156 protein-coding genes, 4 tRNA genes, 1 other RNA gene and 5 pseudogenes (1 of these 166 only partly in view) are annotated in these 188,102 nt (G+C 44.8%); 142 read left to right on the top strand and 24 right to left on the bottom strand.

Annotated elements, in window-relative coordinates:
• Positions 1–159: 159 nt before the first annotated feature.
• The 8 genes and pseudogenes from CCC70_RS11195 (at position 160) to ptsP (ending at position 8,435) form a co-directional block, all read left to right on the top strand.
• Entirely contained in the window at positions 160–318 is a 159-nt protein-coding gene (locus tag CCC70_RS11195) for a hypothetical protein (RefSeq protein ID WP_287084843.1), read from the top strand.
• Positions 311–1,164 (top strand): annotated as a pseudogene (locus CCC70_RS11190) (ABC transporter permease). The gene CCC70_RS11195 and the pseudogene CCC70_RS11190 overlap by 8 nt, the downstream one beginning before the upstream one ends.
• Positions 1,161–1,956 (top strand): annotated as a pseudogene (locus CCC70_RS16570) (ABC transporter permease). The pseudogenes CCC70_RS11190 and CCC70_RS16570 overlap by 4 nt, the downstream one beginning before the upstream one ends.
• Positions 1,946–2,993 (top strand): annotated as a pseudogene (gene potA, locus CCC70_RS16565) (spermidine/putrescine ABC transporter ATP-binding protein). The pseudogenes CCC70_RS16570 and potA overlap by 11 nt, the downstream one beginning before the upstream one ends.
• Complete coding sequence (locus CCC70_RS11175; protein ID WP_015525682.1) at positions 2,993–3,811, top strand: ABC transporter permease; 819 nt, start codon at positions 2,993–2,995, stop codon at positions 3,809–3,811. The pseudogene potA and the gene CCC70_RS11175 overlap by 1 nt, the downstream one beginning before the upstream one ends.
• Before the next feature lie 12 nt (positions 3,812–3,823).
• Positions 3,824–5,677: an extracellular solute-binding protein gene (locus CCC70_RS11170; RefSeq protein WP_110102095.1), complete on the top strand. Its 1,854-nt coding sequence runs from the start codon at positions 3,824–3,826 to the stop codon at positions 5,675–5,677.
• Between the two features lie 35 nt (positions 5,678–5,712).
• Positions 5,713–6,753 carry a polyamine ABC transporter substrate-binding protein gene (locus CCC70_RS11165; RefSeq protein ID WP_015525684.1) on the top strand — a complete coding sequence of 347 codons (1,041 nt, stop codon included), beginning with the start codon at positions 5,713–5,715 and terminating at the stop codon, positions 6,751–6,753.
• Positions 6,754–6,782: 29 nt separating this feature from the next.
• Complete coding sequence (ptsP, locus tag CCC70_RS11160; RefSeq protein WP_287084025.1) at positions 6,783–8,435, top strand: phosphoenolpyruvate--protein phosphotransferase; 1,653 nt, start codon at positions 6,783–6,785, stop codon at positions 8,433–8,435.
• Between the two features lie 156 nt (positions 8,436–8,591).
• On the opposite strand, the gene CCC70_RS11155 is transcribed toward ptsP, so the two are convergent.
• A complete protein-coding gene (locus CCC70_RS11155) occupies positions 8,592–9,470 on the bottom strand; it encodes a homocysteine S-methyltransferase family protein (RefSeq protein ID WP_287084842.1) in 879 nt (292 codons plus the stop codon).
• A 299-nt stretch (positions 9,471–9,769) separates the two neighbouring features.
• On the opposite strand from CCC70_RS11155, the gene CCC70_RS11150 reads away from it, so the two are divergent.
• The 17 genes from CCC70_RS11150 (at position 9,770) to CCC70_RS16560 (ending at position 27,675) form a co-directional block, all read left to right on the top strand.
• On the top strand, positions 9,770–10,495 hold the full coding sequence (locus CCC70_RS11150) for a polysaccharide biosynthesis tyrosine autokinase (protein ID WP_015525686.1): 726 nt from the start codon (positions 9,770–9,772) through the stop codon (positions 10,493–10,495).
• A 36-nt stretch (positions 10,496–10,531) separates the two neighbouring features.
• A complete protein-coding gene (locus tag CCC70_RS11145; RefSeq protein ID WP_015525687.1) occupies positions 10,532–11,248 on the top strand; it encodes a CpsB/CapC family capsule biosynthesis tyrosine phosphatase in 717 nt (238 codons plus the stop codon).
• Positions 11,249–11,260: 12 nt separating this feature from the next.
• On the top strand, positions 11,261–11,995 hold the full coding sequence (locus CCC70_RS11140; protein ID WP_118608194.1) for a YveK family protein: 735 nt from the start codon (positions 11,261–11,263) through the stop codon (positions 11,993–11,995).
• A gap of 51 nt (positions 11,996–12,046) precedes the next feature.
• On the top strand, positions 12,047–12,841 hold the full coding sequence (locus CCC70_RS11135) for an immunoglobulin-like domain-containing protein (RefSeq protein WP_244790894.1): 795 nt from the start codon (positions 12,047–12,049) through the stop codon (positions 12,839–12,841).
• Positions 12,842–12,936: 95 nt separating this feature from the next.
• The gene (locus tag CCC70_RS11130; RefSeq protein WP_244790896.1) at positions 12,937–14,355 is read left to right on the top strand and encodes a sugar transferase; all 1,419 of its coding nucleotides are present in this window, start codon (positions 12,937–12,939) and stop codon (positions 14,353–14,355) included.
• 266 nt (positions 14,356–14,621) lie between these two features.
• Positions 14,622–16,670: a polysaccharide biosynthesis protein gene (locus tag CCC70_RS11125; RefSeq protein WP_287084854.1), complete on the top strand. Its 2,049-nt coding sequence runs from the start codon at positions 14,622–14,624 to the stop codon at positions 16,668–16,670.
• A gap of 50 nt (positions 16,671–16,720) precedes the next feature.
• A complete protein-coding gene (locus CCC70_RS11120) occupies positions 16,721–17,923 on the top strand; it encodes a DegT/DnrJ/EryC1/StrS family aminotransferase (RefSeq protein WP_270390541.1) in 1,203 nt (400 codons plus the stop codon).
• A gap of 25 nt (positions 17,924–17,948) precedes the next feature.
• Positions 17,949–18,632 carry a sugar transferase gene (locus CCC70_RS11115; RefSeq protein ID WP_138276387.1) on the top strand — a complete coding sequence of 228 codons (684 nt, stop codon included), beginning with the start codon at positions 17,949–17,951 and terminating at the stop codon, positions 18,630–18,632.
• 6 nt (positions 18,633–18,638) lie between these two features.
• Positions 18,639–19,391 (top strand): glycosyltransferase family 2 protein, encoded by a 753-nt coding sequence (locus tag CCC70_RS11110; protein ID WP_138276386.1) that lies wholly within the window; start codon positions 18,639–18,641, stop codon positions 19,389–19,391.
• A 10-nt stretch (positions 19,392–19,401) separates the two neighbouring features.
• Positions 19,402–20,181 (top strand): glycosyltransferase family 2 protein, encoded by a 780-nt coding sequence (locus CCC70_RS11105; RefSeq protein WP_138276385.1) that lies wholly within the window; start codon positions 19,402–19,404, stop codon positions 20,179–20,181.
• Complete coding sequence (locus CCC70_RS11100) at positions 20,156–21,205, top strand: polysaccharide pyruvyl transferase family protein (RefSeq protein WP_138276384.1); 1,050 nt, start codon at positions 20,156–20,158, stop codon at positions 21,203–21,205. The genes CCC70_RS11105 and CCC70_RS11100 overlap by 26 nt, the downstream gene beginning before the upstream one ends.
• Positions 21,206–21,207: 2 nt before the next feature.
• Positions 21,208–22,317: a radical SAM protein gene (locus tag CCC70_RS11095; protein ID WP_138276383.1), complete on the top strand. Its 1,110-nt coding sequence runs from the start codon at positions 21,208–21,210 to the stop codon at positions 22,315–22,317.
• A gap of 8 nt (positions 22,318–22,325) precedes the next feature.
• A complete protein-coding gene (locus CCC70_RS11090) occupies positions 22,326–23,507 on the top strand; it encodes a hypothetical protein (RefSeq protein ID WP_138276382.1) in 1,182 nt (393 codons plus the stop codon).
• Between the two features lie 2 nt (positions 23,508–23,509).
• Complete coding sequence (locus CCC70_RS11085) at positions 23,510–24,970, top strand: lipopolysaccharide biosynthesis protein (protein WP_138276381.1); 1,461 nt, start codon at positions 23,510–23,512, stop codon at positions 24,968–24,970.
• Positions 24,967–25,830, top strand: a complete 864-nt coding sequence (locus CCC70_RS11080; RefSeq protein ID WP_243119178.1) for a hypothetical protein — start codon at positions 24,967–24,969, stop codon at positions 25,828–25,830. The genes CCC70_RS11085 and CCC70_RS11080 overlap by 4 nt, the downstream gene beginning before the upstream one ends.
• Positions 25,831–25,849: 19 nt before the next feature.
• Positions 25,850–27,088 (top strand): nucleotide sugar dehydrogenase, encoded by a 1,239-nt coding sequence (locus tag CCC70_RS11075; protein ID WP_138276379.1) that lies wholly within the window; start codon positions 25,850–25,852, stop codon positions 27,086–27,088.
• Between the two features lie 20 nt (positions 27,089–27,108).
• Complete coding sequence (locus tag CCC70_RS16560) at positions 27,109–27,675, top strand: VanZ family protein (protein ID WP_270614086.1); 567 nt, start codon at positions 27,109–27,111, stop codon at positions 27,673–27,675.
• A gap of 16 nt (positions 27,676–27,691) precedes the next feature.
• Here the strand turns inward: CCC70_RS16560 and CCC70_RS11065 are convergent, their stop codons facing one another.
• Positions 27,692–28,270 (bottom strand): Rpn family recombination-promoting nuclease/putative transposase, encoded by a 579-nt coding sequence (locus CCC70_RS11065; RefSeq protein ID WP_330577198.1) that lies wholly within the window; start codon positions 28,268–28,270, stop codon positions 27,692–27,694.
• A gap of 370 nt (positions 28,271–28,640) precedes the next feature.
• Between CCC70_RS11065 and CCC70_RS11060 the strand changes: the two genes are divergently transcribed.
• From CCC70_RS11060 to CCC70_RS11035, 6 genes are all read left to right on the top strand, one after another.
• A complete protein-coding gene (locus CCC70_RS11060) occupies positions 28,641–29,177 on the top strand; it encodes a hypothetical protein (RefSeq protein ID WP_287084840.1) in 537 nt (178 codons plus the stop codon).
• Positions 29,141–29,722: a hypothetical protein gene (locus CCC70_RS11055; RefSeq protein ID WP_287084839.1), complete on the top strand. Its 582-nt coding sequence runs from the start codon at positions 29,141–29,143 to the stop codon at positions 29,720–29,722. Before CCC70_RS11060 ends, CCC70_RS11055 begins: the two co-directional genes overlap by 37 nt.
• Before the next feature lie 23 nt (positions 29,723–29,745).
• Positions 29,746–30,129: a protein-export chaperone SecB gene (locus tag CCC70_RS11050; protein ID WP_287084838.1), complete on the top strand. Its 384-nt coding sequence runs from the start codon at positions 29,746–29,748 to the stop codon at positions 30,127–30,129.
• 112 nt (positions 30,130–30,241) lie between these two features.
• Complete coding sequence (gene glmM, locus CCC70_RS11045; RefSeq protein ID WP_118514940.1) at positions 30,242–31,630, top strand: phosphoglucosamine mutase; 1,389 nt, start codon at positions 30,242–30,244, stop codon at positions 31,628–31,630.
• An 80-nt stretch (positions 31,631–31,710) separates the two neighbouring features.
• Positions 31,711–33,549 (top strand): glutamine--fructose-6-phosphate transaminase (isomerizing), encoded by a 1,839-nt coding sequence (gene glmS, locus CCC70_RS11040; RefSeq protein WP_092069239.1) that lies wholly within the window; start codon positions 31,711–31,713, stop codon positions 33,547–33,549.
• Positions 33,550–33,768: 219 nt separating this feature from the next.
• Positions 33,769–35,394, top strand: a complete 1,626-nt coding sequence (locus CCC70_RS11035; RefSeq protein WP_287084837.1) for an LCP family glycopolymer transferase — start codon at positions 33,769–33,771, stop codon at positions 35,392–35,394.
• A 120-nt stretch (positions 35,395–35,514) separates the two neighbouring features.
• Here CCC70_RS11035 and rfbD read toward each other — a convergent pair whose 3' ends face one another.
• From rfbD to CCC70_RS11015, 4 genes are all read right to left on the bottom strand, one after another.
• Entirely contained in the window at positions 35,515–36,447 is a 933-nt protein-coding gene (gene rfbD, locus CCC70_RS11030; RefSeq protein WP_092069245.1) for a dTDP-4-dehydrorhamnose reductase, read from the bottom strand.
• Positions 36,444–37,478, bottom strand: coding sequence for a dTDP-glucose 4,6-dehydratase (rfbB, locus tag CCC70_RS11025; protein WP_015525710.1), 1,035 nt, complete (start codon positions 37,476–37,478; stop codon positions 36,444–36,446). The genes rfbD and rfbB overlap by 4 nt, the downstream gene beginning before the upstream one ends.
• Before the next feature lie 92 nt (positions 37,479–37,570).
• Positions 37,571–38,467 carry a glucose-1-phosphate thymidylyltransferase RfbA gene (rfbA, locus tag CCC70_RS11020; protein ID WP_015525711.1) on the bottom strand — a complete coding sequence of 299 codons (897 nt, stop codon included), beginning with the start codon at positions 38,465–38,467 and terminating at the stop codon, positions 37,571–37,573.
• Between the two features lie 129 nt (positions 38,468–38,596).
• Entirely contained in the window at positions 38,597–39,778 is a 1,182-nt protein-coding gene (locus tag CCC70_RS11015) for a MerR family transcriptional regulator (protein WP_173772465.1), read from the bottom strand.
• 233 nt (positions 39,779–40,011) lie between these two features.
• On the opposite strand from CCC70_RS11015, the gene CCC70_RS11010 reads away from it, so the two are divergent.
• Entirely contained in the window at positions 40,012–41,010 is a 999-nt protein-coding gene (locus CCC70_RS11010; RefSeq protein ID WP_287084835.1) for an acyltransferase, read from the top strand.
• Between the two features lie 170 nt (positions 41,011–41,180).
• Positions 41,181–41,891 carry a hypothetical protein gene (locus tag CCC70_RS11005; protein ID WP_173739926.1) on the top strand — a complete coding sequence of 237 codons (711 nt, stop codon included), beginning with the start codon at positions 41,181–41,183 and terminating at the stop codon, positions 41,889–41,891.
• A gap of 86 nt (positions 41,892–41,977) precedes the next feature.
• Here CCC70_RS11005 and glgD read toward each other — a convergent pair whose 3' ends face one another.
• On the bottom strand, positions 41,978–43,099 hold the full coding sequence (glgD, locus tag CCC70_RS11000) for a glucose-1-phosphate adenylyltransferase subunit GlgD (RefSeq protein ID WP_015525715.1): 1,122 nt from the start codon (positions 43,097–43,099) through the stop codon (positions 41,978–41,980).
• 1 nt (position 43,100) lies between these two features.
• Positions 43,101–44,240, bottom strand: a complete 1,140-nt coding sequence (locus tag CCC70_RS10995) for a glucose-1-phosphate adenylyltransferase (protein WP_021651100.1) — start codon at positions 44,238–44,240, stop codon at positions 43,101–43,103.
• 356 nt (positions 44,241–44,596) lie between these two features.
• Here CCC70_RS10995 and CCC70_RS10990 point away from each other — a divergent pair, with 356 nt between their 5' ends.
• Together CCC70_RS10990 and CCC70_RS10985 are read left to right on the top strand one after the other, a co-directional pair.
• Positions 44,597–45,250: a DUF3786 domain-containing protein gene (locus tag CCC70_RS10990; protein ID WP_015525717.1), complete on the top strand. Its 654-nt coding sequence runs from the start codon at positions 44,597–44,599 to the stop codon at positions 45,248–45,250.
• Positions 45,251–45,409: 159 nt separating this feature from the next.
• On the top strand, positions 45,410–47,836 hold the full coding sequence (locus CCC70_RS10985) for a putative bifunctional diguanylate cyclase/phosphodiesterase (RefSeq protein ID WP_287084833.1): 2,427 nt from the start codon (positions 45,410–45,412) through the stop codon (positions 47,834–47,836).
• Between the two features lie 29 nt (positions 47,837–47,865).
• On the opposite strand, the gene CCC70_RS10980 is transcribed toward CCC70_RS10985, so the two are convergent.
• Both CCC70_RS10980 and CCC70_RS10975 read right to left on the bottom strand, forming a co-directional pair.
• Positions 47,866–48,660 (bottom strand): ABC transporter permease, encoded by a 795-nt coding sequence (locus CCC70_RS10980; protein WP_287084853.1) that lies wholly within the window; start codon positions 48,658–48,660, stop codon positions 47,866–47,868.
• Positions 48,653–49,420, bottom strand: coding sequence for an ABC transporter ATP-binding protein (locus tag CCC70_RS10975; RefSeq protein ID WP_144094139.1), 768 nt, complete (start codon positions 49,418–49,420; stop codon positions 48,653–48,655). Before CCC70_RS10975 ends, CCC70_RS10980 begins: the two co-directional genes overlap by 8 nt.
• A gap of 129 nt (positions 49,421–49,549) precedes the next feature.
• Here CCC70_RS10975 and CCC70_RS10970 point away from each other — a divergent pair, with 129 nt between their 5' ends.
• The 7 genes from CCC70_RS10970 to CCC70_RS10940 all read left to right on the top strand — a co-directional run bounded on the left by CCC70_RS10970 (position 49,550) and on the right by CCC70_RS10940 (position 56,916).
• A complete protein-coding gene (locus tag CCC70_RS10970; RefSeq protein WP_092069260.1) occupies positions 49,550–50,215 on the top strand; it encodes an epoxyqueuosine reductase QueH in 666 nt (221 codons plus the stop codon).
• A 151-nt stretch (positions 50,216–50,366) separates the two neighbouring features.
• Positions 50,367–51,746, top strand: a complete 1,380-nt coding sequence (gene argH / locus CCC70_RS10965; RefSeq protein WP_015525719.1) for an argininosuccinate lyase — start codon at positions 50,367–50,369, stop codon at positions 51,744–51,746.
• A gap of 93 nt (positions 51,747–51,839) precedes the next feature.
• Positions 51,840–52,925: an aspartate-semialdehyde dehydrogenase gene (asd, locus tag CCC70_RS10960; protein WP_015525720.1), complete on the top strand. Its 1,086-nt coding sequence runs from the start codon at positions 51,840–51,842 to the stop codon at positions 52,923–52,925.
• A gap of 99 nt (positions 52,926–53,024) precedes the next feature.
• The gene (locus tag CCC70_RS10955; protein WP_250789802.1) at positions 53,025–53,261 is read left to right on the top strand and encodes a DUF3343 domain-containing protein; all 237 of its coding nucleotides are present in this window, start codon (positions 53,025–53,027) and stop codon (positions 53,259–53,261) included.
• Positions 53,262–53,442: 181 nt separating this feature from the next.
• Positions 53,443–54,198 (top strand): formate/nitrite transporter family protein, encoded by a 756-nt coding sequence (locus CCC70_RS10950; protein ID WP_173740673.1) that lies wholly within the window; start codon positions 53,443–53,445, stop codon positions 54,196–54,198.
• A 1-nt stretch (position 54,199) separates the two neighbouring features.
• Positions 54,200–56,251, top strand: coding sequence for a DNA topoisomerase (locus CCC70_RS10945; RefSeq protein WP_278603683.1), 2,052 nt, complete (start codon positions 54,200–54,202; stop codon positions 56,249–56,251).
• Positions 56,248–56,916, top strand: a complete 669-nt coding sequence (locus CCC70_RS10940) for a UDP-N-acetylglucosamine pyrophosphorylase (protein ID WP_110102057.1) — start codon at positions 56,248–56,250, stop codon at positions 56,914–56,916. The genes CCC70_RS10945 and CCC70_RS10940 overlap by 4 nt, the downstream gene beginning before the upstream one ends.
• Positions 56,917–57,040: 124 nt before the next feature.
• Here the strand turns inward: CCC70_RS10940 and CCC70_RS10935 are convergent, their stop codons facing one another.
• The gene (locus CCC70_RS10935; protein ID WP_278603684.1) at positions 57,041–57,778 is read right to left on the bottom strand and encodes a TraX family protein; all 738 of its coding nucleotides are present in this window, start codon (positions 57,776–57,778) and stop codon (positions 57,041–57,043) included.
• 246 nt (positions 57,779–58,024) lie between these two features.
• Between CCC70_RS10935 and CCC70_RS10930 the strand changes: the two genes are divergently transcribed.
• The 3 genes from CCC70_RS10930 (at position 58,025) to CCC70_RS10920 (ending at position 60,273) form a co-directional block, all read left to right on the top strand.
• Entirely contained in the window at positions 58,025–58,717 is a 693-nt protein-coding gene (locus tag CCC70_RS10930) for an iron-sulfur cluster assembly scaffold protein (RefSeq protein ID WP_015525726.1), read from the top strand.
• 40 nt (positions 58,718–58,757) lie between these two features.
• Positions 58,758–59,768 (top strand): GGGtGRT protein, encoded by a 1,011-nt coding sequence (locus CCC70_RS10925; protein WP_015525727.1) that lies wholly within the window; start codon positions 58,758–58,760, stop codon positions 59,766–59,768.
• Positions 59,769–59,979: 211 nt separating this feature from the next.
• Positions 59,980–60,273 carry a phage holin family protein gene (locus CCC70_RS10920; RefSeq protein ID WP_059086307.1) on the top strand — a complete coding sequence of 98 codons (294 nt, stop codon included), beginning with the start codon at positions 59,980–59,982 and terminating at the stop codon, positions 60,271–60,273.
• A gap of 189 nt (positions 60,274–60,462) precedes the next feature.
• On the opposite strand, the gene CCC70_RS10915 is transcribed toward CCC70_RS10920, so the two are convergent.
• Positions 60,463–61,746: an O-acetylhomoserine aminocarboxypropyltransferase/cysteine synthase family protein gene (locus tag CCC70_RS10915; protein ID WP_278603685.1), complete on the bottom strand. Its 1,284-nt coding sequence runs from the start codon at positions 61,744–61,746 to the stop codon at positions 60,463–60,465.
• Positions 61,747–62,343: 597 nt separating this feature from the next.
• Here CCC70_RS10915 and CCC70_RS10910 point away from each other — a divergent pair.
• The 9 genes from CCC70_RS10910 (at position 62,344) to CCC70_RS10870 (ending at position 72,657) form a co-directional block, all read left to right on the top strand.
• Positions 62,344–63,348 (top strand): Gfo/Idh/MocA family protein, encoded by a 1,005-nt coding sequence (locus tag CCC70_RS10910; RefSeq protein WP_287084830.1) that lies wholly within the window; start codon positions 62,344–62,346, stop codon positions 63,346–63,348.
• 202 nt (positions 63,349–63,550) lie between these two features.
• Positions 63,551–64,384 (top strand): sugar phosphate isomerase/epimerase family protein, encoded by an 834-nt coding sequence (locus CCC70_RS10905; protein ID WP_021651116.1) that lies wholly within the window; start codon positions 63,551–63,553, stop codon positions 64,382–64,384.
• A gap of 45 nt (positions 64,385–64,429) precedes the next feature.
• Positions 64,430–66,538 carry a cytidylate kinase family protein gene (locus tag CCC70_RS10900; protein ID WP_270436785.1) on the top strand — a complete coding sequence of 703 codons (2,109 nt, stop codon included), beginning with the start codon at positions 64,430–64,432 and terminating at the stop codon, positions 66,536–66,538.
• Positions 66,535–67,455: a sugar phosphate isomerase/epimerase family protein gene (locus CCC70_RS10895; RefSeq protein WP_015525733.1), complete on the top strand. Its 921-nt coding sequence runs from the start codon at positions 66,535–66,537 to the stop codon at positions 67,453–67,455. The genes CCC70_RS10900 and CCC70_RS10895 overlap by 4 nt, the downstream gene beginning before the upstream one ends.
• Positions 67,456–67,895: 440 nt before the next feature.
• Entirely contained in the window at positions 67,896–68,801 is a 906-nt protein-coding gene (gene nadA / locus CCC70_RS10890) for a quinolinate synthase NadA (protein WP_021651119.1), read from the top strand.
• A 73-nt stretch (positions 68,802–68,874) separates the two neighbouring features.
• Complete coding sequence (locus CCC70_RS10885; RefSeq protein WP_278603686.1) at positions 68,875–70,134, top strand: FAD-binding protein; 1,260 nt, start codon at positions 68,875–68,877, stop codon at positions 70,132–70,134.
• A gap of 101 nt (positions 70,135–70,235) precedes the next feature.
• Positions 70,236–71,090, top strand: a complete 855-nt coding sequence (gene nadC, locus CCC70_RS10880; RefSeq protein WP_059086301.1) for a carboxylating nicotinate-nucleotide diphosphorylase — start codon at positions 70,236–70,238, stop codon at positions 71,088–71,090.
• A 187-nt stretch (positions 71,091–71,277) separates the two neighbouring features.
• Positions 71,278–71,790, top strand: coding sequence for a transcription repressor NadR (locus CCC70_RS10875; protein ID WP_021651124.1), 513 nt, complete (start codon positions 71,278–71,280; stop codon positions 71,788–71,790).
• A gap of 216 nt (positions 71,791–72,006) precedes the next feature.
• Positions 72,007–72,657 carry a trimeric intracellular cation channel family protein gene (locus tag CCC70_RS10870; RefSeq protein ID WP_022426741.1) on the top strand — a complete coding sequence of 217 codons (651 nt, stop codon included), beginning with the start codon at positions 72,007–72,009 and terminating at the stop codon, positions 72,655–72,657.
• A 111-nt stretch (positions 72,658–72,768) separates the two neighbouring features.
• Here the strand turns inward: CCC70_RS10870 and CCC70_RS10865 are convergent, their stop codons facing one another.
• Together CCC70_RS10865 and CCC70_RS10860 are read right to left on the bottom strand one after the other, a co-directional pair.
• Positions 72,769–74,493, bottom strand: coding sequence for an ammonium transporter (locus tag CCC70_RS10865; protein ID WP_022426742.1), 1,725 nt, complete (start codon positions 74,491–74,493; stop codon positions 72,769–72,771).
• Between the two features lie 292 nt (positions 74,494–74,785).
• Positions 74,786–76,888, bottom strand: a complete 2,103-nt coding sequence (locus tag CCC70_RS10860; RefSeq protein WP_278603690.1) for a glutamine synthetase III family protein — start codon at positions 76,886–76,888, stop codon at positions 74,786–74,788.
• A 391-nt stretch (positions 76,889–77,279) separates the two neighbouring features.
• Here CCC70_RS10860 and purF point away from each other — a divergent pair, with 391 nt between their 5' ends.
• The 27 genes and pseudogenes from purF (at position 77,280) to rnpB (ending at position 108,964) form a co-directional block, all read left to right on the top strand.
• Positions 77,280–78,674 carry an amidophosphoribosyltransferase gene (purF, locus tag CCC70_RS10855; RefSeq protein WP_015525743.1) on the top strand — a complete coding sequence of 465 codons (1,395 nt, stop codon included), beginning with the start codon at positions 77,280–77,282 and terminating at the stop codon, positions 78,672–78,674.
• A gap of 287 nt (positions 78,675–78,961) precedes the next feature.
• Positions 78,962–79,186, top strand: a complete 225-nt coding sequence (locus CCC70_RS10850) for an HPr family phosphocarrier protein (RefSeq protein ID WP_022426744.1) — start codon at positions 78,962–78,964, stop codon at positions 79,184–79,186.
• A 321-nt stretch (positions 79,187–79,507) separates the two neighbouring features.
• On the top strand, positions 79,508–81,136 hold the full coding sequence (locus CCC70_RS10845) for a CTP synthase (RefSeq protein ID WP_022426745.1): 1,629 nt from the start codon (positions 79,508–79,510) through the stop codon (positions 81,134–81,136).
• Positions 81,133–85,686 (top strand): glutamate synthase large subunit, encoded by a 4,554-nt coding sequence (gene gltB, locus CCC70_RS10840; RefSeq protein ID WP_287084829.1) that lies wholly within the window; start codon positions 81,133–81,135, stop codon positions 85,684–85,686. The genes CCC70_RS10845 and gltB overlap by 4 nt, the downstream gene beginning before the upstream one ends.
• Before the next feature lie 13 nt (positions 85,687–85,699).
• Positions 85,700–87,187, top strand: a complete 1,488-nt coding sequence (locus CCC70_RS10835) for a glutamate synthase subunit beta (protein ID WP_173759092.1) — start codon at positions 85,700–85,702, stop codon at positions 87,185–87,187.
• 229 nt (positions 87,188–87,416) lie between these two features.
• A complete protein-coding gene (gene glnA, locus CCC70_RS10830; protein WP_278603693.1) occupies positions 87,417–88,739 on the top strand; it encodes a type I glutamate--ammonia ligase in 1,323 nt (440 codons plus the stop codon).
• A 38-nt stretch (positions 88,740–88,777) separates the two neighbouring features.
• Positions 88,778–89,332 (top strand): ANTAR domain-containing response regulator, encoded by a 555-nt coding sequence (locus CCC70_RS10825; RefSeq protein ID WP_015525749.1) that lies wholly within the window; start codon positions 88,778–88,780, stop codon positions 89,330–89,332.
• 129 nt (positions 89,333–89,461) lie between these two features.
• On the top strand, positions 89,462–90,793 hold the full coding sequence (gene aspS / locus CCC70_RS10820) for an aspartate--tRNA(Asn) ligase (RefSeq protein WP_022426749.1): 1,332 nt from the start codon (positions 89,462–89,464) through the stop codon (positions 90,791–90,793).
• Positions 90,794–90,807: 14 nt separating this feature from the next.
• The gene (gatC, locus tag CCC70_RS10815; protein WP_287084828.1) at positions 90,808–91,101 is read left to right on the top strand and encodes an Asp-tRNA(Asn)/Glu-tRNA(Gln) amidotransferase subunit GatC; all 294 of its coding nucleotides are present in this window, start codon (positions 90,808–90,810) and stop codon (positions 91,099–91,101) included.
• 15 nt (positions 91,102–91,116) lie between these two features.
• A complete protein-coding gene (gatA, locus tag CCC70_RS10810) occupies positions 91,117–92,589 on the top strand; it encodes an Asp-tRNA(Asn)/Glu-tRNA(Gln) amidotransferase subunit GatA (protein ID WP_287084827.1) in 1,473 nt (490 codons plus the stop codon).
• On the top strand, positions 92,586–94,025 hold the full coding sequence (gene gatB, locus CCC70_RS10805) for an Asp-tRNA(Asn)/Glu-tRNA(Gln) amidotransferase subunit GatB (RefSeq protein WP_118752451.1): 1,440 nt from the start codon (positions 92,586–92,588) through the stop codon (positions 94,023–94,025). Before gatA ends, gatB begins: the two co-directional genes overlap by 4 nt.
• 6 nt (positions 94,026–94,031) lie before the next feature.
• The gene (locus CCC70_RS10800) at positions 94,032–95,255 is read left to right on the top strand and encodes an LL-diaminopimelate aminotransferase (protein WP_250789509.1); all 1,224 of its coding nucleotides are present in this window, start codon (positions 94,032–94,034) and stop codon (positions 95,253–95,255) included.
• Positions 95,256–95,562: 307 nt separating this feature from the next.
• Positions 95,563–95,889, top strand: coding sequence for a cupin domain-containing protein (locus CCC70_RS10795; RefSeq protein ID WP_015525755.1), 327 nt, complete (start codon positions 95,563–95,565; stop codon positions 95,887–95,889).
• Positions 95,890–96,160: 271 nt separating this feature from the next.
• A tRNA-Leu gene (locus CCC70_RS10790) sits at positions 96,161–96,245 on the top strand.
• A 135-nt stretch (positions 96,246–96,380) separates the two neighbouring features.
• A pseudogene (locus CCC70_RS10785) lies at positions 96,381–96,491 on the top strand (leucine-rich repeat protein); the annotation flags it as partial.
• Positions 96,492–96,611: 120 nt separating this feature from the next.
• The gene (locus CCC70_RS10780; protein ID WP_287084852.1) at positions 96,612–97,364 is read left to right on the top strand and encodes a leucine-rich repeat protein; all 753 of its coding nucleotides are present in this window, start codon (positions 96,612–96,614) and stop codon (positions 97,362–97,364) included.
• Positions 97,365–97,483: 119 nt separating this feature from the next.
• Positions 97,484–97,568: transfer RNA gene (locus CCC70_RS10775), tRNA-Leu, on the top strand.
• 27 nt (positions 97,569–97,595) lie between these two features.
• Positions 97,596–97,680 (top strand) — tRNA-Leu (locus CCC70_RS10770).
• A gap of 289 nt (positions 97,681–97,969) precedes the next feature.
• Positions 97,970–98,980 (top strand): deoxyguanosinetriphosphate triphosphohydrolase, encoded by a 1,011-nt coding sequence (locus CCC70_RS10765; protein WP_287084826.1) that lies wholly within the window; start codon positions 97,970–97,972, stop codon positions 98,978–98,980.
• Between the two features lie 19 nt (positions 98,981–98,999).
• Positions 99,000–100,793: a DNA primase gene (gene dnaG / locus CCC70_RS10760; RefSeq protein WP_118752449.1), complete on the top strand. Its 1,794-nt coding sequence runs from the start codon at positions 99,000–99,002 to the stop codon at positions 100,791–100,793.
• A 39-nt stretch (positions 100,794–100,832) separates the two neighbouring features.
• A complete protein-coding gene (rpoD, locus tag CCC70_RS10755; RefSeq protein ID WP_021651146.1) occupies positions 100,833–101,960 on the top strand; it encodes an RNA polymerase sigma factor RpoD in 1,128 nt (375 codons plus the stop codon).
• On the top strand, positions 101,953–102,681 hold the full coding sequence (locus CCC70_RS10750; RefSeq protein ID WP_330577188.1) for a tRNA (adenine(22)-N(1))-methyltransferase: 729 nt from the start codon (positions 101,953–101,955) through the stop codon (positions 102,679–102,681). The genes rpoD and CCC70_RS10750 overlap by 8 nt, the downstream gene beginning before the upstream one ends.
• The gene (locus CCC70_RS10745; protein WP_173775702.1) at positions 102,668–103,450 is read left to right on the top strand and encodes a Nif3-like dinuclear metal center hexameric protein; all 783 of its coding nucleotides are present in this window, start codon (positions 102,668–102,670) and stop codon (positions 103,448–103,450) included. Before CCC70_RS10750 ends, CCC70_RS10745 begins: the two co-directional genes overlap by 14 nt.
• A gap of 147 nt (positions 103,451–103,597) precedes the next feature.
• Complete coding sequence (locus CCC70_RS10740) at positions 103,598–105,265, top strand: nucleoside kinase (RefSeq protein ID WP_270390808.1); 1,668 nt, start codon at positions 103,598–103,600, stop codon at positions 105,263–105,265.
• Positions 105,266–105,480: 215 nt separating this feature from the next.
• Positions 105,481–106,515, top strand: a complete 1,035-nt coding sequence (gene selD / locus CCC70_RS10735; protein WP_330577187.1) for a selenide, water dikinase SelD — start codon at positions 105,481–105,483, stop codon at positions 106,513–106,515.
• 656 nt (positions 106,516–107,171) lie between these two features.
• The gene (locus tag CCC70_RS10730; protein ID WP_287084823.1) at positions 107,172–108,545 is read left to right on the top strand and encodes a sodium-dependent transporter; all 1,374 of its coding nucleotides are present in this window, start codon (positions 107,172–107,174) and stop codon (positions 108,543–108,545) included.
• A gap of 68 nt (positions 108,546–108,613) precedes the next feature.
• Positions 108,614–108,964: RNase P RNA component class A (gene rnpB, locus CCC70_RS10725), an RNA gene on the top strand.
• Between the two features lie 183 nt (positions 108,965–109,147).
• Here the strand turns inward: rnpB and CCC70_RS10720 are convergent.
• The 3 genes from CCC70_RS10720 to CCC70_RS10710 all read right to left on the bottom strand — a co-directional run bounded on the left by CCC70_RS10720 (position 109,148) and on the right by CCC70_RS10710 (position 110,973).
• Positions 109,148–109,585, bottom strand: a complete 438-nt coding sequence (locus CCC70_RS10720) for an aspartate carbamoyltransferase regulatory subunit (RefSeq protein WP_015525765.1) — start codon at positions 109,583–109,585, stop codon at positions 109,148–109,150.
• On the bottom strand, positions 109,579–110,502 hold the full coding sequence (pyrB, locus tag CCC70_RS10715; protein ID WP_022426605.1) for an aspartate carbamoyltransferase: 924 nt from the start codon (positions 110,500–110,502) through the stop codon (positions 109,579–109,581). Before pyrB ends, CCC70_RS10720 begins: the two co-directional genes overlap by 7 nt.
• 69 nt (positions 110,503–110,571) lie before the next feature.
• The gene (locus tag CCC70_RS10710; RefSeq protein ID WP_044960605.1) at positions 110,572–110,973 is read right to left on the bottom strand and encodes a putative ABC transporter permease; all 402 of its coding nucleotides are present in this window, start codon (positions 110,971–110,973) and stop codon (positions 110,572–110,574) included.
• Between the two features lie 253 nt (positions 110,974–111,226).
• On the opposite strand from CCC70_RS10710, the gene CCC70_RS10705 reads away from it, so the two are divergent.
• The 5 genes from CCC70_RS10705 to CCC70_RS10685 are packed head-to-tail and all read left to right on the top strand — an operon-like array spanning position 111,227 to position 118,734.
• Positions 111,227–112,525 carry a bifunctional folylpolyglutamate synthase/dihydrofolate synthase gene (locus CCC70_RS10705; protein ID WP_287084820.1) on the top strand — a complete coding sequence of 433 codons (1,299 nt, stop codon included), beginning with the start codon at positions 111,227–111,229 and terminating at the stop codon, positions 112,523–112,525.
• Positions 112,522–113,652 carry a prephenate dehydratase gene (gene pheA / locus CCC70_RS10700; RefSeq protein WP_287084818.1) on the top strand — a complete coding sequence of 377 codons (1,131 nt, stop codon included), beginning with the start codon at positions 112,522–112,524 and terminating at the stop codon, positions 113,650–113,652. The genes CCC70_RS10705 and pheA overlap by 4 nt, the downstream gene beginning before the upstream one ends.
• 25 nt (positions 113,653–113,677) lie before the next feature.
• Positions 113,678–114,994 (top strand): ATP-binding protein, encoded by a 1,317-nt coding sequence (locus tag CCC70_RS10695; RefSeq protein WP_287084849.1) that lies wholly within the window; start codon positions 113,678–113,680, stop codon positions 114,992–114,994.
• Positions 114,995–115,028: 34 nt separating this feature from the next.
• Positions 115,029–116,564, top strand: coding sequence for a Ppx/GppA phosphatase family protein (locus CCC70_RS10690; protein WP_161209011.1), 1,536 nt, complete (start codon positions 115,029–115,031; stop codon positions 116,562–116,564).
• 16 nt (positions 116,565–116,580) lie between these two features.
• The gene (locus CCC70_RS10685) at positions 116,581–118,734 is read left to right on the top strand and encodes an RNA degradosome polyphosphate kinase (protein ID WP_059085223.1); all 2,154 of its coding nucleotides are present in this window, start codon (positions 116,581–116,583) and stop codon (positions 118,732–118,734) included.
• A gap of 127 nt (positions 118,735–118,861) precedes the next feature.
• Here the strand turns inward: CCC70_RS10685 and CCC70_RS10680 are convergent, their stop codons facing one another.
• Both CCC70_RS10680 and CCC70_RS10675 read right to left on the bottom strand, forming a co-directional pair.
• Positions 118,862–120,025 carry a ComEC/Rec2 family competence protein gene (locus CCC70_RS10680; RefSeq protein WP_287084816.1) on the bottom strand — a complete coding sequence of 388 codons (1,164 nt, stop codon included), beginning with the start codon at positions 120,023–120,025 and terminating at the stop codon, positions 118,862–118,864.
• A gap of 225 nt (positions 120,026–120,250) precedes the next feature.
• Positions 120,251–120,322, bottom strand: a tRNA-Glu gene (locus tag CCC70_RS10675).
• A 213-nt stretch (positions 120,323–120,535) separates the two neighbouring features.
• On the opposite strand from CCC70_RS10675, the gene CCC70_RS10670 reads away from it, so the two are divergent.
• The 4 genes from CCC70_RS10670 to CCC70_RS10655 all read left to right on the top strand — a co-directional run bounded on the left by CCC70_RS10670 (position 120,536) and on the right by CCC70_RS10655 (position 128,580).
• On the top strand, positions 120,536–122,215 hold the full coding sequence (locus tag CCC70_RS10670; protein ID WP_287084814.1) for a GGDEF domain-containing protein: 1,680 nt from the start codon (positions 120,536–120,538) through the stop codon (positions 122,213–122,215).
• A complete protein-coding gene (locus CCC70_RS10665) occupies positions 122,202–124,106 on the top strand; it encodes an EAL domain-containing protein (protein ID WP_287084813.1) in 1,905 nt (634 codons plus the stop codon). The genes CCC70_RS10670 and CCC70_RS10665 overlap by 14 nt, the downstream gene beginning before the upstream one ends.
• 286 nt (positions 124,107–124,392) lie before the next feature.
• Positions 124,393–126,318, top strand: a complete 1,926-nt coding sequence (locus tag CCC70_RS10660; RefSeq protein WP_287084812.1) for a DNA gyrase/topoisomerase IV subunit B — start codon at positions 124,393–124,395, stop codon at positions 126,316–126,318.
• Between the two features lie 15 nt (positions 126,319–126,333).
• Positions 126,334–128,580: a DNA gyrase/topoisomerase IV subunit A gene (locus tag CCC70_RS10655; RefSeq protein WP_287084811.1), complete on the top strand. Its 2,247-nt coding sequence runs from the start codon at positions 126,334–126,336 to the stop codon at positions 128,578–128,580.
• Positions 128,581–128,647: 67 nt separating this feature from the next.
• Here the strand turns inward: CCC70_RS10655 and CCC70_RS10650 are convergent, their stop codons facing one another.
• Positions 128,648–128,788 (bottom strand): hypothetical protein, encoded by a 141-nt coding sequence (locus CCC70_RS10650; protein ID WP_173733046.1) that lies wholly within the window; start codon positions 128,786–128,788, stop codon positions 128,648–128,650.
• A 150-nt stretch (positions 128,789–128,938) separates the two neighbouring features.
• On the opposite strand from CCC70_RS10650, the gene CCC70_RS10645 reads away from it, so the two are divergent.
• From CCC70_RS10645 to CCC70_RS10540, 22 genes and pseudogenes are all read left to right on the top strand, one after another.
• On the top strand, positions 128,939–131,074 hold the full coding sequence (locus CCC70_RS10645) for a CRISPR-associated helicase/endonuclease Cas3 (protein WP_059085252.1): 2,136 nt from the start codon (positions 128,939–128,941) through the stop codon (positions 131,072–131,074).
• A 331-nt stretch (positions 131,075–131,405) separates the two neighbouring features.
• Positions 131,406–131,873, top strand: a complete 468-nt coding sequence (locus tag CCC70_RS10640; RefSeq protein ID WP_278603963.1) for a DUF3990 domain-containing protein — start codon at positions 131,406–131,408, stop codon at positions 131,871–131,873.
• A complete protein-coding gene (locus tag CCC70_RS10635) occupies positions 131,857–132,297 on the top strand; it encodes a hypothetical protein (protein WP_059085218.1) in 441 nt (146 codons plus the stop codon). Before CCC70_RS10640 ends, CCC70_RS10635 begins: the two co-directional genes overlap by 17 nt.
• A 19-nt stretch (positions 132,298–132,316) precedes the next feature.
• On the top strand, positions 132,317–132,979 hold the full coding sequence (cas5c, locus tag CCC70_RS10630; protein ID WP_015525785.1) for a type I-C CRISPR-associated protein Cas5c: 663 nt from the start codon (positions 132,317–132,319) through the stop codon (positions 132,977–132,979).
• Entirely contained in the window at positions 132,976–134,712 is a 1,737-nt protein-coding gene (gene cas8c, locus CCC70_RS10625; RefSeq protein WP_278603964.1) for a type I-C CRISPR-associated protein Cas8c/Csd1, read from the top strand. The genes cas5c and cas8c overlap by 4 nt, the downstream gene beginning before the upstream one ends.
• Positions 134,709–135,620, top strand: a complete 912-nt coding sequence (gene cas7c / locus CCC70_RS10620) for a type I-C CRISPR-associated protein Cas7/Csd2 (protein ID WP_278603965.1) — start codon at positions 134,709–134,711, stop codon at positions 135,618–135,620. The genes cas8c and cas7c overlap by 4 nt, the downstream gene beginning before the upstream one ends.
• Complete coding sequence (gene cas4, locus CCC70_RS10615) at positions 135,620–136,285, top strand: CRISPR-associated protein Cas4 (protein ID WP_278603966.1); 666 nt, start codon at positions 135,620–135,622, stop codon at positions 136,283–136,285. The genes cas7c and cas4 overlap by 1 nt, the downstream gene beginning before the upstream one ends.
• Positions 136,282–137,312 (top strand): annotated as a pseudogene (gene cas1c, locus CCC70_RS10610) (type I-C CRISPR-associated endonuclease Cas1c). The gene cas4 and the pseudogene cas1c overlap by 4 nt, the downstream one beginning before the upstream one ends.
• Positions 137,313–137,321: 9 nt before the next feature.
• Positions 137,322–137,612, top strand: a complete 291-nt coding sequence (gene cas2, locus CCC70_RS10605; protein WP_059085214.1) for a CRISPR-associated endonuclease Cas2 — start codon at positions 137,322–137,324, stop codon at positions 137,610–137,612.
• Between the two features lie 1,200 nt (positions 137,613–138,812).
• A complete protein-coding gene (gene rimP / locus CCC70_RS10600) occupies positions 138,813–139,277 on the top strand; it encodes a ribosome maturation factor RimP (protein ID WP_021650312.1) in 465 nt (154 codons plus the stop codon).
• Positions 139,278–139,318: 41 nt separating this feature from the next.
• Complete coding sequence (gene nusA, locus CCC70_RS10595; protein WP_059085213.1) at positions 139,319–140,512, top strand: transcription termination factor NusA; 1,194 nt, start codon at positions 139,319–139,321, stop codon at positions 140,510–140,512.
• The gene (gene rnpM, locus CCC70_RS10590) at positions 140,512–140,790 is read left to right on the top strand and encodes an RNase P modulator RnpM (RefSeq protein WP_015525795.1); all 279 of its coding nucleotides are present in this window, start codon (positions 140,512–140,514) and stop codon (positions 140,788–140,790) included. The genes nusA and rnpM overlap by 1 nt, the downstream gene beginning before the upstream one ends.
• Entirely contained in the window at positions 140,777–141,094 is a 318-nt protein-coding gene (locus CCC70_RS10585; RefSeq protein WP_021650310.1) for a L7Ae/L30e/S12e/Gadd45 family ribosomal protein, read from the top strand. Before rnpM ends, CCC70_RS10585 begins: the two co-directional genes overlap by 14 nt.
• A 42-nt stretch (positions 141,095–141,136) precedes the next feature.
• Positions 141,137–143,830, top strand: coding sequence for a translation initiation factor IF-2 (gene infB / locus CCC70_RS10580; RefSeq protein ID WP_278603805.1), 2,694 nt, complete (start codon positions 141,137–141,139; stop codon positions 143,828–143,830).
• Positions 143,831–143,842: 12 nt separating this feature from the next.
• The gene (gene rbfA, locus CCC70_RS10575; RefSeq protein ID WP_015525797.1) at positions 143,843–144,211 is read left to right on the top strand and encodes a 30S ribosome-binding factor RbfA; all 369 of its coding nucleotides are present in this window, start codon (positions 143,843–143,845) and stop codon (positions 144,209–144,211) included.
• Positions 144,212–144,220: 9 nt separating this feature from the next.
• Positions 144,221–145,177, top strand: coding sequence for a DHH family phosphoesterase (locus CCC70_RS10570; protein WP_110102007.1), 957 nt, complete (start codon positions 144,221–144,223; stop codon positions 145,175–145,177).
• Positions 145,178–145,184: 7 nt separating this feature from the next.
• Positions 145,185–146,075: a tRNA pseudouridine(55) synthase TruB gene (truB, locus tag CCC70_RS10565; RefSeq protein WP_442859728.1), complete on the top strand. Its 891-nt coding sequence runs from the start codon at positions 145,185–145,187 to the stop codon at positions 146,073–146,075.
• 34 nt (positions 146,076–146,109) lie between these two features.
• Entirely contained in the window at positions 146,110–147,009 is a 900-nt protein-coding gene (locus CCC70_RS10560) for a bifunctional riboflavin kinase/FAD synthetase (protein WP_118625419.1), read from the top strand.
• Between the two features lie 155 nt (positions 147,010–147,164).
• On the top strand, positions 147,165–147,431 hold the full coding sequence (rpsO, locus tag CCC70_RS10555) for a 30S ribosomal protein S15 (RefSeq protein WP_015525801.1): 267 nt from the start codon (positions 147,165–147,167) through the stop codon (positions 147,429–147,431).
• A gap of 205 nt (positions 147,432–147,636) precedes the next feature.
• Positions 147,637–149,730, top strand: coding sequence for a polyribonucleotide nucleotidyltransferase (locus CCC70_RS10550; RefSeq protein WP_015525802.1), 2,094 nt, complete (start codon positions 147,637–147,639; stop codon positions 149,728–149,730).
• A 3-nt stretch (positions 149,731–149,733) separates the two neighbouring features.
• A complete protein-coding gene (gene nrdG, locus CCC70_RS10545; RefSeq protein WP_287084848.1) occupies positions 149,734–150,225 on the top strand; it encodes an anaerobic ribonucleoside-triphosphate reductase activating protein in 492 nt (163 codons plus the stop codon).
• 43 nt (positions 150,226–150,268) lie between these two features.
• Positions 150,269–150,781 carry a deoxyuridine 5'-triphosphate nucleotidohydrolase gene (locus tag CCC70_RS10540; RefSeq protein ID WP_015525804.1) on the top strand — a complete coding sequence of 171 codons (513 nt, stop codon included), beginning with the start codon at positions 150,269–150,271 and terminating at the stop codon, positions 150,779–150,781.
• 94 nt (positions 150,782–150,875) lie between these two features.
• Here the strand turns inward: CCC70_RS10540 and CCC70_RS10535 are convergent, their stop codons facing one another.
• The gene (locus CCC70_RS10535) at positions 150,876–151,250 is read right to left on the bottom strand and encodes a DUF1292 domain-containing protein (RefSeq protein WP_021977112.1); all 375 of its coding nucleotides are present in this window, start codon (positions 151,248–151,250) and stop codon (positions 150,876–150,878) included.
• A gap of 200 nt (positions 151,251–151,450) precedes the next feature.
• Here CCC70_RS10535 and CCC70_RS10530 point away from each other — a divergent pair, with 200 nt between their 5' ends.
• From CCC70_RS10530 to CCC70_RS10495, 8 genes are all read left to right on the top strand, one after another.
• On the top strand, positions 151,451–152,206 hold the full coding sequence (locus CCC70_RS10530) for an exodeoxyribonuclease III (protein ID WP_015525806.1): 756 nt from the start codon (positions 151,451–151,453) through the stop codon (positions 152,204–152,206).
• 62 nt (positions 152,207–152,268) lie between these two features.
• Positions 152,269–154,194 (top strand): Type II secretory pathway, pullulanase PulA and related glycosidase, encoded by a 1,926-nt coding sequence (locus tag CCC70_RS10525; protein WP_287084806.1) that lies wholly within the window; start codon positions 152,269–152,271, stop codon positions 154,192–154,194.
• Complete coding sequence (locus CCC70_RS10520; RefSeq protein ID WP_287084805.1) at positions 154,145–154,738, top strand: DUF5662 family protein; 594 nt, start codon at positions 154,145–154,147, stop codon at positions 154,736–154,738. The genes CCC70_RS10525 and CCC70_RS10520 overlap by 50 nt, the downstream gene beginning before the upstream one ends.
• A 57-nt stretch (positions 154,739–154,795) precedes the next feature.
• Positions 154,796–155,374 (top strand): DUF6553 family protein, encoded by a 579-nt coding sequence (locus tag CCC70_RS10515; protein ID WP_118062594.1) that lies wholly within the window; start codon positions 154,796–154,798, stop codon positions 155,372–155,374.
• Between the two features lie 141 nt (positions 155,375–155,515).
• Complete coding sequence (locus tag CCC70_RS10510) at positions 155,516–158,437, top strand: insulinase family protein (protein ID WP_270391197.1); 2,922 nt, start codon at positions 155,516–155,518, stop codon at positions 158,435–158,437.
• A 68-nt stretch (positions 158,438–158,505) separates the two neighbouring features.
• On the top strand, positions 158,506–159,414 hold the full coding sequence (gene era, locus CCC70_RS10505; RefSeq protein WP_015525809.1) for a GTPase Era: 909 nt from the start codon (positions 158,506–158,508) through the stop codon (positions 159,412–159,414).
• 2 nt (positions 159,415–159,416) lie between these two features.
• Entirely contained in the window at positions 159,417–160,175 is a 759-nt protein-coding gene (gene recO / locus CCC70_RS10500; protein WP_270391195.1) for a DNA repair protein RecO, read from the top strand.
• A 193-nt stretch (positions 160,176–160,368) separates the two neighbouring features.
• Positions 160,369–161,763 (top strand): glycine--tRNA ligase, encoded by a 1,395-nt coding sequence (locus CCC70_RS10495; RefSeq protein WP_092069375.1) that lies wholly within the window; start codon positions 160,369–160,371, stop codon positions 161,761–161,763.
• 31 nt (positions 161,764–161,794) lie between these two features.
• Here the strand turns inward: CCC70_RS10495 and CCC70_RS10490 are convergent, their stop codons facing one another.
• On the bottom strand, positions 161,795–162,667 hold the full coding sequence (locus CCC70_RS10490) for an AraC family transcriptional regulator (RefSeq protein WP_022426301.1): 873 nt from the start codon (positions 162,665–162,667) through the stop codon (positions 161,795–161,797).
• 462 nt (positions 162,668–163,129) lie between these two features.
• Between CCC70_RS10490 and CCC70_RS10485 the strand changes: the two genes are divergently transcribed.
• Genes CCC70_RS10485 through CCC70_RS10470 form a run of 4 tightly spaced genes read left to right on the top strand, consistent with a single transcriptional unit; the run spans position 163,130 to position 168,356 of the window.
• Complete coding sequence (locus CCC70_RS10485) at positions 163,130–164,425, top strand: ABC transporter substrate-binding protein (protein ID WP_118062591.1); 1,296 nt, start codon at positions 163,130–163,132, stop codon at positions 164,423–164,425.
• 2 nt (positions 164,426–164,427) lie between these two features.
• Positions 164,428–165,306, top strand: a complete 879-nt coding sequence (locus CCC70_RS10480; protein WP_021651005.1) for a carbohydrate ABC transporter permease — start codon at positions 164,428–164,430, stop codon at positions 165,304–165,306.
• Positions 165,306–166,148 carry a carbohydrate ABC transporter permease gene (locus CCC70_RS10475; RefSeq protein WP_015525816.1) on the top strand — a complete coding sequence of 281 codons (843 nt, stop codon included), beginning with the start codon at positions 165,306–165,308 and terminating at the stop codon, positions 166,146–166,148. Before CCC70_RS10480 ends, CCC70_RS10475 begins: the two co-directional genes overlap by 1 nt.
• A gap of 27 nt (positions 166,149–166,175) precedes the next feature.
• Positions 166,176–168,356: an alpha-galactosidase gene (locus tag CCC70_RS10470; RefSeq protein ID WP_270391193.1), complete on the top strand. Its 2,181-nt coding sequence runs from the start codon at positions 166,176–166,178 to the stop codon at positions 168,354–168,356.
• Positions 168,357–168,445: 89 nt separating this feature from the next.
• Here CCC70_RS10470 and CCC70_RS10465 read toward each other — a convergent pair whose 3' ends face one another.
• Positions 168,446–169,324, bottom strand: a complete 879-nt coding sequence (locus tag CCC70_RS10465) for an aldose 1-epimerase family protein (protein ID WP_270391192.1) — start codon at positions 169,322–169,324, stop codon at positions 168,446–168,448.
• A gap of 271 nt (positions 169,325–169,595) precedes the next feature.
• Here CCC70_RS10465 and ppdK point away from each other — a divergent pair, with 271 nt between their 5' ends.
• The 12 genes from ppdK (at position 169,596) to CCC70_RS10405 (ending at position 183,206) form a co-directional block, all read left to right on the top strand.
• Positions 169,596–172,226: a pyruvate, phosphate dikinase gene (gene ppdK, locus CCC70_RS10460; RefSeq protein ID WP_015525819.1), complete on the top strand. Its 2,631-nt coding sequence runs from the start codon at positions 169,596–169,598 to the stop codon at positions 172,224–172,226.
• A 195-nt stretch (positions 172,227–172,421) separates the two neighbouring features.
• A complete protein-coding gene (rsmH, locus tag CCC70_RS10455) occupies positions 172,422–173,474 on the top strand; it encodes a 16S rRNA (cytosine(1402)-N(4))-methyltransferase RsmH (RefSeq protein WP_129974628.1) in 1,053 nt (350 codons plus the stop codon).
• 141 nt (positions 173,475–173,615) lie between these two features.
• Positions 173,616–174,080 (top strand): GtrA family protein, encoded by a 465-nt coding sequence (locus tag CCC70_RS10450; RefSeq protein WP_015525821.1) that lies wholly within the window; start codon positions 173,616–173,618, stop codon positions 174,078–174,080.
• Between the two features lie 62 nt (positions 174,081–174,142).
• Positions 174,143–175,480 (top strand): MATE family efflux transporter, encoded by a 1,338-nt coding sequence (locus CCC70_RS10445; RefSeq protein WP_021650998.1) that lies wholly within the window; start codon positions 174,143–174,145, stop codon positions 175,478–175,480.
• A gap of 144 nt (positions 175,481–175,624) precedes the next feature.
• Positions 175,625–175,834 (top strand): DUF1858 domain-containing protein, encoded by a 210-nt coding sequence (locus tag CCC70_RS10440; RefSeq protein ID WP_021650997.1) that lies wholly within the window; start codon positions 175,625–175,627, stop codon positions 175,832–175,834.
• 152 nt (positions 175,835–175,986) lie between these two features.
• Complete coding sequence (locus tag CCC70_RS10435) at positions 175,987–176,574, top strand: anthranilate synthase component II (protein ID WP_044961185.1); 588 nt, start codon at positions 175,987–175,989, stop codon at positions 176,572–176,574.
• A gap of 4 nt (positions 176,575–176,578) precedes the next feature.
• Positions 176,579–178,000, top strand: coding sequence for an aminodeoxychorismate synthase component I (gene pabB, locus CCC70_RS10430; RefSeq protein ID WP_287084802.1), 1,422 nt, complete (start codon positions 176,579–176,581; stop codon positions 177,998–178,000).
• Positions 178,001–178,086: 86 nt separating this feature from the next.
• Entirely contained in the window at positions 178,087–178,881 is a 795-nt protein-coding gene (locus CCC70_RS10425) for an aminotransferase class IV (RefSeq protein ID WP_287084800.1), read from the top strand.
• Between the two features lie 368 nt (positions 178,882–179,249).
• Positions 179,250–180,161: a 1-phosphofructokinase gene (gene pfkB, locus CCC70_RS10420; protein WP_287084799.1), complete on the top strand. Its 912-nt coding sequence runs from the start codon at positions 179,250–179,252 to the stop codon at positions 180,159–180,161.
• 20 nt (positions 180,162–180,181) lie between these two features.
• Positions 180,182–182,095 carry a PTS fructose transporter subunit IIABC gene (locus CCC70_RS10415; protein WP_287084798.1) on the top strand — a complete coding sequence of 638 codons (1,914 nt, stop codon included), beginning with the start codon at positions 180,182–180,184 and terminating at the stop codon, positions 182,093–182,095.
• Positions 182,096–182,133: 38 nt separating this feature from the next.
• Positions 182,134–182,391, top strand: coding sequence for an HPr family phosphocarrier protein (locus CCC70_RS10410; RefSeq protein WP_015525831.1), 258 nt, complete (start codon positions 182,134–182,136; stop codon positions 182,389–182,391).
• A 71-nt stretch (positions 182,392–182,462) separates the two neighbouring features.
• Complete coding sequence (locus tag CCC70_RS10405; RefSeq protein WP_044961183.1) at positions 182,463–183,206, top strand: DeoR/GlpR family DNA-binding transcription regulator; 744 nt, start codon at positions 182,463–182,465, stop codon at positions 183,204–183,206.
• A gap of 75 nt (positions 183,207–183,281) precedes the next feature.
• Here the strand turns inward: CCC70_RS10405 and CCC70_RS10400 are convergent, their stop codons facing one another.
• A complete protein-coding gene (locus tag CCC70_RS10400) occupies positions 183,282–183,536 on the bottom strand; it encodes a hypothetical protein (protein WP_118513605.1) in 255 nt (84 codons plus the stop codon).
• 135 nt (positions 183,537–183,671) lie between these two features.
• Here CCC70_RS10400 and CCC70_RS10395 point away from each other — a divergent pair, with 135 nt between their 5' ends.
• The 6 genes from CCC70_RS10395 to CCC70_RS10370 all read left to right on the top strand — a co-directional run.
• Positions 183,672–184,538 carry a GGDEF domain-containing protein gene (locus CCC70_RS10395; protein ID WP_278603818.1) on the top strand — a complete coding sequence of 289 codons (867 nt, stop codon included), beginning with the start codon at positions 183,672–183,674 and terminating at the stop codon, positions 184,536–184,538.
• 87 nt (positions 184,539–184,625) lie between these two features.
• Complete coding sequence (gene tsaA / locus CCC70_RS10390) at positions 184,626–185,315, top strand: tRNA (N6-threonylcarbamoyladenosine(37)-N6)-methyltransferase TrmO (protein ID WP_278603819.1); 690 nt, start codon at positions 184,626–184,628, stop codon at positions 185,313–185,315.
• 143 nt (positions 185,316–185,458) lie between these two features.
• Positions 185,459–185,740 carry a DUF2325 domain-containing protein gene (locus tag CCC70_RS10385; RefSeq protein ID WP_015525835.1) on the top strand — a complete coding sequence of 94 codons (282 nt, stop codon included), beginning with the start codon at positions 185,459–185,461 and terminating at the stop codon, positions 185,738–185,740.
• Between the two features lie 182 nt (positions 185,741–185,922).
• A complete protein-coding gene (locus tag CCC70_RS10380; protein WP_015525836.1) occupies positions 185,923–187,242 on the top strand; it encodes an aspartate kinase in 1,320 nt (439 codons plus the stop codon).
• A 386-nt stretch (positions 187,243–187,628) separates the two neighbouring features.
• Positions 187,629–187,850: an HPr family phosphocarrier protein gene (locus tag CCC70_RS10375; protein ID WP_015525837.1), complete on the top strand. Its 222-nt coding sequence runs from the start codon at positions 187,629–187,631 to the stop codon at positions 187,848–187,850.
• Between the two features lie 178 nt (positions 187,851–188,028).
• A protein-coding gene (locus CCC70_RS10370) for an ATP-dependent DNA helicase (RefSeq protein WP_278603820.1) crosses the window boundary here: on the top strand, positions 188,029–188,102 show its 5' end (the start). It continues 2,293 nt past the right edge of the window; only the first 74 of its 2,367 coding nucleotides appear in the window; the start codon lies at positions 188,029–188,031; the stop codon falls past the right edge of the window.

Raw genomic sequence — 188,102 nt, 5'->3', positions numbered from 1 at the left:
AGCACGCCAAATTGCACATCAGAAAACACACAAAGAGTGTACAGGAGCCCGCAAAAAAAACGCAGATGACAGCTGCGATGGCTTAACCGCAAGTCATTGAAAAAACCTTGCGGCGGCCAGCTCCGTGTTGTTTTGAAAACTTCGGAAGGTCAGGAAATCGTGGCAAGCCGTTACGGCATTGATACAAATGTCAGTGTAGGAGAAAAGGTGCGCTGCTGTTTTCTTCCTACAGATGCAGTGCTGGTAGATCGGGAAGAAAGATCAGAAGAAGTATTGCCGGATCAGTCAGGTCCCTGTGCAGGAGGTACCCATGCGTAAGCACAGAGCAGGCTCCGTATGGATGATCCTGCCGCTGTATCTTTTTACACTAATCTTCGTCGCACTGCCTCTTCTGTATGTAGTTGCACTGAGCTTTTCCACAGCAGACGGCGGCTACGGCGTGAACTGGAAATTTACTCTGGATAATTACAAGCAGATCCTGGAGCCTGTATACTGCAGACCTTTACGGGATCCTTCCGCCTTGCGCTCACCAGCACTTTGATCATCTGTCTGGTGGGCTACCCCTTCGGATACTTTATGGCAAAGCTTTCCGAGGGCAAAAAGAAGCTGGCCATGCTTTTCCTGATGCTGCCTTTCTGGGTGAATTCCCTGATCCGTCTTTATGGCTGGATCATCATTCTCCAGAAAAAGGGCCTTCTGAATTATCTGCTGATGAAGCTTGGCATCATCCAGGAGCCCTTAAAAATCCTGTACAGCTATCCTGCGATCGTGATCGGTATGATCTATGTATTGCTGCCGTTTATGGCACTGTCCGTATATTCCAGTGCGGAAAAGCTGGACTGGTCCCTTGTGGAAGCTGCCAGAGACCTTGGAGCCAGCAGATGGAAGGCCTTCTGGAGCGTCACCTTTAAGCTGACTTTGCCGGGACTTCTTTCCGGAGTGATACTTACCTTTATTCCGTCTATGGGTCTGTTTTTTATTGCGGATATCCTGGGCGGAAACAAGATCGTACTTGTGGGAAGTCTGATCCAGGAGCAGATGACAAGAGGCAATAACTGGCCCTTTGCCGCAGCACTGGCTGTGGTACTGATGATACTGACAACTCTGATGATCGTATTATATCGGAAGCTTACCAATGTGAAGGAACTGGAGGGAATCGGATGAAAAAGAACTCAAAGCTTTCAGGACTGTACCTGGGAATCCTGTTTTTCCTTATGTATCTGCCCATTGGTGTGGTAGTGGTATTTTCGTTTAATGAAGCAAGACTTCCGGTGCGCTTTACCGGATTTTCCCTGAAATGGTATCAGGAACTGTTTCAGGACAGGGATCTGATCCAGGCATTGAAAAACAGTTTGATCCTGGCGGTGTCCAGCTGTGGGGTATCTGCAGTGATCGGAACACTGGGGGCTGTAGGACTTTCCAGGATCCACTGGAAAACAAAAGGGGTGATGGAGTATATTTCCATCCTGCCTCTGATGATCCCGGAAATCATTCTGGGAATGGTACTGATGGCATTTTTCTATATGCTGAACCTGCCATTTGGAATGCTGACACTTCTGATCGGACACACGGTTTTTCTGTGTGCCCTATATTTTGATGGAGGTAAAAGCAAGGCTTGTGGGAATGGATCCGTCCCTAGAAGAGGCAGCCAGAGATCTTGGTGCCGGTTCCTTTCGGGCCTTCTGGGACATTACCCTGCCGCTGATCATGCCGGCTGTTATATCCGGCTCTCTGCTGGCCTTTGCCATGTCCATGGACGATGTGGTGATCAGCATTTTTGTAACCGGGCCACGTGTATCCACGCTGCCGATAAAAGTTTACACACAGATGAAAACAGGCGTTACGCCGGAGATCAATGCACTTTGTACCATAATGCTGGGAGTGATCCTTCTGGTACTGGCAGTATATCTGATCGCAGGAAAACGCGGGAAGGGGAATATAAAAGATGAGCAATAAACTGATCGAGTTAAAAAATCTCACAAAAAACTTTGATGACCAGCAGGTGCTCCGGGGCATTAATCTGGACATTCACGAAAACGAATTCCTTACGCTTCTGGGACCCAGCGGCTGTGGAAAGACAACAACCTTAAGGATCATTGCCGGCTTTGAGGAGCCAAGCGGCGGAGAGGTACTGTTTAACGGAATTGAGATCTCCAAGCTGCCTCCATATAAAAGAGAGATCAACACGGTATTCCAGAAATATGCATTGTTTCCGCATCTCAATGTTATGGACAATATCGGTTTTGGCCTGAACCTGAAAAAGGTAGATAAATCTGTTATTGAGCAGAAGGTAAAAAGAATGCTAAAAATGGTAGGGCTGGAAGGCTTCGAAAAAAGAGATGTTACACTTCTTTCCGGTGGACAGCAGCAGCGAGTTGCCATTGCCAGAGCTCTTGTCAATGAGCCGAAGGTTCTTCTGCTGGATGAGCCACTCGGCGCACTGGGATGCCAAGATCCGTAAGCAGATGCAGATCGAGCTGAAAAAGATCCAGAGAGAGGTAGGGATCACCTTTATCTATGTTACCCATGACCAGGAGGAGGCACTTTCCATGTCTGATACGGTAGTAGTCATGAACAACGGTGAGATCCAGCAGATCGGCAGCCCGACAGATATCTATAATGAGCCGGAGAACCGTTTTGTTGCCGGCTTTATCGGAGAGTCCAATATTATAGAAGGAACGATGATCAGGGATTTCCTTGTGGAGTTTGATGGCTTCCGTTTTGAATGTGTAGACAAGGGATTTGAGGACAACGAAGCCATTGAGGTTGTTCTTCGCCCGGAGGATCTGGATATTGTGGAACCGGATCAGGCAAAGATCAGAGGAACGGTACGGAACATTACGTTCAAGGGCGTGCATTATGAGATCCTGGTTGAGACGGAGCTTCGCACATACATGGTGCACACTACCGATTATGCAGAAGTGGGACGTGAAGTGGGACTGAAGTTTGGTCCTGAGGATATCCATGTTATGTGCAGAATGGGAGGATACTAATGAAACAGTTCAAGCATCTGATCAAGCCGTATATCATCTGGGCTTCGATCCTGATCGTGGTACCATTGATCCTGATCGTGCTTTATGCATTTACCTCAGATGGAAATGAAGTTCTGACCCTGCATTTTACATGGGCGAATTTTGCAAAATTTCTGGAAGCTACATATTTAAGTGTTATCCTGAAATCCTTCCGCCTGGGTATCCTGACCACACTGATCTGCCTGGTCTGCGGATATCCGCTGGCATACATTATCTCCAAATATTCCGAAAAGGTGCAGAGCTTTCTGATCCTTATGGTCACCATTCCCATGTGGATCAACATGCTTCTCCGTACCTATGCATGGATGAACATTCTTTCTGACAATGGTCTGGTGAACAACCTTCTGAAAATGCTGGGAATCTCACCGATCACCATGATGTATACAGATTTTTCCGTTATCGTGGGCCTTGTTTGTAACTTTATGCCCTTTATGATCATTCCGATCCATACATCCTTAAGTAAAATGGACAAGTCACTGATCGAAGCGGCCAACGACCTTGGTGCCAATCCCTTTCAGACCTTCTGGAGGATCACCTGGAAGCTTTCCATGCCAGGTGTGGTCAATGGTATCATGATGGTATTCCTTCTGTCCATATCAACCTTCGTTATTCCGAAGCTTCTCGGCGGCGGCCAGTACATGCTGATCGGTAATCTCATCGAGTCACAGTTTATTTCTGTAGGTGACTGGAACTTCGGAAGTGCCATCTCTCTGATCCTGGCAGTGATCATCCTGATCTTTATGAGCCTGATGAAGAAGATGGATACTCAGGACGATTAAAGGAGGCAGGAGATGAAAAGAAAAAATACCATATTTTCAAAATTATATGTAGTGCTGTGTCTGGCATTTTTTTACCTGCCGATCCTTGTGACCATGATCTTTTCCTTTAACTCATCCAAGTCCTTGACCAGATTTACAGGATTTTCCCTGCGCTGGTACGGAGAGCTGATAAACAATATGGAGATCAGTAAGGCAGTTTATGTTTCGGTCACAGTGGCAATTCTGGCAACTGTTATTTCCACAGTGCTGGGAACCATCACAGCCATCGGACTTTCAAAATCCAGAAAGGTGCTGAAGGAGATGGTCCTTACCATCAATAACTTTCCAATTTTGAATCCGGAGATCGTAACCGCGATTGGTCTGATGCTACTGTTTTCTTCGCTGGGAATGACGAAAGGCTATCTGACCATGCTGCTGGCACATATCGCATTCTGTACGCCCTATGTGATCACCAGTGTATATCCGAAGGTACGAAGCCTGGATCCGAACCTTGCCAATGCAGCCATGGATCTTGGTGCAACGCCATATCAGGCACTTACCAAGGTTATCGTGCCCATGATCAAAGAAGGGATTTTTGCGGGAGCGCTCCTGGCCTTTACCATGTCCTTTGACGATTTCGTAATTTCCTACTTTGTTTCCGGAAACGGAGTAAAAAATATATCCATTGTTGTATATAATATGACAAAGCGCATCAATCCCACCATCAACGCCCTTTCTACTATTGTGATCGTGGTCATTGTGCTGGTGCTTCTTTTTGCAAATCTGATCATGCCGAAGCTTCAGGCCTCCACCGTGAAAAAAATGGATCCGAAAAAAAGAAGGATCGTTGCGGTTGTCACAGCTGCTGCGGTTGTTCTGGTATTGGGAAAGTGGACGATTGTAAGCCAGGGAAACCACGTGCTTCGTGTATATAATGCCGGAGAATATATGGACCTGAGTCTTCTGGACAAATTTGAGAAGCAGTATAACTGTACCGTTGTATATGAAACCTTCGAGTCCAATGAGATGATGTACACCAAGCTGGCCAGTGGCGAAACCTACGATGTTCTGGTTCCGTCAGATTATATGATCGAAAGACTGATCAAGGAGGAATATCTTCAGGCACTTGACTGGAAGAAGATCCCTAACAGCAAAAATCTTCTTCCCGAGGTTCAGAATAAGGACTATGATCCGGGAAATCGTTATTCCTGTCCGTATTTCTGGGGAACTGTAGGAATCCTTTATAATAAGAATGTAGTCTCTCAGGAGGATCTTGACAAAGAGGGCTGGAATATTCTCTGCGATGAAAAATATAAGGGAGATCTTTATATGTATGATTCCGAAAGGGATTCCTTTATGATCGCCCTGAAAGCGCTGGGGTATTCCATGAACACAAAAAATCTTGATGAGATCCAGCAGGCTTATGAGTGGCTGATCCGGCAGAGAGATACCATGGATCCAATCTATGCAGGTGATGATGTGATCGACAACATGATCTCAGGAAACAAGGCAATGGCGGTTGTTTATTCCGGAGATGCTTCCTATATTATCAGCGAAAATCCGGAGCTTGGCTATTATACCCCACAGCAGGGAACCAATACCTGGTATGATGCCATGGTCATCACCAAGGACTGTAATGAAGTAGATCTGGCTCATGAGTTCATCAATTTTATGCTGGATGATGAAAATGCTCTTTCCAATACCGAAGAAGTAGGATATACTTCTACTGTAAAGAGTGCATTCGAGGAGATGAAGAACGGAACTTATGAGGGAATTTCTTCCTATATTCCGCAGATCGACAATCCAAAGAATGAGATCTTCGGATACCAGAAGCCAAAGATCAAGCAGAAATTCGCAGAGCTTTGGACAAAGGTAAAAGCAAAATAACAAGACGTCAGAGAGAGAGACATGAAGGAGGTTCTATGAAATCAAAAAAAGCAGCAGCGATCATGTTATGTGCGGTACTTGGAACATCTATGATAACAGGTGTCAGTGTCAGTGCAAAGGATAAGGATGAACTGGTACTTTATACATGGGACGGAATGTTTCCGCAGGAAGTGCTGGATGATTTTGAAAAAGAAACAGGGACCAAGGTGGTATATTCCAACTTTGATACCGATGAGACCATGCTTGAAAAGCTTTCTCAGGCAAAGGGCGGCGATTACGATGTGGTAATTGCAGATGATTACATTATCGACAGCGCGGTAAAAGAAGGACTTGTCCAGAAGATCGACAAGGATACCGTTTCCAATTTTAAGAACATCAACCCCCTTTATCAGGGACAGTTTTATGATCCGGATGACGAATATACAGTACCTTACGGAGCAGGAATCCCACTGATCGTTTATGATCCGGAGCAGGTAGATATCGACATTAAAGGATACAAGGATCTCTGGGATAAGTCTCTGGAGGACAGCATTGCCATCGTAGGTAATTACCGCGTGATCTGTGGCATCACACAGCTTTCCATGGGAGAGAGCATGAACGAAGAAGATGTAGCCGTGATCGACAAGACCGGTGAGAAGCTGAAAGAGCTGGCACCGAACATTCGTATGATCCAGGATGACAATACACAGAATGCACTTCTCAACGGAGAGGCAAGTGTGGCATTTCTTTATACATCACAGGTAACACAGGCGCTGAAGGATAATCCGGATCTTAAGGTGGTTTATCCGGAGGAAGGTCTTGGATTTGGTATTATGGGAATGTTTGTGCCAAGTGAAGCACCGAATGCGAAGGCTGCCAATGAATTTATCAATTATATCCTGGAGCCGGAAGTATCTGCACAGTGCATCAACTATATCGGATACTACAATACAAACAAGGCAGCAGATGATCTGGTAGACGAGAGCCTGGTTGTTCCGGACAGCGTGACAAAGGGTGAGATCGTACAGAATGTAAGCCAGGAAGCAGAGCAGGAATACAATAAGATCTGGACAGAGTTTAAAGCTGCCTGCGATTAAGCAGACGGACCAGTAAGGGGGTTTTTCAGGTGGAGATATACAAAGGCACATCCGCTTTTTCCGGAATAGCCATTGGAAAAATACTGTATTACCACAGAGGCGAATATCAGATCCGTCAGTCCATGGTAGACAATGTAAAAAAGGAGCTGGATCGTCTGGATAATGCAAGAACAGCGGTAAAGAACCAGATCCAGCATATGTATAAAAACGGAGCACCCCTCCCCAAAGAGCAGGAGCTGACCTTGAAACGTCAGCTGAAGCTCTTAAGTGGCGGCAGTTTTCAGCGGGCCGTGGAAAGCATGATCACGACAGAAAAGGTCAGTGCAGCTTACGCAGTCCAGACAACCAGGGATGAGCTTGCCAATGTGTTCCGCAAGCTGGAGGACGAGGCTGTCAAAGAACAGATCGAAAATATCAGGGAAATCTCCGAGCTGCTGATCGGCGCCATGGGTGGCTCCCATGCACGGATCAATCTGGGAGATGAGCCAGTGATCCTTGCAGCAGAGCAGCTTTCCCCCAATGAACTTCTGGAGATGAACAAAGCCAGTCTTCTGGCGGTAGTCATGCATCAGGGGTCTGTTATTTCCCATGTATCGATAATGGCAAAATCCATGGAAGTCCCCACCCTGGTCGAGGTGGAGATACAGAAAGAATGGGATGGCCATATGGCTATTGTAGATGGGTATACAGGAACACTGTATATCGATCCGGAGCCGGAGCTTCTTAAGGAATATGAGATCCGTCATGCAGCAGATAAGGAAGAGCGGGAAGAACTTTTGAGACTTCGGAACCAGAAGGATATCACAGCCGATGGCAAGGAGATCAAGCTTCTGGCAAACATCGGAAATCTGGATGATCTGAATACGGTTCTTTATTACGGAGCAGCAGGTATCGGCCTTCTTCGAAGTGAATTCCAGTATCTCGGAAGAGAGAATTATCCAAGAGAGAATGAGCTGTTCCGTGCCTATAAAAAAGTAGCCGAGGATATGGATGAACGTCCGGCAGTGATCCGTACCGTGGACCTGGGGGCAGACCGTCAGGCAGAGTATATGGCAATTCCTGATGAGGTCAATCCTATGATGGGAAACCGCGGCATCCGCCTCTGCCTGGATCGCAAAAAAATGTTTAAAGCGCAGCTTCGGGCTATTTACCGTGCAAGTGCCTATGGAAATATCAACCTGATGTATCCGATGATCACGTCCGAGGAAGAGCTGGATGAGATCGAGAAGCTGATCCGTGAGGTAAAAAAGGGCCTGGATGAGAAAAACATTCCTTACAAAAACATCCGTACCGGAATTATGATCGAAACACCGGCAGCGGTCATGATCAGTGAAGAACTTGGAAAACGTGTGGATTTTCTGAGCCTAGGAACCAATGACCTGACCCAGTATACCCTGGCTATGGACCGGCAGAATCTTCTTTTGAAGGATAAATACAACGATCATCATCCGGCGCTTGTAAAGATGATCCGCATGGTAACAGAGGCAGGACATAAGTCAGGATGTGAAGTTTACATATGCGGAGAGCTGGCAGCAGATTCCAATCTTACAGAAGCTTTTATCCAGATGGGAGTGGATGGCCTTTCCGTTGTTCCCGCCTGTGTACTTCCTGTGCGAAAAGCGATCCGCAGCTCCTATGCGGATGAGGCAAACCGGCCGGCGGAAGCAGTAAAAGAGAAATAATATCCGAAAAAACAAAAATCCTGAGAATTTCTATGTTGATATCTGTTGATATCTTACATAGGATCCTCAGGATTTTTTTGACGGAATCTTCCACTCACGGCTTATTGCTGTTCTCAATTGAAGCAGTGCGTGGAAACATATCTGTTCCGGTTAAAGTTATCGAAGTCCAAGCACCTGGGCGGTTTCCGAAATAAACTCCGGTGTGGTACCACAGCATCCGCCGATCACGGAAGCACCGTTGTCCACAAGCACCTTCATATAACCTGCAAAATCCGCAGGGGTCATGCTGTAAACTGCATTTCCAAGATCATCGATCTGGGGCATTCCCGCATTGGGTTTGGCGATGACCGGAATGGAAACGTTCTCTTTGATATTGCGGATAACCGATACCAGCTGATCCGGGCCAACCGAGCAGTTGATGCCGACAGCGTCTGCACCTGCAGCTTCCAGGGACATGGCAGCCTCTATGGCATTTCCGCCGCTGAAGATACTTCCGTCTGCTTCTACAGTCACGGTACAGATGATAGGAAGCTCGCAGATACTCTGGCAGGCGTCTACAGCAGCCAGTGTCTCCTCGATATTGATCATGGTTTCCGCTACGATCAGGTCCACACCCGCATCACGGAGATAGCCGATCTGTTCCTGATAGACTTCGAAGGCTTTTTCGTAAGTCATGTCACCGGCCGGTGCCATCATCTTGCCTGTGGTGGTGATATCACCTGCTACGAAAACACCCTCCGGTGCGATCTCCTTTGAATAGCCGGCCAGGGTATGATTGATCTGTTCAATCTGATCCTCAAGTCCGTGCATAGTGAGGTTAATGCGGTTTCCTCCGAAGGTAGGCGCATAGATGATATGGCTTCCCGCCTCGATGTATGCCTTCTGCAGAGACTGGATTACATCCTTGTGCTCAAGCACCCAGCTCTCTGTGCAGACACCACGTGGCATGCCGGCCTTCATCAGGTTGGAGCCGGTAGCACCATCCAGCAGCAGGACATGATTTTCGGTCAGTTTCTGAAATTCCTGTTTTGTCATATGTTTATATCCTCCTTATGGCAGCCAATCACGGTTGGCAAAAAATAGGGCTCCTCCTGTAACCGCTGCACTCATTGCCGTGGGTTTATTTTAACACAGGGAATAAAAATAATCTATCCTGTTTCTGGGACGGGAAATAAAAAATAATAAAAATTAGGCAAATTGTACATATTTAACGACTTTTCTGTCGAATAAAGAACTTGCGTATTAGAAAATAGGATTGTATAATAACCTATAGACATGCCCAAAGGGCAAGACTGTCATCAGATAGAACATAAAGGTAAAGGTGAAAAGGAATTATGATTAAAGTTAAACTGAGCAACTGGAAGTCTGATCACCAGATGGATGAGGCTTATAAAGCTCTGCGAACAAATATCCAGTTCTGCGGAGCAGATAAAAAAGTGATCGCACTTACCAGCTGTACTCCTAATGAGGGAAAGAGCAGTGTGGCATTTAATCTTGCTGCCTCTCTTGCTGAGAGCGGCAAATCAGTGCTTCTGATCGATGCCGATCTGCGTAAATCCGTTTTGATGGGACGTGTGACAGTAGACCAGGAGGTAATGGGACTTGCTCATTATCTTTCCAAGCAGGCCAAGCTTTCTGACGTGATCTGTGCCACTACACTTCCGAAGTTCCATATTATCTTCTCCGGTATCGTACCTCCGAACCCGGCAGAGCTTCTCGGAAACAGACTCTTCAAGGATATGATCCGCGTGGTAAGAGATGTTTATGATTACGTTATTGTAGATACACCGCCGCTTGGACTGATCATCGACAGTGCTATCATAGCAGATTCCTGCGACGGATCTGTAATCGTCGTTGAATCCGGTACCATCAGCTACCGTTTTGTACAGGAAGTAAGAGATCAGCTTGCCAAGAGCAACTGCCCGATCCTGGGAACCATCCTGAACAAGGTGGACTACAGCAAGGCTGGCAATTACGGTCACTATGGCAAGTATGGTAAATACGGCAAGTACGGCAAGTATGGTTCCTACGGAGATTATGGTGAGAGCAGCAGTAAATAAAAAGACATTGACAACAGAAATGAGTGGGTTATTTTAATGAAGGGACTTTATGATATTCATTGTCATATCCTCCCCGGGGTGGATGACGGTGCAAGAAACATGGAAGAATCACTCTGGATGCTCAATAAGGAGTATCAGGAGGGCGTACGTCATGTGATCCTGACACCACATTTCCGGTATGATATGTTTGAGCCGCATATGAACATTGTGACAAGACAGTTCATGCAGCTGCGCAGAGCAGCCATGAATATTGGTGATGAAGGCATGAGGCTTTATCTGGGCTGTGAACTCCATTCCAGTATGGATATGGTGGAATGCCTTAAGAAGGGGCGGCGGCTTACCCTTGCAGGTTCCAGATATGTGCTTGTGGAATTCAGCAACGGAGATGAGAAAAATTATATTGAAGAACGGGTCAGAAGTCTTCTGATGAATGGTTTTATCCCGATCATCGCTCATGTGGAACGTTATAAGGCCACCCGGAACGATATCGGATTCCTGACAGAGCTGAAGGATATGGGAGCACATATCCAGGTCAACGCAGATACCATCAGCGGTCAGGACGGATTCGGGGCAAAAACCTTCGCACGGAAAGTCATGAAGCATGGGCTTCTGGATTTTGTCGGTTCCGACGGACACCGTAAGACGGAGCGTATCCCGGAGATCGGCAAATGTGTCGCCAAAATGGAAAAAACAATGGGGAGCGAATATGTAAAGAAGATCTTTATCAAAAATCCCCGGAAAATCACAGGGTAATGGAGAAAAGAAATGGAAAATCAGACTGTTAACAACAACGACGAAGTAGAGATCGATCTTGGTGAGGTATTTCACCTGTTACTGAGCAAGCTGGGTGTTATCATTTTATCCGGTATTGTTTTCTGCCTGGCAGCTGTTATGGGAACCATGCTTCTGATCACACCGAAGTATGAATCCACAACCAAGATCGTGGTACTGTCCAAGCAGGACAGCAGCACACTGACCAATCAGGATATCCAGACAAGTACATCACTGACCAAGGACTATGCGGAGCTGATCAAGAGCCGTACAGTTACTGAGGGTGTGATCGCACAGCTGAACCTGGATATGACACATGAGAAGCTCCTTAAGAAGCTTTCCGTAGATACACCAACCGATACACGAGTAGTATCCATCACAGTTACAGATACCGATCCTTATACAGCGGCAGAGATCGCAAACGCAGTAAGAGATATTGCTTCCAAGCATATCCAGCAGGTTATGGATATCAAGGCAGTAAATGTGGTAGAGACAGCAAACATTCCGGATGAGCCGTCAAGCCCAAGCGTACCGAAAAACGGTGTGATCGGCGGACTTCTGGGTATCCTTCTGGCAGCAGCCGTTGTGATCATCGTATATCTGACGAACGATACCGTAAAGACACCGGAAGACGTAGAAAAATATCTTGGATTAAGTGTACTTGGTACGATTCCGTACTCTTCCAAAATGGGCAAGAAATCCAAAAAGAAAAAGAAACGTCACGCATAAAAATAACAACAACGGATCAAAGTGTTGGGAAAGGCCGGGAGCAGCAAAAATATGAAGAAATTTTTTGTGTTTTTATTAGTGGTCATCTGCCTTGGTATGGGAGCCGGTGTAGTATACATGAAGAGCTCTGAGGATAATGAAGGACCGAAGATCACATTTGAAGAGGGAAAAGATACAAATTATACATCCGATATGACAGAAGAAGATCTTCTGAAGGGTGTAAAGGCACAGGATGACAGGGACGGAGATGTTACAGATTCTCTTACCGTAGAAACCATATATCCGAAGAACGACGGAAAACAGGTTTCCGTTATCTTTGTTGCAAAAGACAAAAACAACAATGTAACAAAAAAAGAATTTACCATGGAGGCTCAGGACGGCAGCGCCGAAAATCCGCAGCTGGGACTGATCGATAATGATGGACTCCCAGAGGACGGAGATTCCGCAGACACCACAGAGCCGGCAGAAGAGACAGATATGCAGGATGGGACAGAGGCAGACAGCACAGATGCTGAAAGCGGAGATTCCACAGAAGGAGAACTGACCCCGGAGGAACAGGCGCAGAAGACACAGGAAGACAAGATCGAGCAGCTCTCTCCGCAGGATCCAAAGATGTATCTGACTACCTATTACGTAGAGGTACCAGTAGGAACTACGTTGGATAAATTAAGCTATGTAAAGGATATCCAGGATGATACAGAATCAACCAGTGATCTTTTCAAAAAAATCCAGATCACCGGTGATGTAAATACAGCCGCACCGGGAACTTACGAGCTTACATATTATGTAGTCGACAACAGTGGAAACAGCTCCAACGGAGCAGTACTGACTGTTGTTGTAAAATAGTGCATGATACCCCTCCTTGGTCTTCAAAATACCGGGGGGGGGTAAAATAAACACAGTATAACATACTGTAAGCGAGGGAAGGCGTATAAAAGGATATGTATCAAAAAGAAAACAGTAGCTGGGTAAAACATGCGGATTTTGCGATCTGCGATATGCTGTGTCTGCAGCTTGCGTTTGTACTTGCATACTGGATCCGAAACGGGATCGATCAGCCATACGAGACAGAGCTGTACCGAAATGTGGCAGTGGTGATGTTTCTTATCCAGCTGATGGTCACATTTTTTAATGAGAGCTTCAGCGGAGTTCTGCGAAGAGGAATGCTGGTGGAACTGAAGAAAACCTTTGAACAGTGTACACTGGTCTGCCTTCTGGTTCTGGCATATATGTTTCTTTTAAGAATTGGAAACAATTATTCCAGAATGATCCTGCTGATCACCTATGTGCTTTATACCTGCTTCAGCTATTGCGGCAGACAGGCACTGAAGAAATTCCTGAAGGATCGCAGATACGAAGAAAGCGAGAAACGATCTCTGCTGATCGTTACAGTCAGTGAAGATGCAGACAATGTGGTGGAAACCATCCGCAAGAATAATTACGGAACCTATCATCTGGCAGGAATTGTTTTTATGGATTGTGACAGGAAGGGAGCATCCGTCTGTGGAGTTCCGGTAGTAGCCGGGAAGGAGGATATGGTCTCCTATATCCATAAGAACTGGATCGACGAAGTATTTTTTGCAGTACCTAAGCAAATCCCAATCCCGGAGCAGATGATCAAGGATTGTTCTGCAATGGGAGTTGTCATCCATATGAGACTGGCAACCATGAAATCCCTTGGCAAGAACCAGGTGGTGGAGGAACTTGGCGGATACACCGTGCTTTCCAGCAGTATCCACATTGTAACGCCGCGCCAGATGTTTGTTAAGAGAGCCATGGATATAGCAGGCGGTCTGGTAGGCTGTCTTTTTACAGGAATCGCAGCGATCTTTCTGGTTCCGGCCATCAAGATCAAATCTCCGGGTCCTGCATTTTTTTCACAGGTCCGCATGGGAAAGAACGGTCGTCCGTTCAAGATCTATAAATTCCGCTCCATGTATATGGATGCAGAAGAACGCAAAAAAGAACTGATGAAACAGAATAATGTAAAAGACGGAATGATGTTCAAAATGGATGATGATCCACGAATCATCAAAGGAGTAGGACATTTTATCCGAAAGACATCCCTGGATGAATTTCCGCAGTTCTGGAATATTCTGAAAGGAGATATGAGCCTTGTAGGAACCAGACCGCCGACAATGGATGAGTGGGAGAAGTACGAGCTTCACCATCGCAAACGTCTGGCCATCAAGCCGGGACTTACCGGTATGTGGCAGGTAAGCGGCCGAAGTGATATTACGGATTTCGAGGAAGTCGTAGAGCTTGATACGAAGTACATTGCCGAATGGTGTCTGAAGCTGGACATTGAGATCCTGGTTAAGACAGTTATGGTCGTTTTCCGTGGAAGCGGCGCGAAATGATCAATACATATTGAGATTCGAATATAATGACCCGGACTGCGGAGGTGCAGTCCGGGGATAAAAATAAATTAGATAAGTTATAAATATAAAAGAGGAAGTTAAAAATGCAGATTTTATTGATCATGCTGATCGTAGTACTTCTCGCGTTCTTGGTCCTGCTTCTGGCACTGGCAAAACAAAGTCCCAGAGAAAAGCAGACAGAAGACAAAGAGCAGGAAGAATACATCAGGGATTATGCAGAAACAGTAAGACAGACCGGAGGAAGTATGAAGAAGTTAGAACATTGGAAAGTAATTGCGATATATCTGATCATCTATGACATAATAGCTGTTAATTTTTCTTATTTTATGGCACTGCTGGTGAGATTCGATTTTCGGTATTCCTTGATCCCCACAGATTATTTTGCTGCATGGAGGAGTTTTGCACCGATCTATACCATTATCATTCTGGCAGTGTTCGGATGCATGCATCTGTATAACAGTGTATGGCGTTTCGCAAGCTTCCATGAGCTGATCAAGATCACGGTAGCAACTGTGATCACAGGCGTTCTGCATATTGCGGGTATCACGATCTTCTGGGAACGGATGCCGGCCTCCTATTATCTGATCGGTATCATGCTGCAGTTTTTCCTGACTGTAGGCGTACGTTTCTCCTATCGTTTTGTACTTCTTGAGCGGAACCGCAGAGAAAAGAGCGAGCGTGAGGAGCGGAGCAAAAACGTGATGATCATCGGTGCAGGAGAAGCGGGAAGAACCATTGTCCGGGAGCTTCAGAATGCAAAGGAAACCAATTCCAGAGTACGCTGCCTGATCGATGACAATCCGAATAAATGGGGAAGATACATGGAAGGAGTTCCGGTGGTAGGCGGAAGAGACGATATTTTTCTCAATGTGGACAAGTATCATATCAATCAGATCCTTCTTGCAATCCCGACGGCAACACCGCATCAGAAGCGGGATATCCTGAACATCTGCAAGGAAACCGGATGCGAGCTGAAGCAGCTTCCTGGTGTATATCAGCTTGTAAACGGAGAAGTATCCCTGAGCAAGATGAAAAAAGTAGCAGTGGAGGATCTTCTCGGACGAGACACCATCAAAGTCAACATGTCAGAAATCTTTCAGTATCTGAAGGGCAAAAGGATCCTGGTAACAGGCGGCGGCGGTTCCATCGGAAGCGAGCTCTGCCGTCAGATCGCAGGTCATGAGCCGGAGCTTCTGGTGATCTTTGATATTTATGAAAATAATGCTTACGACATTGAGCAGGAGCTGAAGGCCAGTTATCCGAACCTGAACCTGAAGGTACTGATCGGCTCCGTCCGTGACAGTAAAAGGATCAACTGGGTATTTGAAACCTACAAGCCGGAGATCGTATATCATGCAGCCGCACATAAGCACGTACCGCTGATGGAGAACAGCCCCTGTGAGGCAATCAAGAACAATGTGGTAGGAACCTATAAGACTGCATATGCGGCAATGATGAACGGCTGTCAGCGATTTGTGCTGATCAGTACCGACAAGGCCGTAAACCCGACCAACATCATGGGCGCCAGCAAACGACTCTGCGAAATGGTAGTCCAGAGCATGAACATGGTCAGCCACAACGGACACACCGACTGGCTGCCACGACTTGGCGGACACAGAAAGGATACCCTGGATGCACTTCACGACAACGAAGGCCAGGCATATGTAAGTGAGAACCCTGCATCAAAAGCAGGAACCGGCACAGAATTCGTAGCTGTACGATTCGGAAACGTTCTCGGCAGCAACGGAAGCGTGATCCCGCTGTTCAAGCGCCAGATTGAAAAAGGCGGTCCTGTCACTGTCACACATCCGGACATCATCCGTTACTTTATGACCATCCCGGAGGCCGTAAGCCTTGTCCTCCAGGCAGGAACCTACGCCAAAGGCGGCGAGATCTTCGTCCTGGACATGGGCGCCCCGGTAAAGATCGACACCCTTGCCCGAAACCTGATCAAGCTTTCCGGCTACACACCGGATGTAGACATCAAAGTTACCTACACTGGTCTCCGCCCGGGCGAAAAGCTCTACGAAGAAAAACTGATGGCCGAGGAAGGCATGGAGAAAACTCCAAACGACCTCATCCACATCGGCAAACCCATCGAAATGGACGTACAGGAATTCTTCAAACAGCTGGAAGTCCTGGCAGCATACGGCTACGCCAACAGCGAAAAGATCCGAGACATTGTAGCCGCGATCGTACCGACCTATCACTCTGCGGATTCTGACCTGAAGCTGCATAAGAAGGTGTATGAGGAGCTGATGAGTGAGGCGGCTGTGTCTGCGGAGAAGAACTGATAACTGATCAATAATTTACATATATACGAAAACGAAGGAGTGTTGAAAAAATGAAAATCCCATTTTCACCGCCAGATATTACAGAGGCAGAAATCGAACAGGTAGCAGAAGCTTTAAGATCCGGATGGATCACCACCGGACCGAAAACAAAAGAGCTGGAAAGAGAAGTAGCGGATTTATGCGGTACCAATAGAGCTGTATGCCTGAACTCTCAGACCGCATGTGCGGAAATGACACTTCGCCTTCTGGGAATTCACGAAGGCGATGAAGTGATCACCTGCGCTTATACCTATACCGCAAGTGCATCGGTGGTGTGTCATGTCGGGGCAAAGCTGGTTCTTATTGATACACAGGAAGATTCTCTGGAAATGGATTATAACAAGCTGGCAGAAGCTATTACAGAAAAAACAAAAGTGATCATTCCGGTGGATCTTGGCGGAGTGCCATGCGACTATGACAGGATTTTCTCTATCGTAGAAGAGAAAAAGAAGCTTTTCCATCCAGACAATAAGCTTCAGGAAGCAATTGGAAGAGTCATTGTAATGGCAGATGCAGCACATGCATTTGGTGCAACCTGGCATGGAAAACCAGTGGGAAGCATTGCGGATTTTTCAAACTTCAGCTTCCATGCAGTGAAAAACTTTACAACAGCAGAAGGCGGCGCTGTGGCATGGAGAGATATCGAAGGAATTGATAGTGAAGAAATCTATCATCAGTATCAGCTGTTATCACTTCATGGTCAGTCAAAGGATGCCCTTGCCAAAACGCAGCTTGGAGCATGGGAGTATGACATCATCGGACCTTGGTTTAAATGTAATATGACCGATGTAGTTGCCGGAATCGGACTGGCGCAGATGAAACGGTATAAAGCTTTGCTTGCAAGAAGAAAAGAAATCATCAGCAGATATGATGCAGCATTTAAACCACTTGGCATCGAAGTACTGGATCATTACAACGAAGAGCATCAGTCCTCCGGACACCTGTACATCACTAGAATTCCGGGAATCACTCTGGAGCAGAGACACGAGATCATCGTCAAAATGGCAGAAAAAGGCGTTGCCTGCAACGTACATTACAAACCACTGCCAATGATGACTGCTTATAAAAATATGGGATTTGACATTAAGGATTACCCGAATGCTTATAAGCGATTTGAAAATGAGATCACATTGCCGCTGCATACAAGACTCAAAGATGAAGAAGTGAAATATGTGATTGAACAGTATTGCAAAATTGTAGGGGAGCATTTATAAAAATAGATTGAGATGGGAGATTGTTATGTTACGAGAATGGGATAAACTGCCAAAGAGTATGCGGACAGAAGCTGTCCGTCCATATTATGAAAGACTGAAAAAGAAAAAAGTAAGCCTGGCATTAAAAAGAATTTTTGATGTGATTGCATCCTCTATTATGCTTGTAATACTTTCTCCCCTGCTGCTCATCATTTCAATTCTGATTGTGACAGATTCAAAAGGTGGAGTATTTTACCGTCAGGAGAGAGTTACCCAGTATGGAAAGAAATTCAAGATATTTAAATTCCGGACAATGGTAGCAAATGCGGATAAAATCGGAACGCAGGTAACGGTATCAAATGATAATAGAATCACAAAAATTGGTGCTATGATTCGGAAATATCGTATTGATGAGATACCACAGCTGCTTAATATTCTGGCCGGTGATATGTCACTGGTAGGTACCCGCCCGGAAAGTGTGCATTATGTAAAACATTATACTCCGGAAATGATGGCAACATTGCTTCTACCAGCAGGTGTGACATCAGAGACGAGCATCCTTTATAAAGATGAGGCAGAACTGTTGGATAAGGCAGATGATGTAGATAAAGTTTACATAGAAAAAATCCTTCCAGAGAAGATGAAATATAATCTGGAAAGTATTAAGAAATTCAGTTTTATCCGGGAAATAGAAACAATGATTAAAACTGTTATAGCGGTGGTTAGGTAGGAGAATATGGAAAAAGGATTAGTGTCAGTTATTACGCCAACATATAATTGTGCGAAATTTATAGGGGAAACAATTGAATCTGTTCAGGCACAAACTTATCAGCAATGGGAAATGATTATTGTTGATGATTGCTCGACAGACAATACAAAAGAAATTGTCGATAAATATATAAAAGAAGATAGTAGAATAAAATATTTTTGTTTGAAAAATAATTCTGGAGCTGCCGTTGCAAGAACTAAGGCAATGGAATTGGCAAATGGGGAATATATGGCTTTTTTGGATTCTGATGATATTTGGACAGAAGAAAAATTGAAAAAGCAATTAGCATTTATGAAAAAGCATGATGTTGCATTTTCTTGTACAGCGTATGAACAAATTGATGAAAATGGGAAATTATTAAATAAAATTATAAAGACAGTACCAAAGGCTGATTATAATCGAGTGCTTTTAGATTGTCCGGTAGGAAATTCTACGGTTATGTACAACGTAGAAAAGATGGGGAAATTTGAAGTACCTAATATTAGAAAACGAAACGATGATGCTTTGTGGCTTCGAATGTTAAAAAAAGAAAAGTACATTTATGGTATGAAATCGGTGCTTATGAAATATCGAATAAGACAGAATTCTATTTCAAGTAATAAATTCAAAGTGATTAAATATCATTGGATTTTATATAGAAATATAGAACATCTTAGTATAGTTAGAAGTATTTTTCATATTGCATATTGGTGTGTGATTAAATTGTTAAAAATTAAGTAAGGAAGTAAATATGAAAATATCAGTATTAGTTCCTACGTTAGGAAAAAGAGAAAAGGAAATTAGACGATTATTAGAAACATTGGAAAAACAGTCATATAAAGACTTTGAAATTATATTTGTAACGCAGGATAATCATGAAATTGTAAAAGATATAATTTGTAAATATGGTAATTTGGATATAAAGCAAATTGAAATGAGTGTAAAAGGACTATCACGAGCTAGAAATAGAGGATTAGAGCAGGCATCAGGCGAGATAGTAGTATTATCCGATGATGATTGTTGGTATCCTACAAATGCATTTGAAATTATTGTAAATGCGTTTGAAAAAAGACAAAGTGCGATAATTGTATTATCACAGATTTTTGATCCAGAAAAAAATATTTCATATAAAAATTATACTTCCAACGAAGAGTATGTAAGAAACAAATTACAGCTCATGTCAAAATCGTCTATTGAAGTTGCATTCAAGAAAGATTTAGTGATGAATAAAAAATTTGATGAACGTTTAGGTTTGGGAGGCGAATTTGTATGTGGAGAAGAAGTGGATTTCCTTTTAAGTAATTATGAAAAAAATGCAATTTTTTATATACCAGAGGTAACGGTTTATCATAAAAAGAAAGAAAATGGTAGTAGTAACAAACAAATTATTGCTAAAGGGGCAGTTTATGGAAAGAATTTTAATATATTTATTTGCTTATTAGTTTTACTTAGAGATTTGGTGCTAAAAAAAGAAAAGAATTTTAAATACTTTTTTGAGGGATATAATGAATATTTTAAAAGAACAAATTAAACTGTCAGTAGCTTATCCTGGATGGCGCTCGGCAATAAAAAAATTAAGATTAAATAAAAATAAAAAGATTTTTTTATTTGGAACGCCTATGCATGGCAACTTGGGAGATCATGCAATCGCAATTCAAGAACAATATTTTTTTGAAGATTTTTTTTCAGATTATGACTATTTTGAAATATTGATGCCTATGTATCATACACAAAAAGAAATAATAAAAAATACAGTAACGCCTGAAGATTTAGTTGTAATTTCGGGTGGTGGATGGATGGGAAATTTATGGATACATAATGAATGTGTTATACGTGAAATTGTGCAAAACTATCCAAATAATAAGATTATTATTCTTCCACAAACAGTATATTATACTTCAGATGAACTGGGAGAGAAGGAATACAGAATAACAAATGAAATATTAAAAAGACATAGTAATTTACATATATTTGTAAGAGAAAGAAAGTCTTACAATTTTATAAAACAAAAATTTGAATTTACAGGAAACTCAAATATATATTTAGTGCCAGATATGGTTTTGTATGGAAAAAATATAATAACAAGGGAAAAATGTACTGGATATGAGAAAGTGATAAATGTATGTATTCGAGAGGATTGCGAATCTGAGCAAGAAAATATTGATGATTTTTATGAAAAAATAAAACAAAATTATAATATTAGAAAAGTTAGTACTGTTATAAAATCGCCAGTTGTTTTAAGAAAGCGAATAAGTGAGTTGCAAAAGTCGTGGGAAACTTTTGAAAATGCGGAAGTTACTATAACAGATCGTTTACATGCAATGCTGTTTTCTGTATTAAATGGGACTCCATGCATTGTTTTAAATAATAAAACAGGTAAAGTTTTTGGAGTGGCAGATTGGCTTGACGATACAAATATGATTGTAAGAGCTAATTCTTTAAGTGAAGTGCTTGAGAAATTAGAAAGAACAACTATATGGGAACATAAAAAATATAATAGAGAAAAATTGCTAAACTATTTTGAAAAAATGGCAGACGTAATACGAAAGGATTAAATATGAAAATTAAAAGATTGTTAGTTATCAATGTACCAATTAAGAATTGTAATCTTAAATGTGAATATTGTTATATTTCAGCGTTGAAAGAAAATGAAAAAGGAGCAGCTAAATTTTTATATACTCCAGAGCATGTTGGCAAATGTCTTTCAAAAGAAAGGTTAGGAGGTACTTGTATTATAAATCTAACGGGAGGAGGGGAAACACTTATTCCAAAAGAAATGCCGCAATATATTTATCAATTATTATTACAAGGGCATTTTTTAGAGGTTGTAACAAATGGAACATTGACAAGTCGATTTGATGAAATTGCTGAGTTTCCAAGAAATTTGTTAGAGCATTTGGAATTCAAATTCTCTTTCCACTATGCAGAGTTAAAGAAAAAAGGATGGCTAGATAGATACTTTTCAAATGTGAAAAAGATGTGGGAAAAGGGATGTTCGTTTACTGTTGAGTTAATGCCATATGATGGATTGATTGATGATATTGATGAAATTATAAATCTTTGTAAATTAGAACTAGGAGCAGCATGTCAAATTACAGTAGGACGAAATGATTTGACGGAGAAAAAAGATCTTTTGACATCTATGTCAAGAAAAGAGTATGAGTCTGTTTGGAGAAAATTTGATTCTACAATGTTTGATTTCAAATTGGATATTTTTCAGAAAAAAATAGATAATTTTTGTTATGCGGGAGTTTGGACTTTGTATGTTGATTTGGGAACAGGGGCATCTAAGCCATGTTATGGACAGCTTAGTAATCAAAATATATTTAACAATCCTGAACAACCAATAATCTTTAATCCAGTGGGAAAACATTGCAGGCAGCCATATTGTTATAATGGTCATGCATTTTTAACCTTGGGAGTAATTCCAGAATTAGAAACACCAACATACGCTGACATTCGTAACAGAGTATGTGAAGATGGTAGAGAATGGTTATCGAAAGAAGTTAAAGATGCATTTTCACAAAAATTAGCTGATAACAATGAAGTATGGGATGAAGAGAAAAAGAATAGTTATGAAAGAAAGTATCCGTTTATATTTTTCAAAACGGCATTGTATGACTGGAAAGAAATATATAATAAAGTTATAAGAAAACACAAGAAGTAAGGTGCGATATGAGTAATGGACAAAGAAATATAAAACAGAAAAGTACAATACTTGCAATTATATTGGTAATATATATTTATGTTCCATACTTTGCGAATATTTTAGAAAACACTTTTAAAATTTCATCGTTATATGAATATATAATTTATATGATGCTTGCGATAATAGCAATAGGAGCGACAATGAGCATGAATAAACGTGTGCTTACATTTTTGTTTATTTTTTGTTTGGCGATAATCATTAATTATATGGCAGTGTCTTATCAGTATTATGTATTTATAGAAGGTATACAAGCGTTGGTTGGCATAGCAGTTCCATGCTTGTGTGTTTCAAATAATATATTTGATTTACGAATATTTGTTGAAAAATGGTGGAAATTTTCTAAATTAAATTTACCATTAGTATTAGTTGCGGTTGTCTTACTTAAACAAGGTCTAGTGCATTATTCAATATTTACAAGTATATGCGTACCAAATGTATTTATTGGTTCTTACATGGTGTTTCAGGGAATTGAAAAAAGAAAATGGCTATATATTAATGTAGCCATTAATATTCTTGTGACTGCAATTTTGGGTGGACGTATGTCGGCAGTAATATCAGCGTGCATGATTTTATTTGCATATGTATATTCAGGTAAAATAAAGTTATGGAAGAAACTAATAATTATTGTAGGACTGGTAGTAGCGGCATATATTTTGCTAAACAATTTAATAGATATTTTATATTGGGTAAGCCAAAAACTAGCACAATATGGAATGCAATCTCGAAGTGTTACTTTGTTGATAAATCAAATAAAAAGCAATGAGATATACTTGACTAATAGAGATTATATTTATACGGCATGTGTAGAGTATATAAGAGGTAGAGTCGGTTTGCCAGGAGGATTTGGAATTCCGCTATATATTACTTCGGGTGAATATTATTATGCACATAATGTTGTTTTACAATTTTTAATATTTTTCGGAATATGGGGGACTATCATTATTCTTGGAATTACATTGATTCGTGCAAAAACGATAAAGTATATTGCACCTTTAAAGTGTAAAAAATTTATGTATTTTATGCTGCTATGTTATATAGGCATCGGAATGACAGGATCAAGCATATGGATTCATTATTTATCAACTATTTTTATTGCTATTTTCTTTTTTGGAAATAGCAAGATTTATCAGTCAATAGAAGTGAGTTAGATATGAAATTTTTTCTTAAAAAAATCATAAAAAAATATAGAGATATGTCAGTAGAAATGAAAGCTGCGTCTTGGTATGCAGTGGGAAATATAATACAAAAAATTGCGCCTTGGTTGGTAATGATTATACTGACACATTACTTAGCTACTGAGGAATATGGAATATATAGTATATTTATGTCCTGGCTAGAAATATTTGAGATTATTATAACATTGAGGATATACAGCAATGGTTATGTCGCAGGATTAGTAAGGGACGATGAAAATAGGACAACATATACAGCAACTATGCAATCATTGAGTATTGTATTGATTGCGATTTGGACGTTAATATATTTAATGTTTCACAAGGGCATTAATTATATTACAGGAATACGGACCACATTAAGTATACTGATGATATGTTCTTTTATAGGAACTATCAGTTTCGGATTGTGGTCATCAAGACAAAGAGTTGATAACCAATATAAGAAAATGTTATTTGCAATAATTGTATATGGTCTTATCGGACCTATCGTTGGTGCATTAACTGTTTTCCTTAATTTGGATAATCCTATATTTTATGTTGTGGCTACAAGGACAGTAATCCAGTTAGGTGTTGCAATTCCGTTTTTTATATCAAATTATAAAGGAACATCCACATTATGGAAAAAAGACTACGCAATAGATGCATTGAAATATAATTTGCCATTGATGCCATATTACTTATCGATGATATTATTAAATCATTCGGATCGTTTGATGATACAAAAAATTGATGGTTATGAAGATGCTGCTTTATATAGTGTATCATATAGTGCAGCTATGGTCATTTTTGTTATAAGTGGTGCGTTGAATTTATCTTTACAGGCATGGCTGTTTAAGGAATTAAAGTTAAATGATTCGTCGAAAGATAAAAGTAGATTGATAACAGTCGGGACAATTATAGTTGCTTTTTGTGCTATTGCGGAAATTGTGATGGCTCCAGAAATTATTTTGATTTTAGGGGGAAAAAAATATTTAGAGGCAATATGGGTTATGCCGCCATTAGCAATCAGTGTTATTGTTATGTATATATATCAACAATATGTAAATGTCTTGTTTTACTATAAAAAGACAAAATTTATTTTGTTTGCGTCAGTATTTGCAGCAGTGTGCAATATAATTTTAAATGCTATTTTTATTCCGATTTTTGGATATGTTGCTGGTGGATACACGTCATTAGTAAGTTATTTAATAGTCATGATTTTATATTTTGTATTAGCAAGAAAAGAATGTATTAATAATGAGATACAAATGAAAAAATATTTTAATACAAAATTGCAAATGACAATACTTATAGGTACGAGTATTTTGGCATTGGCTATGGTTGCTGTATATAAAAATGCAGTTGCTAGATATTTGTTGGTTTTAATGATGTTTGTACTGTTGGTTGCAACAAGGAAAAAATGGATACCAGAACTGAGAAAAGGAAAGAAAGTATGAAAAAGAAAAAACAATTAATTTTTATGTTATTTTTTCTCATAATACTTTTTATAGTAGGATATATAATTTTACCACGTATTAGAATAAAAATTGAACAAGAGAAATGTGACAAAATATATGCAAATAAGATATTAAAATTACCGGACAAAGAAAAAAACAATGTAGGATTTACGTGTACAGGGCTTTATTGGGATAAAGAAGAAGAGTACTTTTTTATAGGGAATGCAGGTAAATATAAGCCTAACGATAAAACTTTCCAGGCTTCTATCGAAATAGTTGAAAAGGATTTTTCGATTATTAAAGGAGATATACCTTGTTATTTAAAGTTTGAGAATATGAGAGATATACAAGGAGTTACTAAGTCAATAGATGGAACTATTTGGTTATGTTCTTATGGAGAAAATAAAGTTCGTCATATAGATGAAAAAGGAAATGAAATAGGATATTTTGATATAAAAGAACCATCTGGCATTGCAAATGATAGTAGGAGTAATACGCTTTGGATTTTGACAAATAATTATTTATATAATTGTTCATATGATGGTGTAGTACAAAAAACAGTTAAAATCCATATAAAAGGACAAGATCAATTATTTTTAGACGAAAAAAATGATTTGATATATTTTTCAGCAGGTGCAGACTATCACGGAGATAGCTATATTTATACAGTTGACTTGAAAACAAATAGAGCTAAACCATTGTATGTATTGAAAGATTCATATGCAATTGAAGGGATTACAATTGTTGATGATGTGTTGTACGTACTTAATGATGGTTATTATCATGACGCTGAAACGTCAGTTAATCAAGTTAATATATATTTTTTAAATAAGATACAAACTAAAGAAAATTACCAGTAATTAAAAGAGGAAAAATACAATGAAAATAGCAGTAGCCGGAACAGGATATGTTGGCTTGTCCATTGCAACATTATTATCGCAGCATCATGAGGTAATGGCAGTTGATATAGTCCAAGAAAAGGTAGAAAAGATTAATAAAAAAATCAGTCCAATTCAGGATGAGTATATTGAAAAGTATTTAAAGGAAAAACAGTTAAATCTGACAGCTACGTTAGATGCAGAAACAGCATATAAAGATGCGGATTTTGTAGTTATCGCTGCACCTACAAACTATGACAGTAAGAAAAATTTTTTTGATACATCAGCGGTAGAAGCTGTAATTAAGCTGGTTATTGAATATAACCCGGATGCAATTATGGTAATAAAATCTACAATTCCGGTAGGGTATACCGCAAGTATTAGAGAAAAATTTCACTGTGATAATATCATTTTCAGTCCAGAATTTTTACGAGAGTCAAAAGCATTATATGATAATCTGTACCCATCCAGAATTATTGTGGGAACAGATGTTGAAAATGCTAGACTTGTAAAAGCTGCGAATACATTTGCCGGATTATTACAGGAAGGTGCTATTAAAGAGAATATTGATACTTTGATTATGGGATTTACAGAAGCGGAAGCAGTGAAGTTATTTGCTAATACATATTTGGCTCTTAGAGTATCATATTTTAATGAGCTTGACACATATGCCGAAATGAAAGGGTTGAATACACAGCAGATCATTAACGGTGTGTGTCTTGATCCAAGAATTGGATCACATTATAATAATCCGTCATTTGGTTATGGTGGATATTGCTTACCGAAAGACACAAAGCAGTTGCTGGCAAATTATGCAGATGTTCCGCAGAACATGATGTCAGCAATCGTTGAATCTAACAGAACAAGAAAAGATTTCATAGCAGATCGTGTTTTGCAGAAAGCAGGATATTATGCTTATGGAGATGAGAATACATATGATGCTTCTATGGAAAAAGAAGTTGTAATTGGTGTATATCGTCTTACAATGAAATCAAATTCAGATAATTTCCGTCAGTCTTCTATACAAGGTGTGATGAAGCGCATTAAAGCCAAGGGTGCCACCATTATTGTTTATGAACCGACATTGGAGGATGGAACAACATTTTTTGGAAGCAAAGTCGTAAATGATCTTGAGGCATTTAAAGAGCAGAGTCAGGCAATTATTGCAAATAGATATGATAAATGTCTGGATGATGTAAAAGAACGAGTATATACAAGAGATATCTTTTACAGAGATTGAAAGATAAGTTATAAATTTAAATGGATATTTATAAAACAATTACTAAGCAAAATCCTAGTTGGGGAATAACTGGGGTTTGTTGGTTTTTCGTACTTTTATCGTGTTTTAGCCGGATCATAAAACAGTCATACAAAAGTAACAGAATTAGTTTTTCACAAAGTCTGGCATATGTCGCAATTTATATATATATTTGGACAGTATTGGAATCTACAGTTTTTACCCGCATTCCACAGGCATATCCTCAATATGAACTTCATATATTCTGGTCCTGGAAAGCACTTTTTGTATATCATCACAATGAGATGCTGAAGGAAAATATTCTAAATTGCATATTATTGATGCCGTATGGCTGCTTATTGCCAGTTGCTTTGAATAAGAGAATCAGCTGGAAAAGAGGTTTGATGATTGGAATGGGAACATCGTTTGTGATAGAACTATTGCAGTTGATTACTTTTCGAGGATTGTTTGAGTTTGATGATATTATCCACAATGGGATTGGATGTATGATGGGAGCTGTTTTGGGTTCCTGGTGCTGGCTGAGAATGTTAAAGAAATTTAAAATGCCCAGGAAGCCTCATGCTTCCTGAGCATTTTCTCAAATCATCATTTCTCCCGCAATTTCAAAACATCATCAAGTGGAAGTCCTGAGAATCTGCTGATATCCTCCGGCGAGAACCTGGAATCCAGCAGCATGCGTTGTGCGGTAAGTAAAGCATGGTCCTGAAGGCCTTGGGCGTGACCTTCGGATAGTCCGGCAGTACGTCCCTCTATAAGTCCGGAGGCATGACCTTCTGCGCGTGCGTCATCGCACATTTCCTGAACAGCCTGACACATATTAACGCTCCTTTCTGTTTCTGTGAAACGTAAGTTGATACCGGTTATGGAGTCAATGACCCGGGCTGCTTTGAGCTCGAGTGATTGGAAACCGGAGTTCTCGGATGTGAGCTCCTTAAGTTTCCGTTTATCTTTGGCATATTTGATGAAGAGCATGACTTCTCTTAGATTACTCTGAAGTTTATTAAGTTCTTCATCCTTTATCTCGGCAGGTGAGAAGAGATTGATCCGGTAATCTGGGACCAGAGAAAGAATCTCGGGGTCCTGGACAGAGAGCATTTCGTGGAGGCTCCTGGGAGCTTTCCAGGTATCGGAGCCGAAGTATACGACTACGGTGATGACCGGAATCAGCCGGTCATCTTTGTAGAAGCCGGTGAGATATTCTCCGGATGTGGAGGGCCATTGTTTTGCTTCTCTGTGGGTTGTCAGCCATGTAATCTTTGGTGATGGTATCCTTTGTACCCATAGGTTTCACCACCTTCGATCTTGTTATGTGATCAGAGTTATTTTATCATCTGATCCATTTTCAAGGTAACATAGTTTATTGCTTTTGGAAAGAGGATTTTTGTGAAAAAGCTTCAGAGCTTCGCAGGTAAAGCGGATATGTTTGTCGAACGGAGTCGAAATAAATCAATAGACAAAAAGAGCGTATTGTGCTACTCTGAAAGCACGAATTATATATAGCATTGTAAGAAAAAATAGGGGTGAGATACAGATCATGCTAGAAAATGATGTTCTTATGGAGAAAAGCACAGTTCAGATACAGCAGGAAGAGGCATCCGAGGAATATATAAAACGGTTTCCGACAAAGTTGCATGAGATGTTAAAAGACTCAAGGGTAAGAGATAAATTTTTTAAAAGTATATCCAAAGAATATGCGGACATAATTGTATATAGAGGAATTCATCGAGAGAATAGAATTGAGAGAGATGATTTTCTGGGAAACCTGGATGAAGCAGAGTTGTATGATCGTCCTGTCAGGAAATCGACATTTCAAATGTGCGGTGTTTCAGTTAATGAAGATCCGATGCAGTTGATCAAGGCGCTACATATTCCGAATCCTGGAAGACCAACTCTTGGAATAGTCAGAGGAATCATGAAATGTCAGTATGGACCAGCAGATTTTCAAGAGGGAAAAACACATCATAATTGGTATTTATTCAAAGATAAAATTGATTCAGCTAGCAGTGAATTCAAAATCATAGAGGTGGACGAACTATGCCAGAAGAATATTGGGACGAAATCAGGGGAATAGGTAAATTATATGTAGAAGAGGAACTGGTTGTGGGGATAGAACCTGTACTCTTTGTATGTATTGATGATAAGAATAATAGATATTTGGTTATGACATATGATTCCTACAACGGAATATATATATATCGGAAAATAGAATCTGATGAATTGTTGGATATGTTGGAAAATCGCAATACAATGGAACGTACTTTCCGTTTAGGTAAAAGAATTTATAAGACATTTATAGAAGAAAATAGCAATATACTTGGCGTAGAAGAATATGATTCGCAAACATTTTCGGAATCAATGCTTCCAGATGTGGGAGAATATTACGAGATACACTCGGAATATATACAAAAGTATATTGAAAAGTTGCGAGGTTGTAAGATCAATCAACAGGAATTCGAAAAATTTGATTGTGAGATTATAGTTACGACGGTAAAAATTGGGAAAGATATTGATTACTGTGCCCTAAATTATAATAGACAATTCTGTAAAACCGTTACTGAAAAGGATATATGGGACAAGAATTATTGTTTTGAAGAAAAAATCAATTTTGCTGCATAGTTTTTTAAGGAGTATAGTGACGTATGGAATATGAAAGCAATCTTATTTTACAACATCTCGTGTTTGATGAAATAGAGTTTAAACGGTTGGGATTTAAAACAGAAAGTGAAGTTAATTATGAACTGGAAATACAGATAGGAAGAGATCATGATAATCAGGAAAATTATAAAGTTACGTTAGTTTTAAATGGGAAGAAAGATAAAGAATATGTTTTTAAAATTGTATTGAGCGGTTTCTTTGAAATAAAGAATGCGGAAAATATATCAGACAAAGAAACTTTGATACATAAGAATGCGGTTGCAATTATGATGCCATATTTACGAAGTGAGGTATCGTTATTAACATCACAACCGGAAACTAACAGTATCGTAATGCCAATTTTCAATATTAATAAGATGATTAAATAAACAGTATTATGGATGTGCATACAGAAATGGCAGAAGGAATTCTGATCGATCTGTATGTCACATCAATATATAAGATAAGTTATAAATATTAACACACAAAGGAGAGCTAGAAATGGGAAAATATTTTGGTACAGATGGCTTCCGTGGAGAAGCGGGTGTTTCGTTGACGGCGGATCATGCATTTAAGATCGGGCGTTTTCTGGGATGGTATTATAATGAACTGCGCAGGAGGGCCGGGGAGACGGCTGCGGCCAGGATCGTGATCGGCAAGGATACCCGACGTTCCAGCTATATGTTTGAGTATTCGCTGGTTGGCGGACTGGTGGCGTCCGGAGCGGATGCTTATCTTCTCCACGTGACAACAACGCCGTCTGTGGCTTATGTTGCCCGTACCGATGGCTTTGACTGTGGTATCATGATCTCTGCCAGCCATAATCCCTATTATGATAACGGGATCAAGCTGATCAATGGCCAGGGTGAGAAGATGGAAGAGGAGATCATCGCGCTGGTGGAGGATTATCTGGATGACCGTCTTCAGCTGTTTGGACAGAAATGGCATGAGATTCCTTTTACAAAGGGCGGTGAGATCGGCAGGACGGTGGATTATTCGGCAGGCCGGAACCGTTACATAGGATATCTGATCTCCCTGGGAGTATATTCCTTTAAGGGAATGAGAATTGGTCTGGACTGTGCCAACGGAAGTGCATGGAATATCGCAAAGGCGGTTTTTGATGCGCTGGGAGCGAAGACTTATGTGATCAATGCTGAGCCGGATGGTACCAATATCAATAACAATGCCGGTTCCACCCATATCGAGGGTCTCCAGAAGCTTGTAGTGGAGAAGGGGCTGGATGTTGGCTTTGCCTACGACGGAGATGCGGACCGCTGTCTCTGTGTGGATGAGAAGGGAAATGTGGTCAGCGGAGATGCGATCCTCTATGTGTACGGTCGTTACATGAAGGAGCGCGGAAAGCTTCTCACCAATACGGTTGTAACCACGGTAATGTCCAATTTTGGCCTTTACAAGGCTTTTGATGCTCTTGATATCGATTATGCGAAGACGGCAGTAGGGGATAAATACGTTTATGAATATATGATGCAGAATGGCTGCCGTATTGGTGGTGAGCAGTCCGGGCACATTATTTTTTCCAAGTATGCATCTACCGGGGATGGCATCCTTACAAGTCTGAAGATGATGGAAGTTATAATGGCAAGGAAGAAAAAACTCAGTGAGCTTACCGCTGATCTGGCGATCTATCCTCAGGTTCTTGAGAATGTGCGTGTCCATGACAAGGCAGCGGCGCAGGCAGATGTGGATGTGCAGGCAGCAGTAGAGAGTGTGGCTGAGGCGCTTGGAGACACCGGAAGGATCCTGGTGAGAGAATCCGGCACAGAACCCCTGCTCCGTGTTATGGTAGAGGCAGAGAGTGAGGAGCTTTGCAGAAAATATGTGGATCAGGTGGTTGAGATTGTCCGTAAGAAGGGGCATGTGGCAGAGTGATGTCCTGGATGCAGACCGCAGGTGTCTGAAGAACGGAGCAGTCAGAAGAATATAAAAATGCAATAAGAGGAGAAAAAATCATGTGTGGAATTGTAGGTTTTACAGGCAGGCATCAGGCAGCACCCATCCTTCTGGACGGGCTTTCCAAACTGGAATACAGAGGATATGATTCCGCCGGCATCGCAGTGCGTGACGGGGAAAAGGATATCGAGATCATTAAGGCGAAGGGCCGTCTGAAGGTCCTTCTGGAGAAAACAAACGCAGGTGAATCTGTTCCGGGTATGTGCGGAATCGGTCATACCCGCTGGGCAACTCACGGAGAACCATCAGAGGTCAATGCCCATCCTCATGTCAGTGATAACGGAAATGTGGCAGCTGTGCATAACGGCATTATCGAGAATTACCAGGAGCTGAAGGAGAAGCTTCTCCGCAGGGGATATTCTTTTTATTCTTCCACAGATACGGAGGTTGCTGTGAAGCTGGTGGATTATTACTACCAGAAATACGGCGGATCTCCGGTTGAGGCAGTGCGTCATGCCATGGTGCGTATCCGTGGTTCCTATGCGCTGGCAATGATGTTCCGTGATTATCCGGAAGAGATCTTTGTAGCGAGAAAAGACAGCCCTATGATCCTGGGTGTGGAGAATGGAGAATCCTATATCGCATCGGATGTTCCTGCGATCCTGAAGTATACAAGAAATGTTTATTATATCGGAAATCTGGAGCTGGCATGTGTGAAACCGGGTGAGATCACTTTTTACAATCTGGATGGTGAGGAGATCGAGAAGGAGCCTAAGATCATTGAGTGGGATGCAGAGGCAGCGGAGAAAGCCGGTTTTGAGCATTTCATGATGAAGGAGATCCATGAGCAGCCGAAAGCAGTTGCAGATACACTGAATTCCGTTATCCGGGAGGACAAGCTGGATCTGACAGAGATCGGTCTGGATGATGAGAGGATCCGCAGCATCAGCCAGGTTTATATCGTGGCCTGTGGCTCTGCTTATCATGTGGGAATGGCTGCACAGTATGTGATCGAGGATCTGGCAGGTCTTCCGGTGCGTGTGGAGCTAGCTTCGGAGTTCCGTTACCGGAAGCCGCTTCTGGATCCTGATGGCCTGGCAGTGATCATCAGTCAGTCCGGTGAGACTGCGGACAGTCTGGCTGCACTTCGGGAATGTAAGGAGAAGGGGATCCGCACACTGGCTATTGTCAATGTGGTTGGCTCTTCCATTGCAAGAGAGGCGGATCATGTATTCTACACACTTGCAGGACCGGAGATCTCGGTCGCTACCACCAAGGCGTACAGTACACAGCTGATCGCTTCCTATGTGCTGGCATTGCAGATGGCACTGGTCCGCGGAAAGATCTCAGAGGAGCAGTGTGAGTCCTACATTAAGGAACTGAAGACACTTCCGGACAAGATCGGCAGGATCATTGAGGATAAGGAAAGGCTTCAGTGGTTTGCCTCCAAGCAGGCCAATGCAAAGGATATCTTTTTTATCGGAAGAGGGATCGATTATGCCATCAGCCTTGAGGGCAGCCTTAAGATGAAGGAAATCAGCTACATCCATTCTGAGGCGTATGCGGCTGGCGAGCTGAAGCATGGCACCATTTCCCTGATCGAGGACGGCACCCTTGTGATCGGTGTCCTGACACAGCCGGAGCTTTATGAGAAAACAGTCAGCAACATGGTGGAGTGCAGAAGCCGTGGGGCGTATCTGATGGGGCTTACTACGTTTGGAAACTATAATATCGAGGATACTGCAGATTTTACGGTTTATATCCCGAAAACAGATCCGCATTTTGCAACTTCTCTGGCAGTGATCCCGCTGCAGCTTCTGGGTTACTATGTCAGTGTAAATAAAGGTCTGGATGTGGATAAGCCGAGAAATCTTGCCAAGAGTGTTACCGTGGAATAAGGAGATCCATTTTACAGAAGGAACATTTTAGCGGCAGTTCCGTGACATCGTGAGAGCATAAAAGGATCATGATATCACGGAACTGTTTTTGCATTTGGCGATTTACGATATTTCTTGCTTTTATCAGTAAAAAAGCGTAAAATGATTAGGATATTTGAATCTGTACAGAGAGTGTCCATATAGAATATTTTCTGTACCAGCAAAAATGGAGGATTGCATATGAGAAAAATGGGAAAACATATCCCAGGGCTGATCGTGACGCTTGTGGTTCTGATCACAGCGATCGTATTTGCGGTCATGCTTCTGAATATGAAGGTGATCCCGACGAAGTTCATTGCAGTGATCGGACTGGTAATGCTGGTTCTGATCGTGATCGTCGGAGCGCTTGTATGGAGTACGGATGGTAAGATAAGATTTGTAGTGGGAGTGATCCTGGCAGCAGTCTTTGCAGCAGTATTCATTCTCGGAAGTATGTATGTTTATAAGACACATTCCACACTGGCAGGGATTTCCGGTGTGAACACAGAGGTTACGGAGGTCGGCATTTATGTCCGTGCAGATGATTCTGCAGATTCCATAGAGGCTACAGCAGATTATGTGTATGGTGTGCTGACAGATCTTGACAGAGCCAATTCGGACAAGGCTATCCAGGAGGTGGATTCCGAGACAGGCAAGACTGTGCAGGTCCAGGAGTATGCAGGACTTACAGAGCTGGTTGACGGTCTTCTGAACGGACAGACAGGTGCGATCGTGCTGAACAGCGCATATTTAAGCGTTATTGAAGAGATGGATGGATATTCTGATATTTCTTCCAGGATCAAAGAGCTGACTGTGAAGAAGGTGGAGACGACCATTGAGCCCCAGGAGACAGAGGCGAAGGCTGAAGAGAATACCAATGACGGTTCTATATATACCATCTTTATCAGTGGTATCGACAGCCGCAGCGGCCTTGTTGCAAAGAGCCGAAGCGATTCCAATATCATTGCTACGGTAAATACAGCTACCAGACAGGTGCTTCTGGTTTCCACACCTCGTGATTATTTTGTACCGCTTTCTATTTCAGGCGGACAGAGAGATAAGCTGACACATGCAGGTATCTATGGTATCAATGTATGTATGGATACTCTGGGAATGCTTTATAATGAGGATATCAACTATTATTTCCGTATCAACTTTGCGGGATTTGAGCAGCTGATCAATGCGCTTGGCGGAGTTACTGTTTATTCTGACTATGACTTTGATTCCAAGAATGAGACAGGATATCACTTCAATCAGGGAGAAAACTACCTGAACGGTGAGCAGGCTCTGGTATTCAGCCGTGAGCGTTATGCCTTTAAAGAGGGCGACCGTCAGCGTGGCAAGAACCAGATGGCAGTGATCAAGGGTGTGATCAACAAGGCTCTTTCACCGGAGCTTCTGAAGAATTATTCTTCCGTTCTTTCCAGCATCCAGGGATGCTTTGAGACCAATATCTCCTACGAGGAGATCGCCAGACTGCTCCAGCAGCAGCTGAACAACGGCGGTGACTGGAACATCGTAAGCTACAGTGTAAATGGTACCGGTGACACACAGAAGCCGTATTCTATGAGCCAGAAGGCTTACGTTATGATCCCGGATGAGTCTACCGTTCAGAAGGCGGAGGCCATGATGAAGAAGGTTCGTGACGGAGAGACTGTTTCCCAGGAGGAGGCAGACAGTGCAACATCAGCGGCAGCAGCTACAGATAATGATGCACAGGCAGCTGCAGAGGGAAGTACAGCAGAAGCGCAGGGTGAGACTGCAGATGCCACACAGGATGGCACAGCAGATGCCCAGGCAGCAGACGGAACTGTTGCACAGCAGTAAGATAAAATTATTAAATTTTAGCATAAGAACAGCCGGGAAAGCGTAAAGCTTTCCACCGGCTGTTTTTTCATGAGAAACAGAACGAAAAAAATCCACCGGCGATCACCGATGGATTTTTTTTTACAGGATCTCTTTCAGATATCTTTCCAGGGCATCCTGCCATGTTGGAAGTGGCTGGAAGCCGTTTTTTACAAGCTTGGATTTATCCAGGCGGCTGTTGAATGGACGTACAGCCTTGGAAACGCCGTACTCTGCAGTTGTGACAGGAGATACCTCTACTTTTTCGTATTCCTTGTGGCCGAGGGCAGCAGCCTGGCGGAAGATCTCTTTAGTGAAATCATACCAGCTGATGAAGCCGCCTTCGTTGGTTGCGTGATAGTAGCCGTATTTCTCTGTCTCGACCATGTCTACCAGAAGACGTGCAAGGTCGTAGGTGTAGGTCGGAGTTCCAATCTGGTCACTGACTACGGTAAGCTTGTCATGGGTTTTTCCCAGATTTACCATGGTACGGATAAAGTTTTTGCCGTTTTTGCCGAATACCCATGCAATACGTACGATAAAGAATTTATCTACAGTGCCGGATACTGCCAGTTCACCGTCAAGCTTGGTCTGACCGTATACGTTCTGTGGAGCGTAGTCCTTGCAGTCCGGATCCCATGGTGTGGTTCCCTGGCCGTCAAAAACGTAGTCTGTGGAAATATACATCATCTTGATGCCAAGCTCCTTGCAGATGTCCGCAATGTTCTGTGTTCCTACAACATTGACAAGACGTACCTTTTCACGGTTTTCCTCGTCCTCTGCAGCGTCTACGGCTGTCCATGCGGCACAGTGTACCACTGCATCAGGCTTTACCTCACGGATGGTTTTTGCTACCGCTTCTTTATCTGTGATATCAAGCTGCACATAAGGCATGGTGGTAACAGGAGTACCATCAGCGATGCCGCTGTAGGAAGGAGCAATGTCACTTCCTACGCCTTCATGTCCACGGCCGGACAGTTCATTCATTACGTCATGGCCAAGCTGGCCGCCAACACCTGTTACGAAAAATCTCATGCTTTAACCTCCTCGCGGTTTCCATACATTTTTTCGTAGTAGTTCTGATACTCACCGGAGATGATGGTTTCCCACCATTCCTTGTTGTCAAGGTACCATTTGATGGTCTTTTTGATTCCGTCTGCGAATTTTGTTTCAGGAAGCCATCCAAGCTCGTTGTGGATCTTGGTCGGGTCGATAGCGTAGCGCATGTCATGGCCTTTACGGTCTGCTACATGTGTGATCAGGCTTTCCGGTTTGCCAAGCTCCTTGCAAATCAGTTTTACGATATCGATGTTTTTCATCTCGTTATGTCCGCCTACATTGTAAACCTCGCCTACACGTCCTTTGTGGATGATCAGGTCGATGGCACGGCAGTGATCCTCAACATAGAGCCAGTCGCGGACATTTTCACCCTTTCCGTAAACCGGGAGTGGTTTGTCGTTCAGAGCGTTGGCGATCATCAGCGGGATCAGCTTTTCCGGGAAGTGATACGGGCCGTAGTTGTTGGAGCAGCGGCTGATGGTCACAGGCAGGCCGTAGGTTCTGTGGTATGCGAGAACAAGAAGGTCAGCACCTGCTTTGGAGGAGCTGTACGGGCTGCTTGTATGGATCGGAGTTTCCTCTGTGAAGAAGAGGTCCGGTCTGTCAAGTGGAAGATCTCCGTAAACCTCGTCTGTGGAAACCTGATGATAACGCTGGATTCCGTATTTACGGCAGGCATCCATGAGAACAGCAGTACCCTTGATGTTGGTGTCAAGGAATACTTCCGGGTTTTCGATGGAACGGTCTACGTGGCTCTCAGCTGCGAAGTTTACCACGATGTCAGGATGCTCCTCCTCGAAAAGCTTGTAAACAGCGTCACGGTCTGTGATGCTTTCCTTTACAAAGCGGAAGTTCGGTTTGTCCATGACCGGTGCAAGAGTGGAAAGGTTTCCGGCATAGGTCAGGCAGTCCAGGCATACGATACGGTAATCCGGATGAGCCTCCATCATATGAAAAATAAAGTTGCTTCCGATAAATCCGGCGCCGCCGGTAACGATGATTGTCATAAAAAATCTCCTTTATATAAATGATTGATCTTATGCGGATTCCGTCGAAACGGAGTCCGCAGGTAAATTCAGTGTCGGAAAATCAGATCGGCTTAGTGAAGCGCGTCCAGATATTTTCCGTCCAGAACATCCTTGAGATACTGGCCATACTGGTTTTTCTTAAGGATTTCGTAAACCTTGAGCACGTCCTCCTTTGTGATCCAGCCGTTTAAGTAAGCAATCTCCTCAAGGCATGCGATCTTGCGGTGCTGATGCTGCTCCATGGTTTTTACGAAGTTGGTTGCCTCTACAAGGCTTTCGTGTGTACCGGTATCCAGCCATGTGAAGCCCTGGCCCAGAAGCTCAACGTTCAGCTGTCCCTTCTCAAGGTAGATACGGTTCAGGTCTGTGATCTCAAGCTCGCCTCTTGCGCTTGGCTTCAGATTTTTTGCGTACTCTACAACCTTGTTGTCGTAGAAGTAGAGACCGGTTACACAGTAGTTGCTTTTGGGCTTTTCCGGTTTCTCTTCAATGGAAACTGCTTTTCCGTTCTGGTCGAATTCCACGATGCCGAAACGCTCCGGATCATCTACATAGTATCCGAAAACAGTGGCACCTTTGCCTGTTTCTGCGTTGTCTACAGCAGCTTTCAGGCGCTTTTTGAGGCCATGTCCTGCGAAAATGTTGTCACCAAGGACCATACATACGGTGTCGTTGCCGATGAATTCCTCACCGATGATAAATGCCTGGGCAAGTCCGTCCGGGCTTGGCTGTACAGCGTAGGTAAGGTTGACACCGAACTGATGGCCGTCACCGAGAAGCTCCTCAAATCTCGGGGTATCCTGCGGGGTGGAGATGATCAGGATATCACGGATGCCTGCGTTCATAAGAACAGACATAGGATAGTAGATCATCGGTTTGTCAAAGATCGGCAGAAGCTGTTTGGAGGTCACCATGGTAAGCGGGTAAAGACGTGTTCCGGAGCCTCCGGCTAAAATAATTCCTTTCATATGTTTTCTCCTTTGCGTGATGATGTGCAGCATAAGTCGTGCCTGCACATAACTTTGTTACTGTAACTGTATTATAAAAGGTGACGCAAGGTCACCTTCAAGAGCTTTTTTCATATTTTTTATTTTTGGCTATTTTTCACAAAGAAATACGCCGGCATCCTTGGTAATGCGGAATCCTTTGGCAGTTTTTCTGGCGGTGTAGGCCCGGAATTCCTTGTAACGGTCCAATATATACTGATTCTGGTTGCCGTGGCAGGAGAGGACGTAGGAGATCAGCGGCTCCGCATCCTGGACCAGAAGGCAGTCTTCATAAGAAAGCCACTGAGCCTTTGGGAAAAAAGGCGCAAGGATACTCTGGCCGTTTTCACGTCCGAACCGCTCATAAAGCCGGTCTGCGGAAAGCACGATCCGTTCATCAAAATCCTGCACCAGCTGGCTGACCTCCTGCATATGTGCCTTTCCGTAAGCGCTGCAGAGAAATCTCCCGCCGGGAGCGAGGACACGGCGAACTTCTTTCAGGACGGAGGGAATATCATCGCAGTAAAAAAGCACGTGATTGGCGATCACCAGATCAAAGCTTTCGTCCTTGCAGGGGATTTTTCTGCAGTCAAAGGCCCGGAATGCAAACCGGGTATCCGAGGAACCGATGGCTCGTCTGGCATCGCGGAGCATACCGCTGGAAATATCGGAAAGTGTGATGGAGATATCCTCCGGCAGAAGGGAAAGGTTGTCGGTCCATAACGTTCCGTCTCCGCAACCCAGCTCCAGAATACGAAGACCGGGTGAGATCCGGCACTGTTCAAAGATCCAGGGAAACCATCCCTGTTTGTTCTGGGAGTACAGGCTGTGGAGGTTGATCCTGGAGGAAATGTTGGTGGCATTCTGATACTGATTCTTGAGGCTTTTTTCCATGCCGGTCAGGTGGATCAGGTTCAGCATCTGGCTCCAGTCAATGGTGTGCTGTTCATTTATCACCTGTGCGGTATCCTGGATCGCTTTTTCCACCAGCTGCATTTGTTCGATTCGGTCACGGACCAGACGAAGCTGGATATTCAGAGAATTCAGCATGAAATGATAATCGGAATCACCGATGGTCATTTCACGGATGTCATCCAGGGAAAAGCCCAGATATTTCAGAAGGAGGATCTGCTGAAGCCTTGCAAAATCTTCGTCTGTATAAAAACGTGCGCCGGATTCGGTGACGAGAGAGGGTTTCAGGATATCCTGTTTATCATAATAGCGGACAGTACGCAGAGTTACATGTGCCATGCGTGCAAATTCGCCGGAAGAATAGTAGCCGTCTTTTTTCATAAAAAATAGAATCCTTTCTGAGGAAATAACAAACATCCTGTCATAGAAGTCATAAAAGAATTATAATTCAGATCCGGAAGCTGTACAAGAGTAAAACGTATAAGAGCAAACTGTACAGGAGAAAAACAACATTGACAAAATTCTGCTGGTTTGCTAGTATATCGTTTCGAAAAAAAGGAAACCCCGGAATCATATTTCCGGGATAAGCGTTCGATAAAAAAGGAGTAATTTTTATGCGAAACCGTACTCTGGATGTGGTAAAGGCGATCTGTGCTTATGCAGTTGTGCTTCTTCATGTCCATTTTCCGGGAAATGCCGGAATTATAGCCAATGTACTTGCCAGATTTGCAGTACCTGTGTTTTTTATGGTATCCGGATATTTTTGTTTCCGTGGCGATGATACGGAATTTATAAGAACCGGAAAAAAGATCCGGCATGTTCTGAAGCTGATGCTTGTGGCATTTCCGGTCTGCTGTCTGTGGGAGCTGATCCAGAACCACATCGACGGAGCAAGCCAGAAGGAATGGCTGGAAGCCCTGGTTTCGGGGGAACATATCCGCCAGTTTCTTCTATATAATAACAGCTCTCAGGTGAAATGGCATCTGTGGTTTCTCCCGGCACTGCTCTATTGTTATCTTCTTTTTGCCCTGGCAGCAAGATTCCGGATTTGTAAGCAGGCATATGTTCTGATACCGGTGCTTCTTCTGATCCATTTCGGAATGGAGGAATTTTCGACATTCCTGTTCCCGGAAAAGCATTTCCGTGTTATGCAGTTCAGGAACTATTTGTTTACCGGATTTCCGTTCTTTATGTTGGGACATCTGATACACAGACATCAGGAAAAGCTGGAAGCCTGGTTTGCCGGAAAAAAAGTGCTTCTTTTGTATGGCATGGCAGCTGGCGGCGGGATCGTAAGTCTGCTGGAATACAGGTATTTTGGCAAACTGGAATTGTTTCTGGGTTCAGTATTTATGGCTGTTGGTCTTTTTCTCATTGCGATCATGGGAAAGAATCGGAAAGTGCCCGAGCTTCCGGCAGCCATCGGTCAGAAATATGCATTTTTTATTTATCTGTTCCATCTCTGTGTGGCTGATATCCTGAAGGATGTGGCTGTGGCAGCAGGAATTGAGAAAAATCTTTTATATCTGTGGATGAGACCGGTGATGGTCTGTGTTTTTGTGACTGCTGTGGCGGTAATGTATGGATATGGAATGAGGATCTGCCGGAAATAGAAGAGTTTATGGTATTTTCATATTTATGCGCTGTGATTTTGTACCAAAATATGCTAAAATATCCTTTATTGATAAGTCACAGCACCCACCCGGAGGATGCGGGGAAAGCGACTGGAATATCCCGCTTCAGGGTAAAAAATACTGAGACATGAAAGAAAAAGGAGATTTTTATGGATTTACAAAACAGAGCGGAGGCCGGCAGTGACGGACACGATGAGAGTGTACTGAATCCGGAGATGCCCAACGAAACTGATCTGACGAAGAAGGAACGCCGCCGGATCGAAAGAGAGAAACTGAAGGGAATGGGAACAGGTAAGAAGATTCAGTATATCTGGATGTATTATAAGATACATATGCTGTGCGTGCTTCTTGCCATTGGCGGAGTCTGCCTGGGAGTGAATATTTACCGGCACGCACAGATGAAGACGGTGCTTTCCATTGCGGTGGTGAATGCAGGGAATTATGACTCTGAGAAGGTGGAAGAGGATGTTCTGAAGACACTGGGAACAGAGGATAAATATGCAGAAGTCAGTGTGGCGCAGAATCTGATGACGGACGAGACAGGAGAGGATTTTGATTACTATGCCAGGATCGCATATGTGACGGAAATCCAGAGTGCTACCGTTGATATCCTGATCATGCCGAAGGAGCTCTATGAACATGAGAAAGACAGCGGAATGTATGCAGATCTCAGGGAAACGTTTGGAGATGAGGTGTTTGAGTCTCTGGGCGCTGTGGATGATCAGCATCTGGAGCTTGACGGCAGCAGTAGTGTTGCTCAGGAATTTGGCCTGAGATATGATCCGGTGTGCATCTGCCTTCCGGGTAATGTGAAGAATAAGGATAATGCGTTGAAATGGATCCAGTCTGTTCTGAAATGATGAATCCATATGCTTAGCTGAGTACAGAGATAAATAAGGCCTCCGGTTCGTAACACAGGAACCGGAGGCCTTATTATATATGAATATTACAGTGTATCGTTACGTTTGATGTAGCCAGGCTCATCAGCAGGACGGATGATCTCCTTGGCATGTGTGATCTTGGCATGCTTGTCTACGACCAGATTTTCGATATGGACATTCTCACCGATGGTGCAGTCTGCAAGAACGACACAGTTCTTGATAACAGCGCCCTTTTTGATGGTACAGCCACGTCCGACAATGGAATTCTCTACAGTTCCCTCGATCATGGAGCCGTTGGAGATAACGGAGTTGGAAACATTGGCTGTGTCAAAATAATGGGTTGGACAGGAGTTGTTGGTGCGTGTATAGATCGGCCAGTTATCATGGAAAAGATCGGTTGCAGTTTTGTAGTCGATCAGATCCATATTTGCATCGTGATAGCTCTTGAAATCAGTGATCGATGCAAAATATCCGCGATGAGATATACCACGCACATCCAGCTCACCGTCTCTGCAGCCGGCATTGATCACGTCTGCAAGGGTATAAAGAGAGGAAATCTCTTTTGCCTTATGGATGAGGCTGATGAAAAGCTCCTTGCTCATTACGTAGGTATCCATGAAAATGTTGCGGTTCTTTGCATTGCCGTGGTTGTGCTCAATGGAGAGAACACCCTTCTGACGGTTCAGGTTCAGGATGTGGCAGTTCAGATAGTTCTCCTTGGCATTATCAACGGAATGATAAAGCATGGTCACATCTGCACCGGATTCGATATGGGCATCGATCAGCTTGGAATAGTCGGTGGTGTAGATCATGTAATTCGGAGCGATAACAACATACGGATAATGAACTGCTTCGATGCACTCCAGATTGGAGTAGTAGTTGTCGATATCGGTGTTATAGATATCGTTGACTCCGGAATGCTCTGAAAAGAGGAGTTGGAGATTACCGCTCTTGGAGTTGATGTTGTAGTGACGTCCGGTTCCGAGATGTTCTACAAGAGAACGGGGTTTGTTCTTTACATAGACCTGAATGTACTCAATTCCGCTGTTGGTCATATTTGAGATCGGGAAGTCGATGACACGATATCTTCCGAGAAATGAAAAGGCGCCGATCGCACGGTAGTCCTGAAGCCCCTCCACATGGATATTTCTTTCTGAGGAATTCACGATTCCAAATGCTTTAAACATATTACTCAGCCCCCTTTACACGTTTTGATACAAGTTCGATGTGCTCACTGTCCTTGGAACCGACACGAGCATTGGCACCGATCACGACTCCGTCTGCAACGAGAGCACGCTGGACAACGGCACCTGCTTCAACAACAACACCCGGCATCAGGACACTGTCGATGATCTTGGCACCAGGACCGACCTTGACGCCTGTGAAAAGTACGGAGTTGGTGATCTCACCCTCCACAACACAGCCCTGAGTAATGAAAGCAGTGTTGATCACAGCTGTATCACAGATATACTGTGGAAGAGAGGTAGCATCCTCAGTGTAGATCTTCCAGGTAGGATCGTTAAGATCCAGTTCACTGTTAGGACTGAGAAGATCCATGTTTGCTTCCCAGAGGGAATCGATGGTTCCTACATCCTTCCAGTAGCCTTTGAACTTGTAAGCGTAGAGTGCCTTGTCCTGTGCAAGGAGTGTAGGGATGATGTCTTTACCGAAATCGTGGTTGGAATCCGGATTCTTGATATCTGCCAGCAGGAGCTTGCGCAGAAGCTTCCAGTTGAATATGTAGATACCCATGGAGGCAAGATTGCTCTTCGGGTGTTCCGGTTTCTCCTCAAATTCCACGATGCGGTCATCTTCACCGGTGTTCATGATACCGAAACGGCTGGCTTCCTTCATGGGAACCTCGATAACTGCAATAGTCGCATCTGCCTTATGCTGGATATGGTCATCAAGCATCTTTGCATAATTCATCTTATAGATGTGGTCACCGGAAAGGATCAGAAGGTATTCCGGGTTCTGTGAGTCGATGAAATCAATATTCTGAGAGATCGCATCAGCTGTTCCACGGTATACATCCAGACCGGCATCAGCCTTCTCACGTGGAGGAAGTACATAAACTCCGCTGTCCTTGGCATCAAGACCCCAGCGGCCACCAGCTGCTACATAGCTGTTCAGTAAAACTGATTCATACTGTGTCAGTACACCTACGACATCAATGCCGCTGTTGGCACAGTTACTGAGCGGAAAATCCACGATACGGTATTTACCGCCATAACCAACGGCTGGCTTGGCAACTTTATTCGTCAACTCGTGAAGACGACTTCCTCTTCCACCGGCCAGGATCATTGCTAACATACTGTTTTGTTTCATGGCGAATCCTCACTTTCATTTCTTGTTTACTGCCAGGTGTCTTTAACCATAAAAACAATAAACTTTGTTAATATTATACACCTTTTAAAAAAGAAAATCCAGTTTTTTGTGCAAAAAAACGTTATTTTTATATTGGGAAATTAGACGGATTTGGGAAAATTGATGGATGATCTGTCGAAAAAAAGAAACGCTTAAGAAGGTTCCGGGATGCTGAAAAAACAGTAACACTGAAAATAGCCGGATTTCGGATACATCGGCGAAGATTCTTGCGGAAAATGTGAAAGCAGTGTATTCTGTAAAAAAAGTCCGGAATACAGCGGAGAAAGGATATCGATATCAGACAGGGAGAAGACAGGATGAAAGAAGAAAGAATTTCCAACTATGTAAAACTATGTGAAGAGTGGGCACAACGCTTTTTGAAGATGGATCAGGCAGATCTGCATAAACGGGTGCCGGAACTGAAGGAAGAAAACGGGTTTCTCACGATCATTCATTTCGGAAGAAGATATGGGGTGAGTCTGGAAGACGGCAGTATCCGGAGCCTGGATGGACAGAGAGAACCGGATACTACGGAGATGCTGAATATTTATACGCTTCTGGGGTATGCGAAAGAGGGGGCTTTTATTATGGATAAGTGGGTCCCTTTTGCAGATCTCAGAAATGCAAGACCATTTGCGCCGGCGTATCAGATCGGAGAGACGGATGTGTTCAGTGCTACATTTTCCGGCCATGAAAAGGAATTGAGGGAGGCGTTTCAGAAGCTTGACGGCAGGGAACTGCCCCAGGGTGATGTGGGATATGAGATCAGGGCCTTTGACTGTATGCCTATGAGATTCTTTTTCTGGGAACGGGACGAGGAGTTTGAAGCACAGGGAAATATCCTGTTTGATTACAGTGCCACAGATTTCAATCATGTGGAGAGTGCGGTATCCATAGCAGATTCCGGAATCAAAAGGCTTGCGGAGCTTGCCGGGGTTCCGCTCAGGGGGAAATCTTTTCAGATGCGCTGATAACCAAAATATAATAAAACCAATATGAAAAATAAATAATACGAAAGATAATTGCAGTTATCAGAAAAATCGTATATAATGAAGGAATATTTAAGGATTTTGAGACAGTAACTGTCACGAAGGATCTATGAGAAATTTACGAATCCGGAGGTGATGCTCGTGGGGAAAAATGCATCGGGAATGTATGTCATAGATGAGGATTATAAGATTATCAGCTATAACCTGGCAGCACGTGAGATCTATCCGCAGCTGAAGAGGGGCGAGAAATGCTATCACTGTCTGAGAAACAGAGAAACTCCCTGTGAGATCTGTCCGGTCGTTAACGGGATCAAAGGTCCGAAGAATTATCTGGAACCGGGACGGAATATCCTGCGTTCGGTTGATGCTGTGGAGATTCCGCTGGAATCCGGCGGGACAGGACATGCCCTTGTTTTTTCGGATACAGAGACGAATGATGAGATCAGCAGCGGAATGATGGAGAATCCGCTTCTTATGGGGATCATTAATGTTCTCGGAAAAAATTTTATCAATATCTACTCTGTTGACAGAGAGACTCATAAGGTCCAGGTATGCCGCTTCCAGGGGCAGAGTGGAGCTTATGGGGAGGAGGGACTTCGCAGGGATGAATCCTATGAGAAGATCATGGATATTTATATTGAGAGCAGTGTTGCGGCAGAGGACAGGATCCGGATGCATCAGATGATGGATTTTGAGAAGATATGCCAACGTCTTACAAGGATTCCCCAGTTGATGGTACATTATCGTGTACGCCGAAGCAACGGGAGGATTGAATATTTCTATGTGAAATGTGCCAGAGTAGGAACGGCTGAGGATTTTCAGACCGTGGTGTTTGCTTTTGCCAATGAGGATATGGATGTACGGTACAGTGAGATGGAGGCCATACTGGAACCAGGAGGAACAGCATCCGGAAGAAAACTTCTTATTGTAGTGAATGACGAGACGGATCGGAAAGCGCTTACAGAACATCTGGAGGGCAGTTTTGAGGTTATCACTGCGATGAATGAAGCAGAGGGGATGAAGCGTCTGTCTGAGAATTACAAAACCCTTTCTGCAATTCTTCTTGATATGAGTGTGCCGGTATGTGATGAATTTCAGTTTCTGGAGCTGATCCGTGATGATGTGATGCTGACCTCTGTGCCTGTGATCATCATAACCGGAAGTAACCGGCTGGAGGATGAGGTGCGATGTCTGGAACTGGGAGCAGTGGATTTTGTACGGAAACCGTATAATGTCCGTATATTAAAAAGTAAGATCAACAATGTGATCAAGCTGAGAGAGTCCGTGATGGTACTCTCAGCTCTGGAATATGATGATCTTACAGGGCTTTATATCAGACAGGCCTTTTTCCATCATGCAAAGACGCTGATGCGCTTTAATACGAATCAGGATTTTCATGTGGTGGTGGCAGATATAAAGAACTTTAAATGGATCAACGGAACCTATGGAGAGAAGACCGGTGATCAGGTTCTTACCTATCTGGGAGATACGTATAGAAATCAGGTTCGTTACGGGACGGTGGGCAGATATGGAGGAGACCAGTTTGTAGCCATCATATATGGAAAGAAAGAGATCCGTATGGCAGATATGGAGAAATTTATCCACAGGGTCGAGAGTGGAGCACCGATTCCTAATCTGGTGGTCAACTATGGGGTCTATGAGAATGTGGATAAGACACTGCCTTTTACCCTGATCTGTGACAGGGCTTTTCTGGCCATGAAGAGTATCCGGGATGACTATGAGCACCAGATCGCTTTTTATGATGATGAGATGAGACAGAGACATATCCGTAACGGACAGATGGAGAATGCTTTCGAGGAGGCTATACGCAATGAAGAATTCGTAGTCTACCTGCAGCCGAAATACAGTGTGGAGACAGAAGAGATCGTTGGGGCGGAGGCGCTGGTGCGCTGGAAGAGAGCGGAAGGAACTATGGTTTCGCCGGGAGAATTTATCCCTCTTTTTGAGAAGGACGGCTTGATCGTGCGCCTTGATGAATATGTTTTCCGCAAGGTATGCAGCATCCAAGGGGAACGTATAAGATTAGGGAAAAAGATACTTCCTATTTCGGTGAATCTGTCACGTGCCAGTATCCATTACGATAATATGATCTGTCGTTATGTGAAGATCGTGGAAGAAAATGGCATTCCGTTTTCTTCTGTTCCCATTGAATTGACAGAAACTGCTGCGTTGTATAATGATCGGATCAGTAAGCTCATAGAGAAGATGGTGGATGCAGGATTCGAGCTGCATATGGATGATTTTGGCTCCGGCTATTCATCTATGACAAGCCTGAACCAGCTGCCATTCGATACTCTGAAGCTGGATAAAAGTCTGATCGATTACATAGAGAATTTTCGTGGGCAGCAGGTGATCCGTCATACCATTTCGCTGGCACACAGCCTTGGAATGAAGGTTCTTGCCGAGGGCGTGGAGAAAGCAAAACAGGTGGAGATCCTGCGAAGCCTGAGCTGCGATGAGATCCAGGGCTTTTATTATGCACGGCCTTTGCCGTGGGAAAACTTTGAAACAAAGGTTATAAGAGCAAAAGAGGCGTGTAAAAAATGAGAGATCATTTTTACACGCCCTTTTTACAGCTAATGCTTCCGGACCTGTTTTTCAATAAGATAAAGTGCAAAATACAGCAGCATGGCAATGATGCAAAGGATCACAATGGCCATCAGGACCCATGTAAGTCTGAATGTCTGGCTTCCGTAAATGATCAGGTATCCCAGGCCTTTTCGGGCACCGATAAATTCTCCGATGATCACGCCTACCAGGCAAAGCCCGATGTTGACCTTCATCACACTCAGGATAAGAGGAACGGAGGAGGGCAGGACGATCTTCAGAAGCTTTTCCTTTTTGTGTCCCCCCAGAGTTTCGATCAGCTTCAGCTTTTCCGGATCTGCCTGGCAGAAGCCGGAGTACAGATTGATAACGGAGCCGAAGATGGCTACAGATATGCCGGCGACTACAATGGTACGTTCGTTGGCACCAAGCCATACGATCAGAAGAGGGGCCAGAGCAGATTTCGGGAGACTGTTCAGTACCACCAGACATGGCTCCAGGATCCGTGCGATCCGTCGGGAGCACCAGAGAAGTACTGCGGTTCCTACACCCAGGATCACAACAAAAAAGAAACTGACAAGAGTTTCTGCCAGTGTCACGGCAATATGTGCAAACAGGGACTGATCCCTGCACATGGAAAGAAAGGTCTCTGCGATCTGGGAAGGACTACTGAAGATAAAGGAATCGATCCATCCAAGATCAGAGGATATTTCCCAAAGTCCCATAAACAGAACAAAAAGAAGTGTCCGTGCAGCCAGGATAATGTTTTTTTCTTTTTTTTGCCGTGCAAGATATTGTTTCTGCTGTCTGGAAATTTCAGGCATTTTCATTGAGCTCCTTCCATATGATGTTAAAATATTTTTTAAAATCCGGAGCATTTCTGGAGGAGAGGGGAGTGCGGTCGCTGATATCCAGATCGATATCAATGATCTTTCGTACAGTGGCAGGACGTGCAGAAAGGATCAGTACCCGGTCGGCCATACTGATGGCTTCGGAGATGTCATGAGTGACCAGGATCGCAGGCTTGCCGGAGCTTTTGAGGATTTTTCCGATATCATCACTGACATTTAAGCGTGTCTGGTAATCCAGAGCGGAAAATGGTTCGTCCAGAAGAAGGAGCTCCGGTTCCAGCACCAGGGTCCGGATCAGAGCGGCACGTTGGCGCATTCCGCCGGAAAGCTGGGAAGGGCGGGCATCACGGAAACGGTCCAGACCGTAGGTCTGAAGAAGGGCTTCTGCATGTGCCAGTTTTTCAGGTGTGAGCTCTTTCCGGATCTCCAGGCCGAGAAGGATGTTTTTGTAGATGCTCCGCCATTCCAGAAGATGATCCTTCTGGAGCATATATCCTACAGCGGCACTGCCGGAGGATACCGGACGGTCTCCCAGAGTAATGGAACCGTGCTCCGGAGTGAGCAGGCCGGCAATGAGATTCAGAAGAGTGGATTTTCCGCATCCGGAAGGTCCTACAATGGACAGGAATTCACCGGGCATCAGGTCAAAGGATATATGAGAAAGGGCGGGTGTCTCACCGGACAATGTGTGATAGGAGAGACACACGTCCCGCACTTTCAGGACAGGATTCATGGATGTTGCCTCCTTTTCGTAGATAATGATATAATATTATCATATGTCTGAAACATGAGAAGGCCAATGGCAGAGATGCATACTTTGATGTCTGCCTGAAAACAGTCATAGAGAAAGGAATTACAAACATTGAACAAGAGAAACTACCAGAAAGAACTGGATAAACTGATTGAAAGAAACCAGAAAGAAGGGAAAACCCCCAGACTTTTTCTGCATGCCTGCTGTGCGCCATGCAGCAGCTATGTGATGGAATATCTGTCACAGTATTTTGAGATCACGATATTTTTTTATAATCCCAATATCGCACCGGTGGAGGAATATTCACACCGTGTGGCTGAGATCCGCCGCCTGATCGGGGAGATGGAATTTGTCCATCCGGTAACTCTTATGGAGGGCCGGTATGACCCGAAGGAATTTTATGAAATGGCAAAAGGCCTGGAAGATGTTCCGGAAGGAGGAGAACGGTGCTTTCGGTGTTACCGCCTGCGGATGGAAGAGGCGGCAAAGCTGGCGAAGGAGGGCGGATATGATTATTTCACCACAACATTAAGTATCAGTCCGCTGAAAAATGCACAGAAGATCAATGAGATTGGCGAGGAGCTGGCAGAAATCTATAAAGTGCCACATCTGACTTCAGATTTTAAGAAAAAGAATGGCTACAAGCGTTCTATTGAACTGTCTCATGAGCATGCTCTGTACCGGCAGAATTACTGCGGCTGTGTATTTTCAAAGAAAGAAGCCATGGACAGAGAACGGCTGGTTACTGAGAACCGAGTGAACAGTAACAACGGCTGAAGACAGCAAACGTATAATTATGAAAAACTTTGCATTTTTATAAAAATATGTTACACTAACACAGAAAAGTGCAGACGTTCGGGAGACGGAGCTCGTGTATGTCCGGAGAAGACAGTTCTGCCGCAAAAAAGAAAAGTGAGGAAGAATCAATATGGCACAGTTATGGGGAGGCCGTTTTACAAAAGAAACGGACAAGCTGGTTTACAATTTTAACGCATCCATTTCCTTTGATCAGAAATTTTACAGACAGGATATCCGTGGAAGCAAGGCACATGTTGCCATGCTTGCAAAACAGGGGATCCTGACAGAGGAAGAAAAGGAGCAGATCACAGAAGGACTGGACGGTATCCTTGCAGACGTGGAAGCAGGCAAGCTGGAGATCACAGCGGAGTATGAGGATATCCACAGCTTCGTGGAGGCAAACCTGATCGACCGTATCGGAGATGCCGGAAAGAAGCTTCACACAGGAAGAAGCCGTAATGACCAGGTAGCTCTGGATATGAAGCTTTATGTCCGCGACGAGATCGATGAGACAGATAAGGAGCTGAAGGACCTTCTTCTTGCCCTGCAGAAGATCATGGAAGAGAATGTTCACACCTACATGCCGGGATTTACCCACCTTCAGAAGGCACAGCCGGTAACTCTGGCACACCATGTAGGCGCATATTTTGAGATGTTCCGCAGAGACCGTGACAGACTTTTTGATATCCGTAAGAGAATGAATACCTGTCCGCTTGGAGCGGGAGCACTGGCAGGAACCACTTATCCGCTGGATCGTGCCTATACTGCAGAGCTTCTCGGCTTTGATGCACCAACCAGAAACAGTATGGATTCCGTATCTGACAGAGATTATGTCATCGAGCTTCTCAGTGCATTTTCTACGATCATGATGCATCTGAGCCGCTTTTCAGAAGAGATCATTCTGTGGAATTCCAATGAGTACCGTTTCGTTGAGATCGATGACGCATACAGCACAGGCAGCAGTATCATGCCGCAGAAGAAGAATCCGGATATCGCAGAGCTTGTCCGTGGAAAAACAGGCCGTGTTTACGGAGCGCTGACATCTATTCTCACAACCATGAAGGGAATCCCGCTTGCATACAACAAAGATATGCAGGAAGACAAGGAGCTGACCTTTGATGCCATCGACACCGTAAAGGGCTGTATCGCCCTGTTTACCGGCATGGTTTCCACTATGCAGTTCAACAAAGCCAACATGGAGGCAAGTGCAAAGAGAGGCTTTACAAACGCCACAGACGCAGCAGACTATCTGGTTAACCACGGTGTACCGTTCCGTGATGCTCACGGCATCGTCGGAAGACTGGTCCTTCTCTGTCTGGATAAGGGAATCTCTCTGGATGAGCTTCCGCTTTCCGAGTACAAAGAGATCAGTCCTGTGTTTGAGGAGGACATCTATGAAGCCATCAGTATGAAGACCTGCGTGGAAAAACGTGTGACTCTGGGAGCGCCGGGACCGGACGTGATGGAGCAGGTGATCGCTCAGAATAAAGAATATCTTGAAAAAAATTAAGATAATGCTTGCATTTTAGGAAAAATTGGTATAGTATTTACAGAAAAGACAAATGTGTGCCATGGAGGGACACAAGATGAGGAGAGTTTTATTATGAGTGAAAAGCTTAAAGTCGGTATTTTAGGTGCAACTGGAATGGTTGGTCAGAGATTCATTTCTCTTCTGGAGAATCACCCGTGGTTTGAGGTGGTTACTGTAGCGGCAAGCCCGAGAAGCGCAGGCAAGACCTACGAGGAGGCTGTAGGCGGCAGATGGAAAATGGATACTCCGATGCCGGAGGCAGTAAAGAAGCTGGTTGTTATGGATATCCACGAGGTTGAGAAGGTTGCAGCTACTGTTGACTTTGTATTTTCCGCAGTTGATATGACGAAGGATGAGATCAAGGCAATCGAGGAAGAATATGCAAAGACAGAGACACCGGTTGTGTCCAACAACAGCGCACACCGCTGGACACCGGACGTTCCGATGGTAGTTCCGGAAATCAATCCGGAGCACTTCGAGGTTATCGAATTCCAGAAGAAACGTCTAGGAACAAAACGCGGCTTTGTAGCTGTTAAACCGAACTGCTCTATCCAGAGCTACGCTCCGGTACTTACCGCATGGAAAGAGTTCGAGCCGTATGAAGTAGTTGCCACTACATACCAGGCTATTTCCGGAGCAGGAAAAACCTTCAAGGACTGGCCGGAGATGGAGCACAACATCATTCCGTACATCGGTGGTGAGGAAGAGAAGAGTGAGAAGGAGCCATTAAGACTCTGGGGCAAGATCGAGGACGGCGTGATCGTTCCGGCTACCACACCTGTCATCACATGCCAGTGTGTACGTGTTCCGGTCCTCAACGGACATACAGCAGCTGTATTCGTTAAATTCCGCAAGAAACCTACCAAAGAGCAGCTGATCCAGAAGCTGGTTGAGTTTAAGGGACTTCCGCAGGAGCTTGAGCTTCCAAGCGCTCCGAAGCAGTTCATCCAGTATCTTGAGGAGGACAACCGTCCGCAGGTACAGATGGATGTAAACTATGAGAATGGAATGGGAGTATCTGTAGGACGTCTTCGTGAGGATACTGTTTATGATTACAAGTTCATCGGACTTTCCCATAACACAGTAAGAGGTGCCGCAGGCGGAGCAGTTCTCTGTGCAGAAACTCTGAAAGCGAAAGGATATATCCAGGCTAAATAAGAACTGGATCCTTTACAGGAAATAAAGAAAATCATCAGAAACGGGATATCGGTTTTTCCGGTGTCCTGTTTTTGCGTATGTGGAAGGAACAAAGGAGATATGCGCAGAAAAGTAATTACTACAGTTGTGACATTTTCCACAACCACGGCTGCCATGAAAATGGAAAGAACGGCCAGGGAATCTGAATTTCCGGGAAGGCTGATCCCGATCCCTTCAGAGATCAGTGCCCAGTGCGGACTGGCATGGAAATGCGTGGAGCAATCAGAGGAGGAAACAGAAAAATTCCTGAAAAAAAAGGAACTGGCCTGGGATGGCATCTATCGTGTTCTGGTATAAAACGGATATTGTTTGTTGTATGTAACAAAACGAAAATTTTTGAAAATTTTCGCATTTTTATTGTTAAATAATTAGTAAAGTGTTACAATATAACAAGCAGATTTCCGGAAAGCGTGTTGCTGTGAACAAAGAAGCAGCAACAAAGTGCCACGCTTGCTAAAAATATGTGGAGGTGCTATTTATGAACAGGGAGGATGTAGAGAAACTGTCAACCGCTGCGAAGGGTAAGATAAACTTACTGAACAGCAATTTCGGAAAATACTTTATGCGGGCGATCATGGCCGGATTTTTTATTGATGTGGCGATGATCTACAGTAACGTTGTTGGAAATGTATTTTCCAAGACATTCCCGGAATGGGGGAAATTCCTTGGAGCCATCGTGTTCTCTATTGCGGTCCTGCTGATCGCAATGGTAGGAGGAGAGCTGTTTACCGGTAACAATCTGGTAATGGCTTTTGGTGCGTATGACAAGAGCGTATCATGGAAAGATGTTGGAAAGGTCTGGGGAATCAGTTACATCGGCAATTTTGTGGGATGCCTGATCCTGGCGCTGATCTTTGTAGGTGCCGGAGCGTCCGGTACAGCAGATTATTTTGCCGGATTTATAAACGGAAAACTGAGTATTCCGGCAGGACAGATGTTTTTCCGTGCGGTACTTTGTAATTTCTTCGTCTGTCTTGCTGTTCTCTGCGGCATTAAGCTGAAGAGTGAGTCAGGTAAGTTCCTGATGATCGTGATCTGTATTTCAGGTTTCGTTGTCAGCGGATTTGAGCATTGTATTGCAAATATGGGTATTTTTACAGTTGCATTCTGTATGGTGCCAGGATTGTCTGTCGGCGCTATGCTTAAAAGCATGGTGATCGTAACACTGGGAAATATAGTTGGCGGAGGTGTGCTTCTGGCATGGCCGCTTAGAAAGATGAGTGCAGATAAATAGTATGGCAAAGGCTTTATACATAGCGGAGAAGCCCAGCGTGGCACAGGAATTTGCGAAGGCTTTGAAGATCAACGGTCAGAGAAAAGACGGATATCTGGAATCTGATGATTCTGTGGTAACCTGGTGTGTAGGACACCTGGTTACCATGAGCTATCCCGAAAAATATGATATCAAGTTTAAAAGGTGGAGTTTTGATACCCTGCCTTTTTTGCCGCGCGAATTTAAATATGAAGTGATCCCCGGGGTCAAAAAGCAGTTCGAGATCGTAAAAGGACTGCTGAACCGGCCGGATGTGGATACCATTTATGTGTGTACCGACTCCGGACGTGAGGGTGAATATATCTACCGTCTGGTAGCCCAGATGGCAGGAGTAAAGGGAAAAGTCCAGAAACGTGTGTGGATCGATTCCCAGACAGAGGAAGAAATCTTAAGAGGGATCCGTGAAGCGAAGGATATCTCGGAGTATGATAATCTGGCAGCATCTGCGTATCTCCGCGCAAAGGAAGATTATCTTATGGGAATCAATTTTTCCAGAGTTCTGACCTTGCGCTACGGAAGCAGTGTCACCAATTATCTCCATTCCAAATATCAGGCCATTGCAGTTGGGCGTGTGATGACCTGTGTTCTTGGCATGGTGGTGCGGAGAGAACGGGAGATCCGTGTCTTTGTGAAGACACCCTTCTACCGTGTCCTTGGCAGCATTGGACTTGCAGGCGAAAATTTTGACGGTGAATGGAGGGCTGTGGAAGGCAGCCGGTATTTCCAGTCCCCGTATCTTTATAAAGAAAACGGCTTCAGGAAAAAAGAGCATGCACAGATGCTGATCGATCAGCTGATGGTGAATCAGCCCCTTTCTTGTATTGTGGAAAAGGTGGAACGAAAAAAAGAAAACAAAAATCCGCCGCTTCTTTTTAACCTGGCGGAGCTTCAGAATGTGTGCTCAAAGCTGTTTAAGATCAGTCCGGACGAGACACTCCGGATCGTACAGGAGCTTTATGAGAAGAAGCTGGTGACTTATCCGAGAACGGATGCCAGAGTTCTTTCCACGGCAGTGGCCAAGGAGATATACAAGAATATATCCGGTCTTCGAAATTATCAGCAGGCCGGTGCGGCGGCGGCAGAGGTTTTGGGGATGGAATCCTGGAAAAGCATTGCAAAGACCAGATATGTGAATGACAAGCAGATCACAGACCATTATGCGATCATTCCTACCGGTCAGGGATTGAATGCGCTTGGAAGCGTGTCTCTTACTGCACAGCGTGTGTACGAGACCATTGTACGGAGATTTTTGTGTATTTTTTATCCGCCGGCCGTTTATCAGAAGGTGAGTCTTGTGACGAAGCTGGACGGCGAGGCATTCTTTTCATCCTTTAAGGTTCTCAAAGAAGAAGGCTATCTGAAGATTGCCACGAATTCTTTTTCGCGGAAAAGGGCTTCAGACAGTGAGAAAAACAGAAATGGAGAGGAAGACGAGGTTTCCTGTGATACTGTGCTCCTGGAGGCGTTGCAGAAGCTGAAAAAGGGTGATATACTTCCTGTGAACGGTTTGAGTATCAAGGAGGGTGAGACTTCACCGCCCAAACGATACAATTCCGGTTCCATGATCCTTGCCATGGAAAATGCAGGACAGCTGATCGAGGATGAGGAGCTTCGAGCCCAGATCAAGGGAAGCGGGATCGGCACCAGTGCTACCCGTGCCGAGATCCTGAAGAAGCTTTTTAACATCAAATATCTGGCACTGAACAAAAAGACCCAGGTGATCACTCCAACGCTTCTTGGGGAAATGATCTTTGATGTGGTAAATTGTTCTATCCGGCAGCTTCTGAACCCGGAGCTTACGGCAAGCTGGGAAAAGGGGCTCACCTATGTGGCAGAGGGCAGCATCACGGAACAGGAATATATGGACAAGCTGGAGCATTTTGTGCGGGTACGTACCCGGCAGGTGGAGGCAAGCAATTATCAGTATAACCTGCGGCAGTTTTTTGATGTGGCCGCTGTAAACTACAGGAAGCCGGAGCGAGCTTCCAGACAGGGAGGAAAGAGATCATCATGATGAAAGATTTTACTATCAGCAATATGCTGGATCTGAATGAGACCATTGCAGCAGAGCTTTTTGAGGGAAAAACCTATCCGTGGGAGGTTCTTCCGGAGATCGGAGATTTCATTATTAAGCTGGGAAAAACACTGGATTCTTCTGAATATGAGGAGAAGGGCGAAAATGTATGGATCGCAAGATCCGCTACAGTTGCGCCGACTGCAAGTATCACCGGACCGGCTATCATTGGCAGAGACGCCGAGGTGCGCCACTGTGCATTTATCCGCGGCAAGGCTATCGTTGGTGAGGGCGCAGTTGTGGGAAATTCCACAGAGCTTAAGAATGCAGTGCTGTTTAACAAGGTTCAGGTTCCTCATTATAATTATGTTGGAGATGCTGTGCTGGGATATAAGTCCCACATGGGTGCCGGATCGATCTGTTCCAACGTAAAATCAGACAAGAAGCTGGTTGTCGTAAAAGACGGGGATGAAAAGATCGAAACCGGTCTTAAGAAATTCGGAGCGATGCTCGGAGATCATGTTGAAGTCGGATGCGGTTCTGTGCTGAATCCCGGTACTGTGATCGGACGGAATTCTAATATCTACCCGCTGTCACCGGTACGTGGATGTGTTCCTGCAGATTCCATTTATAAAAATGCAAAAGAGATCGTAAAGAAAAAATAAGAAACAGATTCTTCTGGACACGCATTTAGGCTGCACTTTTGAGAGAGTGCAGCTTTTTTTTGATGGGGTGATGGATGTAACGGTATTGGTTGTGGAAGGCTGAACCGACCGGGAGAGGGCGGGATTAAGATAAAAACAAAAGCTGTCGAAGTATGACCAGTCCCATAATATGGACTGGGTAAAACCAGTAGAAGAAATATTTTGCTGATTTTCCGCGGATGAAGCCTCTTTTTCCATTGTACAGGTTAATGGACAGAAAGGCAAAAGCGGCCCTCCATTCATAGTAAAGCCAGCAGCTCCCGAGGATTGCCTGGCCTGGTTTATCGTTTCGCATATAGTACATGATCAGCAGGAAGATATACCCCCGCCATCCATAGTCTGCTTTCAGAAAAATGGAAACAACAAGCAGTCCCAGGATGCAGAGAAGCTGCATCGAAGGTCTGGTCTGGAAATATTCGATGGCACAAAAGGCCAGATATCCGAGGAAAAGCGTGAAAAACACATTTTGTCTTTCGTAACGCAGTGTATTTGTAAACATCAGATTCCACGGAATTTCTGAAAGCAGCGCAAAAAGAAGGAGATTTCTTCCATAGAGGAACCGGCTCCGTGTATGCCGGAAGCCTTCCAGCAGGAGAAAACAGAAGATGGGAAAAGCAGCTCTTCCGATATCGCGGAAAATAAGATATACAGTATATTCTCTGCCGAAAAGTGTAAACAGGATTTTCTGTGCAGGCTGATACATACTGAGCAGCACAGCTCCGATATGATCGATCAGCATGGTGATGACCGCGATCATCTTCAGAGCGCTTCCGCTGAGAATGCGGTATTTTTCTGGAAAAACAGAATCCACAGATGCATTCATGAAAAATATACCTCCAGGGTTAAACTTGCTAATATATTATCACATACATACAGTAGTTGCCAGAAATATTTGACAGTTAGGCATGCAATACTGCCGGAATAACTACCAATATTATGCGTTTTATGGCAAAATTTTATCAAATATGACTGGACGAAACAACGGTTTTGTGAGAAAATAGCCGTAGGGTGTTATCGAACTTTTTTTCTCAATAACATCAGTCAATCTATACTTGAAAGGAGTTTTAAAATGATTTATTCACGCGAAGTAGAAGAAATGTGTCCAGTGGCACAGGGCGTACATCATGGTGCCGCTCCGATCCCGGAAGAAGCAAAATGGGTTCAGGCAAAAGAAGTAAAGGATATCTCCGGATTTACACACGGTGTTGGCTGGTGTGCTCCGCAGCAGGGTGCATGTAAGCTGTCCCTTAACGTTAAAGAGGGAATCATCCAGGAGGCACTTGTTGAGACAATCGGATGTTCAGGAATGACTCATTCTGCAGCTATGGCTTCTGAGATCCTTCCAGGACTTACCGTTATGGAGGCACTGAACACAGACCTTGTATGTGATGCAATCAATACAGCTATGAGAGAGCTTTTCCTTCAGATCGTTTACGGACGTTCCCAGTCTGCATTCTCCGAGGACGGACTTGCAGTAGGCGCTGGTCTTGAGGACCTTGGAAAAGGACTTCGTTCTCAGGTTGGTACAATGTATGGAACTCTGAAAAAAGGACCTCGTTACCTTGAGATGGCTGAGGGTTATGTTACAGGTATCGCTCTTGACGAGAACGATGAGATCATCGGATATCAGTTCGTAAGCCTTGGAAAAATGACTGACTTCATTAAGAAAGGTGATGACCCGAACACAGCATGGGAGAAAGCAAAAGGTCAGTACGGCCGTGTTGCAGATGCTGTTAAGATCATCGACCCAAGAAAAGAGTAATTACACTTCGTAAGGTAAAAATATCAGGAGGTTACAGGAAATGGCTTTATTTGAATCATATGAGAGACGAATTGACAAGATCAATTCTGTTTTAAACAGCTATGGAATCGCTTCTATCGAAGAAGCTGAGAAAATCACTAAAGACGCAGGACTGAACGTTTACGATCAGATCAAAGGCATTCAGCCGATCTGCTTCGAGAACGCTTGCTGGGCTTACACAGTAGGTGCAGCTATCGCGATCAAAAAAGGCTGCAGAAGAGCCGCTGATGCAGCTGCAGCTATCGGAGAAGGCCTTCAGGCTTTCTGTATCCCGGGATCCGTTGCAGACACACGTAAAGTAGGTCTTGGACATGGAAACCTTGGAAAGATGCTCCTTGAGGAAGAGACAGACTGCTTCTGTTTCCTTGCAGGACATGAGTCTTTCGCAGCAGCTGAGGGTGCGATCGGTATCGCTGAGAAAGCAAACAAGGTTCGTAAAAAACCTCTTCGTGTTATCCTGAACGGTCTTGGAAAAGACGCTGCTCAGATCATCTCCCGTATCAACGGCTTTACATATGTAGAGACAGAGTATGATCCATATAAGAACGAGGTTAAGGAAGTATTCCGTAAATCCTATTCAGAGGGACTTCGTGCAAAGGTTAACTGCTACGGCGCTAACAGCGTTCCGGAAGGTGTTGCGATCATGTGGAAAGAGGGCGTTGACGTTTCTATCACAGGAAACTCCACAAACCCGACTCGTTTCCAGCATCCGGTAGCAGGAACATACAAAAAAGAGTGCAACGAGAAAGGAAAGAAATACTTCTCCGTTGCTTCCGGTGGTGGTACAGGACGTACACTTCATCCGGACAACATGGCAGCAGGTCCTGCTTCCTACGGTATGACTGATACACTTGGACGTATGCATTCTGACGCTCAGTTCGCAGGATCTTCTTCCGTACCGGCTCACGTAGAGATGATGGGTCTTATCGGCGCTGGAAACAACCCGATGGTTGGTATGACAGTTGCTGTAGCTGTTTCCGTACAGGAAGCTGCAGACGCTGGCAAGTTCTAATTTCGGATAACGAAAATAGTGGGAAAGGCTGCAAACCTCAGGGTTTGCGGTCTTTTTCTTTTTACTCTAAAATAGAACAAAATATTCTCAAAAAGTGCGAAAAAACAGCAATAGCTAACACATAGCTAACATTTTTGGGGAATTTATGAAATATTTTTTGGAGAAATTCATAAAATAAATCAAAGCGGCAGGGGAGATACTGAGAATATTTATGGAAGCGCTTGTGGATTATATTAAACCGGAATTGCTGATCACAGCGATCGCTTTGTATTTTATGGGGATCGCACTGAAGGAGGCTCAGGCTGTGAAGGACAAATATATTCCGCTGATACTGGGGTGTGCAGGGATCCTTATATGCGGAATTTATGTTTTTGCTACCTGTTCCTGTAAAAATGCACAGGATATTGCAATGGCAGTATTTACATCCACGACACAGGGAGTCCTGGTGGCGGGGCTTTCTACATATGTGAACCAGCTGATCAAACAGCTGGAAAAAGATGAATAATGGATTTTGTAAGGTAGTTTCAGATACTTGCAGTAGCTGCAGGAATTTATGCGCCAGAAGAAAGCCGTTCAGAACAGGATGCAGGTAATTTGCGGAAATGCCATAATTGAGAGTAGGAGAAAATATATCATAAAAAGGAAGGATACATCATGCATGAGCAGATGTATCCTTCCTTTTTGAATTGGTTATTTATGCATTTTTCAGTGCCTGATCCAGATCTTTGATAATATCATCCACATTTTCGATACCAATGGAAAGACGGATCATTCCGGGAGAAACGCCTGCTTCAACCAGCTGCTCGTCGTTCATCTGACGGTGGGTATGGCTGGCTGGGTGAAGGACCATAGTGATGGAAGCAGCAACATGAGTTGCGATGGTGGCAAGCTTCAGACTGTCCATAAAACGGACTGCTGCATCACGGCCACCGGTCAGTTCAAAGGAGATAACGCCGCAGGTACGGCCATCCTTCATATATTTCTGAGCCAGTGCGTGATATTTATCCTCCGGAAGTCCTGCATAATTTACATGAGAAACCTTTTCGTGTGCGTTTAGGTATTCTGCGATCTTCTGGGCGTTGGAGCAATGGCGTTCAACACGCAGCGGAAGCGTTTCCAGACCGAGGTTCAGAAGGAAGCAGTTCATCGGGGACGGAATAGAACCCAGATCACGCATCAGCTGGGAAGTAGCCTTAGTGATGTAAGCTTTTTTTCCGAACTGCTTTGTATAGATGACGCCGTGATAGGATTCATCCGGCTCTGTCAGGCCGTGATATTTATGGCCGTAGGCATCCCAGTCGAAGTTACCGCTGTCGACAATGGCGCCGCCTACCTGAACGGCATGTCCGTCCATATATTTGGTGGTGGAGTGGGTAACGATATCTGCACCCCACTCGAAGGGACGGCAGTTTATCGGTGTGGCAAAGGTGTTATCTACAATAAGAGGCACGCCGTTCTGGTGTGCAACGTGTGCAAATTTCTCGATGTCCAGGACGACCAGAGCCGGATTGGCGATGGTTTCTGCAAAGAGAACCTTTGTGTTCGGTTTAAATGCGGCAGCGATCTCTTCTTCTGTTGCATCGGTATCAACAAAGGTACAGTCAATGCCAAGTTTTTTGAAGGTGACGGCAAGAAGGTTGAAGGTTCCTCCGTAAATGGTAGAAGCGGCAACAACGTGATCGCCTGCCTCACAGATATTAAAAACTGCGTAGAAGTTGGCTGCCTGTCCGGAAGAAGTCAGGATTGCAGCAACACCGCCTTCCAGATCTGCGATCTTTGCGGCTACGGCATCGTTGGTAGGGTTCTGGAGACGGGTGTAAAAATATCCGTCTGCCTTCAGATCAAATAACTGGCCCATTTCGTCGGTGGTGTCATATTTGTAAGTGGTGCTCTGATAGACAGGAAGTGCACAGGGCTCGCCTTTGGATGGGGTATAGCCGGAGTGGATACATTTAGTCTCTAAATTATAGTCGCTCATAGGGATAAGTCCTTTCTGCTGTGTTTTTCGTATGAATTTAACCGAATCAGGGAAGTTTGCTGCTTCAGATGCGGATACCCCATTGATCTGGATTAAGGAAGCCTCCTGTATTTCCGGATATTTCATTCCTGTATCATGCGTTTCAGGGATTTCTGAGAGAAGCTTTGATCCTTATAGTTCGGCTAAATAAAGTATGAAAAATGCATTTGTGTATTTTAAATAAAACTACATATAAGTATAACTCTTTATGTGTTGAAATACAACAATATTCTACATAAACTCTACTAGGGTATAAGGGGAAATAAAATATTGCGTTCTGGTGCACATGATAAAATGCCATATGATACACGTTCATAATAAGCATAGCAAGTCATTTTATAGATGTAAAAGTGTGAATAAATGCCGGAAAAAATACTGTAAAACAAGTAAAATATGTGAAAGAAGTAACAAATAGTGAAAATCGCATAAAAACAAAATGGAAATTTTGTACAAAAAAGATATTGCGTTCACGTGCACAAAATGATAATATAACATCATCAAAAAGAACACAAAAACAGAAAACAATAAAAAATAAAAAAATGAACGGAGGAATTTAAAATGTTAAGAGTAGGAGTTATCGGATGCGGCGGAATGGGAAGAGATCATATCAGAAGACTGACAGAGAAGATCCAGGGAGCAGAAGTAGTAGCTGTTTCCGATGTATTTGAGGAAAGTGCTAGGAAAGCAGCCGAGATCTGCGGAGCAAAAGTCTATGCAGACAGTAAGGAGCTCATCAATGCAGAGAACGTAGATGCAGTATTTATCGTATCTCCGGGCTTCGCACATGTAGATTCTCTTCTTCAGGCGATCGAGGCCGGCAAGAGGATTTTCTGTGAGAAACCATTATGTACAACTGCTGAGGACTGCCTGAAAGTAGTAAAGGCAGAGGAGGCAGCCGGCAAACATCTCATCCAGCTTGGATTTATGAGACGCTATGACAAGGGATATCAGCAGATCAAGGAAGCACTTGCAACCGGAGAATACGGCGAGCCGCTGATCCTTCACTGTACACACAGAAATCCAGAGGTAGGTACCAATTACAATACACCAATGGCTGTGTACGATACCGCAATCCATGAGATCGATGTCCTTCACTGGCTTGTAGATGATGAGTATGAGTCAGCACAGGTAGTAATGCCAAGAGTGACGAAATATTCCCACTCTGAGCTGAAGGATCCGCAGATCATGATGCTCCGTACTAAAAAAGGTGTATGCATTGATGTAGAAGTATTTGTAAACTGCAAGTTTGGATATGACATCAACTGTGAAGTTGTATGTGAGGACGGTGCACTGAAAATGGCACAGCCGGCTTATCCGTCTATCCGCAAGAATGCGGCAGTGTCCACTGCTATTGACACAGACTGCTTCGTAAGATTTAAAGACGCTTATGATAAAGAGGTTCAGGACTGGGTTGATAACGCAGAGGCAGGAGTGATCACAGGACCGAATGCATGGGATGGATACCTGGCAGCGATCACAGCAGATGCTCTTGTAAAAGCGCAGGAAACCGGACAGATCGAGAAAATCGTTTCAGCAGTTGAGAAGCCGGAATTTTATAAATAAATATATTTTACGAGCTCCACCTCATCAAGTGTGAGTTATCATACCAACTTATTGCTACAGACTTCCCCAATGAGTCTGCGGCGGCAGTTACCGGCAGGATCCGATTCCGCTTCGGCTTTGTTGAAACTGCAGTGGAAAACCTGCCGGTGAGATTAACCGGAAAAATTGGCTGAAAAGTAAAAACATATGGAGGGTATTGAAGATGAAATTAGGATTTAATGAAGCAACTGCACTGGAATGTAAAGGACAGTCTCTTATGGCAGACCTGGAGATGTGCGAGAAATATGGTTTTGATTATATTGAGATCCGCTTTGACTGCGTAAAGGACTATCTCAAAGAGCATACACTGGAAGAACTTGCAGACTGGTTTAAGAATCATCATCTGAAACCATGGGCATACAACACTCTGATCTTCTTTAACCAGAGAGATGAGGCAGGGGAAAAAGAGATCGACGAAGAGGTTGATTTTATCCTGAAGGTTTCCAAAGCGATCGGAATGAAAATGCTGATCACCGTTCCAAGCTTTGATGTAAAAGACAAATCTGTCAGTGAGATCAAAGAAGAAGCAGTTGCACGTCTTCGTTATCTTTCCGATAAGGTTGGCGCGGATATGAAGATCTCCTTGGAGTTCTGTGGTGCACCGAACTGCTCCATCAACCAGTTTGGAACAGCCTATGATGTGGTAAAAGCAGTAGACAGAGATAATGTAGGCGTTACCGTGGATACCTTCCATTTCCATGAGATGTGCTCCCGCCTTGAGGACCTGAGAGCTGCTGATGGCAAGAAGATTTTTGCATACCATTTAAATGACTGTGAGGATCTTCCGCTTGGCTCCTGCGGAGATGACAAGAGACTGTGGCCGGGTGAGGGTGTTGTAGATCATGCAGGAATCGCAGCTGCACTGAAGGAGATCGGCTTTGATGGCGTTTGCACCATTGAAGAGTTCCGTCCGGAATACTATGCAATGAGCCATGAGGACAACGTGAAAAAGGCTGCGGAAGTTACCAGAGACTTTGTGCAGAAATATTTCGGATAATTCATTCAGAAAGGTCCGACCTTAAACCGATAGGAGGTAGATACTATGGCTGGTAAGGGAATCCCTGAATTGTTGAATTACAAGCAGAAGGGTAAAGACTTGAATGAATTCATCAAGGTTCCGTTGTCGGAAAAGCTGGCATACTGTTTTGGTGATCCGGCACTGACCTTGATGTATACCATGACTACAACTCTGCTGATTTATTTTTATACCAACGTTGTTGGAATATCAGCAGGTGCGGTAGGAATGATCATGCTTTTGTCCCGTGTTTTTGATGGATTTTCCGATGTGCTGATGGGAACTATTATCGACCGGACTCATTCCAAGTATGGAAAAGCTAGGATCTGGATCTTAAGACTTGCGGTTCCTTATGCGCTGGCAGCGGTGCTTTTGTTCACCATGCCGCCAATGGGAAATATGGGAAAGATCATCTATGCTTTTGTTACCTATAATATCATGAATACGGTTGTATACACTGCTATCAGCCAGCCATTCCATGCACTGGGATCTCTGATGAGCCGTGACCGTCGTGAACGTGATGTGATCTGTAACATCCGCATGGTATTGTCGATCACAGCAAGTATGATCATTACTGCGTTCACACTGCCGCTGATCAATATCGTAGCGAATATTACCGGCAATCAGCAGATGGCCTGGATCCTGGTAACTGCCGGCTATGCGATCATTTCTGTCGGTGTACTTGTGAATACTTATATGGTCTGTACAGAGCGTGTTTCTGCAGCAAAACAGGAAAAGGAAGATATTCCTTTTGTGGAAGCATTTAAAGCAACCGTTACCAACCGGTATTTCCTTATCGCTCTGGGGCTGATGATTTTTTATACCGCATATCAGATCATTATCGGAACGGACCTTACCTATTACTGCCAGTATGTACTCGGAAATGTAGACCTCGTCATGCCTCTTTCCGCAGCTGAGAAACTGGCAACTGTGGCAGGAATTGCCCTTCTGCCGAAGGTGCTTCCCCGCTATGGAAAAAGAAATCTCATCTGTGCCGGCTGCATCCTGGGTGTTGCAGGACAGCTGCTGTTCCTGATGAATATTACCAGTGTTTCGCTTGGTGTTGTAACCTGTATCATGAGAGGTATCGGAATCGCCCCATTCTATGGTGTGCAGTATTCTCTTCCAAGCGATGCAATTGAGTATGGCCAGTGGAAAACAGGCAAGCGTGTGGAGGGCCTGATGTTCTCATCTATGAGCATGGGCCAGAAGGCCGGTTCCGGACTGACTTCTGCTATTATGGGCGGGATTCTTTCGGCGGCATACTTTGACGGAACAAAGGCGACAGCGGCAGAGCAGTCTGCAGAGGCAATCCGCGTGATCAAGGGATTTTATCTGTATGTTCCGATAGCGATCTGGGTAGTGATGTTTGTGATCGCAGCATGCTACCAGCTGGACAAAGTTTATGACAAAATGATGCGTGAACTGATCCAGCGAGAATCGGGAGAGGAAAGCGGCTCTGTGCCGGGCGAGATTCAGTCCATGCCGTTACCGGAAGCTTCCGGAAACCGTATCAATGTGGCAATTGGAAGACTGTATGGCAGCAGTGGAAGAAAGATTGCCGAGGATGTTGCAAAAGCACTGGACTGCAAGGTTTATGATCGTCAGATCATCTGTCTTATGGCAGAAAAGTTCGGTATGGAAAAAGCAGATCTGGAAAGTGTAAGGCAGTATCTGGATTCCTACAATTATGAGGATTCTGAGCTTACATTTTCCCCGTATGGACATTCATCGGCAGGTGCGGCAGCAGATTATACAGGTGTTCAGATGTTTGAGGTGCAGAGCCGGATCATCCGTGAGCTTTCTGAGAGAAGACCAGGTGTATTCCTGGGAAGATGTGCCAACTATGTGCTTCGTGGAGAGCCGCATACATACAGCTTTTTCGTTTATGCAGATGATGCTTACCGGGAAAAAGAGGGCCAGGAATATTATAAAGGCCAGTCTCTTGGAGAACTGAAGAAACGTGATCAGATCCGAAATGAATATTATGAGAAGTTTACCGGAATCCGCAGAGACGATCCCCATTATTACGATATGGTGATCAATGTATCCAAAACAGGTGTAGCCGGAGCGGCCAGCCTGATCCTGGATTATATCCGGAATAAAGAAGAGGAAAAAGGAGGGAATGCATCATGAAGATTGCATTTGACGTAGATGTTCTTGCGAAACAGATGGATATCAACCGTATGGTCCATCAGGTGGCAGACTGGGGATATAAATATATTGAACAGTCTCCGCATCCGAGGATCAATCCGTTCTATAAGCATCCGTTGTTTTCAAAAGAATGTGAACAGGAATACAGACAGGCTCTTAAAGAGACTGGTGTTGAGATTTCGTCCTTTATCGTGGTGTATCGCTGGTCTGGTCCGACGGAGGAACAGAGACAGTTTGCAGTTGCAAACTGGAAACGGATGATCCAGATCGCCGGAGATATGGGAGTGAAGGTTATCAATACAGAGCTTTCGGGTGATCCGAACCAGCAGGAGATCTGCAATGGAATGTGGTTTAGATCCATGGAGGAATTGCTTCCGCTGATCGAGCGTGAGGGTATCCGTGTGGAGATCCAGTCTCATCCTTATGATTTCTGTGAGCTGAATAATGAGACCTGTGATATGGTGAAATCCTTCCGTTCTCCAAACCTTGGTTATGTGTATTCTTCTCCTCACGGCTTCTTCTATGATGAGGGCAAAGGAGATGTGCGGTCCATGCTGAAATATGCGGGAGATGAACTGACCCATGTACTTTTTGCGGATACCTTTAACCAGACCATGGACTGCAGATATATTTTAAATCCGCCGTGGCTGAATGGCCGTGGAAAAGCGGATGTGACGGTGCATCAGCATCTTGCAATGGGTGAGGGTGATGTGGATTTTGATGGTATTTTTGAAACATTGAGAGAAATGGATTTTGCCAGCAAGCAGCTGAAACCGGATGCACCGAAAGCCGGCGGCGATAACATTGCCTGCGTTTCCATGTTTGGTTTTCCGGAAAAGATGGATAAGCAGGCCCCGGAAGCAAGAGAGCGGATTGAGAGAGAACTGCTGGGGAAATGATCGGGTGATTGCGGCAGATCAGAAAGAAAACTGTAATAAATGAGCAGCTGACAGTACGCAGAACGGTGAATAAGACTGATAAAATAATGAATGTGTGCAGAAACACGGTTTCCAGGATGAAAGTTTCATTGTGGAAACCGTGTTTTTTGATGTCTTTCTTTACAAAAAAACTTTACATATATCAACCAACTGTCTTGTCACATGTAAAGGACTGTGGTATTATGTGTAAGATGTTTTGAAAAAAGTTACATGATAATAAAAAAGCAGATCAGAAGCATCTGCATAATAAAGACTAGTACAGCGAAAATTAAGTTTCTGCTATATTGACGCAGCAGATGAAGAAATCAGACAAGTCAATATGGCGGTTACTTAATATTCGCTGTACTAGAAAGCAAAAGCAGGAACTCAAAAAAGAAATCCTGCAGGAAAGGTGAAAGATAATGACAGTTGCAGAAGAAATCCAGAAATTAAAAAAAGAAAAAGATGCTATCATCCTTGCACACTACTACGTACGTCCTGAAGTGCAGGATGTAGCTGACTATATAGGAGATTCCTTTTATCTCAGCAAGATCGCAGCCAGCGCGAAAGAGAAGACGATCGTGTTCTGTGGAGTAGGATTTATGGGAGAGAGCGCCAAGATCTTAAGTCCGGATAAAACTGTTCTGATGCCTGCCATGGATGCAGACTGTCCGATGGCTCATATGGCAACAGAAGAAGGTATCCGCAAGGTGCGAGAGGAATATGACGATGTGGCAGTTGTCTGTTACATTAATTCCACAGCAGCATTGAAGGAGCTTTCTGATGTATGTGTTACCTCCGCAAATGCAGTAAAGATCGTAAAAGCGCTTCCGAACAAAAACATCTTTTTTATCCCGGACAGAAATCTTGCACATTTTATTGCAGAACAGGTTCCTGAGAAGAACTTTATTTATAACGAAGGTTTCTGTATTGTCCATGAATTTATGGATCCGGAAGAAGTAAAAGCAGCAAAAGAAGCGCACCCGGATGCACTGGTTCTGGCACATCCGGAATGTCCTCAGACAGTTCTGAAACAGGCTGATTACATCGGAAGCACATCCGGAATCATTAAATATGCACAGGAAAGTGACAATAAAGAGTTTATCATCTGCACAGAATGTGGCGTTCAGTACAAGCTGGAAACTACCTGCCCGGATAAAAAATTCTACTTCACAGAAACCGTACCGGTCTGCAAAAACATGAAAAAAGTATTTCTGGAAAAAGTTCTCCACGTTCTGAAAACCGGGGAGAATGAGGTTCATGTAACAGACGAGACACGTGAAAACGCGAAGAGACCGCTGGAGCGGATGCTGGAACTGGCAAAATAAATAAAACACATTTGTATAAAAGATTTGTCTGAGTTGGCTGAAAAGAGAAATCAAGACAGAGAGGCGAAAAGCAATGAGAATTAAAACAGACGTAGTGATCGTGGGAACAGGTGTTGCAGGTATGTTCAGTGCCTTGAAGCTTCCGCGGGACAAAAAGATCGTGATCATCACAAAAGAGGATATGAGGAGTAGTGATTCTTTCCTGGCGCAGGGGGGAATCTGTGTGCTTCGTGATGAAAACGATTACGACAGCTATTTTGAAGACACCATGAAGGCAGGACATTACGAAAACAGAAAAGAGTCAGTAGACATTATGATCCGAGGCTCCAGAGATATCATTAAGGATCTTGTCGGATATGGCGTGGATTTCAAGATGGATGGAGATGATTTTGCCTATACAAGAGAAGGTGCACATTCCAGACCGAGGATCCTTTATCATGAGGATATCACAGGAAAAGAAATTTCCGAAAAACTGCTCCAGCAGGTTCTGAAGCTTGAAAATGTAACAATTCTGGAATATACTACCATGCAAGATATTCTTGTGGAAAATGGCAAATGTACAGGCCTGAAGGCAGTTTCCGCAGAAGCGAACAGGGCACGTCTTGAAGCTATGGAAGCCGGAAAAGCAGTGAAAACCCAGGAAGAGATCCAGCCGGGCGGAGAGATCCAGGTAGAGATTTATGCACAGGATACGATCCTGGCCAGCGGCGGGATCGGAGGAAGATATGAGCATTCCACCAACTATCCGCATCTTACAGGGGATGCCCTTGATATTGCAAAAAAACACAATGTACGTCTGGAACATCTGGATTATGTGCAGATCCATCCGACAACGCTGTATTCCAAGAAACCGGGCCGTAGATTCCTGATCTCAGAATCGGTCCGCGGAGAAGGTGCAGTACTTTATAACAGCAAAAAAGAGCGTTTTGTCAATGAACTTCTTCCAAGAGATGTAGTAACAAATGCGATCCGGGAAGAAATGAAAAAAGAAGGAACAGACCATGTATGGCTATCCATGGAAAATATTGATAAAGATACGATCCTGAATCATTTTCCGAATATTTATCAGAGATGCCTGGAAGAAGGCTATGATGTGACAAAAGAATGCATCCCTGTTGTTCCTGCTCAGCATTATTTCATGGGCGGTATCTGGGTGGATTCTGACAGCAAGACCAGCATGGATCAGCTTTATGCAGTGGGAGAAACCAGCTGCAACGGTGTACATGGCGCGAACAGACTGGCAAGTAATTCCCTGCTGGAGAGCCTTGTATTTGCAAAACGTGCAGCCAAAGCAATCTCAGCAGAAAAGAAAAGTGCTGCAGGTGCGGCATAAATGCAGCCGGAATATAAATATCCGTATTATGAAAGACAGGAGCAGCCTTGCTTTGGAGAACAGGGCTGCTGTGATAATTAAGAAAGAGAAGGGATTGTAAAATGAATAAGATCACAATGACACTTCAGGTAGATCACCTGATCCTGGAGGCTTTAAAGGAAGATATTTCAAGTGAAGACGTTACCACAAACTCTGTTATGAAAGAAGCAGTTCCTGGAGAGGTAGATCTGATCTGTAAAGAGGATGGAATCATTGCGGGACTGGAAATCTTCAGCCGTGTATTTACGCTTCTGGATGCTGACACAAAAGTGGAGCTGTTCTGCAAGGACGGCGATGAAGTAAAAAAAGGTCAGAAAATGGGAAAAGTTACAGGAGATATCCGGGTGCTTCTTTCCGGCGAGCGTGTGGCACTGAATTATCTTCAGAGAATGAGCGGGATCGCAACCTATACACATTCGGTTGCGTCACTTCTTGAAGGAACAGGGATCACATTGCTGGATACCAGAAAAACGACGCCGAATATGCGTATTTTTGAGAAATATGCTGTTCGTGTAGGCGGCGGACAGAACCACAGATATAATCTTTCAGATGGAGTTCTTTTGAAAGACAATCACATCGGAGCAGCAGGAAGCGTTGCGAATGCTGTAAAAATGGCGCAGGAGTACGCTCCTTTTGTCCGCAAGATCGAAGTTGAGGTAGAAACTCTTGATCAGGTAAAAGAGGCTGTTGAGGCCGGCGCAGATATCATCATGCTTGATAACATGACTCCGGAGATGATGAAAGAGGCGGTGCAGCTGATCGATGGAAGAGCAAAAACTGAATGTTCCGGAAATGTTACAAAAGAAAACATTGCAAAGATCAGGGATGTTGGTGTAGACTATGTATCAAGTGGTGCATTAACGCATTCTGCACCGATCCTTGATATTTCGCTTAAGAATCTTCATCCGCTTTCCTGAAAAATGCAGGATTTTACAGAATACCGAGTGCTGTGACAGGAAATACCCGAATATCAGAAAAGAAGCGTGAATTGCCGGAAGCAGAGGCATAGCAGGTGATGTCGGGCCGGGTTGGAGATATCGCGAGAATGAAGGAGAGAGGTATCGGAATAAAAAGTACAGGCACAGCCAGGAAAGGGGAACTTAAATGACTGGTTCAGAACGCAGGACAGCGATCATGGATCAAATTAAAAACAGTGAACGGCCGGTCTCAGGAAGTGCTCTGGCCAGAACATTTCAGGTCAGCAGACAGGTGATCGTGCAGGATATTGCGCTGATACGCGCGGAGGGGAATGACGTGATCTCCACCAACAGAGGATATATTTTTACTGCTCCCCATACTGTGAGCCGGATATTCAAGGTGCATCATACAGATGCGGATCTGGAGAACGAGCTCTGCGGGATTGTGGATCTCGGCGGAAAAGTGATCAATGTAATGGTGAATCACAGAGTTTACGGGCATATCGAGGCAGAACTGAATATCAGCTCCAGGCGCCAGGTTGAGAATTTTATGGAGGATATCCGAAGCGGCAAGTCCAGTCCTCTGAAGAATATCACATCGGATTATCATTATCATAAAGTAGAAGCAGAATCCGAGGAAATCCTGGATATGATCCAGGATATGCTGAAACGACGAGGATTTCTGATCGAAGCAGAATAGCAGAAGTCAGATACAAAAAGAAAAGATATACAGAATGAGAAAATTCTGTTAATATGAAATATAGTGATCACGAAGATAAGAGAAGGAATCCTGCATGGCAGGGTTCCTTCTTGCACCCTGCGGAAATGTGCACCTTGTGGAAATGTGCAGACAGGGAAAACAGGATGCAGATATGAGGGTGAGAAAAAATACGGCTTGATATGCATGGAGGGGGAAATGGATTATCAGAGTATGTTTACATTTATGCTGGAGATGGCAGGAACTATTGCGTTTGCTGCTTCCGGAGCTATGGTGGGGGCGCAGAGAGGAATGGATATTTTCGGGGTCTGCGTTCTTGGAGTGGTGACTGCAGTGGGCGGAGGAGCTACCAGGGATATTATCCTGGGAATCGTGCCGCCGGGAATGTTTCAGGATCCGCTGTATACCATTGTGGCAACCGTGACGTCCTGTATTGTATTTGCAGTAATGTACTGGAAGCAGGAGCTGCTGGAAGGCGGGAACCGGCTGGTCTATGATAAGGTGATGCTGGTGATGGATACGGTTGGCCTTGGTGTGTTTACTGTCATGGGGGTTGATAAGGGGATTTCCCAGGGGTATATGGAAAGAACATTTTTTCTTGTATTTCTTGGGACTGTCACAGGAGTTGGAGGCGGCCTGATCCGTGATATGATGGCAGGAGTACCGCCATATATTTTTGTGCGCCATATTTATGCCTGTGCGTCTATTGTAGGGGCCATTGCCTGTGTTTGGATATACAGGCTGTGGGGCGGAGTGCCGGCCATGGTGATCGGAACGGTAGTAGTGATCCTGATCCGGTACCTGGCGGCACATTACCGGTGGAATCTGCCGAGACTGAGAAGAGAATAAAAAAAGATATGAAAAGCTCCGGAACATTTAAGGAATAATGTTCCGGAGCTTTTTGGCTTTTATTTGGTTTATATTGCGTAGAAGATTTTATCTGTTCCTCTCATAAGAGAATCATGCGTCTGTATCCTGCAGAGCCAGGAAGCCTTCCTCGCCGGTACGGATCTTGACAACGTTTTCGATATCGTAAACGAAGACTTTACCATCACCGATCTGACCGGTATGAAGAACTTCTTTTGCAGTATCAATAACCTTCTGAACCGGTACAAGACTTACAACGATCTCGATCTTAACCTTCGGACGGAGATTCATGTCGACTTCAACACCACGATAGTAGGTTGGAGCACCCTTCTGAACACCACAGCCCATAACGTTTGTGATAGTGATACCGGTTACGCCGATCTCGTTCATAGCCTGCATAAACTCATCCAGCTTGTTCTGACGTGTGATGATAACAACCTTTGTCAGTTTGTGTACGCCGTCTGCAGGAATTTCAGGAACAGATTCAGCAGGAGCAGAAGGAGCATGTTTTACAACAGGGGCTTTTACGGAAGTTCCCATTGGAGTCGGAGCCTTTGTCATGGTATCCTGTACAAAGAATCCATCGTAAGCACTTGCGAGGCCATGCTCTTTCATATCCAGACCTGCGATCTCTTCCTCAGCGGAAACACGAAGTCCGATCGTGTGTTTGATTACCTGGAAGATAATTGTCATAGTAACAGCAACCCATGCGATGGTGATAACCATACCAATAAACTGAACACCGAAGCCATGGAAACCACCGCCTGTGAGAAGACCCTTCCACTCGGTACCTGCACCGTCGGAGAAAAGACCGACAGCAAGAGTTCCGAAAGCACCGTTAAGACCGTGAACGCCAACAGCACCAACCGGGTCATCAATTTTGAGAACTTTATCAACAAATTCAATACCAAATACTACAATGAATCCGGAGAGGATTCCGATGATAGCTGCAGATGTAGGAGATACGGTATCACAGCCTGCTGTGATGGCTACCAGTCCTGCAAGAGAACCGTTCAGGGACATGGAAACATCCGGTTTTTTATAGCGGATCCATGTGATCAGCATAACTGTTACAGTAGCAACAGCAGCTGCAAGGTTTGTTGTTACAAAGATCTTTCCGGCGCTTACAATGGCATCGCCTTCCATGCTGACAGTAGATGCACCGTTGAAACCGAACCAGCAGAACCAGAGAATGAATACACCAAGTGCACCAACTGTAAGGTTATGTCCCGGGATCGCTCTGGATTTACCGGATTTGGAATATTTTCCGATACGAGGTCCGAGGATGATGGCACCGATCAGTGCAGCAACACCACCAACCATGTGAACGGCACAGGAACCTGCGAAATCATGAAATCCCATCTGGCTGATAAAGCCGCCGCCCCAGATCCAGTGACCGGATACCGGATATACAACGAGACTGATCAGTAAACTGTAGATACAGTAGGAGATGAATTTAGTACGCTCTGCCATGGCACCGGACACGATGGTAGCAGAAGTAGCACAGAATACAGTCTGGAAGATGAGAAATGCCCAAAAAGGAACTCCATCCGGAAGCATTGCGTTTCCGTAGTTTGCCTCTGAGGCGATTCCGCCGATCTTGCCGAAGAAACCGTTTCCTGCACCGAACATGATGCCAAATCCAACCAGCCAGAAGACCGGTGTACCGATACAGAAGTCCATCAGGTTTTTCATGATGATATTTCCTGCGTTTTTTGCTCTTGTGAATCCTGTTTCGACCATTGCAAATCCAGCCTGCATGAAGAAGACCAGTGCTGCACCGACGAGGACCCAAGTTGTGTTTACTGAAGAATACATAGTAACACTCCCTTTCCCAATTTTTTTCTTTCCTATTATGTATAGAAAGAATTTTTGTAATACCGGACAAAAAAAACAGACAGAATTTATCCAGTATCAGTATAACGAAAAAGCGCAGGAGAGAGGAAATTCTCTTCCGCGCCTTTACGAAATCAAAATTAGTATATGTAAAACAGGAGATATCTGTATCGTGTGATTAATGGATGAGGAAATCGATAATGAATTATGAAGTAGAGTTCATAAGGGATATCCCCTGTATTTACCGTATGAAATTGTTATCTGATATCCGTGATCAGATGGAGAATAACAGCTCGTCGTAGGTCGGATAAGGAAGTAACTCATCCGGGATTAGAGCCTCTGCCTCATCTGCAGATTTTCTTAAAGTTTCCATGTCTTCCAGAACAGTTTCCTGATAAGCCTTGGAGCATGCAAGTACATCGTCAGAAGAAGCAAGAGCTTTTGCTGTATCTGCTTTCAGAGTTTCCAGATCTTTTGCCATGGTGTCTGCAAGTGTACTCAGTTTGGAGATCAGAGCAGCTTCACTTGCTACAGAAATATCAGCTACTACGGATTTCTTTGCAGCTGCAGTATCTGCAAGCTTTTCAACATATGTATATACAGAAGGAATTACCTGCTTCTGGATCATCTCAGCCAGAGTGTTGGACTCGATGTTGATGGTCTTGTAATAGTTCTCAAGCCAGATCTCGTAACGGGAGAAAAGCTCTTCCTTTGTAAAAATGCCATGCTTTGTAAACAGCGCAATGTTCTTCTCAGCAATGAAATGCGGAAGTGCATCCGGAGTTGTTTTCAGATTGTAGAGACCACGTTTCTCAGCTTCTTCAACCCATTCGTCTGTATATCCGTTTCCGTTAAAGATGATGCGTTTATGCTCTTCAATGGTCTTTTTAAGAAGTGCATGTACTGCGCTTTCCATTTCTTCTTCCGGAACATCCTTAAGAGCTGCGCTGAATTCTGCAAGAACCTCTGCAACAGCGGTATTCAGTACGATGTTCGGGTTTGCGACAGATGCTGCAGAACCAAGCATACGGAACTCAAATTTGTTTCCGGTAAATGCAAATGGTGAAGTACGGTTTCTGTCTGTGGTATCCTTTATGAAGTGCGGAAGTACCTTTGCTCCGATATCCATCTGTACCGCATGCTTATTGCTGAAGAAGGTATCGTTTTCAATAGATTTCAGTACGTCTGTCAGCTCATCTCCAAGGAAGATGGATACGATTGCAGGCGGTGCCTCGTTTGCTCCAAGACGATGATCATTTCCGGCGCTTGCAACGGATACGCGGAGAAGATCAGCATAATCGTCAACGGCTTTGATGACAGCTACCAGGAATACCAGGAACTGTGTATTTTCTGCCGGTGTTTTTCCTGGATCAAGAAGGTTTACACCTGTGTCTGTGCTCATGGACCAGTTGTTGTGTTTACCGCTTCCGTTGATTCCCTCAAATGGTTTCTCGTGAAGGAGGCAGACCATGTTGTGCTTGTCGGCAACCTTCTTCATGATCTCCATGGTCAGCTGGTTGTGGTCAACAGCAACATTTGTGGTATCAAATACAGGAGCCAGTTCGTGCTGTGCAGGAGCAACCTCGTTATGTTTTGTTTTGGCTGGAATGCCAAGCTTCCAAAGTTCTTCGTCAAGATCATGCATGTAAGCAGCAACGCGAGGCTTCAGGGCTCCGAAGTAATGATCTTCCATTTCCTGTCCTTTTGGTGCAGAAGCGCCCAGAAGAGTACGGCCGCAGAAGATCAGGTCTTTTCTCTTTTTGTAAAGATCCTTGTCAACCAGGAAGTATTCCTGCTCAGGTCCTACGGTTGTGTCGATGTGACGAACCTCTTTGTTTCCGAGGAGGTGAAGAATACGAACCGCTTCTTTGTTCAGAACATCCATGGAACGAAGAAGAGGAGTTTTCTTATCCAGTGCCTCTCCGCTGTAGGAACAGAATGCAGTAGGAATGTAAAGAGTTTTATCTTTAATGAATGCAGGTGAAGTAGGATCCCATGCTGTATATCCTCTTGCTTCAAAAGTAGCACGAAGTCCGCCTGACGGGAAGCTGGATGCATCCGGCTCACCTTTTACCAGCTCTTTGCCGGAGAAATCCATGATCACCTGTCCGTCACCTGTAGGGGAGATGAAGCTGTCATGCTTCTCAGCAGTTACGTTTGTCATCGGCTGGAACCAGTGTGTGTAATGTGTCGCACCGTTTTCAGTAGCCCATTCTTTCATTGCAACTGCTACGGAATTTGCAACGTCCAGTTCCAGATGAGTTCCGTTTTCAATTGTTTTCTTTAATGCTTTGTACATGTCCTTTGGCAGTTTGCTTCGCATCACTTTGTCATTGAATACAAGGCTGCCATACATTTCAGGGATACTCTGTGCCATATAGGTACACTCCTTTCGATTTCACTCATTCATTATAATTTTTAATTATTTTATAAGGACCGCTGCCGGAAGAACCGGGTATAAACGGACCGGAAAACAAAAAAAGCGCTTCAGATACCTGCCGTATCCAAAGCGCCTTTGCTTTATGTGTTGCAGTATACACCAAAATAAAATATTGTCAAGAGCTTTTTTGAAAAAATCTAAAAAATTGACCAGGGCGATCGGACTGTCGGAAAATAGGCAGGGTTGACAAATCTTGTCCTTTTATTATAATCTGATATCGTAGTTATACAGTCGAAAAGTCAGCGATCGCTATAAGTGATCGAGGCAAAAGAAGCTTTTTGACCAGTGACAAAGATGTACAATACGGAAAGAACAGATGGAGGAAAATATGTCAGGAGTAAAGGAAGAATGTGGCGTATTCGGGATTTATGATCTGGATGGAGGGAATATTGCACCATCTATTTATTATGGTCTTACCTCGCTGCAGCACAGGGGACAGGAGTCCTGCGGAATGGCCGTTTCAAGGACGGACGGAGAAAGAGGAAACGTACAGTTCCATAAAGATCTCGGACTGGTAAGCGAAGTTTTGCGAAAAGATGTTGTACATAATATGAATGGTGATATCGGAATCGGACATGTTCGTTATTCCACCACCGGAGAATCTGTCGCAGAGAATGCACAGCCGCTGGTACTTTCTTATATCAAAGGAAGTCTGGCACTTGCGCACAACGGAAATCTGGTTAATACAGAAGCTCTGAAATGGGAGTTGATCCAGACAGGCGCAATTTTCCATACAACTACCGACTCAGAGGTTATCGCGTTCCATATCGCAAGAGAACGTGTGCATTCTGCCACTGTAGAGGAAGCAGTACATAAAACCGTAGAGAAGATCCGCGGAGGATATGCTCTTGTGATCATGAGCCCCCGGAAGCTGATCGGTGCCCGTGATCCTTACGGACTGAAACCCCTCTGTCTTGGAAAAAGAGATAATGCCTATGTCCTTGCATCTGAAAGCTGCGCGCTGACATCTGTAGGAGCGGAATTTATCCGTGATATTGAACCGGGTGAGATCGTCACGATCACCAAGAACGGACTGAAATCCAGTAAACTGACTGAGAAGAAAAAGCATGCTCATTGTGTTTTTGAATATATTTATTTTGCAAGACTGGATAGCACCATGGATGGCGTGAAAATCTATGATGCAAGGATCCGTGGAGGAAAATCTCTTGCAAAATCCTATCCAGTAGAAGCGGACCTGGTGACCGGTGTACCGGAATCCGGACTTCCGGCAGCAAAAGGCTATTCTGAGGAATCCGGAATCCCGTTTGGCTTTGCGTTCTATAAAAACAGTTACATTGGAAGAACTTTTATCAAGCCTACACAGCAGGAGAGAGAGTCCAGTGTCCATCTGAAGCTGAGCGTTCTGGAATCCGTAGTGAAGGGGAAGAGAATCGTTCTGGTGGATGATTCCATTGTCCGCGGAACTACCATTGCCAATCTGATCCACATGCTGAAAGAAGCAGGAGCAAAAGAAGTCCATGTACGTATCAGCTCCCCGCCATTTTTACATCCCTGTTATTTTGGTACCGATGTGCCGTCCAATGACCAGCTCATCGCAGCACAGCACAGCACGGAAGAAATCCGTAAGATGATCGGTGCGGACTCCCTGGGTTATATGCAGATCGATTATCTGGAAGGCATGGCAGGTGGACTTCCGCTGTGTAAAGCATGTTTTGATGGCAATTATCCGATGGAAATACCGGCAGAAATCAAACAGGATTAATGAACTATGTGGAATTAATCTCACAGTAAAAAATAATGGATTGAAAAACGAAAATGTAAAAACTGCACAATAAATATATAAAAAACCCGGATTTTGTCATATAAAATCCGGGTTTTTATAGAAAGACTCTTAAAAACGATAAAAAACATCAACTTGACAAATCTGACAATATGAGACATAATGTGGGACAACCAGATGAAAAAGGCCGCTGGTCTGGAATATACGGGAAAACAGCAAGACCGAAAAAAGGCCGGTTTTTTGCCGAGATAAAAGAAAGGATGATATTTATGTCTAAAAAAATTAGATTGAATGCGACAGAGGATGTTAAAGAATTTGTTAAGGCTGCAAGTAAATGTGATTTTGATGTAGATATTTCATATAACAGAATTTTAATTGATGCAAAATCTATTCTTGGAATCCTCAGCATGGATCTGACCAGAGTTCTTACAGTAACCTGTCATGGCGAGGATCATGAGTTTGATCGTTTCCTTCAGAAATATGCAGTTGCCTGACAGACAGTGCAGAGACAGACAAGATATGAAAGACATAAAAAGAAAAGGCAGACGTGACTGCAGAGACAGGAGATCAGTTTGAAATCCTCAGCAGGCGTCTGTTTTTTCTTTACATCCATTTCATAGGAAGAAATTCCGCAGACTATATGAAAAATCAGTTATTGACAAATAAAAAAAAATAGTTTATAGTAAACCATATTTTATATGAAAGATAACTGACAAAGGCGTCAGGAACGGATACCACAGGGGAATTCTCACCCCTTGAAATCTGTTCCGGACGCCTTTTTGTTGTGGGACACAAAATGGAGGAGGAAATCGAAGATGGCAGTAAAGTATGTTTTTGTAACAGGTGGAGTTGTTTCCGGTCTGGGAAAAGGAATTACCGCAGCGTCTCTTGGGCGCCTTCTGAAAGCCAGAGGGTATCAGGTGACCATGCAGAAATTTGATCCCTACATTAATATTGACCCGGGAACTATGAATCCCATTCAGCATGGAGAGGTTTTTGTAACGGATGACGGTACAGAGACTGACCTTGACCTTGGACATTATGAGCGTTTCATTGATGAAAGCCTTGACAAAAATTCCAATGTGACAACCGGTAAGATTTACTGGTCTGTTCTTCAGAAAGAGCGTCATGGTGATTTCGGCGGAGGTACCGTTCAGGTGATCCCGCATATTACCAATGAGATCAAGAGCCGTTTTTACAGAGCAAAATCCGCAGACGAAGACAGAATTGCGATCATCGAGGTTGGTGGTACAGTCGGTGATATTGAGAGCCAGCCGTTCCTGGAATCCATCCGTCAGTTCCAGCATGATGTGGGACATGACAATGCGATCCTTATCCATGTAACTCTGATCCCGTATCTCCGTGCTTCCGGAGAGATGAAGACCAAACCCACCCAGGCCAGTGTAAAAGAGCTTCAGGGAATGGGAATCCAGCCGGATGTCCTGGTATGCAGAAGTGAGTATCCTCTTACCGAGGATATCCGTGGAAAGATCGCCCTGTTCTGTAATGTGCCTGTAAGCAATGTGCTTCAGAATCTGGATGTGGAATATTTATATGAAGCTCCTCTTGCAATGGAGAGAGAAAAGCTTGCAGACGTAGTACTGCAGAGCTTAAGACTGGAGAATCGCAAACCAGATCTTACAGACTGGGAAAATATGGTAGAAAATCTCCGCCACCCGGATAAAACAGTAAAGATCGCCATGGTTGGTAAATATACACAGCTTCATGATGCATACTTGAGTGTTGTGGAAGCACTGAAGCATGGCGGGATCTCTTGCCGTGCAAAGGTTGATATCACCTGGGTGGACTCCGAAGAACTCAATGAAAAAAATCTGGATCAGACTCTCCATTCTGTAGATGGAATCCTGGTTCCGGGAGGATTCGGAAACCGTGGTACGGAAGGAATGATCCTTGCGGCACAGTATGCAAGAGTTCATAAGATCCCATACCTTGGGATCTGCCTGGGAATGCAGATGGCTATTGTGGAATTTGCCCGCCATGTGCTTGGATATGAAGATGCCAACAGTATTGAGCTGGCACCGGAAACAACACATCCGGTCATTGCCCTGATGCCGGATCAGGAGGATGTGGAAGATCTTGGAGGAACTCTTCGTCTTGGAAGCTATCCGTGTGTGCTTGCAGAAGGCTCCAGATCCTATGAGCTTTTTGGAAAGAAAGAGATCCAGGAACGTCACAGACATCGTTATGAGGTAAACAACGCATTCCGTAAGGAACTGGACGAAAAGGGAATGTCCATTGTAGGAACATCCCCGGATGCTCACATTGTTGAGATGATCGAAATTGCCGGACATCCGTTCTTTGTGGGAACACAGGGACATCCGGAATTTAAATCCAGGCCAAATCATGCACATCCACTGTTCCGTGGATTTGTGCAGGCGGCAGTTGATAAAAAGACGGCAGAAGAAGCTGCAATGAAAGGATGAGAAAAATGAGAGAAGTAGCAAATCAGCAGCAGGGCCTCTACCGCCCTGAATTTGAACATGATAACTGCGGTATCGGAGCCGTTGTTAATATAAAAGGAAAGAAAACACATGATACAGTTGCCAATGCTCTTAAGATCGTAGAGAATCTTGAGCATCGTGCTGGTAAGGATGCAGAAGGAAAAACCGGTGATGGTGTCGGTATCCTTCTTCAGATCTCCCACAAATTTTTTAAGAAGGTCTGTAAAAAAGAAGGCTTTGATATCGGCGGAGAGAGAGAATACGGTGTAGCCCAGCTCTTTTTCCCACAGCAGGAGATCAAACGTGCCCAGGCAAAGAAGATGTTCGAGATCATCGTGGAAAAAGAGGGTCTGGAGCTTCTTGGATGGCGTACAGTACCGGTCTTCCCGGAGGTTCTCGGTCATAAAGCGAAAGAGTGCATGCCGTGCATCATGCAGGCATTTGTTAAAAAGCCGGAGGATGTGGAAAAAGGTCTTGCTTTTGACCGTATGCTTTACATCGCACGTCGTGAATTTGAACAGAGTAATGATAATACTTACGTGGTTTCCATGAACAGCCGTACCATCGTATACAAAGGTATGTTCCTGGTAGGACAGCTCCGTACCTTCTTTGGCGATCTTCAGAGCCAGGATTACGAGTCTGCCATTGCAGTGGTACATTCCCGTTTCAGTACCAACACGAATCCAAGCTGGGAGAGAGCACATCCGAACCGTTTCATCGTACATAACGGTGAGATCAACACGATCCGCGGAAATGCCGATAAAATGCTTGCGCGTGAGGAAAATATGGAGTCTCCGTATCTGAAGGATGAGCTTCACAAGGTTCTTCCTGTAGTTAACCGCAATGGTTCTGACTCCGCAATGCTTGACAATACCCTGGAATTCCTGGTTATGAGTGGAATGGATCTTCCACTTGCAGTGATGATCACGATTCCGGAGCCATGGGCAAACAACGATACGATTTCTCAGGAGAAGAGAGATTTTTATCAGTACTATGCGACTATGATGGAGCCATGGGACGGCCCTGCTTCCATTCTGTTCTCAGATGGTGATGTGATGGGAGCGGTTCTTGACAGAAACGGTCTTCGTCCATCCAGATACTATATCACATCTGATGGCTATATGATCCTTTCCTCCGAGGTTGGTGTTCTTCCTGTGGATGAGGAGAAGATCGTATTAAAAGAACGTCTTCATCCGGGAAAAATGCTTCTGGTTGATACCGTTCAGGGTCGTGTCATTGACGACAATGAGCTCAAAGAAAAATATGCGAAAAAACAGCCTTATGGTGAGTGGCTGGACAGCAATCTGGTACAGCTTCGTGATATCAAGATCCCGAATCAGAGAGTTGTCGAATACACTCCGGAGGAGAGAGCACGCCTTCAGAAAGCCTTCGGATATACTTATGAGCAGTACCGTACTTCGATCCGAAACATGGCATTAAACGGCGCAGAAAGCATCGGAGCCATGGGACATGATACTCCCCTTGCAGTATTTTCCAAGGAACATTATCCGTTGTTCGATTACTTCAAGCAGCTTTTTGCACAGGTAACAAACCCGCCGATCGATGCGATCCGTGAGGAAATCGTTACTTCTACAAGTGTATATGTAGGAAAAGACGGAAACCTTCTGATCCAGAAGCCGGAGAACTGTCAGGTGCTGAAGATCAACAATCCGATCCTGACCAACACCGATATGCTGAAGATCAAGAATATGAAAAAGGACGGCTTCAAGGTTGTGACTATTTCCACATTATATTATAAGAGCACAAAGCTTGAACGTGCCATTGACCGTCTGTTCGTAGAGGTAGACAAAGCCTTCCGTGAGGGAGCAAACATCCTGGTCCTTTCTGACCGCGGTGTGGATGAGAACCATATGCCGATCCCGTCCCTGCTGGCGGTTTCCGCAGTACATCAGCATCTTGTAAAAACAAAGAAGAGCACTTCCCTTGCCCTGATCCTGGAGTCCGGTGAGCCGAGAGAGGTACATCATTTCGCAACACTCCTCGGATATGGTGCAAGTGCAGTCAATCCGTATCTGGCACTGGATACGATCCATGAGCTGATCGATACACATATGTTGGATAAGGACTATTACGCAGCCGTTGATGATTACAATCATGCAGTGATCAGCGGTATCGTAAAGATCGCTTCCAAGATGGGTATTTCCACTATCCAGTCCTATCAGGGATCTCAGATCTTTGAGGCAATCGGAATTTCCCAGGATGTGATCGATCGTTACTTTACAGGAACCGTAAGTCGTGTAGGCGGAATCACACTGGAAGATATCGAGGATAATGTAGAAAAACTTCATTCTGAGGCATTTGATCCCCTTGGACTTGCCACAGATCTTACTCTGGACAGCGTAGGTGCCCATAAGATGAGAAGCCAGGGTGAGGAGCACAAATATAATCCGCGTACCATCCATCTTCTCCAGCAGTCCACAAAACAGGGCAGCTATGAGATGTTCAAGGAATATACAAAGCTGGTAGACGACGAAGGCCATGGAAACTTAAGAGGACTTCTGGACTTCAAATTTGCAAAAGAGCCCCTTCCTATTGATCAGGTAGAGAGTGTTGATGAGATCGTAAAACGATTTAAGACAGGTGCCATGTCCTATGGTTCCATTTCCCAGGAAGCACATGAGACACTGGCTATCGCCATGAACCATCTCCATGGAAAATCCAATACCGGTGAGGGTGGTGAAAGCGATGAGCGTCTGGATTCCGCAGGAACAGACAATGACCGCTGCTCTGCGATCAAACAGGTAGCCAGCGGACGTTTCGGCGTTACCAGCCGTTATCTGGTTTCCGCAAGAGAGATCCAGATCAAGATGGCACAGGGTGCAAAGCCGGGTGAGGGCGGACATCTTCCTGCAAAGAAGGTATATCCGTGGATCGCAAAAACCCGTCATTCCACACCGGGAGTCAGCCTGATCTCTCCGCCGCCACATCATGATATCTATTCTATCGAGGATCTGGCAGAATTGATTTATGACCTGAAAAACGCCAATAAATATGCGGATATTTCCGTAAAGCTGGTTTCTGAGGCGGGTGTTGGTACGGTTGCAGCTGGTGTTGCAAAGGCCGGTGCACAGACTGTTCTGATCTCCGGATATGACGGAGGTACAGGAGCAGCGCCAAGAAGCTCTATCCATAATGCAGGACTTCCATGGGAGCTTGGACTTGCAGAAACACACCAGACGCTGATCATGAACGGACTTCGTAACCGTGTACGTATCGAGACAGACGGTAAGCTGATGAGCGGCCGTGACGTTGCCATTGCAGCACTTCTCGGTGCAGAGGAATTCGGTTTTGCAACAGCGCCACTTGTAACGATGGGCTGCGTGATGATGAGAGTCTGCAATCTGGATACCTGCCCGGTAGGTGTGGCTACACAGAACCCGGAGCTGCGTAAGAGATTCCGCGGAAAACCGGAGTATGTGGAGAACTTCATGCGCTTTATTGCACAGGAGCTGAGAGAGTACATGGCACGCCTTGGTGTTGCCACCATCGATGAGATGGTAGGTCGTACAGACCTTCTTACAGTTTCTGACAGTGTGCAGGAGCCGCATAAGGGTAAGGTTGACTTAAGTGCCATCCTGAATAACCCATATGCAGGAAAGGGCAAAGTAACCTTTGATCCGAAGGCTGTATACAATTTCAATCTTGAGAAAACTCTGGATGAAAAAGTTCTGGTCAAGAAATGTGCACCGGCGATCCAGAAGGGTGAGAAAGTTTCTGTTGATGTAAACGTTACCAATACAGACCGTGCATTTGGTACCATCCTCGGATCTGAGATCACAAGAAATCATAAAAATGGACTTCCGGAGGATACGGTAACTGTAAACTGTACAGGTGCAGGCGGACAGAGCTTCGGTGCCTTTATCCCGAAAGGACTGACATTGAAACTGACCGGTGACAGCAACGACTACTTCGGAAAAGGTCTTTCTGGTGGAAAGCTGATCGTTAAGGTTCCAGAGAAGGCCGGATACAAGGCTGAAGAGAACATCATCGTCGGAAACGTGGCACTCTATGGTGCGACCAGCGGAACTGCATTTATCAACGGTGTTGCCGGTGAGCGTTTTGCAGTACGTAACTCCGGTGCGGTTGCAGTTGTTGAGGGTGTTGGCGAGCATGGCTGCGAGTACATGACAGGCGGCCGTGTGGTAGTTCTTGGAAAAACAGGAAAGAACTTTGCAGCAGGTATGAGCGGCGGTATCGCTTATGTCCTTGATGTGGATAACGTTCTTTACAAGAACCTCAATAAAGCAATGATCTCCATTGAAAAAGTGGAGAACAAATATGATAAAAAAGAGCTTCGTGATCTTATCGAGGCTCATGTGGAAGCAACAGGCTCTGAGATCGGTAAGAAGGTGCTGGCTGATTTTGATTCCTATCTGCCTCACTTCAAAAAACTCATTCCGGATGAGTACAAGAGAATGATCACATTAAGTGCAAAGCTGGAAGAAAAAGGTCTGACCAGCCAGCAGGCACAGATGGAAGCGTTCTATGAGAGCATCGGCGTGAAACATTAAGGAGGATGAGGAAATGGGAAAGCCAACTGGATTTTTAGATTATGAAAGAGAAACGGCAAAGGTTCTGCCGCCAAAGGAACGTATTCAGAATTTCAACGAATTTCGTATTCCATTAAATAAAGAAAAACAGAAACTTCAGGGAGCACGCTGCATGGCCTGCGGCGTCCCCTTCTGCCAGTCAGGTATGATGATCGGCGGAATGGCTTCCGGCTGCCCGCTGCACAACCTGGTTCCTGAGACAAATGACCTTGTGTACACAGGAAACTGGAAGCAGGCATTCCTTCGTTTAAACAAGACACACAGCTTTCCGGAGTTTACATCCAGAGTGTGTCCAGCACTTTGCGAAGCTGCATGTACCTGTAACCTGAACGGAGATCCGGTCAGCACAAAGGAGAATGAGAAAGCGATCATCGAGACAGCCTATGCAGAAGGATGGGTAAAACCGCAGATCCCGCCTGTCCGCACAGGAAAGACGATCGCAGTCATCGGAAGTGGTCCTTCCGGACTGGCAGCAGCACAGCAGCTGAATCGCCGTGGCCACAGCGTAACCGTATTTGAGAGAAACGACCGTATCGGAGGACTTCTCCGCTACGGCATTCCGAACATGAAGCTGGAGAAAAAGATCATTGACCGCAGACTGAAGCTGATGGAAGAGGAAGGCGTGAAATTTGTTACCAATATCAATGTTGGTGTTGACATCACTGCAGAACAGCTTCTGAAGGATTATGACCGTGTCCTTCTTTGCTGTGGAGCTTCTCATCCGAGAGATATCAAGGTTCCGGGAAGAGATGCCAAGGGAATTTACTTTGCAGTGGATTTCCTGAAGCAGGTAACAAAAAGTCTTCTGGATACAGATTTTGCAAAATTCCCATATGAGCTTGCAAAGGGCAAAAATGTTCTGGTCATTGGCGGTGGTGATACCGGTAATGACTGCGTGGGAACATCCATCCGTCTGGGGGCGAAATCTGTAACACAGCTTGAGATGATGCCGCAGCCTCCTGCAGCAAGAACTCCTTCCAATCCATGGCCGGAGTGGCCGAAGGTCCTGAAAACCGATTACGGCCAGGAAGAGGCTATTGCAGTATTCGGCCATGATCCTCGGATCTATCAGACAACCGTTACCGAGTTTATCAAGGACAAAAAAGGAAATGTCTGCAAGGCCAAGATCGTAAAACTGAAGAGCGTAAAGGATGAAAAGACCGGAAGATTCAATATGGTACCGGTTGAGGGCAGTGAGGAAGTGATCCCTGCAGATGTGGTCCTTATTGCAGCCGGCTTCCTTGGCAGCGAGAAATATGTGACAGATGCCTTCCGTGTAGCGCTTACACCAAGAACTAATGTGGAAACAAAACCGGAGCAGTATGCAACAAGCGTAGATCGTGTGTTCACAGCAGGTGATATGCATCGTGGACAGTCCCTTGTCGTATGGGCGATCCATGAGGGACGTGAGGCTGCGAAAGCAGTGGACGAATCACTGATGAGCTATTCATATTTACAGTAAAATAACAGATACCAGGGGCAAAAGGTCAAAAAAACTGTTCGTGTTTCCGCGATAAAGCTTTTGAACTTTTGCCCCTTTTAAAAAATGGTTGACAAAGAATTGACCGATTGCTATAATTACGTCCATGAACAAGGGTGTTCTTCAGGAGCGGAAGCTCTCTGAAGTGCACCCTTTTTCTGATTTTGAGGGTAATTATTTTGTGTGATGAGGAAATAAAGGAGAGAATACTATGGGGAATTATACCAGAGAAGAGATTCTTGCAATGGCAGAGGAGGAAGACGTAGAGTTCATCCGCCTCCAGTTTACAGATATGTTTGGAACTCTGAAAAATATTGCGATCACAGCAAGAGAGCTTCCAAGAGCCCTGGATAACCAGTGCGTTGTATATGGCTCTCATATTGCGGGCATTGTGGGAGAAAAGGAGCCGGATCTGATCCTGTATCCGGATTATAATACTTTTTCAATTCTTCCATGGCGTCCTCAGCAGGGAAAGGTTGCAAGATTGATCTGTGATATGCGCCGTGCAGACGGATCAGAGCATGAGATGAGCTCCAGATATATTCTGAAAAAAACAGCACAGGCAGCAGAGGAGGCAGGGTATACCTGTTATGTTGACCCGGAATGCGAGTTTTTCCTGTTTCATATTGATGATAACGGAATGCCTACAACGGTTTCTCACGAAAAGGCCGGATATCTGGACGTAAGTCCGGTGGACTTAGGCGAAAATGCAAGACGTGACATGGTACTGACTCTTGAGGATATGGGATTTGAGGTGGAATCCTCTCATCATGAGACAGCACCTGCACAGCATGAGATCGCCCTTCATTACGGGGAAGCACGTGAGATGGCAGACGAAGTTATAACCTTTAAGATGGCAGTAAGAACTGTAGCCAAACGTCATGGACTTCATGCGACATTTATGCCGAAGCCAAGACGGGAAGTAAACGGTTCAGCCATGCATATCCATTTTTCACTGTTTAAAAATGGAAAAAATATTTTCGTGGATCCGGAGGATCCGTCCAGATTAAGTGAAGAGGCATACTATTTTATCGGAGGTCTTCTGGCTCACAGCCGTGAGATGACTCTGATCACCAATCCGCTTGTAAATTCCTATAAACGTCTTGTACCTGGATTTGATGCGCCTACAGAGCTGACCTGGACGAGAAATAACCAGAATTCACTGGTAAGGATCCCGAGAGTCAATGGTGCTGATACCAGGATCGAGCTTCGAAGCCCGGATGCTGCATCCAATCCATACCTTGTTTTTGCGGTATGCCTGGCAGCGGGCCTGGATGGAATCCAGAAGAAGATCTATCCTACAAAAGCTTCTGACCGTTCTCTTTCCGAGTCGGATCAGAAGGAACAGGGTATCGAGAATTTACCGGAGAACCTGCGGGAAGCGATCACACTGTTTGAGGACAGCAGCTGGATGAAGGAAATCCTTGGAGAAGCTTTCTGCAAACAGTATGCGCAGGCCAAGAGAAAAGAGTGGCTGCGTTATTCCCAGGAGATTTCCGACTGGGAGATCGAGGAGTATCTGTATCGGATCTGATGAACGAGGCATAATGGGACGAAAGAGAGTGGCGGCTTATGAACACGAGTATCGTGATTGCATTACCGAAAATAGAAGATGCAAAAAAGATCCGCACAGTCCTTAACCGATATGGATTCACGGTGGCGGCAGTATGCAATTCAGGTGCAAATGCCCTTGCCAGTATCTCGGAGCTTGATGGCGGCGTTCTGCTTTGCGGTTATCATCTTCAGGATATGTACTATCGTGATCTTCTGGACTATATGCCGGATTATTTTGAAATGCTGCTTATGGCCTCCCGGGGAGTGATCAGTGAGGCGCCAACATCCATTTTATGCGTGGGAATGCCTCTGAAAGTCGGAGATCTGGTAAATACGGTAAGTATGATGCTTTCCCAGATCGAAAGGCGTTGGAAAAAAGATAAGAAAAAGCCGAAGCAGCGTTCATGGAAAGAACAGAATTATATTTCAAATGCAAAGATGCTTCTAATGGAAAGAAATCACCTGAGCGAGGATGACGCATACCGCTATATCCAGAAATGCAGTATGGATTCCGGGACCAATATGGTGGAGACGGCCCAGATGGTTCTGATGCTTTTATATGATTCTGTGTAAAAACAACAAAAAACAGCAGAGCGGACAGAAATGATCTGCTCTGAATGCCTGATATCACACCGAATCGGGGAAAATTCCACAGGGGATTTCCTGATTCGGTGAAACTACTTTGAATTGGAGGATGAGGGAATGGAATTTATGGATGGAATCTGTAAGACTAGAGAATGTGCCTGGGATGTGCTTCTTTCTGAGAGCATGAAAGACCAGGAAGCAACAGTGGAAGGTGCAATACACAGCATCCGTAATATGGGTGACGTGGCATTTGTGATACTTCGAAAAAAAGAAGGGCTTTTTCAGACCGTATATGAAAACGACAAGACAAATGTTTCCATTCATGATCTGAAGGAGGCAATGTGTGTGCGCCTCACAGGAACTCTTCATGAGGAAGAAAGAGCGCCTCACGGAAGAGAACTCCGCATCAGCCATGTGGAGATCCTTTCCTCACCTGCAGAGCCTCTTCCGCTGGCCATCGACAAATGGAAGCTGAACACTTCCCTGGAGGCAAAGCTGAATTATCGTCCTATTGCTCTGCGTAATGTGCAGGAGCGTGCAAAATTCAAGATCCAGGAGGCTCTGGTGCGGGCATTTCGTGATTACCTCTATGAGAAGGGGTTCACCGAGATCCACACACCGAAGATCGGAGCCAGAGGTGCAGAGGGTGGTGCAAACCTGTTCAAGCTGAGCTATTTCCATAAACCGGCTGTTCTGGCACAGAGCCCACAGTTTTATAAACAGATGATGGTAGGTGTTTTTGACCGTGTATTTGAGACCGGTCCTGTATTCCGTGCAGAGAAGCATAACACAAAACGTCATCTGAATGAATATACAAGCCTTGATTTTGAGATGGGCTATATCAACGGATTTGAGGATATCATGGAGATGGAAACCGGATTTCTCCAGTACGCAGTAGAGCTTCTTAAGAAAGACTACGCCCATGAGCTTTCCATTCTGAAGGTGGAACTTCCGAAGGTGGACAAGATCCCAGCAGTACGTTTTGACAAGGCCAAAGAGCTGGTAGCTGAAAAATATAAACGTAAGATCCGCAACCCATATGATCTGGAGCCGGAGGAAGAAGCGCTGATCGGAAGATATTTTAAAGAAGAATATGATGCTGATTTTGTTTTTGTCACACATTATCCGTCTAAAAAGCGTCCGTTCTACGCAATGGATGATCCGTCAGATGAGAAATTTACATTAAGCTTTGACCTTCTGTTCAAGGGACTTGAGGTAACTACAGGCGGACAGCGTATCCATGATTATCAGATGCTGAAGGATAAGATCGCAGCCCGTGGTATGGATGAAGAGGGTATGGAGCAGTATCTGGATACCTTCAAGCATGGAATGCCGCCTCATGGAGGACTTGGAATCGGACTGGAACGTCTTACCATGCAGATCCTCGGAGAAGAAAATGTTCGTGAGACTTGTCTGTTCCCGCGTGATATGAACAGACTTGAGCCGTAATAAGGAGAAAAAAGATGGCAAAGATAATCGATGATGAAACAATGGAAAATGTCTGCATCCTTGCGAAGCTTTCTCTGACAGAGGATGAAAAGGAAAAAGCAAAAGAGGATATGCAGAAGATGCTGGACTATGTAGACAAGCTGGACGAGCTTGACACCTCTTCCGTAGAGCCCATGTCACATATTTTTGAGGACGAAAACGTATTCCGTGAAGATATTGTGACAAACGGAGACAATCATGAGGCAATGCTTGCCAATACACCGAAGCAGAAAGAAAACCAGTATCAGGTTCCGAAAACAATTGGATAAGACAGGAGACAGGACATGGATTTGGGAAAATTAACCGCATTACAGCTTGCGGAAAAGATCAAACAGCATCAGATAAGCGTCCTGGACGGTGTGAAATACGTTTTTGATCAGATCGAGGCAAAAGAGGACAAGGTCCACGCTTATCTTGATACTTACAAAAAAGAAGCCTATGCAAGAGCAAAAAAGGTACAGAAGGGCATTGAGGACGGAACCTATACCGGACCTCTTGCCGGTGTGCCTGTTGCAATTAAGGACAATATCTGCATCAAGGGAAAAACAACTACCTGTGCATCGAAGATCCTTGAGGATTTTGTGCCGCAGTACAATGCCGAGGTTATTGACCGTCTGGAACAGGCAGGTCTTGTGATCATTGGAAAGACAAACATGGATGAGTTCGCCATGGGAAGTACCACAGAGACATCCGCTTACGGCGTCACCAGAAACCCGTGGGATCTGGAGCATGTTCCGGGCGGCTCCTCCGGTGGTTCCTGTGCGGCAGTGGCAGCAGGGGAAACTTACCTGGCACTTGGCTCCGATACTGGCGGTTCCATCCGTCAGCCAAGTTCCTACTGCGGTGTTACCGGAATCAAACCGACCTATGGTACAGTATCCCGTTACGGACTGGTTGCCTACGCATCCTCTCTGGACCAGATCGGACCGGTTGGAAAAGATGTTGCGGACTGTGCGGCACTCCTTGAGATCATTGCCGGACACGATGCCAAGGACAGCACTTCCATGAAGAGAGAGGATCTTGCTTTCTCCTCTTCCATGACAGATAAGATCGTGGGAATGAAATTCGGTGTGCCGAAGGAATATCTTTCCGAGGGCCTGAACCCGGAGGTAAAAGAGGCCTTTATGAATACGCTGAAAAGCCTTACCGAGATGGGTGCAGTCGTAGAATTTTTCTCCATGAAGACAACAGAATATATGATCCCTGCTTACTACATCATTGCCAGCGCAGAGGCCAGCTCCAACCTGGAGCGTTTTGACGGCGTGAAGTACGGTTTCCGTGCAAAAGAGTACGAGGGACTTCATGACATGTACAAAAAGACAAGAACTGAAGGTTTCGGCGAGGAGGTAAAACGCCGTATCATGCTGGGATCTTTCGTATTAAGCTCCGGTTACTACGATGCTTACTATCTGAAAGCACTTCGCACAAAAGCCCTTATCAAAAAGGAATTTGATCAGGCCTTTTCCAAATATGACGTTCTTCTTGCCCCGGCATCACCCTTTACGGCGCCGAAGCTGGGAGAGAGCCTGAAAGATCCTCTTGCCATGTATCTTGGCGATATTTATACGGTAGCAGTAAACCTGTGCGGACTTCCCGGAATCACAGTTCCATGCGGAAAAGACGCAGCAGGCCTTCCGATCGGGATCCAGATGATCGGTGATTGCTTCAAAGAAAACAACCTGTTCCGCGCAGCACACGCCTATGAGAAAAAACGTGGTGATTTCGGAACAGCAATGGAAGGGGGAGAAAAGGCATGAAACAGTATGAGACAGTCATAGGACTTGAGGTGCATGTGGAGCTTGCCACAAAAACAAAGATCTTCTGCGGATGCTCCACAGAATTCGGAGGCGCACCAAATACACATACCTGCCCGGTCTGCACCGGTATGCCAGGCTCTCTTCCGGTCCTCAACAAAAAAGTGGTAGAGTTTGCCATCAAGGCAGGTCTTGCGGCAAACTGTCATATCCATCAGTACTGTAAGTTTGATCGTAAGAACTATTTTTACCCGGATAACCCCCAGAACTATCAGATCTCTCAGCTGTATCTGCCAATCTGCTATGACGGAGCTGTTGAGATCGAGACTTCCGCAGGCAAAAAGACCGTACGTATCCATGAGATGCATATGGAGGAGGATGCCGGTAAGCTGATCCATGATGAGTGGGAGGACTGCTCCCTGGTTGATTACAACCGAAGCGGGGTACCGCTGATCGAGATCGTATCCGAGCCGGATATGAGAAGCTCCGAAGAGGTTATCGCATATCTGGAAAAGCTCCGCTGCACCATGCAGTATCTTGGAGTTTCTGACTGTAAGCTCCAGGAGGGTTCCATGCGTGCCGATGTCAACCTTTCCGTCCGTGAGGTGGGAAGTGAGACCTTCGGAACAAGAACAGAGATGAAGAACCTGAACTCCTTTAAGGCCATTGCGAGAGCGATCGAAGGAGAGAGAGAACGTCAGATCGAGCTTCTGGAAGAAGGAAGAGCTGTTGTACAGGAGACAAGAAGATGGGACGATAACAAAGAGTCTTCTCATGCTATGCGTTCCAAGGAGGATGCAAAGGATTACCGTTACTTCCCGGACCCGGATCTTCCGCCGATCCACATTTCCGATGCATGGATCGAAGAGCTACGTACTTCCATTCCGGAGCTTCGTGAAGCCAAGATGGAGCGTTATCAGAAGGAGTATGAGCTTCCGGTTTATGATGCAGGGATCCTGACCGAATCCAGACATCTGGCAGGACTTTTTGAGGAGACAGCAGTTCTTCTCGGAAACCCGAAAAAGGTGGCAAACTGGTTTATGGTGGAGGTTCTCCGCCTGACAAAGGACAAGGGCCTTGATCCGGAAAGGGTAAGCTTTACACCGAAGCATCTGGCAGACCTTCTTTCCATGGTGGAGAAAAAAGAGGTCAGCGCACAGAATGCCAAGAAAGTATTTGAAAAAGTGTTTGACGAGGATATTGATCCGGTTGTATATATAGAAGAGAATGGTCTTAAGATCGTAGAAGATACAGGACTTCTCACCGAAACTGTGAAAAAGATCGTAGATGCAAACCCTGGACCGCTGGCAGAGCTTCTGGGCGGCAAGGATAAGGTTATGGGATTTTTCGTAGGACAGCTGATGAGAGAATTGAAAGGCAAGGCAAATCCTGACAGCGTCAGAAAAGCACTGGCAGAGGAAATTGAGAGAAGGAGATAAAATACTATGGTTACAGTAAATCAGAATTATTTAAAACTTCCGGGAAGCTATCTGTTTTCCAATATCGCAAAGAAGGTAAGCGCATATAAGGAGGCCAATCCGGAATTTAAGGATTCTGTGATCAGTCTTGGAATCGGTGATGTGACACAGCCCCTTGCACCGGCGATCATCGATGCCCTTCATAAATCCGTAGACGAGATGGCACACGCAGAAACCTTCCACGGATATGCTCCGGATCTCGGATATGAATTCTTAAGAAGTGCCATTGCAAAAAATGATTATCAGTCCAGAGGCTGCGACATCAGCGCAGACGAGATTTTTGTTTCCGATGGAGCAAAAAGTGATTCCGGAAACATCCAGGAGATCTTCGGACTGGATAACAAGGTTGCAGTTTGCGACCCGGTTTATCCTGTATATGTAGATACTAACGTTATGGCTGGACGTACTGGCCTTTATAACAAAGAGCGTGAGAACTTTGACGGTGTGATCTACATGCCCTGCAAAGAGGAGAATGGTTTCCTTCCGGAGATACCGGCAGATGAAGTACCGGATCTGATCTATCTCTGCTTCCCGAACAATCCTACCGGCGGTGCTATCACAAAGGCAGCTCTTCAGGAGTGGGTCGACTACGCCAACAAAAACGGCTGCGTGATCATCTATGATGCAGCATATGAGGCATATATTTCCGAGGAGGATGTCCCGCACAGCATTTATGAGTGCGAGGGTGCGAGAACCTGTGCCATCGAGCTTCGAAGCTTTTCCAAAAATGCTGGCTTTACAGGCGTTCGTCTTGGATTTACTGTTGTTCCGAAGGAACTGGTGTGTGATGGTGTAGAGCTTCACAGTCTCTGGGCAAGACGCCACGGAACCAAGTTTAACGGTGCTCCGTACATTGTACAGAGAGCAGGCGAGGCTGTTTACTCTCCGGAGGGAAAAGCACAGCTGAAGGAGCAGATCGCTTATTACATGCGTAATGCAAAGACGATCCTCGAGGGCCTTTCTGCAGCAGGATTTTCTGTGTCCGGTGGAAAAAATGCTCCATACATCTGGCTGAAAACACCGGATCAGATGACCTCCTGGGAGTTCTTTGATTATCTCCTTGAGAAAGCACACATCGTAGGAACACCAGGTTCAGGCTTTGGTGCACATGGCGAGGGATATTTCCGTCTGACTGCATTCGGAAGCTATGAGAATACACTTGAGGCAATTGAGAGAATTAAAAATCTGTAATATAGGTATAAATTGCGGAGCAGGTCTTTGGAAAAGAGCTGCTTCGTTTTTTTACCGGATCAAAGAAGTATCCTGCTTCAATTGCGAATATCCACTTGATCTGAATCAAAGAAGCTCCCGGCAGGGCTGCGAAAAGCAATAAACAGTGGGAAAAATTTGTCTGTAAGTTAATTTGCGAAAATAATAATAAGGATTGCGAAAATTTATCATATCATTTATAATTGTACAGGAAGTAAGGCACAGGCCGCAGAAAGTCTGTGTTCATAAAATTTCACAAATTTACGCAATCACGAAAGGGGATTTTATCATGGGTATCAGAAGAGTAGAAAATATGTGCGGTGGTAAAGGCCATGTGATCATCAAAGACATTCTTGAGGGAGACGAGCTGAAAGGGAAATGCGGACTTTACGCACAGGTTACCATCGAAAAAGGATGTTCTCTGGGATACCATGAGCATCATGGCGAGACAGAAACCTACTATATTTTAAGCGGTGAAGGCGAGTACGACGATAACGGCGTGAAACGCCCGGTAAAGGCCGGCGACATCACCATCACACCAGATGGAAAAGGACACGGTCTTACCAATACAGGCGACACAGATCTTGTGTTCATGGCACTGATCATTTTTGACTGATCCATATAGAAGAAAACAGAAGTGAGATAGAAGGGCGGCCTTTTTGAAGAGGCTGCTCTTTTTACGACTGAGGCGTAACCGGTGTCGTAGTATAAATTCTGGGATGAAAAATTAGCTGTCTCAGATTGGTATTGAACGAAATGTATTAATTGTATAAACAAAAAATATTTTTGGATTTTTTTAGAAAAAACTGTTGACATACAAAAAGCACTTTGCTATACTATCACTTGTCGCGAGGGAGAGAATAAAAAATCCCAAAGAAATGCGATATGCGGAAGTGTCGGAACTGGCAGACGAGCAAGACTAAGGATCTTGTGAGCATTGCGCTCGTGTGGGTTCAAGTCCCATCTTCCGCATTTTTTATTTAGGAAACCTGCATCTGGAAACGGATGCAGGTTTTTTTGCTACCTAAAAATATCTGTAAAAAAGAAATCCGGATAGAATATATCGTGTTTATATGATATGATAGCAAGTATGACACATTTTGCAATACCGGGCTGACCAGTGTGACCTTACATGAGGGACTGACGAAGATCGAAGATTGGGCGTTTCATGATTGCCTTAAGCTGAAAAAGATCCGTATTCCGAAATCAGTTACGTATATTGGCGAACTGGCATTAGGAATACGTTATAACAGGGGGAATGGTGCAGAGGAAGTTATTCCCGGTGGTTTTACAGTAGAAGGTTATACAGGCTCGGCAGCGGAACGATATGTAAAGAGAATGCATCAAAGTGAAAATTTATATCATGTATTTTTTACAGATGTGAAATTTGTTTCCATTGGTGGACAGACTGCAGCGGTTACCAATATCAGCAAAACAAAGATATCCACGCTTAAGACCAGAGCCTTTACCGGAAAGCCGCTGACCCAGGCACTCACCATAACCTACGGCGGTAAGAAGCTTGTAAATGGCAGGGATTACACCCTTACCTGGAAGAATAATAAAAACATCGGAACTGCATCCGTTACTATCAAAGGAAAAGGAAAATATAACGGTTCTGTCACAAAAAAATTCCGGATCACGGTTCAGAAAAACGCAGTCTATACAGTCAGCAGGCTGAAATATAAGATATCCAATGCAGACACATCCGGCAAGGGAACCGTAGTCTTTACCGGAGCTACGGATAAGGCAGCAAGAAAGGCCCTTACGATCCCGACGACAGTAAAGATCGGAGGTAAAAATTTCAGAGTGACGGCCATCGGAGGCTCTGCAATGAGCGGAGCAAAGAAGCTGACCACACTGAAACTGGGAAGCAATGTGATCACCATAGGTGCGAAAGCCTTCTACGGCTGCAGTAAGCTCTCCAATGTAACGATCTTTGGCACAAAGCTTACGACAGCGAAGACCGGAGCCAATGCCTTTAAGGGAATCCGTTCCAACTGCAGATTTAAAGTACCGGCTTCCAGGGTAAGCGCATACAAAAAACTCCTCCGTGCAAAGGGTGCCGGACCAAAGATAATCGTGACAAAATAACAGAAAAACCGAAAAAATAGAAAACTTTTGAAAAAAGGTGTTGACATACAAGATCCACTTTGCTATACTATCACTTGTCGCGAGGGAGAAAATAAAAAATCCCAAGGAAATGCGGTCATGCGGAAGTGTCGGAACTGGCAGACGAGCAAGACTAAGGATCTTGTGAGCATTGCGCTCGTGTGGGTTCAAGTCCCATCTTCCGCATTGGAAATTTCCAATGAAATGCGATATGCGGAAGTGTCGGAACTGGCAGACGAGCAAGACTAAGGATCTTGTAAGCATTGCGCTTGTGTGGGTTCAAGTCCCATCTTCCGCATGACTTTAAAACAGAGCTGTGAATCGCAGCTCTGTTTTTGACTATATGAAAGTAAATTATTGCCTGCCTGCACTGGTGAGAAGCTGAAATGGGAAGATCTGCGTGATATATTTGTATTCGTTTTATATACAATAGGATAATTTTGGACATCTTAAGGGCTGATCAGACCGTAACTCCAATATTTTTTGAATTATTTTTTCAGAAAAGAGGAATTTGTGGTTTTGTGTAGAATATAATTAACAGAGGGTATTTTGTCGCCGCTGTTTGTCAGACTGTGGAGGAAATGCTTATGAACATCAGAGAGAGCATGGAACAGAGAGAACGGGAGCTTTTGAGCCCTTATGCTTCTCACAGCGCAGATACCAGAGGCCGGGAGCACCCGGAAGAGGAATGCGATGTGCGGACAACGTATCAGAGAGACAGAGACAGGATCCTTCATTGTAAGGCTTTTCGCCGTATGAAGGATAAGACACAGGTGTTTCTGGCACCACAGGGAGATCATTACCGTACCAGGCTGACACATACACTGGAGGTATCGCAGATCGCCCGGACTATTGCCAAGGCACTTCGCTTAAATGAAGATCTGGTGGAAGCGATCGCTCTGGGACATGATCTGGGGCATACGCCTTTTGGACATGCAGGAGAGAGAGCACTGGATCAGGTACATCCGGGTGGCTTTGCACACTATAAGCAGAGCGTCCGGGTTTTGGAAGTACTGGAGAAGAACGGAAACGGACTGAACCTTACCTGGGAAGTCCGCAACGGGATCATGAATCACCGCACCAGCGGAAATCCTTTCACACTGGAAGGACAGGTGGTACGTTTTTCTGACAAGATTGCCTATATCCACCATGATATGGACGATGCCCAGCGGGCAGGGATCATCACAGAAGATGATATTCCTGTCACAATGAGAACTTTTCTGGGCTATACCACGAGAGAACGGCTGAATACTTTCGTACATAATATTATAGAGAACAGTATGGGGAAAGACAGCATCTCCATGTCGCCGGATGTTTTTGAGGCGATGATGGAGCTTCGGGCGCTGATGTTCCGGAATGTCTATGAGAATCCGGTTGCCAGGAAGGAAGAGGATAAAGTGATCCAGATGCTGAGTGAACTGTACGGATATTATACTGACCATCCGGAGGCAATGTCCCGGGAATACAGGGAACTGGTGGAATACCGGGGAGTACCTAAGGAACAGGCAGTATGTGATTATATTTCGGGAATGACGGATCAGTATTCCATGGAGAAATTCAGGGAGATCTATATACCGAGAGCCTGGGAGGTCTATTAAATGGAAAAGAGGGATAAGCATGCGATATTCAGATGACATCATAGAAGAAGTCCGAATGAAAAATGACATTGTAGACGTGATATCCCAGTATGTGAAACTGACACGGAGGGGGAGTTCCTATTTTGGGCTGTGTCCCTTCCATAATGAGAAAACTCCTTCCTTTTCCGTAACACCATCCAAGCAGATGTATTACTGCTTTGGCTGCGGGGCAGGAGGAAACGTATACAATTTTATCATGGAATATGAGAATTACTCGTTTGGTGAGGCGCTGTCACATCTGGCTGATCGGGCAGGGGTAGAGCTTCCGAAGATCGAGTATTCCAGAGAAGCCAGAGAAAAAGCAGAACAGAGAGCAAATCTTCTGGAGATCAACAAGCTGGCAGCACAGTACTTTTATTATCAGCTCCGGAGAGAAGGCGGAAAGACGGCTTACGGATATCTGACAGGAAGAGGTCTTTCCGAGGAAACCATCCGTAAATTCGGTCTTGGATATTCGGATAAGTATAGTGATGATCTGTACAAATATCTTAAGGGTAAGGGCTACAGTGATGAACTTCTCAGGGAATCCGGCCTGTTCAATGTAGATGAGCGGCGAGGCATGTATGATAAGTTCTGGAACCGTGTGATCTTCCCGATCATGGATGTAAACAACCGGGTCATTGGTTTCGGAGGTCGTGTCATGGGAGATGGCAAGCCCAAGTACCTGAATTCACCGGAGACGAAGATATTTGATAAGAGCAGGAATCTTTACGGGCTGAATGTGGCCAGGACCACCAGGAAGAATTATCTGATCCTCTGTGAGGGATATATGGATGTGATCGCCATGCATCAGGCAGGCTTTACCAATGCAGTGGCGTCGCTTGGAACTGCACTGACCTCTGGACATGCAAGTCTTGTGAAACGTTACACCAAGGAAGTCCTGCTTCTTTATGACAGTGACGGTGCAGGGATCCGGGCGGCACTTCGTGCGATCCCGATCCTGCGGGAGGCGGGAGTCACGTCCAGGGTAGTAAGCCTAAAGCCCTGGAAGGATCCGGACGAGTTCATCAAGAACGAAGGAGCGGAGGCCTTTGAGGAACGTCTGGACCGGGCCATGGACAGCTTTATGTTCCGTGTACATATTGCGGAACAGGAATTTGCCATGGATGCACCCCAGGGACAGAATCAGTTTTTTGAGCGGTGTGCCGGGATGCTTCTGGAGCTTTCCGATGAACTGGAGAGGAATCTTTATATAGAAGCCATTGTAAAGGAATACGGCCGCTATGGAGTGGGCACGGAGGATATCCGGAAAAGGGTCAACACGCTGGCTCTGAAGGGAACGCCTGCAGAGAAACGGATCCAGCCAAAGTCCGGGACTCCGGAAACAAAGAAAAAGGAATCCGCCGCAGACAAAGCACAGAAGCTGATGCTGACCTGGCTTGTAAATTATCCGGGTATTTTTGAACAGGTGGAAAAATACATTTCCCCTTCCGATTTTGTGGTACCGCTGTATAAAGAGGTAGCCCAGATGCTGTTTGAACAGCATAAGGAGGGAGAGACCAATCCGGGAAAGCTTCTCAACGCCTTTACAGACAGTGAGGAGCAGCGGGAGGTGGCATCTCTTTTTAACGCCACCATCCATCTGGAAAACGAAGGAGAACAGCAGAGGGCTTTTTCCGATGCGCTGCTGCGGATCAAGGAAGAAAGCCTCAAAGAAAAAAACCGTACCTGGGACCCGTCAGACATGGCCGGGCTTCAGGAACTGATAAAAGCAAAAAAAGAACTGGAAGACCTTGGAAGAAAGAGGCAGCAGCTGCATATTTCTTTCAATTAAGGATAAAATATAAACACTATATGGAGGTATAGAGCACCTATGGAAATGAATATGGCAAAATTCAGCGAGAAACTTGTAGAGCTTCTTGAACTTGCAAAAAAGAAAAAGAATGTGCTGGAATATCAGGAGATCAGCGACTTTTTCAAGGACTCTCCACTGGAAGTGGATCAGATGGAGAAGGTTTTTGACTTCCTGGAGGCCAGCGGTGTGGACGTTCTCCGTATCACAGAAAACAGCGGTGACGAACTCCTCCTTGATAACGATATGGATATGGATGGGATGGAAGATGAAGAAGAGGTAGAGCTTGATAAGATCGACCTCTCTGTACCGGAAGGTGTCAGCATCGAGGATCCGGTCCGTATGTACCTGAAAGAGATCGGTAAAGTCAGTCTGTTAAGTGCAGATGAGGAGATCGAGCTTGCTAAGAGAATGGAAAAGGGGGATGAAGCTGCCAAGAAACGTCTGGCAGAGGCCAATCTCCGTCTTGTTGTCAGCATTGCAAAGCGTTATGTTGGACGTGGAATGCTGTTCCTCGACCTGATCCAGGAGGGAAATCTTGGCCTTATCAAAGCTGTTGAAAAATTTGATTACAGAAAAGGCTACAAGTTCAGTACCTATGCAACCTGGTGGATCCGTCAGGCTATCACAAGAGCCATTGCAGATCAGGCACGTACCATCCGTATCCCTGTGCATATGGTTGAGACTATCAACAAGCTGATCCGTGTTTCCCGTCAGCTGCTCCAGGAGCTTGGACGTGAACCTACGCCGGAGGAAATCGCTGAGGAGATGGACATGCCGGTAGACCGTGTACGTGAGATCCTTAAGATCTCTCAGGAGCCGGTATCTCTGGAAACTCCTATCGGTGAGGAGGAAGATAGTCATCTTGGCGATTTCATCCAGGATGATAATGTTCCGGTACCTGCAGATGCAGCTGCATTTACACTTCTGAAGGAGCAGCTGGTAGAAGTCTTAAGTACGCTTACTGACCGTGAACAGAAGGTTCTCCGCCTCCGTTTCGGACTGGACGACGGACGTGCCAGAACTCTGGAGGAAGTTGGTAAAGAGTTCAATGTCACAAGAGAGCGTATCCGTCAGATCGAGGCAAAAGCTCTGCGCAAGCTGCGTCATCCCAGCCGCAGCCGCAAGCTGAAGGATTATCTTGACTGATAAAAATATATCCGTACAGCTTTCCATGCGTCTTCGTGCCATTGCCGGTATGGTAACAAAAGGAAACCGGCTGGCAGACGTAGGATGTGACCATGGCTATCTGTCGATCTGGCTTGTCAGTGAAAAAAAAGTTCCGTCAGCCATTGCCATGGATGTACGTCCAGGACCGCTTTCAAGAGCCGGGGAGAATATTACCCGTTATGGCCTTGAAGATTACATAGAGACCCGTTTGAGCGACGGGCTTGCGAAGCTTGAGCCGGGAGAAGGTGATACCCTGGTGATCGCGGGAATGGGTGGTCCTCTGATGGAAAGGATATTAAAGGATGGAGCGAAGGTCCGGGAGGGGTTTCAGGAACTGATCCTGCAGCCTCAGTCGGACCTTCCTCATTTCCGACATTTTCTTTCTGAGATCGGCTGGGAGATCGTAAGGGAAGAAATGATAAAAGAAGACGGAAAATTTTATCCTATGATGAAAGCGGTACGTAACAATTCGGGAGAAAAGTCTGTTTACACAGAGGAAGAGGCCTGGTTTGGACCTCTCCTTCTGAAAAAATGTCACCCGGTCCTTAAAGAGTATCTTCTACGGGAGGAAATGATCCGTAAGAAAATACTTGCCGGTCTTTCCGGGGCAGAGTCTGTTTCCGCAAAAACTCGTCTGGAAGAAGTAAAGGAGGAAATGGAGCTGATCCATACAGCTCTGAAACGATATGAAAGCATATGAACTGATCGAATGGCTGAATGAGCACCATCCACAAAAATTTGCGGAGGACTGGGATAATGTGGGACTGCTGGTGGGAGATGACCAGAAAGAGATTTCCCATGTATTTCTTGCGCTGGATCTTACGGAACCGGTGTTGGATGAGGCGGTGGCTGCTGGTGCGGATATGATCCTTACCCATCACCCAATGATCTTTTCCGGAATCAAAAAGATCAACAATCATACCTTTACCGGAAGAAAGATCCTCCGTCTGATAAAGGAGGATATCCCGTATTTTGCCATGCATACCAATTATGATGTGATCGGAATGGCAGATTTAAGCGCAGATCATCTGAAGCTTCAGGATACAAGGGTGCTTACAGTTACCGATGGATCCGGGGAGCAGCCGGAGGGGTTCGGAAGAGTAGGAAAGCTTCCCCATGTTATGACTCTTGGTGAGTTTGGAAAATATGTAAAAGAATGCAATCATCTTCCGGATGTGCGGGTTTACGGTGATCTGGATCGGAAGATCGAGACTGTAGCGATCTGTACAGGAAGCGGAAAGAGTATGATCGGTGATGTTATGGCCGCCGGTGCGGATGTATATGTGACCGGAGATATTGATTATCATACTGCCATTGATACTATGGCAGATGGTCTGGCAATCGTAGATGCCGGACATTACGGTACGGAGTATATTTTTGCGGAAGCTATGGAGAAGGAACTGAATGAGGCATTCTCTGCGCTTAAGACAACCTGCGCCAGTGTGAAAAATCCATATACTGTTTTGTAAAAGCGGATTGCAAAAAGTGCTTATATTCATGAATATGTAGTGGGACGGAATACGATTATCCGTTTCGGAAAAATGAATTGTGAAACACATGGCTGTCCGAAAAATCGGGCAGCTGTATAAATATGTAAGCCTGTGGAGGTGATCGTTATGGAACAGACAATGATTAAAGTGACCATAAACGGAGAAACAAGGGAATATCCCAAAATGACACCGTATTCTGAGATCATAAGGGATTATGAGGGCAAAACAGAGTATCCGGTGATCCTTGTGACTGAGAACGGAAAGCTCCGTGAGCTTCACAAGAAGCTTCAGCATGACTGTACACTGGGATTTATAACCGCAAAGGACAGTGCCGGTCGAAAAACCTATCGGAGAAGTGCGATCTTTATTCTTTTGAAGGCAATTTTTGATGTAGCCGGAAAAGAGAATGTGGATCATGTTGTGATCCATTATTCTATTGGAAATGCTCTTTATTTTACCATGAAAGGCAGTGCTACCCTGGATCAGGAGCTTCTTGACCGGGTGAAGGTGCGGATGCGGGAACTGGTAGACCAAAAGCTTCCAATCTGCAAACGCAGTGTCAGCACGGATGATGCCGTTTCCATGTTCCACAGGCATCATATGTATGATAAAGAAAAGCTGTTCCGTTATCGGCGGGTTTCCAGAGTGAATATTTACAGCCTGGAAAATTTCGAGGATTATTTTTACGGATTTATGGCACCGGATACCGGCTATGTGAAGTATTTTGATCTGCAGCTTTATGATGAAGGCTTTGTGCTGATCCTTCCGAGGCAGAAGAACCCGGATGTGCTGGAGCCTTTTGAACCCCAGGATAAGATCTTTTGTGTGCAGAAGGAATCGGAAGAGTGGGGCGATAAGCTGGATGTTGCCACTGTGGGAGATCTCAATGACCGGATCACAAGAGAAGGTGTGCAGAGCCTGATGCTGATCCAGGAGGCACTCCATGAGGCCAAGATTTCTTCGATTGCCGAGGAGATCTGGAGAAGGGGCAATGTAAAGTTCGTAATGATCGCAGGTCCGTCTTCTTCCGGAAAGACCAGTTTTTCTCACAGATTATCTATTCAGCTTTCTGCTCATGGTCTGAAGCCGCATCCCATTGCTGTGGATAACTATTTTGTGGATCGTGAACATACGCCGCTGGATGAATTCGGAGAAAAGAATTATGAGTGTCTGGAAGCCATTGACACGAAGCAGTTTAATGAAGATATGCTGAATCTTCTTTCGGGAAAAACCGTGGATCTTCCTACATTTAATTTCAAGACCGGATGCAGGGAATACCGGGGAGACCAGCTTCAGCTTGGAAAAGATGATATCTTGGTCATCGAAGGCATTCACGGGCTTAATGACAAGCTGAGTTATGCCCTTCCAAAAGAGAGTAAGTTTAAGATCTATATCAGTGCGCTGACACAGCTGAACATTGATGAGCATAACCGGATCCCCACAACGGATGGAAGACTGATCCGTCGGATTGTCCGTGATGCACGTACACGTGGAACTTCCGCAAAGGATACCATTGCAAGGTGGCCTTCTGTACGGAGAGGCGAGGAGCAGAATATTTTTCCGTTCCAGGAGGAAGCAGATGTGATGTTTAATTCAGCTCTTGTGTATGAGCTTGCCTGCCTGAAGGTTTATGCGGAACCGCTGCTTTTTGGAATTGACAAGAGTGAACCGGAGTATCAGGAGGCGAAGCGGCTTTTGAAGTTCCTGGATTATTTTGTGCCGGTGCCCAGTGAGGGTGTTCCGTTTAATTCGCTTCTGAGGGAGTTTATTGGCGGTAGTTGTTTTAATGTATAAATTAATTGTATAAATAAAAAAAGCTATGTATAGATATAAGGCTCTATGCAGTGCAGATATCGGTTGGTGCAAAGATGAGAAGATCAGGATTTCTCTGTGCATGGGATCTGTGGTGTGTGGAGTCTTTTGAGGGTGAATCGGAAAAGTTAAAGTCCTCTGTGGTACTGCGGATGGATGAGGGGATTTACAGGGTTTAAAGGAAAGGGAAAATGATCATGAAAGAAAAAGTACAACTGACAAAACTGGCTCCAAACTGTGGCTGTGCGGCTAAGGTAGGACCGGGGACTCTGGCGGGAGTTCTTGGCGGGCTGCCAAAGTTCTGTGATCCGGATCTTCTGGTTGGAACGGACACTTCGGATGATGCTGCAGTTTACCGGGTGAGTGATGATCTGGCGCTGATCCAGACACTGGATTTTTTTACTCCGGTAGCAGATGATCCTTATGATTTCGGGCAGATCGCGGCGGCCAATGCGTTGAGTGATGTATATGCTATGGGTGGAACTCCGAGGACGGCTTTGAATATTGTGGCGTTTCCGAAGGATATGGATGTGGAAATCCTCGGAGAGATCCTGCGTGGTGGTGCAGATAAGGTGATGGAGGCTGGTGCGGTTCTTGCCGGTGGCCATACTATCCAGGATGATACACCAAAGTATGGGCTCAGTGTGACGGGTTTTGTAGATCCGAGGAAGTTCTGGAAGAATTTTGGAGCGCAGACCGGAGATAAGCTGATCCTGACGAAAGCGCTGGGTGCGGGGATCGTGAATACGGCGATCAAGGCGGATCTGGTGACGGAAGGTGCACGTAAGGCGGTTTTGGCTTCCATGAAGAAACTGAACCGGGACGCCTGTGAGGTTTTTAAAGAGTTTGAGGTTCATGCCTGTACGGATGTGACGGGGTTTGGTCTTGGGGGACATGCTACGGAGATGGCTGTGGCCAGTGACCGGACGGTTGTGATCGATACGGAGAAGCTGCCGGTGCTTCCGGATGTGAAGGAGTTTGCTTCTATGGGATTGATTCCGGGTGGGGCTTACAGGAACCGGGAGTTTGCTGAGAAAACCGGAGTGAAAAGTGTGGCAGAGCTCTGGCGGGAGGATCTGGTGTTTGATCCGCAGACTTCTGGGGGATTGCTGGCGGCGGTTCCGGAAAGGGATGTGCCGGAGATCATGAAGCGGCTGGATGCGGCTGGTTTGCAGGCTGGGGTGATCGGTGAGGTTGTGGATCGGCAGGAGTGGACGTTGGTGCTCCGGTAAGAAATTAATTTACAAACAAATGTTTGGACGATAACGTCAGAGTGGATGGTTGCGTAGGGGGGGATACTGCTGGGGAAAGTGGTGGAAGCAGAATGATGGACGCCTGGGGGAGAGGATATCGGTCCGGGCAGGGACTCCGTCGGGGGATACTACTAGGACTCCGTGAGTCGGCTAAAAGCATTGCGGCAGGGCCAGAACTCGCCGTTGGCTCAGACAGCTGACCCTGCCGCAATAACGCCGACTCCCGCAGCCCAAGTAGTTATCACCCCTCCTCCGCAGCAGCCCAAACCGATATCCTCTCCCCCAGGCTGGTGCATCCAGCTGGCAGGAAAAATATAAAATGTGCGGAGAGTATGGTTGTGGGATGCAGAACAGGAAAATTACTGTTTACTGGTAATATTCCGCGAGGTGTTTTTTGTGAGCGAAGGTCACAGAAAACCCGAGCCATACTGCGCGAATTTATGTGATTAGCATAAATTCTGTGCATCGCGAAGCGTGTTATTGAGAATGGAGTGAACAGTAATTCAGGAAATATAAGCTCTGTATTTTTTTATATATTGTTTGCCTGAGAGATAAAAGCGTGGTATCATCATATGGGCGGAAATTGAGAAGACATAAAGAAAGAATATGAAAAATGTGACGGGAAAGGAAGAATTATGGAGAAACACAAACATGAGAGAAGTACATTTTCCGGGAAGATCGGATTTGTGCTGTCTGCAGCCGGTGCTTCAGTAGGGCTTGGGAATATATGGAGATTCCCTTATCTGGCGGCAAAGTACGGCGGTGGAATTTTTTTACTGATCTATATCATTCTGGCATTGACCTTCGGATATTCTATGATCGTGGCAGAGACAGCTCTGGGACGTATGACAAAGAAAAGTCCGGTAGGTGCGTTTGGAACTTTTGGTAAATCAAAGTGGCTGTCTTTTGGCGGTTGGATCAATGCGATCATACCGGTTCTGATCGTGCCGTATTATTCCGTGATCGGTGGCTGGGTAATTAAGTACCTGGTGGAGTATGTAAAGGGAAGCAGTCAGACTCTTGCTGAAGACGGATATTTTTCTGCTTTTATAGCGGATGGATTTTCTACAGAAACCTGTTTCCTGTTTTTTACACTGCTTACGCTAGTGATCATTTATGCAGGTGTGCAGAATGGCGTGGAACGAGTTTCCAAAGTAATGATGCCGATACTGGTATTCTTGTCTGTTGTCATTGTCGTTTATTCGGTAACAAGACCAGGAGCACTGGAGGGCGTGAAATGTTTTCTGATACCAAATATCAAAAACTTTTCCTGGATGACAGTGGTTGCGGCAATGGGACAGATGTTTTATTCTCTGTCGATCGCAATGGGTATTCTGGTAACTTTTGGTTCTTATATGAAAAAGGATGTATCTATTGAAGGGTCTACACAAAATGTAGAAATTTTTGACACAGCGATCGCAATGATGGCAGGTCTGATGATCATTCCGGCTGTGTTTGCATTTTCCGGTGGAGATCCGGATACGTTACAGGCGGGACCGGCACTGATGTTTATTACGATTCCGAAGGTATTCGCAAGCATGGGATTTGGAACTCTGGTTGGAATCCTGTTTTTTATACTGGTTCTCTGTGCAGCTCTGACCAGTTCTATTGCACTGACTGAGAGTGCAGTATCTACTTTTCAGGATGAACTGAAATGGGGGCGCAAGAAGGCGACAGTATTTGTCGGAATTATCATGGTTGTTCTCGGAAGTCTTTCTTCTCTTGGCTATGGTCCTCTGGCGTGTGTTAAGATCATTGGAATGCAGTTCCTTGATTTCTTTGATTTCCTGACGAACTCTGTCATGATGCCGATCGCAGCGATTGCTACCTGTCTTCTGATATCCAGAGTAGTTGGTACAAAGAAGATTGAAGAGGAAGTACTGCAGGAAGGTGGTACTTTCCGCAGAAAAAGAATCTTTAATTTTATGATCCAGTATCTTTGCCCAATCTTTGCGGCGATCATTCTTTTCAGTTCTGTGGCAAATGCATTTGGATGGATTTCCATGTAAAAGACATAGGAGACCAAGAAAATTCTAACTTTACAAGTCTATACACCTGTGTTAAAATAGCAGGTGCGCAGCCAGGCCAGGTGATCGCGGCTGGACAGACGAAAGGGTCCAGACGAGGAAAGTCCGGGCTTCACAGGGCAGGATGCCGGATAACGTCCGGTGGAGGTAACTCCCAGACCAGTGCAACAGAAATAAACCGCCCCGTTTTGCGGGGTAAGGGTGGAAAGGCAGTGTAAGAGACTACCGCCGCTGTGGTAACAGAGCGGGCACATGTAAACTCCATTCGAAGCAAGACCGAGAAGAAAGCCATACGGCGGCCCGTCGTGCTTTCAGGTAGGTCGCTTGAGCCTTCTGGCAACGGAAGGCCTAGATAGATGATCACCCAACGACATAACCCGGCTTATCGGTCTGACTGTGTATGATAATAAGCACATAATAAAAGCAACTGTATTTTGCAGATATGTTCTGTAAAATATCAGTTGCTTTTTTGTAAAAAACTTTTCTATGAAAACACAGCGCCCGGTCCCCGCTTCGATATTCAGGCCTTCGCAGGAGCCGTACGCGTCCGTTTGTTAATAATTCCCGCAGGAATCCCTGAATCCCTATTTATTCCGTTTACCTCGATATTTCTCCTCGCAATACTTACACCGGTAAACCTCATTCTCTTCATCTGCAAGAACAAAAATCTGATCCAGTCCCTGCTCGATGGAAGTAATGCAGCGAGGATTCTTGCATTTGATCACGTTCACAACCTGCTTCGGCAGCTTCAGCTCTTTCTTTGCAACGATCTTTTCGTCCTTGATGATATTTACGGTAATATTATGATCGATAAAACCAAGGATATCCAGATCCAGATCCTCGATGGGGCATTCAACCTTGATGATATCCTTTTTTCCCATTTTCTGGCTGCGGGCATTTTTGATGATAGCAACCGTACAGTCCAGCTTATCCAGCTTCAGGTCATGATAGATCGTCATTGCCTTGCCGGCTTTGATATGATCCAGAACATAACCCTCACGAAGAGCACCTACGTTTAACATGGCAGTTCCACCTCCAGTAATGTAAGAATCAGGGCCATACGGACATACACACCATACTGGACCTGTTTGAAATAAGCGGCACGTGGATCAGAATCCACTTCAACAGAAATCTCGTTAACACGTGGGAGTGGGTGGAGGACATACATATCCTTCGGTGCAAGCTCCATTTTCTGTTTGTCCAGAACATAGAAATCTTTCATGCGGACATAATCCTCTTCGTTGAAGAAACGTTCCTTCTGAACACGGGTCATGTACAGGATATCCAGATCCGGAAGTGCATCCTCCAGACGTTCCTCCTCGACAAACTCGACATTGTTGCGTTTCAGAACATCCTCACGGATATAGCTTGGAATACGAAGCTCCTCCGGAGAGATCAGAACAAATTTCACATTTTCATAACGGACCAGAGCCTCGATCAGAGAGTGAACGGTACGGCCGAATTTCAGGTCACCGCAGAGGCCGATGGTAATATTGTCAAGTCTGCCCTTCAGGGAGCGGATAGTTAAAAGATCGGTTAATGTCTGGGTAGGATGCTGGTGTCCGCCATCACCGGCATTGATCACCGGAATATTGGATGACATAGAAGCTACAAGCGGAGCACCCTCTTTCGGATGACGCATAGCACAGATATCTGCATAACAGGAAACAACGCGAATAGTATCAGCGACGCTTTCGCCTTTGGATGCGGAGCTGGAATCAGCAGAAGAAAAACCGAGAACCTTTCCTCCAAGATTCATCATGGCTGCTTCGAAACTTAAACGTGTACGTGTACTTGGTTCGTAAAACAATGTCGCAAGCCTTTTATCATCACAGGTATGCGCATACTTTTTTGGATTTTTCCCGATGTCGTCGGCGAGATTCAGAAGCTTATCAAGCTCTTCAACCGAGAAATCCAATGGACTCATTAAATGTCTCATGTTGTACCTCCAATTATTTACTGGAAATAAGATTCCTTCCAGTTATCATATAATATAACTGTGAGATTTTCAAGAGACTTTCCGAGGATTTTGTCGAAGAAGCCATTCGAAAAAGAGACCGGTAAAAAACCACAGAGGAGCATAGTCCAGCCGGATCACTCCTTTATACTGAAGCGGAACATGAGAATAATCCCAGGGACAGATGTGAAGCTTCTGAAAAAAAGATCCACTTAAAAATTCCACGAAAAAAATCCCGCAGCTGTAAATGATCCCCCGTACCATAACCGGAAAGCGGGCAAGCTTGTAGTAAGCCGGACGGATCAGTGCTGCAAGTCCGTAAATAGGGAACATCAGAAGAGAGGTTTTGCCCATCATAGTAAAATGTCCGGTGACAAGAGAGTGCAGTCCTGTCCATAAGATCTCCAGACACCAGCCTGTAAAACCACACAGAAAAAAATCCTTCTTTTGCATTTTAAAGCTCCTTCTCATCAGCAGAAATCCTGCGCTTTCCGGAAAAATGTCAGTTTAACTGAATTAAGAAAGTCCCCTGCGGGGCTGCGAATATCCGCCTGGACTTTAAATATATTTAACGTGGAAAAGCGTCTTTAATAGCCTTCCCTGCCTTGAAAAAAATATACACGTGGGTTATAATGAACAAAATTATTACTGCAAAGTGAAAAAGCAGTAATGGATCATCAACACATGCGGAAGGAGAAAACAGACGATGAATTATGAAGAAAGTCGTGCCTACATCAGAGCTGCGGAATTGAAAAAGGGAATTGTTCTGGGACTGGAAAATATGAGAGAACTGATGAGGCGGCTTGGAGATCCCCAGGATGAACTGAAGTATGTTCATGTAGCGGGAACTAACGGAAAGGGTTCTGTGATCGCATATCTGTATTCCGCTTTATCAGGTGCAGGTTACCGGGTCGGAAGATATATTTCCCCGGCGGTCTATTCCTACAGAGAGAGGATGGAGGTTAACGGAGAACCTGTCAGCAGAGAGAAATTTGCAGCATATGTGACAAGGATCGCGGAGGTGATCGATGAGATCGTAAAAGAGGGAAAACCGCATCCGTCAGTATTTGAAATTGAAACTGCAGCCGCATTTCTTTATTTTCGGGATGAGAAATGCGATCTGGTATTAATGGAAGTTGGTATGGGCGGGGATCTGGATGCCACCAACATTATAAGTACTACAGTTCTTTCCATTCTGGTATCCATCAGTATGGATCATACGGCATTTCTTGGAAATGCCCTGGGCGAGATAGCAGAAAAAAAGGCCGGCATCATTAAACCGAACAGTCATATGGTAACTGTAAAGCAGCAGCCGGAGGCAGAGGCAGTCATACGAAGAATATGCTCAGAACAGAATGTGCCATACGAGGCAGCAGACCAGGACAGCGCAGAGGTACTGGAAGCATCCATAACCGGCCAGACCTTTCTTTATAAAGGAGAAAAATATACAATATCCTTGGCAGGTGCCTATCAGAAGGAAAATGCGGTGGCAGCGCTCCGAGCACTGGAAATCCTGAATGAACAGGGATATCCCACAACACTGGTCCAGAGACAGGATGGATTGAAACGTACCACCTGGCCGGGAAGATTTGCACTTCTCGGGACAGAACCGGATTTTGTGGTTGATGGAGCTCATAACCCTGCAGCGGCAGACATGCTGGCTGCATCCATTGAACGGTATTTTAAGGGAAAAAGGATCATCTACATCATGGGAATGTTCCGTGACAAGGATTACCGCAAGGTCATCCGGAAAACAGAAAAATACGCAGATACCATCCTGACGATTGCGGCACCGGATAACCCCAGGGCTCTGACCCCGCAGGAGCTGGCAGATGCGGTGCGGGAATTTCATTCTGATGTAAGGCCCTTTGACAACATCGAAGCCGCAGTAGCAGAGGCCTATCAGCTGGCAGGAAAAGAGGATGTGATCATTGCTTTTGGTTCCCTGGCGTTCCTGGGGGATCTTACAGAAATTATCAGGAAACATAACGGAGGAAACCAATGACAGATTTGGAAAGATATAGAGACGAGATCGATGAGATCGACAGTGAGATCGTACGTCTCTTTGAAAAACGAATGAAGGTGAGTGAGGAAGTCGCTGAATATAAAATAAAAACCGGTAAGCAGGTACTGGATCCGGCACGTGAGAGCCAGAAGATCCATACGCTGAAAAACAAGGCCCACGGGGACTTTAACAGCCTCGGCGTGCAGGAGCTTTTCCGTCAGATCATGGCCATCAGCCGTAAGAGACAGTACCAGCTGTTGACAGAGCATGGGATTTACGGAGAGCGCAATTTCAAAACTGTGAAGCATGTTCCCCTTGAAAACGCAACGGTTGTGTTCCAGGGTGTAGAGGGAGCCTACAGCTATGCGGCTATGCGGCAGTACTTTGGGAAAAATATCGAAAGCTACCATGTAAAAACATGGAGGACAGCTATGGAGGATGTAACCCATGGCAAGGCCGATTATGCGGTACTTCCTATTGAGAATTCTACTGCAGGTATCGTGGCTGATATCTATGACCTTCTTATGGAGTACAAGCTGTATATCGTAGGCGAGCAGATCATCCGTGTGGATCATGTGCTTCTGGGCATGCCGGATGCACAGATAGGGGATATCAGGGAAGTCTGCTCTCATCCTCAGGGGCTTGCCCAGTGCAAGGCATTTCTGGAGGAAAACCCTTCCTGGAAAAAGAAGGAAGTGGAAAACACCGCAGGCGCGGCCAAAAAGGTCAGTGAGGTGGGGGACAAAGGCGTGGCAGCTATCGCAAGCCGTGAGGCTGGTGAGGTATTCGGTCTGAAGGTCCTTGCAGAAAATATCTGCAGAGAAAAAGCAAACTCTACACGTTTTATTATTGTAAGCAGGAAACCGGAATACGAGGAAAAGGCCGGGAAGATCAGCATCTGTTTTGAGCTGCCTCATGAAAGCGGAACTCTTTACAACATGCTTTCCCATATTATCTACAACGGACTGAATATGACCAAAATTGAATCCCGTCCGATTCCGGGAAAATCCTGGGAATACCGTTTTTTCGTGGATTTCACAGGGAAACTTGGCGAAAGCGCTGTGGAGAATGCGTTAAGAGGAATCGAGGCAGAGGCGAATGTTCTCCGTGTTCTTGGAAATTATTAAGATACAGAGGAGTTAAATTATTATGTTGGCAAGAATTCAGGAATGTGTCCTTTACCGTGGATTTACAAACGGTGAGATACTGGACGATATGACAGAACTTATTAATCTTTATGAAGCAGATGAAGAAGCACTCAAGGCAAGAGAAGACCAGTTTTTCAAAAGTGTCAACGGGCTGGTGGAGCTGGCAGGAATGTACGGTTTTTCCGGAAATATCTGGCATACATATCTTACCTTCCTTCTGGTAAATCATGAGAACGCTTTCAGTATGGCAAGCGAGATACGAGGAGCGATCAAGGGCAGTATTAACGACCTGGCAAAAAATGATTTCCAGATTTTCAAGGAATTGTATGATTTTGACATCACGGTCTTTGATAAAGTGTTCGGAACTGTATGCTGCAGGGTGATCTGTGATTACCAGACACCGGATGAGAACAGCAAGCTCTTTAATACCAGGATCCGTGACCGTATCTGTCAGATGAGCAAAACCCTGGCAGCAGCCACCACAACCGAAGAATTTATGGATGATATGGTATCCTTCTATAAAGATTTCGGTGTTGGCAAGCTTGGTCTCCATAAGGCATTCCGTATCGGCCACGATGAGGAGGGAAAGGTGGAGATCCAGCCTATCACAAGGATCGCACATGTGAAGATCGATGATCTGGTAGGATATGAGATCGCCAAGAAAAAGCTCATTGATAATACAGAGGCATTTGTACAGGGGAGAAAGGCGAACAACTGTCTGCTCTTTGGTGATGCGGGAACCGGTAAATCTTCCAGTATCAAGGGAATCCTGAACCAGTATTATGATCAGGGACTTCGTATCATTGAGGCCTATAAGCATCAGTTCCAGGATCTTAATGAAGTCATCGCCCAGATCAAAAACCGTAACTATCGTTTTATCATTTATATGGATGATCTTTCCTTTGAGGAATTTGAGATTGAATATAAATACCTGAAAGCAGTGATCGAGGGCGGTCTTGAGAAAAAACCGGACAATGTCCTGATCTATGCCACAAGCAACCGGCGTAATCTTGTCCGTGAGCGTGCCACAGATAAGCTGGAGATCGCAGATGACAATGATCTGCATTCCTCCGATACCGTGCAGGAGAAGCTTTCCCTGGTATATCGTTTTGGCGTCCGTATCTACTTTGGCAAACCGGACAAAAAACAGTTCCAGGAGATCGTCCGTACACTGGCTGCCCGTTATGGAGTTACCATGCCGGAGGAGGAACTGCTTCTGAAAGCCAACCAGTGGGAGATCTCTCACGGCGGACTGACCGGACGTGCAGCGCAGCAGTTTATTGATTACATTGTGGGAACAGAGGAAGAAAAAAAGAAATAGTTTACCTGTGTATTGGGGGAAAGGATGAAAAACTATGGCGGTGACAACCTTTGCAGCAATTGATATAGGCTCCTATGAAGTCAGTATGAAGATCTTTGAAATGTCAAAGCGGATCGGCTTCCGGGAGATCAATGATGTCCGTTACCAGCTGGAGCTGGGCCGTGGAACTTATGCTGCAGGACGGCTAGAGATGGAGACTGTGGATGAGCTCTGCGAGACCCTTAATGATTTTAAACGCATGATGGCTGAATTTGGGGTAGAAAGCTGGCGTGCGTGTGCAACAAGCTCTCTCCGTGAGCTGGAAAATCCGGTGATCATCCTGGAGCAGATCTATCAGAGAACTGGTATCCGGGTAGAGATCCTGAGTAATGCGGAACAGCATTTTCTGGGATATAAATCCATTGCTGCCATTGAATCCGGCTTCAAAAAGGCTATTCAGAAGGGTACGGCGATCCTGGATATCGGAGGAGGAAATCTGCAGATCTCTCTCTTTGATAAAGATGCTCTGGTGCTGACCCAGAGTATCCGTATGGGAAGTCTTCGTATCCGCGAACGTCTGAAAGAACTGGAGAAAACAACTCCACATTATGACCGGCTGATAGAGGAATTTATCCGAAATGATCTGATAAGCTTTCAACGTCTTTATCTTAAGGACAAGGAAATCTCCAATCTGATCCTGATGGGAGATTTTCTCACAGATACGATCTTTCAGGACAGATCCGGAGAGAATATCATTACAAAGGAGGAATTCCTGAAGAAATACGAGACCATTGTAAACATGTCCGATCATGACCTTGCCGAATCCATGGAGCTGGAACCGGAATATGCGTCTCTGATCGTGCCGAACATGGTTATCATTCGAAACTTTATAGAAATCTTTCAGGCAGAAGCACTCTGGATCCCGGGTGTTTCTCTTCTGGACGGGATTGCCTATGACCATGCGGAAAAAAATAAATATCTGAAAAGTGTACATAATTTTGAAAATGATATCCTGGTGGCATCCAGGAACATTGCCAAAAGGTATTCCAGCGGAAAGAACCACATTGCAGGAACTACCGATGTGGCACTGGATATTTTTGACAGTACAAGGAAGATCCACGGCATGGGAAAACGTGAACGGCTTCTTCTGCAGATCGCAGTTCTTCTTCATGACTGCGGAAAATATATCAGTATGAGTGAGGTGGCAGAATGCTCTTACCGGATCATCATGGCTACGGAGATCATAGGTCTTTCCACAGAGGAGCGGCAGGTGATCGCTAGTGCGGTGAGGTACAATACCAGAGAATTCGGCTGCTACAAAGAGATCAACCGTGAAACATCCATGAGCAGGGAAAATTATCTCCTGACTGCGAAGCTGACCGCGATTCTCCGCCTGGCCAATGCTATGGACAGAAGCCATTACCAGAAGGTAAAAGCGCTTAATGTAACCTTAAAAGACAGGATTCTTTACCTGGTGGTGGATTCCGCAAGGGATGTTTCTCTGGAGCTGGGGCTTCTGAAAGATAAAAAAGAATTTTTTGAAGAGGTGTTTGGAATCCGGCTTGTAATGAGACGGAAGGGAAGAAGATAACGGAGGAGGTTTTTGTATGAAATTTAAGGAATTTGACAAACCGGAATATTTTGTAAACAGAGAACTGAGCTGGATCAAATTTGATGATCGTGTGCTCAGTGAAGCCAGAGACAAAAATCTACCTCTGTTTGAGAGACTGAAATTTTTGAGTATCACCTCATCCAATCTGGATGAATTTTATATGGTCCGTGTTGCATCCCTGAAGGATCAGGTTCATGCAGGGTACAAAAAAACAGATATTGCAGGAATGACAGCCAAGGAACAGCTGAAAGCCATCAGCCGGCAGACACATGATCTTGTTCACGTACAGTACAGTACATTAAACCGGTCTCTGGTCCCTGCACTTGAAAAAGCAGGACTTCATGTGATCTTTGAGCACGAGGCATTTTCCGAGAAGCAGAAAGAATTTGTGGATCAGTATTTTGAAGATAATGTATATCCGGTCCTGACACCAATGGCAATGGATTCTTCCAGACCGTTTCCTCTGATCCGTAATAAAACGTTGAATATCGGAGCACTTCTTTCCAAAAAAGATACCAAAAAAGGAAAAGAAGAGATTGATTTTGCCACTGTACAGGTGCCTTCTGTACTTCCGAGAGTAGTGATCATTCCATCTGAGAAAAAAGGCCATACAACCGTAACACTTCTGGAACAGATCATTGAGCGCAACATCGACAAGCTGTTCTTGAGCTATGATGTGATCTGTGCCCATCCGTACAGGATCATGCGTAATGCGGATCTTCCTATTGACGAGGATGAGGCAGAGGATCTTCTGGTTGAGATCCAGAAACAGCTGAAAAAACGCCAGTGGGGAGAGGTGATCCGCCTGGAAGTGGAAGATAAGATGGATCCGCGGCTTCTGGATATTCTGAAAATGGAGTTTCAGGTTCATGGAGATGATATCTTTTTTATCAACGGACCGCTGGATCTGACCATGCTGATGAAGGTTTATGGTATTGACGGATACGATCAGTTCAAGGAACCGAAATACAAACCGGCAGCAGTGCCTGCATTTCAGAATGATAAAGATATTTTTCAGGTGATCAGGGAGGGTGATGTGTTCCTGCATCATCCGTATATGAGCTTTGATCCGGTGGTGAATTTCGTGCGTCAGGCGGCAAAGGACCCGGATGTACTGGCAATCAAGCAGACCCTGTATCGCGTCAGCGGCAATTCACCCATCATCGCGGCACTTGCTCAAGCCGCAGAAAACGGCAAGCAGGTTTCTGTTCTTGTAGAGCTGAAAGCGCGTTTTGATGAGGAAAACAATATCGTCTGGGCAAAAATGCTGGAAAAGGCAGGCTGTCATGTGATCTATGGTCTGGTGGGCCTGAAAACACACAGTAAGATCACTCTTGTTGTGAGAAGAGAAGAAAACGGGATCCGCAGATATGTGCATCTGGCAACCGGAAACTATAACGATTCCACAGCCAAGCTTTATACAGACTGCGGTATCTTTACCTGTGACGAACGGTTTGGAGAGGATGCAACTGCAGTGTTCAACATGCTTTCCGGATATTCCGAGCCGAAGCGCTGGAATCGCCTGATCGTTGCACCGATCTGGATGAAGGACCGTTTTGTAAAAATGATCGAAAGAGAAGCGGAGCATGCGAAAAAGGGAGAAGAGGCTCACATTGCGGCAAAGATGAATTCTCTGTGTGACCCTGAGATTATTGCAGCGCTGTATTATGCTTCTTCCTGTGGTGTCAGGATCGATCTTCTGATCCGCGGCATCTGCTGCCTGAAGGTGGGCATTCCGGGTATCAGCGAAAATATCCACGTGCGTTCGATCGTCGGTAATTTCCTGGAGCACAGCCGTATTTTCTATTTCCGCAATGGCGGTTCCGATGAAATTTATATGGGAAGTGCGGACTGGATGCCACGTAACCTTGACCGTCGTGTGGAGATTGTTTTTCCTGTGGAAGATGAGCGGATCAAGGAAGAGATCATGCATGTGCTGGATCTGGAATTCCGTGACAATGTAAAAGCACATATCCTGCAGCCCTCCGGTTTGTATGAGAAGCAGGACAAACGTGGCAAAACGTTGATAAATTCCCAGATGGAATTCTGCAGGGAGGCGACCGAGCGGGCCAAGGCAGCAAAAAAGGAGAAAAAAGAAAAGAAGAGAGTCTTCGTACCGGCTGAACCGGCGGAGGATATTATAAAATAGTAAAAGAAAAGGACAGCATGTCATATCGATTTATGATATAGCTGTCCTTAAATAATGTTCTCAAAGATTATCCATATTACGTCAATACTGTATGATGTTCAGAAAACCTGACAGCATGCGGACGTTTCTAATAACACTTCTTGCAGGCTTTATACCCTGCAGCTTCAGCCTGGGAGCGTGTCATTTCTGTGGCATTATCCGGATTCATATTTCCACAGTTAGGGATCCGGTGGTACTTGCTTCCGGTAGCGGAGATCCAGACCATATCACCCACTGGCTCCGGATCGGCCTGCACTCCGGTCTGAGGATCTGCAGCAGCCGAATCAGAAGATCCATAGCCGGACGCACCGGAATCCTTATAAGCGGAGGAAGGCTGTGTGCCGGTATCCGATTCATCTCCAGCAGAATAATCATTACAGGGACTCTGGTTCCACTGGATATTGCTTCCGTCGCTGACTGCGATCACCGTACCCTGCTCATCAGTACGAAATACCTGTATTCCCATATCCGCAAGCTTATCCATGGTATCCTTATGAGGATGTCCGTAGGAATTACCGGCGCCGCAGCTGATCACTGCATATTCCGGAACAGTCTTCTGGAGCAGATCCCAGGTGGTGGCAGTGGCAGAACCGTGATGTCCCGGAACGATCACATCGCAGGAAAGATCAAGTCCCAGATCACAGATCGCTTCCTCCCCTGCGGATTCTGCATCCCCAGTAAAAAGAAAATGGTTATTTCCGTTTTCCAGCCGGATCGCAACAGAATTGTCGTTATCGTTGCTGCTGATCGATTGAGGAGAAAGAACCGTAAATTTCCCGCCTCCGAAAGCAAAATCCGTTCCGGGTTCCGGATGCTGCACAGTTAATCCCTGAGAGGCAACACTGTTTTCAAAAGATTGATAGATCTTTGTATCCTGTACATAATCTGCACCGATCACATTTTTTACGGAAAAGCTGTCCATGCATCCTACAAGACCAGCCACATGGTCCTCGTCATAATGGGAGGAGATCATATAGTCAATGATGGAAATATTCTGTTTCTGCAGATAGGAAACCACGAAACTGGAATGTCCTCGGTCACCGCCGTCATACAAGAGATTCTGCCCCTGTGACTGGACCAGGATCGAAAGCCCCTGCCCTACATCCAGAAAGTGTACAGCCATTGTTGTGTCAGCAGAAGCAGCCTCGGCTGTGTAAGCAGCAGAGGGAACTCCTGCGACTGTTAGCAGAACAAGCAGCAGAGAAAGAAAAAATGTCTGCAGCTTTCTGCGAAAAGAATGTTTGTGATGCATGAGAAGTCACCCCTTATCTTAAGTATTTTCAGGGGAAATTATAAAACAGAAGAGAAAGAAATGCAAAATAATATATGTGAAAATACAGAAAACAGATAAACAGGAAGAACGAAATTTTTATATGCAATGTTCAGAGCAACGTTTGATAGCGATAACAGGAAAAAGTGAAGTATAACAATCACAAAAAAAGCAGTCAGAATAAAAATCCTAACTGCTTTTAGTTGATAGCCAGTACGGGAATCGAACCCGTGTTTCCGCCGTGAGAGGGCGGCGTCTTAACCCCTTGACCAACTGGCCATATTCATTTGTGTCGTTTGCTCTTGATTTCTGTTGTTTCCCGCAACCGACTTCGTTAGTATATAATACTTTCTTACAAAATGCAAGCACTTTTTTTCTTTTTTTGAAAAAAAATTTCACCCTGTTTTTTGACAATTTTTTTGACGGAAAAATCGATTGATGATATGATAGATACAAAACGAAATGGAATAAAAAAATATAAAGAGGAAGAGTATGGATTACAGAAAAAAGAAAAATTTGATATGGAAGGGAGAATCCTTTCTTTTTGTTGTGGTGCTGCTGGTTTTTGGCGCGATCTTTGCGGCGATCCACACAGGGGGACTGATCCAGAAGCAGGACAGTGTACAGCTTCTTAACAAAGGATGGTACTACATAAAAGACGGAAAAAAACAGGAGATCACCCTGCCTGCGGAAATTCCGGCAAAAACAGGTGAAAAACTGATCCTGTACAATGAAAGTCTGGGAGCGGAAAGCAGAGGAATGACCGTGGTTTCTACAGGAGCCCAGTACGATCTGGTGATACGCCTGAATGGAAAGATCCTGTATGAATATAAGGAGGCTATGTTTTCCAAAAATGTGCAGATGCGTTCCAAGGTGCAGTGCATCGCCGCTCTGGGTAATGACACAGAGGGAAAAGTCCTGACGTTCAGCTATTCTGCGCCTCAGAGAGGAAAATATGTTATAGAGCCGGTATGCATAGGAACCGGAAGTGCAATAGCCTGGTATCAGATCAGAAAAGCAGCCATTCCTTTAGGGGCGGCAACGATCATGATCGTATTAAGTATGATCGCCCTGTGCATCTGCATCTATATGAGAATAAGGCAGATGCCGGACAGACGGTTCCGGGATGTGGCACTGTTCCTTATGATGTGCAGTATCTGGCTGGTGACGGACTCATCACTGGCACAAAGCTACAGCAGATGCCCCGAAGTATTATGTCTCATTTCTTTTTATATGTTCATGCTGCTGGCAGTTCCGATGCTGCGTTTTTTGCAGAATATCGGAAACATGAAAAAATACAGGCTCCTGGATCTTGGAATCTTTACATTTTATCTGAATGCTGTTTTACAGGGAGTTCTGGTGATCCTGGGAGCCTTTGAATTTAAGGATATGCTGTTTGTAACACATATCCTGCTGGTTGTGTGGGTCCTGATATCAGCGGTACTTCTGATCCGGGAGTACCGGAAGCATAAACAGCGTGAGATACATCTGCTTCTCATTGCATATATCATCGTGGGAGCAAGCGGTATCATAGCGCTGATCCTGTACTGGCTGTTCGAGATTTCCTACTATGGATCCATTTTTGAATTGGGAAATCTTGTGTTTCTTGTGCTGGTCATTGCAGACGCAGTCATGATGATGGCAGACAACGTCCGTTACCGTCTGGAATCCCAGGCTTACGAACGACTGTCCAGAGAGGATGGGATGACAGGACTTGAGACGAGAGCCAATTTTGAGAAAAAACTGGAAAGTATTTCTGCAGATATGGGCAGATACCGGGATATCCTTCTTATGTATATCGATATCGATCAGCTTCGCGTGATCAACGAAGAATACGGACGGGCTGCAGGAGACGAGATGGTGGTGATCTCGGCCAGATGTGTGGAGAACGTTTTCCGGGAAAAAGGAACCTGCTACCGCATCGGCGGGGATGAATTTGCGGTTCTGGTCTATGATCCGGAAGTACCGGACGAATTCTGGCCGGAACGCCTGAAAGAAGAACTCCGGAATATCGGGAGAGGATGCAGATATCGTTTTTCGTTGTCCCTGGGATGCAGCCATCTGCGAAATAAGGATGGCTCTCTGAAATCCATGGGAGAATGGAAATATGAGGCAGACAGGAAGCTTTATGAGAACAAAAAGAAGGGGGATTTGAAAAATGGAGTATATTAACTGTTTTCAGATCACATCCCTTGTTCTGGTGACGATGATCGCGATACATTATTTTTCTCATAAAAGACTGAACAATGCGGAAAACAGGAGTTTTGTATGTTTTCTGGCTTTCAGCGGCGTTTACGTGCTGCTGGATATGCTGAGTGCGGTGATCGCGGGAGGCGGCAGCAGCGAAGGCTGCAGAATGTCAGCGCTGGTCCTGACGCTCTATTATTTCTGTGATGTCATACTTACCTACGGGCTTTTTTGCTACATTCGGATCATCACCGGAAGACAGAAGGAGAAGTATAAATGTCTGAAAACCGGCTGGGTGGTCCTGCCGGCTGCAATGCTGCTGGCAGTTACAGCAAACTTACGGACGGGATGGCTTTTTTATTTTGACCAGGAAGGTAGATTTATCCGGGGAAGTTTTCATTTTCTGCTCTATGGATATGTATTCTTTTTTATGCTGGTGATCGTTGCATTTATGTTACTTTATGGAAAAACAGCAGAAAAAGAAATACGGCGCACCATATGGAGATTTTGGTTTATCGAAGCAGCCTGCCTGTTTCTCCAGATTGCCGCGGAAAGAATACTGCTTACCGGCTTCGGACTTTCTGTAGGACTTTGGCTGATCTATCTTACTATGAACAATCCAGGTGAATATACGGACAGTATGACAGGTTTATTTGACAAACAGTATTTTGACAAATGGATCGGAGAAAAGCTCTATCGAAAAGAAAGCTTTCATCTGCTTGCTGTGGATGCCCGCAATATGAAGCAGATCAACCGGATCTACGGTACCAGAGTGGGAGATCAGCTGCTGATCCGGGCGGCGAAGGGATTTCGGGAGATCACGGATTCAGTGCAGATCTTTCGTATCACAGGCAATTGCTTTCTGGCAGTGCTGGACTCGCTGACAGATTATGAAAAAGCCAGGGACGGAATAGAAGAATTTCTGAAAAAGCCGTTTTTTATCGAAAACGAAAAGGTGTCGTTCCATGCTGCGATCTGCGGGATCATGAATGCGGAAAAACTGGAAAAAGAGGATAGTATTCTTTCTTATATCGAATATATGATATCTCTGATACAGAACCGGCAGGATACGGTCCTGATCCAGTCGGACAGCAAGATCCTGGAGGGCTTCCGCTATGAGCAGGAAGTGGAGCATTTTCTTCAGAAAGCGGTGAAAGAGGATCTGTTCGAGGTATATTATCAGCCGGTATATTCCATAAAAAACAAGGATTTTATTACTCTGGAGGCACTGAGCCGGCTGAAACATCCTGTTCTGGGAATGATTCCGCCGGATGTGTTTATCGGGATCGCGGAAAAACAGGGAATGATCTCTGCAGTGGGATGTCTTCAGCTTCACAAGGTCTGCCGTTTTATAAAAGAACATGAATATATCATGAAGAAGATCCGGAATGTGAAATTCAATCTTTCTCCTTCCGAACTGATGAAACCCGGATACAGCCATGTGCTTATCGGGATCATACAGGAGTATGGATTAGATCCGGGATATTTTCAGTTTGAGATCACGGAAAACGTGGCAACCGAATACAGCGAAAGCTTCTGCACAGCCATTGATGATTTTGCAGAAGTGGGGATCCACATGTGCCTGGATGATTTCGGTTCCGGTTATGCAAATCTGAACGCAGTTCTTCGCATTCCGTTTTCAGCGGTAAAAATGGACCGTTCTCTTTTGTCCGGGATCAGCAGCGATCCTCAGACGGCTACCTTTTATCGCAGCATTGTCATGATCCTGCAGCATATGGGATATAAGGTGATCGCAGAAGGCGCTGAGACCGAAAAGGAGGTAAAGCTTCTGGAAAAATGGGGTGTGGATATGATACAGGGATATTATTTTTCCAGGCCCCTGTGCGAGGAGAAGCTTCTGGAAAAAATTTCCTGAAATGATCAGAAACAGGCGGAAAACATGCTTTCATAAAAAGCAGGGTTTTCCGCCTGTTGTATTCAGACAGACACAAATTGCTTGAAGTTTACAGATACTTTTGATAGAATAGATAGGCTGTGGCGGCTGAAGAAAGCGATTTTTTGGAAGATCGGTTCCTTGAACTGCCACGCGTATCTTTTGGAAAAATTGCAGAAAAAAGATGATCATGTGGACTTTACAAGTACATATATTTTGAGTATAATACAAACAAATGTTCGAATATAAAAAGAAAGGAATCAGTGGAATGGCAAAAAAAGACACTTATGATGCGGGCAGTATCTCTGTCCTGGAGGGCCTCGAGGCCGTGCGAAAGCGCCCCGGTATGTACATCGGAAGCGTATCCAGAAAGGGACTGAACCATCTGATATATGAGATCGTAGACAATGCGGTGGATGAGCACCTTGCAGGGTACTGCAGCCGTATCCATGTAGTTCTTGAGAAGGACGGTTCCTGTACAGTAGAGGATAATGGACGAGGAATCCCGGTGGATATGCATGCCAAGGGAATATCTGCGGAGCGTCTTGTTTTTACAACCCTTCATGCAGGTGGTAAGTTTGACAATTCCGCATATAAGACAAGCGGCGGACTTCATGGTGTAGGTTCTTCCGTAGTGAACGCATTATCTACGTATCTGGATATTAAGATCAGCCGTGATGGCTATATACATCATGACCACTATGAGAGAGGAATCCCTACCGTTGAACTGGAAGCAGGATTGCTCCCCAAATTAGGGAAGACCAGAGGTACCGGAACCTGTGTGAATTTCCTTCCGGATCCGGAGATTTTTGAGAAAACAAGATTCGGAGCAGCGGATGTAAAGAGCCGTCTCCATGAGACTGCCTATCTGAATCCGGAGCTTACCATCCATTTTGAGGATCGAAGAGGGGACACTCCTGAGGATATCGAGTATCATGAGCCGGAGGGGATCGTAGGCTTTATCCGTGACCTTAACAAGAATGCACAGCCTCTCCATGATCCGGTTTATTTTAAAGGAGAGGCAGACGGGATCCAGGTGGAAGTTGCTTTTCAGTTTACCAATGAGTTCCGTGAGAACGTTCTCGGATTCTGCAATAATATCTACAATGCAGAGGGAGGAACTCATCTGACCGGATTTAAGACTACCTTCACAACGGTAATGAACACCTACGCACGTGAGATCGGTGTACTGAAGGATAAAGACCCCAATTTTACAGGTGCAGATATCCGAAACGGAATGACCGCTGTAGTCTCCATCAAGCATCCGGCACCCCGCTTTGAGGGACAGACCAAGACCAAGCTGGATAACCAGGACGCATCCAGAGCCACTGGCAAGGTAGCAGGAGAACAGCTGGTACTGTTTTTTGATCGAAATCTGGAAACACTGAAGATCGTCCTTTCCTGTGCGGAAAAGGCGGCCAAGATCCGTAAGACCGAGGAGCGTGCCAAGACAAACCTTCTCACCAAACAGAAATACTCTTTTGATTCCAACGGCAAGCTGGCCAACTGTGAGAAGAAGGATCCGTCACTGTGTGAGATCTTTATCGTAGAGGGAGATTCCGCCGGCGGTTCGGCCAAGACAGCCAGAGACCGTAACTATCAGGCAATCCTTCCGATTCGCGGTAAGATCCTCAACGTAGAGAAGGCTACCATCGACAAGGTGCTGGCCAACGCAGAGATCAAGACTATGATCAATGCCTTTGGCTGCGGCTTTTCCGAAGGCTACGGAAATGATTTTGATATCACGAAGCTTCGTTATGACAAGATCGTGATCATGGCCGATGCGGATGTGGATGGTGCTCATATCTCTACTCTGCTTCTGACCTTGTTTTACCGTTTTATGCCGGAGCTTATCTATGAGGGACATGTGTATATTGCCATGCCACCTCTTTATAAGGTAATGCCGAAAAAGGGGCAGGAGGAATATCTCTACGATGACAAGGCTCTTGAGAAATACCGTAAGAGCCATAAACCGGGAAGCTTCACACTCCAGAGATACAAAGGTCTCGGTGAGATGGACGCCCAGCAGCTCTGGGAGACTACCCTGAACCCTGAGACAAGAATGATGAAGCGTGTGGAGATCGAAGATGCCCGCATGGCCTCCGATGTGACAGAGATCCTGATGGGAAGCGATGTTCCGCCACGTAAGGCCTTTATCTATGAGCATGCAACAGATGCAGAGCTGGATATTTGATTGGGAGAATAAACTATGAATACGAAACAGGACAATATCATCCGCACCGATTATGCGGAGATCATGCAGAAATCATATATCGATTACGCCATGAGCGTTATCATTTCCAGAGCACTGCCGGATGTACGTGACGGACTGAAGCCGGTACAGCGCCGTACCCTTTACGATATGTATGAGCTTGGCATCCGCTACGACCGCCCGTACCGTAAATGTGCCCGTATCGTAGGAGATACCATGGGTAAATATCATCCCCACGGTGACAGCTCCATTTATGATGCGCTTGTAGTCATGGCGCAGGAATTTAAAAAGGGCCGTACACTGGTGGACGGACATGGAAACTTTGGTTCCATCGAGGGAGACGGAGCCGCAGCCATGCGATACACAGAGGCCCGTCTGGAGAAGCTGACCCAGGAGGTTTTTCTGGAAGACCTTGATAAGAACGTTGTGGACTTTATGCCGAACTTTGATGAAACAGAGAAGGAGCCGGTAGTACTTCCGGTGCGTATTCCAAACCTCCTTGTAAACGGAGCAGACGGAATCGCCGTTGGTATGGCTACCAGCATCCCGCCGCATAACCTGGGCGAAGTGGTGGATGCTGTGAAGGCATACATGAAGAATAATGATATCAGCACCCGTGGGCTGATGCGTTATCTCAAGGGCCCGGATTTTCCGACAGGTGGTATCGTAGTAAATAAGGACGACCTTGTAAAGATCTATGAATCCGGAACAGGTAAGCTCCGTATCCGTGGACGGGTGGAAATAGAGAAGCTGAAGGGCGGTCGCCAGCAGCTGGTGATCACAGAGATTCCTTACACCATGATCGGTGCAAACATCGGAAAATTCCTTAATGATATCGCAACCCTGGTAGAGACCAAGAAGACCACAGATATCGTGGATATTTCCAACCAGTCTTCCAAGGAGGGAATCCGTATCGTTCTGGAACTGAAGCGCGATGCAGACGTGGAGAACCTTACCAACATGCTCTATAAGAAGACCCGACTGGAGGATACCTTCGGTGTCAACATGCTGGCAGTTGCAGACGGAAGACCGGAAACACTGGGACTGAAGCAGATCATTGCTCACCATGTGGACTTTGTATTTGAAGTAAATTCCAGAAAATATACAACCCTTCTTGCCAAGGAACAGGAGAAACGGGAGATCCAGGAAGGCCTTATCAAAGCCTGCGATGTCATTGATCTGATCATCGAGATCCTCCGTGGCAGCAAGAGCCGTGACCAGGTAAAGAAATGTCTGACCGACGGTATCACAGAAGGGATTAAATTCAAGACCAAGACATCCGAAAAGGCGGCAAAATCCTTGAAATTCACAGAAAAACAGGCCGCAGCTATCCTGGACATGCGTCTTTACAAGCTGATCGGTCTGGAGATCGATGCTCTGATGAAGGAGCATGAGGAAACCATGAAGAACATTGCTGCTTATGAGGATATCCTGAATAATTATGACTCCATGGCAGCAGTGATCATGGGTGAACTGGATCAGATCAAGAAGGAATACGGCAGTAAGCGTAAGACTTCCATTGAAAACGCAGAGGAAGCTGTTTATGAGGAGAAGAAGATGGAAGAGACCGAAGTCTGCTTCCTGATGGATCGTTTCGGATATATGCGTCTCATTGACAAGAATGCCTACGAGCGTAATAAGGATGCCGCTCATGCAGAGAGCCGCTATGTCTTTACCTGCATGAATACGGACAAGATCTGTATCTTTACAGATACCGGCAAGCTCCACACCGTGAAGGCAGAGGATATCCCGCTGGTACGTTTCCGTGATAAAGGTGTTCCGGCAGATAATCTGGGTAATTATGATAGTACTTCCGAGCAGATCCTTTATGTGGCACCGCTGAGTCAGGTAGCAGCCGCCACGGTACTCTTTGTTACAGAGAACGGCATGTGCAAGCTGGTAAAAGGAGATGAGTTCCGTGCTTCCAAGCGTACCATTGTTTCCACCAAGCTTGCAGAGGATGACCGCCTTGTATTCGTAGGAGCAGCGGACGAGATGGATCAGGTTGTGTTCCAGTCTGAGAAAGGTTACTTCCTCCGTATCATGAAAACCGATATCTCCGTCACCAAGAAAAACGCCATGGGCGTCCGCGGCATGAAGCTTACCGGTGAAGACCGGATCCACCATGCGTATCTTTTGGAAAGCAGGCAGGAGTATGCCATTACCTACCACGACAAACCATATGTACTTAACAAAGTCAAACTCGCCAAGCGAGACACCAAAGGTGTGAAGCCGAGAATCTGATCACCACCCCGCCATCCATCTCACAGCCTACGGTGTGGCTGGAACTGACCATTCGTGAGATGCACGCTCATTCCCGGTTTGACGGGCAGATATGAGGGGAAGGCTCTCCTCCCTGAAATACGTAGACAAAGGTCAGCTCTACGAAGCCACCATCCTCAAGTCCCTGAAAAAAGACACCACCCGCCGCACTGTAGTCCTGGTATCCCACAGAGTCTCCACTATGAATGTGGTGTATGAGATGGAGAATGGGAGATTATCATAAGAGATGGCGCTTTGGATACATTGATATAGATGAACTAAAGCAGTATAATATATAACTTGTAGTGAGGGTACGGTGTTGTAAATGGAAGAGAAGAAGATGAATTATATTGCACATTGTGATGGTGAACGTGAACAAAGTATATTAGAGCATTTGCAGGGAACGGCAGAAAAAGCAAAAGATTTTGCAGAAGTTTTTGAAAAAGGAGATTGGGGATATTGCTGTGGAATGCTGCATGATATCGGAAAATATAGCGATAAATTTCAACGTCGGATCCGTGGAGAAGAAATAAAAGTGGATCATGCAACAGCAGGAGCAAGAGTTTGCATGGAATTGGGTGGGATGTATCCGTTTTTGGAGATGTGTATTGCGGGACATCATGCTGGCTTATCCGATTATGGCGTCAGCACAGATACAGGAAATTCATCTACTACACTTGGAAGAAGAAAGAAGAAAATAGAAGATTTTTATGCATACAAAAAAGAAGTGAAGATTCCAGAGTTAAAAACATCACCAGTTAATGTAGAGAAAACGAAGGATTTAAATTTTTCTTTAAGTATGTTTACGAGAATGATGTATTCTTGTCTTGTCGATGCCGATTTTCTTGATACAGAAGAATTTATGACAGAAGAAAGATCGGGACGACAGCAGGGGCAAGAGATACAGGTGCTTCTGGATAAACTGGAAAAATATATAACAGAGTGGCTGAAAAATACAGAAACAGAAAGTGTAAATGGCAGAAGAACAGAGATTTTAAAAGCTTGCCTGGAAAACGGAGAGAGAGAAAAAGGCCTTTTTCGGCTGACGGTTCCGACTGGTGGAGGTAAAACGGTTGCATCGCTTGCATTTGCATTAAGGCATGCAGTTAAGCATCACATGAAACGTATTATTTATGTGATACCTTATACCAGTATTATCGAACAAAATGCAGCAGTTTTTCGAAGGATATTAGGAGATGAAAATGTTCTGGAAAATCATTGCAACATAGATTATGAGGAAGCAGAAGAACTGAAACCTATGCAGCTTGCTTCTGAAAACTGGGATAAACCAGTAGTAGTTACAACGAATGTACAATTTTTTGAATCCTTGTTTTCAAATAAATCTTCAAAATGCAGAAAATTACATAATATGGCAAATAGTGTGATCATATTTGATGAAGCACAGATGTTGCCAAATGACTATTTGAAACCCTGTCTGACAGCAATTGAAGAACTGGTGATAAATTATAAGGTGAGTGCAGTATTATGTACAGCTACACAACCGGCATTGGATGCTTTTTTTTGCAATATAAAGCAGATTACTGAGCTTTGTCCAAGGACAGAGGAACAGTTTGAGTTTTTTAAAAGAGTTCACTTTGAAAACGATGGAAAATTGTCAGAAGAAGACGTGGAAGAATGTCTGTTAAGAGAAACACAGGCATTATGCATTGTGAATACAAAAAAGAAAGCTCAAAAAATTTATAATGCTATGAGAGAAGATGGCGTTTATCATTTATCTACGAGCATGTATCCAAAACATAGAAAGCGTATGTTAAAGCAGATAAAAGAACGATTGAGAGAAGGGAAAAAGTGCATTGTAATTTCAACAAGTCTGGTAGAGGCAGGAGTAGATCTTGATTTTTATACAGTATACAGACAGCTTTCAGGAATAGATTCTATCATTCAGGCGGCAGGAAGGTGTAATCGTGAGGGAAAACGGACGATAGAAGAAAGCAAAGTGGTGATTTTTCAGTTTGATGATGCTGAAAAAGTTCCAGGGCAGAGACAGCAGATGGATGTTTCGAAAGCGCTGCTTGCGAATGAATGTAAAATTGAAGATATGCAGACTGTAACAAGATACTTTGAAATGCTTTATCATATGCGAGGTGAAAGTTTGGATAAAAAGAAAATCTGCGAAGAGTTTAATGGGGGATGGCATCATTTTGCTACAGTGGAAAGAGAGTTTAAACTGATAGATGAAAACACGGTAACCGTTTTTGTAAATCAGGAAGAAGATGCTCAGGAAGTGATACAGGATCTGAAAAATAAAGGTTTTACAAAATCCGGAATGAGACGGGCTGTACAATATTGTGTGAATTTGTATAAACAGGAATTTGAGAAATATAATGATGCGGGGATGCTGAAGCTGGTTTCGGAAGATATAAAGGATTTCTATGAACTGACAGATTTAGAACAATATTCAGAGGAGACAGGACTGAATCTTGAGGTTGACTGTGGCATGGCAGTTTGGTTGTGAAAATATGTAGATTAGAGCAGGGAGATTAAGGTGGAAAAACCTTAATCTCCCTGTTCTAATTCTACACGGTTACATTTAAAATTATTATTTCAATCCACAGGAACCATTTTAATCGAATCAAGCAAGTCGCCTGCCTTCATAGGCATTAAAATGTTTTCTGACATACTATAAATATAATATATAAATAGAAAGAATTCAATAAATTTAAATGTAAATAATTTAGGGGCAGGTATTGTATATTTTGGATGAGTGTAGTATATTTAAGATGACGAGAAAAAATAAAAGAAAATTATTAAAAATAAAAAGAATTTACAGAAAAAAGGAGCTGCATATGATTCTATATCATGGGAGCAAAGAGGTAGTGGAATATCCGGAAATCAGAAAAGCCAGATTTAACAAAGATTTTTATTTTGGTTTTTATTGTACAAATATTGAAAAGCAGGCAGAACGATGGGCTATAAGATATGGTAAAAAAGGATATATTAACAAGTATGAGTATACAGAAAATCCGAGATTAAATATTCTTAAATTCGATAAAATGACGGAAGAATGGCTGGATTTTATTATTTCCTGTCGAAAGGGACAGGCACATCAGTATGATATTGTGGAAGGACCAATGGCAGATGATACAATCTACAATTATCTGCAAAATTATCTGGATGGAAAGATTTCAAGAGCTGCTTTCTGGGAATTGGTAAAATTCAAGTATCCAACGCATCAAATCAGTTTTCATACAATTTCAGCACTGGATACATTGAAATTTGTAGGAAGTGAGGTTGTTTATGGCGAGAAAAAATAATAATGCTTTGTTTTTTACCTGTAGTTTGATCGAGTACATAGGACGAACTCAAAAACAACGTCGGTGGAAAGTTACGGATTATCTTGGAATGGAAAATATAAAGCGAATATATAACTATGCGGATGTCTTTCACTGTGAGCCAATAGAAAAAGTTGCGGCAGAATTTACAGAGCAATGTGATATTCCGGAGGGCGAATTTGACAATGTATCAATATGCAGGTATGCAATTCCGGATTACTGGGATATTGGAGAAGTATATGAGAGATTAATAGAAGACATATACGATGATACAGAACTTGAAAAGGGAATATGGGAAATTTATCATTCCTGGATTGATGCACATATTTCGGACTATAATACAGATTTTTATTATCAATCACGAGATTATATAGCAGCATGTTATAAAGCTGGTGAAATAATATGAGAAAAGAGGGAAAGTGCCTATGGGAATGGGAGTAAAGGTCAGAGTGTGGGGGGATTATGCATTATTTTCAAGACCAGAGATGAAAGTAGAACGGTGTTCTTATGATGTAATAACACCGTCGGCTGCCAGAGGAATTTTGGAAGCAATCTACTGGCATCCGGGCATGAAATGGTGTATAGATAAGATTTATGTGAAGAAACCGGTTAAATTTACCAGTGTAAGAAGAAATGAAGTAAAGAGTAAGGTATCTGCAAGTAAAGTACTTGAAGCCTACAATGGAGGAATGAAACCCCTATATTTAAGCAGTAAAGAGGAAATCGTACAGAGAGCGTCTTTGTTGTTAAGTGATGTAGAGTATGTTATTGAAGCTCATTTTGAAATGACGGAGAAAGCAAATGAAACGGATAATCCAGGGAAATTCAAGGATATTATTATGAGGAGATTGAAAAGGGGCGCATGTTACAGTATGCCTTATTTTGGGTGTCGGGAATTTCCTGCAAATTTTGAGTTGTGTAATGAAGAGGAAATTCATACTGCATATGACGATGTAGAGGAAAAAGATTTTGGATTTATGCTATATGATATTGATTATTCGGATGAAGAGAATCTTAGCCCCATGTTTTTCAGAGCAATCATGAAACAGGGAGTAATAGATGTGCGAAACTGCGAGGTGGTACGATGATACTGCAGGCATTGGTGAAATATTATGAAGATTTGGAAAGACAAGAGAAATTACCCAAACAGGGGTGGTGTCAGGCAAAAGTTTCTTATGGAATCAATTTGTCTACAGACGGGGATATAAAGAATATCTTATGGCTGAAGGAGGAGAGACAGGCAGGGAAGAAACAGATTTGGATTTCACAAACAATGAAAGTTCCGGCAATGCTCACGCGATCATCCGGAGTTGCGGCGAATTTTTTATGTGATAATTCGAAATATATGCTTGGAATTGATAAGAGTGGTACAGGAAAAAGAATTACAGAATGCTTTGAAGCGGCAAAGGAGAAGCATCTGAAGTTGTTGGAAAATACTTCCGGAGAAATGTCACAGGCTATATGTGCTTTTTTTTATAAGTGGAATCCGGAAAAAGCAAAAGAAAATGCTGCTGTTTTAGAAAACTGGGAGGAGATCACGGATGGTGGAAATCTTATATTCTGTATGGATAAAAAATATGCTCAGGATGACAAGGAAATAGAGCAAATATGGAATGTAGAAAGTAAACAGTCGGAAACAGATATAAGTGGAATTTGTCTGGTAACAGGAGAAAAAACTGAAATTTCAAGAATTCACAGGAATATAAAAGGGGTGCCGGGAGCACAGTCCAGTGGTGCAGCTTTGGTTTCTTTTAATGCACCATCATTTGAATCTTATGGAAAAGAGCAGAGCTATAATGCACCGGTCGGAAAATATGCAGAGTTTGCTTACACAAGTGCGTTGAATTATTTGCTGGCACAAAAGAAATATACGTTTCCGCTGGGAGATTCTATTATTATATATTGGGCAGAGGAGGCAAAGACGGAATATCAGGATGCGCTTTTAGCATTGTTAAATCCGGTAAAAGATAATCAAAGTGAGGTACATGGATTTTTTGAAAAACTCAGAAAAGATGAACAGATCATAATTGATGACATTGAATTAAATCCATCTCAGAAGTTTTATATTTTATGTCTGGCACCAAATGCTGCCAGGTTATCTGTAAGATTTTTTTATCAGAGTTCATTTGGAAATATTACGAAAAATCTGGCATGTCATTATGAACGAATGCAGATGATAAAACCTAAATGGGAAGAGCGGGAATATCTTGGAATTGAAGATATGTTAAAAGAAACAGTGAATATGAATTCACGGGATAAAAAACCAATCTCCAATATGGCCGCTATGGCGTTTTCAGCTATTTTACAAAATTCCAGGTATCCGGCAAGTTTGTATACAGATACATTAATAAGAATACGGGCTGAGCAGGGATGTGTAACATGGGGAAGAGTTTCTATTGTTAAGGCATTTCTGATAAAAAATTATAAAAATACGGAAGGAGAGATCTGTATGGGATTAAATGAAGAATCTAATGATGTAGCATATGTATTGGGAAGATTATTTTCTGTGTTGGAGTCGATTCAGACAGAGGCAAATCCTGGAATAAAATCAACAATTCGAGATCGGTATTTTAATTCAGCATGTGCAACACCGGCATCAGTATTTCCAGTATTGTTTAAATTAAAGAATAGTCATATAAAAAAAATAGAAAGAGATAAAGGGTATTTGAAAAGGAAATATGAAGATCTTTTGGGCGAATTGGTGAGTAAGCTAGAAGCTTATCCAAAACGTTTGTCATTGGAGGAACAAGGAAAATTTATTTTGGGGTATTACCACCAGAAACAGGAAAGTATTTGGAAAAACGGGAGGGAAAATAGATGAGCGAAGTTATTAAAAACAGATATGAGTTTGTAGTTTTATTTGATGTGGAAAATGGTAATCCAAATGGAGATCCGGATGCAGGAAATATGCCAAGAATAGATCCGGAAAGCGGCTTAGGGCTTGTTACGGATGTCTGCCTGAAAAGAAAAATAAGAAATTATGTGGAAACAGTAAAAGAGGATGCACAGGGTTACAAAATTTATATTAAAGAAGATGTTCCGTTGAATCGAAGTGACCGAACGGCATGTGAAAATGTTGGAATCAAAGAAACAGATGATAAGAAAGTAACGGAAGCATTAAAAAAACTGAAAAAAAGTGATCCGGATGTGGATTCAAAATTGCGGGATTACATGTGTGAAAATTATTATGATATCAGAACTTTTGGGGCAGTAATGACTACTTTTGTAAAAGCTTCTTTAAACTGCGGACAGGTGCGTGGCCCAGTTCAGCTTGGATTTGCCAGAAGTATCGACCCAGTGATCAGTCAGGAAGTTACCATTACCCGTGTGGCAATCACAACAGAAAAAGATGCCGAAAATAAAAGTACCGAAATGGGAAGAAAGAGTATTGTGCCATATGCATTGTATCGCGCAGAGGGCTTTATATCTGCAAATCTTGCACGAAAAACAACAGGATTTACAGAAGAAGATCTGGAACTTCTGTGGGATGCGATCATAAATATGTTTGAAAATGACCATTCAGCAGCCCGTGGAAAAATGTCAGTACGTGAACTGATCGTGTTTAAGCACAGTAAAGAATTGGGAGATTGTCCGGCATATAAATTGTTTGATGCAGTTGAAGTAACACGAAAAGAAAATGTAGAATATCCGAGAAGATATCAGGATTATACAGTTGAAATTCATAATGATAAAATACCGGAATCTGTTGAAGTAAAAAGGATGATTTGATGGAGTATACAGAAGATGATTATTTGATGATATCAGGTATACAGCATTTTAAATTTTGCAGAAGACAGTGGGCATTGATCCATGTTGAGCAGCAGTGGGCAGAAAATGTTCATACAGCTGTTGGAAAACTGATGCACCAGAAGGTACATGATCCATATTTGACGGAAAAAAGAAAAGATACTATTTTGGTAAGAGCTTTGCCGGTTTCTTCAAGAATTATGGGAGTGAGTGGAGAGTGTGATCTTGTAGAATTTCATAAATGTGAAGATGGAATACGGCTTCATGGACATCGGGGAATGTATTCTATTTATCCGGTAGAATACAAAAAAGGAAAAGCAAAATCAACAGATGCCGATAGATTGCAGCTTGTGGCACAGGTTTTATGTCTCGAAGAAATGTTTTCTGCAACAATACCTGAAGCAGCTCTTTTTTATGGAGAAACAAGACGAAGAGAAGTTGTGGAAATTACAGAGGATCTGAGAAATGCAGTCAAAGATATATTTGAAGAGATGCATCAGTATTACAATAGAGGTTATACTCCGAAGGTAAAAACAGGTAAAATGTGTAATTCCTGTTCATTAAAGGAACTTTGTCTACCCAAATTAAACAAACAAGTTTCTGTGAAACATTATATAGACCAGATGCTGAAGGAGGAAGAGACATGAAAAAACTTTTGAATACGTTGTATGTAACTTCTGAAAACAGCTATTTGGGCTTAGATGGAGAAAATATAGTTGTTTTTGAAGAGGATAAAGAAAAAGGAAGACTTCATTACATAATCTGGAAGGGATAGTTTCCTTTGGATACAGGGGCGTCAGTCCGGCATTGATGGGATCTTGTGCAGAAAAAAATATCTCTCTTTGTTTTATGACGCCCCAGGGAAAATTTCTTGCGAGGATAACCGGAAAGACAAGAGGAAATGTGCTTTTGCGAGAACAGCAGTATGCAAGCAGTTTGGATTCAGCAATCAGCCTGGAAATTGCAAAAAACTGTATACTTGGAAAGGTGTATAATGCAAGATGGGTGTTGGAACGCTATGTTAGAGATCATAGTATGCAGGTAGATGCGGACAAAATAAAAATAGCATCAGAAAAGCTGAAACATACGTTGGGATTAATTCAAACATGTGAATCAAAAGCACAATTAAGAGGTTTTGAAGGGGAAGCGGCCAGCGTGTATTTTGGAGTTTTTGATGAAATGATTTTGCAACAGAAAAAGGATTTTTCATTTCAAGGAAGAAATAAAAGACCACCGTTAGATAATATGAATGCAATGTTGTCTTTTGTATATACGTTGTTGACAAATACGATTGCTTCTTCCCTGGAGTGTGTGGGGCTGGATCCTTATGTGGGATATCTTCATACCGAAAGACCAGGTAGAGTATCACTGGCTTTGGATATGATAGAGGAATTAAGAGCTGTATTGGCAGATCGTTTTGTATTATCGCTTGTTAACAAAAAGATTGTAAATGGAAAGAATTTTACCAAAAAAGAAAATGGAGCTGTTCTGATGGATGATGAGCTGCGAAAAAAGCTGTTGGTAGAATGGCAGAAGAAAAAGAAGGAAACCATCACACATCCGTTCTTGAAAGAAAAGGTGGAGTGGGGAATGGTTCCTTATGTACAGGCAATGTTGTTGGCAAGATATTTAAGAGGAGATTTGGACAGTTATCCAGTGTTTTTGTGGAAATGAGGTGACAAAGTGTTGGTAGTGATTACTTATGATGTAAATACAGAGACAACTGCAGGAAGAACTCGTTTGCGTAAAGTGGCGAAGCAATGTACAAATTATGGAAGAAGGGTGCAAAATTCTGTATTTGAGTGTATTTTGGATAGCGCTCAAAGTGTTGCTTTGAAGGGGATATTGTCTGATATTATTGACAAAAATAAAGATAGCTTACGTTTTTATTACCTCGGAAATAATTATCAGACTAAAATAGAACATGTAGGTATAGAACGTGGAATTCCAGTAGATCAACCTTTAATTATGTAGGTGCGAATCAGAAGTACACATAAAATGCCGGCAGGATTCGCACTACAAAAATCAGAAAAGTAACATGAATAACACTAAAGAAAAGAGAGAAGGGATAATAAAAAGTAGAAAAATTATATTTATTGCATAAAAAAACAAAGAATATTTGTGAAAATTTGCAGTCGTTCCCCACGAGGGAACGTGGATTGAAATACACTTTGCCAGACGATGTTCGCAACATCAAACCGTCGTTCCCCACGAGGGAACGTGGATTGAAATATAGAGAGCTGTTTCTTTTTTTCGTTCTGAAATTGGTCGTTCCCCACGAGGGAACGTGGATTGAAATAGTATAGTAAGATTACCAGCTCCATACATCTCTGTCGTTCCCCACGAGGGAACGTGGATTGAAATAAACCTGAGTAACTATATCACGAAAGATGAAAACACAGTCGTTCCCCACGAGGGAACGTGGATTGAAATTGTGATCCCCTGGAATATCATTGCGATCGTATCCGTCGTTCCCCACGAGGGAACGTGGATTGAAATTTCAGTACTGCCACTGTATTTGTGGTTGTGCCATGTCGTTTCCCACGAGGGAACGTGGATTGAAATGGAAAAGAAGCAATGTCTGGGATGCTTGCTATCGTCGTTCCCCACGAGGGAACGTGGATTGAAATCTGGATATGACCTTAATTTTTTTTCGCATTTCGTGTCGTTCCCTACGCAGGAATGTGGATTGAAATCCCGATCACATATGCGATCACTGTAGCTCCAGCCGTCGTTCCCTACGCGGGAACGTGGATTGAAATGCAAAGTAGTTAGCTGCATTCTGGTAATATGCCGTCGTTCCCCACACAGGAACGTGGATTGAAATGAGTGTAGAAGATAGTGATAGCCTGGTTGATGATGTCGTTCCCCACGAGGGAACGTGGATTGAAATATCAACGCAAAGAGATTCGTGGAGATTGAAAGGGTCGTTCCCCACGTGGGAACGTGAATTGAAATAACAAAGAGGAGATCAAACGGTGTGGTACATGGGACATTCCCTATGCGGGGACAAAAACCGGAAATCGCAATTAATACTTGCATTTAACAGACATTGGTGTTACAATGAACGAAACTAAGAACTTGTTGGCATAGGAGTGGGCGAGAGCCCGCTCCTATTTGCTGAGAAGGAATTTGTTCAGAAATAGGCAGAAATAGGAAAGGCAGGTGGGAAGCATGAGCAGACGGGAAGAATATGAACAGAAGACAGAGGCGATCCTTACACCAATCGTGGAGTCCAGGGGTTTTGAGCTGGTAGACGTGGAGTATGTCAAGGAAGCCGGAACCTGGTATCTCAGAGGCTATATCGACAAGCCGGGCGGAATCACAGTCAATGACTGCGAGGACGTAAGCCGTGCATTCAGCGATATACTGGATGAGCAGGATTTCATCGAGGACAGCTACATTATGGAGATCAGTTCTCCGGGACTTGACCGGCCTCTTAAAAAAGAAAAAGACTTTAAGAGAAGCCTTGGCAAGCTGGTGGAGATCCGTACCTACCGGCCCATCGAGAAACAGAAAGAATTCTGTGGTATTTTAAATGCATATGATAGTAATAGTGTGACAATCGATGAAGACGGCACAGAACGTACCTTTGATAAAAAAGATATTGCCCTGATTCGTCTCGCGATCGAATTCTAAAAGAGAATCGAATCTGTAAAATTCAGGAGGAAAAAAGAAAAATGAGCAGAGATTTAAGAGATGCGCTGGACGTTCTCGAAAAAGAGAAAAACATCAGTAAGGATACACTGCTGGAGGCAATTGAGCAGTCACTGATCCAGGCATGTAAGAACCATTTCGGAAAGGCAGATAACGTTCACGTTATGATCGATCCGGAGACCTGTGACTTCAGTGTTTACGCTGACAGAACTGTTGTAGAGCATGTGGAGGATCCGGCGCTGGAGATTTCTCTGGTGGATGCACAGAAAACAAACACGAACGCAGAGATCGGTGATGTTATGAAGGTTGAGATCCAGTCCAAGGAATTCGGACGTATCGCAACCCAGAATGCAAAGAATGTCATTCTTCAGAAAATCCGTGAGGAAGAGCGTAAAGTTCTTTACGATCAGTACTATGGAATCGAAAAAGAAGTGGTAACCGGTATTGTTCAGAGAGTAATGGGCAAAAATGTCAGCATCAACCTTGGTAAGGCAGATGCAGTCCTTACAGAGAACGAACAGGTAAAGGGTGAGACCTTCCAGCCAACTGAGCGAGTAAAAGTTTACATTCTTGAAGTTAAGGATACACCGAAGGGACCACGTATCCTAGTTTCCAGAACACATCCGGGCCTTGTAAAGAGACTCTTTGAGTCCGAGGTTGCAGAGGTAAGAGATGGTACCGTTGAGATCAAGAGCATTGCCCGTGAGGCAGGCTCCCGTACCAAGATCGCTGTATGGAGCAACGATCCGGATGTAGATGCTGTGGGAGCATGCGTTGGTATGAACGGTGCACGTGTAGGTGCAGTTGTTAACGAGCTTCACGGTGAGAAAATCGATATCATCAACTGGGATGAGAACCCGGCAATCCTTATCGAGAATGCATTAAGCCCTGCAAAGGTTATCGCAGTTATGGCTGACCCGGATGAGAAGACCGCACTGGTCGTAGTTCCGGATTACCAGCTTTCCCTTGCTATCGGTAAGGAAGGACAGAACGCACGTCTTGCTGCAAGACTTACAGGCTTCAAGATCGACATCAAGAGCGAGACACAGGCAAGAGAGTCCGGTGACTTCTACGATGATTACGATGAGGAACACGAGGAAGCAGAGGAAGAAATGACAGAAGAGGCTGTTTCCGAAGAGCTTGAAGAAGCAGAGGAAGATACAGAAGAGACAGAAACAGAAGCTGAAGAAACAGCAGATGGAGATGCCGAAGAATAATGAAAACGAGAACCAAGATTCCCATGCGTCAGTGTACCGGCTGCAGGGAAATGAAAAGCAAAAAGGAAATGATACGAGTTCTCAGGACATCAGAGAATGAGATCATCCTGGACGCTACAGGTAAGAAAAACGGACGCGGCGCATACCTTTGTTTCTCAGAGGAATGCTTGGAAAAGGCTATCAAAAACCATGGCCTGGAGCGTTCCTTGAAAATGGCAGTTCCGGATGAAGTGTATCAGAACCTCAAAAAGGAGTTTGGATCAATTGAAAAACAATAAGGTTTTATCACTCATCGGACTTGCGACAAAAGCAGGAAAAACAGTGAGCGGAGAATTTTCCACAGAGAAATCCGTAAAAACAGGAAAAGGTTTCCTGGCACTGGTGGCAGATGATGCCTCCGAAAACACAAAAAAGAAATTTCGGAATATGTGTACCTATTATGAAGTTCCGTTATATTTCCTTTCAGACAAAGAGAGCCTGGGCAGAGCAATGGGCAAAGAATTCCGTGCCAGCCTTGCCGTGCAGGACGAAAATTTTGCAAAGGCGATCATGAAGGCGCTGGAAAAAGAATCCGGCAGATAACCTGCATGATACAGGCGTCTGTAAGGAGGTTTGACGTTAGAAATGATAAAAGATAAATTCAACAGATCGGGAAAGGAGCAATATAGACAATTGGATACTCCAAAAACAGAAGAAAAGACAACAACGGTGAATACAGAGGGTAACAAGTCTGAAGCACCGAAAAAGAAAAAAAATATCATCCGTGTATTTCATGCACAGAATGCCAGCGATGGCGGTAAAGGAAGAAGAAAACCGGCAGCAGGCGAGAGAAAGGGACCGGCACGTCCACAGAACGGCGGTCAGAGAAGCACAGGAGCAAACACAAGAAACGGTGAGGCCGGTGAGCAGAGAAACGGTCAGAGTGGACAGAATCGCACTCAGGGCGGAAGACCGCAGGGCAACCGTCCGGAAGGAAGAAGAGACGGAAATCGTGACGGAAGAACCTTCGAAGGAAGAAGAGACGGTGGAAATCGTTTTGGAGGAAACCGTTCCCAGAATGGCGAGGGACGTCCGGCAAGACAGGGCGAGGGAAACAGAGGCCCACGCCAGAATGACGGAAGAGGCGGAAACCGTTTCAGCGGTGGAGCAAACCGTGGCCAGGGAGGTCAGGGCGGAAGCTTTGAAGGAAGAAGAGACGGAGGAAACCGTTTTGGCGGTGGAGCAAACCGTGGCCAGGGTGGCCAGGGCGGACGTTCCGAAGGCGGAAGAGGCGGAGACAACCGTTTCAGCGGAGCAAACCGTGGTGGCCAGGGCGGCGGACAGCGTCCGGGACAGAGAAGAAGCGGTGGCTCTTCAGATGCTGTATTCACTCCGGAGCTGACCAAGACATCCAAGGACAGCAAGCGTGAGCGTGACAGAGAGAATAAGAACAAGAAGAAAGAATTCGAGAAAGGTACCCAGGGCGGACGCAGACCAAACCAGGGCGGACGCAGACCGAATTCCAGAATCCCGAAAGCACTTCAGAAACCGAATCCACAGCCGAAGCAGGAAGAGAAGAAACCGGAGATCAAGGAGATCACCATTCCGGAGAAGCTTACTATCCGTGAGCTTGCGGACGCGATGAAGATGCAGCCGTCAGTGATCGTTAAGAAGCTTTTCATGGAAGGTGTCATGGTAACCGTAAACCAGGAGATCGATTTTGAAAAGGCAGAGGAGATCGCACTTGGCTTTGATATCATTGCTGAGAAGGAAGAAAAGGTGGATGTGATCGCAGAGCTCCTCAAAGAGGACGAAGAGGATGAGGATGATATGGTTCCGAGACCTCCGGTAGTCTGTGTTATGGGTCACGTTGACCATGGTAAAACATCTCTTCTGGATGCCATCCGTAATACAAACGTAACCAGAGGCGAGGCCGGCGGAATCACACAGCACATCGGTGCTTACGTGGTAAATATCAAAGGTCAGAAGATCACATTCCTGGATACACCGGGACATGAGGCGTTCACAGCTATGCGTATGCGTGGTGCCAACGCAACAGATATCGCAGTTCTGGTCGTTGCCGCAGACGATGGTGTAATGCCGCAGACAGTAGAGGCGATCAGCCATGCAAAGGCAGCCGGTGTTGAGATCATCGTTGCCATCAATAAGATCGATAAACCAAGTGCAAATGTAGAGCGTGTAAAACAGGAGCTTTCCGAGTATGAACTGATTCCTGAGGACTGGGGCGGAAGCACCATCTTTGTTCCGGTATCCGCACATACAGGAGAAGGAATTGAGAATCTTCTTGAGATGATCCTTCTTACTGCTGAGGTTTCCGAGCTCAAAGCCAATCCGAACCGTGAGGCAAGAGGTCTTGTTATTGAGGCTCAGCTTGATAAAGGTAAAGGACCGGTTGCTACCATCCTTGTTCAGAAGGGTACTCTTCATGTGGGAGACTTTATTGCCGCAGGTGCATGCAACGGTAAGGTACGTGCAATGATGGATGATAAGGGACGTCGTGTAAAAGAGGCAGGTCCGTCTACTCCGGTTGAGATCCTCGGACTTGGTGATGTTCCTAATGCAGGTGAGATCCTGATGTCCTTCGAGAGCGATAAAGAAGCCAAGAACTTTGCAGGCGCATTCGTTACAGAGAACAAGAGCCGTCTCCTCGAGGAGACCAAAGGCAAGCTTTCTCTGGATAACCTGTTTGACCAGATCCAGGCCAGCGATCTTAAGGAGCTTCCGATCATCGTCAAGGCTGATGTACAGGGATCTGTTGAGGCTGTAAAACAGAGTCTTACCAAGCTTTCCAACGAGGAAGTTATCGTTAAGGTGATCCATGGTGGCGTAGGTGCCATCAATGAGTCTGATGTCAGCCTTGCTGCAACATCCAATGCAATCATCATTGGCTTTAACGTACGTCCGGATACTACAGCAAAACAGCTTGCTGAGCAGGAGGGCGTTGACCTTCGACTTTATAAAGTCATTTATCAGGCAATCGAGGATGTAGAGGCAGCTATGAAGGGTATGCTGGATCCTGTATTCGAGGAGAAGGTTATCGGTCACGCAGAAGTTCGTCAGCTGTTCAAGGCATCCGGTGTCGGAACTATCGCAGGAAGCTATGTGCTGGATGGTACATTCCAGCGTAACTGTAAGGTTCGTATCACACGAGGTGAGGACCAGATCTTCGAGGGTGAGCTTGCATCTCTGAAGAGATTTAAGGATGATGTCAAGGAAGTTCGTGCCGGATATGAGTGCGGTCTTGTATTTAATGACTTTAATGATGTCAAAGAAGAAGATAAAGTCGAAGCATATATCATGGTAGAGGTACCAAGATAGGAGTGATTCGTAATGAGAAAAAACAGCATTAAAAATACACGTGTGAATGGTGCAGTTCAAAAAGAACTCAGCACCATCATACACAGCGAGATCAAGGACCCCAGAATTCATCCGATGACTTCTGTGACAGCTGTTGAGGTGGCACCGGATCTTAAGACCTGCAAAGCTTACATCAGTGTGCTGGGCGAGAAACAGGCCAAGGATTCCACCCTCCGGGGCTTAAAGAATGCAGAGGGCTATGTTCGGAGAGAACTGGCCAGAAGACTGAATCTCCGCAATACACCGGAGATCCGTTTTGTTCTGGATGAGTCTATTGAATATGGTGTAAATATGTCAAAGAAGATCAATGACGTAATGAGTGGGATGGAAACAGAGGAATAGGTGGAAAAAATGAAAAACATTTCAGAAATACTGGAAAATGTAAAAACCGTTGGCATTGGCGGTCACATCCGTCCGGATGGGGACTGCATTGGTTCCTGTATGGCTCTGTATCTCTATATCCGGAAATATTTTCCTGATATAGAAGCAGATGTTTATCTGGAAGACCGGAAACCTGTATTTGATTACATTGACAGAATGGATGAGGTTAAGACAGAAGCAGAAGAAGATAAGGTGTATGATCTTTTTATCACCTGTGATGTCAGCGCACTGGACAGGCTTGCTGTTGCCCGGAAATATTTCGATGCAGCAAAAAAGACAGCCTGCATTGATCATCATGTGAGCAATAACGGATTTGCGGATGTCAATCATGTAAGAGGCGAGATCAGCTCTGCCAGCGAAGTTCTTTACGGACTTCTGGATTCAGACAAGATCGATCGTTCCATTGCGGTTCCTATTTATACAGGAATGGCACATGATACCGGCGTGTTCCAGTATTCTTCCACAACACCGGAAACCATGAGGATCGCCGGAGAACTGATGAAAACAGGATTTGATTTCAGCAGGATCATCGATGAGTCCTTTTACCAGAAAACATATCTTCAGAATCAGGTCATGGGACGTGTCCTGGCAGAGAGTATTCTCCTTCAGGGCGGTAAGTGTGTGGTCGGATATCTGAAAAAACGGGAGATGGATTTCTACAGTGTGGAAGGAAAAGATCTGGAGGGAATCGTGAGCCAGCTCCGTCTGACTGCTGGTGTGGAGGTTGCGATCTTTATCTATGAGATGCAGACGCAGTTCTTTAAGGTATCTCTCCGTTCCAATGGTAAGGTGGATGTAAGCAAGATTGCCGTATTTTTCGGAGGCGGCGGACATGTGCGTGCAGCCGGCTGTGATATGCAGGGCTCCATGTACGATGTGATCAACAACCTTACCGCTGAAATTGAAAAACAGCTTGCAGAGGAGTAAAGATAAGATCATGGACGGAATACTTGTGATCCGAAAGGAAAAAGGTTATACCTCTCATGATGTTGTTGCAAAGCTGCGTGGGATTCTCCACATGAAAAAGATCGGCCATACCGGGACTCTGGATCCGGCAGCAGAGGGAGTACTTCCTGTTGCACTGGGCAAGGGGACCCGGTTGGTGGAGCTTCTTACAGAAAAAGAAAAAACATATGAGGCGGTTTTAAGGCTGGGAGTTTCCACAGATACCCAGGACATGACCGGAGCTGTTCTTTCTGAGAAACCTGTTACCGTCACGGAAGAGGAAGTCCGTGAGGCAGTGGGATCCTTTGTGGGAGAACAGCAGCAGGTCCCTCCTATGTATTCGGCCCTGAAGGTAAACGGAAAGAAGCTTTACGAACTGGCCAGAGAAGGAAAAACCATAGAGCGTAAGCCGCGCCCTGTGGTTTTTTATGAGATAAGGATACTGGATATGGAGCTTCCGCTGGTACGCATAAGCGTTACCTGCAGCAAGGGCACCTATATCCGTACACTTTGCAATGACATCGGAGAAAAATTAGGTTGCGGCGGGGCCATGGAAGAGTTGCTTCGGACCAGGTCCGGAAATTTCACTCTGGAAGAGAGCATGACACTTTCCCAGGTGGAGGAGGCGGTTGCCGATGGGACCATCGGGGAAAAGCTTGTTTCCATCGAGGATGTACTTTCCATGTATCCGGTCCTTACCTGTACACCGGAGGGAGACAGACTTCTCAATAACGGAAACCCGATTCCGGAAGAACTGGTACAGGGAGACAGCAGGGAAGAAAAAGTCCGGATGTATAAAAGCAGCGGAAATTTCACAGGAATATACGGCTGGGATGAAAGAAAACAGAAATACGTACCCATCCGCATGTTTTTTGTATGACACTTTATAAAAACTTGCAGGAGCAGCAGAAGATATGGAATACTTGAAGATCGACGGAGAATTTCCGCGCCTTTCAAAGAGTGCGGTGACACTTGGAAAATTTGACGGCATACACCGTGGACACCAGAAACTGGTGGAGAAGATCCTGGAACAGAAAGAAAAAGGTCTGCAGACAGTCCTTTTTTCTCTTGGTATCGGCAGTCAGATGATCTTTACAAAAGAGGAACGATGTCAGCTTCTTGAGAAAGCAGGCGTGGATGTGCTGATCGAATGTCCGCTGGATAACCGGATCCGTCATATGAAGGCGGAAACCTTTATTAAAGAGATCCTGGTGGGAGATCTTCAGGCGGAGCATGTTGCAGTGGGAGAAGATTTCAGGTTCGGGTATGAACGCAAGGGAACACCACAGCTTCTGGAGACTATGGGAAGGAAGCTTGGCTTTACTGTGGATGTTGTTCCGAAAGAAATGGAAGGCCGCAGAAAGATCAGCAGTACATTTATCCGTGAGGAACTGAAAAAGGGAAATATGGAAAAGGTTAATGATCTGCTGGGAATCCCCTTTTTTGTGGACGGTGTGATCGAACATGGAAGAGGAATGGGACATAAGGTCCTTCTTCCCACTACTAATATCGTTCCTGCAAAAGAAAAGCTGATGCCGCCAAATGGCGTTTATGATACAGTGTCCCATTTTAAGGACAGAACCCTTTGCGGGATCACAAACGTAGGATATAAACCAACCATAGGAGAGAAATTCCTGGGTGTTGAGACCTATCTTTTTGACTGTGAGGAGGATCTGTACGGAGAGCCCTGCAGAGTGGAATTCTTTCATTATTCCAGACCGGAGAAGCGCTTTTCGTCCATAGAAGCATTAAAGCAGCAGCTCCTGAAGGATGCAGAAAAGGGAAAGGCTTATTTCCGCAGTCTCGAAAAATAAAAACTTTCGGGAAAAACTTTTCGAAAAAACAGTTTACAGGTCAGAAACCGTGTGCTATACTGTTCGAGGTGAAAAAAGCCAGTATTCAGAAGCCGGAGACTCCGACCACTTCTTAATACCCGGCGTTTAATTAAAATTTCAAGGAGGAAACAACAATGATTTCTAAAGAGAAGAAAACAGCGATCATGAAAGAGTATGCAAGAACAGAGGGTGACACAGGTTCACCGGAGGTTCAGGTTGCAGTTCTTACAGCAAGAATCCAGGAGCTCACAGAGCATCTTAAAACACACCACAAAGATCATCATTCCAGAAGAGGTCTTCTGAAAATGGTAGGTCAGAGACGTGGCCTTCTTGCTTATCTTAAGAAAACAGACATCGAAAGATACCGTGCACTGATTGAGAAATTAGGTTTAAGAAAATAATTGCTACGGGAGGGGCGGATGATTCCATCCGCCCCATTTTAACATATGTGATAAACACAGACGGAATTACCGCAGGAGTGATTTCCGAGACTACTGAAAAGCCCATTTCCGGTCGAGATCTTTTTCAAAGGAAGTGGTCTTTTCAGTTGTTTCGGGCTCCTGTCAGATATTAATATATTAATATAATAAGAAAAGGAGAACGAATATGTACAAAAGTTATTCCATGGAACTTGCAGGAAGAACACTGACTGTAGATATCGGACGTGTAGCGAAACAGGCCAATGGTGCTGCTCTTATGCACTACGGTGATACTACAGTCCTTGCTACTGCTACCGCATCCAAAGAGCCGAGAGAAGGGATCGATTTCTTCCCGTTAAGTGTTGAGTATGAGGAGAAGATGTATGCAGTAGGAAAGATCCCGGGAGGCTTCAACAAGAGAGAGGGTAAGGCAAGCGAGCATGCGATCCTTACTTCCCGTGTTATCGACCGTCCGATGCGTCCGTTGTTCCCGAAGGATTACAGAAATGACGTAACTCTGGTAGATATGGTCATGTCTGTTGATCCGGAATGCAATCCGGAGATCCCGGCTATGCTTGGTTCTTCCATTGCAACCTGTATTTCTGATATCCCATTTGACGGTCCATGCGCAACCACACAGGTTGGTATGATCGACGGCGAGTTTATCATCAACCCGACACTTGCACAGAAGGCAGTTTCTGATCTTCAGCTTACGGTTGCTTCTACAAGAGAGAAGGTTATCATGATTGAGGCCGGAGCTAATGAGATCCCGGAAGATAAGATGATCGAGGCTATCTACAAGGCTCATGAAGTGAACCAGGAGATCATCAAATTCATCGACCAGATCGTAGCAGAGTGCGGAAAAGAGAAACATTCCTACGAGTCCTGTGCAGTACCTCAGGAGCTTTTTGATGAGATCAAGAAGATCGTTCCTCCGGAAGAGATGGAGGTTGCCGTATTCTCTGACGACAAGCAGACACGTGAGAATAACATCAGCGAGATCACTGATAAGCTGAAAGAAGCTTTTGCAGACAATGAGGAATGGCTTGCCGTTCTCGGTGAGGCTGTATATCAGTACCAGAAGAAAACTGTCCGTAAGATGATCCTCAAAGATCATAAACGTCCGGATGGACGTGAGATCAGACAGATCCGTCCGCTGGCTGCAGAGACAGATATCATCCCGAGAGTTCATGGTTCTGCCATGTTCACAAGAGGACAGACTCAGATCTGTACCGTTACTACACTTGCTCCTCTTACAGAGGCACAGCGTCTTGACGGACTGGATGAGTTTGAGACATCCAAGAGATATATGCACCACTACAACTTCCCGTCCTACTCTGTAGGTGAGACCAAGCCTTCCAGAGGACCGGGACGTCGTGAGATCGGTCACGGAGCACTTGCTGAGAGAGCACTGGTACCGGTACTTCCTACAGAGGAAGAATTCCCATATGCAATCCGTACCGTATCTGAGACATTTGAGTCCAACGGCTCCACATCCCAGGCAAGTATCTGTGCATCTACTATGTCACTGATGGCTGCCGGTGTACCGATCAGAAAACCGGTTGCAGGTATTTCCTGCGGACTTGTTACAGGTGAAACAGACGATGATTACATCGTTCTTACAGATATCCAGGGCCTTGAGGACTTCTTCGGAGATATGGACTTCAAGGTAGCCGGAACACATGACGGAATCACAGCGATCCAGATGGATATCAAGATCCATGGTCTTACAAGACCAATCGTTGAGGAAGCGATCCGCAGAACAAAAGAGGCAAGAGAATATATCCTGACAGAAGTTATGGAGAAATGTATCGACAAGCCTCGTACAACTGTTGGGGAGTTTGCTCCGAAGATCATCCAGATCCAGATCGACCCGCAGAAGATCGGTGATGTAGTCGGACAGAGAGGAAAGACTATCAACACGATCATCGAGCGTACAGGTGTGAAAATCGACATCACAGACGACGGCGCAGTTTCCATTTGCGGAACAGACCAGAAGGGTATGGATGAAGCAAAACGTATGATCGAGATCATTACTACCGAGTTTGAGGCAGGACAGATCTTTACAGGACGCGTAGTCAGCATCAAAGAGTTTGGCGCATTCCTTGAGTTTGCACCGGGCAAGGAGGGAATGGTACACATTTCCAAGATCTCCAAACAGAGGATCAACCGTGTTGAGGATGTTCTCACACTTGGCGACAAAGTTAAGGTTATCTGCCTTGGCAAGGACAAGATGGGAAGAATCAGCTTCAGCATGAAGGATGTACCGGAAGAAGCATAAATGATGAGATACCACAATATTACCAAGGACGATATGTTAAACGGAGACGGACTTCGTGTAGTGCTCTGGGTAGCCGGCTGTTCACACGGCTGCCGGGAGTGCCAGAATCCCATTACCTGGGATCCGAATGGAGGTCTGCCCTTTACGGACAGCGAGCGAGCTGAGATATTTGCAGAGCTGGACAAGGATTATATCAGCGGGATCACCTTTTCAGGAGGCGATCCTCTGCATCCTTCCAATATCGCTGAGGTAACAGCTCTTGCAAGAGAGATCAGAGAGAAGTATCCGGATAAGACGATCTGGCTGTATACGGGTTCTCTCTGGGAAGAAATCCAGCAGTACGAGATCATCCATTATCTGGATGTATGCGTGGACGGGAAATTTCAGGTGGACAAGAAAGAGGTTCGTCTGAAATGGAAAGGCTCCTCAAATCAGAGGGTGATCGATGTACAGGCGTCACTTCGTGAGAACCGTGTGGTTCTGTACACGGAGTGATCAGAGGTTTTTTTGAAATTACCTATTGGGAGTGGAACGAAAAATGAAAAGAATTGCGAAATTTCACAAGGTAAGTTTTGAACAGTTTGCAAAGGACTGGAAGGATACCTTTGAACAGTATTCAGAAGAGGAGATCCGGAATATCTATGACAGTCTGAAGCTTCCGAAGAGAGCTACGACCGGAAGTGCAGGATATGATTTTTATGCACCTGTGGATGTGACCATGAAGCCAGGTGAGATCGTAAAGATACCGACCGGTATCCGTGTAGAGATGGAAGAGGGCTGGGTTCTGAAATGTTATCCGAGAAGCGGACTGGGATTTAAATTCCGGCTGCAGTTGAATAACACAGTGGGAATCATTGACAGCGATTATTTCTTTTCCGACAACGAAGGTCATATCTTTGCCAAGCTGACTAACGATACAAGAGAAGATAAAACGATCCAGATCCCGGCAGGAACCGGTTTTATGCAGGGGATCTTTGTGGAATACGGAATCACCGTGGATGACGATGCAGATGCAGTAAGAAACGGCGGCTTCGGAAGTACCACAAAATAAAACAAAAGCCCGGAAGGCGGAGGTGTGAAGACCACATACATCCGATTTTCCGGGCTTGTTTTGTGTAGTTACTGCTTTCCGATAAATGCACGGTTTAGCTGAGAGGTGCGTCTGCCTCCTCGTCTGCACGTGCTTTTTCCACGACTGCGTTAAAGGCATTTGCGGCAGCGTCGTACTCTTCATCATCTTCAATGTTTGCCAGCATCGGATCGCCGTCTGCTGTGCGGGAGAAGCTGTAGAGATAAACCTCACCGGTCTCATTCTGGCCGTTCTCATCCAGTGGGAGAAGTGCGATATATTCTTTGTTCTCTACAGGGAAAATAGTAAGGATGGCACATTCTACCTCAGTATCATCATCCATAGTCAGGGTGATGGTATGATGTGCCTCATCTACCCTGCTTTCACAGTTAGCTGTGCAGGAAGCGCAGTCACTTGGTGCACATCCGCTTTTGTTAAATTCATCACTCATAAAAAAATCCTCCGTTCTGCTGCTGCCTGTAAATAAGAGGGCAGCTCTGCATGATATAGAGAACATTTTAACAGATATGACGTAGAACAGCAACAAAATATTTGAGAGCCTGAGAAAACTTTCAAAATATTTTTTGCTTAATCCGACAATGTGAGATATAATAAAAATATGACGAAAAAATGAGGAGAAAATATAAAAATATGAAATTTATTTCCTGGAATGTAAATGGGATCCGGGCCTGTATCACCAAGGGCTTTGAGGAACGCTTTCATGAGCTGGATGCGGATATTTTCTGTCTGCAGGAGACGAAATGCCAGCAGGGACAGGTAAAGCTGGAACTTCCCGGATATCATCAGTACTGGAACTACGCAAACCGCAGAGGCTATTCAGGTACAGCCATTTTTACGAAGAGGGAGCCATTGTCTGCGGCTTACGGGATCGGGATAGAGGAGCATGATAAAGAAGGACGTGTCATCACGCTGGAATTCGATGAGTATTATTTTGTGACTGTATATACTCCCAACTCCCAGAGCGAGCTCCGCCGTCTGGAATACCGTATGAAGTGGGAAGAGGATTTTTTGGCTTATCTTCTGAAATTGCAGGAGAAGAAACCGGTGATCTGCTGTGGCGACCTTAATGTGGCACATCAGGAGATCGATCTCAAGAACCCGAAGACCAACCGCAAAAATGCAGGCTTTACTGATGAAGAGAGAGCTTGCTTTACCAGAGCCCTTGAGAGTGGCTTTATTGATACATTCCGCTATTTTTATCCGGATAAAGAGGGCGTTTACTCCTGGTGGTCCTACCGTTTCCGTGCACGAGAGAAGAACGCCGGCTGGCGTATCGACTATTTCCTTGTTTCCCCTTCCCTGAAAGAAAAGCTTCAGGATGCGAAGATCCACGGAGAGATCATGGGATCCGATCATTGCCCGGTTGAGCTGGATATTGATCTGTGACGGATCCGGCGAAAAGGATTTCTATGGATTTGAATAATAAAAAGAGAAAAGGAGGAGTTGCCTTGGCAAGCCGCAGATTAGGTCGAGTGGAAAAAGGTCAGCCGCTGATACTTGGAGCCAACAAAATGGAGGGCGGTTATAATTTTGCAGTGGAGGCATCGGAGGATTCTGAAGTATCCCTGCTTTTATATAAAAAACGAGGAGCTGCCGCACCGGTGGAGATCGTTTTTCCAAAGGATTTCCATACAGGACGTGTGTGGGCACTGAAGCTGTGCAGTGCTTCTCTGAGGGATTTTGAATATAATTATAAAATAGACGGAGAGATCGTGCAGGATCCGTATGCATACGGACTTCACGGGAGAGAGCATTTCGGAGTACCTTACGATCCGGAAAAGGAAGTCCGCTGTCGCTTCCTTAATGAGAATGTTTCCGGCTGGGAAAATGAAACTGCACCGGCAGTAGAATATGAAAATATGATCTTGTACAAGCTTCATGTCCGTGGTTATACGAAGCTTGCCAGAAAGATGGTTTCCCATAAGGGGACTTTTCTTGGCCTGACAGAGATGATCCCTTACTGGAAAGAACTTGGGATCAATGCCATTGAACTGATGCCTGCCTATGAATTCTGTGAGGTTCCGATCAATAAACCGAAGGAAGGCAGTGAACACATCAAGACCCGTCGAAAGGAAAATGTAGTGAATTACTGGGGCTATGCATCCGGCTTTTATTTCAGCCCGAAGAGTGCTTACTGCAGCACCAGAGAACCGGAGCAGGAATTTCGGTATCTGATCCGGGAACTGCACAAGAACGGCATTGCCTGTATCATGGAATTCTATTTTCCGGAGGAAACAGACAGCCTGATGGCTCTTCGAGCTTTGCAGTTCTGGAGAGATTTTTACCATGTAGATGGATTTCATGTGCTGGGAGAGGGCTTTAACCGGGAGATGCTTCTTCGGGATGGAATCCTTTCCGGAGCAAAACTGATCTTCCAGGGCTTTGATTTTGATCATTTTTACAGAGGAAAGCTCCCGGCCAGACGTTGCGGAGCGGAGAGCAATATGAATTTTCTCCAGGATATGCGCCGTTTCCTGAAAAGCGATGAAGGTATGGTGGAGGCTGCAGCATGGCATATCCGTCATAACAGCGAGAATCATGGAGTGATCAATTACATGGTCTGCCAGGACGGATTTACCATGAATGACCTGGTGAGCTACAATTATAAACATAACGAGGCCAATGGCGAAGGCAATCAGGACGGAAGCAGCTATAATTATTCCTGGAACTGCGGTGTGGAAGGCCCTACCCGTAAGGTTTCCGTCCGTCAGATGAGGGAACGCCAGATCAAAAATGCCTTTCTGATGATGCTGCTGAGTCAGGGTGTTCCCATGATCTATCACGGCGATGAATTCGGCAATTCCCAGAGCGGAAACAATAATGCCTACTGTCAGGATAATGCTACCGGCTGGACAGACTGGAAGGGCCTTTCCAGAAACCAGGGACTGAGGGAATTTGTAAAGGATGCCATTGCTTTTCGTAAGGCCCATCCCGTTCTTCATATGCCGGTGGAACTGAAAGGGGTAGATTATCTGACCAAGGGGTTCCCGGATGTGTCTCTTCACGGGGAACGTGCCTGGTATCTGAGCTATGAGAATACCAGCAGGCTTCTTGGTATGATGTACTACGGAGCCTATGCAAGGGAAAAAGAGGATCTGGAGGCTGCAGAGGATGATTTTATTTACATCGGCTATAATTTCCACTGGGAAAACCGGAGCCTTGCTCTGCCCAATCTCCCGGAAGGCATGTGCTGGAAAAAAATCGCAGATACCTCTCTTCACGGAACAGGATTCTGTCTGGAGGAGGAAGAAGAATATAAAAAATCAATCGAAATAGGCCCCCGCGCCATTGTGGTATTGCTGGGCAGACAGGAGGCGGAGAAAGATGCGATCATGGCACCCGTGGCTGCACTTCAGGACCATCACGAGGCATAAGCTTCTGGTGATGAAATATTGTTTTCGTATCGGGTTATATAAGCAGGGGTTGCTTCATGACCTGTCCAAATATTCCCCGACGGAATTTCTGGTAGGCTGTAAATATTATCAGGGGACAAGAAGCCCCAACAACGCAGAACGTGAGGCAACCGGCGTATCCATGTCCTGGCTGCACCATAAGGGAAGAAACAGACACCATTTTGAACATTGGGTAGACTATTCCCTTGACGGTGAGCATGTGATCATGGGAGCCAGAATGCCCAGAAAATATGTGGCGGAAATGGTCATGGACCGGATCAGTGCATCCAGAAACTATCTGGGAGAGGAATATACCTATCATGAACCATTGCAGTATTTTCTGAAAAGCAAGGAGAAGCTGTGGTTTATCCACCCACAGACAAAGAAAGAGCTGGAGGGACTTCTCAGGATCCTGGATAAATACGGAGAGGATAAGACTCTGTGGTATATCCGCAATGTATATCTTCGTGATAACCGTGGAAAAAAAGTGAAAAGCCCCGGGAAAAAGCTTCGAAATCACAGATAGGGGTGTATTTTTGGCAGGTTGTCTGATATAATATTCAGATATCAGGAGGAAGAATGAATGGATACACCAACAATTGCGAAATACTATAGAGAGAAAGATCCCATGGAGCGTCTGAAGCTTCTGGAGCAGTCCATTGCAGCAGGAGAAGAACCGGAAGAAAATAAGATCCGTAAGGAACTCTGGGATATCCGTTACAGCGATAAATCCGAGACTGGTGATACCAGGGCAGACGGTTATCTCGGTCTCTGGATGACCATGGAGTTTAACCGGAATTCCGCTTCCAGATTCTTTGGCACAAGAAGTGCGAAGAAAGAGATAGGTAAGTATCTTAAGAAGCTGAAATTTCAGGAGTTCCAGGAAAAAGGCGGCCTTTATGAGGAGCTTCTTTACCGGGAATGCTGTCATCTGGTTCTGGTCTACATGGATCTCTGTCAGACAGATAAATCCTATAACACAATGATTTTCGGCCTGATCCACATCAAGGAGGACAGTGCGAAGGCCAAGGTCCAGAGAGACATCAGGGAAACAGCTGTGGAGCTTCCGGCTAATCTTGGAATGGAAGCTGAGCTTGGAATCATCACAAGAGCTGCCAGAGAGATCTACAGGCAGTATTATCCCAATGAAGGAAGCATTTAGGAAGCAATAAGTTTTCCGTTTCAGGCTGTCTGAATACTCAGACAGCCTTTTGTTGCCATGCATCCGGCAAAAGATCCCGGGATTTTTTGAAAAGGGATTTTTACCGGGTGTGAAGAGAAACATTCAGGAGGTTACTAATTTATGAATCCCAATCATCTGAACGCATATGAAGTCCTGAAGGAAGAAGATCTTCAGGATATTCATTCCAAAGGATGGCTTCTCAAACACAAAAAAACAGGAGCCAGAGTCATGCTCATCGAGAACAGCGATGAGAATAAAGTTTTTAACATTGCATTCCGTACACCGCCAAAGAACAGCACCGGTGTTGCCCACATCCTGGAACACAGTGTACTGTGCGGCTCCAGGGAATTTCCGCTTAAGGATCCTTTTGTGGAGCTGGTAAAAGGTTCTCTTAATACCTTCCTTAATGCCATGACCTATCCGGATAAGACCTGCTACCCGGTAGCAAGCTGTAATGACCGGGATTTCCAGAATCTGATGCATGTATATCTGGATGCGGTATTCTATCCGAATATTTACAAAAAAGAAGAGATCTTCCGTCAGGAAGGCTGGAACTACCATCTGGAGAAAAAAGAAGGCCCGCTGAAATACAACGGTGTCGTTTACAATGAAATGAAGGGGGCTTTTTCCTCACCGGATGATGTTCTGGAGAGAGAGATCATGAATTCGCTGTTTCCGGATACAACCTATGGCTGTGAGTCCGGCGGAGATCCTGTAAATATTCCGGATCTCAGCTATGAGGAATTTCTGGATTTCCACAGACAGTACTATCATCCGTCCAACAGCTTTATCTATCTCTACGGAAACATGGATATGGAGGAGAAGCTGGAATTTCTTGACAGCCATTATCTGTCTGCCTTTGATTCTCTTGTCATTGATTCCGAGATCCGGGATCAGGAAGCCTTTGCTCAGGTAAAGGACATCCAGAAGTCTTATCCGGTATCAGAGGATGAGGGAGAAGAGGATAACACCTATCTTTCCTACAATATGGTTGTGGGTGAAGCGGCAGATATCAACCTGAGTCTTGCTTTCGAGGTTTTGGATTATGCTCTCTTAAGCGCACCGGGTGCACCGCTGAAACAGGCACTTCTGGATGCAAAGATCGGCAGGGATATCTATGGCTCCTTTGAGGATGGAATCAAACAGACCTATTTCTCCATCGTGGCAAAGGGAGCCAACTTAAGCCAGAAAGAGGAATTTGTCAAAGTGATCCGTGACACCCTCACAAAGATCATGGAGGAAGGTATCGACAAGAAGGCAGTAACAGCCGGAATCAACTACTACGAATTCCGTTTCCGTGAGGCAGATTTCTCTTCCTATCCGAAGGGACTGATGTATGGCCTGGATATTTTAAGCAGCTGGCTTTATGATGATACGAAGCCGTTCTGTGAGGTGCAGCTTCTGGAGGGCTTTGAGTTCCTTAAGAAAGCCCTGGAAGAGGGATATTTTGAGGAGCTGATCCGGAAATATCTTCTGGGCAACACTCATGGTGCGATCCTTTCCCTGGTACCGGAGAAGGGCCTTGCAGCAAAGAGGGATAAGGAACTGGAAGAAAAGCTGGAGAATTACAGAAAGAGCCTTTCTGATGAAGAGCTTACCCGGATGGTAGAGAATACCAAAGCGCTGGAGGCTTATCAGGAAGCGGAGGAAGCTCCGGAAGCGCTGACCTGCATCCCCATGCTCTCCAGAGAAGACATCAAAAAAGAGATCACAGGGCTGACAAACGAGGAGCACCATGTGGAGGACAGCTTGTTTCTGTATCATGATGTGTGCACCAATGGTATCGGTTATGCGGATCTTCTTTTTGAGATCCATGACTTTGATGTTGATACAGTCCATTATCTGGGACTTCTGAAATCTGTGCTTGGTGCAGTGGATACGGAGAATTACACGTATGGCGAGCTGTTTAATGAAGTGAATGCGAGAACCGGCGGTATTGCCTATGGGATAGAGGTTTTTGATGATGCCCAGGATACCGATGCATTTCGTGCTATGTTTGCCGTAAGAGGAAAAGCGTTATATCCGGAGATGGAGTTCATGTTTTCCATGATCCGGGAGGTTCTTACAACTTCGAAGCTAGATGATACCAAACGTCTCTACGAGATCATTGCCAGAGTGAGATCCAGAGCCCAGGCCAGCCTTGCAAGTGCAGGCCATTCCACCGCCGTTCTCCGTGGTGCCTCCTACGCATCTCCGATGGCGGCATTCCAGGATGAGATGGCAGGAATCGGATATTATCAGTTTATCGAAAAACTGGAGAAGGATTTTGACAGCTGCAAGGATGAGATCGTGAAAAATCTCCGTAAGGTGATGGAAGAGGTACTTCGTCCGGAGAATTTCTGTGTAAGCTATACCGGAGAGAGAGAATCTCTGGATGTAGTAAAAGCACAGGCTGCCGGGATCAAAAAAGTCTTGTTTAACGGACAGAAGCCGGAGTCTGTGAAGCAGGCCCCCTGCATAAAGAAAAACGAAGCCTTCAAGACCTCCGGCCAGGTCCAGTATGTGGCACAGAACGGAAACTTCCGCAAAAAAGGCCTGGAGTATACCGGTGCACTAGAGATCCTGAAAGTGATCTTAAGCTACGATTATCTCTGGATCAACCTTCGTGTAAAGGGTGGAGCGTATGGCTGCATGAGCGGCTTTAAGAGAAACGGAGAGAGCTTCCTGGTATCCTACCGTGATCCCCATCTAAAGAGAACCCTGGAAGTATACCAGGGAGTGCCGGATTATATCCGTGCCTTTGAGGCAGACGAGCGTGAGATGACAAAATATATCATCGGAACGATCAGCAACAAGGATGTGCCGAGAACTCCGCAGATGCAGGGAAGTATCTCAAAAACCGCATATTTCTCCAATGTTACAGAGGATATGCTCCAGAAGGAAAGAAATCAGATCCTCGGAGCGCAGAAGGAGGATATCCAGAAACTGGCAGCTCTTGTAGAAGCAGTACTTTCCGATGATCAGATCTGCGTAGTAGGAAGTGAGACTGCAATAGAGAAGGCGGAAGATGTATTCATGGAAGTGAAGCCACTGATCGGCTGATGAGAAACAAAGCCTGCTGTCCGTTAAATGGGATAGCAGGCTGTGAAAGGATTATGAGAGGATAAAGAATGGATAATAATTTTAGATCAGGCTTTGTTGCAATCATCGGAAGACCGAATGTTGGAAAATCCACGCTGATGAACCATCTTATCGGACAGAAGATCGCCATCACATCAAACAAGCCACAGACAACCAGAAACAAGATACAGACCGTGTATACCTGTGATGAGGGACAGATCGTATTTTTGGACACACCGGGTATCCACAAGGCAAAAAACAAGCTTGGAGAATACATGGTACAGGTTGCGGAGAGAACCCTGAAGGAAGTAGATGCCATTATGTGGCTGGTGGAGCCATCCACATTCGTAGGTGCGGGAGAGCGCCACATTGCCGAGCAGCTGCAGAAGGTGGGCGTTCCTGTGATCCTTATCATCAACAAAATCGATACCGTAAAGAAAGAAGAACTTCTTCCTGCCATCGATACTTACCGCAAGATCTGCGATTTCGCGGAGATCATTCCGTGTTCTGCCCTCCGTGGAAAAAACACACAGGATATCATCCCGAGTATTTTCAAATATCTTCCGTACGGACCGATGTTCTATGATGAGGATACAGTTACCGACCAGCCTCAGCGCCAGATCGCCGCAGAGATCATCCGTGAGAAGGCTCTGCATGCACTGGATGAGGAGATCCCTCACGGAATCGCCGTTGCCATCGACCGGATGAAGAAACGTCCGGGAAGAAGCAACATCATAGATATTGATGCGACCATCATCTGCGAGCGTAATTCCCACAAAGGCATCATCATCGGAAAACAGGGTGCCATGCTGAAAAAGATCGGAAGCAATGCCCGCTATGAGCTGGAGCGTATGCTGGAAGCAAAGGTAAACCTAAAGCTCTGGGTCAAGGTGACTAAGAACTGGAGAGACAGTGATTTCCTGATCAAGAACTTTGGATATGATAAGAAAGAAATCTGAAAATGAGCGATCTAATTACCGTACAGGGAGTGGTACTTTCTGCCATGCCGGTAGGGGATTATGACAAGCGGATCGTCCTTCTCACAAGAGAGAGGGGGAAGATCTCCGCTTTTGCCAAGGGAGCGAGACGGCAGAACAGTCCGTTCATGGCAGCAGCTAACCCGTTTGTATTTGGAAACTTTACTCTTTATGAGGGAAGGACAAGCTATAATCTGAACCAGGTCAGCGTGCAGCATCATTTTGTGGAGCTGGCCACCCGGCAGCCGGGGGTTTACTATGGATATTATTTTCTGGAGCTGGCAGATTATTTTGGCAAAGAGGGAACGGATGAGAAGGAGATGATGAATCTTCTCTATGTGACCATCAAAGCCATTTTGAATCCTCATATAGAAGACCGGCTGGTGCGCTGTATCTATGAACTGCGGACTATGGTGATCCAGGGCGTGATGCCGCAGCTGTTCCAGTGTGCGGGCTGCGGGAGAGAGCTTACGGAGGAAGAAACCGGAGAACTTTTTTTCTCCCAGGACGAGCATGGGATCCTGTGTGCAGACTGCAGCAGGATGGCCATGGACAGGAAACGGATCTCAGCGGCTGCCCTGTATGCCATGCGCTACATAGCCGTGTCCCCCTTGGCAAAGCTGTATACGTTTACAGTGCGGGATGATGTGCTGCGGGAACTGGAACGCCACATTTACCGGTATACGGAGCTGAATACAGACAAGCGGTTTAAAAGTCTGGAGATCCTGGAAATGATGAGATAGATCCCTGCCAGCTGCGGAATAACTGTAACGATTTATTTTTCAAAAGCAGGACAGGATGCAATGCAAATGGAAATATCCTTGAAAAATCATGAGGATACTAGTATAATAAGACCAAAAATGTAAAAAAGCAGCTTTTTCCGGAGCTTTCCGGACGCATTTGGCGGAACAGCTGCAAGTCAAGAGGAGAGAAATCATGGAAAAGACAATGGAAAAGATCGTAGCTCTTGCAAAAGCCAGAGGATTTGTTTACCCGGGTTCCGAGATCTACGGCGGCCTGGCAAACACATGGGATTATGGAAATCTCGGTGTAGAGCTTAAAAATAACGTAAAACGTGCATGGTGGCAGAAATTCATTCAGGAGTCTCCGTACAATGTAGGTGTTGACTGTGCGATCCTTATGAACCCGCAGACATGGATCGCTTCCGGACATCTTGGTGGATTTTCTGATCCTCTTATGGACTGTAAAGAGTGCCACGAGCGTTTCCGTGCAGATAAGCTCATTGAGGACTTTTGTGCAGAGCATGACATTGCCATTGAGGGAAGCGTAGATGCATGGTCCCAGGAGAAGATGATGGACTTCATCAAAGAACACGAGGTAGGATGCCCGAGCTGTGGTAAACACAACTTCACAGATATCCGTCAGTTCAACCTGATGTTCAAGACATTCCAGGGTGTTACCGAAGATGCCAAGAATACTGTATATTTAAGACCGGAGACTGCACAGGGTATTTTCGTAAACTTCAAGAACGTACAGAGAACATCTCGTAAAAAGATCCCGTTTGGTATCGGCCAGATCGGTAAATCCTTCCGTAACGAGATCACACCGGGTAACTTCACATTCCGTACCCGTGAGTTTGAGCAGATGGAGCTTGAGTTCTTCTGCGAGCCGGATACAGATCTTGAGTGGTTTGCATACTGGAAGAAGTTCTGCCTTGACTGGCTGAGTGCTCTCGGACTTAAGGATGATGAGGTTCGTTACCGTGACCATGATAAGGAAGAGCTGAGCTTCTACAGCAAGGCTACCACAGATGTGGAATTCCTTTTCCCATTCGGATGGGGTGAGCTCTGGGGAATCGCTGACAGAACAGATTATGACCTGACACAGCATCAGAATGTATCCGGCCAGGATCTCACATACTTTGATGATGAGAAGAAACAGAAATATATCCCATACGTTATCGAGCCATCACTTGGAGCAGACCGTATGGTACTTGCTTTCCTCTGCAGCGCTTACGATGAGGAAGTTCTGGATGAAGAGAAGAACGATGTCCGTACAGTCCTTCATTTCCATCCGGTACTTGCACCGGTTAAGATCGGTGTGCTTCCGCTTTCCAAGAAGCTTAACGAGGGTGCTGAGAAGATCTACCAGCAGCTTTCCAAGAAGTACAACTGTGAGTACGATGACCGTGGAAATATCGGTAAACGTTACCGCAGACAGGATGAGATCGGTACTCCGTTCTGTATCACTTATGACTTCGAGTCTGAGAATGACGGTGCAGTTACAGTCCGTGACCGTGACACTATGGAGCAGGTACGTGTGAAGATCGATGAGCTTGATGCATACTTTGCTGATAAATTTACATTTTAAGTAAATACATTTTTTAATAAAAAACCTCCGGTTATTTTCTGGCCGGAGGCTTTTTTTCAATAAGTCTGTTTTTCATCCGCCAGTTTCTTGGCGACATTCCGTATACATTTTTGAAAGCCCGGGAAAAATGCAGCTGATTGGGATATCCGACTGCATTTCCGATATCTGCGATAGACAGGGCTGTGATCTTAAGAAGTTCTGCAGCTTTGGTCATGCGATAGCTGATCAGGAATTCCTGGGGAGAACGTCCGATGGTGTCGTGGAAGATCTTACCGAAGTAGCTTCGGTTCAGGCCGCAGCAGGCTGCGATATCCTCAATGGAAATATCATTCTGGAAATTCTGTTCAATAAAAGAGAGCGCCTCCTTGATATAAAAATCACGGATACTTCCATCCTGTTTCATGCGGACAGTTTCAGTAGAGCGCATAAAGTAATCCAGAAAAAGCCAGGTATGTCCGATAAGATGAAAGGGTGATTCCTGGGAATTATGGCTGATATAAAGCATTTCCTCCATCATTTTCTGGCGGAGATCTGCAGAGTGGCTGTGATAGACCGGATGGTCCGGACTTAAACCTGCAGTTTCCACGATCTCTTTTGCCCGGAGCCCGTCAAATTCCACCCAGGTGTACTCCCATGGAAAGTCGGTATCTGCAATGTAGGTGTTGATCTGACCGGGAAAAAGCATGAAACCCTGGCCGCTTTTTACCTGATAGGTGATGGTCTCTCCTGCGGAATTGTCTGCCATCAGAGTTCCGGTACCGGAGATCACATAATGAAAAATATAATGGTTTCGTGCGGCCGGGCCGAATGAATGTGCCGGAGCGCAGTGCTCCCAGCCGTATTGGTATAGTCCGATATCAACAAAGTTTTCATTTGGAAAAACGGAGAAGAGAAGGTCATTCATATTTTTATCCTTTAGGCGTATGATTTTGTCTGGTTTCAGTAACATTATATATTAAAACAGCAGGGAACTTCAACATATGTATAAAAATGCAATTACAAAAACAGCCTGTAAAATATACTAAAAAGAGAAGGATAATCGATAAAACTTTGTGAGAAAATTAAGTTTCTCGAGAAACCTGTTGATTTTCGATAAATTCGGAATATACTAATTTTAGATAAAAGTAGTGATATAGGCGTAAAATATATCAAAATGCTAGAGGACTTTAATGAAGACAGAGAAAAATTGCATTTTGATATAAAACAAGAAAAACACTGCTATTTATGCAAGCATAAAGCTATGTTAAAATAGCTTTCAGAAAAAAAGAAACCAGAGAATAAGTATTGGAGAACCCGGATAGCCATATCAGTTAAATGGGTGATATCCGACTTATCAAATAAAAGGAAAAGGAAGGAGCATAACAAGATGCGCAACAGAAGTAAATGGATCCTCTGTATGGGACTTGCCTTTACCATGGCAGCTTCCGTTACATTGAGCGGATGCAGCACAGGTAAAAAGGACAGTGGAAAGACAGAGATCGAACTTGTGCAGTATAAACCGGAAGCGGTCAAGGCCTTTGAAAAACTGGAAGAAAAATTCAATGCCACTCATGATGATATCCATCTTACCATCGAATCACCAAACGATGCTATGACCGTATTGAAGACAAGATTTATCCGTGAGGATAATCCGGATATCATCGGAATCGGAGGAGATGTAAACTTTTCCAATTTTATTGATTCTGATATGCTGATGGATATTTCCGATTATCAGGGACTGGATTCGATCAAAGATGCATATAAAGAAATCGATAAAGCGCTGGAATTTGTTCCGGAAGACGGAGTCTATGCGGTTCCTTACGTGGCCAATGCCGCCGGGATCCTTTACAACCGTGAGCTTTTCAAGGAGCATGGATGGCAGATCCCGACTACATGGGATGAATTTATGAGCCTTTGCCAGGAAATCCAGGATGCAGGTATCCAGCCGCTTTATTTCGGATTTAAAGATACCTGGACCTGTCTTGCACCGTGGAATTCTATTGCGGTAGATCTTGCACCAGCCGATGTATGCCGCCAGGTAAACCAGGGAAACACTACTTTTGCAAAAGAGTATAAGGAAGTAGCAGACCGTATGCTGGAGCTTATCCAGTATGGACCGGATGATCCCTTTGCCTATGATTACAATGGAGCCTGCACCGCTTTTGCAAAAGGGGAGGCTGCCATGTATCCCATCGGAAGCTATGCAATCCCGCAGATCCAGAGTGTAAATCCGGATATGGATATTGATTCTTTTGTAACACCGGCAAGCAATGATCCGTCAGAAAACAAACTGAATTCCGGAGTTGACCTTCAGTTCTGTGTGATGGATGACTGTGAGAATAAGGAAGCTGCATATGAAGTGCTGGATTTCCTTCTTGAGGATGAGAATATACAGACATATCTGGATGACCAGAAGGCAGTTCCCTGTAAAGAGGGTGATTTCACACTTCCCTCTACTCTGGATGGTATGAAGGAATACATAGAAGAGGGAAGGATGGCCGACTACCAGGATCATTATTATCCTACAGAGATGGCTGTGGATGCACAGATCCAGACCTTCCTGATGAAAAAGGATAAAGATGCATTCCTGAAAAAATTTGATACAGACTGGACAAGATATAACCGTGACATTATCCGTAAAGTACAGGACTATGAGGAGAAGAACGGGGAAGGAGAGAACTGATCATGGGAAAAAAATCTATGAGTGGAAGAAAGCTGACCTTTCTTCTGATCACCATTCCGATCGTGGCATTATTTTTCTGCTTTAACACACTGCCTCTGATCAAGGGTGTGATCTACAGCTTTACAAACTTTAAAGGCTATGGAAGCTATGACTGGGTAGGACTTCGAAACTATAAGGATCTTTTTACAGACAGCCGTGTTGGCGGTTCCTATCTGTTTACCTTTAAGCTGGCCATCGTGGCAACTATCGTAACGAATGTACTCAGCCTGATCCTGGCACTTGGACTGAACAGCAAGATCCGTTTCAAGAGTGCACTGCGTGGAGCTTATTTTATTCCTAATGTACTTGGCGCACTGGTCGTAGGATATATTTTCAATTATTTCTTTACATATATCCTGCCTGCATTCGGAAAGATGGTCGGAAATAAAACATTGTCTTCCAGCATGCTTTCCAGTACGAGCCTGGCATGGGTTGCCATCGTGATCGTGTGTGCATGGCAGTCCATTGCAATGAATACGATCATCTACATTTCCGGTCTTCAGACAGTGCCGGAGGATGTATACGAGGCAGGCGCTATTGATGGTGCTACCGGATTCAGTAAGTTCCGTTACCTGACATTCCCGCTGATCGTTCCGTTTTTCAGCATCAACATGGTTCTCTGTGTGAAAAACTTCCTGATGGTATTTGATCAGATCATGGCTTTGACAAAGGGTGGTCCTGCACAGAGTACAGAATCCATTTCCTATCTGATCTATAACAATGGTATGAGTGGCGGTCAGTTTGGATTCCAGAGTGCCAATGCGGTTATATTCTTTATTGTGATCGTGATCATTTCTGCAATGCAGTTGACTATCACAGGGAAAAAGGAGGAGCAGCTGTAATGAAAACGAAAGTAAGAGAAAAAGCGAACTGGCCGGTAACGATCCTTCTGATCCTTGGCCTTATCACAGTGGTATTTCCGCTTTATATGACAATTGTGATCGCATTCAAGCAGCCGACAGAGATGACCAACAGTGTAGCCGGGATCCTGTCTCTGCCAGAGAAATTCAGTCTTGCCAATTTCAGGGAAGCTATGGAGGTAACAGACTTCTGGCATTCTCTTGGAAACAGTGTATTGATCACTGTGATCACAGTGGTTCTTGCTATTGTAATTCATTCACTTTTAGGTTATGCTATAGCCAGAAACAAGAGAAGTAAATTTTATAAATTTATCTATCTCTATGTAGTGAGCGGTATGTTTGTTCCGTTTGCTATCCTGATGATGCCGCTTGTAAAGCAGACTGCTGAGATGGGCCTTGATAACAAAGTCGGTGTGATCATTCTTTATACGGTATTTTATATGCCTATGAACGTGCTTCTTTATTCCGGATATCTGACAAACATTCCAATGGCCCTTGAGGAGGCTGCCTGTGTGGATGGAGCCAGCACCTGGAAAACATATTGGAAGATCATCTTTCCGATCATGAAGCCGATGCATGCCACAGTGGCAGTTCTGACAGCACTTGGAACCTGGAATGATGTTATGACTCCATTGGTTATCATGTCCGGATCTACGGGTGGAACCACATTGCCTCTGGCACAGCTGAATTTCCAGACTCAGTTCGGAACAAACTATAACCTTGCGTTTGCCTCTTATCTGCTGGCACTGCTTCCGATCCTTCTGTTTTATCTGATCTGCCAGAAGCACATTTTAAATGGTGTTGTAAACGGTGCCGTAAAATAAAAACACAAGAAAAAGGAGGATTCACATATGGGAATCATCTACTGCGAGAAAGACAGAACGTTTACCCTGCAGACAAAAGAAACTACATATCAGATGCAGGTGGATCAGTACGGATTTCTTCTTCATCTCTATTATGGTAAAAAGGCAGAAGGCTGCATGGATTATCTTCTGACTTACTATGACAGAGGATTTTCCGGAAATCCCTATGATGCGGGAACAGACAGAACCTATTCCATGGACTCTCTTCCACAGGAGCTTTCCTGCTACGGAAACGGAGATTTCCGCAGTGCATCACTGATGCTGGAAAACGGTGACGGAAGCATGAGCTGTGATATGCGTTACAAGAACTATACTATCCGTGACGGTAAATACAGCCTTCCGGGGCTTCCGGCTGTTTATGCGGAGAACGATGAGGCACAGACTCTGGAGATCGCACTGGAGGATCCGGCTACCGGCGTGGAGGCCATGCTTCTTTACGGTGTACTTCCGGAACTGGATATCATTACGAGAAGCGTCTATGTCCGTAATCAGAGCAGTGAGAAGATCTATGTGAACAAGGTGATGTCCGCAGAACTGGATTTTCTTTACGGAGATTATGACCTGCTTACTTTTTACGGAAGACATGCCATGGAACGGAATCTGCAGAGGGTTCCGGTAGCACACGGAAGTCAGATGATCGGCAGTGTCCGTGGTACATCCAGCCATCAGTATAATCCGATGATGATCCTGGCAGAAAAGGACACTACAGAGGATCATGGAGGTTGCTATGCTATGTCCTTTGTATACAGTGGAAATTTCCAGGGTGAGGTTCTGAAGGATCAGTACAATCAGACAAGAATGCTCCTTGGTGTACAGGAGGAGTGCTTCCGGTATCCGCTGGAAGCCGGGGAGACCTTCTATGCGCCTGAGGTGATCTTAAGCTACACAGATCAGGGAATGAACCGTCTTTCCCAGAATCTGCACAGCTGCATCCGTCACCATATCTGCCGCGGCAAATATAAAACAGCGATTCGTCCGGTACTGGTAAACAGCTGGGAGGCAGCATATTTTGATTTTACAGGGGAGACTTTATATAATCTGGCAAAAGAGGCAAAGAGCCTTGGTATCGATATGCTGGTTCTGGATGACGGTTGGTTTGGAAAACGTGACGATGACAACAGTGGTCTTGGGGACTGGTATGTCAATGAGAAGAAGCTTGGAGAGACTCTCGGCGGACTGGTAAAAAGAGTCAATGACCTCGGAGTGAAATTCGGTATCTGGGTCGAGCCGGAGATGATCTCTGAGGACAGTGATCTTTACCGCGAGCATCCGGACTGGGCACTTACGATTCCGGGAAGAAAACCAGTGAGGTCCAGAAATCAGCTGGTACTTGATTTTTCCAGAAAAGAAGTTGTAGACGGAATCTTCGGACAGATCAGTGCGGTATTGGATAATGCCAATATTGAGTACGTTAAATGGGACATGAATCGAAGCCTGATGGATGTATTTTCCGTAATGACTAAGGATCAGGGACGTGTAATGTATGATTATGTCCTGGGATTGTACGATTTTCTGGACCGTATGGTGAACCGTTATCCGGATCTTCTGATCGAGGGCTGCAGCGGCGGTGGCGGAAGATTTGACGCAGGCATGCTGTATTACACACCGCAGATCTGGTGCAGCGACAACTCTGATGCTATTGACAGGCTTCGGATCCAGTATGGCACTTCCTTCGGATATCCGGTATCGGCCATGGGAGCACATGTGTCTGCAGTGCCGAACCATCAGACAGGAAGGATCACCCCGTTACATACCAGAGGTGTGGTTGCCATGTCCGGAACCTTCGGCTACGAGCTGGATCTTCTGAAGCTGACTGAGGAAGAAAAAGACGAGGTCCGCAGCCAGATCGGGGAATTCCGTAAATATGCGCCACTGATCCAGAATGGACGATACTATCGCCTGACAGATCCGTTTAAGAGTGAGATCTGTGCATGGGAGATCGTTGGAAATTCTCAGGAAGAAGTTCTGCTCAATGTTGTCATGGAGGAGATCCATGGAAACATGACTGTGAATTATGTGCAGCTTCGTGGCCTTGATGAGAGTGCTCTGTATAAGGAACAGGCTACCGGCAGGATCTATTCCGGAGCTGCTCTGATGCATGGTGGAATGCCGCTTCCTGCAGAGTTTGGGGAGTACAGAGCTTATCAGTATCATTTTGTGAGAGAATAAGAGCGTATTGAGACAGTAAGATAAATAAAAGGATCCGTCATACAGACAGCTGAAAAAGCCGATGTATGGCGGATCTTTTTTATCATAGCTTAGTGTACGGTGATCTGATAGCTCTTGATAAATTCCTCATCCGGTTTCAGCACATTGATATTTGCTTTTTCGGAAAGAGGCTTTTCAAAACCACAGTCATCACAGCGTCCCATCCACGGCTCCAGGCATACGAAGGGAGCACCGGGTACGGACCAGATACCGAAATTCGGGAAGCCCTCACTGGTAAGTGTCAGATATGGAGTTCCGTCCGGGAAGAGGATACCGGCCTTTTGGATCTGGCCGTTATCAAAAACAAGAGCATCTTTATCAAACATATGAGGAGCAATGGAACAGGTTCCGTTTTCAAGGGAAAGTGTATGTGGCTCGTCAGCAAGGACTGTTCCTACAGACGTATCGATAAGGAGATAGGTAAGAGTGTCCAGGCCTTCAAAAGCAAGACGGTAATCACTCTGGGATTCGCCTTCACGTACCGGAACACGGAATGCCGGATGGCCGCCGATGGTAAAATACATAGTTTCAGAATCATTATTAACTACTTCCCAGCATACTTCCAGGTCGTGCTTCTTCAGAGTGTAGGTGATCTTCAGAGCGAAAGCAAACGGATAAACATTCAAGGTTTCTTCAGAGGACTTAAGGACAAAGGAAAGGGAAGTATCGGTGATATCCGTGCAGATAAAATCGCTGTCCCTTGCAAAGCCGTGCTGTCTGGAAGGATATTCCTTTCCGTTCAGACGCCAGATATCTTTGTAGTTACGTCCCACGTTGGGAAAAAGTACAGGCGCATGGCGTTTCCAGTAAGCCGGATCTGCCTGCCAGAGGATCTCCCTGTCATTAGTCTTGTCATAGATGCCGGTGAGTTCAGCACCGTGATCGGAAACGGAAATCTTAAGAAAGCTATTTTCAATCGTTCGTGTCATGATAAACCTCCTGTATGACAGCATTCGGGTAATATTACCTCGGAATTGCTGCATGTTTTTTTCTATTTTAGCACATTTTTCAGATGATAACGAGAAAAATACAATCTGTGAAAAATATAACTGGAAAATCTGTCATATTTCACAAGAGAAATTGCTGTTTTTTGGAAGAATAACCTTGACTAATGAAGGATAAATCTATAAAATAATTATGTGCGTAGAAAACATACATTTTTTATGTTTTAAAGAACAATAATTAGGAGGAAAATGTAAAATGGCAAAATGGGTTTACATGTTTACAGAAGGTAATGCTACTATGAGAAATCTTCTGGGCGGCAAAGGTGCCAACCTTGCTGAGATGACAAACCTCGGTCTTCCTGTACCGCAGGGCTTCACAATCACAACAGAGGCCTGCACACAGTACTACGAGGATGGCAGATCCATCAACGATGAGATCATGGCTCAGATCATGGAAGCAATTACCAAGATGGAAGGAGTTACCGGTAAGAAATTCGGTGACAAAGAAAATCCTCTGCTTGTATCCGTTCGTTCTGGTGCGAGAGCATCTATGCCAGGTATGATGGACACAATCCTCAACCTTGGTTTAAATGAAGAAGTTGTTAACACTCTTGCTGAGAAATCCGGCAATGAGCGTTGGGCTTGGGACTGCTACAGAAGATTCATCCAGATGTACTCTGACGTAGTTATGGAAGTTGGTAAGAAATACTTCGAGGAGCTCATCGATGAGATGAAAGCTAAGAGAGGTGTTAAGCAGGACGTTGAGCTTACAGCTGCTGACCTGCATGAGCTTGCTGACCAGTTCAAAGCTGAGTATAAATCCAAAATCGGTTCTGATTTCCCAACTGATCCGAAGGAGCAGCTGGTAGGCGCAATCAAAGCCGTATTCCGTTCCTGGGACAACCCACGTGCGAACGTATATCGTCGTGACAACGATATCCCATATTCCTGGGGTACAGCTGTTAACGTACAGATGATGGCATTCGGTAACATGGGTGATGACTGTGGTACAGGTGTTGCCTTCACACGTGACCCTGCTACAGGTGCTAACGGTCTGTTCGGTGAGTTCCTTACCAATGCACAGGGCGAGGACGTAGTTGCTGGTGTTCGTACACCTATGCACATCTCCGAGATGGAGCAGAAGTTCCCGGAAGCATTCGTACAGTTCAAACAGGTTTGCGAGACTCTTGAGAAACATTACAGAGACATGCAGGATATGGAGTTTACTGTAGAGCATGGTAAACTGTATATGCTTCAGACACGTAATGGTAAGAGAACTGCACAGGCTGCTCTTAAGATCGCTTGTGACCTCGTTGATGAGGGAATGAGAACTGAGGAAGAGGCTGTTGCAATGATCGATCCTCGTAACCTTGATACACTTCTTCATCCGCAGTTCGATGCAGCTGCTCTTAAAGCTGCTACACCGATGGGTAAAGGTCTTGGTGCTTCTCCAGGAGCTGCTTGCGGTAAGATCGTATTCTCTGCAGAGGACGCTGTTGAGTGGGCTGCAAGAGGAGAGAAAGTTGTTCTTGTTCGTCTTGAGACATCCCCAGAGGATATCACAGGTATGAAAGCTGCTCAGGGTATCCTGACAGTTCGTGGTGGTATGACATCTCACGCAGCTGTAGTTGCTCGTGGTATGGGATCCTGCTGTGTATCCGGATGCGGCGATATCGCTATGGATGAGGAGAACAAGAAATTCACACTTGCTGGTAAAGAGTTCCATGAAGGAGATGCAATCTCCATTGATGGTACAACAGGTAACATCTATGACGGACTTATCCCGACTGTAGATGCTAAGATCGCTGGTGAGTTCGGACGTATCATGGGATGGGCTGACAAGTACAGAACAATGAAGGTTCGTACAAACGCTGATACTCCTGCTGATGCTAAGAAAGCTCGTGAGCTTGGTGCAGAGGGAATTGGTCTTTGCCGTACAGAGCATATGTTCTTTGAGGGCAACAGAATTGATGCATTCCGTGAGATGATCTGCTCTGAGACAGTAGAGGAGAGAGAAGCAGCACTTGCTAAGATCCTTCCGGAGCAGCAGGGAGACTTCGAGAAACTCTATGAGGCACTTGAAGGAAATCCTGTAACAATTCGTTTCCTTGATCCGCCACTTCATGAGTTCGTTCCTACAGAGGAAGAGGACATCAAGAAACTGGCTGACGCTCAGGGCAAGACTGTAGAGCAGATCAAGACAATCATCGCTTCCCTTCACGAGTTCAACCCGATGATGGGACATCGTGGATGCCGTCTTGCTGTTACTTATCCAGAGATTGCTAAGATGCAGACAAGCGCTGTTATCCGCGCAGCTATCAACGTTAAGAAGAATCATCCGGATTGGAACATCAAACCGGAGATCATGATTCCGCTTGTTGGTGACATCAAAGAGCTTAAATATGTTAAGAAATTCGTTGTAGAGACAGCAGATGCTGAGATCAAAGCAGCAGGTTCTGACCTTGAGTACGAGGTTGGTACTATGATCGAGATCCCGAGAGCAGCTCTTACAGCTGATGATATCGCTAAAGAGGCTGACTTCTTCTGCTTCGGTACAAACGACCTTACACAGATGACATACGGATTCTCCCGTGATGATGCTGGTAAGTTCCTTAACGCATACTATGATGCTAAGATCTTCGAGAACGATCCATTTGCTAAGCTTGACCAGACAGGTGTCGGCAAACTTATGAAGATGGCTATCGAGCTTGGAAAACCGGTTAACCCGAAACTTCACGTAGGTATCTGCGGTGAGCACGGCGGAGATCCGTCTTCCGTAGAGTTCTGCAACGAGATCGGACTTGACTATGTATCCTGCTCACCGTTCCGTGTACCGATCGCTCGTCTTGCAGCAGCACAGGCAGCAATCGCTAAGAAGAACGCATAAGTAAGAATACATTTCAGGCTGAAGTTTCAGTCTGAGCATATATAAAGCTTCTGGCAGTCTGTAGAAATACAGATTGTCAGAGGCTTTTTTTTCTTTATGATATTTTTTGAAGTATTCCGACGGTTTACGAAAAATAGGATTCATGGTATCATGAAAGAAACAGGGCAGATAAAGCCGGAGGATAAGGAGAATTTTATGAATCAGGAATCACAGACACCTCATAAGAGACGTGTACGATATAAAGGAAAATATCCGAAGAAATTCGAGGAGAAATATAAAGAGCTTCAGCCTGAAAAGTATAAGGATACCATTGAACATGTGATCAGCAAGGGAAACACACCGGCTGGAATGCATATTTCCATTATGGTAAAAGAGATCATTGATTTTTTGGAGATCAGGCCGGGACAGGTTGGATTTGATGCTACACTTGGTTACGGTGGGCATACAAAGGCCATGCTGGAATGTCTGAGAGGTCAGGGACACATGTACGCCACGGATGTGGACCCGGAAGAATCTGCCAAGACAAGAAAACGTCTGGCAGAGCAGGGATTCGGAGAAGATATCCTGACGATTAAACTCCAGAATTTCTGCACCATTGATGAGATCGCAGAGGAAGTTGGAGGCTTTGATTTTATCCTTGCGGATCTTGGGGTGTCTTCTATGCAGATCGACAATCCCAAGAGAGGGTTTTCCTTTAAGGTGGATGGTCCTCTGGATTTAAGGCTGAACCAGGAAACCGGAATCAGCGCAGCACAGCGTCTGGATACCATTTCAAGAGAAGAGCTTGCCGGAATGCTGGATGAGAATTCCGATGAGCCGTACTGTGAGGAGATCGCGAAGGCCATCACAGATGAGATCCGAAGAGGAAACCACATAGATACCACTACGAAGCTTCGTGAAGTCATTGAGAAGACATTGTCTTTCCTTCCTGAAAAAGAGAGGAAAGACACGGTGAAAAAAACATGCCAGAGAGTTTTCCAGGCACTGCGTATTGATGTGAACCGGGAATTCGAGGTCCTTTATGATTTTATGGAAAAACTTCCCGGAGCGCTGAAGCCAGGCGGCCGTGTAGCAATCCTTACCTTCCATTCCGGAGAGGACAAGCTGGTAAAGAAAGCCTTAAAGCAGGGTTATAAAGACGGCATCTATTCCGACTATTCAAAAGATGTGATCCGTCCTTCCGCACAGGAATGTGCACAGAATGGGCGCGCCAGATCCACGAAGATGCGCTGGGCTGTGAAGGCCTGAGTGAAGAGTGAAAGAGCAGTTCTGATACAAATACAGAAACAGAAAAATCCTGGAATGCGTTGACATTCGGGATTTTTTTTGCTATGTTATATAAGTTTACATATGATAAAGCTACGGCTTAAACTGAATAGGAGAAAGGATATGGATGTGGAGGAAAAGAAGGACATTTTTGATAAACTGATGCATCTTCCGGTGCTGAATATATTTGAACCTTTTTATAAGAAACATAAGGAAGTTCTGATGTATCTGTTCTTTGGAGGGCTCACATTTTTTCTGAACATTGCGTTGTATGCATGGCTGGATAAGGGCCTGGGCATGAATGCGCTGATCGCCAATGTGATCTGCTGGGTGGTCTGCGTACTGTTCCAGTATTTTACAAACAGGACATGGGTATTTGACGGGCAGGTGGATTCCGCCGCCGGATTTTTAAAGCAGATGGCTTCGTTTTTCGGAGGACGGCTCTTTACTCTGATTGTGGAGGAAGCAATCCTTGCGGTATTTATCACCTGGCTTGGATTTAACAGCATGGCAGTGAAACTTGTTGCTCAGGTGGTTGTGATCGTATTGAATTATGTGATCAGTAAATTGATTGTTTTTAAAAAATAAAAGATAGTTATATTTGTGGAAAAGGAGTTGGACTGAAATTGACAAAGGACAAGACCAATGATATGACCGTGGGAAATCCGGTGAGCCTGATCATCCGCTTTATGATTCCCATGTGTCTCGGAAATATTTTTCAGCAGTTTTATAACATTGCGGATTCCATTGTTGCGGGTCAGTTCCTGGGAGTAGATGCGCTGGCTGCAATCGGAAGCACCGGTTCACTGATGTTTTTTGTTACCGGATGGCTTAACGGACTGAGCAGTGGCTTTGCCATTCTGGTATCCCAGTGGTTCGGGGCGAAGCAATATGATAAGATGCGTCATTACGTAGCTATGTCCATTTATCTGGCAGCAGCCTTTGCCATTGTGATGACCATTGGCTTTGAGGCTTTGAATGAACCGATTCTGCGGTTGATGAATTCACCGGAGGATCTGATGGGATCTGTGAAGGGATATATGGGAATTATTTATGCAGGCCTGATCGTAACAGCGGCATATAATTCACTGGCAGCGTTTCTCCGTGCACTTGGAGATTCAAAATCTCCGCTGTATTTTCTGATCATTTCGGCAGTGATCAATGTGTTCCTGGATATTCTGTTTATTGTAAAAATCGGGATGGGAGTGGAAGGCTGTGCCTATGCTACGGTTATCGCGCAGGCAATTTCCGCAGTCTGCTGCCTGATCTATATTATCAAAAAGTTCCCGATCCTGCATCTGAAGAAAGAAAACTTTGAAGTTTCTTTTACCAGCTTCCGTTATCTGCTGGCCCTTGGTATTCCCATGGGACTTCAGTTTTCCATCACAGCAATCGGAACCATTATTGTGCAGGGTGCGGTAAATATTTACGGTTCTGTATATATGGCAGGATTTTCCGCTGCGGGAAAAATACAGAATATCATTGCAACTGTATTTGTAGCTTTTGGTGCGACGATGGCAACCTATGTAGGACAGAACCGGGGCGCCGGAAAGATGGACCGTGTAAAAGCAGGAATGAAATATACCCAGATCATGATCCTGATCTGGAGTGTGATCACTATGATTATTATGTTCTTTTTCGGAAAGTACATGACTTGGTTATTTATTGACAAATCCCAGACGGATGTTATTAATGTTTCTGTTACTTATTTTCATACGGTATTCTGGGCATATCCGTTCCTTGGAAGTATCTTCCTCTACCGAAACGGACTTCAGGGACTGGGATATGGCTTGGTTCCCATGCTGGGCGGTGTGTTTGAACTGGCGGCAAGAAGTGCGATCGTTATGTTTGTTGCAGGAAAAACAAGTTTTGCAGGTGTATGTCTGGCAGATCCTGCCGCATGGATCGCAGCGCTGATCCCTCTGATCCCGTATTATATTTATGTGATGAAAAAGTGGAGCAGGGGAAAAAAGGAAACTGCTGCCTGAGTGGGTATAATACAGAAAATGAAAAGAATAAATTTAGGCTTGCAATTATGGAAGATACAGTTATAATGATATTATAACTGCGGAAAAAACCAGGAAACCGGGATTCCGGGTAAGATTACAGATCCAGAAGGGAGAATATAGATCATGGAAATCACAAAGGAAACAACAATGGGCGAGATGCTTGCATACGATGAGAAGATCGCATACATTCTTATGCAGGAAGGAATGCACTGCATCGGCTGTCCGTCTTCTATCGGTGAGTCTCTTGAGGAGGCATGTATGGTACACGGACTTGATGTAAACGCTGTACTGGCAGACATCCATCATTATGAGGAAACCAAGAAGCAGAAATAATCAGCAGTACAATTTATATTAGAACGTACAGATTACGGACCGCAAGGGATAACGACTGTGCATGTCTTTTTGGCATGCCGTCGTTATCCCTTTTTTTGTGAGCAGACGATAAAGAGAGTCTTAAATATCTGCTTGATATGGAGGAAAAAAGCATGTATGTGATGATCGATAATTTCGATTCATTTGTTTATAATCTCAAGGCATATTTTCAGGAGCTTGGAAGAGAGATCCTGGTCAGACGCTGCGACGAGATCACCCTGGAGGAGCTGGAAGAGCTGAACCCGGAAGGAATCATCCTTTCTCCGGGACCGAAGCGTCCCTGGGATGCGAAGCTCTGCGTAGATACCGTAAAAAGATTTCAGGGAAGGATTCCTGTTCTTGGTGTCTGTCTGGGCCATCAGGTGATTGGCCACTGTGCGGGAGCAGTAGTGGAAAAGGGAGTGTGTCCTATGCACGGAAAAGTAACAGAGATCCACAACCACGGAACAGGAGTGTTTGCAGGCCTGCCTGAGAAATACAAGGTGACAAGATACCATTCCCTGATCGTGCGGGAAGACAGCATTCCGGAGGAGTATCAGGTGGATGCGCTTTCTGATGATGGTGCTGTTATGGGAATTTCCCATAAAGCATTGCCTATCTATGGTGTGCAATTCCATCCGGAAGCCGTTCTTACGGAATATGGACATGAGCTTCTTGAGAATTTTTGCAGGATCGCGGAGAATTTTCAGAAGGAGGAGTAAAAATATGTACAAAAATCAGCGAAGAATAAAAGAACTGACCCCATATATCCCGGCAGTGGACATTTTTCGGATCTACGAGAGAGAACCCGGAGCAGCGTTTCTGGATTCCTCCCTTGTCAATGAGCTGGGACATTATTCCGTGATCGGAAGATGTCCGTATCTGAAGCTGGTAAAGGACGGAGAGAACTTTACTATCAACGGAAGGCCGGAAACAGAAACAACCTTTGAAGACTATATGCGGGAATATTTAAATACCCATGAAGACAAAAATAACAGCGGACTTCCCATCGTATCCGGTGCAGTAGGATATTTTTCCTATGATTACGGAAGAAAACAGATGGGAGTACCATCCGGAGAAAAGGATCTTGTGACTGTTCCGGAGGCAGTTCTGACGTTTTATGACTGTTTTATCATAGAAGACTGTCAGGAAAAAAGAACCTATCTTGTGTCAAATGGAATCAGTGCAGACGCTGCAGCAGAAATCGGAGCGATGGAAAAAGCAATCCGGGGATTTACAGAGGCGGGGAAACAGAAAGGATCGGAAACAGGGGAAAAAAAGGAATCCGGAAACAAGATGGTCACGGAAAATTCTCACCGTGAGAAATTCAGGATCCAGGTTCATCCCAACTTTGAGAAAGAAGAATACAAACAGGCAGTAGACCGGATGATCCGCTATATTATAGAGGGCGATATCTATATTGCCAATATGACGCAGCAGCTGACCATTGAAAGCGAAAAACCACCTCTGGATGTTTTTTATGATCTTCGGAAAAATAATCCGTCTCCTTTCGGCGGATATCTGGATTTCGGAGATTATCAGATCGTCTGTGCATCTCCGGAACGTTTTCTGAAGATGAAAGACCGTCATGTAAATACCCGTCCTATAAAGGGAACAAGAAAACGTGGCGTAACATCTGAGGAAGATGAAATGCTCCGTCGGGAGCTTCAGGATTCCGGAAAAGATAAGAGTGAACTTCTTATGATCGTAGACCTGGAGCGAAATGATCTGAACCGGGTGTGTACACCGGGAAGCGTGAAGGTAACCGAGCTTTTTACAGTGGAAGCATACGCTACGGTTTTTCATCTGGTATCGGATATTGAAGGAAAACTGGAAGACGGAAAAAATGTTATGGATCTTCTGAAGGCTGCATTCCCCGGCGGTTCTATTACCGGTGCGCCGAAATACCGTGCCATGGAGATCATTGACGAGCTGGAACACGGCAAGCGAAATCTTTATACAGGCTCTATCGGCTACCTGACACTGGACGGAAGCTGCGATTTCAATATTGTGATCCGTACAGCCCTTCATAAAGACGGAAAATATCACCTTGGCGTTGGCGGCGGGATCACAGCAGAGTCAGATCTGGAATTTGAGTATGAGGAGACTCTGCAGAAGGCGAAAGCGATCCTGGATGCAATGCAGTAGAGAAACATACAGAACGGTAAAAGTGAAAGGCTCTGTGGACAGATCAGAGAATCTGACAGGGACACTTCATAAGGAGGTCAAAGGAAATGAACAACATAACCTTAGACGAATGTTTTCAGTTTGGTCTGGGAGCATTTGAGACCATAGGAATAGAAAAGGGAACCCCCATACTTCTGGAAAAGCATCTGAAAAGACTGGAACGGGCGGCAGATTTCCTGAAGCTGGGTGATCCGGCAGTACGTGGGATCACAGCCGGGAGGATCGAAGAATATCTGGAAGAACAAAAAAAACGCCCGGAGGTGCAGAAAGAATTTGACGGACTGGAACACTGTGCGCTGAAGCTTATGCTTACAAAGGAAAATGCAGTGTATTCTCTTCGTGCCAATCATTATACGCCGGAGAATTATGAAAAAGGCTTTATCATGGATGTCAGCAAGGTGAAACGGAATGAAACATCGCATCTTGTATACCATAAAACCATGAATTACGGGGACTGTATCCTGGAAAAACGAAATGCAGTAGCAGCAGGAATGGATGAACGGTTGTTTCTGAATACAAAGAAACAGATATCTGAAGGGACAGTAAGCAATGTATTCTTTGTGCGAAAAGGCGTGATCTATACACCAAAAGTCAGCTGCGGACTTCTCCCGGGAATCCTCCGTGAATACCTCTGTGACACGGAAGAAGTGGAAGAAACTTATATCTATGTTCAGGATCTTAAATGGTATCAGGAATGCTTTGTCACCAATTCCCTGATGGGGATCATGCCGGTGCGCCAGATTGAGGGAATCCGGTTCGAGGAAGACAAAGTGACGAAGGAGCTGATGGGAAAATATCAGAAGATGGTCAGAGATACTGTGAATAAGAAACAAGTCGGATAAAGGTTATTGCGAAACCATCACATTCCGGAATGAGAAATAAAATGTGGATAGCTGATTTCTGAGAAATGTACCTGAAGATGGCGGAAGTATAATCAGGAATTCGAAATGATACATAGAATGATAACGGAATTTGACAGAATATGACCAAGACAATCAGGGATAAAGGTGCATCAACCTGGAAATACTAGGGATGATGCACTTTTTTTGTGCAAACTCAACCAAAATCGGTCATAAATTTTGTGAAGTAGTTTGGTTGACTTTGAACGAATTTGGAAGTATACTAAGTTCAACAAATAAGGAACAACAAAAAGCGGTCAGAAACCCGCAGAAATGCGAATACCCGCTTAACAAATAGGGAGGAGAAAGAAATGATCTGTACCGTTACTTTTAATCCATCTCTGGACTATATCGTTTCCGTAGAAAACTTCAAACTGGGGCTTACCAACCGGACCAGTTCCGAGCTGATGCTTCCGGGCGGAAAAGGAATCAATGTTTCCACAGTGCTGATGAACCTCGGGATTGAGAATACCGCACTTGGTTTTATGGCAGGATTCGTTGGAGATGAAATCGTAAGAAAACTTGAGGAAATGGGAGTAAAATCCGATTTTATCAAAATCCCGGAAGGTGTTTCCAGGATCAACCTGAAACTGAAATCCATTGACGGAACTGAGATCAACGGAATGGGACCGGAGATCAGCGCTGAAAAGGTTCAGGAGCTGATGAAGAAGCTTGACACACTGAAAGAGGGAGATGTGCTTTTTCTGGCAGGAAGTATTCCTTCATCTATGCCGGATGATATGTATGAGAAGATCATGGCGAGACTGGATGGAAAAGGCGTGATGATAGTTGTGGATGCAACGAGAGATCTTCTTGTGAATGTCCTGAAGTATCATCCGTTCCTGGTGAAGCCCAATAACCATGAGCTTGGAGAAATCTTCGGCGTAGAGCTTAAGAACCGTCAGGATGTGATCCCTTACGGAAAGAAGCTCCAAGAAAAAGGAGCCAGAAACGTGCTGATCTCAATGGCCGGTGAGGGAGCTGTCCTGGTAGCGGAAAACGGTCAGGTGTTTGAGAAACCGGCGCCGAAAGGAACACTGGTAAACGGCGTAGGAGCCGGAGATTCCATGGTAGCAGGCTTTATGGCAGGCTGGATGGAAAAACAGGATCACGAATATGCATTCCATATGGGGATTTCCGCAGGAAGCGCAAGTGCATTTTCTGAAAATCTTGCCACAAGGGAAGAAGTTCAGGCAGTATATGAACAGGTAACAGAGGGGTAAAGAAGAAAGGAGAAGGGAAGATGAGAATCACAGATCTGCTTGACAAACGAAGCATATCACTGGATGCTGCACCGAAGACGAAATCTGAAGCTCTGGACATGGCCGTAGATCTTATGGTAAAAAGTGAAAAGATCAGCGACAGGGAAGCTTATCGGAAACAGGTGTATTTAAGAGAGGAAGAAAGTACGACAGGAATCGGTGAGGGAATCGCTATTCCTCATGGAAAATGTGATGCGGTAAAGAAACCGGGACTTGCTGCCATGGTAGTAAAAAACGGCGTGGAATTTGAGGCACTGGATGATGAGCCGGTTACCCTTCTTTTCCTGATCGCAGCACCAAATACAGAAGATAACATTCATCTGGATGTACTCAGCAAGCTTTCCGTAATGCTGATGGATGATAATTTTACAGAATCCTTACGCAACGCAGGTTCTGTAGATGAATTTATGGAGATCATCGACAAGGCCGATGAGGAGAAAAAAGATATTGATGAAAGACTGGCAGATACAGGAAGTTCCGAAGGAGCCAGAGCTAAACTGCTGGCAGTTACCTCCTGCCCCACAGGTATTGCCCACACCTACATGGCAGCAGAGGGACTGGAAAAAGCAGCGAAGGCGAAAGACTGTTTCATTAAAATAGAGACACGAGGCTCCGGTGGAGCAAAAAATGTACTTACGGATCAGGAGATCCGGGAGGCAGACTGCATCATTGTAGCTGCAGATGCCAAGGTTCCCATGGATCGTTTCGATGGAAAGAAAGTCATCGAATGTCAGGTTTCAGATGGAATCAGCAAAGCGGACCAGCTTGTTGAACGTGCGATTTCCGGAGATGTTCCGGTATATCATGCAGCAGCAGGTAGTCAGAGCTCTTCCTCAAATGCAAAAGCAGGCGGCGGAGCAGGCCACAAGATCTATATGCAGCTGATGAACGGGGTATCTCACATGCTTCCGTTGGTTGTAGGCGGTGGTATCCTGATCGCTCTTGCGTTCCTGATCGATGGTTTAAGTGTAGATTTAAGTTCCCTTCCTGCAGACCAGAGAGCAAACTTTGGTACAATCACACCGGTAGCGGCTGTTCTGAAAAGTATTGGTGGCACAGCATTTGGTTTCATGCTTCCGATCCTGGCCGGATTTATTGCAATGGCCATCGGTGACAGACCGGCACTTGCAGTTGGACTTGTGGGTGGTATGATCGCGGCAAACGGAAAATCCGGTTTCCTCGGAGCACTTCTTGCAGGTTTCCTTGCAGGATATCTGATCCTTGGACTTCGTAAGGTTTGTGATAAGCTTCCGGAAGCACTGGAAAAAATAGCGCCTGTACTGATCTATCCGGTTGTTGGTGTTCTTCTTATGGGACTCTGTATGACCTTCGTTGTAGAGCCGATCATGGGCGGTATCAATACAGGATTAAATAATGCCTTGACAGGCATGGGAAATTCAAGTAAAGTAATTTTAGGGTTGGTTCTCGGTGGTATGATGGCCATTGATATGGGCGGCCCGTTCAACAAAGCAGCATATGTATTTGGTACAGCAGCTATTGCGGCAGGCAACTATGACATTATGGCAGCAGTTATGGTGGGAGGTATGACTCCTCCGTGTGCCATCGCACTCGCATCCCTGCTGTTTAAAGACAAATTTACAAAAGAAGAGCGTGAGGCAGGACCGACCAACTTTATTATGGGACTTGCATTTATCACAGAAGGTGCGATTCCTTTTGCGGCATCTGACCCGGTCCATGTACTTCCGTCCTGTATCGTCGGTTCCGCAGCAGCCGGAGCGATCTCCATGTTCTTCAACTGTACACTGATGGCACCACATGGCGGAATCTTCGTATTCCCGGTTGTAGGTAATGCAATGATGTATCTGGTCGCACTGGTTGTGGGAACTCTGATCTCAGCTGTACTTCTCGGGGTACTGAAGAAAAAAGTTGCTTAAATTTTTTTAAATTAAAATAAAAACTGGAGGATAAAGAAATGAAAGAATTCAAGTATGTAGTAACAGATAACGAAGGAATCCATGCACGTCCGGCCGGAGAGCTTGTGAAGCTTGTAAAAGGTTTCGAGTCCAAGATCACTATCGAGAAGGACGGCAAGACTGTAGAGTGCAGAAAGCTTCTTGCACTTATGGGACTTGGCGTAAAGAAGGGACATGAGGTTACCTTTACATTCGATGGTGCAGATGAGGATGCAGCATACGAGGCAGTAAGCAAATTCATGCAGGAGAACCTGTAATCTCAGAATGAGTGAACAGAAGGCATCCCGGTCCGGTCGATCGGGATGTCTTTTTTGAAGGAGGAAAAGGAATGCTGACGGAGCAGAGATACGAGATCATACTCGGCCTTCTCAGAGAAAAAAACAGTGTTACGGTAACAGAACTGAAAGATATCCTGGATGCATCGGAATCTACGGTCCGCAGAGACATCACGGCGCTTTACAAGGCGGGGAAGCTGACCAGGGTTTTTGGCGGTGCGGTGGCGCTGGAACATACTGTCAATGCCTATGAGCCTACCGTAGCCCAGAAAGTTGAGCTGAATATTGAAGAAAAAAAGAAGATCGCAGCCTATGCGGCAGCTCTGATCCGTCCGGAAGATTTTGTGTATCTGGATGCGGGAACGACTACCGGATATATGCTGGAACATCTGGAAGGCTCCGGGGCGACTTTTGTCACCAATGGTGTTTCCCATGCCAGGGCTCTGGCTCAGATGGGAGTTCGTGTATTGCTGATCGGCGGAGAATTGAAGGGATCTACGGAAGCTGTGATCGGAAGTCAGGCCATGCAGATGCTGAAGAATTATCATTTTACCAAGGGCTTTTTCGGGACCAACGGGATGACTCAGAGAGAAGGCTTTACCACGCCGGAATCCAATGAGGCACTGGTAAAGCGAACAGCCATGGAGCAGTGTCTGGAAAAGTACGTGGTGTCTGACAGCTCCAAATTCGGACAGATCAGTGCGGTGACATTCTTTTCATTTGACGGAGCGGTAATTCTGACGGAAAGCTGTTCCAAAGAATATAAAGATTGCAGAAATATACAGATCGTATCATAGAAAGATCACAAATAAAAAACCGGTTTGGAAGAAAAATTCTTCGTAAACCGGTTTTTTATTCGTTGAGGATCTGTCTCAATCTTCCTTGGAGATCATGGATTCCAGATCTTCCACGGAAATGTCTTTTTTGTGCATCAGCTTGAGCAGACGTTTCAGTTCGGTAGCTTCCTTTGCTTTTTGCTCAGCTTTGCGGATCTCATCCAGCTGAGCTGCCAGTGCAGTTTTTTCATCCTCCAGCGCTGCTATCTTTTCGGTGTAGGCAGCAATCTTAGAATCTACTTTGGAAATTTTCTCATTGAGTACTTCTATCTTTGTACGTCTCTGTGCCATATGAAACCTCCTGATAAAAATATTACTTCTTATATACTATACAATAGCATAAATGACGATGAAATACAATTGTGAATTGATGTACGATGTGTTATCATGGATGTATATAATATTTCAGAAACGTAGGAAAATACTATGAATAAAGATAAGGGCGTATTTATGACTGCCCAGGAAGTAAATAAAGAAATAGAAATTCTAAAGACGGTTTTTGACATTGTAAGACTGGTGGATGTCAGCCGTACAGCTCCGGTAAATATTGGCTCAGATGATTGCTCTTATGAAGCAGAACATAAATGCTTTGCAGTGTGGAATAAAAACAGAAGATGTGAGAACTGTATTTCTGCCAAAGTTTTTGCCCGCAAAAACAGAATGACGAAATTTGAGTTCGTCAATGATGACATTTACCAGGTGATCGCCAAATATGTGGTTATAGACGGGACACCTCTTGTTATGGAAATGGTCTTTAAAATGACGGATAAGATCTTTCTGGGAGCTTATGGAAGCGGATCTCTGATCGATAAGATCAGCAGATTCAACCGGGAATTATATGAAGATCCGCTGACTGGTGCCAGAAACCGGAGATATTTTGAGGAACAGCTGAAATCCCTGGATAAGATGGGGGCTATAGCTATGATCGACGTGGACAATTTTAAACAGATCAATGACAGCTATGGCCATGTAGCTGGAGATGCGGCGCTTTGTACCATTGTCAGAACGATCTTTGAGCATGTGCGGGCAGATGACGTGGTACTGCGTTATGGAGGAGACGAATTTCTTCTGATGTTTGAAGAAATCCCGGAAAAGGTATTTCAGCAGAAGCTGGAAGATATCCGGGAAGAGATCGCAATGGCAGATGTGCCGGAATACAAAGAAATCCGGCTTTCCATGAGCGTGGGAGGTGTATATGGAAGCTGTAAGGTCAGAGATGGAGTGATGGAAGCGGACAGACTTCTCTATCAGGCCAAGCGGCAAAAAAACTGTGTTGCCTACAAGAGGATCTGACGGAAATGACATGACAGTCATTGAAAGCAGAATTATGTAACAGGCGCATGAGGTGTATATCTGGCAAGTGAAAGGGAGAATAGGGATATGAAGATAATCGCAAGGATCAGAAGTGATTTTCCGACAAAATTCGGAATCCCGCGTCAGAGCGGTCGAGTGGAAGAACTGACAGCCTGTATTGTTTTTGAACCGGAATACCGGGTACGGGAAGCGGTAAAAGGACTGGAAGATTTTTCGCATATCTGGCTGCTGTGGGAGTTTTCACAGTCGATCCGTGAGAACTGGTCCCCTACAGTACGTCCGCCACGCCTGGGCGGAAATGAAAGGATGGGCGTATTTGCCACCAGATCGCCCTTCCGTCCCAATCCTGTAGGATTATCCTGTGTGAAGCTTGAAAAGATCGATCTGGGAAGCAAAGAGGCTCCTGTACTGATCGTATCCGGTGCGGACCTGATGGACGGAACTCCCATCTATGATATCAAGCCATATCTGCCTGTGGCAGACTGCCATCCGGAAGCGCTGGGCGGCTTTGCGACGAAGGTGGAGCAGCATTTTCTGCAGGTAGAGATCCCGGAAGAATGGAAGGTAAGGATTCCGGAGGATAAGCTTACTGCGTTGGAAGGCGTGCTCAGAGAGGATCCGAGGCCTGCCTACCAGAAGGATCCGGAGAGGATATACGGAATGCCTTTTGCAGGAATGGATGTTCATTTTCAGGTAAAAAACGGCATACTTACAGTATGTGAGATCACAGGATATAAAAAATCAGACAGAATTTAAAATTACCTTTGACAAATTTTTTGTGAGATGGTATTATAATAAATGAGTTAGCAAGTGCTAACTCAATATTTTAAAAGTAAAGTTAGTTTAAAATAACCTTAAAACAGTCATATAAAAGTTCAGAGATCAAAGGAGAGTGAATTATGAGCGTTGTAATTGTAGGCGGTAATGAAAGAATGGTATGTCAGTATGAGGATATCTGCAAAGGCTTCGGATGCAAGGCGAAAGTTTTTGCCAAGGAAAAAGGAGCCATGAAGAAAAAGATCGGGGTGCCGGATCTGATGATCCTGTTCACCAGTACCGTTTCCCACAAAATGGTAAACTGCGCAGTAGAAGAAGCAAAGAAAAAATCCATTCCGGTATGCCGCTGTCACACAAGCAGCGCTGCAGCTCTCGAGAACATTCTGAAGCAGTACTGTGCATAAGAAACAGGTCAGGAGATACTTTTCTCTTGTATAATTTGACTTTTTTTGCAGAAATGTTACGGAAAGGCTTGCAAAATTACAAATTATTCAATAAAATAGCCGTAGGTTTCTGTGGTAAAGCGTTGCAGTGAATGGTGAAAAGGCGGCGCTGGAAGTCGAAATTACAGGTGAGAGGTGTTATCATGAAAAAAGTTGTAAAATTCGGTGGAAGTTCTCTTGCAAATGCGGAGCAGTTCCAGAAAGTGGGCGATATCATCCGCAGTGATGAGAGCCGCCGTTATGTAGTTCCGTCAGCTCCGGGAAAGAGATTTGACGAGGATATCAAAGTGACGGATATGCTTTATGGATGTTATGACGCAGCATCCAAAGGGGAGGATATCACTGAGAAGATCAATGCGATTAAGGCGCGATATTATGAGATCATTAAGGGACTCGGACTGAGCCTTTCTCTTGAGGAGGAGTTCAAGAAGATCGATGAGGATTTCCGTGCACAGGCAGGAATCCAGTATGCGGCATCCAGAGGAGAGTTCCTCAATGGTAAGATCATGGCTGCATATCTTGGATATGATTTTGTGGATGCAGCTTCTGTGATCCGTTTTGATAAAGCTGGTAATCTGGAAGCGGAGGAGACCAATAAACTCCTTTCCAAAAAACTCAGCAAATCCCAGCATGCGGTTATTCCGGGATTTTACGGCGCATGTGCAGATGGCACAGTAAAGACATTTTCCAGAGGTGGTTCTGATGTGACAGGTTCCCTGGTTGCAAAGGCTATCCATGCAGATATTTATGAGAACTGGACGGACGTTTCCGGTTTTCTTGTAACAGATCCGCGTATCGTTCACAATCCGGAGCCTATCGAGGCGATCACATACAGAGAGCTTCGTGAGCTTTCCTACATGGGAGCTACTGTTCTTCATGAGGATGCCATTTTCCCGGTTCGTAAAGAGGGAATTCCGATCAATATCCGTAACACAAACAGCCCGGAGGATAAAGGTACTCTGATCGTAGAGAGCACCTGTAAGAAGCCGAAATTCACTATTACCGGTATCGCCGGAAAGAAAGGTTTCTGCTCTATTAATATCGAGAAATCCATGATGAACAGTGAGATTGGGTTCGGACGCAAGGTACTTCAGGTATTTGAAGATCAGGGGATCAGCTTTGAGCATGTACCATCCGGAATCGATACCATGACTGTATATGTTCATCAGGACGAATTTGAGGAGAAAGAGCAGCAGGTTATCGCAGGTATCCACCGTCTGGTGCAGCCTGATTTTGTGGAGATGGAATCGGACCTTGCACTGATCGCAGTTGTTGGTCGTGGAATGAAATCCCAGAGAGGCACTGCAGGAAGGATCTTCTCTGCTCTTGCCCATGCAAATGTAAACGTAAAAATGATCGACCAGGGTTCCAGTGAACTGAATATCATCATCGGTGTAGAGAATCGTGATTTCGAAAAAGCAGTCAGAGCAATCTACGATATTTTTGTTCTGACACGGATATAAACAAAATCCGGAAACGGATTTTGTTTATGAGAAAGTAGCGAAGCGGATTTCGAATATCCGATTGATATAAATCCGGAAACGGATTTTGTTTATGAGAAAGTAGCGAAGCGGATTTCGAATATCCGATTGATATAAATCCGAATATCCGATTTATTTAAATCCGCCGCAGTACGTGTAACATACCGTTCTGCGGCGGATTTTTTTGGAAAAAATCCAAGATTTATCTAAAAATAATACAATCAAATTCAACAGGATTTCCAAAGGAAAGACAAAGATATTGTACATTGTGTCGAAAAAAGTTTGATATGAAATAAACAGTATTGACAAAAACTTAACTTTTGTGTAAAACTGGAATATGAAAAAATCAGAAAGGCAGGCGGTCAGCTATGGAGAAACAGATCAAACTGGATGAAAAAAGTGCACAGGAGTTTGTCAGTGCAGCCAGCAGATGTAATTTTGATATTGATGTATTTTATAACCGTATTATCATTGATGCAAAGTCGATCCTCGGACTTTTGAGTCTGGATCTGACAAAGACTCTGACAGTAAAGTGTTACGGAGAAGATGAGGATTTTAATCGTGTTCTTTCCAAGTATGCAGCAGGTTGAGAAATATGAATAAAGAAAAACGGTGATAAAAGGGCGCAGTTCATGAGAAGAAAAGCAGAACATGCGTCCTTTTTATTATGGGAAGCTTTCGGATCATATTTTATGGTATAATCCTGGTATAGCATGGAAAAAGAATAGCTGCCGGACTGGAATTCCGGTAGCTGCCGGGAGTGAAAATATGGAAAAACCAAGAGTGCGGATTTCTGTCAGAAATCTTGTGGAATTTATACTGAGGAGCGGAGATCTGGATAA

Source organism: Blautia sp. LMAG:89 (assembly GCF_008679485.1).
GTDB lineage: Bacteria > Bacillota > Clostridia > Lachnospirales > Lachnospiraceae > Blautia_A > Blautia_A fusiformis.
The sequence above is the reverse complement of the archived record's forward strand: the minus strand, read 5'-3'. Positions and strand labels throughout refer to the sequence as shown.

Excerpts from the sequence above, each read along its gene's own strand:
- aspS (WP_022426749.1), top strand. The coding sequence starts at position 89,462 with ATGGAATTTATGGATGGAATCTGTAAGACTAGAGAATGTGCCTGGGAT.
- purF (WP_015525743.1), top strand. The coding sequence starts at position 77,280 with ATGTCAGGAGTAAAGGAAGAATGTGGCGTATTCGGGATTTATGATCTG.
- CCC70_RS10915 (WP_278603685.1), bottom strand. The coding sequence starts at position 61,746 with ATGAGCGACTATAATTTAGAGACTAAATGTATCCACTCCGGCTATACC.
- CCC70_RS11115 (WP_138276387.1), top strand. The coding sequence starts at position 17,949 with ATGTTACGAGAATGGGATAAACTGCCAAAGAGTATGCGGACAGAAGCT.
- glgD (WP_015525715.1), bottom strand. The coding sequence starts at position 43,099 with ATGTTTAAAGCATTTGGAATCGTGAATTCCTCAGAAAGAAATATCCAT.
- gatA (WP_287084827.1), top strand. The coding sequence starts at position 91,117 with ATGGATTTGGGAAAATTAACCGCATTACAGCTTGCGGAAAAGATCAAA.
- CCC70_RS10870 (WP_022426741.1), top strand. The coding sequence starts at position 72,007 with ATGGATTATCAGAGTATGTTTACATTTATGCTGGAGATGGCAGGAACT.
- rnpM (WP_015525795.1), top strand. The coding sequence starts at position 140,512 with ATGAAAACGAGAACCAAGATTCCCATGCGTCAGTGTACCGGCTGCAGG.
- CCC70_RS10480 (WP_021651005.1), top strand. The coding sequence starts at position 164,428 with ATGGGAAAAAAATCTATGAGTGGAAGAAAGCTGACCTTTCTTCTGATC.
- CCC70_RS10845 (WP_022426745.1), top strand. The coding sequence starts at position 79,508 with ATGGCAGTAAAGTATGTTTTTGTAACAGGTGGAGTTGTTTCCGGTCTG.
- CCC70_RS10520 (WP_287084805.1), top strand. The coding sequence starts at position 154,145 with ATGCGATCATGGCACCCGTGGCTGCACTTCAGGACCATCACGAGGCAT.
- nadA (WP_021651119.1), top strand. The coding sequence starts at position 67,896 with ATGACAGTTGCAGAAGAAATCCAGAAATTAAAAAAAGAAAAAGATGCT.
- CCC70_RS10495 (WP_092069375.1), top strand. The coding sequence starts at position 160,369 with ATGGAAAAGACAATGGAAAAGATCGTAGCTCTTGCAAAAGCCAGAGGA.
- CCC70_RS10925 (WP_015525727.1), top strand. The coding sequence starts at position 58,758 with ATGGCTTTATTTGAATCATATGAGAGACGAATTGACAAGATCAATTCT.
- CCC70_RS10920 (WP_059086307.1), top strand. The coding sequence starts at position 59,980 with ATGGAAGCGCTTGTGGATTATATTAAACCGGAATTGCTGATCACAGCG.
- recO (WP_270391195.1), top strand. The coding sequence starts at position 159,417 with ATGAGCGATCTAATTACCGTACAGGGAGTGGTACTTTCTGCCATGCCG.
- CCC70_RS11105 (WP_138276385.1), top strand. The coding sequence starts at position 19,402 with ATGAAAATATCAGTATTAGTTCCTACGTTAGGAAAAAGAGAAAAGGAA.
- CCC70_RS10990 (WP_015525717.1), top strand. The coding sequence starts at position 44,597 with ATGAAAGAAGAAAGAATTTCCAACTATGTAAAACTATGTGAAGAGTGG.
- CCC70_RS10780 (WP_287084852.1), top strand. The coding sequence starts at position 96,612 with ATGCATCAAAGTGAAAATTTATATCATGTATTTTTTACAGATGTGAAA.
- CCC70_RS11165 (WP_015525684.1), top strand. The coding sequence starts at position 5,713 with ATGAAATCAAAAAAAGCAGCAGCGATCATGTTATGTGCGGTACTTGGA.
- CCC70_RS10710 (WP_044960605.1), bottom strand. The coding sequence starts at position 110,973 with ATGCAAAAGAAGGATTTTTTTCTGTGTGGTTTTACAGGCTGGTGTCTG.
- CCC70_RS10850 (WP_022426744.1), top strand. The coding sequence starts at position 78,962 with ATGTCTAAAAAAATTAGATTGAATGCGACAGAGGATGTTAAAGAATTT.
- CCC70_RS11150 (WP_015525686.1), top strand. The coding sequence starts at position 9,770 with ATGATTAAAGTTAAACTGAGCAACTGGAAGTCTGATCACCAGATGGAT.
- CCC70_RS10980 (WP_287084853.1), bottom strand. The coding sequence starts at position 48,660 with ATGCCTGAAATTTCCAGACAGCAGAAACAATATCTTGCACGGCAAAAA.
- CCC70_RS10535 (WP_021977112.1), bottom strand. The coding sequence starts at position 151,250 with ATGAGTGATGAATTTAACAAAAGCGGATGTGCACCAAGTGACTGCGCT.
- CCC70_RS11110 (WP_138276386.1), top strand. The coding sequence starts at position 18,639 with ATGGAAAAAGGATTAGTGTCAGTTATTACGCCAACATATAATTGTGCG.
- CCC70_RS11140 (WP_118608194.1), top strand. The coding sequence starts at position 11,261 with ATGGAAAATCAGACTGTTAACAACAACGACGAAGTAGAGATCGATCTT.
- CCC70_RS10825 (WP_015525749.1), top strand. The coding sequence starts at position 88,778 with ATGAACACGAGTATCGTGATTGCATTACCGAAAATAGAAGATGCAAAA.
- CCC70_RS11005 (WP_173739926.1), top strand. The coding sequence starts at position 41,181 with ATGGATTTACAAAACAGAGCGGAGGCCGGCAGTGACGGACACGATGAG.
- CCC70_RS10995 (WP_021651100.1), bottom strand. The coding sequence starts at position 44,240 with ATGAAACAAAACAGTATGTTAGCAATGATCCTGGCCGGTGGAAGAGGA.
- CCC70_RS11080 (WP_243119178.1), top strand. The coding sequence starts at position 24,967 with ATGAAAAAGAAAAAACAATTAATTTTTATGTTATTTTTTCTCATAATA.
- CCC70_RS10950 (WP_173740673.1), top strand. The coding sequence starts at position 53,443 with ATGAACAGGGAGGATGTAGAGAAACTGTCAACCGCTGCGAAGGGTAAG.
- CCC70_RS11170 (WP_110102095.1), top strand. The coding sequence starts at position 3,824 with ATGAAAAGAAAAAATACCATATTTTCAAAATTATATGTAGTGCTGTGT.
- pheA (WP_287084818.1), top strand. The coding sequence starts at position 112,522 with ATGACAGATTTGGAAAGATATAGAGACGAGATCGATGAGATCGACAGT.
- era (WP_015525809.1), top strand. The coding sequence starts at position 158,506 with ATGGATAATAATTTTAGATCAGGCTTTGTTGCAATCATCGGAAGACCG.
- CCC70_RS10655 (WP_287084811.1), top strand. The coding sequence starts at position 126,334 with ATGAATACGAAACAGGACAATATCATCCGCACCGATTATGCGGAGATC.
- CCC70_RS11090 (WP_138276382.1), top strand. The coding sequence starts at position 22,326 with ATGAGTAATGGACAAAGAAATATAAAACAGAAAAGTACAATACTTGCA.
- CCC70_RS10910 (WP_287084830.1), top strand. The coding sequence starts at position 62,344 with ATGTTAAGAGTAGGAGTTATCGGATGCGGCGGAATGGGAAGAGATCAT.
- glmS (WP_092069239.1), top strand. The coding sequence starts at position 31,711 with ATGTGTGGAATTGTAGGTTTTACAGGCAGGCATCAGGCAGCACCCATC.
- CCC70_RS10930 (WP_015525726.1), top strand. The coding sequence starts at position 58,025 with ATGATTTATTCACGCGAAGTAGAAGAAATGTGTCCAGTGGCACAGGGC.
- CCC70_RS10375 (WP_015525837.1), top strand. The coding sequence starts at position 187,629 with ATGGAGAAACAGATCAAACTGGATGAAAAAAGTGCACAGGAGTTTGTC.
- CCC70_RS10865 (WP_022426742.1), bottom strand. The coding sequence starts at position 74,493 with ATGTATTCTTCAGTAAACACAACTTGGGTCCTCGTCGGTGCAGCACTG.
- CCC70_RS11125 (WP_287084854.1), top strand. The coding sequence starts at position 14,622 with ATGAAGAAGTTAGAACATTGGAAAGTAATTGCGATATATCTGATCATC.
- CCC70_RS11155 (WP_287084842.1), bottom strand. The coding sequence starts at position 9,470 with ATGACAAAACAGGAATTTCAGAAACTGACCGAAAATCATGTCCTGCTG.
- argH (WP_015525719.1), top strand. The coding sequence starts at position 50,367 with ATGGCACAGTTATGGGGAGGCCGTTTTACAAAAGAAACGGACAAGCTG.
- rfbB (WP_015525710.1), bottom strand. The coding sequence starts at position 37,478 with ATGACAATCATCGTTACCGGCGGCGCCGGATTTATCGGAAGCAACTTT.
- CCC70_RS10635 (WP_059085218.1), top strand. The coding sequence starts at position 131,857 with ATGGCGAGAAAAAATAATAATGCTTTGTTTTTTACCTGTAGTTTGATC.
- rpsO (WP_015525801.1), top strand. The coding sequence starts at position 147,165 with ATGATTTCTAAAGAGAAGAAAACAGCGATCATGAAAGAGTATGCAAGA.
- CCC70_RS10560 (WP_118625419.1), top strand. The coding sequence starts at position 146,110 with ATGGAATACTTGAAGATCGACGGAGAATTTCCGCGCCTTTCAAAGAGT.
- CCC70_RS10395 (WP_278603818.1), top strand. The coding sequence starts at position 183,672 with ATGAATAAAGATAAGGGCGTATTTATGACTGCCCAGGAAGTAAATAAA.
- cas7c (WP_278603965.1), top strand. The coding sequence starts at position 134,709 with ATGAGCGAAGTTATTAAAAACAGATATGAGTTTGTAGTTTTATTTGAT.
- CCC70_RS10475 (WP_015525816.1), top strand. The coding sequence starts at position 165,306 with ATGAAAACGAAAGTAAGAGAAAAAGCGAACTGGCCGGTAACGATCCTT.
- CCC70_RS11130 (WP_244790896.1), top strand. The coding sequence starts at position 12,937 with ATGTATCAAAAAGAAAACAGTAGCTGGGTAAAACATGCGGATTTTGCG.
- CCC70_RS10410 (WP_015525831.1), top strand. The coding sequence starts at position 182,134 with ATGAAAGAATTCAAGTATGTAGTAACAGATAACGAAGGAATCCATGCA.
- CCC70_RS10900 (WP_270436785.1), top strand. The coding sequence starts at position 64,430 with ATGGCTGGTAAGGGAATCCCTGAATTGTTGAATTACAAGCAGAAGGGT.
- CCC70_RS10490 (WP_022426301.1), bottom strand. The coding sequence starts at position 162,667 with ATGAATGACCTTCTCTTCTCCGTTTTTCCAAATGAAAACTTTGTTGAT.
- CCC70_RS11055 (WP_287084839.1), top strand. The coding sequence starts at position 29,141 with ATGCCAGAAGAATATTGGGACGAAATCAGGGGAATAGGTAAATTATAT.
- CCC70_RS11015 (WP_173772465.1), bottom strand. The coding sequence starts at position 39,778 with ATGAAAAAAGACGGCTACTATTCTTCCGGCGAATTTGCACGCATGGCA.
- rimP (WP_021650312.1), top strand. The coding sequence starts at position 138,813 with ATGAGCAGACGGGAAGAATATGAACAGAAGACAGAGGCGATCCTTACA.
- CCC70_RS10570 (WP_110102007.1), top strand. The coding sequence starts at position 144,221 with ATGAAAAACATTTCAGAAATACTGGAAAATGTAAAAACCGTTGGCATT.
- glmM (WP_118514940.1), top strand. The coding sequence starts at position 30,242 with ATGGGAAAATATTTTGGTACAGATGGCTTCCGTGGAGAAGCGGGTGTT.
- gatB (WP_118752451.1), top strand. The coding sequence starts at position 92,586 with ATGAAACAGTATGAGACAGTCATAGGACTTGAGGTGCATGTGGAGCTT.
- CCC70_RS11085 (WP_138276381.1), top strand. The coding sequence starts at position 23,510 with ATGAAATTTTTTCTTAAAAAAATCATAAAAAAATATAGAGATATGTCA.
- CCC70_RS10470 (WP_270391193.1), top strand. The coding sequence starts at position 166,176 with ATGGGAATCATCTACTGCGAGAAAGACAGAACGTTTACCCTGCAGACA.
- CCC70_RS10640 (WP_278603963.1), top strand. The coding sequence starts at position 131,406 with ATGATTCTATATCATGGGAGCAAAGAGGTAGTGGAATATCCGGAAATC.
- CCC70_RS10800 (WP_250789509.1), top strand. The coding sequence starts at position 94,032 with ATGGTTACAGTAAATCAGAATTATTTAAAACTTCCGGGAAGCTATCTG.
- CCC70_RS10905 (WP_021651116.1), top strand. The coding sequence starts at position 63,551 with ATGAAATTAGGATTTAATGAAGCAACTGCACTGGAATGTAAAGGACAG.
- CCC70_RS11145 (WP_015525687.1), top strand. The coding sequence starts at position 10,532 with ATGAAGGGACTTTATGATATTCATTGTCATATCCTCCCCGGGGTGGAT.
- cas5c (WP_015525785.1), top strand. The coding sequence starts at position 132,317 with ATGGGAATGGGAGTAAAGGTCAGAGTGTGGGGGGATTATGCATTATTT.
- CCC70_RS10540 (WP_015525804.1), top strand. The coding sequence starts at position 150,269 with ATGAAAAGAATTGCGAAATTTCACAAGGTAAGTTTTGAACAGTTTGCA.
- CCC70_RS10685 (WP_059085223.1), top strand. The coding sequence starts at position 116,581 with ATGAAATTTAAGGAATTTGACAAACCGGAATATTTTGTAAACAGAGAA.
- CCC70_RS10940 (WP_110102057.1), top strand. The coding sequence starts at position 56,248 with ATGATGAAAGATTTTACTATCAGCAATATGCTGGATCTGAATGAGACC.
- CCC70_RS10730 (WP_287084823.1), top strand. The coding sequence starts at position 107,172 with ATGGAGAAACACAAACATGAGAGAAGTACATTTTCCGGGAAGATCGGA.
- CCC70_RS10680 (WP_287084816.1), bottom strand. The coding sequence starts at position 120,025 with ATGCATCACAAACATTCTTTTCGCAGAAAGCTGCAGACATTTTTTCTT.
- CCC70_RS10550 (WP_015525802.1), top strand. The coding sequence starts at position 147,637 with ATGTACAAAAGTTATTCCATGGAACTTGCAGGAAGAACACTGACTGTA.
- nusA (WP_059085213.1), top strand. The coding sequence starts at position 139,319 with ATGAGCAGAGATTTAAGAGATGCGCTGGACGTTCTCGAAAAAGAGAAA.
- CCC70_RS16560 (WP_270614086.1), top strand. The coding sequence starts at position 27,109 with ATGGATATTTATAAAACAATTACTAAGCAAAATCCTAGTTGGGGAATA.
- CCC70_RS10895 (WP_015525733.1), top strand. The coding sequence starts at position 66,535 with ATGAAGATTGCATTTGACGTAGATGTTCTTGCGAAACAGATGGATATC.
- CCC70_RS10720 (WP_015525765.1), bottom strand. The coding sequence starts at position 109,585 with ATGTTAAACGTAGGTGCTCTTCGTGAGGGTTATGTTCTGGATCATATC.
- CCC70_RS11120 (WP_270390541.1), top strand. The coding sequence starts at position 16,721 with ATGAAAATCCCATTTTCACCGCCAGATATTACAGAGGCAGAAATCGAA.
- CCC70_RS10975 (WP_144094139.1), bottom strand. The coding sequence starts at position 49,420 with ATGAATCCTGTCCTGAAAGTGCGGGACGTGTGTCTCTCCTATCACACA.
- asd (WP_015525720.1), top strand. The coding sequence starts at position 51,840 with ATGAGTGAAAAGCTTAAAGTCGGTATTTTAGGTGCAACTGGAATGGTT.
- CCC70_RS10745 (WP_173775702.1), top strand. The coding sequence starts at position 102,668 with ATGAAAGCATATGAACTGATCGAATGGCTGAATGAGCACCATCCACAA.
- CCC70_RS10515 (WP_118062594.1), top strand. The coding sequence starts at position 154,796 with ATGGATACACCAACAATTGCGAAATACTATAGAGAGAAAGATCCCATG.
- CCC70_RS10385 (WP_015525835.1), top strand. The coding sequence starts at position 185,459 with ATGAGCGTTGTAATTGTAGGCGGTAATGAAAGAATGGTATGTCAGTAT.
- CCC70_RS11035 (WP_287084837.1), top strand. The coding sequence starts at position 33,769 with ATGAGAAAAATGGGAAAACATATCCCAGGGCTGATCGTGACGCTTGTG.
- CCC70_RS10690 (WP_161209011.1), top strand. The coding sequence starts at position 115,029 with ATGGCGGTGACAACCTTTGCAGCAATTGATATAGGCTCCTATGAAGTC.
- CCC70_RS10875 (WP_021651124.1), top strand. The coding sequence starts at position 71,278 with ATGACTGGTTCAGAACGCAGGACAGCGATCATGGATCAAATTAAAAAC.
- CCC70_RS10795 (WP_015525755.1), top strand. The coding sequence starts at position 95,563 with ATGGGTATCAGAAGAGTAGAAAATATGTGCGGTGGTAAAGGCCATGTG.
- CCC70_RS10510 (WP_270391197.1), top strand. The coding sequence starts at position 155,516 with ATGAATCCCAATCATCTGAACGCATATGAAGTCCTGAAGGAAGAAGAT.
- CCC70_RS11060 (WP_287084840.1), top strand. The coding sequence starts at position 28,641 with ATGCTAGAAAATGATGTTCTTATGGAGAAAAGCACAGTTCAGATACAG.
- nrdG (WP_287084848.1), top strand. The coding sequence starts at position 149,734 with ATGAGATACCACAATATTACCAAGGACGATATGTTAAACGGAGACGGA.
- ppdK (WP_015525819.1), top strand. The coding sequence starts at position 169,596 with ATGGCAAAATGGGTTTACATGTTTACAGAAGGTAATGCTACTATGAGA.
- tsaA (WP_278603819.1), top strand. The coding sequence starts at position 184,626 with ATGAAGATAATCGCAAGGATCAGAAGTGATTTTCCGACAAAATTCGGA.
- CCC70_RS10415 (WP_287084798.1), top strand. The coding sequence starts at position 180,182 with ATGAGAATCACAGATCTGCTTGACAAACGAAGCATATCACTGGATGCT.
- CCC70_RS10885 (WP_278603686.1), top strand. The coding sequence starts at position 68,875 with ATGAGAATTAAAACAGACGTAGTGATCGTGGGAACAGGTGTTGCAGGT.
- CCC70_RS11050 (WP_287084838.1), top strand. The coding sequence starts at position 29,746 with ATGGAATATGAAAGCAATCTTATTTTACAACATCTCGTGTTTGATGAA.
- pabB (WP_287084802.1), top strand. The coding sequence starts at position 176,579 with ATGTACAAAAATCAGCGAAGAATAAAAGAACTGACCCCATATATCCCG.
- CCC70_RS10955 (WP_250789802.1), top strand. The coding sequence starts at position 53,025 with ATGCGCAGAAAAGTAATTACTACAGTTGTGACATTTTCCACAACCACG.
- rsmH (WP_129974628.1), top strand. The coding sequence starts at position 172,422 with ATGAATCAGGAATCACAGACACCTCATAAGAGACGTGTACGATATAAA.
- selD (WP_330577187.1), top strand. The coding sequence starts at position 105,481 with ATGAAAGAAAAAGTACAACTGACAAAACTGGCTCCAAACTGTGGCTGT.
- CCC70_RS10665 (WP_287084813.1), top strand. The coding sequence starts at position 122,202 with ATGGAGTATATTAACTGTTTTCAGATCACATCCCTTGTTCTGGTGACG.
- CCC70_RS10835 (WP_173759092.1), top strand. The coding sequence starts at position 85,700 with ATGGGAAAGCCAACTGGATTTTTAGATTATGAAAGAGAAACGGCAAAG.
- CCC70_RS10445 (WP_021650998.1), top strand. The coding sequence starts at position 174,143 with ATGACCGTGGGAAATCCGGTGAGCCTGATCATCCGCTTTATGATTCCC.
- cas4 (WP_278603966.1), top strand. The coding sequence starts at position 135,620 with ATGGAGTATACAGAAGATGATTATTTGATGATATCAGGTATACAGCAT.
- cas8c (WP_278603964.1), top strand. The coding sequence starts at position 132,976 with ATGATACTGCAGGCATTGGTGAAATATTATGAAGATTTGGAAAGACAA.
- glnA (WP_278603693.1), top strand. The coding sequence starts at position 87,417 with ATGGGGAATTATACCAGAGAAGAGATTCTTGCAATGGCAGAGGAGGAA.
- infB (WP_278603805.1), top strand. The coding sequence starts at position 141,137 with ATGATAAAAGATAAATTCAACAGATCGGGAAAGGAGCAATATAGACAA.
- CCC70_RS10935 (WP_278603684.1), bottom strand. The coding sequence starts at position 57,778 with ATGAATGCATCTGTGGATTCTGTTTTTCCAGAAAAATACCGCATTCTC.
- CCC70_RS10485 (WP_118062591.1), top strand. The coding sequence starts at position 163,130 with ATGCGCAACAGAAGTAAATGGATCCTCTGTATGGGACTTGCCTTTACC.
- CCC70_RS10860 (WP_278603690.1), bottom strand. The coding sequence starts at position 76,888 with ATGGCACAGAGTATCCCTGAAATGTATGGCAGCCTTGTATTCAATGAC.
- dnaG (WP_118752449.1), top strand. The coding sequence starts at position 99,000 with ATGCGATATTCAGATGACATCATAGAAGAAGTCCGAATGAAAAATGAC.
- CCC70_RS11100 (WP_138276384.1), top strand. The coding sequence starts at position 20,156 with ATGAATATTTTAAAAGAACAAATTAAACTGTCAGTAGCTTATCCTGGA.
- CCC70_RS11095 (WP_138276383.1), top strand. The coding sequence starts at position 21,208 with ATGAAAATTAAAAGATTGTTAGTTATCAATGTACCAATTAAGAATTGT.
- CCC70_RS10380 (WP_015525836.1), top strand. The coding sequence starts at position 185,923 with ATGAAAAAAGTTGTAAAATTCGGTGGAAGTTCTCTTGCAAATGCGGAG.
- CCC70_RS10405 (WP_044961183.1), top strand. The coding sequence starts at position 182,463 with ATGCTGACGGAGCAGAGATACGAGATCATACTCGGCCTTCTCAGAGAA.
- CCC70_RS10435 (WP_044961185.1), top strand. The coding sequence starts at position 175,987 with ATGTATGTGATGATCGATAATTTCGATTCATTTGTTTATAATCTCAAG.
- CCC70_RS10450 (WP_015525821.1), top strand. The coding sequence starts at position 173,616 with ATGGATGTGGAGGAAAAGAAGGACATTTTTGATAAACTGATGCATCTT.
- CCC70_RS10765 (WP_287084826.1), top strand. The coding sequence starts at position 97,970 with ATGAACATCAGAGAGAGCATGGAACAGAGAGAACGGGAGCTTTTGAGC.
- CCC70_RS10400 (WP_118513605.1), bottom strand. The coding sequence starts at position 183,536 with ATGGCACAGAGACGTACAAAGATAGAAGTACTCAATGAGAAAATTTCC.
- CCC70_RS10670 (WP_287084814.1), top strand. The coding sequence starts at position 120,536 with ATGGATTACAGAAAAAAGAAAAATTTGATATGGAAGGGAGAATCCTTT.
- CCC70_RS11010 (WP_287084835.1), top strand. The coding sequence starts at position 40,012 with ATGCGAAACCGTACTCTGGATGTGGTAAAGGCGATCTGTGCTTATGCA.
- CCC70_RS10705 (WP_287084820.1), top strand. The coding sequence starts at position 111,227 with ATGAATTATGAAGAAAGTCGTGCCTACATCAGAGCTGCGGAATTGAAA.
- rpoD (WP_021651146.1), top strand. The coding sequence starts at position 100,833 with ATGGAAATGAATATGGCAAAATTCAGCGAGAAACTTGTAGAGCTTCTT.
- CCC70_RS10425 (WP_287084800.1), top strand. The coding sequence starts at position 178,087 with ATGAACAACATAACCTTAGACGAATGTTTTCAGTTTGGTCTGGGAGCA.
- CCC70_RS10945 (WP_278603683.1), top strand. The coding sequence starts at position 54,200 with ATGGCAAAGGCTTTATACATAGCGGAGAAGCCCAGCGTGGCACAGGAA.
- CCC70_RS10530 (WP_015525806.1), top strand. The coding sequence starts at position 151,451 with ATGAAATTTATTTCCTGGAATGTAAATGGGATCCGGGCCTGTATCACC.
- nadC (WP_059086301.1), top strand. The coding sequence starts at position 70,236 with ATGAATAAGATCACAATGACACTTCAGGTAGATCACCTGATCCTGGAG.
- CCC70_RS10440 (WP_021650997.1), top strand. The coding sequence starts at position 175,625 with ATGGAAATCACAAAGGAAACAACAATGGGCGAGATGCTTGCATACGAT.
- rfbA (WP_015525711.1), bottom strand. The coding sequence starts at position 38,467 with ATGAAAGGAATTATTTTAGCCGGAGGCTCCGGAACACGTCTTTACCCG.
- rfbD (WP_092069245.1), bottom strand. The coding sequence starts at position 36,447 with ATGAGATTTTTCGTAACAGGTGTTGGCGGCCAGCTTGGCCATGACGTA.
- rbfA (WP_015525797.1), top strand. The coding sequence starts at position 143,843 with ATGAGAAAAAACAGCATTAAAAATACACGTGTGAATGGTGCAGTTCAA.
- CCC70_RS11135 (WP_244790894.1), top strand. The coding sequence starts at position 12,047 with ATGAAGAAATTTTTTGTGTTTTTATTAGTGGTCATCTGCCTTGGTATG.
- CCC70_RS11175 (WP_015525682.1), top strand. The coding sequence starts at position 2,993 with ATGAAACAGTTCAAGCATCTGATCAAGCCGTATATCATCTGGGCTTCG.
- pfkB (WP_287084799.1), top strand. The coding sequence starts at position 179,250 with ATGATCTGTACCGTTACTTTTAATCCATCTCTGGACTATATCGTTTCC.
- CCC70_RS10465 (WP_270391192.1), bottom strand. The coding sequence starts at position 169,324 with ATGACACGAACGATTGAAAATAGCTTTCTTAAGATTTCCGTTTCCGAT.
- CCC70_RS10645 (WP_059085252.1), top strand. The coding sequence starts at position 128,939 with ATGAATTATATTGCACATTGTGATGGTGAACGTGAACAAAGTATATTA.
- CCC70_RS11075 (WP_138276379.1), top strand. The coding sequence starts at position 25,850 with ATGAAAATAGCAGTAGCCGGAACAGGATATGTTGGCTTGTCCATTGCA.
- gatC (WP_287084828.1), top strand. The coding sequence starts at position 90,808 with ATGGCAAAGATAATCGATGATGAAACAATGGAAAATGTCTGCATCCTT.
- gltB (WP_287084829.1), top strand. The coding sequence starts at position 81,133 with ATGAGAAAAATGAGAGAAGTAGCAAATCAGCAGCAGGGCCTCTACCGC.
- CCC70_RS10740 (WP_270390808.1), top strand. The coding sequence starts at position 103,598 with ATGGAACAGACAATGATTAAAGTGACCATAAACGGAGAAACAAGGGAA.
- CCC70_RS10660 (WP_287084812.1), top strand. The coding sequence starts at position 124,393 with ATGGCAAAAAAAGACACTTATGATGCGGGCAGTATCTCTGTCCTGGAG.
- pyrB (WP_022426605.1), bottom strand. The coding sequence starts at position 110,502 with ATGAGACATTTAATGAGTCCATTGGATTTCTCGGTTGAAGAGCTTGAT.